This is a genomic window from Arachidicoccus sp. BS20 (assembly GCF_001659705.1).
In the GTDB taxonomy this organism is placed as follows: Bacteria; Bacteroidota; Bacteroidia; order Chitinophagales; family Chitinophagaceae; genus Arachidicoccus.
In genome coordinates this window covers 403,701-634,386 of the sequence record NZ_CP015971.1, presented here as the reverse complement: position 1 = coordinate 634,386, position 230,686 = coordinate 403,701, and the positions used below count along the sequence as shown (strand labels likewise).

Below are 230,686 nucleotides of genomic sequence, written 5' to 3'. Positions count from 1 at the left end.
GCAAAGTATTGATTGTCAATACTTTGCAATTAAATACTTTTTTTGTTAAAAAAACTTTTTGGAAATGTGAAATCATTTAACTTACATTTGTGTGCAGAATAGGATAGTATAGTACAATTAAAATCTCATTGTCTTTTGCATGAAGAATATTTATGACGAAATACGCGCTTTGCAAAATATTCACGGCTTATCGAAGCATGAGCAGTTTGTGGAAGGGATTTTGAACGCGCTGCAAAACAAAAGCTTATTCAAAGGCGACAAATTGCCTTCGGTTAATGAATTTATTCAGGAGTTGGGTTTTGCGAGAGAAACCATCTCCAAAGCATACCGGGATTTGATAAAACGCGGCATTGTAGAATCGCGCAACAGGGTCGGTTTTTTTGTAGCACACGAAGATGTATCGCAGCATTTGAAAATAGCTTTGGTGCTTTTTGCTTTCGATACTATTCAGGAAACTTTTTATAAAACGTTCAGAGAAAAACTGGGTAAAGGCATTCATATCGATGTGTATTTTCATCACAATAATATTCAGGTTTTTGAAAGTATTATTTCGAGTGTACGAGGCAAATACGGAATGTATGTGATAGCGCCAATTCCGCATAAAAAAACGGAGTCGATTTTAAAGACCTTGCCGATGGAAAGATTCTTAATGATTGACCGTTACGAGCCAATGAAAGGTGTTTTCTCTTATGTAACGCAGGAGTTTGAAGATGCATCGTACCGCGTGTTTGAGCAATTGTTCCCTAAAATTAAAAAGTATAAAAAGGGTGTTGTTTATTATCACAGACCAAACTCTGATACGCCGGTTGAAATTTTAAATGCAGTCAAAAAATTTGTAAAAAAATATAAAATCAGGCATGAAATTCTTCCCGAGTATATAAGTGGTTCCATTGAAAAAGGTGCAGTTTATTACACCATCAACAATGCGGAACTGTGGATGATGCTGAAAGATGCCCAGGAGAAAAAATTTGTATTTGGAAAAGACATCGGTATTCTTTCACATAACGACGATATAGTAAAAGAAATTATCTGCGGCGGTATTACAACATATTCAACGGACTTTAAACAAATGGCGGAACGTGCCGCAGCATTTGTGCTGGCGAATGAGAAAATTCAGGAAACGATACCGACTGTATTAATCGATAGGAAATCATTATAAAACCATTGAAACATTGACGTTTAGGCTTATAAATCTACGTGCGAATGTTTGTTTAATAAAAGAGAATCGCAACAAATGAAAACGTTGTATAAAATATTTTTAAATCGAAGAAATAACCGAAACATAAACAGACTGTCTCTGGTTACTTTACTACTGTTGATAAGTTTGGTTACATCTTCTTACGGCGCAAAAAAAGACTCATTGCTGACTATTGCTTTCGGCAATCATAATAAAATTGTTTACAATCTCCATGACGGAACTTACAGTGTATTTTTTGACAATAACGCATTCATTAAAAGTGCCGGTATTGAAACCAAAGGTGTAGCCGGAACTAATGTGAATAGTGCTGTTTATCGCTCTTATTCAAAAACAGTTTTTGAAGACAGGCTAGGAAAAGGTAACAAGTATGTTATCATTCGTAATGCTGAACAGGGAAATAAGCTTGAGCAAATTTTCTATGTGTATAAAAACAAAAATTATTTTGTTACGCAATTGATTGTAGAAGGAAGTAAAGCGGCAAGCAATTATATTTCTCCTTTATCCAATGCGCAGATAACCTGGAATAAAACAGGAGATAATCGTGCATTGTTTGTTCCTTTTGACAATGATATGTGGGTGCGCTACAATGCCGAAAAAGTCGATAGCGCACACTTTACGAGCAGCGAAGCAACGGCGATTTATAATAATGAAAATTACAATGGAATTGTGATAGGTTCTCTGGAACACGAAGTGTGGAAGTCTGGCATCAATATTAATTCGGGAAATAATCATTCGCTAAAGCTCACGGCATTCGCCGGTTTCAGCGATGCGACGGTAACGCACGATAAACTGCCACACGGGCTGGTACTTGACAACGATTCAATTAGTGCTTCGCCTAAATTTATGGTCGGCTACTTCGGCGACTGGCGCAAAGGCATGGATATTTACGGAAAAAACAATCGTCTTACGGAACCGCCTGTGATTTTTAACTGGACATCTCCAACGCCCATCGGGTGGAACAGTTGGGGTGTAATGCAGGATAAAATAACGCTGCCCAAAGTAAGGGGCGTGATTGATTTTTTTGCAGATTCATGCAAAGGTTTCCGCACAAGCGATAATTCTTTGTTTATCGATTTGGATGCCTTTTGGGACGGAATGAATCATGGAAATATTGACGGTAATACAGATTCTTTAAAAGCGTTTGTTGCTTACTGTAATGCACATGGCTTCAAGCCCGGTATTTACTGGACGCCGTTTACCGATTGGGGAAAAAGCGATAGGAAAGTAGAGGGAACCAATTATCGTTATCCCGATTGCTGGACAAAAGTGAACGGCGAAGTAATTGATATTGACGGTGGCAGAGCCATAGACCCAACGCACCCTGCAACGAAAGAAAGAATGGTTTATTATATCAAGGCATTTAAGAAGCTCGGCTTTAAAATGATAAAAATCGATTTCCTCGCGCATGGTACATTGGAAGCCGACAGCTATTACGATAAAAATGTTCATACAGGAATGCAGGCGTTTGCAGAAGGTATGGAATATCTGGATAAACAAATCGGTAATTCCATGTTGGTGTATGCAGCCATTTCGCCAAACATGGCAACGGCTCGTTATGTGCACATGAGGCGCATTGCCTGCGATGCTTTCAGAAGAATTGATGAAACGGCATATACATTAAACAGCACTACTTACGGCTTTTGGCTTTCGCGGATGTATAATTTCTCGGACGCAGACCATGTGGTGTTTAGCGATGTAACGGATGGCGAAAACCGTGCACGCCTTGCAGCGGCAGTCGTTACCGGCTCTTTGATTACCGGCGATGATTACTCGGCAGGCGGAAAATGGAGAGCAGCTGCGCAGCAGTTGTTACAGAATAAAGAATTGCTTTCGATTGTACAGTATGACGGAAAATCTTTTCTGCCGCTCGAAGGAAACACAGGTAAAAATGCTTCACGTCTTTTTGTGAAAATTATAGGAAAAGATGCGTATGTGGCAATGTTTAATTATGATGATAAACCGGTAAAAATTCCATTAAGGCTACATTGTTTAAATTTTGGAAAGAAATTTCATTCTCTGTTTAATACAAAGAATAGCCTCGTAGGTCATAGAATAATAATACCTGCGAAAGATGCGGATATCATTAGAATCAGCAAATAAAAATTTTAAATTTGATTAAAATATGAACAGTCATTTACGGTTGCGTTTACATTGTTACAAGCGTTTGTTTATATGCTTGGCCATTTTATTATTAAATTTTGCCACTCTTACAGCACAAAATAAGAGCCTATTTTTTGGAACGGTAAAAGATAGCGCCAGCAGGCAGCCATTATCAAGTGTATCGATCTTGATAAAAGGAACAAAACAAGGAACATTTACCGACCAAAACGGAGTTTTTAAATTGGATATTTCATCGGATACTGCCACATTGATTTTCACATACGTAGGATACCAGCCGGTAGAAATATTTTCAAAAAAAGGAAACCCAATAGATATTGTTTTATCTCCTTTAAAAGATTCAACAAGTGATGTTGTGGTAGTAGCTTACGGCAGGCAGAAGAAAGAAAGTATGGTTGCTTCCATTACTACGCTTAATCCAAAAGAGTTAAGAGGAGCTACCAGCAACATGACACAAATGCTTGCCGGTAGAATTGCCGGTATTATTTCATTTCAGCAAAGTGGTGCTCCGGGAGCAGATAATGCATCGTTTTTTGTGCGAGGTGTTGGCTCCTTTGGTGCAGGAAAAGTGGACCCACTAATTCTAATAGATGGAGTAGAATCTACAAATGATGATTTGGCGAGGCTCCAGCCGGATGATATCTCGGGATTTTCAGTCTTAAAAGATGCTGCGGCATCTTCATTATATGGCGCACGGGGCGCCAACGGTGTAATATTGGTAACAACGAAAAATGGTATAGAGGGAAAGACTAAGTTTAATGTAAGGGCGGAAATGCCCGTATCTTCAAATACCAGAAATTTCAAATTTGCAGATAATGTTACATATATGAACCTGGCAAATGAAGCTGTATTAACCAGAGACCCATTGGGCAATTTGCCATATAGCCAGGACAAAATCGATCATACCGCAGCTGGCGATGACCCTATAAAATATCCGAATAACAACTGGATAAACCAGTTGATTAAAGATTATACGGTAAATCAAAAACTTAATATTAATGCGAGCGGAGGTGGAAAGGTTGCACAGTATTATTTATCAGGAACATATAATGTGGATAATGGCGTTTTGAAACAATTGTCAGGTAGTGATTTTAATAATAATATCAGATTCGGGAACTACAATGTTCGTTCCAACGTAACTATAAATGCAACTCCCACAACTAAAATTACTGTAAGAACCTATGCCCAATTTGACCAATATACAGGACCGAGAGGTTATGTAGATGGAAATAATAACTATGTAAATGGTGGACAAGCAGTATTTAATAGCGCTATGTGGTCGAATCCTGTAATGTTTCCGGCTTACTATCCGGGTAGTTATGCACCGGATATTACACATCCGTTATTTGGTAATGCATTTATCCCAAATACTACTTCATTGTATAGCAATCCATTTGCTAATATGGTATCCGGATATGATAGATACACTGCTTCTACTATCAATGTTCAGTTAGAATTTAATCAAAATTTGAAATTTATCACAGAGGGCTTATCCACAAACTTTATGGCTTATACACAGCGTTATAATTATTTTATTCTCACAAGAAATTACAATCCGTTTTACTATACATTATCTCCGGATGCCAATGGAAACCTGAATGTATTGACATTGTTAAATCCGGGGCAGGGTACAGAATATTTAAACTATTCTGAAGGACCTAAAATTGTACAATCAACTACTTATGCGCAATGGGCGGTTAATTACAACCGAACGTTTAACAAAAAGCACGCTGTAACAGGAATGTTAATAGGGATTCTGCAAAACAGGTTAACGGGCAATGCAGGAGATTTACAGTCATCATTACCTGCGAGGAACCTCGGCGTATCGGGCAGGTTTACTTATGCCTATGACGACCGTTACCTTACCGAGTTTGATTTTGGGTATAACGGTTCTGAGAAATTTGCAGATAATCATCGTTTTGGCTTCTTTCCTTCAATAGGTGCCGGATGGAGAATTTCCAATGAAAGTTTTTTTAAGTCTCTGAAAAAAATTGTTACTAATTTAAAATTGAGGGCAACCTACGGTTTAGTGGGTAACGACCAGATTGGGCGTAACCAGGATAGATTTTTCTACTTATCTAACGTAAACGCAAACGATGACGGACGAGGATATCATTGGGGCTTAGACCAAAGCCACTATGTCTCCGGATATTCAATATCCAGATATGCTAATAATAACATTACCTGGGAAAAGTCTAAAACGCTCAACTATGGATTTGACCTTACATTCATCAACAAGATAAATGTTACGGTTGATGCATATCATTCTTTGAGGTACGATATCTTAATGCAGAGAACAACAATTCCGTCAACTACGGGGTTGGAAGCGCCTGCATTTGCAAACGTAGGAAAAGCTACAAGTGATGGAGTAGATATTGCGGTAGATTTTAACCAAAACTTTTCAAACGATATGTGGATTCAAGCCCGCGCAAACATGACTTATGCAACTAATAAATACAAGAAATACGAAGAACCAAATTATCCGGATAACGAAAAATATTTGTCGAAAGTGGGAAATTCAATCAATCAAATCTATGGATTACTGGCAGAGCGACTGTTTGTAGATGATAATGAAGCCCGAAACTCCCCTGTTCAAAGTTTCGGCGGAAATCCGCCTTTAGGGGGAGATATTAAATACAGAGATATAAATGGAGACGGCCAGATAACAAACCTTGATATGATTCCTATTGGCTATCCTACCGTTCCTGAAATTACGTATGGTTTTGGTTTCTCCTTTGGATACAAATCGTTTGATATTAACGCCTTTTTCCAGGGAAATGCACGAACATCATTTCTGATAAATGCCGATAATGTATCTCCTTTCGTTTTAAATGGCGGGTCTCAAAATGGGTTATTGAGTGTTATTGCAAACGACCACTGGTCTGAAAATAATCAGAATTTACATGCCTTTTGGCCAAGGCTTGATGACCAGTTCAACCAGAATAACGACCAGTCTTCAACGTGGTGGCTGGAAAACGGATCCTTTTTAAGATTTAAGACATTGGAAATCGGCTATACATTGCCTAAAAAACTGCTTAATAAATTGCATTTTTCAAATTTTCGCATATATGTTAATGGTCAAAACCTTGGTGTGATTAGCAAATTCAAATTGTGGGACCCTGAAATGGGAGGCAACGGTTTAGGCTATCCTTTGCAGGTACTATACAATCTGGGAATAAACTTTGGTTTTTAATTTTTGATAAGCGTTTAAAATTATATAGAATGAAATTAAAATGGTATTTAACAATTATATTGATAATTACAAGTCTTGCATCTTGTAAAAAATACTTAGATGTTGTCCCTGATAATGTCGCAACACTTAATAATGCATTTACCATGCGCTCAGAAGCCGAAAAGTACTTAGCCACGTGCTATTCTTTTTTAGGCAATGATGGCGACCCTCAATTGAATGTAGCCTATCTTGGTGGAGATGAGTTGTGGCTCAACTACCCACCGCGTGCTATTAATGCGCACAATTGGGATATAGCGAGAGGTAATCAAAATGTGGTAAGCCCTTACGTTGGAATATGGGGTACAGAGTATGAGGCAATCCGCATTTGCAATACTTTTTTGGAGAATATAGTGGACACCAATAAAGTCAAAGATTTGCAGATTGATGAAAGAACCCGCTGGATAGGGGAAGCTATGTTTTTAAAGGCATACTATCACTTTCTTTTGTTCAGGCAATATGGCCCCATTGCTATTGTAGATAAAAACCTGCCGATAGATGCGCCGCTCGAACAGACTAAAGTTAAACGGCTTCCTGTAGATACTGTAGTGAATTATATAGCGAACCTGATGGATTCTGCTTCGAAGTTGCTGCCATACAGCGTTATCAATCCTTCTACGGATTATGGGCACATCACACGCCCCATCGCATTGGCTATGCGTGCCAAGGTTTTGGTTTACGGAGCCAGTCCGCTGTTTAACGGCAATAATGATTATTCAAATTTTAAAAACAAAGACGGGCAATTGTTAATAAACACTACGTTTGATATAAGTAAGTGGCAAAGGGCAGCCCTTGCAGCAAAAGAAGCAATAGACGCCTGTGAAACAGCCGGAATTTCTCTATACCATTTTATAAATACAACAGGTTACACGCTTTCAGATGCTACTATGACACAAATGAGTATTCGCAATGCCGTATGTGAAAAATGGAACCAGGAGATAATATGGGGAAATTCTAATTCCTCTACATGGCAACTGCAATACTCATCTATGGCACATATAGATCCCAACAATGCCGGTAATTCGAGCATATACGGCGTTTTGGGACCGACCATGGGTATTGTAGAACAATTTTATACAAAAAACGGTGTGCCCATTACCGAAGACAAAACATTGGATTTTTCAAACATTACAGCGTTGAGAACAGCAACGCACGATGAACGCTTTAATCTCATCGAAGGTTATCAGACTGCAAGAATTAATTTTGACAGGGAACCAAGGTTCTATGCCGATTTGGGGTTTGACGGGGGCGTATGGTATATGCAAAACAGTCCCAGCCATACAGATGAAAACACATGGAATTTACAAGACAGATTAGGGCAGTTTGGGGCAGGTGTAGGCGCCACAGTTACAACGTATTATCCTAAGAAAATGGTAAACTGGAAATTTACCTTTAATGCAGATAACAGTAGCCATATCGAAGATTATCCTTTTCCTATGATGCGGCTGGCAGACCTTTATCTGCTTTATGCAGAAGCGCTAAATGAAACGTCAGGTCCTTCTGATGAAGTATATGAATACCTTAACAGGGTTAGGGCACGTGCCGGCTTGCCAACCGTTCAGGAAAGCTGGACTAATTATTCCAATAATCCTGCTGAATATACTACCAAAGAAGGTTTGAGAACAATTATAAGAGAAGAAAGAGCAAATGAAATGGCATTTGAAGGAAGCCGTTTTTGGGATTTAAGAAGGTGGAAATTGGCTGCTCAGGTATTGAACGAGAACATTATAGGTTGGGACGCATCCGGTACTGCGGAACATCCTGAGCTGTTTTATAAATTAACCACTTATTATACGATGCATTTTATAGCTCCCAGGGATTATTTGTGGCCTTTGTCAGAGTCAGACCTTAATGTAAATGAAAACCTGGTACAAAATCCGGGTTGGTAGCATATCGTTTTATAAAATAATTTAATATAAAATATTAAACAGATGAATAAGTATATACCGATAATTCTAATGTTAGGAACATTAATTATCACGGGCTGTAAAAAAGATGGAGCACCGGGATTGATAGAAGACGGTACAACACCGCCCGGCAAGGTAAGCAATGTTAAAGTTACCAATAAGAATGGGGCAGCATCGATTACTTATACGCCACCGTCAGACCCGGATTTGCTATACATTAAGGCTGTATATTCATTAACCTCCGGAAAAGAGGTAACCGTAAAATCTTCTTACTATTCCAATCAAATTGATGTACAGGGCTTTAATGATACATTGGTGCATGAAGTGAAACTGTACTCGGTCAATAGAAGTGAATTAGCTTCCGATCCGGTAACTGTTGATATACAACCTTTGGTTTCTCCGGTTCAGATTGCTTATAGAAATATGGCTGTTACGGCAACAGCGGGTGGAGTTCATATTACGTCTCTCAACCCTTTACGTTCAGATTTGGTCATAGTGCCATTGGTAGATTCCTTAAACGATGGAAAATGGGAAGGGCTGAATAATATTTATACTGCTGACTCTGCAATTAGTGTAAGTATAAGAGGTATGCCATCGGTAGAGAGAAAATTCGGATTCTACATTCGCGACCGTTGGGCAAACGCAACCGACACTTTATTTGCAACGTTAACGCCTAAGCAGGAAATCTTATTAGACAAATCGAAGTTCTTTGTTTTTCAGTGTGATAATGATTCCAAATTTTCATATCAAACACATCTCGATTTAATGTGGAACAACAATCCCAATTTGCAGCAATGGCCCTGTGTAAATACGGATATAAGTTCAAGCACCCCTGCCGTTATTACCTGGGGACTTGGCGATGAGCCGGTAAAGCTTACACGTTTTACGCTCTATACCCGCCAGCAAAATAATACGGACAATTCTCCTACGTTCTTTGCAGATGGCAGCCCTAAGCTGTTTGAAGTATATGGTTCGAATAACCCGTCGCACAGCGGAGACTGGTCGGAGTGGACTAAGATTCTTACTTGCCAGGTAACCAAACCGTCCGGCTTGCCTTTGGGACAAGGCACTAATGCCGATTATCTGGCAGGTCTTGCAGGCTTTTCCTTCGATTTTGACGAGGATACGCCGCCATACAGGTATCTGCGTATCAAAAATCTGCAAAACTGGATGGGTACCTATTTCATTGTAATTGAGCAAATAAATATGTGGGGAACGAATGATTGATTGAGAAAATCAGGAGCAACAATTACGGAACATTGTAAAAACAAAATAGCAAGTAGATGAAATGCTCATAAATATTCTCTATACCTATAGGAATGATTAATTATTTAAAAGCATTCCATATGGCAAATAAAAATTAATAAAAATAAACGCATGAGACACTATTTTTCAATTCGCACAACATTATATATTCTTTTTTGTTCTGTTTTTATGTATTCGTGCAGTAAAATGGACGATTATAAAAAATATGAAAATAACGGAGAAATTGTTTATCCTGGAATTTTTGATTCTTTGCAGGTAATTCCGGGCAAAAACCGAGCTTTGATTACAGGCGTTTTACTATCCGACCCTAAAGTGACAAAATACAGAATATTTTGGAACGGAGGCTTAGATTCTGTGGAAGCACCTTTGGTAAGAACAGGAGGAATAGATACAATGAAGCAAATTGTAGATAATCTGCCGGAAGGCCCTATAACCTTTGAAATCAGGACGTATGATAAGGATGATAATAAGTCTGTCCCAATGAATGTAACGGGGATCATTTATGGCGACGCGTTTCAAACATCAATCAATCAACGAGGAAATCGGGCAATTTTACAATCATCATTAACACTCGATGGCGCAATACAATTGACTTGGGCTGATGTGGAAAGTTATGTGGGGGTTGTGGGTATGCATATCCAATATTATGATGTAAACGATGTTTTGAAGGATACGGTTGTTCCTGTACAGCTGCAAGACCAAACTACTGATTTACCGGATGCAAATATTAGCAAGCCGGTTACTTACAATACGCTTTTCATCCCTGATGCCATAGGTATTGACACGCTCACGGTTAATTCCGCATCTGCACCCATGGTTTCAGAAGTATCGTTGTTGAATAACATTCATCCTGTTAAAGTATCTGAAAGCGATGGCAACAGATGGGCAAATCTTTTGGATTGGATTTCCAATGATGCAATCAAAAGCCATAACGGTTATGGCGGTTCCGATATCTCGGGTGGTTCTGATTATAAAATCTTTTTTGAAGCAGGATATGGTGCGCCGGAAATTGCAAATGGCAAAATATATCAGATTGCTAAACTGCCGCCGGGTAAATATACATTTGATGGTTCTATTGATTGGTGGAACAATGGAGGGCAAAACTATACTTATCTTGTTGTCGCTCCCGGTGCTGACGGCTTACCTGATACAGACAATTTAAGCACTGCAATTGGCTATCAGTTGGTCAATAACGGTTCGGATGTGCAGGTGTCTTTTGAACTTACACAGCAAACTACTATATCATTAGGCTGTGTGGTAAACTTGGGAACCAGCGGCAATTCAATGCGCTTTAATAGTTTGAGGCTATACATAAACCAATAAAATTTCTAAATCTAACCAATACAAATAATGGCTAAAGTTTCATTGAGCGTTTTAAAGTTTTTATTCTTTTTTATTACAAGCAGTAGCCTTTCTTATGTAAAGGCGCAATCCGTTTATTCTTTAGACAGTTCTTCTGATATTATTTGGAAAGTATGTCCCCAATCAGATGTGCATGATAGCACGCAACTCTTTTCTGATGGATACAATACTTCCGAGTGGGTAAAAGGAGTAGTGCCGGGTACTGTTTTCAACGCTTATGTTGTTGCTGGAAAAGAGGAAGACCCCAATTTCGGGGATAATATTTATCGGGTTGACAAATCAAAATATGACAGGAACTTTTGGTATAGAACAGAATTTGAAGTGCCGGGAAGTTTTACCAAAGAAAAAATATGGTTGAATTTTGAAGGAGTTAATCGAAAAGGAGAAATATTTTTGAATGGGAGGCGTATAGGAGAATTAAGCGGTATCGTGCAACGTGGAAAATTCGATATTACTGCTTTGGTAAAACGTGATAGGAAAAATATTCTTGCTGTTTTAATTTCCATTCCCGAAAAGCCGCTGAACAATTATGGAAGCCCTACCTATTTGTCAAGTGCAGGGTGGGATTGGATGCCTTATGTTCCCGGATTGAATTCCGGTATTACCGATGACGTTTATTTGAGTAATACAGGGAGCATAACGTTGGAAGACCCTTGGATAAAAACAGCGCTGCCTACAAATGCAAGAGCTGATTTGTCAGTTCAGTTTAATGTGCATAACAGTGCTTCAGAAAACCGAGAAGCCATTATTGAAGGAGTTATCCAACCCGGAGATATACATTTTTCTAAGAAAATAAATATAGAAGCGGGAAGAAGTAATGAGTTTGTTTTGGATAAAAGCCAGTTCCCACAGTTATCAATTAATCAACCGAAATTGTGGTGGCCCAATGGTTACGGAAAGCCGAATTTATACACATGTGAATTTGTAATAAAGTCAAATAATGAAGTTTCCGATTCACAAAAGGTAACCTTTGGAATAAAAAGATATTCCTATGATACTGTTGGTGGAGTGCTTCATGTTTCTGTTAATGGTAAGAAAGTTTTTATTAAAGGAGGAGACTGGGGAATGTCAGAATATATGTTGAGATGCAGAGGTAAAGAGTATGATACTAAAGTGAGGCTGCATAAGGAAATGAATTTTAATATGATTCGCAACTGGCTTGGTTCCACAACGGACGAGGAGTTTTATGAAGCTTGTGATAAATACGGGATTATGGTGTGGGACGATTTCTGGCTGAATGCCAATCCTAATTTGCCTTCGGATATTCATGTATTTAATGCGAATGTTATAGAAAAAATAAAACGGGAACGTAATCATCCTTCTATTGCTATTTGGTGTGGAGATAATGAGGGCTGGCCGGTAGCACCATTAAACAACTGGATTCGCGAAGATATTGCTGTGTACGATGGGGGCAGCAGGCATTATCAGCCCAATTCACATGCAGAAAACCTTACGGGGAGCGGCGTTTGGGGTAATCAAGATCCTAAGTGGTACTTCACACCTTATCCGCTTGGTTTTGGAGGAAGTACGGGTTGGGGCTTGAGAACCGAAATAGGTACGGCTGTATTTCCCAATTTTGAAAGTTTCAAAAAGTTTATGCCAAAGGACAAATGGTGGCCTCGTAATGAAATGTGGAATCAACATTTCTTTGGGCAAAATGCTTTTAATGCTACACCTGACAACTACGACAAATTTATAACGGAAAGATATGGTGTTCCCTCAGGAATCGAAGATTATTGTCGGAAAGCACAATTGCTGAATATTGAGACTAATAAAGCGATGTATGAAGGCTGGGAAGACCATATGTGGGAAGATGCATCCGGTGTAATGACATGGATGAGTCAATCGGCGTACCCTTCAATGGTTTGGCAAACATATGATTATTATTACGACCTTACAGGTGCATACTGGGGCGTTAAAGAGGCGTGCAAACCTTTGCATATACAATGGAATCCATTAACGAATGAAGTGAAAATTATAAATACAACAGGACGAGATGCAGATAGACTGACTGCGGAAATAAAAGTTTACAATCCTGATGGAAAAGAAGTAAAAAAGTTTAGTTCGCGAGTAAATGTTTTTTCTCCTGCGAACACGGCAGTTTCTTGCTTTACAATTCCTTTTTATGCCGAACAAAGGAATGTGGCATTGGGTAAACCGACAATAGCATCTTCCACTGATGGAGGTTCTCCGTCAGATGTTACAGACGGGAATCCAGGTAGCCGATGGGCGAGTAAGACAAACGACAACCAATGGATATATATTGATTTGCAACAGCCTCAAAATATAAATAGAGTGGTCTTTAATTGGGAGGATGCTTATGCTAAAAAGTTTAAAGTACAAGTTTCCGATGATGCTCTGAACTGGAAGGATGTGGCCATATCGGAAGGGAAAATAGGATTGCAAACGGTATATTTTAACGATGTAAATGCACGCTATGTGCGAATGTTAGGAATAGAACGAGCCACAGGTTGGGGCTATTCATTATGGAGTTTTGATGTGTACGGAGGTAACGAGCAAAGTGAAGGATTGGCAAATGTTCATTTTATAAAGCTTACTTTAAAAGATAAAGATGGGAAGTCATTAGACGAAAATTTTTATTGGAGAGGTAATAAGAATGGAGACTTTACAATGTTGAATCAAATGGCGAGAGTAAAATTAAAAATAAGCAGCAAGATTGAACGGAGGAAAGACAGCACAGTTATACACGCAATCATTACAAACCCGGTCTCGTCAAAGAGCATTGCTTTTGCCATTCGGATGCAGGTCTTGAACAGCAAAACGGAAGAACAGGTGCTACCTGCTATTTTTAGTGATGATTATTTTTCATTGTTACCCGGAGAGTTAAGACAGGTGGATATCAAAGTTGACAATAAATGTATAAAAGGAATATCGACTGGTATTACCGCTGTTCCTTATAACTCTGCACATTAATAATCAGAAGAACATTCCAATATTTAAAGCTGTTTATAATTATTTTTTAATGAGGATATTGTAGCACTCACTTGTTGTACACAGTAAGATGAACAAGAGGTAAAACCTTTTATAGATAATGACATACGATTACAGAAAATGACAATCTTATTATCTTCTGCAAAAGATGCAAGTTGATAAGGTTAATTATAGAACTATTTCGTATTTTGTTTATCAAGGTTATAAATTTAAAAAACTATTACTTGGATGTTATATTGATTGGTAATAGAAATGCGTACTAAATAGGCTAACCAAAGTGGAACTATCCAGTCATATAATCAGTTTTACCCGATTCCGCTTACAGAAATGCTACAAAATCCGGATATACCACAGAGCGACCAAAATAAGGGATATAATAATTAACTGCTTATTATTTTCATGCTAACCGAATATTATAAATATTTAATTGCAAAGTATTGATTGTCAATACTTTGCAATTAAATACTTTTTTTGTTAAAAAAACTTTTTGGAAATGTGAAATCATTTAACTTACATTTGTGTGCAGAATAGGATAGTATAGTACAATTAAAATCTCATTGTCTTTTGCATGAAGAATATTTATGACGAAATACGCGCTTTGCAAAATATTCACGGCTTATCGAAGCATGAGCAGTTTGTGGAAGGGATTTTGAACGCGCTGCAAAACAAAAGCTTATTCAAAGGCGACAAATTGCCTTCGGTTAATGAATTTATTCAGGAGTTGGGTTTTGCGAGAGAAACCATCTCCAAAGCATACCGGGATTTGATAAAACGCGGCATTGTAGAATCGCGCAACAGGGTCGGTTTTTTTGTAGCACACGAAGATGTATCGCAGCATTTGAAAATAGCTTTGGTGCTTTTTGCTTTCGATACTATTCAGGAAACTTTTTATAAAACGTTCAGAGAAAAACTGGGTAAAGGCATTCATATCGATGTGTATTTTCATCACAATAATATTCAGGTTTTTGAAAGTATTATTTCGAGTGTACGAGGCAAATACGGAATGTATGTGATAGCGCCAATTCCGCATAAAAAAACGGAGTCGATTTTAAAGACCTTGCCGATGGAAAGATTCTTAATGATTGACCGTTACGAGCCAATGAAAGGTGTTTTCTCTTATGTAACGCAGGAGTTTGAAGATGCATCGTACCGCGTGTTTGAGCAATTGTTCCCTAAAATTAAAAAGTATAAAAAGGGTGTTGTTTATTATCACAGACCAAACTCTGATACGCCGGTTGAAATTTTAAATGCAGTCAAAAAATTTGTAAAAAAATATAAAATCAGGCATGAAATTCTTCCCGAGTATATAAGTGGTTCCATTGAAAAAGGTGCAGTTTATTACACCATCAACAATGCGGAACTGTGGATGATGCTGAAAGATGCCCAGGAGAAAAAATTTGTATTTGGAAAAGACATCGGTATTCTTTCACATAACGACGATATAGTAAAAGAAATTATCTGCGGCGGTATTACAACATATTCAACGGACTTTAAACAAATGGCGGAACGTGCCGCAGCATTTGTGCTGGCGAATGAGAAAATTCAGGAAACGATACCGACTGTATTAATCGATAGGAAATCATTATAAAACCATTGAAACATTGACGTTTAGGCTTATAAATCTACGTGCGAATGTTTGTTTAATAAAAGAGAATCGCAACAAATGAAAACGTTGTATAAAATATTTTTAAATCGAAGAAATAACCGAAACATAAACAGACTGTCTCTGGTTACTTTACTACTGTTGATAAGTTTGGTTACATCTTCTTACGGCGCAAAAAAAGACTCATTGCTGACTATTGCTTTCGGCAATCATAATAAAATTGTTTACAATCTCCATGACGGAACTTACAGTGTATTTTTTGACAATAACGCATTCATTAAAAGTGCCGGTATTGAAACCAAAGGTGTAGCCGGAACTAATGTGAATAGTGCTGTTTATCGCTCTTATTCAAAAACAGTTTTTGAAGACAGGCTAGGAAAAGGTAACAAGTATGTTATCATTCGTAATGCTGAACAGGGAAATAAGCTTGAGCAAATTTTCTATGTGTATAAAAACAAAAATTATTTTGTTACGCAATTGATTGTAGAAGGAAGTAAAGCGGCAAGCAATTATATTTCTCCTTTATCCAATGCGCAGATAACCTGGAATAAAACAGGAGATAATCGTGCATTGTTTGTTCCTTTTGACAATGATATGTGGGTGCGCTACAATGCCGAAAAAGTCGATAGCGCACACTTTACGAGCAGCGAAGCAACGGCGATTTATAATAATGAAAATTACAATGGAATTGTGATAGGTTCTCTGGAACACGAAGTGTGGAAGTCTGGCATCAATATTAATTCGGGAAATAATCATTCGCTAAAGCTCACGGCATTCGCCGGTTTCAGCGATGCGACGGTAACGCACGATAAACTGCCACACGGGCTGGTACTTGACAACGATTCAATTAGTGCTTCGCCTAAATTTATGGTCGGCTACTTCGGCGACTGGCGCAAAGGCATGGATATTTACGGAAAAAACAATCGTCTTACGGAACCGCCTGTGATTTTTAACTGGACATCTCCAACGCCCATCGGGTGGAACAGTTGGGGTGTAATGCAGGATAAAATAACGCTGCCCAAAGTAAGGGGCGTGATTGATTTTTTTGCAGATTCATGCAAAGGTTTCCGCACAAGCGATAATTCTTTGTTTATCGATTTGGATGCCTTTTGGGACGGAATGAATCATGGAAATATTGACGGTAATACAGATTCTTTAAAAGCGTTTGTTGCTTACTGTAATGCACATGGCTTCAAGCCCGGTATTTACTGGACGCCGTTTACCGATTGGGGAAAAAGCGATAGGAAAGTAGAGGGAACCAATTATCGTTATCCCGATTGCTGGACAAAAGTGAACGGCGAAGTAATTGATATTGACGGTGGCAGAGCCATAGACCCAACGCACCCTGCAACGAAAGAAAGAATGGTTTATTATATCAAGGCATTTAAGAAGCTCGGCTTTAAAATGATAAAAATCGATTTCCTCGCGCATGGTACATTGGAAGCCGACAGCTATTACGATAAAAATGTTCATACAGGAATGCAGGCGTTTGCAGAAGGTATGGAATATCTGGATAAACAAATCGGTAATTCCATGTTGGTGTATGCAGCCATTTCGCCAAACATGGCAACGGCTCGTTATGTGCACATGAGGCGCATTGCCTGCGATGCTTTCAGAAGAATTGATGAAACGGCATATACATTAAACAGCACTACTTACGGCTTTTGGCTTTCGCGGATGTATAATTTCTCGGACGCAGACCATGTGGTGTTTAGCGATGTAACGGATGGCGAAAACCGTGCACGCCTTGCAGCGGCAGTCGTTACCGGCTCTTTGATTACCGGCGATGATTACTCGGCAGGCGGAAAATGGAGAGCAGCTGCGCAGCAGTTGTTACAGAATAAAGAATTGCTTTCGATTGTACAGTATGACGGAAAATCTTTTCTGCCGCTCGAAGGAAACACAGGTAAAAATGCTTCACGTCTTTTTGTGAAAATTATAGGAAAAGATGCGTATGTGGCAATGTTTAATTATGATGATAAACCTGTAAAAATCAACTTATCCGGCTATTCATTCTTTAAAAATATAAAAAGTAATGCGTATGATGTATTTAACCAAAAGCGACTAACCGGACTGTCTTCACAAGCTGTAGAAATCCCGGCAAAAGATGCCGTTATTTATAAATATAATATCAAATAATTTTAAAAAGCAAGCCATTTATTATAATTAAAACTAATCGTATGTCTGAACTGATTACAAAAAATATATATCGCACAAGCGATACAGACTATGCGGCAAGCCATAGAAAGAGGCGCTTCTGTAAGGAGGCAATTTCTTCTTGTTCGCACAAAAACAATTGTTTGTTATCGAGATCTGCCAAGCCGAATATTTGGATATTCGGTCTGTTTGCCATCATTTTATTTTTAGGTGGAATTAAACAGTCTTCGGCGCAAAGTACTTCGTCCGGACAGCAATTAATAACTGTTACCGGTTCGGTAAAAGATACCACCGGGAAAATATTAAGCGGAGTGAGTATCGTAAATACGTCCAAGAAGGGGAGTGGAACTTTTACTGATGACAATGGTAATTTCATTATTGAAGTTTCAGCCGGTTCGGTATTGCAATTTTCTTTTGTAGGTTTTCAAAGCCAGAATGTTACTGTTTCGGAAGGTATGAAACCTTTGAACATTATACTGCATCCGGCAACCGCTGAAAGTCAGGATGTGGTGGTAACCGCATTTGGAAGAACGGAAAGAAAAGAAGCGGTTGTCGGTTCGGTTACAAGCGTAAATCCGCAGGATTTGCAGATTCCTGCAAGTAACCTTACGACCGCGCTTGCGGGAAGGGTTGCAGGTATGATTGCATTTCAACGCGGCGGACAGCCCGGTTTTGACAATGCTAACTTTTTCATTCGCGGAGTTACAACAAACGGTTATAGCGCAAGCCCGCTGATATTGGTAGATAATATTGAACTAAGTGCAGATGACTTGGCAAGATTGCAAGTAGATGATATTGCGAGCTTTTCCATTTTGAAAGACGCGAGCGCTGCAGCTTTATATGGTGCGCGAGGCGCGAACGGCGTAATATTGATTACTACAAAAGATGGTAAGATAGGAAAAGCTTCAGTAAATATTCGCGTAGAAAATTCTGTATCAAAACCTACAAAGACTATAAAACTGGCTGACCCTGTAACATACATGAAAGATTACAACGAAGCTGTTACTACGAGATTCCCTTCCCAGACTCCGCAGTTTACTCCTAATCAAATATATAATACACAACAAACGTGGGATAATGCACCGGGTAGTAGCCCATATATTTATCCCGCCGTTGATTGGATGAAAACTTTGTTCAAAGACCAGACTGCTACCAGGCGCGCTGACTTTAATGCAAGCGGCGGCAGCCAGTTTGCCAAATATTACATAGCAGGTTCTTATTCGCGGGACAACGGTATTTTACAGGTAAGCCCGATAAACAATTTCAATTCCGGGATGAAGTATGAAAATTACCAGCTAAGAGCCAACGTAAATCTTGCTATCACTTCTACCACAAATGTAGAAGTTAGACTCTGGGGAAATTTTAATGATTATACAGGACCTATTACAAGCAGTTCCGATGGTTTCGCAACTGACTTGTATTCTAAGGCGCTTCATGCAAATCCGGTAGCATTTGCCCCTTCTTATCCGCCGGATAGCGCCAACTTGCTCACACACCATATCCTGTTTGGAAATAATACCAATATCACAGGCGGTCTTTTGGACAATCCTTATGCCGATTTGATGGATGGCTACAAGTCCTTTTCACAATCCAGAATGTCTGCCCAATTTGAGCTGACACAAAAGTTCGATTTCTTTACAAAAGGACTTTCATTTCACGGAATCTTCAGCACGAACAGGTATTCTTATTTTGACCTTACGCGTCAATATAAACCGTTCTATTACAATATAGCAAGCTTTGACCCGCATACCAACGATTATACGTTAGACTGGATAAATAATCAACCTGGGCAGGCACAGGAATTTTTGAGTTATTATCCCGGAACAAAAACGGTTACTACATATCTCTATTTGCAGGGGACATTGGATTACACTAGAAATTTCGGAAAAAATAATGTAAGTGCTACATTAATTGGAACAAGGGAGCAAACCGAAGATGGAGATGCCGGAGATTTGCAAAGCTCTTTACCTAATAGAAACCTCGGCTTTTCGGGCAGAGCGTCCTACTCTTACGACAACCGCTATTTTGTAGAATTTAATTTCGGCTACAATGGTTCTGAAAAATTTGCACCGCAGCATCGTTGGGGCTTTTTCCCGACCATTGGCGCAGGGTGGGTTATTTCCAATGAAAAATTCTGGACAGGCGGTATATCCGATGTTATTACCCGTTTAAAATTGAGAGGCAGTTACGGACTGGTAGGTAATGATAATATCAGCAGCAGAAGATTTTTCTATCTGTCAAATGTATCGCCCGATGGCGGTCCCGGAGCTTCTTTTGGCACATCAAACGGTTTCAGTTTAAATGGGACCACAATTAGTGCATACCCGAATCCTGACATTACATGGGAAAGATCAAAGAAATCCAATCTTGCTATTGAAGCTACCTTCTTTAAAAACCTGAATGTTACCGCAGAAATTTATCACGAATACAGGTACGATATTTTGAATCCGAGAGGTTATATTCCCGTTTCCGTTGGTCTCGAAACTAGTGCTAATGCAAACTTACAGGCAAATATAGGCAAGGTAAAATCTAATGGTCTTGACTTGAATCTTGATTATAAGCAAACCATTTCAAAAGACTTTTGGGCGCAGGCAATGGGTAACTTAACGGTAACATCCAATAAATTGATATACGATGAAGAACCCGATTACAGGTATGCATATCAATATGGCTACGGACTTCCCTTGAATCAGCCTCGCGGTTATATAGCAGAGCGTTTATTTGTGGATGATAAGGAAGCTTTGAACTCGCCTCCGCAGGCATTTGGTGGTTCATTAAAAGTAATGGGTGGCGATATCAAATACCGTGATGTAAACGGCGATGGCGTAATTGACGGCGATGACCAGGTACCGATAGGATTGCCTACAACACCGCAGATTATTTATGGATTTGGGTTTTCCGTAGGATATAAACACTTTGATTTGAGCGCATTTTTCCAAGGGTTAGCAAGAGAATCATTCTTTATTGACCAGAACTCTACTGCGCCTTTCATTAATAATTCGCAATTGTTGCAAGCTTATGCCGATAATCACTGGACAGAAGAAAATCAGAATTTATATGCGTTGTGGCCCCGTTTTTCTTCTGTGGATATTCCAAACAACGACCAAACCAGCACCTGGTGGTTACGCGATGGAAGTTTCCTTAGATTAAAATCAGCGGAGTTTGGATATACGTTGCCGCAAAAATGGACAAAACATGCAGCTATCAAAAATCTGAGAATATACTTCAGCGGATTGAATTTGCTCACGTTCAGCAAATTTAAAATGTGGGACCCGGAACAGGCTGGAAACGGCTTTGGATACCCTATACAGAAAGTGTATAACCTTGGTCTTAATATGAATTTTTAGCTTTAAATTTTTAGTGAAATGAAAAAAATATTAAAATATAGCCTGTTCTTACTGATTCCGGTATTTAACTCATGCAGTAAGTATCTGGATGTTGTTCCAGATGACGTAGCAACGCTGAATAGCTCATTTGCCAATGCAAACGAAACGGAAGCGTATCTGTTTGGTTGTTATAGTTACTTACAACAAATGGGAAATCCATTGGGCAATGCAGGTTTTACAGCTTCGGGAGAAATTATTTTTCCTACTGATTTGCCCAGCAATACAAGCTTAAATGGTGCAGACCTTGATGGATTCAATCTCATGCGTGGATTACAGAATGTACAGAATCCTTTGTATAATTATTGGGACGGATATAATATAAGAAGTGGTGCAGGAACACGTTTATGGGAAGCTATCAGAAAGTGTAATACATTTTTGGATAATGTCAATACGCCGCCCGATTTACATATTGACGATAAGAAACGCTGGATAGCAGAAGCTAAGTTTTTAAAGGCTTACTATCATTATTGGTTAATCAGGATGTACGGTCCGATACCTATTGAAGATAAAGCCATGCCGGTAGATGCTCCCGAAGATTCGGTAAGAGAGTTTCAGTATCCGGTGGATTCATGTTTTAGTTATGTAGTGAATTTGTTAGACCAGGCTATTCCCGATTTGCCGCCTACAATTCAAAATACACTTACCGAGGCAGGAAGAATTTCACAGGTTATTGCACTATCTGTAAAAGCGGAAGTGCTGGCTACGGAAGCAAGCCCATTATTTAACGGTAATCCTGATTATGCAAGTTTCAAAGGTAAGCACGGAGAGAATTTATTTTCCACTTCTGTTGACCCGTCTAAGTGGCAACGTGCAGCAGATGCGTGTAAAGCCGCTATCGATGCGGCACAGGCGCAAGGGTTTCAGTTGTATCAGTTTGTTCAGCAGGGTGGTGTTACACACATGACGGATTCTACTAAAGAATTGCTGACACTGCAAGGTGCTTTTGTCGATAGCTGGAACCCCGAACAAATATGGACAATCAACAACACTTTCGGTTATCAGATATGGGCGGCTCCAAGAGTGAGTGATGCAGCAATTTCGGTGTATGATTTCTTTTCCAACTTCGGTGTACCAATGGCTGAAAGCGAATTATTTTATTCGAAGAACGGTGTACCTATTAATGAAGATAAGACCTTTGACTACGCAGACAGATACAAAGTGGTACAAGGCGATGATGCCAACAGGTTTTATGTAAAAAAAGGTTACAATACCAACGAAGGTAACTTAAACAGGGAACCGAGATATTATGCCGATGTCGCTTTTGACGGCGGCGTATGGTTTGGCTTCGGTAATACCGACGATACCAATCCAAACTATATCAATGCTGTTAATGGTGCTGCTGCGCCGCTTGACCCTATTAGTTATAATCCTACAGGATATTGGGCTAAAAAATTAACGCCATATCAAACAACTGCTACAGGTGGAAGCAACTCTTCCTTTCAGGCACAAAATTATTATTGGCCCTTTATGCGCCTCACGGGTTTGTGGCTGTTATATGCAGAGTGTTTGAACGAAGCAAATGGTCCAAGTCCTGAAGTATATCAATGGATTGATAAAGTTCGTGCGAGAGCCGGATTGCCGGGTGTACAGGAAGCTTGGGCGCAGTATTCCAAAAGCCCAAATAAGCCGAATACAAAAGACGGTTTACGACAGATTATTCATCAGGAAAGAAGAATCGAGCTGGCATTTGAAGGGCAAGCCGGATGGGATTTGCGCAGATGGAAAGAGCTGCAAAGCGTATTAACCAATCCGTTCCAGGGCTGGAACACGCGCTCTAAAGAAAAGACGACTGCTGCATATTATAACATCCAGAATTACTATCAGCCGCAGTTTGGTATTGCAGATTATTTATTCCCGATACAGAAATATGATTTGCTGACGAATCCTAATTTGGTTCAAACACCTTACTGGCAAGGTTATTAACAGAAACATTCATTTTTAAATTGAAAATAATGGCATCGAAAAATTATTTAAGAAAACTGTATCCCCTTGCTTTCATGTTGTTGATAGCAGTACAGTATTCCTGCAAAAAAATGGAAGGATACAATACTGTTGTATCTACCGATAAAACAAAGCCCGGTCCTGTAACCAATGTAAAGATTACTAACCTGAACGGCGAAGCAATCATTACGTATGACTTGCCGGAATCGTCCAATATTTTATATGTTCAGGCAACATATAAAATTAATGATACGGCAAGCAGGCAGTCCAAATCGTCTTATTATTCGGATAGTATTATTGTTAGCGGATTTGCCAAAAGTCAGGATTATGATGTTATTCTCCACGTAGTGTCCCGCGCGGATGTGAAGTCGGATTCGGTAGTGGTAAAAGTGCATCCCGATACGCCGCCGTATTTGCTCACGTATGCTACATTATTCACGCAGCCTACTTTTGGCGGTGTCAATATTAAGGCTGTTAACAAGACAAAGTCTAATATTGGAATCGTTACGCTTTTTCCGAATGCACTTACCAACAGGTATGAGATAATTGACCAGAATTATTCAAATTCCGATTCGGTAAACTACAGTTTGCGCGGTTACGATACTTTGCCGAAACCGTTTGCATTTTATGTAACAGACCAATATGGCAACAGGTCGGATACAGTATTCACAACCATTAAGCCGATATTTGAAGAGTTAATGGATAAATCCAAATTCCAGCAGTACGTATTGGGTACAGATGTACCGAATTATCAAAATGGATATTTTAACCTGCCCAAGCTGTTCGATGGAGATGCTTCTGATAACAGTACTTATGCTACAGAACAACCTCTGACTACCAAAAATCCGCTTAAGCCATTTCTATGGCCCGTGTGGGCAACTTTTGATATGGGGCAAACGGCAAAACTCAGCCGCTATGTTTTAAACTACAGAACGGGTGGCAATAATGAATTTGTATGGACTTCCGGTGCTCCGCAGCAATGGATAATGTGGGGAAGAGCAGATACGCCGCAAGATGAACTGATGCCCACAGACACAACACAGTTACCGCCTGTCGGTGGAATGACTCCCGGCGGTTGGATTAATATGGGCGTATTCGATGGACCGCCAAGACCTGCCGATAATCCATTGACCAATGCAGATATAACTCTTTGGAATGCCGGTTTCAATTTTGATTTATCGTTTGATTTGCCTCCGGTAAGATATATAAGATTTGAATGTTTACATATCATGGGCGGAACAGATAATTATTTCAACATGAATGAAATAACGTTTTACGGAAATACTAATATCCATTAGTGTTAATAAAATAATTGCATCCTTAATAAAATTTTTAAAATGAGAAACAATATAAAAATCTTGACGGCAATATCTTTACTGGTTGTTGTTATGTATGCCTGCTCAAGAAAAGCAACGGATTACGAATCGTTTCTTGACGGAAAAGAAATTACCTATCCTGGTTCTGCGCAAAATGTATCTGTATTGCCGGGCAAGTACAGGCTGATGTTGCAATGGCATCCAAGCCCCGACCCAAGTGTAACTAAGTATGTAGTTTATTGGAATAACTACGCAGATTCAACAATAGTGCAGGCTACAACACACGAACCGAAAGATACTATTGAATGTCTGATTAGTAATTTGCAAGAGTATAGCTACACGTTTTTCATTAATTCTTATGATGATAAAGGAAATAAATCTATAGTCACGGAAGTGGATAATGCGCGAGCTTACGGCAGCATATATCAAAATAGTTTGCAAAACAGACCAATCAACATAGACACGCCTTACATCGTGCAAAGTAACCAGTCCGATGTACTGTTGAATTTTTTGACTCCCGATACAGTTAATATTAATACGGTGGTTACTTATACCAATACTTCAGGAGCAACAGTGAAAGAAAATCTTTCTGCGGATAACGGTGGTGTTTTGCTTACCAACTATAAATTTGGAACGCCTGTTACTTATCAGTCTTCTTATACTCCTAAGAGAGGAGCTATCGATACTTTTACAACATTGCTTCCAGATACCGTTCCTACTATTTTCAAATATGTTGAATGCAGCAAGAGTTTGTTCTCTGCATTAAATCTTCCGTATGATATTCATGATAACAGCTACGGAACGCATATCGAATCTATCTGGGACGGATCTTCAGACATTAAAGGTTATACCGGAGATGTTCATGGCGCTTTTTGTTCTGACGGACAGGTACCTTTGGCAAACCATTTCAGTATTGATTTAGGAGCGACTTATAACAATATTTCACGCATTCAGGAAATTGGAAGAAACTGTTGTAGCAATCCAATCGATTTTGAAGTATGGGGAATTGCAGATACAACAAACGCCGTTTCACAATTAGCAGGCAATGATGCGAATTGGAAAACCGATGTATTAAGCAAAGGCTGGACTTTATTAACGGAAGTTGTGCGTGGAGATGACGGACAGGCGGCAGTTACTGCCAATTTCATAGATAATCCGCCACCTGTTCGTTATATCATGATAAGAGTGCTTAAAACTTCAGACGGCGGTTCCGGTACAAATCTTAGCCAGGTTACGTTCTGGTATAAAGAATAAGAGAAAAGAATTGAATGATAAAAAATATTTCAGTTAGAGACATTCGCTATCCTTTAGGCAAAGGCGCAGGAAGCGATGCCATTCATCGAGACCCGGTTTATTCTTATGCCGTAACGCAGTTAATTGACGACAGTGGCATTGTTGGAACGGGTCTCGCATTTACGCTCGGAGAAGGAAATAACTTGGTTTGCGAGGCGGCAAAGTTTTATGCCGAAAAATTAATCGGGAAAGACATTGAAGAGTTAATGTCCGGTTTCGGTAAAACATTCAATGAGCTTTCCAATGAACAACAATTTCGCTGGCTTGGTCCGCACAAAGGCGTGGTGCATTTGGCTTTGGCATCTGTAACCAATGCGTGTTTTGATTTGTGGGCGAAGAAAAAAGGCGTGCCGCTTTGGAAATTGTTGATTGATTTATCACCCGAAGAAATTATCAATGTTGTTGATTTATCGTATCTCGAAGAAGAACTGACGAAAGAACAAGCATTGTCTTTATTGCAAGAAAATTTGAGCGGAAAAAATGAACGCACAAAAATTTTAGACAAAGGTTATCCGGGTTACGATACATCAATAGGTTGGTTCAATTATTCAGATGAACAGGTAAAAGAAAATGTACGCAAATCAGTTGCAGAAGGCTTTTTGGCGATGAAACTGAAAGTTGGTTCACATAATGAACAGGATGATATTCGTCGTGCGAATATTGTACGGGAAGCTGCGGGCGATAGAGCCAAAGTAATGCTCGATGCCAATCAGCAATGGACTTTGCCGCGCGCAATAAAAATTTGTAAAGAACTTGCTGCTATCAATCCATATTGGATTGAAGAGCCTACGCATCCCGACGATGTATTGGCGCACAAAGTTTTATCGGAAGAAATCAATCCTGTAAAACTGGCGCTTGGCGAGCATGTGCCGAACAGAATTATTTTTAAGAATTATCTGCAAACAAAATGCGCAGGTTTCATTCAGGTAGATGCTCTGCGAGTTGGCGGTGTGAGCGAGTTTATAAGCGTGAGTTTATTATGCAGAAAATATAATGTTCCTGTTGTTCCGCACGTGGGAGACATGGGACAATTGCATCAGCATTTGGTTTTGTTCAATCATATTTCATTGGGACATGAAGCATTGTTTCTGGAGCATATTCCGCATTTGCAACAGCACTTTGTTCATCCCGTTCAGATAAAGAACGGGTTGTATCAAACGCCGCAAAACGTTGGAAGCAGTTGTGATTTGAAGGGAATATAATCAGCTAATCTCGTTATCTTTTTATGATAAAAACTATCGACATTATTATCAGTGTTGCATATATCCTTGGCATTCTTGCTTTGGGATTGTGGGCTGGTATTAGTCATCGTAAAAAGAATAAAGGGAATGCCGCAAACGAATATTTTTTAGCAGGAAAAAGTTTGAAATGGGGTTCAATCGGTTTGGCATTATTTGCAACAAATATTTCCACCGTTCATCTTGTAAGCCTTGCGCAGAGTGGGTTTGATACAGGTTTGCTCAACGGGAATTTTGAGTGGATGGCGGCGTTCACGCTCATTTTACTGGCTTTGTTTTTCGCACCGTTCTATATAAAATCCGGTGTTGCAACGCTGCCCGATTTTCTGGAAAAAAGATATAACAGAGAATGCAGGGATTGGCTCGTAATTATATCTATTATATCCGCAATTGTTATTCATATCGCATTTTCTATGTTGGCGGGCGGCATTGTTTTAAAAACATTGTTCGGTATTAATATGTACACAAGCGTGATTGTCATCACATTGATTACTGCTGTTTACACAATCATCGGCGGATTGAAAGCTGTTGTTGTTACCGAGTCTGTACAAACCGTTGTGCTGATTACCGGAGCGATTGTTATTACCATTGCTGCATTTCAAAAAATGGGCGGATGGCAACCGATGGTAAATGTGTTGCATCACACAGGCAATATGAATAAACTATCCATGCTGCGACCGCACGGAGATAAAGACGGAATGCCTTGGTACGCGGTGTTTCTCGGCTATCCTGTTTTGGGAATCTGGTATTGGTGCGCCGACCAAACTATTGTACAACGAGTGCTTGGCGCTAAAGATGAAAACAATGCGCGGGTGGGTCCTTTGTTTTGCGGATTTATCAAAATATTGCCTGTGTTTATTTTTGTGTTGCCGGGCTTGTTGGCTTATACATTGGCTCAATCAGGATTGTTAAACATAAGCTCTTTGCAAACAACTGATGCGGCAGGAAAAATAATGGTACAAAGCAAAGGCATTTATACATTGATGATTACGCAACTCTTGCCGAGCGGCTTAATCGGGATTTTGATTGCCGCTTTATTATCGGGACTCATGAGCCAAATTTCTGGTGCGTTGAATTCAATTTCAACAATGCTGAGCTACGATATTTACAAGCGTTACAAACCAGAGTCGAGTGATAAAAAATTAGTTCGCGTAGGAAAAATATCTGCGGGTATTTCTCTTTGCATATCATTGCTGTTATTGCCTTTGCTGAATAAATACGAAAGTATTTTCAATGGGCTGAACGACATTATCGCACACATTGCGCCGCCGATTACCTGTGTGTTTTTATTAGGAATTTTTTGGAAAGGCGCATCGGCACAATCTGCGAAACTCACGCTGTGGCTGGGTTCTGCGTTGGGCGCCGTTGTCTTTGCAATTAATAAAATTTATTCAAACACGGCTGTCGCACACATTCCTTTTATGATGATAGCGTTTTATTTGTTTTGCATTTGCGTTGTAATGCAAATCATTTTTTCTTATGTATATCCTGTCGTTCATACAAAAGAAAGTGGAACGTTGTATTGGAAAAATCCATTAGAGCCTTTGCGAAGTAAGGGATGGAGCGGAATCGGAAACTATAAAACATTATCGGCGTTGCTTTTGCTGGTAATGATTTTTTTATTTTGGAAATTCAGGTAAGAAGATTTTTTATGCAATTATTAGAAGATAAAATTATTTTTTTAACAGGCGGCTCAATGGGCATTGGTTTTGAGTGCGCAAAAAAATATGCAGCAGCCGGAGCCAAAGTAATCATCGTTTCCAATGATAAAATTTCGCTTGATAATGCAATTGAAGTATTGGGCAGAGAACACCTCGCAATATTGTGCGATATATCGAATGAAGATGAAGTGAAACATGCAATAACACAGGCTTTGAGCGTATTCGGAAAATTGGATGTTATTCACAACAATGCAGGAATTGCGCATCCTTCAAAGCCTTTGCACGAAACAAGTAATGATGAATGGCAACGATTGTTCGATGTGAATCTGAAAGGAATATTTTATACAACGAAATACGGATTAGATGCTTTGAAAAAATCGAAAGGCTGCATCTTGAATACAAGCAGTTTAGTTGGCGAAATCGGTCAGGAAAATCACGCGGTGTACTCTGCCACAAAAGGTGCGGTAAATGCGCTTACGAAGTCAATGGCGTTGGATTATGCGCAATATAAAATTCGCGTGAATGCTGTTGCACCCGCAGGTGTGTGGACGCCGATGTTGCGCAGTTGGGCAAAAGAACAAAGCAACGCAAGCGAGATAGAAAAATACTTGGACAAAATTCATCCGTTGGGTTATTGTCCCGAAGGCGATGTTATTGCGGATGCTTGTGTTTTCCTGCTTTCGGACAAAGCAAGATTTATTACGGGAACTGTTTTGCCTGTGAGTGGCGGCGCAGAATTGGGTTACAGGTTTACTCATTAAAATTATAAAGCCAAGATTATTTTATGAAGATGAAAAAGAATTTATTATTGTTTTCAATGTTGGGTTTTACCCAAATTGGTTTTGCTCAAACCAAGCCTTTGCAACTTTGGTACACGCAACCTGCAAAACAGTGGGAAGCCACGCTGCCATTAGGCAACGGACGTTTAGGTATGACACCCGATGGCGGCGTTGAAAAAGAAAATATTGTGCTGAACGATATTACGCTTTGGTCAGGTTCGGAACAAGATGCGAATAATTATGATGCACATAATTACTTGCCGAAAATCCGTGAATTATTGTTTGAAGGTAAAAATGAAGAAGCGCAAAAACTGGTTAATGAACATTTCATTTGTCTCGGTCCGGGTTCGGGCGGCAGGCAATGGGGATGTTTTCAAATGCTGGGAAATCTCGATTTGAAATTTTCCTATAACGGAACGAACGAAGGAAAAGTTGAGTATAAAAACTATCTGCGAAGATTGTCTTTGGATAGCGCCATTGCAACAAGTATTTACGAAGTAAACGGCGTACATTACAAGAAAGAATATTTTACAGCCTTCGGCTCTGATGTAGATATCATCAGAATTACAGCCGACAAGCCGCATCAAATTAACTGCTCAATCGGAATCAGCCGCCCCGAAAGAGCAACAGTTTCTGCAAGTGATAATGTGTTGCAAATGCAGGGTCAGTTGGACAACGGAACAGATGGTAAGGGCATGAAATACCTGGCTAAAGTAAAAGCGGTTACAAATGGTGGTTCGCAACACATTGAAGGCAATAATCTGGTTGTAAAGAATGCAAGCGAACTCATTATTTATATCTCTGAAAAAACAGATTATAAAAATCCTTCGTACCGGAAAGATGTAGATGATTTGTTGGCAAATGCAGTCCGTCAGTCTTATAAAAAAGAAAAGCAACAACATATTATTGCGTTCCAAAAATTATATAAAAGGGTGTATGTAAACCTTGGCAATAGTAAAGACGATTTGCCTACGAATGAGCGTTTACAGGCATTTCAGAAAAATCCGCAAGCAGATAACGGCTTGGCTGTTTTGTTTTATCAGTTCGGAAGATACTTGTCTATCAGCAGCACAAGGGTCGGCTTGCTGCCGCCGAATTTGCAAGGCTTATGGGCAAACCAAATTCATACACCCTGGAACGGCGATTATCATTTGGACGTGAATGTGCAAATGAACCATTGGGGAACGGATGTTTCTAATCTGTCGGAACTCGATTTACCTTTGACAGAACTGGTTAAAGAAATGGTTCCCAACGGCGAAAAAACCGCGAAAGCATATTATAATGCAGAAGGCTGGGTGGCGCACGTGATTACAAACCCGTGGCATTTTACCGAGCCGGGCGAAAGCGCTTCGTGGGGCGTTACCAAATGTGGTTCGGGCTGGCTCTGCGACAATCTTTGGCAGCATTATGCTTTTACGAATGATACAGCATACTTAAGAGAAATTTATCCTATACTTAAAGGTTCCGCTTTGTTTTATAAAAGCATGCTGGTGCGTGACCCAAAAACTAAATGGTTAGTTACTTCGCCATCCTCTTCGCCTGAAAACAGCTTTGTAATGCCAGACGGAAACAATGTGAGTATTTGCATGGGACCGACGATTGACAATCAAATTATCCGTGAGTTGTATGAGAATGTAATTACGGCTACGAAAGTGTTCAACATTGATAAAGATTTGAGGGATACGCTTGAGTATCAACTCACGCAAATTCCGCCTGCGGGGAGAATTTCGCCTGACGGCAGAATTATGGAATGGTTGGAAAATTACAAAGAATCGGAAGTGCATCATCGCCATGTATCGCATTTATACGGCGTGTATCCTGCAAATGAAATTACGCCCGACAGCACGCCCGACTTAGCGGAAGCTGCAAAGAAGAGTTTGGATGTTCGCGGCGATGACGGACCGAGTTGGTCTATTGCTTACAAAATGCTGATGTGGTCAAGGTTGTACGATGGTAATCGTGCGTATAAATTGTTTATCAACCTGATGCGTCCGGTTGTATCGACAGGGATTAATTACGGCGCCGGCGGCGGTATTTATCCGAATTTATTTTCCGCAGGTCCACCGTTTCAGATAGATGCCAATTTTGGCGGATGCGCAGGCATTGCGGAAATGCTGTTGCAAAGCCATGCGGGCTATATTAATTTGTTGCCAGCCGTTCCCGATGAATGGAGAGCGCAGGGCGAAGTGAAAGGCTTGAAAGCGCGTGGTAATTATGTCGTGGATTTTAGATGGAAAGACGGGCAAATCATCTCTTATCATATTTATTCAAAAAAGCCAAGTTCAGTAAAAGTAAAAGTGAATGGCGTTCTGAAAACTGTGAAATCGTCCGTGATGTAAGTTATAAATTTTCGCCTCGGTATGTTTCTTCACGTACAGAAATTCTTGTGCGTGAAGAAACGCACCACAGCATCGATTTTTTTAATAAAACTGTAATCAAATTATGAAACAAAAAATCACAGGTACCAAGCTGTTCCTGTTGTTGATATTTTTAGTTATGAAAAATCCTATTGTAAGCGCGCAGATTTTGGACACATCGTTCTTGAGAATAAAAAATGTATTAACGCCTCCGATGGGCTGGATGACGTGGAATGGGTTTGGGGAAAATATCAACGAAGGCATTATCAAAGAAATGGCGGACGCATTGGTTTCATCGGGCATGGCGGATGCAGGTTACAATTATATTTTTATCGATGACGGCTGGCAGGGTGGCCGCGATAATAAAAACAATATCATTCCCGATGTGAAAAAATTTCCTTCAGGCATTAAAGCATTGGCAGATTATGTTCACGCGAAAGGTTTGAAACTTGGTATTTATTCCGATGCTGCGCCGTTGACTTGCGCAGGTTACACTGGTAGTCTGAATTTTGAGAAGCAGGATGCGGCGACCTTTGCATCGTGGGGAATCGACTATCTTAAATACGATTATTGCAACGCACCGTCGGATATGGCAACTGCAAAAGAAAGATATAAAGCAATTGCCGATGCTTTATCAGAATCCGGTCGGAATATCGTACTTGGCATTTGTGAATGGGGCGGAAGACAACCTTGGTTGTGGGCTGCACAAGCAGGCGGAACAATTTGGAGAATATCGGGCGATATCCGCGATAAATGGAAAGATAAAGGTCAGGGAGGAATGGGCATCATGGATATTGTGGATATTAACGGCGGACTTGATGAATACGCTGGGCGCGGACGTTGGAACGATCCTGATATGTTAGTGGTCGGTTTGAACGGCGTTAAAGGTCCCGCTGCCGATTTGGGCGGCACGGGTTGTAGCGATACAGAATATCAAAGCCAGATGAGTTTGTGGTGTATTTTGTCTTCGCCATTGATTGCAAGTAATGACTTGCGAAAGATGGATGCGCGCGCAAAAGAAATTTTGACAAACAAAGAAGCTATTGCTATTAATCAGGATGCACTGGGAAAACAGGGAAAGCGTCTGGTTAATAATGATGATTGGGCAATATTTGTAAAGCCATTATCTAACGGAGATATTGCAGTTGCGATATTGAATAAGAGCGATAAGCAACAGAAAATGAATGTGCTGTTTGGCGATTTAAGTCTTTCTGGCAATTACGAAATACGGGATTTATGGGAGCACCGTGTAATCGGAAAGGGAAATAAATGGAAAGGCGAAGTTGCATCGCATGAAACAAAATTGTTCAGACTAAAAGTCATTAAATAAGAATGGAAAATATCTCCGTGAATCTCCGCGTAATCTTTGTGTAATAGCTATTCACAGGGATTCGAAGAGTTTATACAGAGAATCACAGAGTTGCTTCATAAACAGTATAAAATATAATCATGATACATCGTATAAAATCTTTTTTATTAGTTAGTGCATTAAGCGGAATAACAATTCTTCATGCACAATCTGACAATTTAACGAAATATGTCAATCCGTTTATCGGAACGGGAGCGGTTAACGGTTCGAGTTTATCGGGCAATAATTTTCCGGGAGCGACCATGCCTTTCGGTATGGTACAGTTAAGCCCCGACACAAAGGAAGCGCCGGATTGGTCTGCGGCTTCGGGCTACGACCATAACGATAAATTTATTTACGGATTCAGTCATACACATTTAAGCGGAACGGGTGTGTCAGAATTGTTTGATATTTCTGTAATGCCTTTTTCAACGGAAAGAAATTTTCCTATTCGCTCTTCATTTTCACATGAAAAGGAATCTGCAAAGCCCGGATATTATCAGGTAAAATTGTTGGATGATAATATCGATGCAGAGCTTACGGCTACTGAACATGCAGGTTTTCATAAATATACTTTTGATGCCGGTAAAGATGAACATATATTGATTGACTTAAATCATTCTATTCAAAAAGGAAGCTGGGATTGTAAAATCATCGGTGCGCAAATAAGAATGTTAGATAATCACACCATCGAAGGTTACAGGCTGATTACAGGTTGGGCGCCTTTGCGAAAAATTTATTTTTATGCAGAATTTTCCAAACCGATTATTTCCAATAAAATGATGAGCGGAAATACGGTATATAACAATCAATCTATCGTCAACGGAACAGATGTGAAAGCTGTGTTTGATTTTGATAAAAAAAATCCTGAAGTACTTGTAAAAATTGGTATTTCTCCCGTAAGCATAGAGAATGCCAAACAAAATTTACAGGCAGAAATTCCTGCCTGGGACTTCGAGAAAACCGTGTCGCATGCAAATCTGCTTTGGGAAAATGAATTAGATAAAATAAAGATTGACGGAACGGATTTGCAGAAGAGGATTTTCTATACGGCAATGTATCACGCATTCACGCAGCCGAATAAATTGTCCGATGTCAACGGCGATTATATGTCCGCTGATTTTACGACAACAAATTCGCCGCGGGGTTATTATTCCACCTTCTCTTTGTGGGATATGTACCGCGCGGCAGGTCCATTGTACACGCTGTTGCAGCCACAAAAAACTGCTGCATTTGTGAACAGTATGATTGCGCATTATAAAGCGTTTGGCTTCTTGCCGATTTGGGAATTGTGGGGACAGGAAAATTATTGCATGATAGGCAATCATGCGATTCCCATTGTGGTAAATGCCGTGTTGAATAATATCAAAGGCATTGATGTAAATGAAGCGTATGAAGCCGTGAAGAATTCATCTTTAATCAGTCATACAAATTCGCCGTTTGATGTTTGGGAAAAGTATCATTACATGCCCGAAAATCTGCAATCGCAATCCGTATCGCTTACGTTGGAAATGAGCTATGACGATTGGTGTGTAGCACAGTTGGCAAAGCATCTTGGTAAGACAGATGATTATAATCGTTTCATTGCACGCTCAGAATTTTATAAGAATTTGTATGATGCAAAAACAGGTTTCTTCCGTGCGAAAGATGATAAAGGCAATTGGTTGGAACCCTTTAATCCGTTGCATTACGGCGCAAACGGCGGCAATCCTTATACCGAAGGAAATGCGTGGCAATATCTTTGGTATGTGCCGCAAAATGTTCCTTCGCTGATTGCATTGATGGGCGGAAAAGATATGTTTGTAAAAAGATTAGATTCACTTTTTACTTTAACGGATAGTACAGTTCAAAGAAACGGCAATGCGTCGGGATTAATCGGTCAGTACGCACACGGAAATGAACCGAGCCATCATATTTCTTACTTGTATGATTATGCAGGCGCACCGTGGAAAACACAATATTATGTTACAAAGATTATGAACGAAATGTATAACGATTCGTTCTCGGGATATGCAGGCAATGAAGACTGCGGGCAAATGGCTTCATGGTATGTATTCAGCGCAATGGGCTTTTATCCTGTAAATCCTGCAAGCGGCGTATTCGCTATCGGTTCGCCCATTTTACAAAAAGCAACCATGAATTTGCCGAATGGAAAAACATTTACGGTAACTGCTAAAAATGTTTCGGATAAAAATATTTACATACAGTCTGCAAAGTTGAATGGTGTAAATTATACACATACTTATATCACGAAAGACGATATTGAAAACGGCGGCACATTAGAACTTGTGATGGGCGCTCAACCGAATAAAAAGTGGGGAATAAAAGATAGTGATGTACCCTTGAATACGGTGTTTAATAATTAATTGATGTTTTATGAAAATGAAAAATGGGTTTATAAAAACAGTATTATTGATAATATTGATTACACGTGGCTTTGTTTCATCAGCGCAAGAGAATCGCAAAGAATTATTATCATCCAAAACTGCGAAGAATAAAATTCCTTATTCGGTTATGTCGTTAAGCGCACAATATATCGGCACAGCAATAAGCGATTCAAATTGGTACAATTGGTGTATATCTCCGCTTCAAACCAAAGACGGTAAGATTCATATTTTCGGAAGCCGCTGGCCAAAGAAAGACGGCATGGAAGGCTGGACGGGACCGAAGGCGGAAATCGCACATTTTGTAAGCGACAAGCCTGAAGGTCCTTTTAAATATGTCGGTACGATTATGAAAACGGCTATGTTGCCCGATACGACTGTAATGGCTGGTCCGCACAATCCGAGATTGGAATATGTTGACGGCAAATATATTTTGTTGTATATCTGCCAGAACCCGACTATCGGAAGCAAAGGGCAACGTATCGGGATGATGATTGCAGACAATATAAACGGACCTTGGAGATTTGCAGGCAACAACAAAGGCATTATGGTTGAGCCGTCAAAAGACCCGTCGCATTGGACATACAACGCGGCTATCGGCGCGGATAATCCTGCGTTTTTAAAAATTGGCAAGAAATATTATATCTATTATAAGTGCGGCACACCTGAGCAAATGAAAGCAAAATACGGCTATGCCGTTTCGGATAAATTGGAAGGTCCTTATGTTTTGTGCGATGAGCCTATCACGGATAATGTGTCATATCTGGAAGATGCGCAGGCATTTGCATACAAGAAAAATTATTACTTATTAACCGCAGATAATTTAGGCGGAAATACAGGTATTTACGGAGATTTAATTTTATGGAAATCCGCGACAGGATTGAGTTTTAAGCTCGCTGATGCACAAATAGCGATGGGAAATATTTTTGATTATTGGGGAACGCCTCAACAGAAAGATGCTTTATTGAATAACAAAAGGACTTTTGTGCGTGATGTTACAGGCAAGTTTGAACGGCCTGCCGTTTTGTTCATCAAAGGCAAGCCGGCTTATTTTTATGCAGTAGCTGATGTAAACATTCACGGATTATCTGTTTCGGAATCGTATATATTTAAAATTAATTGGAAGTAGCTTAATTCAGAAATAAAATAATATACCATGAATAAGAAAGTAAGTTTAGTGTTATTCGCTTGTATCGCAGGAACAGCAAGCATTTCGGCACAAATAACCATGCCGAAAATTTTTAGTGATAATATGATTTTGCAAAGAGATAAGCCTTTGAAGATTTGGGGCTGGGCAAGTAGAGGAGAAAATGTACAAGTATCTTTTCACGGGCAAACCGGAAAAGCTGTTGCGGATAATCAAGGCAAGTGGTCTGTAACTTTAAAGCCGATGCATTACGATAATAATGTATCAGAAATGAAAATTTCTTGTACGGAAAATACCATTGAATATAAAAATATTTTGCTTGGCGATGTTTGGATTTGCGGAGGACAATCGAATATGGAATTCCCAATTTCGGGTTGGACAAAAGTGAACAATGCGGAACAGGAAATAGCAAATGCCAATCATCCGACAATACGATTGTTCACGGTAGAAAAAAGCATGAATTATTTGCCCGCAGTCGATTTAAAAGGCGGAACTTGGTTGGAATGCAATCCGCAAAACATTCCGCCGTTTTCGGCGGTTGCTTATTTCTTTGGAAGGAAGCTGAATGAAGATTTAAAGATTCCGATTGGCTTGATTAATTCCAACTGGGGCGGCACACAAATTCAGGAATGGATTGGCTGGGATTCGCTGAGCAAATTGCCCGAATACAAAAATATAAATCCGAATGATTCAGACGGAATTGCGGGCGCACAGGCGAAAGCAAAAACACAATATGAAAATGCTATGAAGAATGATGTCGGCGATGTGCAGCAATGGTTTAATCCGCAAACAAATATTGATGGTTGGCAAAATGACATTGCTCCGAAAGACTGGTCTCAAACGCTTTGGCACGATGCAACAGGAACGGTTTGGTACAGAAAAGAGATAGTACTTACAGCTTCACAAGCTGCGCAAAGTGCAACATTAAACCTTGGTGTGATTGATGATAAAGATGTTACTTATGTAAACGGAAAAAAGATTGGCGAGACAGATAATTGGTACACGTCAAGAAGCTATGCTTTAGCCAAAGGATTATTAAAAGAAGGCAAAAATGTTATTGTTGTAAAACTGACCAATGCCGGCGGTGGCGGCGGTTTTGAGAGCAATGCGAATCTGTTGTCGTTAAAATTTTCAGGCAATGATTCAATTCCTTTAGCAATCGGTTGGTCGGCAAAGCCATCCGCGTTAAGTACGCAATTCGGCTTACAGGAACAAGGTCCTAATTCATTTCCTGCACAACTCTACAATGCCATGATTGCTCCCTTTGATGAACTTCCTATTAAAGGCGTTATTTGGTATCAGGGTGAACAAAACACTAATACTTTTGAAGCGGCAGAAGAATATCGGAAATTGTTTCCTATGTTAATTCGTGATTGGCGTGCCAAACGTAATTATGAATTTCCTTTCTTATGGGTTCAATTGACACGCTTTAATCCCGGCAGTTCAGACACGTTGCATAGCAATTGGGCATTGGTTCGCGAAGGGCAGCACAAAGCATTGGCATTGCCGAAAACAGGAGAAGCGGTTATTATTGATTTAGGAGCTTCACACAATGTACATCCGACCGACAAGCAAGATGTGGGTTATCGCCTGGCTTTGGCAGGATTGAAAGTCGCTTACGGAAAGAATATTATTTATTCAGGTCCCGTTTTTCAGTCTATGAAAAAAGAAGGAAATAAGTTGGTGTTGTCTTTCTCAAATATTGGAACGGGATTATTAGCGAAAGGCAGTGCTGACGGCACTTTGAAAGGATTTGTAATTGCAGGAAACGATAAAAAATTTGCTCCGGCAAATGCTATTATAAAAGGCAATACTGTTATTGTTTTCAGCGACGAAATAAAAAATCCTGTTGCTGTCCGTTACGGCTGGGCAGATGACCCGCAGGGAATTAATTTGTATAATAAAGAAAGTTTACCGGCTTCGCCATTCAGGACGGATAATTGGAACGACTAAAATAATGTGTTTAATGAGGGTTATATGAGAACAGATTTGCTATCCGTGAATCTGTTCTTTTTTTCCGTAAGACTGAATCAGCTTCCCTTCAAACTCAAGCCATTCTTTCCAGCGTTTTTCAACATCCACATCTTCTGCATACTGACGAGCGAAGCCAAGAAAAGTTGTATAATGAGTTGCTTCGGAAACCATTAAATCATGATAAAATTTTGCAAGCACTGTATCTTTAATATTTAAAGATAAAACTCTGAAACGCTCGCAGCTTCTGGCTTCTATCATGGCGGCAAATAATAATCTGTCGATAAACGATGTATTTCTGCTGCCGTCTTTTTTACAGAATTTCATCAGTTCGTTTACATAGTCATCACGCCGTTCACGACCGAGTGTGTAGCCTCTTTCTTTGATAATATCAATAACCATTTGGAAGTGTTGCATTTCCTCAATCGCAATGGCTGTAAGCTCGTGCACCAGCTCCTGTTTTTCCGAATTATTGGTAATGAGCGAAATTGCGTTGGATGCAGCTTTTTGTTCGCACCATGCATGGTCCGTGAGTATTTCTTCGAGATTGGTTTCTGCAATGTTTGCCCAGCGCGGGTCGGTAGATAATTTTAGACCTAACATGATGAAATTTTTCGTAGCGAAAGTAAAAATAATCCGGCTATTGCAAGTCAAGATATGTGTGGTTATATTTGTCCGTAAATATTGGCTATGCAAAAAATATCTTCACTCTTTGTTTTCATGCTCTTATCGGCAACAACATTTTCCCAAACCATCAACACCAAAAAGCTTGACAGCTTGTTTGATATTCTTGACAAAAATCATCTTGCCATGGGGAGCGTGGCGATTGCGAAAGACGGAAAGATTGTTTACCAACGGCAAATCGGTTATGCGTATATCGACGGCAACAAAAAGATTCCTGCGAATGTTGATACAAAATACCGCATTGGTTCGATAACGAAAATGTTTACGGCAGTTATAATTTTTCAGTTGATTGAAGAAAAGAAATTATCGCTGGATACAAAGCTTGCAAAGTTTTATCCTCAAATTCCGAATGCAGATAAGATTACGATTGAAATGCTGCTGAGGCACAGAAGCGGGTTGATTGATTACATCAATGATTCTGTGGATGTAAAAAAAGCTTGGATAACTGAGCCTCATTCGGACAATGAAATTTTGAAAAAGATAATAAACGGCAAACCGCATTTTTCGCCGGATTCAACAATGAGTTATTGTAATTCAGGATATTTTCTTTTGGCAAAAATTGCGGAAGCTATTGATAAAAATAAGTTTGAAAATATTTTACGAAGCAGAATTTTTTCAAGATTAGCATTAAAAAACATCAATTCAGATAGTATAAATAGTATGGACGACAATGATGCGTTTCCGTATTCTCATCCATCTGACAGTTGGCAATCAAAACAAGATTTTTATTTCGATGATGCAAAAGGTTGCGGTAATCTTTTATCCACGCCAACCGATTTAATTAAGTTCATTCAGGCATTATTTGATTACAAACTTGTAAAAAAATCGAGCCTTGATTCTATGATGCGTTTTCCTGATTCTATCAAAGGGTTTGCTGCGTTTTTTGGTACAGGAATAATGCGTGTGCCGTTTTATGAGAAAATGGGTTATGGACACAACGGCGGAACTTATGGGCAATATTCGACTTTATATGATTTTACAAAAGATAGTTTAATCATTGCTCAATCATTCAACGATATGGAAATTTCTTTGAATGATATTTTAGTAAGCGAATTGAATATTTGCTATGACAATCCCGAAGATTTTTCAAAATATAACACAAAGGATTATCCGATAACATCTGCGGAACTTGATAAATATATTGGCACATATACTTCCAAAGATTTAGGAAAATTCGTCATTACCAAGAAAGATAATCAATTGTATGCGCAGCTTGGTACGCGGGCTGCATATCCGTACAAAGCAATAGGAAAGGATAAATTTGAACTGAGGTTTATATCTGCTGTTCTGATATTCGACCTTGATAAAAAAGAATTGACTTTACAACAAAACGGCAAAACATTTTTATTTACCAAAGACCAATAACTTTGTGACAATAAAAATAAATACAATTTGCAAATTAACTTATAAGTGAATAACTTTGTACTTGAAAAATGGGACGATGAAGGTTGCAAGTGTGCTTTTTACACAGTACGTTGGCAAGATGCAGAAGAAAACGAAACGGATAAATTCTTTGATAAATATTATGCGATAAGCGAGTATAAGCAAAGTGTACAAGAGTTATTAAGTTTTGTTTTAGACAGTATCGGCGATGATTACGGAGCAATTGATGTATTGTTTAATCGATTTGAAAATGAAGTTGCCGGTTTGCCGAACAAAGGACGTGTAACTGTTGGCGAAGTCTCATTTATTTATCCGAATTTTCCGTTGCGACTTTATGCTTTAAGAATTAATAACAGAACAGATTTGGTTGTATTGTTTAACGGCGGCGTAAAATCGGCACAAATCAACAGAGCAAAGACTTAAATTTAAAATGGATAGAGGCTTGCCAATTTGCAAAACGAATTGATGAGGCTATTAGAGAAAAAGAAATAATTATTGATGCAAAAAACAGATTGATTTTATCAGCATATGACGATGATGAAATCTTACTTTAAAATAAATTTTATGAGAAGCAAAATCGCAAAAAAAATACAAGATGAAACGCCCGAAGAAGTGCGCATTTTTGTAAGACAATACACCGATATTGTTGTAAGAATAAACAACATTCTTGCAGCCAAAGGATTTACGCAAAAAGACTTAGCCGACAAGATGAAGAAAAGTCCGTCAGAAATAAATAAATGGCTGAAAGGCAACCACAACCTTACACTTAAAACCATTGCTAAGTTGGAAGCGGAATTAGGTGAATCAATTATAGAAACATCATTGCCGCCAATCGCGATATAATTCATAAATCATACATCACTATGCAGTTGCACATTTCAAAAGACATCAACGAACTCAGTAAAAATTTTGCAGATTGGTTAGTACAACACGCCGATGAAACTTTGCAAAAACAAGACATTTTTACCATTGCGCTTTCCGGCGGCAGCACACCAAAGCTGCTACACAAGCTGCTTGCGAGCGACGAGTATAAAAATAAAATCGATTGGAGCAAGTGGCATTTTTTCATGGGCGATGAACGCTTTGTTCCATACAGCGACGACAGAAGCAATGCAAAAATGTGTTATGAAACCTTGCTCAATCATGTGCCGGTAAAAGAAGAACAGATTCATTTTTTCCGGACCGAAAATATTACGCCCGAAGAAAGCGTGGAAAATTATGCGCAGGTTTTACATCAATTCTTCGACGGAAAGCCGACAGGCTTGGATGTAATTATTCTCGGTATGGGCGATGACGGACATACCTTATCTTTGTTTCCGCGCCAGACGGAAGTTATTCACGAAGCAACAAAGTGGACTACAAGTTTTTGGCTCGAAGCCCAGGGTATGTATCGCGTTACAATGACGCATCCCGTGGCAAATCATGCAGCGCAGGTTTGTTTTCTTGCCGCAGGGGAAGGCAAACAAGAAGCTTTGAAAGAAGTGCTGGAAGGCGTGTACAATCCCGATTTATATCCTTCGCAAATCATCAAACCTAATCCGGGAGAGCTGCATTGGTTTGTGGACGAAGCGGCGGCGAAATTATTGTCTCACTAAATAAATATAAATATTATGAAGCGTTTTTTTCTCAGTATGATTATGTTAACGACTATTTGTGCGGCACATGCTCAAAAACCTGAAGACACAGAAGTTTACCTGCCGGTTCCGCCAATAGTTACACCCGGGACAAATTACGGAGATGCACCTTCGGATGCTGTTGTTTTATTTGACGGAAAGAATCTCGACCAATGGGTATCTGCCGACCATACCAATCAACCTGCGGACTGGATTGTGCAAGACGGAATTTTAACCGTGAATAAAAAAGCCGGTAATATTCAGACAAAGCAATCCTTTAAAAATTATCAGTTGCATATTGAATGGAAAGAGCCGACAGATATTGAAGGAGAAGGTCAGGCTCGCGGCAATAGCGGCGTTTTTCTGGCTTCCACAGGCCCGGGCGATGATGGTTATGAACTGCAGGTTTTGGACTCCTACAATAATAAAACTTATACCAATGGACAAGCCGGTTCAATTTACAAGCAGAGCGTTCCTCTGGCAAATCCTGCAAAGAAGCCCGGCGAGTGGCAAGCGTACGATGTGGTTTGGACGGCTCCGGCATTTGATGAAAACGGTAAGCTGCTGACACCCGCTTATGTTACCGTTTTTTTCAACGGAGTATTGGTACAAAATCATTTTGAACTGAAAGGACAGACGCTGTATATCGGCAAACCGTTTTATAAAGCGCATGGCGCCTTGCCTATAAAATTACAGGCGCATGGCGATAAAAGCAAGCCCATCAGTTTCAGAAATATCTGGGTACGGGAATTGAAATAAAAATTAAATTGATAAAAATTAAAAGCTGCTTAGATTTTAAGCAGCTTTTTTGTAGGATTATTCTCTGATAATTAAGAAAGAAAATAAGCAGTTGGCTTTAGTTACGGACTACGCATGTTTTAGCGGCTGTGCTCCGGGTCAAGTCTCCGTATTTTTTACCTAAAACCAAGTTGCTTGTTGTTAAGGCTCTGCAAAGCTAATTAACTGTTGGGAAAAATGGTTGCCATACTTGTCCGAACTTATAATTCAGGACAAATTGAAAGTGTTCAAAGTTTTGTATCTTTTAACTGCCGGAGATATTCGGCAGGAGTGACGCCTACTTCTTTTTTAAAGGCGCTGTAAAACGTACTTCTGGACGAAAAGCCTGCGTCGTAAGCCAGCACTTCCACGGTATAACGCCGCAGATATTCCGGATTTGCCAGGTACTGTTTGATACTGTTGATACGAATAGCGTTGACATAATTGAGAAAAGTGCGTTGACTGCAACTGTTGATAACGGAAGATAATCTGTGAGACGCAATACCCAACTCTACAGACAATGATTTAAGACTGATTTTTTTATTCGTATAAAGTTTCCGTTCCAAGATGTCGTTGTTTATTTGTTTGAATAATTGTTCCGCCTCCTGCTTCCGAAGCTCCTGTGTTTTAAACTGTTTCTTCAACCGCGACAATGTAACAGGCTTTATATTTAACAGGGATGCTACACTTTCTTCGGGCAGGCGTTCAATATATCCCGGTTTGGTTTGTGTAAAGTATTCATATCTTTCCCGTGCATTACCCAACCGTACGATATACGAACGCTCCTGTGCATCCCGGTAATATTGTTCTATTACTACACGAAAAATATAGTTAAAGTCGAAATGGTTTTTAAAAAGCTGCTGCAATACATCGTTGTGCAATGCCAGCAATGTCGATTGCTCCACAGCTACTATACTTTCTCTGGATGGCACTACGCCATGCAAACCGGATATGGAACTTAAAAAAGTATTTTCTATTGAGATGTATGTGATAATTTTTCTTTTATGATGTATTGATGACCCCATCATAGCACCGGATTTTATAAAATAAATATAATTGCATATTTCGCCTTGGTCTATCAGCGTTTCTCCTTTTTGCAATTGCAGTGTCAAAGTATTTTTATAAAACTTATCTTTCAGTTCTTTGCTCAACGGATAAATTGAGCCAAGTAAATTCAATACATCATCTATATCTTTTTTGTCTGCTTTTTGATACACTTTAATTGCCATAGACGTCGTTAAGTTTTGGATGAAACCAGCTTGTTTTTAATTATTTACAAGGATGACACAAAATGCATTTGCGAAAAATGCACAAAGCAGTTGCTTATTAGTTAATGATATAAAACTGTCGACAGCTGAATTATGCATCAACAATTCCGGTGCAAGTTACAAATAAATTGCAGAGATACTTAATAGTCTGTTCTGTATAGTTTTGGAGATATAAAAAAGCGGCTCATCCAATATTTTTTTGATGATGCCGCTTTAGTTGCGAGGGGCGGGATCGAACCACCGACCTTCGGGTTATGAGCCCGACGAGCTACCGCTGCTCTACCTCGCGATATTAAGTTGATGTAAAAATTATCGCGTTTCTAATGAGAAATTATATATCCGTTTCTCAAATGGAGTGCAAAGATAATAATATTATGTTTTGTAGCCAAACTTTTATGCAATTCTTTTAATAATTCTTAGATGATGCGTGCGCAAACCAGTATCAACATTGACAATTCCGTCGGCATCTATTTTATCAATACGCACTTTTCCGGATGAATGAATGATGGTTTCTTTGTCAAGCAAAATACCAACGTGAATTATTCGTCCGTCTGCATTATCGAAATAAGCAAGGTCTCCGGGTTCTGTTTGCTCAAGAAAATCAATTGTGTCTCCAACTGTCGCTTGCAGATAAGCATCTCTCGGTAGTTGATAACCGAAAAACTTAAATATTAGTTGTGCATAACCGCTGCAATCAATTCCGAAGGCGGAACGCCCGCCCCATAAATAACCTGTGTTCAAAAACGGAAATGCAAGCTCTTCCAACGCTTCTTTTGAAAATGATACATTTTTCAGATAGGGAATATCTTTATAATCAATTAAAAATTGACCTATATTTTTTGTTTCCAAAACCGGTGTTCCTGTTGATATAAACATTGTTTGTTCATTGAATTGTATGCAACAGTTTTTTGTTGCATAGCCCAATATATTTGTTTTGGCTTCATTTTCAGAAATGCCCGCCAATTGTGATGTTTGCACCCAGCCCTCATAATCATCTGCATTGGTTTTTATTTTGGTAAAATCTTTTCCGGCTTCAATAATGTCGCCAGTTTCTCCCAACAAAATCTGGCTTACCATTTCCGAACGATGAGACGCTTCCGCACGCATTGGCGCAACAGGAACTATGGCTGTAACTTTTTGCATTTTTTCAATTAATTTTAAATCCAATTTATGGAATTTATCTAAATCCGCATCTTTATATAAACGTTTTTATTTTTTAGTGAACCGGCATCAAAAATACGACGATGAGGTTTTGGTAAACAAATTTTATCAAACGCAGGATAATTATTGGCTCGGCATTTTGCTGGAGCGATATACGCTTTTGCTGCTTGGTGTGTGCATGAAATATTTAAAAGACGAAAATGAAGCCAGGGATGCCGTGCAGCAGGTTTTTTACAAAGTATTGAACGAGTTTCATCATTCTAAAGTAACTGCATTCAGAGGGTGGATTTATGCCGTTGCAAAAAATTATTGTTTGATGAAACTGCGTTCCGAAAAAAGATTAATTTTGGAAGAGTGGAAAGAAGAACTAACGGAACTAATAGAAGATGAATTGCCGCAGGATGCTTTGGACAAAGAAAGACGTTACCAATACATAGAACAGGCAATGAAACAGTTGAACGATGAACAAAAGACTTGTATTTCATTATTTTATCTTCATAAAAAAACATATTCGGAAATAACTGAAATTACAGGATTTAGCGATACGCAGGTAAAGAGCCATATTCAAAACGGCAAGAGAAATCTTAAAATTTCTATAGAAAAGATGAGGCAGAACGATGACGAATAAAAAAAACATATCGCACAAAAAAAAGTCATTTATAGAAAGACTTAAATTAAAAGATTATCTGAGAGATAACCTTTCGGAAACGCTTGCGAAAAAGTTGGAAGATGCAGAAAGCGACGATTTTTTAAAGGATGCAATGGACGGTTTGGAATCATTTTCTTCCACCAATAAAATTGATAAGAGCGTAGCGCAATTACATAAAACGTTGCACCAGTCTATTGATGATAAAAGAAAATCAAAACCGCTGCGGTTTGCACAAATTGCATGGTATGTACTTGCGGTTGTCATCATTATTTTATTGGTATCGCTTGCGTTCGCAGTCATTCGTATGCGTGGTTAAATATTTCCCTATTTTCCTTCAATGTTGTTTTCTATGTTGCGCGGATAAATTACCTTGCATCAAAAGTCATCCGCTACATTATGAATACAACCTCAGCAAGAAAAATCGTTATCATAGGCGCAGGTTTCGCAGGGTTGAAACTCGCCAGAAAACTTGTGAATGCGAACTATGATGTTACCATTATAGACACGCACAACTTTCATCAGTTTCAGCCTTTATTTTATCAGGTGGCGTCTGCAAGGCTTGAACCGTCTGCAATTTCTTTTCCACTAAGAAAAATTTTTCAAAATAAAAGGAATATCAATATCCGCATTGGAAAAATCAGAAATATTGATACGCAGCAGCAGAAAGTCTATACCGATGACAGCGAATATGCTTACGATTATCTTGTGATAGCAACAGGTTGTACCAATAATTATTTCGGCAATAAAAATATTGAAGCCAATGCGTTTCCCATGAAATCTACGCCGCAGGCAATTGCTTTGCGTAACAAGATATTGCTGAATTTCGAATCGTCTCTCGCTGAAAAAACTTCCGAAACAAAAGCGCCGTTTTTAAATATTGTTATTGTCGGCGGTGGTCCTACAGGCGTAGAACTGGCTGGTGCCTTAGCCGAAATGAAAAATAAAATTTTGCCGAAAGATTATCCGTTGATTGACTTTTCTCAGCTGAAAGTTTATCTCATTGAAGGAAGTGGCAGCACACTCTCCGCAATGAGTGAACAATCGCAAAAATACTCACGCATGTATTTGGAACAAATGGGTGTAACCATTTGGACTGGTATTCATGTTAACGATTACGACGGCAAAGTGGTAACGCTGGAAGATGGAAGAACACTGCCATCCAAAACATTGATTTGGGCGGCAGGCGTTACAGGCAATGTGCCGAACGGCATTCCGAAAGAATCTGTTACACGCGGCAACAGAATCATTGTAAACGAGTTTCACGAAGCGAAAGATTTACCCAATGTTTTTGTGATAGGTGATGTTTCTTATATGGAAACAAAGGAATGGCAAAAAGGACATCCGCAGTTGGCAAATGTAGCAAATGCCCAAGCCGAAAACCTTGTGCACAATTTAAAGAATGCATTGAAAGGCGCACCACGAAAGGCTTTCACATACAAGAATCCCGGAACAATGGCAACAATCGGAAAACGGAAAGCAGTTGTGGACTTGCCTAAATTTCATTTCCACGGACGTTTTGCATGGTTCGTATGGATGTCGTTACACCTGATGTTGATACTCGGCGTGCGGAACAAATTTTTGATTTTTGTCAATTGGATGTTTAATTATTTTACCAACGATTCCACACTTCGCGTTATATTGCTGCCGTCCAAAAAACAAGCACAGCTGGGACAAGAATATGAGGAATTAACTACTTAAATTTTCGCGTTTATTATTTCAAGGTTACATTCGCTTTATTTTTGTGCCCGATGTACTTATTCAGAAAAGTTTTTTTATTTATATTTTCAATGTTCGCGCTGTTATTCTGCGGCAGCGTGTTTGCGCAGATTAACCAACTTAATCGTTTCAGCAATGGTTCTAATTATCAAACTGACAATCAGGGAAGACCAATGCCGAAACAACAACCCGGCAGCGATTCGCTTAAGTTGAGAGATAAGAATGAAGATTCTATTACTATTTCATATCACTATTTCGATTCATCGTTAATTCATCAAATTGATAGCTCGATTAATGATTTTGGAACTCGCTTACTGATTCCGTTTACTTCAACTGATTTGGGAAATATTGGTTCGCCTACCGAATCATTATTATTTACGCCTTATATGAAACCCGGATGGAATGCAGGTTTTCATTCGATGGACCCATATAGATTGACGCTTAACAATACGAAAGTATATTCGGCTACACGACCATATTCTGTACTTGGTTATATGCTTGGACAAAGAGGCGAACAGTATATTGATGTATTGCACACGCAGCCGCGTGCCAAAGGAAATGTAAATTTTACTTTTGAATACCGTTTGTTGAACGCGCCGGGAGCATTTACCAACCAGAATAATGCAAACAGCAATTTAAGGGTAAATATCGCGATCAACAGCGCCAATAAAAGATATAAATCCAATTTCATTGTTATCCGAAATAGTATGCAGGCTGCTATTAACGGAGGTCTGGTTGACCCGGCGAGTTTGGACAACCTGGCGCTTGGAAATACATTGGAAGCCGTTACCCGCCTGGGAAGCGGCAATACAGCATCAAGCAATCCATTTAATGCGTCGGTAGCAACGGGCGATATTTTCAAAGATGTAACGCTTTACCTGCGCCAGTCTTTTGACTTGGGACAGAAAGATTCTATTATGAAAAACGATACTGTGGTATATCGTTTGTTTTATCCGCGTTTAAGGTTTGAACATTCTATAAAATTTACAAACTATAATTATAGTTATATTGATAAAAGTCCTGTTGCTGATGATTATTTGGAGTATTACCAGTTCATCGCACCTTCGGATACTATTAATTTTCACGATAACTGGAAAGAACTGACAAACGAGTTTGCTCTATACACTTATCCCGTGAAAAAAAATTCCAACCAGTATTTAAAGTTATACATCGATGAACAGTCGTTAAGCGGAAAGTTGGGAAATACTTTTCAGCAGAAATACAACAACATATTTGCAGGTGCGCAATACCGCAATACAACGCGCAACAAAAAGTGGGATATTGATGCAAACGGTGCGCTTTATCTTGCGGGAAATTATTCGGGGAATTATTTTGCCGGAATCAGCTTGCAGCGCGACTTTGGGAAGAAAATCGGTTCGCTACAATTAGGCTTTCAGAACGTGAATCAAACGCCTGCATATATCTTCAATTCCTCCGCCGGAACGTCTTTGGCATTTGGCGACAGCACACAAGTGAATACATCTTCGCATTCGGGTTTTCCTGTAATTGCCGCAAGCGATTTCAAAAATCAAAATATTACAAAAGCCTATGCAGTATTATATGTTCCGTCGGTCAATATGAAGCTATTGGGGAATTATTATTTATATAAAAATTATACTTATTTCAAGGATTATTTTACGGCGGCACAGAACAGTTCTCCATTTAACTTGCTGCAAATTGGTATTGAAAAAGAAACACGTTTGGGCAAATTTTTTCATTGGTACATAGAAGCGTATGCGCAGCAAAAAGCAGGAGATGTGCCGTTGCACGTTCCTGCGCTGATGATGCGAAACAGACTTTCGTTTGAGGGCAACTTCTTTCAGAATTTATATATCGCAACGGGTATTGAAGCGCGATATATTTCGCCATATAAACCCGATGGTTATTCGCCGTTTACCGGACAATTTTATTATCAGGATGATGAACGCATCAGCAACAGACCCGATATTTCTTTCTATGTGAATTTCAGAATCAAGCGCTTTAAATTCTTCGCAGAATACACCAATCTGAACACCGTAAACTGGGGACAAAACGGTTTTGGGTTTAATCATTATAATTTTGTTGCGCCCAATTATCCGGCGCTTGGATTGTGGTTGCGCGTAGGAATTTGGTGGACGTTTATTAACTAATCTGAACCATGATTTGTAAGTATTCAATATTCACTCATTTTTATAATCTTCGTATTTCCGATAAATCTTTAAATTCTATAAATCATGGTTCAGACTAATATTTCTCTGAAACCCTATAACTCTTTCGGCATCGATGTTTCAGCCGAATGGTTTGCTGCGTTTTCGAGCGCGGATGAACTCAGAAACTTGTTGAAAAAAAGTAAAAATGAAAACAAATTAATCATCGGCGGTGGCAGCAATATTTTGTTTACAAAAGACGTGCAAGGCTATGTATTGAAGAACGAACTTAAAGGAATCGAATTGGTAAATGAAGACGAAAATTATTTTTACGTAAAAGCAAATGGGGGAGAAGTATGGCATGAATTTGTGTTGCATTGTATAGAAAATAATTACGCCGGCGTAGAAAATTTAAGCCTCATTCCCGGCTGCGTTGGCGCATCGCCCATGCAAAACATCGGCGCTTACGGCGTGGAAATAAAAGATGTTTTTCACGAGCTGGAAGCATTGTCTATAGAGGATTTCAGCGTACAAAAGTTTTCCGGTAAAGATTGTGCATTTGGTTACAGGGAAAGCGTTTTTAAAAGAAAACTAAAAAATAAGTTTATCATTTTAAATGTAACTTATCGCTTGAACAAGCGCCCGAAATTTAATATCGAATACGGCGCCATCAAACAGGAATTGGAAAAAATGGATGTGCAGGATTTATCTATTCAAAATATTTCGCAAGCTGTGATTAATATTCGCCAAAGTAAATTGCCCAATCCAAAAGAAATAGGAAATGCAGGAAGTTTCTTTAAAAATCCTGCCGTCAGCGAAGTGCATTATCTTGCTTTAAAAGAAAAATATCCCAACATTCCTGCGTATGAAATTCTAAATTCATCCGACAAAAAGATTGCCGCAGGCTGGCTCATTGAGCAATGCGGCTGGAAAGGTTTTCGTGAAAATAATTACGGTGTTCATTCGCTGCAAGCCTTGGTATTAGTGAACTACGGCGGTGCAAGCGGGAAAGACATTTACAATCTCTCCGGAAAAATTATCGAAAGCGTAAAAGAAAAATTTGGTGTTGAATTGGAAAGAGAAGTGAATATAATTTGATTGCCGAGGATGCACGAATTCCTATGAAACTACTTATTATTTGGCATTTCATTTATCCAATGAAATTTCGCATTGGGTAAACGATAATTTTTCTTTTGAAGAACAAGATATGCCGGTACATTATTTATTCTACCATATAAAAAAAGTGTATCGTTAATGTTCTGGTACACGAAGAATGCAGCCTGTGTCGCATCTTGATTTTTAATATCCAAGGCTTTATTGATTGTGTCTGTTTTTAGAGAAAATTTTCTCAAAGAATCATTATTCTTTACCACATACAATGTTTGCGAATCCCACACTACCATTTTATTCCATCTTATAGAATCATGCTTAGTCGCATCAATGGGAATTGTATCCTTATCATTCAAAACAAATTGAGTACACACATATAAGCTTCTCTCTTCGTTCCTTTTACTTTCATACAAATACCAATCGTAATTGCTTTTGACCATGCCTTTTAATACGTATACAATTAGTAAAATTTTTGCGATTCTTAAAGCAATCTGCAACCATTTATTTTTGACAAGTGTTTTGTTGTAATCTAATTTTTCATTTTTATGTTTAACAAAAAAAGCAAATAATACGCGCCATTCATAAGTGAGTATGAAAGCACAAAGTAACACTATATGTGTAGAAAGTATTTTTACGGGAACATTGTACAAGTAATTCAGGAGCGCAACATTGAGCATTACTGCCATTGAAAATAAAGCGCCAAAAGTTTTTGTTCTTCTGAAAAGCAGTAACAAGCCGCCAATAGTTTCTAATAATCCCGAAATAAATTCATAAACCGGCGATGCTCCCATAAAATTCCATAGAACGCCCATCGGACTCATATTGCCGAAATGTTCATCAAGTGCTAAAGGATTGTAGCCGGAAAATTGTCCGAAGAATAACTTCATAATTCCATAAACAAACAGCGTGTACGCCACATAATAGCGCGCAATCACGATTGTAAATAAATGGAACTGTTTATAATTTTTTCTCTTATAATCGATGCATAAAATAATCAGGCTTAGAATATATGAAACAACAAGATTTGTAAATACCAGAACATAATCGAAAGTAGTATCGCCGCTTCCGTTGAATACTTTTTGTAAATTTTCTTTATGAAAAAATACCCTTCCGATTTGACTGACAAATTTTTCGTAAAAAGGCTGACGCGGAAAAAACTGAGCAGTAAGTATAAATACTAAAACATAGATGCAAACCCAAAGATCAAAGAATTTTCTTAGCTGATTATCCTGATGTAATTGAGTTGAAGACATAGTATTTGTTGGCAAAAATTAATGTATTCACGGTACAGACACTAAATTTATCTTGCATCTATAACTTAATTCTATTCTCTCAATCTGCTTTTCTTTCTTCCATAAATAAAATAAATCAACAGCCCCAAAGCCATCCAGCCAAAGAATACGAGCCAGCTTTTCGGCGGAATGGAAATCATTAAATACAAGCAACACAACGCACCGAGAATGGGAATTAATGAATAATTTTTTACAAAGCTCAATATTGCGGCAACAATCAACACTACGACAAAAATTAAGAATAAAATTTCTTCATAATTTTCTGTTCCTAAATTGCTGAAAGCCGCTTGCAGCCTGCCTTTGAAGAGATAAATAAAAATGATTGCGAGCAAAGGAATGATCCATTTTCCGTTGATGTAAGGCAATCTGAATTTGTCGCCGTCCTTTTTGATTTGCGGTAAAGCCAACACGCCGCTGCAAACCAACACAAATGCAAACAATGTTCCGATACTCGTTAAATCCGTCATCAACACATCATCAATAAACAACGCAGGAATACCTACGAGCAACCCTGTCATGATTGTCGCAAATGCAGGCGTTTTAAACTTTTTGCTTACTTGTGAGAATTGCTTCGGCAGTAATCCGTCGCGGCTCATGCTCATCCAGATTCTCGGTTGTCCTATTTGAAAAACCAGCAACACACTTGTACTCGCAACTACTGCGCTCACAGCAATTATCAACCCAATCTTCTGCATATTGATTTTATTGAACACATACGCCAGCGGGTCACTCACACCGTCAAATTCTTTATAGTTAACCAATCCTGTTATGACCAATGCAACGAGAATATAAATGACCGTACAAATCAGCAATGAATACAACATTCCGCGCGGCATATCTCTGCGCGGATTGGCGCATTCTTCTGCCGTAGTTGAAATCGCGTCAAACCCAATGTAAGCAAAGAATACGGAAGAAACACCTTTCAGTACGCCATCCATTCCGTTAGGCAAAAAAGGCGTCCAATTGCTTGTCGTTCCTTCGTGAAGAATTAAGTAAAAACCGAAAGCAACGATGAAAGCCAACACTACCAATTTCAATCCAACCATAAAATTCGCACTCTTCTTGCTTTCGGAAATGCCGATGTATGCCAAAATTGTAATCAACACAACAATAATAAATGCAGGAAGATTAATGATAAATTTGATGCCTCCAATAGTTGGCGCATTTGTATAAACCAAATCGGTCAAAGGTTGTCCTGCCGCAAAAGCCGCGTCGTACTTGATTTTCGCGGTCTGATAACCAATCGTAAGCCAATCGGGCAAATGCACACCAAAGCCTTCCAGCAAATGATTAAAATACGCGCTCCATGAAATAGCGACAACAATATTTCCAATGGCATATTCAAGAATCAATGCCCAGCCAATAATCCATGCAACAATTTCGCCGAACGTTACATACGAATAAGTATAGGCGCTTCCGGAAACTGGTACGCGCGACGCAAACTCTGCATAACACAAAGCCGTGAAACCGCAAGTGATTGCCGTAATCATGAACAGAAAAATTACACCCGGACCGCCCTGAAATGCAGCCGTACCAATGGTTGAGAAAATACCTGCACCAATTACGGCTGCAACACCCATAAATGTAAGGTCGCGCACGCCAAGCACTTTTTTCAGTCCCATTGGATGACCGTCTTCCAAACCTTTGTCGTAATCGCGCTGGATGGTTTCGATGGATTTTTTGCGGAATAGAGAATTGGACATTGGCAGTTTTTATTGTTTATGAAGAAAAGTTTTATTTTGATACTTTCCTAAATTTTCATTTAATAAACTCAATAGAGACTCTGAGCTGATTTGCATACTATCTGAACTAAGACTTAAAGGGGAATCAACTAAGTTCATACTAAATTGCATTGTTTTTCTCTTAAAGGCGCTTCTTTCTTGCCTCATCCAACCATGTGGATTTTTTAGTTCTATCACTATAAATTTTTGACTTCTCCCCATATTCTTTACAACAAAATTTTTTATTGAATTCCAATCAATAAACTGTGAGTTAAACATGCTATATATTGTTAAACCATTTTCATCAATTGTTAATGCTAATCTGTTTTTCAGCAGCATCCAAATTGATACGAAAACTCCTAAACCGAAAAACAAAACTGTAAAGGCGGAAAATGATTTTACCAAAATCAAAGGATATTTGGAAAAAGTTTCTGCATTGATGAACATATAAGTCCCACCTATTGCAAAGAGTAATGCCGCGATTAAAAGTAAAATGGCTTTCTTTCTACTTGTATAAATTTCAATTCTGTTCATTTCCTATAATCATTTCAATCCCATAAATCACAGTTCAGACTAATATTCTCTTTGCAACAAATATTCCGCAAACTCTTTCATGTGTTTCTTACGCGCTTTCACTACAACAATATTATCCAAATGCTGCATGGCTTTACCGGCGTATTGTTGCAATAAATCTTTTGCCCAATTGTCCACGCCGACTTCTTTATAGATAGCTAAAACTTTTTCCACTTTATCATTTTCGTCATTGACTAAAAGCCTCGCCAATTCAGCTTTTTGCGCGCCGGAAACTTTTTCCAATGCTTTAATCAATAAAAAAGTTTTCTTGTTTCTGCGAATGTCGCCGCCGACTTCTTTACCGAATTTTTCAGGGTTGCCGAAGCAATCAAGATAATCATCCTGTATCTGAAAGGCGATACCCAAATTTTTCCCAAACTCGTAAATATGCTCACGGTTATTCTTTGTTGCACCGCCAACGATTGCTCCCATTTCCAGACTCGCCGCCAACAATACCGAAGTTTTTAGTTGTATCATTTCGATATACGCGTCAAGCGATACATTTTCGGCTTTTTCAAAATCCATATCGTATTGCTGTCCTTCACATACTTCGCGCGCCGTTTTGTTAAACAGAGCAAGAACAGGTTGTAACAATTCGGGATTGATTTCACTCAAGTATTCATACGCACGAATCAGCATCACATCGCCACTGAGAATGGCTGCATTCGCGCCGTTGCGGGCGAAAACGGTTTGCTTGCCGCGCCGCAACGAAGCATCGTCCATAATATCGTCGTGCATCAAGGTAAAATTGTGAAACAGCTCAATAGCATTGGCTATTTTCCAACAATCTTCATTGATTTCATCAAACAACTCATTGCCCATCAAACATGCAACAGGACGCATTCTTTTGCCGCCAATGCCGAGAAAATATTCCGCAGGTTCGTACAAGTTTTGCGGTTCTTCGGGAAAATGGGGCGTATTAAATTTTGCTGTATATAATTTTAATAATTCTTCGAAAGAATACATTTTTTTCTAATTAAGAATTGACAATTAGTAATTAAAAATTAAGCGTTTTCATTATTGATAATTGCATAAGAACAACCGGCAATTATTAATTTATAATTCTTAATTACTAATTAGAAAGCTACCAAATCCTCACTCTCAAACTGTCCGCAATATACATTTTATCGCCGGGTTTTATGTTGTAGGTTTTATAGAAAGCATCCACATTTTCAAACGGTCCGATTACACGATATTTTGCCGGCGAATGTACGTCGGTCATCAACTGTCGCGCGAGTCTTTCAGGTCTTTCTTTGTACATCCAGCTGTATGCGTAGCCTAAAAAGAAACGTTGCGCAGGTGTCAATCCGGCAATAGTTTTATTGTCTTTATACGCCTGCGTTTTTGTAAAGGCATCCCAGCCAAGCAACACGCCGCCGAGGTCGGCAATATTTTCGCCCGTTGTAGCAGCGCCGTTGATGTGCGATGTATCCACAGGGTTAAAACCATTAAATTCATTGATGATAACAGCCGCACGTTTTTTGAACTGTTCTTCATCTTCTTTCGACCACCAGTTGGTTAAATTTCCTTCCGCATCATACAGCCTGCCCTGGTCGTCAAAGCCGTGCGTCATCTCGTGTCCGATGGTAGATGCACCGGCGTAGCCGTAAACAAAAGCATCATCTAATTCATTGTCGCGCATTCCCGGAACGGTAAACATTCCGGCAGGCAAAACTATTTCGTTGTTCGATGGATTGTAGTACGCATTGTATGTTTGCGGCGTCATGTCCCACTCCTCTCTATCAACCGGTTTACCGAGCTTTTCGATTTCATAATTGTGCCACCAAAGATTTGCCGCGATAATATTTTTTACGAAAGGCTGGTCTTTGATTTCCATGGCAGAAAAATCTTTCCACTTGTCGGGATAGCCTACTTTCTTGTTCATTTTGCTTAATTTATACAAAGCTTTTTGCTTGGTAGAATCGCTCATCCAATCGAGTTTTTCTATTCTTTCTTTTAACGCTGCGCGAATATCTTCCACCAAATCGGAATAGCGTTTCTTTGCCGTTGAGTCAAAATATTTTTTTACAAATAATTGCCCCAAAGCTTCGCCCACAGAACCTTCTTCCCAATCCAGAACGCGCTTCCACCTTGGTCTTTGCACTGTAACGCCACTCATAATTTTTCCGCCGAAGTCAAAATTTTCTTCATCGAATTTGGTATTCACAAAAGTTCCCAAACTGCTAAGCAAATGATATTTCAGATACTCTTTCCACACCTTGATTGGCGCAACTGCAAGTTCTTTGTTTAATGCCTTAAAAAATTCCGGCTGACCCACAATCAATGAATCCAAATGATTGATGCCAATATTTTGCAACCAACTCTGCCAATCGATATTGGATGTTTGCTTCGCAAAACCACTCACGGAAAATTTGTTATAATTTTTATATGGGTCGCGCAAATCTGCCAGCTTTCGGCAGGATGCTGCAAGCGTTTTTTCAAGATTAAAAATTTGCTGCGCGCTACTTTTTGCAGTGGTTGAATCTTCGCCCGTAATCATCAGTATTTTTTGAATGTGCGGGATATAGGCATTACGGATTTTTGTGGTGCGCGCATCAGTGTTGAAATAATAATCGCGGTTGGGCAAACCTAATCCGCCCTGATAAAGTTGAAACGCTTCTGCGCTGCTGTTTTTATCGTCCTGTCCAACGTAAGAACCGAACAAAGAACCGACACCAATCTTATCCAAAGCCGCCGAAACTGCCAACAAAGTTTTTACATCTTTGACTGAATCAATTAAATCGAGTTGCGGCTGCAATACAGACACAGTTTGCGTTTCAAGCGACGTCGTGTCCATTCCGGTTTTCCAGAATGCGGCAATTTTTTTCGCGATATCACCTTGCGGATTTTTTACAGCGTCTTCATTTATCTTTCTTTTGCGTTCATACAATTCGCTGTCCACTAAGTTTCCAATTCCCCATTCGGTTTCATCGCCGGGAATATCATTTTTTTTAAGCCACGCGCCGTTGGCATAATCAAAAAAATCATCTTGCGGACGGATTGTGGTGTCGATATTTGCAGCAAGAATATCGGGTTTAGCACTTTGGTTATTGTTGCAAGAAACAACAGTAAGTGCTGCTATTGAGGCAGAAAAGATGAGCTTTCGCATAAAAATAATTTTAGATTTTAAAAATAATACAATTAGTTGGAAGTTTAATGATTCTTCTCCTTATCAATCGCCTTGTTCAGCACATCTTCTATACGCGGACGAATATCCAAATGTATTAATTCAGCGCTTCTGTTTGGATTAACACGGTTAGACAAAAAGATATATACCAGATTTCTCGGAACGTCCACCCACACGCCGATTCCCGTAAAACCCGTATGCCCGAATGTTTGCGGCGACGCCAGTTTTGAAGGATAATTTTTTGAAGTATCTGCACGGTCAAAGCCAAGTCCTCTGCGGCTTACAGTCGAACGCTTGCCTGTAAAATACTCTACTGTTTGAGGTTTAAAATATTGAACACCGCCATAGCTGCCTTTGTTCAGCAACATCTGATAATAAATTGCGAGGTCGATGGAACTTGCAAAAAGCCCTGCATGTCCGGCAACGCCGCCTTTGAGCGCTGCGCCTTCGTCATGCACATAACCAATCAGCAGTTGATGACGAAAAGAAGTATCATTTTCCGTAGGAATAATTTGGCTTGCAGAAAACCTTTTGCGCGGCAAATAGCCCGCAGTCTGCATTCCAAGCGGTTTATAAAAACTGTCTAATACAAATTTGTTCAATGGCGTTTCTGTTAGTTGCTCTACAATTTGTTGCATGGTGTACATACTCAAATCGCTGTAAACATATTTACCGCGCGTTTTGATGGGTGAATTCATCATTTGCGTCCACATTACGTCGCGGAAGAAGTTTTTACGCATATAAAAATGCTCTGCAACCTTTGTAGGATAATCATTTGAAGAATCGGTACTATAATCAATTCCTTGTTTAATGTATTTATAAAAAGGAATGAACGGCACAAATCCCGCCTGATGCAACATCACTTCGCGCACATGAATCGGGTTCATAGGCGTTGTGCGCGTGCGTGCGAGATAATAACCAATGGTGGTATCGAGATTCAATTTTCCTTCATCGTACAAATGCATTACAGTAGGCGTGGTTGCCGTGATTTTTGTAACAGATGCTAGGTCAAATAAATCAGTAATTTTATCAGGAATGTTATCATCGTAAGTATGCGTTCCGTAAGCCTTGTTGAAAAATACTTTCCCGTCTTTCGCGGCAAGCACTACCAAGCCGGGCGAAGCCTTTTTTTCAATGGTTTCCGCAGCAATAGAATCGATGGATTTTAAATCATCGGCATTCACATGCACATCTTCGGGAACCGTGAATTTCAGACGTGTTGCAACAGTTTTAAAACCTGTATTTTTTTTGTAAGAAGAAAATGTTTTGGGCAACAGAGCCGTCGTGGCAATACCGCCGAAAATGATTTGCGGCACAACGAATACGGCAACATTATTTTCACTTTTATACCAAATGAGCGATATATTCATTTTGTCGAAAAAAGACAAATTCTTTCCGTCGCCGAAGAAGGCAATAATGGTGTTTTTTCTGCCGGAAATATCATTGATAAACTGTTGTATTTTTTTATTTTCAATAAGCGTATTATTCAATGCAAGAATGACCGTGTTGAAATATTTCAAATCGTCTTCAACATGATAAAAGTTTGCGGAATCCTTATACGGCGCAGCATTCAGTGTATCTATAAAATCATATTTGTTTAAAAGACTGTCAAAAATATCTTGCTCTCCAAAGCCAAAATGTACCGCGACAATTTTTCTTTTATCTAAATTTTTTAAGGGAATAATTTCGCTTGGGTTGTTCAGTAAAACGACATTATTTTCAACTTCGTTCATTGCATGAAGAAAGTGTAGATTTGCTTGGTGTGTTTGCGCATTACCAAGTAAAAACGAAAAAGTAAAAAGCAGAAATTGGACGATGGTTTTTCTTTGCATAACAGATGATTTGTGAAAAGGATAAAGTTATTTAAAATAAAGTTTTTCTGAATGATTTTTTGTTGTGCACTATTCGCAGATTTTAGTATTCAGTTTTGTCTTCCTTATTTTTCCATTCCTCAAAAACCTTAACGGCATCGTTTCTGCCAACGTTAATAATAGGAATTTTCCTTTCACTTAATTTTTTAGTCATTTCGTCGTAAATCATCGAATCGTCAAAGCCTATGGATGCCGCATCTTTACGTGTATTGGCATAATAAATTGCTTTGGGTCTTGCCCAGTAAATTGCGCCAAGACACATGGGACAAGGCTCGCACGAAGTGTAAATTTCACAATCATCGAGCTGGAATGTATTCAGGTTTTTGCACGCATCGCGAATGGCGATAACTTCTGCGTGTGCAGTAGGATCGTTGGTGCTGGTAACTTTATTGTTGCCGCGACCGATAATTTTATCATCCTTTACAATGATGCAACCAAAAGGTCCGCCTTCATTGTTTTGTATGCCTTCGTATGCAAGTGCAACTGCTTGTTGCATAAATTTTTCTTCTCTCGTCATCTTCAATTAAAGTCAAAATTCAAAAATAGAAAATGTTTGCAAGAATAAATGTTTTAAAAACAGGTTGGTAAAACTATTCTTTCTGTGAAAATAAAAATTGCCGTCATTGTGTGTAACGGATTATCTTTGCCGGACGAAAAATTTAATACGCAATACTATGTTACCTAAAATTAATCCCACGACTACACAGGCTTGGCTCTTGCTTAAAAAACATTATGATGAGGAAATGAGCCATACGCAAATAAAGCACCTGTTTGAGAAGGATGAGGACAGATTTAATAATTTTTCGTTGCATTTCAACGATATCTTATTTGATTATTCCAAAAACATTATCACACAAAAAACCATTAGTTTATTGTTGAATCTTGCGGAAGATTGCAAAGTCAAAGAAGCTATCGATGCGATGTTCAGCGGAGAAAAAATTAATGAAACAGAAAACCGTTCTGTGTTGCATACCGCTTTGCGAAATTTCTCAGGAAATCCTGTTTACAGCGACGGCAAAGATGTAATGCCTGATGTAAAAAGAGTGCAACAGCAAATGAAAAATTTTGCCGAAAAAATTCATTCCGGCGAATGGAAAGGCTACACCGGCAAAAAGATTAAATACATTGTAAACATCGGTATCGGCGGAAGCGATTTAGGTCCGGTAATGGTTACGGAAGCATTGAAACCTTATTGGGTCGAAGGCATTCAGCCATATTTCGTGAGCAATGTTGATGGCACGCATATTGCGGAAACTTTGAAAAAAGTAACACCCGACGAAACATTATTTTTAATTGCTTCCAAAACATTCACTACGCAGGAAACCATGACCAACGCACATTCTGCACGTGATTGGTTTTTAGAATCTGCGAAAGACGAAGCGTTTGTAGCAAAGCATTTCGTAGCGCTAAGCACCAACGAAAAAGAAGTATCAAAATTCGGCATTGATACAGCAAATATGTTTGAGTTTTGGGATTGGGTCGGCGGTCGTTATTCTTTGTGGAGCGCGATTGGTTTGTCCATTGTGTTGAGCATTGGCTACGATAATTTTGAAAAATTATTGCGCGGCGCTTATGAAGTGGACGAATATTTTAAGACTGAAAAATTCGATAAAAATATTCCTGTAATCATGGCGTTGGTCGGACTTTGGTACACTAATTTCTTCGGTACGCAAACCGAAGTGATTTTGCCTTATGACCAATATATGCACCGTTTTTCAGCATATTTCCAACAGGGCAATATGGAAAGTAACGGTAAGAGCGTGGACAGAAAAGGCGATGACGTTTCATACGCCACAGGCCCTGTAATTTGGGGCGAGCCGGGAACAAACGGACAACACGCTTTTTATCAATTGATTCATCAGGGAACGATAATTATTCCTGCGGATTTTATTGCTCCGGCGATTAGTCATAATCCTATCGGCGACCATCATGTAAAATTGTTGAGCAATTTCTTTGCGCAAACAGAAGCATTGATGAACGGTAAAACGGAAGAAGTGGTAATCGCTGAACTGAAAGCACAAGGCAAGAGCGATGAAGAGATTAAAAAGATAACACCATTCAAAGTATTTGAAGGCAACAGACCTACGAACTCTTTCCTTGTAAAAGAAATTACGCCGGAAACTTTGGGTAATTTAATTGCGTTATACGAACATAAAATATTCGTTCAAGGCGTTATCTGGAATATTTTTACATTCGACCAATGGGGCGTTGAACTCGGCAAGCAATTAGCCGGAAAAATTTTGCCGGAATTGCAGGGCGACGAAGAAATTAGTTCGCACGATTCTTCCACGAATGGTTTGATAAATGCTTTCAAGAAACTCAGAAAGTAATTCAGTATTTTTTTGAAAACAGCAAATAAAAAAGTCCGTGCCCCATAAGACACGGACTTTTTTATTAATTACCGTTGTTCTAAAATTTAGTCACATAAACTTTCGTCGCGTAATGAATGGTAATGCGATTGTTTGTCTGATACTTTTTAAAAAGAGTTTTCAAATCGTCAAGCATTGGCTGATAGCCGGCATGATTTTCACTCGGTGCGTAAGAAGAGGAGAGAAGCCTGCCTCTCAATCCGTCGAAATCAAATATTTGCCTGTTGGAAAATATTTTCAACTCCACGGTATGCGGCGCAAAAAAATCTTTAATGCTCTTTTCATCGATATTTCTGTGGTCAACTTTTACATAGTCGATGCTGTGCTTTACAATTAGTCTGTCATATTCTTTTTCAAAATCGGAATCGGCGAGCCTTTCATTCCATATTAAAACGGCACTGCCATGCGGCTGTAAAATTCGTTCAAATTCCTTACGGCAGACTGTTTTGTCAAACCAATGAAAAGCCTGTCCGGCAATGATTGTATCAACAGAATGATTTTCCAAAAGCGTATTCTCCGCTGTTCCGGCGACTGTACTGAAATTTTTATAATTATGCAACAGTTCTTCAGATTTTTCACGCATTTCCTTGTTTGGTTCAATGCCAATTACTTTGTAACCGTTATCCAAAAATAACTTGCTTGAAATGCCTGTGCCTGAACCGATATCGGCAATTGTTTTATCGTTGGATAATTGATATTCCGCCTGCAAAAAATCAACGATTTCCATAGGATAACCGGGACGATATTTTACATAATTATCTACCCTGTTACTGAATCGTGTAGTGCTGTTTTGAATCATAATAATATAGTTAAAAAAAGCCGCGAAATGCGGCTTTCAAAAAATGTTTTAGTCAATCACATCTACGCCGGGATGCGCTTTAGGGTCGAAAGTAAATTTACTTTCCGGCAGGTTAGCGCCGGTATTGATATTACTTAAATTGAAAGAAACTATATTGCCGCCTTTTTCATACACAATAGCTTTTGTGATGAGATTCCTTGTTTTGTTTACATACAAATTTACCTTTGTAAAATTCTTCCTTCTGTCTGTCGGAACTAATTCAATAATAGCTATGGAACCCTGAGAGGAAACCAACTTGCTTCCGAAATCTTTGCTCACAAAATCTCCTGATAATAATTTTTCAGGGTTCAGTGTGCCGCCGGAATTGTCCACATCGTTTACGGTTACTTCGTCTTTTCCGTTGAAATTCCACGTTTTAGCGCCATTGCAGAAAATTTCATTACTGCCTTGTTTGATGTAATATTTGTTGCCTTTGATGGCGATATTGCCGTTGATAGTGCCAAGATTATGATTGTTGCGGTCTTTAGTAGAATAGCTGAAAGCGGCAGTTGCACCTTTGATATTTTTAAGATTGTTGCTTACTTTATTCAAAATGCCCGAAGCATCACTTTGTGCAAAGGTGGTTACTGCAAAGGTTAGAAATAATGCAATGATTGTAATTTTTTTCATTTTTATTATTGATTTTTGAGTGTGCAAAGTTAAGTAATTCATCTTATTCTGAGACGGGAGATTTAAACAGATGTTTAAATTACAAGCCATTTTAAATAGAAATTCTGCTGTTTATTTTTTCTTTTTAGTTTTAAATTAACGAATGATAAATACTTAGCAAAAATTCCTTTTATATATTGCCGAAATAAATGTAACTTTGCAAACTTTATGAAGCAATTTTTTCAGGTATTAATATTGTTTTTAGCGCTGTTTACTACGTCGTGTGCTACAAAATATTCTAAGGTACTGAAAAGTACAAACAATGAATATAAGTTGAAAATGGCAGACGAGTATTATGCCAAAAAAGAATATGCTCATGCACAGGAATTGTATCAGGAACTGATTACGAACTATCTTAAAAGTACTAACAGATACGAAGACGGCTATTACAGATTTGCATATACAGCTTATTATTTAAAAGATTATGAAGCGGCGGGATTGGCTTTTCAGCAGTTTACGGAAACATTTCCCAACAGCGAAAAAGTGCCTGAAATGGCATATATGGAAGGTCTTTGCTTGTATAAAAATTCTGCCAAAGTAGAGTTAGACCAGTCTTCTACCATGAAGGCAATTTCTACATTGCAATCGTTTTTGAACTCTTATCCGAATGACGTTCATGCAGATACTGCCAAAAAATTGATTGAAAACTGTAATTCAAAGTTGGAAGAAAAAGAATATATGGCAGCGCAGCAATATTACGATTTGGGTTATTACAAATCTGCCCATATCTATTTTGACCTGTTGATTAGCGATTATCCTAATTCGAGTAAAGGCGAAGAGTATATGTTTAAAACTTTGCTGTCGAGTTATCAATATGCCAAAAAGAGTTATGCGTATCTTCAGATGGACCGTTACCAGACAGCAGTAGATGAATGTGATAATTTTTCGGCACAATACGCCAACAGTAAATATATATCCAGAGTTCAGAGTATAAAAAAGGACTCACAAAATCAAATAGCAAGATTAAAAAAAATAATAGCAGAAAATGAGCAAACTAAGAAGGCAAGTTAGTTCCCACATTCCAAATGTGATTGAAACACGCAGCCTCGTGTCTATCAAAAAGAAAACAGGCAATCTGTATGAATCTATTGCAATTATTGCAAAAAGAGCAAATCAAATCAATATTGCCATTCGCGAAGAATTGCATAGCAAGCTGGACGAATTTGCAAGCCATACAGACAGCCTTGAAGAAATTCACGAAAACAAAGAGCAAATCGAAATTTCCAAAGCGTATGAAAGAATGCCTAATCCGGCTATTCTTGCAACGGAAGAATTTATGGAAGATAAAGTTTACTTCCGTAAAAACGAAGACGACCTGTTCGTTTAATTTACGATACTGTATAAAAAATTTGATATGCCATCCGATACTGCATCTGATGGCATTTTGTGTTTCTTAAAAGTTTCGGTGGTTTAAGCATTATGTTCTAAGTTTGATAACTAAATAATAGTTGTGTTACAAGGGAAAAAAATATTAATTGGTGTTACCGGAAGCATTGCTGCGTACAAAATTATTTCGCTCACACGTTTACTGATTAAAGAAGGAGCCGAAGTAAAAATTGTGATGACGAAAGCTGCAACAAAATTTGTCTCGCCGTTGGTGTTAAGCACTTTGTCTAAGAACAAAGTTTTAATCAACTTATTTGAAAAGGATGTTTGGGCAAATCATGTGATGCTTGGTCGTTGGGCAGATTTGATGCTGATTGCTCCGTTAAGCTGCAATACATTGGCAAAAATGGCAAACGGACAATGCGATAATTTGTTGCTTTCCGTTTATCTGTCTGCAACCTGCAAAGTCATGTGTGCGCCCGCGATGGACGAAGATATGTGGCATCATGCTGCGACCCGAAAGAATATTGAAGCATTAACCGGTTATGGGAATATTGTGTTGGGCGTGGATTCCGGCGAATTGGCAAGCGGACTTTCCGGCGAAGGAAGAATGCTCGAACCGGAAAATATTTTGCTTGAAATAAAAAATTCTTTCAGAACAAATGAATTGACAGGAGAGACGGTATTGATTACTTCGGGAAGCACACATGAAGCCATTGACCCGGTTCGTTTTATTGCCAATCATTCAACCGGGAAAATGGGAACAGCCTTGGCGGAAGCATTTTATTTACGCGGCGCAGATGTGATTTTTATCAGCGGACCGGCGCAACATTTTCCGGCTTATAAAAATATAGAAATCATTAAAGTTACTTCTGCCGAAGATATGTTTATACAGGCTGTTCAGCAATTTCCAAATTGCTCAATCGCTGTGCTGTCGGCGGCTGTAGCAGATTATACACCGGTAGAAACAGCTTCGCAAAAAATAAAAAAGAAAGAAGAACAGTTCACTCTTTCTTTGAAAAAAACAAAAGATATTCTGAAGGAATTGGGAAGCCTGAAATCAAATCAGTTGCTGGTAGGTTTTGCCCTGGAAACAAATAATGAATTAGATAATGCACGAAAAAAACTGGCAGATAAAAATGCCGATTTGATTGTCCTAAATTCTATGAATGAACAAGGCGCAGGCTTTGGATTTGATACAAATAAAGTAACTGTACTGGACAAAAACGGCAATCAATACGAAAGCGGTTTGATGAGCAAGCAAGATGTTGCAGATTATATTCTCGAAATTGTGGAAGAAAAATTAAAGCAGAATGCTTAAACGGATTGTATTTTTAATCATTGTATGGCAATGTTCCATTGCAGGGTATTCACAAGAACTGAATGCAACTGTAACTGTCAATTCACAACAATTGGGAACAAATGTTGACCAGACTGCCATGCAAAATTTGCAACAACAAATTACCGATTTTCTCAATGCTCGTAAATGGACAAGAGACGATTATCAACCGCAGGAAAAAATCAGCTGTAACTTTAACATCACGCTCGTTTCTTCTTCCGCGCAAAATGAATATCAGGCGCAATTATTGGTACAGGCTGCGCGCCCGGTGTTTAATTCCATTTATCAATCGCAATTAGTTAATTATCTTGACAGGCAGTTTGTGTTCAAGTTTCAGCCTTATCAGCAGTTGCAATTTAATCCTACACAAATTGCCGGAGCAGATGTATTGGCTTCCAATCTTACGGCAACACTCGCTTTTTATGTGAACATTATTTTAGGCATGAATTACGATTCGTTTAAGCTAAATAGCGGCGGCGCTTATTTTCGCGAAGCAATGAATATTGTAAATGGCGCACCACGTTCTTCCGATATTAAAGGCTGGCAATCTTTCGATGGCACGCGCAACAGATATTGGCTGGCAAATAATTTAACCGATACACGATTCAGCGATATTCATCGCGTGTTATATCAATATTTTCGCGGAGGTTTGGATAGTTTGTATGACTATGATGCAAAAGCAAAACAAAATGTTTTGTCGGCTTTAGTCAATCTTCAAAAAATAAATCAGGCAAATCCAAATTCAATGATTGAGCAGTTTTTTATCGAAAACCGCAATGCCGAACTAGCAGGGATTTTTAAACAAGCAACGCCCGATGTGCGTTCGCAGGCATTGGAAACTTTGCTATTGCTTGACCCAAACGGCGCAGATAAATACAACACCGAATTGAAATAATGATGAGAAAAATTTTATTGTTTTTTGTACCAGTTATCATTGCAAGTGCATGTTCTTCCGAAGCATTTCCGCCAGGCATTGTAAAACCGCCGATAATGAAAAAAATTATATGGGAAATGACGGTTGCTGAGAGTGTTTATCAGTCCGACACATCGAAACAAACGCGCCTGCATTTGAAAGACAGTATCACACTTGCTTATCATAAAATATTAAATGACAATAAAATAAGTGTCGATGATTATAAAAAAAGTTTAGCATACTACGAATCTAAACCGGTGTTAATGCAAACGCTGATAGATTCGTCTTACACCTATGGAACAAAAATCAAAGATTCATTTCATTACACACCATCAGCTCACATACCCGTTTCTACCAAAAGTAGTCTAGATAGTTCAAAACATTTGAAAAAAGCCTTCCCACCCGCGCTTCAAAAGCATCTTTTAAAGCCGTTGCCCAAAGAAAATAAACCAAGAACCAAGCCTCGGGAGGTCTCATAACTTTAGCCAATAAAAAGCGTTTATGTATAAAATATTCGTTTTCTTAGATTTGTTTTAAAAAAATATTTAATTTTATATCACAATTTTAAATTTTTAAAAATATCTCGTATGAGAAAATCCGATTTGGTTAATAATATTTCAGAGAAAACGGGAATTCCCAAAGTTGATGTATTGGTAACAATCGAAAGCCTTTTAAAAGAGATAAAAGAAAATTTGTCTCGCGGCGAAAACATTTACATACGAGGCTTTGGGAGCTTTATTACCAAGAAGCGCGCGGCTAAAATAGGCAGAAATATTAAGAAAAATATTGCTGTCGAAATTCCCGAACATTACATTCCGGCATTCAAACCTTCAAAAGAATTCGTTAATGAAGTAAAGGAAAACTTTAAAACGAAGTAACTTCGCACAAATTTTTGAGCGTGAGAAAACAGCAACTTATTGTGGCAGGCGTAGGTTTGTTACTTTTTATTATTATTTTGGCTTTTGGAAATTTCATTCCACCAAAATCTTCTATGACGGCGGCTCCTATGGCGGCAGCACAACAATCTGTTCCGGCATTGACTACAAGCGATGTACTTGCGGCGGCAAAAGCAAAACTCTCTCCGGCAGAGCAGGAGCGTATTACCATGTTGGAAAATAATGTAGTGCGCGGCGATGTAAAAGACCTGAAAATAAAGCAATACAAGCAACTTGCATCGTTTTGGACAGACAGTATGCAAAACCTGTCGTTGGGCGCTTTTTATAGTGGAGAAGCGGCAAAGTTGGAAAATTCAGAACAAAAGCTTACCTTCGCAGCCCGAAACTTGTTATCCTACACAATGGCAGAACAAAGTATGCCAATGCAAACGTGGATGGCAAGTGAAGCGAAAGAGCTATTTGAACAGGCTTTGAAGATAAATCCGGCAGACGATTCGGCAAAAGTCGGGATTGGGGGTTGTTATATGTTTGGCAATCTGTCGGGCAATCCAATGCAGGAGATTTTAAAAGTAAGAGAAATTGCAGAGAAGAATCCGGATAATTTGTATGCGCAAATGATGCTGGGTTTGGGTGGTGTAAAATCAGGGCAATACGATAACGCTGTCAAACGTTTTCAGGCAGTGCTTGAAAAGCAGCCGCAAAATCTGGAAGCTATTTTTAATCTTGCGGAAACTTACGACAGAATGCAGGATAAAGCCAATGCAATTAAATGGTACAAAGAAGCCGGCTCATTGATGAAAATACCTGAAGCGAAAAAGGAAATTCAACAACGTATTGCTTCTTTGGAAAACGAGTAGGAAACATTTTTTAACTATAAAATTTTATTTAGAACTATGCCTTGCGGTAAAAAAAGAAAACGTCATAAAATTGCGACGCACAAACGTAAAAAGAGATTAAGAAAGAATCGTCATAAGAAGAAATAATTTGACGGTTTCTTAAAGCCATATTCAGTAATGTCGAAGCCCAATTCTATTGCGCTTCGGCATTGCAAATTTTAGAGAACTATACCTTTTTCCTTTCTGCAACTTTTATCTTCCTTTCCTTCGATATTCAGTTGATGCAATTACAAAGGAGCACGGTTTTGCCATTTTGTATGTGTCAATTTTCTCAAGAATTGTCTTTGTGATTTTCTTGCGAAAACCGTTATACTTCTGTGTCTTACGAATGATAGCGGTAATTACATCATTTTAAATTATTTATTTGTGGACAAAGAATTAATTGTCAACGTTACGCCAACCGGTGTAGATTTGGCATTATTGGAAGATAAGAAGCTGGTAGAGCTTCAGAATGAAAAGTCCGATGCAGGGTTTGCAGTAGGCGATTTGTTTTTGGGCAAAATAAAAAAGCTGATGCCCGGATTAAACGCAGCTTTTGTAGATGTGGGACACGAAAAAGATGCATTTCTTCACTATACCGATTTGAGTCCTTATATCAAATCGTTACTAAAGTTTACGGCACTCGCACAGGCTGACAAAAGCGACAATGGCTTTGACTTTTATAAGTTTAATGTAGAACCGGAAATTGTAAAAACCGGAAAGATAAATGAAGTTTTTAGTGGAAAGCCTAATATTTTGGTTCAGATATTAAAAGAGCCGATTGCATCGAAAGGTCCGCGGCTTACGTGCGAAATTTCATTGCCCGGCAGATATATTGTAATTACACCATTCAACAATGTAATTGCCGTTTCCAAAAAGATTCATTCATCAGATGAGCGTAAACGTTTGCACAGTATTGTAGAGGCTATTAAACCCAACAATATAGGTGTGATAGTACGTACGGCAGCAGATGGCAGAAATACAGCAGAACTTCACGATGATTTGAGAGAATTGCTGGATAGTTGGAAAGAAATTCAGCAAAAATTGAAAACAGCGCAGCCGCCTGTAAAAATCTTGTCGGAAGAAAGTAAAACTACCAGTCTCCTGCGCGATTTGCTGACAAAAGATTTCAACAAAATTGTTATCAACGACAAGGCTGTTTATAACGACACGCTGAGTTATATCAAAAAGATAGCGCCGTCCAAAGCCGATATAGTAAAATTGTATCAGGAGCCTCAAAACATTTTTGATTCCTACAATATCACAAAACAGATAAAGGCGTCATTTGGCAAAACTATCAATTTGCCAAGCGGTGCATACCTGATTATTGAACATACGGAAGCCTTACACGTAATCGATGTAAACAGCGGCTATAAAAGCATTAGTAACAGCCAGGAAGAAAATGCAGTAGCGACTAATCTTGAAGCGGCAGCAGAAATTGCACGGCAATTGCGGCTGCGCGACATCGGTGGTATTATCGTTGTAGATTTCATCGACATGAAAAGCCCCGAAAATAAAAAGAAAATACAGGAAGCTGTAGAGACTTTTATGAAAACCGACCGGGCGCGCCATGCGATATTGCCTATTTCCAAATTTGGTGTGATGCAGATTACCAGGCAACGTATGCGTCCCGAAATTAAGATTAATACTTCCGAAGTTTGTCCTACTTGCCACGGCACGGGCAAGGTAACTTCAACACATTTGCTGGAAGACGAAATCGAAAATAAACTGAATTATCTTGTTTCTCATCAGCACAAAAATGTTACAATTGAAGTGCATCCTATTGTTTATTCGCATCTTACGAAAGGTGTCTTCAATTCTATTAAAAGAAAGTGGAAGAGAAAGTTCGGCGTGCCTATTAACGTAGAAAAGAGTTCCAATCTTTCTTTCACAGAAGTAAAATACTTTGACGCCGACAGACAAGAAATAAAAATATAAATAAACTGTATAAATATTTGATTTTCAATTTATTATATTATTTATAAAAATATTCCTTTGAACAAATGATTATTTACTAAATATATGATTACTAAATATTTATAAAGTATATATCGTATTATTATTAAAATAAATATTTATCCCGATTTCAATTGGAAGCACAAAGTTTATACACATCATTCAAAAATATTTTAAAATTCGGGAACAAGATTGTAACTTAGCAACGGATTTTAATGAGTTAGTAAGTAGAGGGTTGGTAAGCAATTGCCAACCTTTTATTTTGCAAGTAATTTATTTTACCTTTCTGCCTTTCCATTGATACTTGCCGAATTTTCCCAATAAGCCGGCAACAACGGTATATAGAATATGTAACGGCTGCATTACGGCAAACCATTTCAGTAAACTTTCTTGCTCATAAAATGTCGCTACTTTTTGCATAAAAAGCAGTTCAACTATCGTCTTTAAGAATAGCAAGGCAAACCAATAAATAAAATCAAACGGATGAAAAAATGCCAATACTAATGTCGCCAATAACAGCACATTCAATATATACACAAGCCACAGCACAAGCGTAATGCGTATGTCGTTATAATTGGTCGCTTTGCTCGCCCACCGGATACGTTGATTGATAAACGTTTTCCAAGTAAGCATAGGTAACGTTTGTACAATAGCGCTTTTCAAATAAATATAACCAATTGCATCAGGAAACTGTTGCTGAATCTTATGCATCAGCAGCATATCGTCGCCGCTTGCGAGTTGGTCGATACCACTGAAGCCGTTTACTTTAAAGAAAACATCTTTTTCATAACACAGATTGGCGCCGTTGCACATACTGTGAAAGCCTGCGGAAACGGAAGCTGCCGTAATTCCTTGCAAGCTTAGAAAATCAAGACATTGAAATCTGCCAAGAAAGGTATCGTTATCTATAAATGAAACCGGCGCAGCAATAAACTTTTTTCCTGTTTGCTGAATGTAATTATCAAAATTAGACAGCCAGTTTTCAGAAACGATACAATCTGCATCGGTAGTAACGATGTAGTTACTATTAGCAACATGAATGGCAGATTCAATCGCTTTCTTTTTATAAGAATTTATTTTTTCCCCATTCAGTAAATCATTGATATGCAACAGTCTTAATTGCTTATGTTGAGATTGAAATTGTTGTACAACGGCGGCAGTATTATCATTTGAATCATCATCGATTACAATAACTTCATATAAATCAGCCGGATAATTATTGTTGAATATGGAAGATAAGCATTTGTCGATATTTTCTTCTTCATTACGAGCCGGAATGATAATGCTGAATGTAGTCTTTGAATCGAGTGAATAATTCACTGAAAAATTTTTCAAGCGGGCAAGCCAATATCTGTATGTAAATATAAGCGCACAATAAAGTACGAGCAAAACTAAAGTTATGATAAACACGATTGAAATCATACTGTAAAGAAAACTTATTTAAACAAAGTTGCCAATTGCGATAAATATTTTTCTCTCAAAAGCAAATGCCCTGCATCCCATTTATAATAATGAACATACGGCGTGGCAAAATCTACCAAATACTGTGCATTATGCGCAGGCGTGATAGTGTCGGATTTCCCGAAAATTAAAAAAACAGGTGTTTGATAGAAGATAATTGCATTACATATCTTGTCCGGATTGGGACGCATTTTTCGCATAAAAAACCAGCGTGCGTATAAAAGCGTTCTTTCTCTTTTTGAGCTAAGCAAGCCTTGTGCAAAATCGTAAACCTTTTGGTTAATGAACCTTTTTTCTTTCATTTTATCTAAGAAATTCATAGCATTTTTTGGGTGCTTCAAAAGAAATGAGGTAATTAAATTTCCTAAATATGTTTGTACTAAAAATTTATGCCACCAGCTTGCATACAAGCCATCGGGCGCGAGTAATATTAATCGCTTCACTTGTTGCGGCGCATATTGAAAAAGACTAAGTGCAATGCGTCCGCCCAAGCTAAAACCCATTAGCCAGTATTCTTTTGGCAACTGCTCTTTTTCGATAATTGCATCAATAATTTTTTTCAGCATTTTGGGTGTGAGTAAAATTTTGTTCCAGCGTGTATTCCCATGCAACGGAAGGTCGAGCGCGATGATTGTATAATTCTTTTTTAATTCAGATTCAAGTAGTTGGAATATTTGTGCATCATTACTGTAACCATGGAAAGCAATTATTAACCGACTTCCGCTCCCAAAACGGTAATAACTGATTTGAGAGTTGAAAAGAGGTAAATATTGGTGTGTCATTGATGTATTTTATTTTTAAACTAAAAGCAAAAACAGAATGGACAAATTATTCGGAATCAAAGGCTAAAATATTTTGGCATTTCTTAGATTGCTCTTGTAGTTTTTTATTGTTTTTTTGCCAAGAGGCAATCTTTGATGAAATTTTTCGTATCCTTTGTGTAATTTTGATAAGTAAAATTTTATGTCGGTTTCTACGCAATGAGCAAATCTATGGATAATAATTCAAATCCGTTTTATTTAAAACTAAGCAGTTCACTCATTACAATAACTCTTTTGCTGGTATTGCTGTATGTTGGCAGAAGTGTATTGACGCCTTTATTCTTTGCTGCGATATTCTGTATTTTTCTGATAGCACCGTGCAATTTTCTGGAACGGCATGGTGTACATCATGCGATTGCGGCTATTATTTGTATGCTACTTGCCATTGTAATAACGGCGACAATTATTTATTTTATTTCTGCACAAATTATTTCGTTTAAAGAAGATTTGCCTGCACTTACCAAAAATCTTAACAAGGCTTCCGATAATGTCCAATTGTATATGCAGGAGCATTTTCATGTAACACCGGGTAAACTGAATACCTCGCTGGAAAATATACGAACAAAAGCATTGGCAAGCGCGCCCGAAATTTTGGGCAGTACTTTTTCCACACTCTCCGGAATTTTGGAATATGCCGTGTTGATACCTATTTATACTTTCTTGTTGTTGCTTTACCGCAGACTGGTTGTCCGTTTTATTATTGCGTGCTTTAGTGAGGTAAATCTGGAAGCTGTTGCTGCAGTTTTGGGAAGAACAAAATACGTTATCCGAAGTTATATTTTCGGACTATTGATAGAAATGCTTTTAGTTGCCTTGATGACGTTTATAGGTTTATTGATTGTAGGCTCTAAATATGCGTTGCTGCTGGCATTTATTGTATCTGTGCTTAATCTTATCCCGTATCTGGGAGTGCTTACTGCAGCTATCATCAGCATTATTATTACTGCTTCATCCAGCGAACCGGTGGTCGTTGCCGGCGTATTGATTGTCATTGTAGTCGTGCATTTGATAGACAGTAATATTTTATTGCCAAAAGTAGTCGGTTCCAAAGTAAGAATTAATGCTTTAGTTACAATTGTAGGAGTGATTATAGGAAGTGAATTGTGGGGCATTCCGGGGATGTTTCTTGCCGTGCCGGTAATGGCAATTATGAAGGTACTTTTTGACGGCGTGGATGAATTAAAACCTTGGGGAATTTTATTGGGAGAAGACGTGGATTACCAAAAGAAAAACCGACTGAAAGCTATTAAAACCAGACTTGCACAAATAAAGAAGAATAAGAAATAAGTATTAAAAAATGCCAACAGGAAAAGTTTACCTGATACCGAATGTATTGCAAGACGATGATGATGCATTAAAAGCCATTCCGTCTTATGTACTGAGTGCTATAAAAGATTGCCGGGTATTTTTTACAGAAAATGAAAAAGTGGCACGCCGTTACTTTAAAAAACTGTGGAAAGAGATGCTTATCGACAATTATGAATGGTATGCTATTCACAAAGCGGAAGAAAGTGTGAAGCAAAACTTTACCGAACATCTTAAAAATGGTACAAACATTGGTATTGTAAGCGATGCAGGCTGCCCGGGTATTGCCGACCCGGGACAAATACTGATTGATGCGGCGCAGCGAATAGGAGCGAAGGTGCAGCCGTTGGTGGGTCCGAGTTCCATTCTTTTGGCATTGATGGCAAGCGGCATGAACGGGCAACAATTTCAGTTTAACGGTTATTTGCCGGTGGAAAATGTCGAGCGAAAAAAAACACTTCGTTTCCTCGAAGAAGATTCACTGAAAAGAAGCTGTACGCAAATTTTTATAGAAACACCTTATCGTAACCATAGTCTACTGAATGATATTTTGACAACTTGCAAATCGGGCACAAAACTCTGTATCGCTGTGGACATCACAGCTGCGAGCGAAAGCATCGAAACCAAAAACATTCAGCAATGGAAAAAAGAAACAATTGATTTGCATAAACGACCAGCAATATTTTTGCTTTCCGCTTACTGAAAATCTTTATCTAAAATTCTGTAACCTTCTTTTGGAATAATAAACTTTGTAGCAGGAACAGGATTAAAATCAATGCTCGAAGCAGTATAAGTAATCTTGTATTTGTTACGGATTTCAGCTTCGTATTTCAGTACCAATCCATTGATGTTGTCAAATTCATACGGATTCTCAGGAACATTGGTTTTAAGTTCAGGCGTATAATACAAACTGATTTTTGTGCCGTCTTTCAGCGTAGCTATAGCTTTTTTACATTCATAACCGAGAATACTCCGGGTCTCGTTTAATGTTTGCAGTTTAATGTCCTTATATTTTTCATACTGTTTTGCCCATGCTTCTTTGGAGAGAACCGATAAATATTTCTGCCCACCTACATGGTACAAAATATAGACATTATCTCCGTTTTGATTACAGATGGTTGATTGTTGGTAATTTTCAAAATTTATTTCCGTTAGAGACAATCCGCCTCTGACATAAAATTTTTTATACGCATTTTTAATGGTATTTGAATTTGCACTGTCTTCCTTCGCACTTACTTTGTAGGTAATTGTACAATCGCCAATAATTTTCTGTGCATAACCACGATATAAGCAACTGCAAAATATCAGTATAAAAAATATGGAAATTGTTTTTTTCATTCAACTCAAAAATAATCATTCTTCTTTGATTCTTGCGAAGAAAAAAGATGAATTTATTTCCGTTTCCATTTGAAACAAACATTTTAATCATTGGTATATTTGTCTTATGGAAATCCTGTATCTTCTTATTGGCGTAGTTCTGGGCGGTATCATTGCGTGGATTATTGCAATGCTTGTTAATAAACAAAAAACGATTGCAAAAACAACATTTGATTTGCTGAACACAAAATTTAACCAGCAGAATATTGAGCTTGGTATTGAAAAAGAAAAGAACAAAACATTGTCAAACTCACTTCAGGAAAATACGCTTGCACTTCAAAGCAAAATCAATGAAGCCGCGCAATTGAGCGCTTCGCTTGTCTCGTCCAACGCCAAACTTGAAACGGCAATTACCACCATCAAAATATCTTCGGACGATATTGTACAGCTAAAATCAGAACTTCTGTCAAAAACAAACGCGTTCAATGATGCAGTACAAAAAGTTGCAGAACTCAAGGCAGATAACCGTTCATTAAACGAAAAGTTGGACACGCAGAAAACCGAAATGGAAAATCTGCGTAAGCAATTCAATACAGAATTTGAAAACATCGCCAATAAAATTCTCGAAGAGAAAACAGAAAAATTTACCAAACAAAACCGGGACAACCTTGCAACGCTTTTAAAGCCTTTGGGCGAAAACATAGAGACCTTTAAAAAGAAGGTGGAAGATGTTTATGACAAAGAATCCAAAGAACGTTTTTCACTTGGAAAAGAAGTCGCACGGTTGCTGGAGCTGAACCAAAAAATAAGTGAAGAAGCCAATAATCTGACCAATGCTTTAAAAGGAAATTCAAAAACGCAGGGCGATTGGGGGCAAATGATTCTGGAAAATATTTTGGAAAAATCGGGACTTGCCAGAGACCGCGAATATTTTGTACAGGAATACCTGAAAGACGACGATGGCAACCATTTGAAAAATGAAGACGGAAGCCGTATGCAGCCCGATGTGATTGTAGCTTATCCTGATAACAGAAAAGTAATTATCGATTCCAAAGTTTCACTCACGGCATACGTCCGGCACTCAGCAAGTAGCGATGTTGCGGAACAGCAGAAAGCTATTGGCGAACATCTCAAATCAATAAGAAAACATATTGACGAACTGAGCCGGAAAAATTATCAGGACTTTGCGCCTTCGTTGGATTTTGTCATGATGTTCATTCCCAACGAACCTGCGTATTTACTGGCTTTGCAGCATGATGCTGCACTTTGGCAATATGCTTATGATAAAAGAATATTGCTCATTAGCCCAACCAATTTAATCGCAGCGCTGAAATTGATTGTTGACCTGTGGAAGCGTGAATATCAAAACAGGAATGCACAGGAAATTGCAGAGCGCGGTGCGGCGTTGTACGATAAATTTGTAGGATTTGTAGATAACTTAATTGACGTCGGAACACATTTGGAAAAAACGCAAAAAAGCTACAACGCAGCTTTAGGTCAGTTGAAAGACGGGCGCGGTAACTTAATTGGTCAGGCTGAAAAGCTGAAGGAACTTGGCATTAAATCCAAGAAGAATTTACCTGTAAGCATGGTATCTGAGTCATTAGACCACGAAGATGAATAATCATTTCTTATTCTCAATAGCCCATTTCAGTAAGGCATTTTTGCCGGAAGGGATATTCAGTTTTTTGATGATATTAGCGCGGTGTGTTTCTACTGTTTTTTCTGAAATAAAAAGCAGCGACGCAATTTCTTTGGACGATTTATGCTCGGCAATTAATTGCAATATTTTTTTCTCGGAAAAAGTAAGAACGTCAAGATTCATGTTTGTACTTGCATTCTCACTCAAATGCAAACCCGTCTTAAGTTGCTGACTGAAATATTCTCTTCCGCTTTGAACTTCTTCGATACATTTTTCTATTTCGTCCAAAGCAAATTCTTTCAGTAAAAACCCTTTTACGCCTAATCGTTTTGCGTAGTTAAGAACAGAAAGTTCGTTTTGCAAAGTCAACAAAATAATCTTGGTAAATGTTTTAGTCTTGGAAAGCTTTTCGGCTATCTCCATACCGGTCATGCCGGGCATACATACATCAAGCAGAGCGATAGATGGTCGCTTTATCATAATTAGGTTATATGCTTCAATGCCATTGCTGCACGCGGCAACAATGTTGAGCCCCATCTGTTCCAGATGCGTTTTTGTACCAAACAATACAATAGGATGGTCGTCAGCAATTAAAATATCTATCATGTGTTATAAAGGAATTTCAATTTTAATGATAGTGCCGCCGTTATCCGAGAGAATGAGCGCTTTGCCATTCATCGATTTGCTTCTTTCAATAATGCTTTGTAATCCGAAAGAAGATTTGCCCCTTAGCGCTTCTGCTACGTCGAAGCCTTTACCATTGTCCTGAATGCTCGTAATGAATATATTTTCATTTTTACAAATATGTATTTTAGCGGCGTGTGCCGATGCGTATTTGACAATGTTGTTTAATGCTTCCTGAATAATACGGAATAGCTGTAATTCTTTTTCTTTGGAAAGTTCGTTGTGGTATTGAATGTCGGTAGAAATAAAAAGTTGTTCAGTATTCATTAGCTGTTCGCAAATATGCAGAATACTTTCTTTCAAACCTATCTGGTCAAGCATTACAGGATGTATATTATGAGAAATGGTTCTTACTTCGTTGATGATATTGTCGATTTTTTCGGGCTGTATATTGCCTCCACTGCTTACCTGATTTTTTAATAACAGTAATTCCTGGCTTAAGCCATCGTGCAAATCGCGTGCTACCCGGCTGCGTTCCGCTTCACCGCGCGCTAAAAGCTGGTTGGTAAACCGCTGCTGTTGTTCAGCTTCCTTTCTTTTTCTTTTTAATCTTTCACGAGTAACAATGAACGCAGTGCCGGTAACAATCGCTAATAATAATACGAGCAGCATTTGATTGAAGAGCGATTTTCTTTGAAGTTCTTTTTGTTGTAGTTGTATTTGTGTTTCTTTCTTTTGCGTCTCGTATTTTGTTTGAAGTTCAGCAATATATCTATTGTTATGTTCGCTGGATAAAATTTTGCCCGTTGAATCGAATTGGCGATAATATTTCATCGCATCTTCAGGGCGATGCTGCATTTGTGCAATGCTATAAAGATTGAAATAGCCATCACGCACATACATCAGATTATTTTGTTGTGTAAAAGTATCGATAGCGTTTTGCAATGCTTTGATATTTCTGCTTGCATCTTGGTACTTGGCTGCATAAGCATAAGAAGAATAAATAGTGAATATCATCTGTTGCTCATTACTGCCCATCATTTGTAACGGTGCTTTGCATAAATCGAAATAATAAACAGCTTTTTTTAAATCTCCCTTGATGGAATATATTTCTCCCAAATTTGTGTATAAAATAATTTCTACACTTGGATTGTTGACTCCGGAATCATGCAACGCTAAAGCTTTGCTATAATAATAAAAAGCAGAATCGGTATTATCCATATTGTAATATGTTCTGGCAATACTTGTGTTACCGATAAAAGCATAGGCATTATTCCCATGAGCGGAATAGTAATCCAGACATTTTTTTTCAATAGGTAAGGCTCTTTCATAATTGTCCATCTGCGAATAAACAACTGACAGATTTCCATAGTTACCTATAATGGCTGCGCTGTCTTTCAGTTTTTCTGCAATAGCAATAGTTTTTAGGTAATAATCTGCCGCTTCTCTATAATTTTCTTTTTGCATTAATGCCTGCGCATACAGCGTGTAATACGATTTATACAATGTATCATTGAATTGCGATTCATACTTTTTAGCTTTTTCAAGATACAGCATGCCGCTGTCCGACTGCTGGTTGATGTATAAAAAATATGATACAGCGTTAAATAAGGCATACAGTTTTGTAACCGGATAATCATTATTGCTATTCCCTTGTTGTTTAAAAAAATCGAGTATAGAGTTGTCGGGATGTACATAAGCAATAAAAAATAACGTATCAAATATACGTTGCGCGATAAATTTTCTGTTGCTTGGCGGAGCAGACAAATACAAGTCCTCAATTTGCCTGGCTTTGGATGCAGGCGTTTTTGCCGTTGCGCCAATATCTGACAAAGCATGAAAAATACTATCCGAAAATTTTGTACTGCTTGTCATAGTACTTTCGCCTGAATGATGGCAGGATGACAACAAACAGAAACATAACAAAAAGGCAACGATGTTTAGTAAAATTTGTTTCAACATAAGCGGCAGTCCAAATTTTCGTCAATAAAAAAATATCAGGGTTATCCCTGATTGTACATGAATAAACAACAATTTACCTTAGCGCAATATTATAATGATGATAATTACATTTTGAAATAAAAGACACCGGTAAAATTGGCTTTTGTTTCAAAATTAGCTGTAATCATTCAGTCAAAAAAATTTAATCTTTAGACAACTCAACATATTAATTAAACAACCACATGAATCAGGTGCAGCCAAAAGTATCTGCGAAACCCGGAAGACGATAATCTTTCGGGTTTACTTTTTTATTAAATTTATACTGCCTGCCGTTTTGTCCTGAAAAAAATATTCGCACGAAGTTTGAAACCAATAAAATTCTGTTTTAGGAAAAAATAAATATCTTTCAACCTGAAAAATAATTTTATGGATATAGAAAAAGAATTTGAACAATATGCAGTAAAGCATCGCGGCATCAGCAGTAATACGATGTTTCAATACAAAAACAATTTTACCAATCTTACGCCGTACATCATTGAAGAACGACCGATGAACGTGGCTTCTATGGACGTGTTCAGCCGGTTAATGATGGACAGGATTATCTTCCTGGGCGAAGGCATCAACGATTATGTCGCAAATATTGTAACAGCGCAGTTACTGTTCCTCGACAGTGTGGACAGAAACCGCGATATTCAAATGTACATCAACAGTCCCGGCGGCAGCGTGTATGCGGGTTTGGGTATTTACGATACTATGCAATTCGTAAGCCCCGATGTTTCTACCATCTGTACGGGAATTGCAGCAAGCATGGCTGCGGTATTGATGGCAGCCGGTGTCAAAGGAAAACGCAGCGCTTTGAAACATAGCCGCATTATGATACATCAGCCGAGTGGCGCAATTGGCGGACAGGCATCGGATATTCAAATCACTGCAAGGGAAATTCGCAAAATTAAAAATGAATTGGACAACATTATCGCCGAACACAGCGGTAAAGATGCAGCGCAGGTCGCTATTGACCGCGACCGCGATTTCTGGATGACAGCACAGGAAGCTAAAGATTACGGATTGATTGATGAAGTATTATTGGTAAATCCGAGAAAAGCGAAACAATAAATAATTAGTAATTAAAAATTAATAATTAGATGAACTTATTATATAAAAAAACTTTCATTAATAACGAGGACGAAGAAAACGACGAACCTGAAACAAAAAAAGAAGAACCACAAGCGCCTTTGCTGCTAAAAAAACAGGAAGAGCTTTTTCTGAAAAACCGCGCGGTGTATTTATGGGGTGTCGTGGACGATAAATCGGCGCGCGAAGTTGTAACCAAATTGTTGTTACTCGAAGCTGACAAGCCGGGCGAAGAAATAAAATTTTATATCAACAGCCCGGGCGGTGTCGTTACCAGCGGTATGGTTATTTACGATACGATTAAAATGATTTCATCGCCGGTAAGCACCATTTGTATGGGATTGGCTGCAAGCATGGGTTCAATTTTGTTAAGTGTAGGAGAGAAGGGCAGACGCTTTATTTTTCCGCACGGCGAAGTAATGATTCATCAACCGAGCATTGGCGGGTATTTTCAGGCGACATCGGCAGACATTGAAATTCAGGCAGAGCAAATCGAAAAAACCAAATTGATGGGCGCTGAAATTCTTGCAGAAAATTGCGGCAAAACTGTTGAACAAATTCTGAAAGATTTCGACCGCGATTATTACATGAATGCGCAAGAAGCGGTTGCTTATGGAATTGTGGACGGCGTGTTGGAGAAGTTGTGAAATCTGCAAAGTTAATGAGTCGGAAAGTGAACACGTATGAACGTCTTACCTAACTTGTTTTGTATCCTTTGACATTTATTTGCATAAAAGAATAATTTTGTAATTTTGTTTTTAAGATGAACACAATCAATATAAAGTTATATGACACACTTCGCAAAGAACTTGGTCTTAGTGAAGAAAAAAGTCGCGCTATAACTCAGGCTATTGAAGAAACTGTCTTGGCTGAAATGGGCAACACACAACAACAAAATGCGACAAAATTAGATATAGAACAATTGCGAAAGGAGATAGCCGATACAAAAGTCGAACTTATAAAATGGATGTTTACTTTTTGGATAGGCACAATTGGAATTGCTATACTTTTTTATTTTCTTAAAAAATAATTGGTTCTTATTTTTCAATTTCATTTTTGTAAAAGTTTATACAAAAACCGTCTATTCAGGCGGTTTTCGTATTTTTGCAGTTGGAAGTTATTTCGCCAGAGTTGCACGAAGATTCACAAAGGTTTTTCTCTCTTTGTGAAATTTTGTTTCTTAGTAAGGCTTTGCGGAACAAAAGAAATTCAAAATTCATAAATCAATAAATGGCTAAAAACACACATACACAATGTTCCTTTTGCGGGCGTTCGAGAGATGAAGTGAAGATGCTTATTTCGGGCATCAATGCAGATATTTGTGAGCAATGCGTACAAAACGCTTACGAAATTGTAGAGCAGGAACTCAACGCAGGTTTTCAAGGTGTATCAAATGTTGGTACGGGAGAGAAAGATTTGAAAATCCGCAGTCCGCGCGAGATTAAAACTTTCCTGGATGAGTATGTAATAGGACAGGACGATGCAAAGAAAATTCTTTCTGTCGCAGTATATAATCATTACAAAAGAATTACGCAGAAAGTGCAACACGATGATATTGAAATCGAGAAGAGCAATATCATTATGATTGGCGAAACAGGAACAGGCAAAACCTTATTGGCAAAAAGCATTGCCAAAATGCTGAATGTTCCGTTTGCGATTGTAGATGCAACGGTATTTACAGAAGCGGGTTATGTGGGCGAGGATATTGAAAGTATGCTTTCGCGCTTGTTGCAAAACTGCAATTATGACGTGCCGATGGCAGAACGCGGCATTGTATATATTGACGAAATTGATAAGATTGCACGCAAAGGCGATAATCCATCCATCACGCGCGATGTAAGCGGCGAAGGCGTTCAGCAAGGCTTGCTGAAAATGCTCGAAGGCACGGAAGCGCTCGTACCACCACAAGGCGGACGTAAGCATCCCGAACAGAAAATGGTAAAAATTAATACACAAAATATTCTCTTTATCTGCGGCGGCGCATTTGACGGCATTGATAAAATTATCGCACGTCGTGTAAATACGAATGCTATTGGCTTTAACGTAAACAAAGAGCAGCAGGAAGCGCAAAAGAAAAACCTGTTGCAATTTGTCAATCCGCAGGATTTGAAATCATTTGGATTGATTCCCGAACTGCTTGGTCGTTTGCCGGTAGTTACACATCTCGACCCGTTGGACAAAGAAACATTGCGTTCCATTCTCACAGAACCCAAAAACAGCTTGATAAAACAATATACGCGCTTATTTGAACTGGAAGGAGTGAAGCTGAAAGTGGAAAGCGAAGTATTAGATTTTATTACCGATAAAGCACTGGAATTTAAGTTGGGCGCACGTGGCTTGCGCAGCATTTGCGAAAGTATTCTTACGGAAGCAATGTTTGATATTCCCGGAAGCAACAAAAAGGAAATGATTATCGATTTAGCGTACGCACAACAGCAATTCAATAGCAGCAAGCTCGGCATGATGAAAGTTGCCTGAATTGTATAATTTCGGACGCAAGACTTGTATGTAGGTACTTTCTTTTTTGATAGTGGCAAACGACCATATTCTTAATCTAAATTAACTAATGGAGATAATAGACTTTGTACTTTTGCCGTTCAATTTTCTAACTTTAAAAACGAAATATGCGTAAAGTATTTTTATCCGCAACTGCGGCATTGGTATTATTGGCTGCGTGTAACAGCTCTAACTCCGACAAAGCAAACACCTCCGCTGAACAAACAGTTGCTGCTGCAACAGGTACAAGCTATACAATTGCCGACAGCAGTGTTGTTAAATGGCGTGCAACACACAAAGGCGGCTTGAATCCTCGTTTCGGAACGATTGGCATTGATAGCGGAAGCATCGCTGCTAAAAACGGACAAGTTACCGGCGGTTCATTCGTAGTGAGCATCAATTCTTTAAAAGTAGATTCTGCATCCGTTACAGAGCCGGGCAAAAGTCCTTCTCAATTAGAAACACACTTGAAAAGCCCGGATTTCTTCGACGCAGCAAAATACCCTGTTGCGAAATTCGCTATTACAAGCGTTGCTCCATTCGACAGCACTAAAGCTCAAAGTACAATTGCAGGCGCCACAAATATTGTAAGCGGGAATTTAACCATTAAAGACAGCACCGTGAATGTAACTTTCCCTGCAAAAATTACTGTTACCGACAGCCAAATCAGTATTGTAGCTTCCTTCTCCGTTGACAGGACTTCGTGGGGCTTAACTTATGGTACGCAAGGTTCCGCTGCAGACTGGCTCATCAGCAAAGACTTTGAAATTGATTTGGATTTAAAAGCAAATGCCAAATAACTTTTGCAAGAAAATATTTGTAAAGGATCCTGCCTCGTGCAGGATTTTTTGTTGAGAAACTGTTTAATAAGTATTGAGATTCCTTAATATCAGCATAAGTGCAACGATATCCGTATATGCAGAATCATTTAATTTTTTGGTATTTCATATTTACTTTTTACCTTTGCACTCCAAAAATTATTTTTTAATTGTACGGCAAAATCCGTGCAGCCTAAACAAATTCATTTTATGAAACAAGGTATCCACCCGGAAAGTTATCGTTTCGTTGTGTTCAGAGATATGAGCAACGGCGTAGAATTTTTATCTAAATCAACAGCAGCTTCTAATGAAACTACAGTTTTTGAAGGTGTTGAATATCCCGTAATCAAGTTGGAAATTTCCAACACTTCACATCCTTTTTACACAGGTAAAAATGTGTTGGTAGATACGGCAGGTCGTATCGATAAATTCAAAAAGCGTTACGCAAAGAAATAAGTTTTTTGCAATCAAGTATTTATAAAAAGAGGCTGGAAAATATACAGCCTCTTTTTTATTAGTTTATTTATTCGTGTTATCGTCTGCTGCTTTTTCTTCTTCCGGCAGCAAACGCATTCTTACTTTTTCCACCGAACTGCGGTACATTTTTAAAATTGTGATTTCATAACCACAATAATGCAGCACTTCTCCTTCGACAGGTACGCTGCCATGTTCGTAAGTAATCAGGCCGGAAAGAGTGGAATATTCTTCGTCCAGTATAGGCAAAGGTTTAGGCAGAAATTCGTTAATATCATCGATGGTTTCATGCGACTCCACAATAAAGCTTCCATCGGATTGTTGCAGTACAATCGGTTGTTCTGCATCATGTTCATCCTGAATATCGCCCACCAATTCTTCCAATACATCTTCCATTGTTACGATACCTGCAATATCTCCGTATTCGTCGGTTACGACTGCGATTTGCAGGTGGTCTTTCTGGAAAGAACGCAGCAAATCTTTCAGCTTCATGCTGTCCGGAATATAAAATACAGGACGAAGTATTTTGTGTATATCCTCCGTTTTTCCGGAGCTTACAAACTGTAAAATATCTTTTACCGTAACTATGCCGATTAAGTCGTTGAGACTTTCTTTATAAACAGGATAACGCGAATACCCCTCGTCAATCACTTTCTGTATTATTTCCTCGTAGCTCATATCAATATCCAGCGCCACAATATCTTTTCTATGTGTGAGAATGTCTCGCACACGGCTCGAATCAAAGTCAAAAACATTGTTAATCAATTCTCGTTCCGAATCTTCAATTTCGCCGCCTTCCTCGCTTTCGGAAATAATCATTTTAATTTCTTCTTCGGTATGAATATCTTGTTCTTTCACAGGGTCAATACCCAGTATTTTCAACACGATATTTGCCATTGAATTCAGCAGCCAGATAAACGGGCGAAAAACAAAAAAGAAAGCGCGCAAAGGCAATGCTACAGCCAGTGTCGTAGGAGATGCCTTACGTATGGCAATGGATTTTGGCGCCAGCTCGCCAAACACTATATGTAAAACTGTTATGATGAAAAATGCCAGTACAATTGCCCACTTATTTGCCGCAGGCGTAGATAGGCTGATGTTGAAAAAATGAAATAGTTTTTGCACGATACCCGTCATTACATCTTCGCCCACCCAACCAAGACCCAGTGAAGCAAGCGTTACACCAAGCTGTGTTGCAGCAAGATAATTGTCAAGATTGTTGGTAACGGTTTTAGCAGTATTCAATAGTCTTGCCGATGCACCTTTAGCTGTGCTTAACTGGGAAGTGCGTACCTTAACAATAGCAAATTCGGCGGCAACAAAAAAACCATTTAATAACACAAGGAAAATGGTCAATAGAACTTTGTACAAATTTACGGAATGCTCTATCATTTGTTCCGCCGGAGGTATGTCTGAACTCATTATTCTAATCGATGATTAATACAATATTACGCAATTTGCAATAAAAGAGAAAATTTTTACATTTTTATGGAAGTTATTTTTATGTAACAGGTGGCTGTTCTTGTCTTAAAATCAGTTAAAATAGTTTCGCGAAATATGCACAGATGTGATAAAGATGAAGCCAATGTTTATCAATGTTTGATGCAAATTCCTCTCTTAAAATTGGAGTATAAACCGGCTCAAATATTTTGTTAATTTGTAATTTGTTCTGATAAGAAAATTGAACTGCGCTGTATTTTTATCGTCGAATAAGATGTTCATTTTATAAAATTATTTTTTGAATCAAAAAAACCAAAAGCAATGAAATTAAAAAGTGTTTTTTTAGTCGTACTCATTAGTGCGGCAACTGCGATTGGAAGTGTGTGGGGTTTCGCAAAGTTTGAAGAATCAAAATACGCTGGCGTGCAGGAACCCGATAAATTACCCCTGAATTATGCAAGTTTTTATGGAAAGCAAAATGCGGCGGACAATTCAATAGATTTTACGTCGGCTGCAGCATCGGCAACGCCTGCGGTAGTACACATTAAAGTTCAAACAAAAGAAAGAACTGTTAGTAATCCCAATTCCGGCGGCGATGACGATGACCCGCTTAGCCAGTTGTTTGGCAACCCCTTCGGACAATTTTTTAACGGACCAAGGTCATATCGTATTCCAAGTCAGCGTGCCAGTGGCAGCGGTGTTGTCATTAGTGAAGATGGATATATTGTTACCAATAACCATGTAGTAAAAGATGCAGATAAAATTACCGTAACAACAAGCGACAGAAAAACATATACTGCAAAAGTAATCGGCACAGACCCGAATAGCGATTTAGCTGTTATCAAAATAGACGCAAAAAGCCTTCCTTATCTTGTTTACGGCAATAGCGACAACGTAAAACTCGGGCAATGGGTTTTGGCTATCGGTTATCCCTTCACATTGGACGTTACCGTAACGGCAGGTATTGTAAGTGCCAAAGCAAGAGATATTGGCATAATAGGAAGCAACAGTGATAATAACAGCGGCGCGTCATCCGCTGTCGAATCATATATTCAAACGGATGCTGCCGTAAACCCCGGCAATAGTGGCGGTGCGTTGATTAATACGAACGGAGAGTTGATTGGGATTAACAGCGCAATAGCTTCGCCTACCGGTTCGTACAGCGGGTACTCTTTTGCCATTCCGGTAAATATTGTGAAAAAAGTAGCGGCAGATTTGATAAAATATGGCGCAGTGCAACGTGGATATATTGGTGCGGGTTTTATCGATTTGACCAATAGTGCTTTTGACAGACAAAGAAAATTCTACAAGATACCCGACAGCTATACCAAAGGTTTGTACATAACCGACGTTGCTAAAAACGGAGCCGGTGCGGAAGCCGGTTTGAAGAAGGGCGATATTATTACCAAAATAAATGGCATCCGCGTAGATAATTCGGGCGAATTGTCTTCCGTAATGGGCGATAAAAAACCCGGCGATAAGATATCGCTTACCTATTTACGAGGCGATAAAGAAAACACCGTAACGCTCACTTTGAAAAACAGTCTGGGCAACCTGTCTGCTATGTCTGCAATGGATATGGTTAATAACTCTCTGGGCGCAACGCTCACAACACTGTCCTCACAGGAAATGCAGCATTACGGCGTGAGCGGTGTAAAGGTAACCAACATTAAAGACGGCGCATTTAAAGCAGCCGGCGTAAAAGAAGGATTCATCATTACAGATGCCAACGATACGCGGGTAAAAACTGCTGACCAATTTTCAAAAATCATTCAAAGTTCAAATGGCAACGTTGCCATTCACGGTATTTACCCCAATGATGAATATACATACGGCTACCGTTTGAATTTGAATAATGATGAAAACAATTCGCCGGATGACGACGATGACGGAAACTAATTATTTTCTTTCTCATGTACAATTTGGAAAAGGTTTGCAAGTTTTAGCAAGCCTTTTCTTTTGCCGTTTATCCTCAAATACTACAATTCATCTTCCCGAATTGTGTGTTAATCGAAAATTGTTTTAGAGAAAAAAGAAGTTGGTTATATTTGAATATATAAATCAAAATTATGGCTATACTTGAATTGCAACATCTGAAAAAATATTATGACACACATAAAGCGGTGGACGATATCAGCTTTAAAATTGAAGAAGGGAACATTTTTGGTTTGCTCGGTCCCAACGGCGCAGGCAAAACCACTTTGCTGCGTATGGTTACAGGAATTTTCTTTCCCGATGAAGGCGAAGTGATGCTTGACGGGAAAAAATTTGATGCACTCAACGACATTCAGAAAATAGGCTATATGCCCGAAGAACGAGGCTTGTACAAGAAAATGAAAATTGGCGAACATGCGCTGTACCTCGCACAGTTAAAGGGTTTAAGCCGGAACGATGCTATGCAGAAAATCAAATACTGGTTTGAACGCTTGGATATGCAAAGCTGGTGGAACAAAAAAGTTGAAGACCTGAGCAAAGGTATGGGGCAAAAATTACAATTTGTTGCTACCGTTTTGCATGAACCTAAATTAATCATTCTTGACGAGCCGTTCAGTGGTCTTGACCCTGTAAATGCCAATTTAATTAAAGACGAAATTTACAATCTTGCCCAAAATGGAAGCACTATAATTTTCTCGACGCACCGTATGGAGCAAGTGGAAGAAATTTGCGATAATATTGTTCTAATCAATCTTGGCAAAAAAATATTGGACGGCAGCGTAAACGAAATAAAACAAAACTACAAGCAACATTTATACAATCTTCAAATCGATGGAAACATTGATGACGCGGGCGTTACAGATATTTTTGATATTCAGCATAAGGACAAAAACGGAATTGTTTTAAAAATAAAAGACGGCTGCAAGAGCAACGATGTACTGAAATATTTTATTGACAAAAATATTCAGGTAGAGCACTTCAGCGAAATATTGCCATCGCTCAACGACATTTTTATCCGGCTTGTACACGGCACAAATGCCGTTACACGCAGCTTTCAAAACAATTAAATACTTGCTTATATGAACAAAATCGCTTTAATCATCCAAAGAGAATTTCTAAGTCGTGTACAAAAACGCACATTTCTTTTGGTAACCATTGGCTTACCTATTTTAATCAGCTGCGTTTATGCAGCCATTATTTATTTCAGTGTACACAGCAGTTCGCAAACGAAAATTATGGTTGTTGATAATGCCAACTTCTTTCACGACAGTCTTCCTTCAAGCGACGATAATATTTCTTTTGTCTTTGTAAAAAAACAAACCGTTGATTCAGTGAAGTCAAATGCTGCAAACGGCGAAAGTGCAGGTTTCATCAATATTCCGGCAGATGCGAATTTGTTGAAAGACAACATTGAAATAATGATGGAAAAGAAAATAGGCATTATAGACAGAGAGAAAATCAAGAGCGATATTCAAGACAGGTTGCAACAACTGAAATTGCAATCACTTATTTCGGATACAACGGCATTTGCGCAAGCAAAGCGAAATACAAAGATTTCATTTGTCAATACAAATGATAAAAACGATTCAGATTTAAAAACAGGCATCAGCACGGCGGTCGGCTTTATCTGCGGCTTTTTGATTTACATGATTTTGTTACTGTATGGAATGTCCGTAATGCGCGGTGTAATGGAAGAGAAAACCAACCGCATTGCGGAAATTATGATAAGCAGCGTGAAACCTTTTCAACTGATGATGGGAAAAATTATAGGCATTGGTGCGGTGGGGTTGTTACAATTTATTATATGGATTGTTTTAGGCATCGGGCTGAGATTAATTCTAATTCCGTTGTTATTTCCAAGCATGGGACACGCCGCCGCTGCAGTGCATACAAACGGCTCCGATATACAAAACGTTTTGCAAGGATTAAGCTCGATTAATTTCAGCTTAATTATTCCTGTTTTTCTGATATATTTTATTGGCGGCTATTTGGTGTACGCTTCATTGTTCGCCGCAATCGGCTGTACGGTAAGTGACGGACAGCAAGACGCGCAAGGTTTGACATTGCCGGTAACGTTGCCTATTATTTTTGGTTTTGTAATAATGACACAAGCAATTAATAATCCTACAAGCGGCTTATCGGTTTTTGGCAGTTTATTTCCTTTGACTTCGCCTGTGGTAATGATGGCACGTGTAGCGCAAGGCGTTCCGGAAGCAGTTTCTTATTTTCAGTTAATCTTGAGTATTGTTATTCTATTCGCCACTTTTTTATTTACGACATGGTTTGCCGGAAAAATTTACCGTACCGGAATTTTAATGTACGGCAAAAAGCCAACGTGGAAAGAACTGGTAAAATGGGCGTTTCGGAAAGTTTAAGTGATAAAATACACAGGTTACTTTTACTGCATTTCAAAAAATTTGCTTGGAAGGTTTGTAATCTGAATGTGAAAAATATATCAGTTTGAAATAAATAGAAGAAGTACTATTTTTGCGTCCCTAAAACGGGATGTAGCGCAGCCCGGTAGCGCGCTTCGTTCGGGACGAAGAGGCCGCTGGTTCGAATCCAGTCATCCCGACCTGACTGGACAAGCAATCAAAATTTTTGCTTGTCCAGTTTTTATTTCCATCTAATTCATTGTTTATTAAATAAATACATTCTGCAATTTCGTTTAATCTGAGTGTTCGAACTTTTGCTCCGGTGTAGCTGAATTTCCCGGGAAAAATATCGCCTATCAGCTCTCTGAATTCTATTAATTCATCTTCTTCAATATCCGGCTCCTTAACGCCGAACGAGCCAAGGTTGTTTAGCATTAACAGCCTCGAAATTCCTTCGTTTAATAAACCCTCAACGTCTAATATTTCATTATTCACTGTCGTCAATTTGGCTTCCATTTTTTCTATTATTGCCGTGTACTCCGATTTCATGTCCCGAAAATCTATGCTGTCAATATCTCCTTTTGCCAATAAATCTCTCGCCCTTGATAACCTCGCATAATAGTCCCTGATGCCCGACATCAACTGTTTTCTTTCGTTTTGCAAGGTTTCCGTCTTTTCATGGTATTGTTCAAGGATAACATCCGTATAAAGCCTTAAACATTCTTTTCTCGGAATGTAATTTTTCAATTCTTCATCAAAGGCTTTATTTACCACTTTTGCATTTATCCGGTAATGGCAACCGTTGTAGCAATGGTAATAACCGTAATAATTTTGCCTTCCTTTAGACCTGCTTGCAGTCAATACTTTTCCGCATTCGGGGCAAACAAAGAATCCCTTTAAAGGAAACTCAGCAGAGGTTTCCGGCTTTGTGCGATGAATACGCTCCCTGCCGTCCAAAACGTCCTGCACCAGATAAAACAACGCTTCGGAAATTATCGGCTCGTGCTGCCCTTTGACAAACCTGCTTTCTTCATCTTTATATTTGGGAATAAAAATCTTTCCGCAGTAAAGCGGGTTGCGGATAGCAAACCAGAAATTATTTTTTGTGCACGGCAATCCCTTTTGTTTTGCCATTTTATAAATGGATTCGGTATGAAAAACCCCTTTCGCGATTTCTTCAAACGCCCATTTTAAAATGGATGCGGCCGGCTCTTCCAACCGAATGTATTTAGTCCCGTCCTCTCTGGTCTTATTGATATACCCTACCGGTGCCAAGCCCATATAACGACCTTCTTTTTTTGCTCGACGCATACCGTGAAAAACATTTAATGCTCTTCGATCATTTTCCACTTCCGGCGCTGCTAAATAAAATGCGAGCATCATTTTATTTTCGGGAATAGAAAGGTCAAGCGGTTGCTCAATGGCCTGCGGTTCTACACCTACCTTGCGCAGCATATTAATCATTTGATATGCATCCCCGGCATTGCGGCTAAATCTGTCCCACTTGGTAAACAGAACAAGGTCAATCTTGTTTTTATACTTTTTGAGGTTGAGTAATAACTTTTTCCATTCCGGTCGGTTAAACGTTTTAGCCGAATGGTCTTCAAATATCACGTTTCTTATTATTATAGAATTAAGAGCGCAATATTTTCTCAGCACTTCTTCCTGATTTCTCTGGGAATAACCTTTCTCGGCTTGTTCATCGGTACTGACCCTAATGTATAAATCCGCTATTTTTGACATTTTCGTAAATATTTTGAGATGGCTATATTGGCTAATTTACGCATAATTTCCAAAATTTTTTCGGCTTGTTCCAATGTTACGTCCAGACCATCCGCCTTCAATACTTCTAACGCTTTTTCAGGGGTAATCTTTTTCTTCTCCTCATTTTCCATCCTCACAACTACCTTTAATAAAACAAGCCCATTATGGGCCTGTTGTAAATAAACAATTGATTTTTATTATTCCTTTTGAAATGCGATGCTCACCATTTAATAACAACCGGTATCATAATACTGCACGTTCATTTCTCCGATTATTTTTCCCGAAACGATTTTTTTCAGGCATTCATCAAAAAACTCCAACCGCTTTAATCTTTGATTGTATTTGGCAAAATAAGTAACCGGTAAAAGAAACGGTTTTGTTCCCTCTATCTTCTTACCCAGCATATAACAACCGCGCCTTGTATGGTAATAAAAACGGTACAGTTCCAAATACCTGTCAAAAGAAGCATCGTGTATCCTTGCCTGCAATTTCAATTCCTCCCTGCTGTCCGCCATATCGACCTCGCTGCAGCGTTTCATAAAATAGTCCAATACCGAACAGTAATCTTTACTGCCGAATACAACCGTATTCCGATTACCCGATAACAAAACCCGCCACAGCGGAATATCCGCCAACGGATTGACAACCCTGTACCAAACAACCGGGAAATACCTGTCCGCCGGAACGCAAGGCTGATGCTCCATATAAAGCGGAAAAGAAAGGGGCGGGTATTTTTTGCAAAGCATCGCCTTTGCTATTTCCGTTGGTATTCTTCGCTTGCCTTTTACAGGGTACGACTGTAATCTGTTCAGCAAATCCGTAATAACACAGATTTTATACACTCCGTTACTTTTTTTGTTCTCCGTTTCACAAAACTTTGCCGCCTGTATATACGAGTGGAAACATTTTATTTCTTCCGTACGGATACGTGCCATATTTTTAAACGCACACCATCTCGCACCGGCGCGCCGGTCTTTTTTTAACTGAACGATGACCGCCTGCTTATTTTTATTAACTGACATTTCCTACATTTTAAAACTTCACTAATCTTTTACGCTTTTACTAAAATTTCAATTCTTCCCACCCGCTTATGATTGTAAAACGGCACATACTTGATATACCCGAAACGCTGCAAGTCCGACAGATAGCGATAATAAGCCGCCTTGCCGCCGATATGGGCGATACCGCGGAGTATCCTGCCTGTTACCTGGACGGAATAACCTTTTGACTGTTCCTCATTCAATTTCAATATCGCCGCCATCAACGAAATATGTGCAGGGCCGACCCGAAGGTCTTCCTGCACTTTGTTCAATAAAGCGAAAGATGCCGTCTCCATCTCAACTGATTTTTTGTTTATGCTTTTGCTTATGTTCGTCGGTTATATCCTGCTTTTGTTCTTGTCTTTGCTTTTCAGATTGAAGTAAACGCTCACCCGAATCTTTGGAGATAAGATTTGTTTCTACCAGTTGCTGTACAGGGATCAACTTTTTGTTTTCGTCATAGACATTCAGCGAACTCATTTTAATATTCGGGGAAATAAATAACTTTTCTTCCGTTCCATCTTTTTGTACAAATGTTGCCGACTGCAAATTGCCCCTGTGCAGGGATTCTATTAAGGATATAGTGTATTTAGTGTTACTCAATTCTTTAATCGGATATTCCTTTAAAGTCTTTTCCAGGCTGAATCCGTATTTATCCGTAAAGAAATTAGTTTCATAATTGCCGTTTGCCAGTTTGCTTTTCATATCCAGCTTGACCCATGCCTCAAAAGGACGGCCTTCTTTGCTTACGAGCTGTTTATGTACCGGCCTACCCGATAAAAGGTTATATCCTTCTTTCAACGTATAACGGTTCTGCCGGTAAGCCAGGCTGCCGCCTTCGATATGTATCTTCCGCGTATCGCCGATGTTAAATCACTAATGATATAATTTAGTATTTCTATGTAACTCTTTTGTAATTCGATTTCATGAGCCGTGCTGCCACTTATTCGCTCATAAGTCATTTTCTGGGTAAACTCCGCAATTAGCTGTTCAATCATTTTATTGTTAGGATTAAAAGATATATTAATAATTTTAATGACAAGGTGTTCAAATATTTAGCTTAGGGTATTTACAAAGCTACTGATATTGTAGAATTTCTTTATTGTTTCACCTTAGTCTGAAAGCAAATAATCACTACTTTTCTGTGGTTGCGAAGAAGAAATTACGGATGCAAATTAAAATTATGGGAATTTAATACAAAAAGAGAAGTATTGATAAATTCAGAATACATAATTGACATCTCTAAACAAAAAAGGTACAAAGATTAAATGCGAAAACAATTCATAATTGTCGTATTTTTGTAATTAAAAATTGTCGTATTTTTGCAAAGTTTAATACTGATGACAATGGGCAATTTCAAATCATTGGAAGATAAGATTAAGGCAAGAATAAAAAGGATGAAATCGAATGTATTTATCCGTGAAGATTTTGCAGATTTGGGCGGTTATGACCAAGTAGGCAGAGTTTTGCTTAAACTTACCCGACAGGGAAATTTGGCAAAATTGGGCTATGGTATCTATGCTAAAGCTAAGACCTCGCAACTCACAGGCGAACTTGTTCCCGTTGCGCCCCTTCCTGCTTTGGCAAAAGAAGCATTGCAAAAGTTAGGCGTAAAGACACTGCCGACCAATGCAGAAAAAGACTATCAGGAAGGACGTTCAACTCAAATTCCCACGGGCAGACTGATTGGCATAGAAAAATCAAGGCTTAGCCGTAAAATTGGTTATAAGGAAGCCACAATTTATTATGAACGAGTTTAAAGATAAAGACCTGTTGGAAGAAGTAGCCGCGATAAAAAATATCAACGCTGCTTTTGTTGAGAAAGATTGGTATGCGGTGCAGGTATTGAAGAAAGTCCATGAATTTTCTTATCCCGGTTTTGACATTATATTTTCGGGCGGCACAGCTTTATCTAAAGCACATAACATCATCCAAAGATTTTCTGAGGACGTTGATTTCAGAATACAAACCCATTTGCTCGAAGAACAAAGCAAAAATCAACAGAGGAAAATATTGTCCGATTTTAAGAATGCAGTTATCACTCATTTAAAAACAGAATTTAATATTGACGATGACAAAATCGCTGCAAAGGACAGTAATCATTTCTTTTCTGTTGAACTGGATTATCCGACTTTATTTTCGCAATCAATCGCTTTACGTCCTCATCTGTTGATTGAATTTAGATTGAGTAATTTATTTTTAGAAGCACAAGTATTTTCTGTTTCTTCTTTTGTAAATGAATTGTCCCACAAATCGCCGGAAGTGTTGAACATAGCTTGCACTAATTCAATAGAAATAGCCACTGATAAATTCAGCGCTTTGCTATGGCGTATTCCGCAAAGAGAAGAAGATATTAAGAACAATGTTGAGAATCCCGATGATAGAAATATCGTAAGACATTTGCACGACTTATATTTTCTGAACAATACAGTTATCAATTATCCTGATTTTAAAACGTTGTTGACATATACTATTCAGGCAGATGATAATCGAGCCAAAAGTATAGCAGGGCTTGAAATGAAAGAAAAGTTCAACATTGTGCTGAATATTCTAAAAAACGATAAAAAATATCCTGACGAGTATGACCGTTTTGTAAAAGGTATGTCTTACGCCATCGGCTCTTTGCCTGAATATGACAACACAGTAGCGACATTTGAACTTCTATGCAAGTATATTTCGGAATAACAGTCTTGCAAGAAAATGTGAATGAATAAAATTGGTTAGCAAAATGAATAAAGAAATATTTTCAAAGCGAAACGGATTACGTTCTTTTAAAGAGAAAGAAATAACTATCAGAGAGGATGCTCCTGAAGGATTACGAGGATTTATCAGCATGGCTTTCTATGATTTGAATAAACAACCATCTGACTTACGAGCTATAACAACGAGGGTTTTGAAAATTCCACCAGATACAAATAATTGGTCGCAATACCCCAATATTTATAATGAAGTAAAAGAACATTTGGATAGCTGTGATTGGTATTCAGTCTATGATATAATCGAAGCAATAATTCAAAAACTTGATAGTCATGAAAAAGAAGAATTTACTAATGAAATAAACGAGTATTTTATTATCAATGGAATAGGTTGGAAAATTGTAGATGAGCAAATAGAAACTCGTGGTGATGAAGTATTTGAAACTGCAATCACAAATGTTGTGTCTGTTCTCGAAACAGCAAAACTCCAAACCGCTAAAACTGAAATTAAAGAAGCACTTAATGATTTATCAAGACGACCAACACCTGATATAACTGGAGCGATACAACATTCACTTGCTTGTTTAGAATGTGTAACAAGAGAAATAATCGGTGATAAAAAATCTACTATTGGGGATTTAATGAAAAAATATCCCGGTGCAATACCAACGCCACTTGACCAAGCGGTTACGAAAATTTGGGGGTTTGCTTCCGAACAAGGCAGGCATTTAAGAGAAGGTCAAGAGCCTGAATATTTGGAAGCAGAATTAATAGTTGAGGTAACATCAGCTATTGCGGTTTATTTAGGTAAAAAGCTTAATGTTGAGAATCTGCAAACTGATAATATTGATTTACCGTTTTGATAAAACGTAAGATAAAAATATTAAATTATGAGCTTTGAGAATTTGCAAAAGCAAATCGCTGATACCGAAGAATACACAAAGTTTTCAGTCGAGTTTGATTACTTCATTGATTTTTTTAATGATTTCTCGGAGCTTGTTTCCTATAATGGTCGTATTATTTCTTTGATTGTCGATAGCAATGTTTACACATTAGATACAACTTTACTTGACAGCTCTGTACAAACCTTACGTAGTATAAAACTTTGCTGTTCTATTGGGAGTTTCGCTGATGCAAATACTCTGATGAGGAAATTGCGTGATGAACTTATATTGTATGTTTACATGCTTAATATAATCAACCTAAGGAAGCCTTTTATTGAAGATGATTTAAAGAAAGATTTTAATGTTAAAAATGCTGCTGATTTTTTAGAGTTATTTTCAAATCTCAGATTTAATAATGTCATATCAGAAGATGAGCAGGCTGTTTCTGCATGGCTTAATAATACAGTAAACGAATTGCCAAGACCAATAAAAAAGAAACTGGAATTTGAAAACTATATGAAGGTTCTCAAGCAAAATAAAGATATAGACAAAATTCTTACTGATTATAAGTTGCAGGAATATTGGGAAACATTGAGGAAAAGATTAAACAATTATGTCCACAGTAACGGTACTCGTTTTTCAATTCAAAACGTTGTATCAGCAGACAACAAATATTTAGAAACCCATTTGAAAAATATTACTATTCGAGCTTCATATACATTATCGTTTTTCTTTGTAGTGTTGCTAATGACAGAATCGTCTTTAATAAGCTCTACCGATTACCTTGATTATTTGGATTGCAATATGGAACCGCCGGAAGGAAGTCAATATTTTATCGCCACATTTATACAAGATTTTATAGACACAAAAATTGCTAAACTTCATCCAGAATTGAAACAATTCTTAAAAGACAATAATAATCATGGGATGAAGATTGACTGAAAATAAGGGCGAATATTTTTGACCAATGACATAATTATAATTGTAGGTTGTTAATCCTACAAAGTTTTTCGTTTAAGGATAAATTTTAAGTTATATGAATCAACATCATCGGATTGAAGTAAATGAATTTATCGCTTTAGAAATTAATGAACTTAATCATGCTTTCCGACAAGGTTCTATACTGGCAAATAAAGAATTTGCTCCTTTTACAATTAATGATTATAAATATGTAAAAGAATCACAAGATTATTTCGGTGTTTTTGCTGTACCTTATTTTCTTACATACTCAATTTATCGGGATATTGAAAATAGAATTAATCATTCTTATTTAAAGGAAGTATGGTTTTGGATTAAAGATGCAGAAGATAATAGACCCAAAGATTTTCTGCCAATTCAAACAAAATTGTTACGTGATACTTTAAATTCTTATATGGCTTTATTAAAGAGCGGCAACCATTTACAAGCACTTATCTTATTTAGGAGTTATATTGAATATTCATCACAATTATATGCATCGCTTCTCGATTATGATTTTTTTCTAAAATATACTGGCAGTGGGATAGTGGAAGAAGAATACCAGAGGCTTTGGTTTAGTACCTTAAAGCCATCCAAAGTGTTGGCAAAAATAAAGTCTATGCATACTGAAATCAATTCATTATTGAAAGATAAAAAAATAGATTATGGTATGAACGCATTATATCGACGTATATTTAATCCCTTTGATTCAAAATTACGCGGTTATTTGTATAGTGAACTTTCGAGGTTAGCACATGGTTCACATTCTGCTGTAACAACACATGATGAAGTCAAATTATATGCTTTGGTCTGGTTATGTACTTCTTATTTAGTAGAATCTCATGTTGTAATTGACGAAATAGTATCAGTATATTTTAAATATAGCCCAACAGAGTTATTTAGTAAATGGATTACTGTTGAAGTGTACCTTAAAAGCAAAGAGCCTAAAACTTTATTATTTCTTGCAGAAAACTGAATATGATTGAAATTAATCTGAACTGTAATAATTGCATTCGAGTAGTCAATGGAAAGTCTTGATAATATATTTAATCATGGTTCGAACTTTTAAAAAGCCGTGATACGATAACAGATAAGTCTTGATTGAAAATTAAGGTTGCCAATATTTTAGAGAAATAAAATATTTAGTTCAACAATATGCGTAAATCATTTGTATTGGTCTTTATATCTGTATTTCCGCTTTGATTTAACAGCAAAAGACATTTCACGTCGTCCCGATAACCTCTTTAAATCATGCACAAAATTGTTCGTAAAAACACCAGAGAGGACGACTTGACGGGACAAGTAATCAAAATTTTTACTTGTCCCATTTTTATTTTTGCTGAAATCCTTATCCAGCGTGTATATCAGGCGAATGGCTTCATTGAGCCTGCCGGTTCGATCGCCGGATTCCGAAAAACTGAATTTTTCCGGAAAGATCGAACCAATGACCCGCCTTTTTTTATCCATATCGCCCATTTCATATATTACCTCCAGTTTTAACAGGTTTCTTATCCCCTTATCCAGCAAACCACTGATATTTTTTTCATTTTCGTTAATAGCGGACAATTTTGCTGCTAAACGAGCAATTTTATCTTTTAGGTCATCGCTCATTTTTCGATAATCTTCGGGCGCTATTTGTTTGCCGGAAAGTAGTTCCATTGTGTAAGACAAGCGTTGTTCCAATTCTTTAATTTCCCTCTGTATTTTTCTGTTCTCATTTGGACGGTCTGCTGTTTTGCCGTGCCACGATTCGACAATAGTGTGTTTATGGACAGGCACTAATTCAGGCTCGGGAAGATATTTTTTGATTTCCTTTACAAACCAGTCATTCATTTTCTCCGCTCTCAGACGGCAATGACCGCCGTTCACCGCACAAGATCTGGGGCAGTGGTAATATGGATAATACCGGCTTCGTCCCTTTGACATACTGCCCGTAAGTACCTTGCCGCAGTCAGATACCGGACAAGTCAGGAAACCCCGTAACGGGAAAGACGGATTAGTTACGGTTTTAGGCCTGTATTGCCGTTTTCTGCCGTCCAAAACTAAAACAAACTCTCTGATATAATGGGCTCGTGCTTGCCCTTGACAAAGCAACTTTCTTCATTTTTATATCCGGGAACAAAGATTTTACCGCAATGCTCAACTTGCAAAATAACAGTGGCAGTCTTACAAAAAAAATAATTTAGTTAAAGAGAAAAACTTTATTAATTTTGATTAACATTTCATTAAATTTTCAAAGTGTATGTCTGAAAGGATATATCAAAGTGACGAAATTTTATTCCAATTAATCAAGAATGATGATAAAGTTGCATTCACTGAAATCTATAACAGGTTTTGGGATAAGTTGTGTGTTGTTGCATGCAATAAATTGAAGGATTGTTTTATTGCAGAAGATATTGTCCAAGAATTATTTATAGAGATATGGAACAGACGCCATACGATTGTTATCAATAAAACTGTGAATTCTTTTCTTGCTGCTGCTCTTAAATACAAAATCATCAAAGCCCGTGTCCGAATTAAGGATGCATTAGACAAAAAAGTTCAGATAACTTCTGATAATTCCTCAATCGATGATTTTACGGCACACGAAATGATAACCTTTTCTGAACTGCAATTCAAGCTGGAGAAATTGGTAAAAAAACTCCCGGAGAAATGTCGTTTAATATATAAAATGTATAAAGAGGAAGATTATTCTTCAAAAGACATCTCCGAAATGCTGAACCTCTCTCAAAGAACTGTTGAGTCTCATTTATATAGGGCTGTTAAAACTTTGAAAGAACAATTGCTCAATGCAATAGAATCTTACTTAGAGCCTTTACACAATATTCTTTCCCGATATTTTTTTTCAAACAAGAATATATTGCCGTAATTGTGTTTTTGAATTTCGGACTAAAAGTTCATATCGTTTTAATTTTATCTGCGGTGCAACACTATATGTCATCAACATTTAATGTTTCTATTTTATAATTTATCAGTTGCCATAATCTGTCTTATATATCGTGTTTCTTCATTTACACATAGTTTATATATCTATTTTGTATAGATTTTTATATGATAATAAAAAATATATTATATTTTATGCAGTAAGAAAGGTAAAAAATGGAACTATATTAATAAGCGGGATAATTTATGAAAGAAAAGAATCGGAAATTACTTTACGATATTGAAAAAAAATGGCTTGACGGAACTATCTCCGATGAAGAAGCGGAATTGTATTCACGATGGTATAATTGGGTGCAGAATAATGAAGTAAAAATACCGGAAAATCTTGCGACGAATAAAGCTGAACATAAGAGAAAATTGTTTGATAAAATAATCGATAAGCTTGATGCAGAAGGCAACCAGTTTAGGCTGTATTATCGCCGGTTAAACGGGCGGTATTTACGCAAAAAGTTAGTCAGATTAAGTGCTGCGGCTGTATTTACCATAGGTATTATTGTTTCCGGAATATGGTTTTATACAAAAGACAATGGCAAGAATAACAATAAAATGGTTACGGATGTTACGCCCGGAAGAAGCGGATTAATTTTAACGCTAAATAACGGCAAACAAATTTTATTAGACTCGGTAAAGGACGGACTGATTTCTGAACAAAATGGTGTCAAGGTATATAAAAAAGACAACAGGCTTGTATATGAAGGAAAAGCAGCCGGAGACATCATAAATACTGCTACGACAGATACCGGTCGTCAGTACCAGATAGAGCTTCCCGACCATAGCACCGTGTGGTTAAATGCAGTTTCTGAATTAAAATATCCGGTTTCTTTTGCAGCAAACGAGAGAAAGGTAACCTTAAAAGGCGAAGCTTATTTTGAAATAAATCATTTGAAAAAAGATATCCCTTTTATAGTTGAAACCGAAGGTAAAAGCATCAAAGTTTTAGGTACACACTTCGATGTAAATGCATATGGCGACAAGGGAAACATTATCGCAACATTGCTACAGGGAAAAATCGCAATGCAATCGGGCAGTAATTTGCAAACCATTCTTCCGAACGAAGCAGTGGTAAGTCCAATAGGCAGCGCCGAAATAAGTGTAAAGCAGGTCAAGGCTTCAGATGCAATCTTATGGATGAAGCGTGAATTTAATTTTGAAAATCTTTCGCTTGAAGATATAATGCTTCAAATACAACGTTGGTATAACATTCAGGTGGTATATGATAAAGGAGTGGATAAGCAAATGCAGTTTAATGGATTTGTGCCAATGAACCAGAACCTGTCTGAAGTATTAAAAGTATTGGAGTTAAGCGGCATCCATTTTAGTTTGAAAAATAAAATATTAACTGTAATGAAATAATCATTTTATCAATGGATTGATATTGTATCTATAATTATTAATTAAGTAATTCAACTATTCCCTCTATGATTCTATGTTTTGTAAATCGCCAAAAGCGATATAGGGATTTTTTTTGCCCCAATCGCACTACACTTCTGCATTCTCTTGTGAGAAGAGCTGCTATGCTTGCATTATGCTTCATCATAATTGCTTTTACTAATTACGCAAAAGCTCAAAATGTTACAATCAGGGCTAAAAACCAGAAAGTGTTAACAATTTTAAACGATATCAAAGAGCAAACCGGTTATGGTTATTTTTACAACAGGTCTATTGGGCTGGACTATGTTTCAACATCTATGAGCGTTACGGATATGCCCATTGAAGCAGCTTTGAAACAATTGTTCAGCGACTTGCCTTACCATTGTGCAATTACCAACCGAACTATCGTAATAACTTCTAAAGCCGTCGCAAAAAACAATGATGTATCATCCCCAGCCCGCAATGAAAATATAGCGACTGTACAATCAGATAATATATTAAAAGGCAATGTAGTAAGTGAAGCCGGTACACCTATTGACCACCTTGTGATTATGGAAGCACAAACACATGCTTATACCTACACTAACAAGAACGGCTCATTTTCACTGCCTGTACAACAGGAGGGCTCTATTATTTGTTATGGAGACGGCTTCGTACCTCAAAAAATCAAATACTCAGGCGTGTCAAGTCAATTTTTTATCAAAATGGCATATGAAGCACAGAATCTTGATAGTGTAACGGTCGAGTCTGTTTCTGAAAAAAAAGACCCGACTAAGTTTGTAAACCTGGACAACCGCAGATATATGAATCTGGGACAGGTTTTACAAGGAACAATACCGGGTTTAACCTTGCAGATTTCTAATTCCAGCTCCAAACAAGTAACAGGAATCGAAGTACATCAGCATTATGACCCCGGAACGACAATAAATGTAGATAATTATATAACAATGTCATTGGATGATTTTTATGCAGCAAAAGGAAAACAGCAGGGGCAAGCCATTGTCAATGCGCTCTTAAAAGATCCGAATGCCTACACTTCAGTTGGCGGGGTGGTACTATATAAATTGATAACAACCACCGTATTTGGTAATACACTGATCCCTCAATTGCGCGGCGCCAATAGTTTCTCAAGCAGCACTACAAGTATGCTTATCGTAATTGATGGTTTCCCACAAGATAATTTCCCGGCAGATTATCCGATGGCAGATGTTGAATCGGTTGAAGTAATAAGGGACCCTAAAGAATTAGTCAAATGGGGGGCAAGTGCAGCAGGGGGAATTATTTATATTAAAACAAAATCGGCGCAAGGCGGTACTCCTAAGTTTAATTATACAACAAGTTTTTATTACCAACCTGCACCAAAGTTTAGCGAAAAAAAATTAATGCTGAGTAATACATCTGATTACTTAGATTATGTGAAGAATTTCTTTGACAGTACCGGCGGCAAAACCAGATATAATCCTAAGTCATACAATCTGTCGCCAGCTTTGAGATTGTTGGTCGACCATGCAAACAGTACGATTACCGACGATCAATTTAACAATTCATGGGATTCTCTCAAAGCAATTGATAATGAAAGCCAAATGGGGCTTTTGCAGCAAAATGCTTTCTTGCAAAATCATATACTCAGTGTAACAGGTGGAAATCTGAATTATAAATTTATTGCAATTGGCAGTTATTCATCAAGCCCTTCAAACGCTTTGAAAAGTAGCAGTAAAACTGTTGGATTAAAACTGAATAATCAGTTCAATCTGTTAAACAATAACCTAAAGATTAACTGGCTTATAAATTACAGCGACGCAAAGAGCAGGACCGGGTATTCTTTTGATCCAAACAATACTTTGGAGCCGTATCAACTTTTAGTTGACGCTAATGGAAATTATGTATATGATAATAGCGATTTGAACCAGAGTGCCAATGACCTTATTCAATCTTACGGGTATAAGAATTATGGTATAAATATTTTACAAGATGCGCGTGTTAATAAAAATACGAGTGATTTAAAGCAGTTACAGTCCAATTTCAGAATGAATTGGGACTTGCCGGCTGGGTTTAAATGGGCTGCCTCTGTAATATATACTGGCAAAAAAACTACGACGGATTTGTTTTATGATAAACAGTCAAGTTATGTAAGAAGAAAAGTGGATAATTACGCTGAGTTGGAAAACGGGTCACTAGTGTATTATTTGCCTTACGGCAATATATTCAATGAAACTGTTCAAAAAAGTTCCGATTTAAATGTTAGGTCTGCTTTATCCTGGAGTAAAACTTTCGGATTGAATAAAATCAACTTGTCGTTTGGCGGGGGGGGAGCAAGTGTAATTGCCAGAAAGCCATCGGCATCTACTATTTACGGTTATAATACGAAAACAAAAACAGGCATCCCTGTCTTCCTGCCATCGCCGGATCCTACTGTTTCTATTGAAAATTATAACCAGCTTTTCCCCGGTTATTCGGCAGTTGTTACGCCGTATTCATTGTTGACGGCACAATATGGCGACAGTACTGCAAGCAGAAGCCTTAACTGGAATGCTGCTGTAGGATACAATTATGGCGACAGGTTCTCAATAACAGGTTCAATCAACAATTCCTTAAATCCGGTATATGGACAGGAAAACACCTATTCGGTATTGTCAAACTACAATATGGAGGCAAGCGGACTGCTTATCCAAAATGACACACATGGACGATTCTTTCACAGCCTTTCTGCTTCCGCCGGATTTGAAGGTATGAAGATGCCGGATTTGCTTGTAGGTTACAGTAGTCAGCGCTACTTGCAATCGTCCGATTGGGGAAACTATACTATTTGGGTAAACGGTCTTAATCCTACACAACAAAAGGGACAAAAAACACTCAATGTTTATCAAAAACTTTCGACCAATTTGCTGGATAGTAGTTTTATATTTGATTTAGCATACAATACACTAAAAACAGATGGCACTACCGGAACGCTATCCGGCAATTTGGCAAATTCCGGAACGGATACAAGTTATACTCAACGCTATGTAAGTGCTGAATTGCAGATAAATTTAAGGAAAGGAAATTTGAATTTAGATGCTAAATACTCCAAATCTCCCGAAGGACAAAAACAGTTCAACGGTGCATTTACTTACAACATCGCCAATGAAAGTTATTTCCATAACAAAAGTATAAGTACATTGCTTGTTAATGGTCTATGGGAAGACATTAGTCCTTATCAGGCATTAGGATTGATGATGGGCACCAATGTTGCCTCCGGCGGAAGTTACAGCAATGCCCTCAATAATACTTTTAATGAATTGCCGCCAAGTAACTTAAATAAAGAGTTGCACTTTGCATTAGGCTTCAGGCAAGATGATTATTTGTTGGACTTAAGGTATTATCATCACAGGACTTCTAATCTTAATAACAATACATCATCATATAGTGACCCTGCCACAGGTTTATCTTCGCAGGTAACTTATAGTACGATTATCAATAAAGGAATTGAGTTCTTATTGAAAACTACGGTAATAAAGAATAAGTCGTTCAATTATATTATTACCTTAAACGGGGCGTATAATCAGAACATCGCTTCATTAGTTCCATATACAGCTTTCTCCGCCACCAGCAATTATCCGACTACATACCGTAGTGGATACGGTACAAGTAATATCTGGAGTTTCAAGTGGGCAGGTCTTAATGATGAGGGCGAACCTCAAGTGTACGATGCAAAAGGAAATAAAACTTCAACGCTTGATAGCGCCACGCTTTCAAATGCAATGGTCTATAGTGGTGTAACATCTGCACCATGGACAGGTGGTTTTATACAAGAATTTAATTACAAGCAATTCTTTGCCCGGATTTCTTTGGTCTTTAATTGGGATTATGTCATGAGAATGTACCTGCCTGCGATGGATCAAATAAATGACAGAAGTGTATGGACAAAAGACAGGTGGCAAAAACCCGGTGATGAAAATCATACAGATATTGCAAAAATAATAAATAGCGGAGGTGGCACTTACAGGTCATTTGTAATTCAAAACTCCAGCAATAGTATTCTCTCGGCAGATAATATACGGTTGCAGGAAGTAATGATAGGGTGGATGCCTAAGGCAGTATTTTTGAAGAGGCACTTTGGCATCAATTCATTTCAGATTACACTATCTGCAGAAAATCCTGCAATATGGACAAAGAATAAATATCATATAGACCCATCAACAATAGGCGGAAACGGAAAAATAGGTTTACCGATTGCTCGCCAGTATGTATGTAACATTAATATAGGCTTTTAAATAAAATGAAAATGAAAATATTCAAACTTCTTTTTTCGGCTTTAACCATTATGGCAATATTCGCCTCCTGTAAAAAGTTCCTGGATATAAACCCTTCTACAGCAAGTGTGAATCCTGCGACCATTAAGGATTTTACCGAGATGCTGAACAGTGATTCATTAGGTACCGGATATTTCTTTTTAACGGATATGATGACAGACGACATTAATATATCGTCTTCTTATCTTACTGGCGTAAATAATATTTACACGCGTGTTTATTCATGGGATAGTACTTTTTGGAATCCGGGAGATACTGACATAATATATAATTCTTCTTATACAAGAATCCTGCAAATGAATATTATATTAAGCAGGATAAATGATGCTCCTAAAGACAGTTTGAATACGCTCGCCAATAGTGCAAATGTAACATCTGAAGCATTAATCAATCGCGCGTGGCTTTACCTGCAACTTGCAAATATTTATGGCAAGGCTTATAATAAAGGTACAGCTTCTGTAGATTTGGCAGTACCATTAATTACGGTTCCTAATGCGACAAATGACCCTTCGCGTGCGACTGTAGCCCAAGTATATGCTCAAGTAATCTCAGACCTTAGTAAAGCTGTTGATAATCCTTATTTACAAGCAAAGGGCGCAAACATACTTCATCCGGGGAAAGCAGCAGGTTATACATTGCTGGCAAGGGCGTATTTGTATGAAGCGCAATACGATTCTGCCGAAATTTATGCAGATTCTTCGTTGAATTTGGCAAGCACACTTTTAAGCTATAATACTGCTTATGTCCAACCTACTCAATTATATGATTTAAGAAACAATCCGGAAGTATTATTTGGACATGTGAGTTATGACCAAGGTTATCCGGCGGCGTTTTACGGGTTTGGTTATAGCTTGAGCGACGAACTTGTGGATAGTCTTGGAGATGACGACCTTCGTTATTCTAAAAATTTTACATACGGAAACTTTAACACAGCAATACTCTCAGGCAATGCGACCATTGTTATGGACAATAGTGTTAGTGTGCCGGAAACAATGCTCATAAAAGCTGAATGCCTCGCGCGTAAGGGAGATGTGAGTGGAGCAGAAGCCATCATCAAAAATATAAGAAACAATAGACTTCAAACAGGCGCCGCCGATAATCGTATTTATAATGCATCCAATATTTTGAGTTATGTCTTATCTGAAAGGAGGCGTGAATTATTTATGCACGGAGGTCTAAGGCTTTTCGATTTGAAAAGATATAATAATGACCCTTCTTTGAAAAAGACCATTTACAGATATGCAACAGTTACCTATGGTCATTTGTCCTTTTCCAGTATCAGTGACTCTTTGCCACCAGGCGATAACAAATACTTAGTTCCGTTTTCTTCATCCATTATCGCAAACAATCCGAACATAGTTCAAAACCCGAGATAGTAAATTATTTTAAAGAAACTAAATCATCAATATGTACTTTAATAGAATTCTAAAGAAAATAAATACCTACAACACATTATTGACGTTGTCTGTTTTGGGGCTGTTATTTTCCTTTTCCTGCACAAAGGAGCTAAGCAGTTTGGATACGGTTGCAAAGGACGCGGGAGGACTGCAAACTTCTTATATTGAAAACGGAAATGCTATAACACTTAATGGAACTGTGTACCATTTTACTCCCGACTTTATAGGTGTTCCCATAAGTTTAGAAAAAGGAGCGGGTAGCGCAGATACCGTTTTTGCGACGGTAGAACCGGCTTTAGTTGAATCATACAATCAGCTTTATCAAGAAAACAATGCTGCCATTCCCGATGGCGCTTTCGGGGCTTCTAATAATGGGGCATTTGCTATTAGTTCAGGAGCAACAACGCCTGTTGATTCATTGTATGCAACGCTACTCGATGGTTCGCAACTTAAAGATAGTGCAATGTACCTGGTTCCGATAAAACTAAAAGACAAAAATGGAACGGCATTAAAATCTTCCATCGTGTTTTTTAAAATGAGGATACATAAAATTAATTTGGGCGTATTAATCGATACTATAGATGCGGTACAAGGAGTAACTCCAATTCCATACAAAGGAGGATATTTCTTTGATTATTTCGGTGCAGATATTGCGGATGAATATGATTTCAATATACAGTTGAATGCTAAATTTCCTCAAAAAGACTTGAAAGTTTCAGTCGAAGCCTATAATGATACGGCTTCTGTTAATGCATTCAATGCTTATGATGTGCCTTTCCCTGACGGTTCTTTTTCTATTTCGCAAAAAGATTATACAATACCTGCAGGAGCTCTTACAGCGTCCGATAATATTCAATTAAAAATTACAAACAAATCTTTATTTCAATCATTTACGACTTATTTGCTTGTCGTAAAACTGAAGCAAAGTAGCGATACCGATAATTCAGTTCCTGTATTAGGTAATGGAGGAATCTTTTACATCAGCTTTTTTACTTTTTAAACTAAATACTCAATCACAAATTTTATTATCAATGAAACATGTTTTTTTTCTGTTTTTTACAGCTTTTGTCATAACCGCAAATGCGCAGCAAAAATATTTTATCGATGGCACTGTATATCCTGTTCCAAAAGATCTAACCGTACATATGTATTATCAAATTCCCGGTACCGGTATATTAAAACACGATTCAAGTAAAGTCGTTGAAGGTAAGTTTGATTTTAAAGGAGATTTGCCTGCGGTTGGGCTGGGATTTCTTGTGGTGCTTCCCGATGGTAAAACACTGAAGCATTATATAGATGAACATATGTCACTACCCAAAGACCAAATAGGTATTTATTTGGAAAACGGGCATATAAAGGTTAATGTAAATGATAAACATCCGGAAGATGTTGTTGTAAGCGGAACATTTAACAATGACGCCGTACAAGAGGCACGCCCTCTAATGAGAAAGTACAAGCACGCCGAAGCAGATATTAAAAAACGTCTTGCAGAAGCGGAGAAGGATTCATTAAAAAGCCAATCCATCATTGGCGATTATAATCAAATGGTAAAAGAGAGAACTGTAGCAGTAGGCGAATATGTAAAAACACATCCGGATGCATTGGCGAGTATTGACCTCATGAAAAGTTGGGTGCTTCCTACAGACGATTTGACTGACGCCCAAAAATTCTACGGCTACTTGAGTGATAGCTTAAAGGCATCTCCGAATGCTTTAATTTACAAAAGAATAATGGATGCGGTTGCAAAGGTCGATATTAATTCGCTTGCACCCGATTTTGTTTTGAAAGATACAGCAGGCACAGAACATCGACTTTCCGACTATAGAGGCAAATACGTGTTAGTCGATTTTTGGGCAAGCTGGTGCGGACCTTGTCTGCGTGAAATGCCGAATGTAGTTGAAGCATATAAACAATTCAAAAGCAAAAACTTTCAGATATTAGGCATATCTCTTGACGGAGGTTCGGGCAATGCCAAAGAAAAATGGGAGAATGCAATTGAGCATGAAGGAATGACTTGGCCGCAATTATCCGATTTGATGGGCTGGAACAGCACCGTAGCAAAGCAATATATGGTTACTTCTATTCCGATGAATTTCCTAATTAATCCCGAAGGAAAAATCATCGCCAAAAACCTGCGTGGAGACGACCTTAAAAATGCATTGAAGAAGTATTTGGGAGCTTAAGATATTACTATGAAGATAAAAATAATTGGGAAAAGAATCAAATATATGTTTCTTGGCATTTTTGCAATTTGCCTATTGCTGACAGGAAATGTCCTTCAAGCACAATCAAAAGATTCTTTATCTGCGAACACAATACCAAAAGGTTGGGATATGACAAAGTATGTTTTTGCTGACACATCTGGCAATACCCATACGTTGAAGGAATTTAAAGGAAAATATATTTTGGTGGATATGTGGGCGTCGTGGTGTATTCCGTGTATTAATGAATTTCCGTCGCTCGATTCTTTAAAGCAGGAATTTAAAGGGAAAAATATCGCATTTGTTCAAATCTCCTGTGATCGACAAAGGCAACGCTGGTATAACCAACTGTATTGGTCTAAGAGAACCGGCATTCAATTTTTCATTAACGGCGATATGAAGTTTATGCAGGATTTGAAAATCGCCACAATACCACGATATTTTTTAATTGATAAGAACGGAAAGCTTTTGAACGGAAATATGCCCAAAGCATCTGATCCGGAAACAAAAAAAATTCTTCTGCAATTGAAGGGTATTTAATGCTCTCATTTGAATTAGAAGCAGATTTATTATGTACAACTTATATGCAAAAAGCATAGTTATTAAGCTATGTATGGTTAGTGTTTTTTTCTCATTTTGTTTTCATACAAAAGCGCAATATACAGCTGCTGAAAAAGAAATCGTCCAGCCTTTGAAAAGGCTGGCAGATTCGATTCTCTCTTCTCAGGCAAAAATCTTTACGCCGAAAGACATGGAGAATTATCTGAAGGACAAAAAAACGAGTCGGCAAATTGTATTGTATAAAACTTCATCGAGTAGAAAAAAGACACTTAGCGCTACAGAGGTGTATAAACGCGCACTATACGCTGTCGGAGTCGCTGCCATGTGTACGAAACCGAGTCCTTTACACGAAGCAGCGATGAATCCGGCAACAGCATTTGTTATTACTCCTGACGGAATATGCGTTACTAATTTTCATGTGCTGTATGCTTATGCGCATTCTAAAACATTTGGCGGTAAAGGCGTTTTTCTTGTAAGAACCGGCGACGGCGAAACGCATGAATTAAAATCGGTACTGGCTGTTTCGCCCGAAGATGATATTGCCATTATACAGTTGAAAAGCAGCGGGGAAAAATTTCCTTTTCTTAAATTGGCTGTAAGCGATGCATCTGTCGGCGACGATGTTTATGTATTGGGCAATCCCGAAGGTTTGTTTTTCAATTTTACAAAAGGTATCGTTTCCAACAAATATATCAATACCATTGCCATGCCCGGAGATAACGGTATTGCTCACAGAAATACAATGGTAATAACGGCAGATTTTGCAGTAGGTTCAAGTGGCAGCCCAATATTAAATGATAAAGGAAATGTAACCGGAATAGTTTCCAGCACTTATGTAATTGAACAAAATAATACCGGACATCCTCAATCGCAAATGGTCATTAAAAATGTGATTCCGGTTTCTTCTATTAAAAAACTCATCCGTAAAATAGAAGCAAAGAATAATTAAAAAAAGAAATAAGCATGAAGAAAACAATAGGGTGTGCGGCAATTTTTTTATTGCTAAATACCCCTCTTTGGTCTCAAACAAATAAAATAAATACCTCAACCGATTTATCCGATTCTGTTCGCACAAGCGAGAAATATTTATACGAAGCGCTTGTAAACATCATCGAGAAAGCAGACTACGCGCCGCCTCCCGTAAATGATACATTATCCAAAGAAATTTTTGACGGCTTTATTGCGAAGCTCGATCCGGAAAAAGACATCTTTTTACAGAGCGATATAGATTCTTTGGAAAAATACAGATTGGTTGTTGATGACGATATTAATAACGGCAATCCGCTTAATTTTTATGTTGCGGCAAGAAGTCTGTATTTAAAAAGAATAGCTGAATTGAAAAATTTTCCGTTTTTCAAAAATCCGGTAGACTGGAACCCAATCAAACAAAACAAAAAGATTGTAAATCCCGATTCTTTGTCTTGGACCGGAAATACCGTTGAAAGAGATGAGCGTCGCAATCTGTTATTAACTTATGAGTATTTAACCAAGTTGGCCGATTTGCAAAAAGGCTATCCTTCTCCGGTCGAAAGAAGCGAAAAAGCAAAATCATCCATAAGCAAAAAATACAATCATTGGCTTACGGAAAATACGACGGCATTTAACGAGAAAGAGTTTTTTGCAAAATACGTCAACATACTTTGTGCCATCTGCGATCCGCACACGGAATACCAGCCGCCTGTGGACAAACGAAAATTTGATCAAATGATGAGCAATGCCTTTTACGGCATAGGTGCCCAACTCGGATTTAACGACCAAATGGATATTGTAATAAAATCGGTCATGAGCGGTATGGCTGCCTGGAAAAGCGGTAAAGTTGCAAACGGGAGTATTATATTGGCGATAGGTCAGGGGACTGCCGGAAGCTGGACAGATGTTGCCGGGCTCGGCCTGCAAGATGTTGTCGATAAAATACGCGGAGCCGAAGGTACCTTTGTAAGAATAAGAATTAAAGATGCCAATACCGGAAACGTACACGATGTATTGCTAAAACGAGAAAAAGTGAATGTAGAGCAAGGTGCTGCCAGAAGCGCCGTAATTGAACAAAAGAACGGAAAGAAAATCGGTATCTTATACCTGCCGGAATTTTACAACGATTTCAATAATAAAAACGGAGCCAAAAGTGCCGACGACGTAAAAAAACAACTTACATATTTAACCGGTGCACATATCGATGCCTTGTTGATTGATTTGCGAAACAACGGCGGCGGATCGCTCTCCGACGCCATTAAAATTGCCGGCTATTTTATTCCTTCCGGCCCGGTTGTACAGGTACGCGACAGCAAAGGAAACGTATCCATTCTTTCAGATGAGGATTCTTCCGTTCTATATAAAGGACCGCTGGCAATTATGGTAAACGCACAAAGCGCTTCCGCATCCGAAATATTTACGGCAGCTATGCAGGACTATAAAAGAGCCATTGTTATAGGAACAAATACTTACGGAAAAGGAACCGTACAGCGGCAATTGCCTTTGGGTATTCCTGTCAATGGAGAGCCGCAATACGGAGCGCTCAAACTCACTTTCGAAAAATTTTACAGGATAAACGGCGCCACTACACAGCGTATCGGAATTACGCCGGATGTATTTCTGCCGGATGTTTATAATTATTTCCCGCTCAGAGAAAAAGACCAGCCCTATGCTTTGAAATCAGATTCTGTTGCGCGTGCCGATTACCAACTTTATCCTGCGGAAACGGCGGCTGTTGAATCACGTGCGAAGAAATTTGATTACAGAAATGATTCTGAAATGATTCAAATCAATGCTATAGCAGAAGAGGCTGCAAAACCAATTATTCAACGAACAGATTTTGATTTTATAAAACAGCAATATAAAGTCAAAACGGAAAGGTTGAACAAGCTTGATTCTTTGGAAACCTTAAAAGGTAGTGCTGTAATGAAAGTCATTCCTTTAGGGGATTATCAGGATAAAGACTGGTATAAAGACTGGATAAAAAAAATAAGTACAAGTAGGGAAATTTTTGATGCAAAATCGGTGCTTTTTCAAGAATAATTTTTAGATGCTGTATCAAATAAATATATGAAAAGGGTTACATTTCTTGTGAGCATATTTTTCGTTCTGGCAATTACAACGACAATATATTCTTTCACTTCAGGAAGAGAGATTAATGCGACTGGCAATAAATATTCTTTATTTAAAGACAGTTCTGAATTTTTATTCCTTAAATGGGCACAGGCTAATAACGGCAAATGGATGCCCTATTGTATAAGGCTGTCTTTTGAAAATGGAAAGAGACTTGGTATTTTAAACAATCTTGCTTCGAGAATAAAGGTCGTTAATGAAGCAAAAGCCTATTATAAAAACCTTCTTAAACGAAGGCTTCGGCTGTCCGATTCTCTTACGAGTGCTTATCTTGACAGTATGTATATCCGCAAATACAAGGCTGTAAAAGAAAGCCTCAAATACCGTAAGACGATGGATTCTTTGTATGCCGTTTACAGGAAGATATCGTCGGGGAAAAATAAAGAATTGAACGGTTACACATTAGGTAGCTCAACGAAATATTTTACCGAAACAATTGTTCCGAAAATTTTTGTTGAATTAAGAAAGAGAGGTTTGGGAATTTATGATGTTGTTCCTACGGGTTGTATTCCTTTTGCATTAACCGATTGGTTTGACAATCATTACAGTCGTCCCGGACTACAATATTATGGAGTAGTATTTTATATATGTGGGCGAAATTATAACCCGTCGGGATATTACGATGAAGAAGTACGCAATGATCCGCTTCGTTATAATTTGCAGCAATTCATTCGTCGCTTTATGATGCATTCCCTGGGTTTCTATACGGTTTATATATCGCCGGAGGAATTTGTTCCAAAACCGTTAAACTGCTCACAGATAAGGGACTCGATTCTATCCGATATTTCCGATTATTATAAGGCATCAAAAGCCGCAAATCATTCGGACTTTTTGACAGACAGAGATTTGTTTCAAAGTGAATCGGACATATATTTTACCGACTATCAATTGACACCCGAAGATAAAAAATTATGGAATAAAATTGACAGTGAAGATCGCTATGCAGACAGCATAATGCAGCATCCTTGATTTTAAAATGTTGTATTGAATGTCAAATGCTTATTTTAAAAAATAAGCAGATTGACATTGAACTAAAAACGATATAAATGAAAAGAATAACATTATCGCTATTATCAGTTGTGCTGATTACCCTAATTACAATTTTTATATATTCTTGTACAAGAAAAGAACTGCATGTAATAAGAGTTGGGAATTACACATTTAAAGACAGTTCCGAATTGTTATTTTTCAAATGGGCGCAAGCCAATAATGGTCGATGGATGCCTTACAGCATTCGCTTGAGTTTAAAAGATTCTGGTAACGCTTCTTCTCAAACGCTAAACAGCCTGGCTTCAATTATTAAGTCGGTAAATGGGGCTAAAGCGTATTACAAAGGATTATTGCAACAAAGAATCGGGCTGTCCGATTCCCTTATGGATGTATATCTCGACAGCCTGTATCTGCGAAAATACAAAACTGTAAATGCAAGTCTCAAATATCGTAAAACGATGGATTCCCTGTATGCAATATATGGACAGATAAATTCAGGTAAAAGTACCGGTAATACTACGCAGACGGCTGTTACGGCTACAGGTGTACTTAGCGTAAAAAAATATATACCCGGTAATTATACGGCAATGTTCGATAAAACGGTTGCGCCAAAAATCATCGCGTCTATTCAATCCGGCAATCCGGATGGCAATTACCTGGCAGAAGGCTGCGTACCTGTTGAACTAACCGATTGGTTTGACGAACATTACAATGGTGTTTACACTAAGTTGATAGCCGCGGCTAAAGAGGGTAATATAGATATGCTGGATTATTTCGCTACTATTGTGAATAGGAGTGGTATGAGCATTTATGAACAGGATTTTATAAATCGTTTTTGGGAATATTCATTGGGATTTTATCTTGAAGGAACAACGGCACCAAATATAACATCCCACCCTTTAAACTGTGGACAAATGACCGACTCGATTGTGGTTGATATTGCAGACTATTATGCCGCAATAAAGACCGCTATACCCGATGAACTTGGAAATATATTGTCTGATGGTGATCCTTTTGAAAGCGACATGGACATATATTTTACCGATTATCAATTAACGGCTTCCGATATGGCACTTTGGAATCAAATTGACAGAGAAGACGAAGCCGCGGATATGATAATGCAAAATTACACCTGTAAAGGCGGCCCAAATATGTGGGGCAATATATTTTTGACGGGAATTGGACAGGGAATCATAGCGCATTCTATTATTGAGTTACATTATCTTACGCTCCATCCTAATGCTGAAAGGGAATATTGGATACCCGAAAGCAGCAGCAATAATCCCAATAATTATGGCAGGGCAGATATTGCGAACCCTTATACCGGCGAAATTTTTGAAATAAAACCAGGCGAAAATCAAACAGAAATGACCAAGGGGATCAATGAAGCCAATACCTATGTTACCAAAGCCAATCAATACTGCCTTTCCAGCCTGCATGGCGTAAGCACATGGGCATTAGGGACAACATTCACAACCGTTACGCTTCCATATTCTCCTACACAGGATGTTGTAGCTGAACTTTATAAACCAGGTTTAATTGGTTATAAACTCGTTTCTAAAAATACCAATACGCTGCCGATAACGGTTCCGCAATCGGTTGCCGAACGATTTAAAAAACTGGTGGAAAGACTTTCTCATCTTGAAAATATTATCAGTCCGAATAATTATGAAAGGATTATCTCGGAATTTCTCCGGGATCCAAACAATCAAGATATGGTTAATTATATCAAAACTGCGGCGGTAGGCGTAGGCGTAGGTATAGTAGTAGGAACGCTGATAGAAGATTTCTTATCAGATGGAATGGGTTTTTACGATGATATAGCCTGTTTTAAAGTGGCATATAAAATAGTAAGAGCAGCATGGAAATTATAATTTATTTTACTTAAATCAATTTGTATGGCAAAAAGATTTTTTCTTAAAATACCGAACATAATAGATATGTTCAATTGTCGGGCGAAGGTGCCGTTCGGCGAGAAGTTTTATGATTTTATGGATAATAAGATTACCGCGCTGCTTAAACAGGAAGCCGATATAACTCCTACTCCGCAAATAAACGTTATCTGGTCGTGGTCAAAAAATTTTTACGAGCCGGGAGAAATATCAAGAATCAATCTTGATCTTCATTTGCAAAGCCATAGCATCGGTCATCCAATCAGTTTCTGCTGGCGCTCTAAATCAGGCGAACCCATTTCCATCAGTGACGAAGATTTTGATGAGGATAATCTCGAATACTGGCTCGAAGGGGTAGATGCCGAAAAGTTTCATGAGGAACTTGCACAGGCAAAGAAAGCTGCGCCCTTCCGCATCGGCAGGCTGCCTTTTGAGCTGGAGATAAGGGATTATGAATATTCCATGCACGTGTATGTAACCCTCTCGGATAAAGAGATATTTGAAGAAGTTTCAACACATCTCGACAAAACGCTCTCCGATTTCAACAAATTGGCGTATGCGCGGGAATTTGGCGAGAAGAAAGGTAAACCGTTGCAGGGTTTGCACAATTGGAAAATTACCGAAACGGAAGACGGGCGTATGCAGCTTTACCTCGATGCGGCAAGCCCCGAAGTGTTGAAGAAAATTTTGAAGGAATTGACAAAATTCAAACCGGTTACCAAGGTGGAAATGGATTTGGTGTCGTGAGTTATAGAACGTAAAACAATAAAAACAAACAGAAATGAAAAGAATAACATTATCGCTGTTATCCGTTGTGCTGATTGTAATATATGCACATGCGCAAGACAGTGCAGCACTTCGAAAAGCATTGCTGCTTTACAGGACAGGCGGCATTGAATTGAAACACGGAACTGATACAACGAAACTGAAAAACGGAGATTTGGTTCCCGATTTCTCGATGGTTGATACAGCAAAAAAAAGTGTAAGCCTGAGAAGCTATAAAGGAAAATATGTGATGATTGATATTTGGGCAAGCTATTGTACCTGGTGTATCAAAGAGTATCCGTATTTGGCGCAATTGCGAAAAGATTTAAAAGGGAAGAATATCGTATTCATAAGTCTTTCCTGCGATCAGAATGTACCGCAATGGTTAAGCGCCATCGGCGGTTATCATCTATACGGGCACAACAACTGGCTGTTGGTAGATCAGGCTTTTATGAAGGCATTTCAGGTAAATGCTATTCCTCGTTTTATACTGATAGGCAAAGACGGTAAAGTTTATAATGCAAACATGACACGCCCGTCCAATCCGAAAACAGAAACTTATTTAAAAAATCTAAAAGGAATATAATAATGTTTAAAAAATATTTATGGATAGCATTTACCGTTCCCACAATGGTCTTTGCGCAGGAAAAAAAATTTGAGATAAGAGGTAAAATAGAAAATGCCGTCCCGGGCGAAAAAGTTTTTTTGTCTTATAGCAGCGCTGGTCAATTGATAGTAGATTCCACATCTGTAATAAATGATAGTTTTAGGTTTGACGGAACTGTATCGCAAACAGGAAAAGCATATTTACAGTTGAGACATGTAAATCCGGAAACACATGCACCTGTAAATGTAAATGACTATACTGTTATTTGGTTGGAACCCGGCACGATTAATTTGGCTGCTAAAGACGATATAAAATATGCCCGCGTAAACGGGACCTCGCTAAATGATAAGGAACAGAGCTTGCATGATAATCTTTCGCCTTTATTGATAAAAAAAATGAAGTTGCAACAGGCAATCGAAATTACCAATAAGAACAATGCAGATACAAATCAGACAGATTCCTTACAAAACGCTTACTATGCAAATGCTAAAGAAACCGATTCTGTAATTGATGCTTATATCACAGGCAACAGAAATTCCATTATTGCACTCGAAGCGCTAAAGACATACGTAAATCCTACCGATGATCCAAAGAGGCTGATTGCACTGTTCGATCAGCTTGGCGATTCGGTACGAGACACAAAAGAAGCGAAATATTATAATGAAACTTTATCCGATATACGTAAAACAGCTGCGGGCATTCAGGCTCCCGTTTTTTCTTTACCGGATATATCCGGCAAAAAAGTATCATTAAGCGACTTTCGAGGAAAATATGTGTTGCTCGATTTTTGGGCAAGCTGGTGTATGCCTTGCAGAGCAGAGAATCCGAATCTGGTTAAAATATACAATCAATACAAAGGAGAAAACTTTGCCATTCTAAGCGTCTCCCTTGATGGCGGCGGACTTACCACAAAACAAAATTGGCTGAACGCTATAAAAAAAGACGGCTTGGAATGGACTCAGGTTTCTGATTTACAGGGGTGGAAAAATAAAGCAGCTCAACTATATAAGATAAAGTCTGTTCCTGCCAATTTTCTTATCGACCCGAAAGGAAAGATTATTGCAAAAAACTTGCGCGGTAACGAACTCGCAAAAAAACTTTATAATTTGTTTAAGTCCTGATGGTAGTAATGCAATGCAGGAAAACTATGTTCTCATGAAGCTATGATTATAAAAACAGGAGAAGAGAATGGCGATATTAAAAAATAAAAAACAAATTCTTTTATCAATCTTTATTTGCTTTACAATTGTTGTAAATGCGCAGAAAACCATTTTGACTTCAACATTAAAAGCCCATCCTGCAACAGATGATCAAAAATTAAAATTTCAATTAATACTAAGGGATGAAACTCTGATTTTGTAAAAAATAAATGAAAAATACAGCAATATTATTCACAGGAATATTATTTAATTATCTGCTTGCCGGTTGCGGCGGAATGGAAATGCGTACTTCCGCTCATATCATAAGGGATTCTGTCAACTATAAGGATCTGCTGGGAACATATAAGCTTTTGCAGGATTCTTTTCGGACTGCGAGGTTGAATATTCCTCCACATAAAATTGTATTACTAAGGATTACGGATGACTCTCTGGTAATACACAGTTCGGAGAAAGACGATTATAAAATTTTCTTCGGGCGATATTATGTGAATCATAAATTTGATCAGAATGAATCTTTTTATAAAGATTCCCTATATCGTGGAAATTGGAGTTTGTTGTTTAATATCATAGTCAAACGCAAAAAATATAGCAACATGTTGACTATCGGCAAAGATTCAATTAATACCACACCTGTAACCTTTTATCCTGCCAGAGACAATGACGGAATTATGCACATTCTGGGTTATTCGTTTGATCCAAAAGATGCAGATAACGATACACTGTTGTTTGATTATATTAAAACAAAAGATACTACATTACAGTTATGAGAAAAAATGAAAAACAAATTCTTTTATTGCTTTTTCTCTGCTTTACATTTTTTGTGAATGCACAGAAAATTCTTTTAACCTCTCAATTGAAACATACTTACTCGGCCCAAGATAAAATACAATTATCAATTAAAAACTTGTCGAATAGGAAAATAGGTTTTCATGTTGTCTGTGAAATGTTTCAGAACGCCAAATGGGTTGACTCTGATATTAATCTTTTACATCCTATGCAAAAATTAGTTGCAGTATATTCTTTGGCTCCTAATTCTGAAAGAAGAATTACCATAGATTTAAGTAAGAGTTTTGGGGAGCTCTTGAAAGACCCGGCAAACGAAATTGATTTGACAAATTATAAATACAGAATAAGAATCGATTATGGAACGAGTGGGGTTGATGATATAATCAAGGGAATCAATATGAAAAAAATATATTCCACAGCATTTACGATTCAAAAATGATTTTATATAAATAAACGGAGCATATTTATGTCAAAAAGAAAAAAAATATGCATTTGGTCGATTCTTGTTGTAATCATAATTCTTTCCAATGTACCGCCCCTGCATATCCTGATTGTTATGGGGGAAAGGGATTTAGGATATTTCAGTTATTGCACAAGTAAGGGTGATACTACTTCTTTTTTTACCGAAAACGGCATGGAACCAATGCAGCTTGAATATTTTAAGATACAAGATTATAAAAAAAAGTATGGTACTTTTCCCCACGGATGGCTAAATACTCCACTGTATCGCAACTTCCGTATTAATCCTCTGTTCTTTTGGCATTGGTATGACTACTTTACTGATGAGCGTTATACATTGCCGTATATCAGCAGGCAAGATGTTTACAAAAATGCGAGAGAGAAAGCAGGAAAGAGGTAAGTTTAAACATACGTAAATAATAAATTTAATCATATGGATATAAATATCCTCGATTGGAGAATAATATTATGGACAATACTTGTAATTGCAGCTGTAGTAATAACATTAATTTGTTTTGTGCGACTATACAAAAACTTTAAAAGAAAAAGAGATTAACTTTTTCAGGCAGAAGCAAGTTGTATTACGAAATCTTTGTGGAAAATGTTGTAAGAATATTTCGTTCTTTAAATCAGGTAATCACGGATGATGTTTTAAAATTCTAAATTTTGACATAACTTCTTAATTGAGGTAAAAGCTTTTTAAAATTTTCAACGGGTCTGAAATCAATTAACAACACTATTCAATAAATGTAATATATAATCATTATGACTTTCATTCAACAAAAAAAACGGGCTGTATATGTCTTATTCTTATGCTTTTTTTCATCCTTTTTTTTGCCAAAAAGTTTGCGGGCACAAACCTTAGCGGATACAACGGGAATTGTGACAAGTTCAAAGGAAATATACCGTTATCATACAGGCAAAGAACAGGCAGCGGCATATAAGGTTTTTACCGAAAAATATCCGGAGAGCATATACGGTAACCTCTTTTTGCTGAACGATTTGAAAACTTTTATCGCCATGACTTATGCATGGGAGGGAAATGAAAAACAAGCCGGAAGATTTATGGATTCGCTGAATCATAATATAAGCGTATGTAGTTGCTATTTCCGTCTGGCTACGGCTTTCCAAAATGTACACAATCTTGTGCAGGCAGAAAAATATGCTTCCCGCGCAATAGATTCCGCAATTGCTTATTTGAGCCGAAATACAGAGAATGTAGAAGACGGTTTACAGCCGCCCACTATTGTTGCAGCAGCAGCCATATTGCAGGCAAATCTTTATTCCGACGAACATCAATATAATATGGCAATAGACTGTCTTGATAAAGCCATTCCTTACTGTTCCGAAAAAAATGTGAACGGTATGTTGCTTTTGAAAGGCGATATCGCAGCTAAAGGCGGAAAGTTTCAGGAAGCTCTGAACGTATATCGACACTTACTTAAAAATGGTAACGAGAGTATTGTACTGAAATCCAAAATGGCTACAGCTTATATGTCATTGCATCATTTGCAGGACAGTACAGGATTTACGGCTTATTATACGAACTTGTTGGATAAATATCATCGTGCATTCCTGGACAGTCTCAGCCATTCGACAGCAAAAGAAAAAGCGCAGGACTTTAAGATGAAAGATATAAACGGAAAAGAAGTTTCACTACATGATTTCTTGGGCAAAGTCGTGATACTTGACTTTTGGGCTACATGGTGTGTGCCTTGTAAAGCTTCCTTCCCAGCAATGCAAGCAGCAATTGATAAATATAAAAAAGATACAAATGTAGTTTTTCTATTTATTGATACATGGGAGTATGGCAATGATACGCAGGCTGCTGTAAAAAATTTCTTAAATGCCAAGCATTATGATTTTCAGGTGTTGTTCGATAATCAAAACAAAACCTCCAAGCAATACGAAGCCGTTAATGATTATAAAATTACAGGAGTCCCCACAAAATTTGTTATTGATAAAAATGGCTATATACGTTTTAAATTAACCGGGTACAATGGCAATATAGAATCGTCACTTAGTGAATTGTCGGTAATGATTAGTGCTGCTATGAGATAGTGCCGAGGAGGATGATAGTTATCCTTTCGACACTTTCCCATTCTATTTTATCCAATTAATCCTATATGTTTTTTAGGGACATTTACGCTTCAATGTAAAAGCATCTCTAAACAATAACAGTGCAGGAAATATTTATGAAAATCTGGCATAAGAAAAACTGTTATGTTAAGAATGCAGATGCTTATTTATTTTCTACTGTTTATTACAAAATATATCAATTCTATAAACATATTTTGAAAGAAAAATATTCCAGATGCGTCTAATTACCCGGATTTTTCAAAGTACCGTTTTCAATCCGGGTTAACTATATCACACTAAATCAGAATATGTGTTCTCAATAAAAAGGCATTTATTATTTTAAAACTTAAAATGGACTTCCCAAAATTGGATATTCTTGGTTAATGTGTTCCTGCAACTCATTGTAAAAACAAGGTATTGGACTGAATAAAATTATTTAAAAAAAGAATGGATTGATAACGTATTTTTATTCATCTCCCTCATCTGTGTTCGTCAGCTTGGCATTAATGAAGAACGCGCCGTTCGTTACAATCTGTGCATTGGCGGGAATATCTTTTACAAAGGTTACGGCAGTGTAACCCATTTCGGAAATGCCTTTGACCACTTCTGTTTTCTCAAAACGCATAGTGCCCTTTTCTTCGTTTGCTGTGTCCTTTGTTTTTTTATCGGTCACAATAAAGACATAATTATTTCCGCCCGAACTGACAATCGCGTTATCCGGAACGGCAGGCGTAACAGCTTTGTTCAGGCTTACAATACCCGTAATGTTCATACCGTCGATCAATCCCGTTTTATCGCTTTTTACGGTGCAGTGAACGGGAATGGTTTTGCTGTCGTTTTCAAAAGCTGCGCCAATACTGAATACTGTTGCATCGTATTCGTGCGTAGGATTATTGGTCAAAGTGAAATGGATGGTTTGCCCCAGTTTGATCAATGGTAAATCTTTTTCATACACGTTCAAATCCAAATGCAGCGCGCTGTTGTCCACAATTTCGGCAACAGGTGAAGCAACATCCACATAACTTCCGATCTGTGCGTACAAATTGCTGACGGTCCCGCTGACAGGGCTTGTAACCGTGAGTGTCGCGTGCATATTTTCATTGTTCAACGTGGTCGGATTAATGCCCATTAATTGGATCTGTTGTTGCAGCGATGCCCGTCTTGTGCGAAGCGCATTCAAATCTGCAGTTGCGCTTTGCAGGTTTTTCAATGCACCTGCATTACCTTCATTCAATTCTTTCTGCCTTTGCTGTTCCTGTTGCGCCAAAGTTATTTTACTGCCTGTAGCCAAATATTCTTCCTGCAATTGAATGAACTGCGGATTGGTAATAACGGCGATTACCTGCCCTTTGCGCACATAACTGCCCAGCTGCACATTTAGAGCTTTAACTACACCACTGAACAGAGAAGTGGCCTTGCCTTTATGCTCATTAGGAACGCGCAGCAAGCCGTTGGCTTTAATCGTTGCCCTAAGTTCTTTGTTTTCCACTTTGCCCAATTGCAGGTTGATGGATTTTATTTGTTCGGGCGTAAGCATAACTATTGTTTCCGATGCTTCGTCCAAAGCGGGTTCAGCTACTTCTTTTGTCCCGGGCTTGGTTGCTTCCTGCGTTTTGTTTTCTTTGTGACCGCAAGAACCGAGCGCAAAAAGAATAGAGCATGGTATTAAGACGATGATTGATTTTTTTATAAAGAAATTCATACCGAATTATTGATTTACGAGTGAATAAATATTGATAACGGATTGGTTGATTTGCTGAATGCTTTTCAGGTAATTCAAACGTATATCGGTCGCGGTTTGCAAAGCATACAGGTATTCCACATAACTGATGTCGCCCGTACGATAACCGGTTTGCGCAGCTGAAACGATTTCATTTGCATTGGGTAATGCCTGTTGCTGATAATATTGAAACTGCTGCAAATCCTGTTGATACTGCTGCAACGCATTTTGCAACTGTGCCGTCAATACTTTTTGTTGTTGTGCGGCACCCGCTTGCGCTGCCTGTCTGGCATAATCCTGCGATTGCACGCGCGCTTTATTGGCGCCGAACGTAAGCGGAATCGCAATTCCTACATTTACATAGCTGAACCTTTTCCCTGCACCGAAATACTGTTCCTGATTATTAATGGTCTGGTAACCAATTAAGGATTGATTTGTATAACCGACTGAGAAATCGGGCAAGGCTTGCGCTCTTTCCACTTTTTTATTTTGCTCCGCAATTTGCACTTCCTGATACAATGCTTTTACGGCAGGATGATTGGCAATGGCAACGCTGTCAAGCAAAGAACTTATCTGCAACGGCTGAAATGTAGCGGTATTCACAATCTCAAGGGAATCGTTGATATTCATTAATGCCCGCAAACTTTGGTAAGCATTAGCGAGGTAAACATCATTCTGTTGCAGCAATAAATTGATTTCGCCTTTCTTCGCATTCGCCGTACTGATGTCCACTTTCTTGGTATCGCCTGTTTTGTAACGCAGCTGCGCCACCCTGATAAAATCGTCATACAAGCTGTCCATATATTGCAGTTGTGTTTTATTGTGCTGCAAATACAGGATTTGGTAATAATAGGTGCGTACTTCTTTTTTCAGCTCCAAAACAGAAAGTTCGCTTTTGAGTTCTTTGCTTTTTATTTGCTCATTTATCAAACCTTTTCTTGCACCGAATAATGTCGGGAAAGGGATGGTCTGCGAAAGCTGAAAAGCATTGTCAAACCGGTTACTGTTATAATTACCGAGTTGTGCACCAATATCAAGCTTGGGCAATTCGCCTGCCGTTTTGGTAAGGCTTTGCGCCGATTTTATTTCCAATTCTTTGGCTTTAATACCTTCATTGTTTTTCAAAGCAATGGCAATGGCTTCATCCACGTTTGATATTTGTATACGTTGTGCATTTGCAGAAAAAGCAATTGTCGTTAAAAACAACACAAGCATAACTGTTACGGGTTTCATTTTAAGTTTGATTTTTGAATGAAAAATAATGTACAGTAAAGGCAGCACAAACAACGTGAGAAAAGTTGCCGTTATCAATCCGCCGATAACGACGGTTGCCAAAGGCTTTTGAACTTCTGCACCTGCTCCCGTGCTGATTGCCATCGGTAAAAAGCCCAATGATGCTACGGTTGCCGTCATTAATACAGGGCGTAAACGTTCTTTTGTACCTTCAATTACGCGTTTCAAAATATCGGTAACACCGTCTTTTTCCAATTGGTTAAATGTGCCGATCAATACAATACCGTTTAATACCGCCACGCCGAACAATGCAATAAATCCTACGCCTGCGCTGATGCTGAAAGGCATGCCGCGCAGCAGTAGCGCAAATACGCCGCCGATAGCGCTCATAGGAATCGCCGTAAAAATCAGGGTAGCTTGTTTAAGTGAACGAAATGTAAAGTAGAGCAGCATAAAGATCAGCAGCAAGGAAACAGGCACGGCAATCATTAACCGCCTGCTTGCCTTTTGCAGATTTTCAAATTGACCGCCGTAAGTAAAATAATATCCTGTAGGCAATTTGACTTGCTTACCCAATGTTTTTTGAATATCTGTTACCACGCTTTGCACATCTCTGCCTCTGACATTGAAACCAATGACAAGCCTGCGTTTGCCGTCCTCACGACTGATTTGAACAGGACCTTCTTTAAAAGAAACATTCGCCACTTGCGATAAGGGAATTTGATTGCCGTTGCGCAGCGGAATATACAGGTCTGCCACGTTTTCCAATGAATTGCGATAGGCGCTGTCTAACCGTACGACCAAATCAAAACGTCGTTCGTTTTCAAAAACCTGTCCTGCCGGTTTGCCTGCGAATGCGGTTGTTACCACTTGATTGATGTCTTTAATATTCAAACCATACGCGGCAATGCGTGCACGGTCGTATTCAATGGCAATCTGCGGAAGTCCTGCCGTGCGCTCAATCATTGGTTCACTTACTCCCTCAATGTTCTTGATAATGTTTGCCACTCTTGGCGCAAGCGATGCCAGTGTATCCAAATTTCCCCCGAATATTTTAATGGCTATATCCTGGCGGATGCCTGTCATCAGCTCATTAAAACGCATTTGTATCGGCTGGTTCGGCTCGGCAATGACACCCGGAATAGCGTCCAGTTTTTCTTTCATCAATGCTGCCAGTTGATAAAAATCGTGCGTTGTTGTCCATTCTTTTTTTGGCTTTAGCTTTATAATTAAATCGGATGCATTCATCGGCATTGGGTCGGTGGCTACATCGGCTGCGCCCGTTTTGCCGACCACCATTTGCACTTCGGGAAATTGTTTGATAATGCGTTCTGCCTGCAAAACGGTTTCCGTTGTTTGCGACAGCGACGTGCCTTGCGGCAATACAAATTCAAAGGCATAATCACCTTCTTGTAATTGCGGAATAAACTCGCTGCCCATTTTACTAAAGAGCAAAATGCAAATGGCAAAAAGCACTGCCACTACCGAAACAATGACATATTTTACCTTAATCGCTTTCTGTAAAAGCGGTTGATAAATGACTTGCAGTTTGTTCATCATTTTATCCGAAAAAGTTTTTTTGTGCGAAACTTTTTTGGATAAGAACAGCGCGCTCATCATCGGTATGTAGGTTAATGAAAGAATTAACGCACCGAATATGGCAAAGCTGACTGTTTTCGCCATCGGCGTAAACATTTTTCCTTCTATGCTCGTGAGTGTAAGAATGGGAATATAGACAATCAGGATAATGATTTCGCCAAATGCAGCGCTACTGCGGATTTTGGAAGCTGAATAAAAAACCTCGTCGTCCATTTCCTGCTGCGTGAGCTTTTGCAGGGATTTTCGTAAGCCCAGATGATGCAGGGTCGCTTCTACGATAATAACCGCTCCGTCCACAATCAAGCCGAAGTCAATCGCACCTAAGCTCATCAGGTTCGCGCTTACGCCAAATACATTCATCAGGCTTAGCGCAAATAACAATGCCAACGGAATCGCTGACGCTACAATCAGCCCTGCACGCAGGTTCCCGAGAAAAATAACCAATACAAAAATCACAATCAGCGCACCTTCCACAAGGTTTCTTTCTACCGTTCCGATAGCTCTGTTTACCAATTGCGACCTGTCCAGGAAAGGCTCAACGACCACGTCATCGGGCAAAGATTGCCGGATGGATTTCATCCGCTCTTTTACCCGTTGTACCACTTCATTGCTGTTCGCGCCTTTCAGCATCAGCACGATGCCGCCCACCACTTCTTTTTCGCCGTTGTATGTCATAGCGCCGTAACGGGGCGGCGAACCGAACTGTACTTTGGCTACATCGCGAATCAACACGGGAATGCCCGAAGAAGAAGTTTTAATAACAATGTTTTCGATGTCCGAAAACGTTTTGACCATACCGATACCGCGAATAAAATAGGCATTCGGTTTTTTATCAATATACGCTCCGCCTGTATTTTCATTGTTTTTTTGCAGCGCCGTAAAGATTTCGGAAATGGTTACATTCATCGCTTTCAACCGGTCGGGATTGACAGCGACTTCGTATTGCTTGGTGATGCCGCCGAAACCTGTTACTTCGGCAACGCCTTCAATGCCGTATAACCGGCGGCTCACAATCCAGTCCTGCATCGTGCGCAAATCCATTGCGGAGTATTTATTCTCGCTCCCTTTTTTGGGATGGATAACGTATTGGTAAATCTCGCCAAGTCCGGTGGTTACGGGCGCTAATTCGGGCTTGCCCATACTTTCGGGAATTTCTTTTTCGGCGGATTTCAGATTTTCGCTGATAAGTTGCCGGGCGAAATAAATACTGACATCGTCCTTAAACACAAGGGTAACAACACTGATGCCGAAACGGGAAAAAGAACGCATTTCCACCAGATCGGGTAGGTTTGCCATTGCTTTTTCTATAGGATAAGTAACGAATTGTTCCACTTCCTGGCTGGCCAGCGTAGGGCAATTAGTAATGACCTGCACCTGATTGTCGGTAATGTCGGGAACCGCGTCAATGGGCAGTTTTGCGGCGCTCCATATTCCCCAGATGATGAGCGCCAAAGTCATCATACCGATGATGAGTTTGTTCTTTATACTGAAGCTAATAATACTGTCTAACACTTTGTAAAATGATTAGTGAAGAATATTTTGAAGTACAGTGGACGGCGGCGTTATGCGAAATACTGAATAACCATGCACCGGCGACTGATTACCGATTAACCGTTCAGCTGAATAGAAAAAATACTAAGCACTAATCTTAGGCGGCTGCCAGATGTTCCCGTAGAAATTGGAAATAAAAGAGAAGTCCCTGATGGGATAAATACGTTTTGTTGTAATAACCGGCTTGGACAACGGTAAAAAGAAACCTGCCGCTTTTAAGGCAACCGTACTGCTACAGCAATTGCAAATACAGAAAGGACTGCAATCATCGATAGGGTTTGTTGTATGGGAATTGTCTGTTTGCGATATTGTTGCGATAGCTGCATTCGTTTTGGTATATGTATCTTTACATGGCATCACGGATAATGCCAGCAAGTAAATGCCAAATATGAATGTTAAAAATCGCACGACAATACAAATATAGTTATTTGTTTGGATACTTTATTAATCTGGCACGATGAAGCCGGCAAAGCAATAAACAGAAGATGGTTGCGAAGTATTAATTATTATCTCAACATTCCCGGTAAGCGAATAATTTAATATTTTTACGATTATTAAGAATAAGTTCCAAATAGATACTTTGGTATTGCATAGCCTATATTATTCCATTGCCGGTAGAAATCTGTTATTGGCTGGCATATAGAATTTGAGAATTGAATAATTCCGCACAAAGAGTATATTGCTATTGACAAATATAAAATGCGTTTATTTTTAATACACATTAAAAAGATATTTATCAAAATAAACAATTATTGCATGGCATTACCTTCTATAAAAAAATCTTCAAAAGAGCAAATAAATAAAAACGAAATAGGTTATCCGTTTTTTATTAAAGCACCATTGGTCATTATTGGGCTATTTCTTTTCTTTTATATGCTCAAACTATTGCAGGATATCTTAATGCCTTTCGTATTTGCAGGATTGATTGCTGTATTGCTGAATCCTGTTTATAACTATTTGTTTCGGTGGAAGATGAATAAGATTATTGCGATACTACTTACCATTTTGCTGGGATTGATTGTCGTTGGCGGCATATTGTTTTTTCTTTCATCACAGATAGTGCAATTTGATGAAATGATTCCGCAGCTGAATGCGAAGGTTTTAAATCTGCTTCATCAGATGCAACAATGGCTGTCCGCTAAATTCGGCATATCATCCGAAAAACAGATGAGTATATTGAACGAAGCAATGAAAAACAGTAAAACTTATGTGGGACAAACTATCAACACCGTCTTTGGTATTGTAAGTTATTTTGTTTTGATACCATTGTATGTATTTTTGCTTTTATTTTATAAGACTTTACTCCTTGAATTTTTATACGAAGTATTCGAAGATGATCATGCAGGACGTGTTGCAGAAATTCTTCATGAAACCAAATCTGCCATCCAAAGCTATATCGTAGGCTTACTCATAGAAACCTGTATCATTGCGGGTTTAAATAGTATAGCACTTTTGGTACTGGGTGTTAAATACGCGATATTGCTTGGCGTCATTGGCGCGTTGTTAAATCTTGTTCCCTATATCGGCGGACTGATTGCGATTGCATTGCCTGTGCTGATGTCTTTTGTTTATAAAGACGGACTTACTACACCGGTATTGATTATTGTCGCTTATTCCGTGATACAGTTTTTGGACAATAATATTATCGTGCCGAAGATTGTTTCTTCCAAAGTTTCTGTCAATGCGCTTATGTCCATTCTAGTCGTATTGCTCGGTGGCGCATTGTGGGGTGTCAGCGGTATGTTTCTTTCTATTCCTTTTGTAGCGGTACTGAAAATTATTTTTGACAGAGTGGATGGATTAAAACCCTGGGGCAAATTGTTAGGCGACAAATTGCCTAAGCGTGTATCCACCAAAATAGTGAACAAAGGAAAAACAACTGACGAATAATTTATAAATTCATAGTATGAAATTAAAATCGAGTGAGCCCTTCTGGTTGATCAAGAATGGTATTTTACATGCTTATCCTTCTTTAGGGGAAAATATCAAAACGGAAATTTTAATTGTGGGCGGCGGCATCACGGGCAGCCTGATTGCCCATCAATGTATGGAAGACGGATATGATACAGTATTGATAGATCGTCGCGAAATCGGCAATGGCAGCACTTCTGCAACAACCTCTATGTTGCAATATGAAATTGATGTGCCTTTGTACGAATTGATAAAAAAGATTGGTAAAGACGGCGCCGTGTCGAGTTACCGTGCCTGTTATGATTCTATTGATAAATTGGGCATTATTTCCAAATCAATCAAATCCTCCTGTGGGTTTAGGAAAAAAGATTCGCTTTATTTTGCTGCGCTGAAGAAGGACGTGGATTGGCTGAAAGAAGAATTTTCGGCTAGAAAAAAACATGGCTTTCCTGTATCCTGGTTAAAGGCAAATGAAATTAAGGAACAATATCATTTGCAAAATACTTTTGGAGGCATCCTCTCTAAACAGGGAGGCAGCATCGACGCATTTTGTTTCGCGCACGATTTACTGGCATATAATCACAAGAGGGGTTTACGGATTTTTGATAAAACGGATATTCAAAAAACAGTACACAAACCAAGTGGCGCAATAGTTACAACAGAATATAACAATACAATTCAGGCTAAGAAAATTATTTATTGCAACGGCTTTGAAAGTGTGGAAATTATCAAAGATAAATTTGTCAGACTGCTTTCTACTTATGCTATCATAGGCGAAAGAAACGCAGATGACCAGTCTTACCTAAACGATATTTTAATCTGGAATACCGCAGACCCATATATTTATATGCGCACTACCGACGACAATCGTTTATTATTTGGGGGCGAAGATGAAGAGTTTGTAAATACAGTCAAGCGCGATGCACTGTTGAATAAGAAACAAATAAGACTGGAAAAGCAATTGCATAAAATTTTACCTGAATATCATTTCAGGACAGACTTTGGCTGGGCGGGCACTTTCGGTGAAACTAAAGACGGATTACCTTATATCGGCAAGCATCCTGATTTCCCTTCAGCTTATTTTGTATTAGGTTTTGGCGGCAATGGTATTACATTTTCTATCGTTGGTATGGAAATGGTTTCTGCTATGTTGAAAAATAAAAGACATCCGCTAAATCAATATTTTAGGTTTAGACGCTAATTATTTAATACTACGAGGAGGCAACTACTGCTTTAATAGATAATCCTTTATATCCATTTTGCCGACTTTTTGATTTGTCCTAATAATAAAAAGTTGAATGAATATTTAAATACTGCCGTATTCTCGTATATTGAGATTAAATATTATTATTTTTCAATGATATCGATACGTCATCTGAACCTTTTTAATTTTAATGATTAAATTTGTGCAATTGTGAAAAGAAAATATTACTTTTTTAAGCCCTTAATGTTACTTATTCTGCTAATGGCAGGAAAAGTAGCTATTGGTTCAACAAGTAATAATAATATACTTCGTTTTTATAAAATCAAGCAAACTTGCGTTCGGGCTTATTCTTTATACGAACATCATGATCAGAAAGAACTAATTGCCACGCCGCCATCCTTTATTTATAGTTTGTCAGAAAACAAGGATAATACACCGTATCACAAACCTATCTTTCTATTGGTTACTTACAAATTGCAGAATTCAATCTCATCTGTTTTTCAGGTGGATTTACGGCATGCAGAACTTTTCTTCAATTTTATTTTGCTATTTCCATTTCATTCCTTTTGGTAAGGCTGCAATATGTAAAATATTTTACATTAGTATATTTAATTGGCTATATTTGAAATGATCGATTGTCGGATACTTTTTCTGCTGATGAGGTCAGTTTCGGGTATGCTTATATAGCATTATTTTCATTTCTTAAAGTTTATAATCTTATACCTGCACATAATAATATTTCTCTCTATTATCGCTTTCTTCATAGCTATTTAACGGTCATTTATTACGTCCAAAGGAATGAGAAACAGATAAGCAGAGAAACGAGCGGTCGAATGGGAGAGAAAGATAAAAAATACATTGGGTAAAACAGACAACTAAAATTCTATGAATACAACATTACCTCCATTTGATAATCATTTTGTATATAAGTTATTAATAAAAGAAGGCGTTTCATCAGTTATAGCATCCTGGCTTAATACCTTGATATTATTTGTGCTATTATTGATTGCCGGTTTTATTTTTTACAAGATTCTATATAAGTTGCTATCAACTACATTGGGCAAATTGGCGACACGTACCTCCGGACAATTTGACGATTATCTGATTCAGTATAACGTCTTGAAATATTTTACACAATTACCGTTATTGATTATCATTATTTGGCTAATCCCATGGATACTTTCTGATTTTAGTGGATATATATCTTTTTTTTTGGTATCGGCTGATATTTATATGATATTGTTAGCTATCTGGCTTATTAGGTCTTTTTTATTTGCGGGCAGGGATTATCTTAAAACGAGGGAAGCATTTAAAGATAAGCCTGTAGAAAGTTTTGTACAAGTTGGAATGATTGTCTTGTATTTTATAGGCGCGTTGCTAATCTTTTCAAGAATTACAGGAAGGTCAATATTAGCGTTTCTAACGGCAATGGGTGCTGCATCCGCTGTCTTGTTACTTATTTTCAAAGATACCCTTTTAGGATTTGTAGCAAGCATACAAGTCTCCGCCAATGACATGGTTAGAATCGGAGATTGGATAACATTGGATAAATATGGAGCGGATGGGGATGTTATAGAAATTAATCTGACTACGGTTAAGATTCAGAACTTTGACAAAACGATTACCACCATTCCCACTTATTATCTTATCTCCGATTCTTTCAGAAACTGGAGAGGTATGCAACAGGAAGGCGGGCGACGCATTAAGCGCGCTATTAACATTAAGCTTTCTTCAATACGATATCTGACCTCAGAAGATATTAAACGGATGAAACAAATACAATTATTAGAAAGGTATATAGAAAAAATGGAGCTACAGATTCATCAATATAACAATGCGTCGTCTATAGATAAATCCTTACTGATAAATGGGCGTAACCTGACTAATGTCGGTGTTTTTCGTAAATATATTGAGGTATATCTTGAACAGCATCCTAGTATTCATAAAGAGTTAACGATGATGGTAAGACAGCTTCCTCCATCAGAAAAAGGGATGCCCATAGAACTTTATGCATTCACTAATGATGTAGAATGGATTAATTATGAACATATTATGGCTGACATTTTTGATCATTTGCTCGCCGCTGTTAACTATTTTGATTTGGAAATATTCGAATTTCCCAGTTCGGCAGCCAATACTTTTATTACTGATATTGTTATGTAAATTCTAATATTCTGGTAATATGTTATTTCTTCTAATGATAATTATACTATGATACAAGAACGCTTATTATTAATACTAACGTTGTTTTTTGCAATGGCGGTTTTGTATATTATAAGTCAACGTTTAAAAATATCCTATCCGATTTTCTTGGTTATAGGAGGTTTGGGTATTAGCTTCATTCCGGCAGTACCTAATATAAGTATTACTCCAGACCTTGTTTTTTTAATTTTTCTTCCTCCCTTACTTTTTGAAGCGGCATGGTACACTTCGTGGAACGAATTCTGGAAATGGAAACAACCTATTTCTTTATTAGGATTTGGTTTAGTATTGATAACTTCCTGGGCTATTGCATCTTTCGCTTTGCTGATACCAGGATTCACATTGGCACTTGGTTTTTTGTTAGGAGGAATAATATCTCCTCCTGATGCTATTGCCGCAACTTCTGTACTTAAAGGATTAAGAATTCCTCGGAGAGGTATTGTAATATTGGAGGGGGAAAGCTTGATAAATGACGCTGCATCATTGACCGTTTTCAGATTTGCTATTACAGCGGTCATTACTGGTCAATTTGTAATTCAAAAAGCGGCAATAAACTTCTTAGTTCTTGCTATTATGGGGATTTTTATTGGGGTTATGATTGGCTATTTACTGTACCTGATATTGAAATATTGGGCACGTTCCTCCAGTATTACTACGCCCATTACTTTGATTGCTCCATATGTTATGTATATTGTTGCGGAATCATTTCATTGGTCAGGTGTATTGGCAGTAGTTAGTGGGGGACTTTTTCTTTCATCCAGGTCAAGTGATTTCCTAAATTATCATACTCGGATGCAAACAAGAGAAGTTTGGGCCACAGCCGGCTTTTTATTGAACGGTTTTGTTTTTATTCTCATTGGACTTGAGTTACCAAACATATTAAGCGGGCTCGAAGGATATTCTATGAAACAGGCAATAAGTTACGCACTTGCCATTAGCTTTATCGTCATTATCGTCCGCATTGTATTGGTATATGTTGCTCTTTTTTTACCAAGAATGGTCAGCCGTCGTCGTATATGGCAAAAAGGGGTAAGCCCCGGTAAAAAATTACCTTTTTTGATAGGTTGGGCCGGCATGCGTGGTGTAGTTTCTCTGGCATCTGCACTCGCAATACCAATAACGATGACCAATGGAGAAGCATTTCCACATAGGAATCTAATTTTATTTATAACCTTCATGGTTATTCTTATCACACTCATTTTCCAAGGACTTACATTACCATTATTTGTCCGTTGGTTCAATCTTGATGACATTGATAGCAGTCGCTCCAGATCCGAACAATTAGAAGAAATGAAACTTCATTTAACAAGATTGTGTATAGAATATCTTCAAAAACAATATCACCAAGAATTAGATAAATATGAAAATATTCAAAAAATAAAAGAACAATTGGAATTGAATATTATTATTTTAGAAAATGCTCTTAATAAAGAACCGGAACAGAAAAAAATGCAGTCTGAGAAAAGGCTAAACAAGAAAATATGGAGAGAGCTTGTTGTCTTACAAAGAAATGAAATTAATAGGTTAAGGCAGGAGAGGAAATACGATGATAATACCATAAAAGAAATGGAGTACACGCTGGACCTGGAAGAAGCAAGGTTGGTAGGGAAATTTTGATTTATTCCGATACGAAAACTTGATGAAGTGAACCAATAAACAACAACAACCTCATGGATAATATCATTTATTCAATGCTATCCCATTTTTTGAGACAAATTCATCAGGAACTGCATGGTATCTACACCGTCTGCATAGTCATTTAAAGAAGGCTGTTGTGTCGCACCAAAGGGCAGGTATTTATTGCCTGCAATGCATTGAATACTTTCGTTATTTTCCAAAAACAATAAATCGTTTTCATCTTTGTAAAAAGAATAATTAACGACACTTATGGGCGAAAATAACGATTCGTTTTCCGTAACAATCAGCGCATCACTGTTCATGTACAATTTATTGTTCATTATCTGCAAGGCAAGTTGATAATCAAAATTGTGCCTGTATTTATGTTCATCCAGAAGGTAATTATAACGCTTCAACGCTGTGAGCAATGGAACAAAATCATAATCATCCGGCACAAATAGTTTCGTTACATTTCTACACCCCAAACCAAAATATAACATCATGTCATCGGCAAGTAAATCGAGTGTAGTGGTTGATTCTGTGCCGTCGAGGACTGCAACCGATGTCCTGTTTTTACGAATAACCGACGGATATTTCCCAAAGTAATATTCAAAATATCTTCCCGAATTGTTACTGCCGGTTGCAATGTAAGCATCACAATTTTTCAGAATATCAGAAATGCTTATCATACTTTTTGTATCGGCATCCCAGGAGATTAATTTATTGATGAGAAACGGCAGCAGCACATCGTCTTTCGACGAAAGTTTGATAAGCTGTTTATGTCCCGAAATGAAAACCGAAAGAAAATCGTGAAAGCCTACCAGGGGAATATTTCCCGCCATTACGATACCTATAGTTTGCAGGCATTTTTGTTCGTCGGGAACATTATATTTTTTTGCCCAGTCACCTAATAAATTTTCTCGCAAAAAATAATGCACAATATTGTTACAGGCGAGGTCGATAAATGCGAGTGTGAACCATGAATTTTTATGATAGGCATATTGTTTTACCGATTGCCACTCATCATTGTTTTCCAATAAATAATTGCCTAATTTTGCTAATAGTTTAATCCTTTGCTGCAGGTTCATTTTTTATAATGTAATTTTGCGCAAAATTATTTTAAAAAATAAAATTTATTCAATTTAAAATATGGCAATTAAAATTACTGACGAATGTATCAATTGCGGCGCTTGTGAGCCAGAGTGCCCGAACAATGCAATTTATGAAGGTGGTGTGGAATGGGCAATCAAAGACGGGACGACTATAAGCGGTGATTATACCTTGATGGATGGAAACGTTGTGGATGCGGGCAAACGTTTTGAACCGATAAGTACAGATGTTTATTATATTGTTCCCGACAAATGCACCGAGTGTCAAGGCTTTCATGAAGAGCCGCAGTGTGCCGCTGTATGCCCGGTAGATTGTTGCGTCCCGGATGATATGTATAAAGAAACGATTGACGAATTACTGAACAAGAAAGAAAAACTGCATATTTGATTAATAATATAATTTTCTTCTTTTGATAAACGCTCTAAATGCTGCACTATGGTGCGGCATTTTTGTTTTTATAATGTTTTGAGTGAAAATGCAGCACACTTATTAACTATCAATTGTTTGAATAATATATAATTATTTGTTAATTAAACTAAATTGACACATAACTATTTGTTAATCTACGCATATTCGGGTTGAAATTACCTTTGCGTTAAATTCACTAATTAAAACTTCTATGAAAAAAATTTACACGACGCTCATTCTTGGCTTTGCATTATTATTTATTCAATCTGCTTATGGACAAGTGGATTTAACGACGTCTCCTTATGTAGAAAATTTTGACGGCATTGCAAGCGGGCTACCGGCAGGATTTTCGGTAAACACAGGAAGTTCGGCTACGAGTATAGGAACAGCCGTTACTACAATTACTAAGGCAACCTGGGCAACCACATCGGGACAATTTACAAATTATGCATCTGCTTCTCTTGGCGCTTCGGCTACAACAACTGAGCAAGGAAATGCTACCGACCGTGCACTGGGTGTACGGCAAACAGGCTCTTTTGGCGATGCCGGCGCTGCTTTTGTATTTCAAATTTCCAATACATTGGGAAAAACAAGTTTTAGCTTAACGTTTGACTTGCAATCGTTAGATGCAAATAGCCCAAGAACAACTGCCTGGCAGGTTCAGTACGGTTTAGGGAGTAACCCAACTTCATTTACAGACGCAAGTACTATTACCGGTACATTGACTACAGGCGGAAGCACTTTTAGCAATAATACTATTACTGCAGATTTTGGAAATGCTTTGGATAACCAAAGTGGTGTGGTAACTATACGAATTGTTACCTTAAATAAAAGTACGGGAAGTGGCAATAGACCTTCTACTGCCATTGATAATTTTTCGCTTTCGTGGATAGGAGAGGACTCAAATGTGCCGCAACTATCTCTTACCGATAATGATAACAATACGGTTTCTTCTCTCACATTTCCATCAATTGCTATTAATCAAAGCGCAGGATTATCTTATATTTTAAACGGGAAAAATTTGACCGACGCTGCAACCATTAATGTAAGTGGTAGCGTATTCAGTTTATCTACGGATAGTGTAAATTTCAGCTCGTCATTAAGTATCGCTCCCGGAGATGCGGTAAATAAAAAGATTTATGTAAAATACTCTCCGTCCATACAAGGCAATTATTCCGAGACTATTGCACATATCAGCACGGGCGCAACAGAAAAAGATATTACTGTTACCGGACAGGCTTATGACCCTGCAAACATCAGTTTTGATTTTAATGCTTGTTCAAGTAAGGGGGCTCCCGGTTCAGGATTTACACAGTATAGTGTTATAGGAGACGGTCAAACCTGGGCGTGCAGTACGTATGGAGATGCCTCAAACGGTGTAAGTATCAACGGATATTCCGGCGGACCTGTAAATAATGAAGATTGGCTAATTTCACCTAAGTTAGATTTAAGTCTGTATGCAAATTTCCCGGTGCTTAGTTTTGAAAGCCGCGGCGAATATTCAGGACCTTCTTTAACATTATGGGCTTCTACCGACTACGACGGCGTGGGCAATCCCGATGATTTTACATGGACTCAACTAAATGCCAATTTCCCTAAGCCAAGTGGTTCCGGAACTGCATCATTTGTGCTAAGCGATGGTATCAATTTAACAGCGTATAAAAGCACGCCTGTTTACATTGCCTTCAAATATGTTGCAAATACAGACGACGGCGCTGCACAATGGGATATCGATAATGTAGCTATCGCAAATAAAACGCAGATTTTGTCCGTAACGCCTTCACAACTTTATTTTGGAGAACAATCTGCAGGCACACATTCAGATGGAGACGCAATTGCCGTGCAAGCCGTTGGTTACGGCGATGTAACAGTAAATGCACCGGCTAATTTTGGCGTATCGTTAGACAATTCAACTTTCTCATCGTCTATCGTTATTCCACAAGCAACGGCTGAAGCCGGTACAACCATTTATACGGATTTTGCTCCCCAAAGCAAGCAGTTACTTATTGCAGACAGCCTTACATTTACCAACGGAAGTGATTTAAATCAAAAGCTTGTTGCAGTTTTGGGCAGTTCATATCCGAAATCGGAAACCTTTGATGTAGGTTGTTATAATCTGAGTTTCTTTGCTTCCAGCGGCTCAGACGCTATTGTAAGAACAGCTGACGAAATTAACACACAAGTTAATAACATTGCAAACGTATTTCAGCATTTGAATATCGACATAGCAGGCTTTGAAGAAATGTCCAGCGACAGTGGAATGAATGCAATGATTTCAAAATTAAATGCTGCAACAGGGCAAACATACGCTGCGCTTATATCTGACAGATGGTCGTATTATTTTCAGCCGGATGACCCTACTTATCCTGCACAAAAAATAGGCATCATCTACAATACGGCGACAATGACGCTTTCTACCACCGAGCCTCCAAGAGCAATGTTTAAAAATCTGTATGACAGCATACAAAACGGAACAGCAACACTCGCCAATTATCCAACATCTACAAGTTCAAGTTTCTGGTCATCAGGAAGATTGCCATATATGGCTACATTTACAGCAAACATAAACGGTGTAAGTAAAAAGATACGCTTTATTGTACTACATTCAAAATCCGGCGCAGACGCAACATCATACAGCCGCAGGCAGTACGATGCACAAGTGCTGAAAGATACACTTGATACTTATTATCCAAACGATAATATTATCATGGTAGGCGATTATAACGACAGGGTATATAGTTCTATTACCAGCGGCGAGCAATCTTCTTATGAAGAATATATAACAGATAATGCCGACTATGACGCGCTCACTTATCCGTTAGATGAAGCAGGAGAAACGAGCTTCCCGGGTGACGATGGAATGATTGACCAAATTTTGATAACTAATGAATTAGTTCCTGATTATCTGGAAAACTCTACACAGGTAGAACCTGCAAATACGTATGTGTCTCCTTACAACAAAGTTGTTTCTTCCGACCACTTACCGGTTTATTCTCGCTTTATATTGCAAAACTCTGCTGCGCTTCCTGTAAATGTTACCAATTTCAATGGCATTATTGTAAACAATACATCGAAGCTCACATGGACCGCACTTACGCAATTGAACAATAAACGCTTTATTATCCAGCGTTCTGCCGATGGTAAAAATTATACCGACATCGGAGATGTAAAAGGTGCAGGAACTAGCAGCATTGCTATCAATTACAGCTTTGTAGATAAAACTCCGTTATCCGGTGTGAATTTCTATCGCCTGATGCAGGAAAACCTGAATGGAACGAGTCAGGAAGTTGGTGTTATAAGTTTGAAATACAATTCCGACAATGTCAATAAATTGATTATCTATCCAAATCCTGTGGTTAATCAAAGCCGCATTCACATTGAACTGAAAAATGCAACAGGCAATTATACTGCACGCATTGTATCTGTCAGCGGATATACAGTTGTTCAAACTACGGGAACAATCGATGATATTAATAAAGCTGTAAACAGTAAGTTCAATCAGCTTGCATCCGGCATTTACATTCTGCAAGTAAGCAACGGCACGGAAAAATATCAGGGCAAGTTTATTAAACGATAAACTGATATAAATCAATTTTCAATAAAAAAAGTCCCGGCATAAATTGTCGGGGCTTTTTTTATACTTGTCCGGAAGCGTAATCCGGTACAGAATAAAAAATAATTTTTCAGTCAAAGCATCTGCTTAAAAATTTATGCCACCTTTGCAGCGCGTTTTTTTCTTCAACTTTTTAAAAATTCCGATATGTTACAAACTGAATTCGACAAGCACGATGTAGCAAAAATAAAGCAGGCTTTGGAAGGCGATGATGCGCAACTGGCACAGGTTCTGGTAGAATATCATCCTTCGGAAATTGCGATATTTTTTGAACATCTTACCAAAGAAGAGCAGGAGCGTATTGTAAATTTACTTCCTTCCGAAGTAGCATCGGAAGCTATTTCGGAGATGGACGAAGAACAACATCCTGCGGAATTGTTGTTGCAATTAGAACCGGAAAAGCGAAAAGAAATTATTGAAGAATTTGATTACGATGATGCTACCGACATCATTGCGCAGTTGGATATTGAAGAACAGGAAGAAATTCTGGAAGACCTTGACCTGGTTGATGCTGCCGCTATCCGTAACTTGCTGACTTATCCCGAAGATTCTGCCGGCGGCTTAATGAACAGCAGCTTTATAAGTGTAAATATTCATCAGTATAAAACGGATGCCATTAACGAAATTATTCGTCAGTCGGAGGATATGGAGGAGTTCTACACTATTTATGTAGTGGATGAACAGAAAAAGTTAGTTGGCATTGTTTCCATTAAAGATATTATCAAGTCGCGCGCCGATGTCAAGATTGCCGATTTGATTAAGACCGATTTTAAATACGTGCGCGCCGATGCCGACCAGGAAGAGGTAGCGAAAATTATTTCGCAATATAATCTCACTTCATTACCGGTAGTTGATGGCATTAATCATTTGCTCGGACAAATCACGGTGGATGATGTTATCGACGTTTTGGAAGAAGAAAATACGGAAGATATCCTGAGAATTTCCGGCGTATCGGAAGATGAAGAACTAAGTGGTTCGTGGAAGCCAGCCGTCAAAAGCCGCTTGCCATGGCTCATTATTAACTTGGCTACGGCGTTTCTTGCAGCGTCTGTTCCAAGGCATTTTGAAAAAACAATTGAGCAGTTAGCAGTGCTTTCAGCCTATATGACCATCATTGCGGGAATGGGCGGAAATACTGCAACTCAGGCACTTGCCGTTACCGTTCGTCGTATTTCTTTAAATCAATTGTCAGACAAGCAAGCGTGGAATACAATCAAGAAAGAAATTCTTGTCGGCTTTATTAATGGAGCCGTTAATGGCATTATTGTATGTATTGTCGCATTGCTGTTAGACAACAATCCAATGCTTGGGTTGGTTTTGTTCTTAGCAATGGTGGGCAACATGATTGTCGCCGGCATCGCCGGTTCCGGTATTCCATTGTTGCTGAAAAGATTGGGAATTGACCCTGCAATTGCATCGTCTATTATCATCACAACATTTACGGATGTGTTTGGATTTTTACTTCCGTTGGGATTAGCAAGCAAATTGTTGTTATAAAAACATGATTATTTTTTAATCAAATGCGACAAAATAATGCCTGTTGCAACGGCTGCGTTCAGCGATTCCGCCTTGCCGAATGCTGGAATAGAGACCGCTTCATTGATATATGGTTTGATATTTTCGCGAATGCCTTTTGATTCATTGCCTATAACCAAAATGCCTTTGGAAATGCTTGAGTGTTGCAGCACATTATTACCGTTTAGTAATGCACCTAAAATTTTAGTTTTTGATTGGGAAAGAAAGTTGTTCAAGTCGAGATATTGAACGTCCACGCGAAAAATGCTGCCCATTGTGGCTTGCACGGTTTTGGGATTGTAACAATCTGCCGAATCTTGTGAAGCAACTATCTGCTGTATGCCAAACCAATCGGCGATTCTGATAATTGTTCCTAAATTTCCGGGGTCTTGAATACCGTCAAGTGCAAGTATGATTTGTTCTGTATCAATGCGCTGTTGCTGTTGTTTTTTTTCGACCACAGCCAATACCTGGTTCGGGGTTTCGAGCCGGCTCATTTTACCAAGTTCAATATCGCTGATCATTGTTACAGCCGATGAATACCATTCCGGCACAACATATTTTTCGGTGGCATAAACTTTTTTAATACCGAAATTACTTTGAAAAAGTTCAGTTACCATTTTCTGTCCTTCGACAATAAAAACATTTTCTTTGTCTCTTGTTTTTTTATGGTACAAACTTTGGATATATTTGATTTCATTTTTACTAATCATAAATGCGGAATATTTTCTATAAGTCAAACACCTGTGCGACTGCCATCGGAATGATGATTTTGTTTTGCTGTTTCAGTGCATGTACTACCATCAAAAATGCGCCGGCAGATAAGCCGTTTGTCTATGAGTCAAAAATAGAATTAAATAAGGATAATATATCGAAGGACGATGCCAAATTACTTTCGACCAACCTGGGAAATTATTGGGTGGATAGTTTGCGTGTACCGCTTGTAACTAAATATTTAGTAAAAAATGTAATTATTAGTCCGCCGGTTTTGGATACAGCCAATATCCTGAAAACCGAGAAATACATGAATAGCTATCTCAATTCAGTAGGATATTACCGTTCAACATTTACAGATAGCGTATCCATTGACAGTACAAGCAAGCCCGCTCAAAAACGTGCCACCGTCATTGTACAAGTAGAGCCAAACAAACCTACGATTATCGATTCGCTCGGCTACAATTTGTCAGATACTACTTTGCAGAAAGTCGCATTAGCGACAAAACATCGGGCTAAAATAATTCCGGGGAAAACAAAGTTTGCACAGGATGCTGTTGCAGCTGAATTGGACAGGCTGGTAGCGCTTTACAGAAATATGGGCTATTACCAACTCACGAGAAACAACCTGATTGCACAGGCAGATACTATTGATGCAAATCTGCTGAGACCAACCTTAGACCCATTTGAACAAGCTGTAAAAATGGCGCAAGTCGCGGCAAAGCAAAAAGAAAATCCAACTGTATCTTTAACGGTAATGAAACGCACGGGAGAAGATACTTTACTCGTTAGTTCCAAGCTTTCGGATTTTGTCCGGTATAAAATCCGAAAAGTGAATTTTTATCCGGAAACAAGACCTAACGAAATTCCGGATACAATTTTGCAACATCCCGATAATTTTACAAATATTCATTCAATAAGGCATGGAGATATTACCATTTATAATCGTGAAAACAAATTTGTGCCAAGACCAATGCTGGAGCACTTGTACTTCAAAAAAGGAGATTTGTATAAAGACAGCACTTTCTTTAAAACGATTAATAACCTTACTTCGATAGGAGCGTGGCAACAAGTAGATTACAGAAACTTTACAAATGGAGACAGCATCGATGTCAATTATTTTTTAGTGCCGGCTATCAAACAAAATATTACAACGGAACTTGAAGGCAGTTGGAACACAGGCGATTTTATTTCGTCGTCCAATATGTTTGGCATAGCGCTCAATCTAAGCTATCGAAACAGAAATGTGTGGCGCCGGGCAATCCAGTCCGTAACGAATGTCTTAGGCGGAGTGGAGCTTGGGCTTGGCAATAACAGCATTAGCAATAATTTGATACAAACATTACAGTTGGGCGCTTCTCAGTCTTATTCGTTTCCTCGTTTTATTACACCATTTTTCAGAATAAGAGATAAAAATTTAGATGCTGTAAGCACTGTGTTGAATGTAAGTGCTAATTACACAGACAGGCGCGACTATTACAAATTGCGTTCCCTTGTCGGTAACTGGGGATATCAGTGGAGAAATGGTCGTTCCAACTGGCAATATCGCCCGTTGAACATCGAAGTGTATTCGCTGGATACCTTGTCGGGATTGGATACTGCGATAAAATATAATCCTTATTTGACAAAAGCGTTCAATGCCGGCACTGTCATCAGTCAGCAGTTAAATTTTAATGTTTCCTTTGACAATACGAGGTTTCAGGGCAATAGCTATTTAAGATTTGCCGTGGAAGAAGCCGGCGGATTATTCGGACTAATAAAACCGTTAAGCGACCAAATCTATCGTTACATTCGGGTAGAGGGCGAATATATAAAGCATTTGGATTTTCCTAAAACAGAGTTTGCGTTCCGTGCGTTTGCGGGTGCAGGTTATAACTACGGTAACTTTACAAAATTTGGCAATACACTTCCATTTTTTAAACAGTTTGTTGCCGGCGGACCAAACAGTATGCGTGCCTGGGGCTTGCGGCAATTAGGAATTGGTTCTTATGTGCCAAATGATTCTGCAAGTACATTTACCGATAGATATGCCGATATGCAATTGGAGGTAAACTTAGAGTATCGTTATCCACTTATTTCAACAGAAAGTGTTAAGATAAACGGAGCGCTATTTTCGGATATTGGCAACATTTGGGACATTCGTAAAGATCCCAACTTACCCGGTGCACAGTTTGATATTAGTCGTTTGGGAAAAGATATTGCCATTGCGTTAGGAACAGGCATACGACTTGATTTCAATTATTTTGTTATCAGGCTTGATTTCGGTTTAAAATTAAAAGACCCTGCACGATTGGAAAATAACGGCTGGTTAAGCATCAAAAATTTTAGATGGCGTGATTATGCATATTCCAATCATCAGGCAAATCCTATTACTGGCACAAAATACAGAAATAATTACGGCATTCAATTGGGAATAGGATTGCCGTTTTAAAAAATTATTTCAAATAGCGTTTGATTTCCCTTTCAGTATCGCGTTTCTTCAATGTTTCGCGTTTATCGTGCAGTTTTTTACCACGCGCTAAACCAATTTCCACTTTCACTAAATTTTTCTCATTAAAGAAAATCTTTAAAGGAATAATGGTTAAGCCTTTTTCTTTTGTGGCAGCTTTTAAGCGTTTGAGTTCACGTTTATTAAGCAGCAATTTTCTATCGTGAACCGGAATGTGATTATTATTCGTTCCCAAACTATATTCGCCAATATACAATCCGCGAAGCCAAAGTTCGTCGTTGTCCAATAAACAAAAGCTGTCGTTGAAGCTCACTTTTCCTGTACGGATAGATTTTACTTCCGTTCCCAACAATACAACGCCCGCAACATATTTATCTTCTATGTTGTAGTTAAAATAGGCTTGTCTGTTGTTGTGGGAAGACATGAAATTTCGTGAGACGTGAATCGTCAGTCGTGGGTTTTCGCACTCACGTTTCGCGACTCACGCTTCACGTATTTAATTTTTAAAAAGATGAATAACTGTTGCTAATTTTTCTTTCAAAGTTTTTCTATCGACAATAAAATCGAGGAAACCGTGGTCTAACAAAAACTCGCTGCGCTGAAAGCCTTTCGGTAATTCTTTGCGCATGGTCTCCTTGATGATGCGCGGACCAGCAAAGCCGATGAGTGCGCCCGGTTCAGCAATGTTCAAATCGCCGAGCATGGCAAAACTTGCAGATACGCCGCCGAAAGTCGGGTCGGTCATTAAAGATATGTACGGCAACTTCGCATCGCTCAGTTGTGTGAGTTTGGCGCTGGTTTTTGCCATTTGCATCAGGCTGAAAGCGCTCTCCATCATGCGTGCGCCGCCGCTTTTGCTGATAACCATAAACGCCATTTTGTGCTTGATGGCATAATCTATGGCACGGCTTATTTTTTCGCCCATCACGCTGCCGAGCGAACCGCCGATAAAGCTAAAATCCATGCAGGCAACTATCAACTCTTGCCCATTGACCTTGCCGGAAGCTACACGAATAGAATCTTTCAGGTCGGATTTGGAATAAATTTCATCCAATCGTTTGGCATAAGATTTTAAATCGGTAAAGCCGAGGAAATCTTTGCTGCGAATGTTGTCAAAATGTTCCGTAAACTTTTTATCGTCGAACAAAATTTCAAAATATTCTTTACTGCCAATGCGATGGTGATAATTGCATTTCGGGCAAACAAACAAATTTTCTTCCAGTTCCGCAGTTGTACATATATAATTGCATTCGGGGCATTTTGTCCATAAGCCTTCGGGAACTTCTTTTTTTTCCGAAGTAGAAGTTTGAATGCCTTTTCTCAACCGCATAAACCATCGGCTTTTATGTTCGCTTTTCGACTCTTCTGACGAGCCGGCATTTGTATTTTTCTGTTCTGATTCGCTCATATTAATTATCCTACAATGATTACAGTCGGGCAAAAATAAGGAGTTTCGTCATTTGTCAGTCAATTTTGTGGAAAGTTGTTTAGGTTTTACATTTGTACACATTTTTGTATGTGTTTGGACTTAACTGTATAAAATTTGTCAAAAACATATCTTTCACTTACCTTTGCACCCTCAAAAAATTATTTTTTAACAAAAACAAAAATTCAGGGTAATGAACAATTACGAATTGATGGTGATTTTTACCCCTGTGCTTTCTGAAGACGAATTTAAAGCGGCTCAGAAAAAGTACACCGACTTTGTTACAGAAAACGGTGGAACTATCACGCACAGCAACCCTTGGGGACTAAAATCACTGGCGTATCCTATCCAGAAAAAAACCACAGCTATTTACTGGGTTTTGGAATATAGTGCGCCATCCGACTTCAATGAGAAGCTGAAAGTTCAGTTTCTGCGCGACGACCAGGTTCTTCGCCATTTAATCACTGCACTCGACAAATACGCCGTTGAGTACAATGCAAAAAAGAGAAGTGGCGTACCTACCGGAAACGAAAAAGCAGTGGAGGCTTAATATCATGGCAAGAACAAATGAAATAAAATACCTGACTGCGATTAAACAGGATAAGGTTAAGAAGAAATTCTGTCGTTTTAAAAAATACGGTATCCGCTATATTGACTATAAAGACACAGAGTTTTTGAAAAAATTCATCAACGAGCAAGGTAAATTGTTGCCTCGCCGCATTACAGGAAACAGCCTGAAATACCAGCGCAAAGTTTCCGATGCTGTAAAGAAAGCTCGTCAAATGGCTTTGTTGCCTTACGTGGCAGACCTTTTGAAATAGGAAATTAAGCTTATAGTTCATGGCTCATTGCCATGAACTATAAGCCATAAATTAATTAGTAACCATTCCCTAACTCCTTTCTTTTAGGAAGACAGCGTAAACGCTGGGTTTCGGGAAGCTAAACAAAAAATAAAATGCAAGTAATTTTAATTCAGGATGTAGATAATTTAGGCGCAGCCAACGAGCTGGTAACTGTAAAAAATGGTTATGCCCGCAACTATCTTATTCCACAAAAATTTGCTATTGAAGCAAGTCCTTCCAACCTGAAACAATTGGAAGAAAAACTAAAAGTAAAAGCTAAGAAAGAGGCTGCTTTGTTGGCGGAAATCAATAAAGTAATCGATGTATTAAAAGCATCTCCGGTTAAGCTGGTTGCAAAAACGGGAACTACCGGAAAAATCTTCGGCAGCATTACTACTTTGCAAATTGCACGCGCTATTCGTGAGCAAAAGGGTTATGACATAGACCGCAAGCGCATCGCAATAGTGGAAGAAGTTAAAGAACTTGGTGTGCACAAAGCAACTATTGATTTTGGTAACGGCAACGTAACTGAAATTGAATTTGAAGTTGTAGGCGAATAATCCGGTTTAATTTTTTCGTTTATAAAATTTTAATCTCACGTATTTATTGCGTGAGATTTTTTGTTTATAGTATAAAATCTTCCCGATAAGATGTTTCTCAAATTTATACAAAAAATAAACCTGTAAGGTTGCGCAAGCCTTACAGGTTTATTTTTTAGGGGAAACGGTTGGGACAATTAATTAAAATCGGTAGAAAAAGAAATTGTTTTGTTGCTTTCCAACTCGTTTGTGAGCAAATTGATTTTTGCCGTTGCACGATTATACGCATCGCTTCCGAGATATAACCTCACAGGCGGATTCGGGTTTTCTGCTAAATCGATAAACACTTGCGCAGCTTTGTTCGGGTCGCCTATTTGTACGCCGTCCAGCGCATTAAATCTTTTATGGGATTCACGGATTGCTTTATATTCTTCAATTTCTTTTGCGGCATACACCAATGATTCTTTACTGATGAAAGCCGTTCTGAATGCGCCGGGAGCAACTACCGTAACTTTCACGCCCAGTTCTCTTACATCATCCGCCATTACTTCGGAAAGTCCGATTATAGCAAATTTTGTAGCGGCATACACGCTCCAGCCTGCGCCCGGAGCAAAGCCTGCGATAGATGAAATATTGATGATATGCCCTGATTTTTGTTCCCTGAAATAAGGCATTGCAGACTGCATTGTTTTAATAACGGCAAACACGTTTACATCAAAGCTGTCTTTAATTTCCTGTTCATTCAGTTCTTCTACAGCGCCGCCAATGCCGTAACCTGCGTTGTTTACCAATACATCTATTTTGCCGAAATGATGCACCGTTTTTTCAACAGCTTCCTGTATAGATTTTTCGCTTGTTAAATCTACTTCCAACGGCAGAAACTGTTTTGCATCATACTCGCCGATTGCGTCAATCATGCTTTGTGCTTTGCGGCTTGTAGCAGCAACTCTATATCCGTTTTCGATTAAATTTTTCACTAAGGATAATCCTAAACCTTTCGATGCACCTGTTACCAGCCATACTTTTTTTGTGTCCATAATTTTCTGTTTTTGATGGCACAAAGGTAGAGCGCCGCAAAGCCTTGCTGCTAACGAAATGCAAACAATACCTTACGAAAATCAAACAGATGAATCATTTATCTTTAAGGATAAAATTCTTTTGTGAGATAAAAAACAGTATCAATAAAATAGAGGATTCCATTTTTGGAAAGTACATTCTCATCATGCAAATCTTCAAATATCAATCCTAATTCGTTATTGAAATAATCGTTGTTGCGCGTATTGCGAAACCCGTTGTAGGCTAAAAACTGTTTTACGGAATCAAGATGGGTGTTTTCATTTGCAATAATGAAATCTTGTTTCACAACGGCAAACAAATTATTGTCTTTAATTGTAAATCCTAAGAATGTATAAGCAGTGGATTGAAAGAAGTAATTATGAATAAGTAAACTGTTGAAATAGTCCAGCCAGTATTCGTAGAAAATACTATCGTTTAATTTTATAACGGAGTTGTCGTTGTAGCGGTAAACACGTTGTTCCGCACCGGAGCTGATAAAATCGTTTTCAGAAATGTTGTCTGTATAGAACAGGTCTTCTTTGTGTGCAAAAGCAATTAAGCCGATTTCTTCTTCACTTTTGAGATGCTTTTGTTTTTCAGTTCCGAAGCCTGTTTGCGCATTTCTTCTAAGGAAATTTTGCGCGGCTTTGAGTTGGCTTTGACTGCCATCTTCTCCATTTCCGAAAATGATATTTTGTAATTCATCTTTGATTTTCTTCATTGAAAGTGTGGTTCAAAAATACAATTATTTTGTCGTACCAAACATATCACTCGCCTTTCCTGAAAGTCATCGGATTAATATTCGTATGCTTCTTAAAGAAATTATTGAAGTGTGTAACTTCCGTAAAACCCAGCGCAAAAGCGATTTCGGAAACATTCCATTCGGTATGCTTCAGCAGAATTTTAGCTTCCTGCAACACACGCTCGGCAATAATTTCGGAAGTAGTTTTCTCGGTAGTTTCTTTGACAGCGCGGTTGAGATGATTAACGTGAATAGAAAGCTGATGAGCAAAATCTGACGGCGAACGGAAACTCAATCTTTGCCTAACATCTTCGATAGGGAATTGCCGTTCCAATAATTCTAAAAACAAAATGGCGGTTCTGTACGAAGCGTTGGTTTGTTGTTTTTCGGTATTGATGGATGGCTGCATTTTTAAAGTATAATGCAAAATTTCAAACACCAGATTGCGCAGCGCATCGTATTTATGAATATAGGAAGAGTCAATTTCTTCCTGCATTTTGGTGAAGATTTGCTTTACTTTTTTAAGCTGCTCGTTGGTCAATTCAAAAACAGGCGTGAAAAACTTCGTAATCTTTCAGGTTGCCGAAATGATGAAAAAACGCAGGCGTGAACACGCAGAAAAATCCTGTTTGTTGGTCGTTCAGCTTTTCCCAATTGTATGGTATTTGCGGATTGGCAAAAAACAACGCCTGCTTCTTTATCTCGATAATTTTATCGGCATAATGCACCTTGTTTTTCCCAATAATGAGGCTGATTTTAAAATAATCTTTTCGGCTGTATGGAATGGGTTTTGAATGACGACCGACAAAATCGTCCAAACGAAAAACATTGAAGTGACCGATTTCTTTTCGGATGTTATCGGGAACCCAATTGAGTTTTGCTTTATAAAATTCTTCAAGCGTTTGCGTCTTATCCATTTTTCAAAGTTACGAAAATCAAATGTTGATTGAATTATTATACAAAGTTTCATAAAGGTTTTCTCTGAGTAACTCCATGTAATTTCTTCGTGAGACTCTATGTAACAACAAAAAAATTAAAAATAAATTTTGTGCAACCAAAAAGTTGCGCTTATATTTGCAACCGAAAGGTTTCATAAAAAAGATGAGAAGAGATATTTTTCAGGCAATAGCCGACCCTACAAGACGAGCAATCATTGCATTGATTGCCGTGCAAGCGATGACGCCGAATGCTATTGCAGAAAATTTTCACACTACAAGGCAGGCGGTGTCAAAGCATTTACGCATTTTGACGGAGTGTGAATTGGTAAAGCAGGAACAGAAAGGCAGGGAAATTTATTATCAGCTTGAAGTAAAAAAAATGAAAGAGATTGATAAATGGCTGAACCAGTTCCGCAAAATGTGGGAAGACCGTTTTGACCAACTGGAAGCTGTTATGAAAAAAATGCAAAACAAAAAATAAGCTATATGGAACTCAAAACAAAAGTGAATGCCGAAGAAGGCAAACAGGATTTATTAATAACACGGGAATTTGATTTGCCTGTGGAATTGGTTTTTAAAGCCTACACGGAAGCCGGATTGCTGGAACAGTGGATGGGAACAAAAGTGTTGAAACTGGAAAGTAAAAAGCATGGTAGTTACCGGTTGGAAACAACATATAACGGCAATGTTGTGTTTAGTGCAAACGGAACGATTCATGAATTTATTTCCAACAAAAAAATCACGCGCACATTTGAAATGGACAACACGCCTTTTGGTGTTCAGTTGGAAGTTTACGAATTTGAAAGATTAACCGATGGCACAAGCAAACTGAATATTCACACCATTTATGAATCGGCTGCACAAAGAGATGAAGTGCTGAAAATGCCTTTTGCACAAGGCATTAATATGGCGCACGACAGATTGCAGGAAGCTGTAAGCAAATTAAAATAACACGCTATGTCAAAGAGAAATAAAATCATTTATTGGATTGCCACTGTTTGGCTTGCGTTGGGAATGACAGCAACAGGAATAGGACAGTTGTTTAAAATGCAAGCAGGACAAGGCGGCGCTGAAATGGTTACACATTTAGGTTATCCGATTTATCTTCTGGTAATATTGGGCATCTGGAAAATTTTGGGAACGATAGCTGTGCTTGTTCCTAAATTTCCTTTAGTAAAAGAATGGGCTTACGCAGGTTTTTTCTTTATCATGTCGGGAGCGATATTTTCGCATATTGCATCGGGCGATTCCATTGATGCAATATTTCCATCGTTATTTCTTTTAATGCTCACAATAATATCGTGGTATTTAAGACCTGCGAGCAGAAAAATTGTTTTACAGTAAAATAAAAATAAAATGAACAACAATTTATTCAAATCGCTCAATCCTCTTAAACCAATAATGCTCATTGCAATTGTTATGTTTACAACATCGCAATTAAGCGCACAACAAATCAAATCTTCAGTTAGCGGATACGCGCCTGTTAATGGCATCAAAGTTTATTACGAAGTATATGGCGAAGGCAGACCAATCATTCTGCTTCATGGGGCTTTTTATACTATTGAGATGAATTGGGGACAATTAATTCCCGAATTGTCAAAAACAAGAAAAGTGATTGCCATTGAAATGCAAGGGCATGGACATTCGCCGTATTCAGACAGAAAATTAGACATTGATACATTGGCAAGTGATGTGAAAGGAGTAATGGATTACTTAAAAATTGACAGTGCAGATGTTGCAGGATATAGCATGGGCGGCTCTGTGGCTTATCAATTTGCCGTAAATTATCCAAAGCGGTTAAGGAAATTAGTAATCATTTCTTCCACTTATAAAAGCAGTGGCTGGCTGCCTGTTGTAAATGGTGCATTTAAAAATTTTAAACCGGAATTTTTTGATAACACACCTTTAAAAACTGCGTACGATGCGGTAGCACCCGATACAAGCAAGTGGCATAAATTTGTAGAGCAAATGATTGCTTTTGCAGATGTACCATTCAATGTGGGAGATTCTAATATTGCAAAAATCAAATCGCCTGTATTACTTATTTCGGGCGACAATGATGGCTTAGATAAAGTTGAATTAATGAAGACTTATCAATTATTAGGTGGTGGTATTGCTGCTGATTTAGCGCCAATGCCAAAGTCGCAATTAGCCATTATTCCCGCACAAGGGCATGTGAGCCTGATGATGCAGACAAAAACAATTTTGGATTTATTGAATGGCTTTTTAAAATAAGTGTACGCTTAGTTAAAGAAAAATGAACACACAAGAGCAAATCAAACAGTATATCGCGAGCCTGCCCGAACCAAAACGCAGCGAAATGCAAGCGTTACACGAGCGCATACTTCAAATTTTGCCGAATAGTAAATTATGGTTTTTGGATGGCAAAGACGCTCAAGGTAAAATTGTTACCAATCCCAATATCGGCTATGGTTCATACGCCATAAAATACGCTGACGGAACAAGCAAAGATTTTTACCAAATTGGCATTAGTGCCAATACAACGGGCATTTCGGTTTATATCATGGGTATAAAGGATAAAGCCTATTTGGCAAAAACATACAAGGAAAAGCTTGGCAAAGCAAGCGTTACAGGGTATTGCATTAAATTTAAAACACTGAACGATATAAACCTTGATGTGCTTGCAGCAGCTATAAAAGATGGTGTTGGGCAGACAATATGATAACTCAATATTTATCACAATAAAACTTAGCGAAATGAACAGCAATTTATTATTCGATTTTATCGTAAACAGAGAAAACAACACGATTAACATTCAACGTGAATTTGATGCACCGCGTGATTTGGTTTGGGATGCTTTTACAAAACCAGAAATCATTGACCAGTGGTGGGCGCCAAAGCCCTTTACATCGCGCACCAAGTATATGGATTTCAAAGTGGGCGGACGAAGGTTCTACGCAATGGTAAGTCCTGAAGGTCAGGAGCATTGGGGTATTCAGGAATATACTTCGATTAGCCCGAAAACCAATTTCAAAATGTTGAATGCTTTTGCAGACAAGGATGAAAATCCTGTATTGCCGGGTTCTGATTGGGATTTAAATTTCAGCCAACAAAGCGGCATTACAACAGTGTTTGTTTCTATTTATAATGAATCTCTTGAACGTATGGAGAAGATGATTGAAATGGGCTTCAAAGAGGGCTTTACAATGGCATTGAAAAATCTGGATGTGTATTTTGAAGTAGGAAAATGAATCTAAAAGAGCGCGAACAATAATCTTAAAATAAACTTTACCACAGACGATGCTGTGGTAAAGGATTGCTGCTTTTTTGTGTATTTCCAAATTTTTCCATTGAGGATTTAATCATACATTGATGGTCATTAGCACACTTTGTGAAACAGTGCTTGTTTTATTATATTTTTGATAGCTCTTGATTAATAAATTCCATTTCACTGTCGGATAAATGAATGTTTATTGCATTGGCATTGGAAATCGCTTGTTCAGCATTTCTTGCACCCGCCAATACCACAGTAATTCCCTTCTGTAAACTTGTCCAACGCAAAACTAATTGAGCAAGCGAAACTCTTTTTTCGACTGCAATAGGCATGATGGTTTCTAAAAATGCCTGTACCTTATTTAACTCAAATTGTTGGAAATAACCGTGCCTGTGGTCGTTTTCTTTCAACGCGCCACCCTTGAAATATTTGCCTGTAAGCAATCCTCTTTCCATAGGGCTGTAAGCAATAATGCCCAAATGGTTGGCTAAACCGTAAGGCACTAAATCTTTTTCAATCGTACGGTTTAGCATACTGTACGAAACTTGGTTGCTTGCGATAAACAGCGTTTGACGGGCTTCTTCAACTTGTGCTACACCGTAATTACTCACACCTGCCGCACGGATTTTACCTTGCTGTATCAGCAATTCTAATGCTTCCATAGTTTCGGAAATAGATGTAGTAGCATCAGCCCAATGAATTTGAAGCAAATCAATATAATCGGTATTTAATCGTTTTAAACTTTCTTCTACCTCCTTAATCACGTTTTGTTTTGAAGCATATTTAAAAACGGGCATTACTTTGCCATTATCTTCCGCATTAAAGAAAAAATCGCCCTTTCCTTCATTACTGCCGTCCCAAACTAATCCGAACTTTGTTAATAACTGTATCTTGCTACGGTCATACCCTTTGATAGCTTCGCCAATCATTTCTTCGCTCAAGCCAAATCCATAGAAAGGCGCGGTATCAATGCTGGTTACTCCATTGTCTATTGAAGCCTGAACAGAGGCAATTGAATTTTTCTTCTCATTACCGCCCCACATATTACCGCCGATAGCAAAAGCGCCGTATGTGATTACCGATAATGTTAAATCTGTATTCCCTAATTTTCTGTATTCCATTTCTGTATTTTAAATTAATGTTGTCAATAAAATTGTTGGTTGTTCTTGTAATTTTTCATCGATTAACTTGCTAAAATCATTGATGTATGGTTTCCCGTTATGAATATCTAGACCTTCTTTATTTTTCCATACTTCATAGAAAGTGAATAAGTTTTTGTCGTCAATACCTTGATGCAATGCGTACAATTCACAGGCTTCTTCTTTGAGGGTTTGCTTTACCATATTCTTGAGAACAGCATATACCTCCTCCCGATATGCTTCTTTTGCTTTAATAATGGCAGTTAAATATATTTTCATCTGTATGTTTTCTGTTGTTTTTAATTGTCAGATAGAATTTTGCATAAAATTTTTTATCGTCATTTCATACCACTATATCTTTTAATACTGTTTCAAATACTTCTTCCAAGTGATGGCGATAAGCTTTCATATCACGGGGAATATTGGCGTTCTTCTCTACATCATGGAAGTGAAAACTCTTTAATGATTGCATCCCTGTGAAAGCATTCATGCGATGAAAACCGAATAATGGTCCTTCATCCACACTATGTAGGTTAAAAAATTCGCCCGGCAAGCTAAATGCTGTCTGCGGCGCGTTCCAACTTGTAGTAAGCATATAAGACCGTCCATGAAGCATTCCGCCGGTTCCATAGCCTATTTTTGGATTGTCTGCCGAACGACCATCACTATGGTAAATCCCTTTTTTGTGCCCCGCCGTAAACACCTCATCAATGTATTTTTTAAAGCCGTGCGGCAATTGAAACCACCATATCGGGGTATGGTAGATTACCACATCAGCCCAAACAAATTTTTGTACTTCTTCCTCAGGATTGTACCCATTGGAAATAATGGTCTGTTTGATTACTACATTTTCCCAATTGCTCAAAAATGCAAGGGTTTCATCTGTTATGGTATTGTTGAATCTGCCACCTGAATGACCAAAATTCTGCCCCGCATTGATAATAAATATCTTTTTCATTTTTTCCTTTTATTAAATGGAGAGGCAAAATTAGTTTGGATATTATTATCACAGAAATAATATGAATTATACCTTTGTATTATAATAATAATACTTAATTATGGTTAATCTCGAATGGTACCGCACTTTTAAAGCTATTTATCATACAGGAACGCTTACCGGTGCGGCAGAAGCTCTGTTTATATCACAACCGGGCGTGAGCCTGCATTTAAGCTCTTTGGAAAATTATGTAGGGTATAAACTTTTTGAGCGTACCGGCAGAAAAATAGTACCAACAGAAAGGGGCAAAATATTATATAACGCTATTGCCGAAAGCCTCACTTTTCTTGAAGAAGCAGAAAATAATTTCCAGCGAAGTACAGAAAAACATACGCCAACAATCAGCATAGGCATGTGCTTTGAAACATTCCAGATAACCCTAGAACAATATATTTCCACACTTCCCTTCAATGTTATCATCCGCTTTGGCGATTATCATGAGATGCTCGATAACCTTGATAAAGGCATCTTGGATTTGATTATCACGCCCCACAAAGGCAGTTCCAACAATATCGAACATCAGGCATTTTCTTCTGAAACCATTGTGGTGGTTGCCGGAAATGAATTGGATGATAAATCGTTTCAAAAATTGGTAAAACAAAAAAAATATGCAGAAGCTGAACAATGGCTGAAGCAGGAGAAATGGTATGGCACTACGGGAGATATGGAACATTTATTCCGGTTTTGGCAGCTCAACTTTGGTCATACACCCGACTTTCGCCCCAATTATATCGTACCTAATCTGAACTCTATTATAAGATGTTTGTGTAGTGGCAAAGGAATGGCTGTGATACCGGATTTTTTGTGTAACAAAGAGATTGAGGAAGGATTAGTAAAGCTCGTTTGGAAAGGACATAAACGACTTAAAAACACCCTATACTTTGCCAACAGGAAGAATACAACTTATACCAATGAAATAGCACTGTTAAAAAGCTTGTTCAGGAAAGTAATGCAATGAAAAATAAAATACATAGGACTATCATCTTACAGCCCCCGATGCATTCAATTTGTATGGCCGGTAACATAAAAGCAATCTTAGTGAAATACTATGCATCTCCTTTATGCCTTTTTTCACACACTAAAAGAACAATGTAAACTTCAACTTCGGAAAAAACGGAACGCCGGGAATGTAACTCATTTCATCTACGGGATGTGCTTCTCCTTTGAATTGCGATTCATATTCACGTTGTATTTCATCCCATTTTACATTGAAAAGATTTTCTACCGACAATCCTATTTCGTATCTTTTCTTTGTATAATTCACGGCAAGGTCTGTAACGAAATAACCCTGACAAGTAAGGCTGTAATCCTCGTTGCCGGCACGGTCGTGCATATAACGATAGCTGATGCCACCGTTCAATCCGTTTTTAAATTTAAAATCCAGTTCGCCCGTACTCGTAAATGTAGGCGCAAGCGGAATATAATTTTCGCCTTTCGGGTCGTCGATGCTGCGCGGATGCGCATAGTTGAGATTTAATCCGGCATACAGCCAGTCGAGCACCTGATAACGTCCCGAAAAATCGATGCCATATCTTACTGTTCTGCCGCTTGCTTCCATCGGTCCGCCGGGTTGGTCTATCAAGTCCGAGCCATAAGTAAATTCGGATTTTAAGAACAAATACCACAAAGCTGTATTGATAAACAACCTTGAAGTAGGTTTCCAGTTAAAGCCCAAATCCGTTCCGTAAGCCGACGGTAAAATTTCTTTTCCCTGCTGAGCAATCACTACACGTACGTCATTGGAATGAAATCCTTTACCCGTTTTGAGATACAGTTGAAATGCAGGATTAAACGTATATTCAATATTGATTTTAGGCGACACTGTTCCTGCGTGAGCGTGCGGGTCTAAACCGCCGAAAATACCTGTGGCTATGGAGCTTGTGGATTGATTGAGATAATAAAAATTAAAATAATCGTACCGCAAGCCTACGTTAAACAACCAGTTTCCATTGCGTATGTTTTCATCAACAAAGCCGTACAAATTTGTTTCATGCGCGATGCCTCTTTCTATATTCTCTAAAAATGCACCGTCTTTCGTGTGGTCTAATCCAAGCGGATTCATTAAATCTGTTCTGAAACCTACGCCGTAATTAGTGTTGAAGCTTGTGCTACCCGCATAATTTGTTTGCGAAAGCGTGGAATGATAACCAAATAAATTTCTGTTTTCAAACTGGCGGAACTCATCGCCATCGGCAGGATAAAAATAGTTTGCTGTAAAATTTGTAAAAAGATTGAGATGATAATTGGAATAAAACGCTTCGTTGTTCCAAATAAGATTGCTGCCCAAATCTGATTTCAGTTTTACAATAGCGTTTGTGCGTGTAGTGAAGCCCGTTTGATGCGTATCAAAAGCGCCCCAACGACTGTCAACATATCCCGAATCTACAGCTCTTTCCGGTATTTCTCCTGCAGAATTCCATTTTGACCACAAGGTAGAAGTTTCAACCGTTAATGTATTTTTTTCGCCCAACGGTGTAATAAATTTTCCGAAGAAATTATAGCGTTTAAAATGTTCGGGAACATTGGTAAAAGGTCCACCGTTGGTATAAACGGCTTCGCCTGCAACGTACAATGATTGTCCTTTTTCCCGCGCCTTACTGTCTAAAAGATTAATAGCAGCAGATAACCTTCCTGTTGTAAATCTTCCGCCTTCAACTTTCACAAAACTTTGGTCTAAAAAATCTTTCGTGTTATAGCTAACAAAACCCGCCGTTGTATAATCGCCTTTGTTGGAATAGTAAGTGCCTTTGCCCCATTCGTAACTTCCTACAAGTTCGGGAATGAGAAAATGCAAATCGGCATAACCTTGTCCGTGCGCATGTGCAGGCAAATTTACCGGCATGCCATCAACAAAAATACCAAGGTCTGTTCCGTGGTCTGCATCAAAGCCGCGCAGTGCAAGCCCTTCGGCTTTTCCGCCGCCCTGATGCTGCGCCACAAATAAACCCGGAACCAACCGGAGCAAATCCTGCGCCGTTTTTGCTGGATGCGCATTTAAGTCCAATGTGCTTAATATTTGTGTGGAATATAAAGGGCTTTTACTTGCAGTAATGGTTATATCTCTTAATTGCACGCCACTTTTGGACAGTTCAATCAATACAGATTGTTCTTCTGTAATAGTGTCGAAAACCTGAACATAACCTACATAAGCGACCGTAATAACTATTGGTTGTTTTGAAGGTGCTTTTAAAATAAATTTTCCTCTGGCATCTGTTTGCACAGCCATTCCGCTTGTATTGTCGGTAACAGTTGCCTGCTCCAATGGCACTTTAGTTTCTTTGTCAATAACCGTTCCTTTAATAATCTGTTGCGCTGAAACCTGTGCTGTTACAAGCATTGAGGCTACAAGTAATGTGTAAATTTTGGGGGCACGCATAAAATTTATTTTTAAGGTTCGCAAAAAAATAAAAATCGTGTTACTATTGAAATAAAAAATTCCATTCAGATTCTGAATCATCTTTATTCAGGTTTCACAAGAATTTTAAAAACGTGCCACTAAAATAGAAAATATTTTCTAAAAAGTAGAAATATTTTTCAATCCTCCTCCGAAATAAAAAAGCCGAAGCAAATGCTTCGGCTTTGTATAGCTGCATAATTTGCTTACCAGGGAATTTCGCCCGTTCCTTCGGGATTGATTTCTTCACAAAAGAATTTACCCGTCGGTCCGTCGTTACCAATCAAGGCATATTTTACGATGCGTTTTCCGGCATCTTCTACTGTACCTGTTCCGCGATTATGATTCAAATCTGTTTTGGTAAAACCCGGACTTACTGCGTTGATTTTGAAATTTGTGTCCTTCAATTCATAAGCCAAATTTACGGTGTACATATTCAGCGCCGATTTTGACGAAAGATAAACCACACCTTTGTAATGATAATATTTGTATGTCGGGTCGCTGTGTAAAGTGATGGAACCTTGGCTCGAACTTACCATTACAATTCTCGGCTCTTCCGATTTTTTCAGCAAGTCTAGAAACGATTGCGTAACGCGAACGACGCCGTAAACATTGGTTTCGTACACAGTTTTAAAAACGTCGATACTTGTGCCTGCTGCGGTTTGCGGAATCGGCTTACCGTTACTGTCAAGCTGCACGCCCGTAATTCCTGCATTGTTGATTAGTACGTCTAAAACGTCTATCTTTTTACCGATTTCGGCGCGCGCAGCTTTTACCGATTTCGGCGCGCGCAGCTTTTACCGATTCGTCGTTAGTAACGTCAATTTCTATGGCTTCGACATTGTTCAATCCTTCGGCTTTTAATTGTTCAACGGCTTGTAAACCGTTTTCCAGACTTCTGCTTCCGAGATATACATAGAAGTCTTTTTGTAATAATTGCTTTGCAACTTCAAAGCCGATTCCTTTATTGGCTCCTGTAATGAATGCTGTTTTCATTGCTGTTTCTTTTGATTAAAAATTAAATGAACAATGCAAAATTGCTTCTATAAAAAATGAAATCATTTGCCATTTGGCAAAAAGTAAATTTATATTGCATATAATATTGTGCGAAGCGCAAATACCAAGTAGAATGCCTTTACAAAAAGTTATTTTCAAAACTGTCTTTTCACAAGTATTTTTGTATTCTAATCATTCGTATAAATATGCGCACAAAAAACTTTCTTATCTTTTTCATCGCTTGTTTGTTTTCTTTCAAATCATTCTCACAAACTGATTTTGAAAAACAGTACGAAACCTTTGATTACTCCATAAAATCAAGTGTTTTGGAAAAAAGAATTTTTTATTTGTTGTACGAAATGGAAAAGTCATCGAAGATAAAAAAAGAGTTGGGCAAGGATAAAATATTGGACAATTTATACCAACAAAAAATTTCAAACCTGAACAATGCTTTGAACAATTGCAACGATATGCAATGCCTCGCAAACGCTTTACAAGTCAGCGATTCGGAGAATGTTGCGATTGATAATGCGTTGGGAAAATTGTATCATCAGTCAAAAAATATTCAATCATTTGTTCACAATAATATACGCGCTTCACATCGGTATGAACTAAGCAATTCGTTATCGGATTCCTTGTTGCTGATTCGCGCTTGGAACGAAGAAGCGGAAGGTATGAATCATATTGTCAATGCTTATTTGCTGCACAAAGATTTGATTTATCCTACAATTGATTCTGCGAAATATTACTCACAAAGCAAAGGGTATTTCGATACCATAAAAGCTTTTGTTGAGAATGAAATTTCGTTTCCGAAGAAAAAGAAATTAAACAGATTTTTCTTCAAACCTTTGCCGGACATAGATTTGGCAATACTTCAACTCAACGGCAGAAACGAAGCGGGCAGATTTGAGCCTGTTCCTTCCATCAATATTCCGGCATTTAAAAAAGTAAAATCCGTCGATTGGAATCGATATCAATATTCCTCTATTTTGGTTTTCGGCTCGGGACCGGGAAAAGAAACCATTTCTTTCAGCAAAGAAAATCAAATGCGTTGCGATAGCGCTGTTGCGCTTTTCAAAAAAGGGCTGGCACCGTTTCTTATTGTGAGCGGCGGCTTTGCACATCCGTTTATGACGCATCATTGTGAAGCAATTGAAATGCGGAATTATATGGTAAACAAATGTGGTATTCCATCAAACGCAGTCATCATCGAGCCTTATGCGCGGCACACCACGACCAATATTCGCAATGCCAACCGCATCTTAATAGAACATCATTTTCCTTTGAACAAACTTGTGCTTGGCGTAAGCAGTAAATCGCACATTGATTATATTACCGGAGAACAGTTTATTAAAATTTTTCATCGGGACATCGGTTTTGTTCCGTTTACGGAAATGCAACGTTTATCGAAATGCGAAGCAAGCTATCTGCCTGCCGCATCTTCTATGCAAATAAACAGTAAAGAACCGCTTGACCCGTAAAGATGGATCTGATGAAATCCAAATGATGTGTAAAAGTTATTTATTTTCGCGGCATGAATAAACCTGCTTTACACACTGTTTTATCTCCGCGTTTACTGGATTTATACGATTTGCGCGACAGCGTTGTTGTTATCATTGATGTATTTCGTGCTACATCCACTATTGCAACAGCATTATATAATGGCGCAACCAAAGTTTATCCTGTTGCCGATGTTCAGTTAGCAATTGATTTAGGAAAAAAATTAAATGCGCTTACGGCGGGCGAGCGCGATGGAAAAGTGATTGAGGGCTTGCAATACGGCAATTCGCCGGCAGAATATTCTCCTGAAATAATCAAAGATAAAACACTGGTAATTACGACAACCAACGGAACTAAATTGTTGAATATGTCGTTGCAGCAAGGCGCTGAAACTGTAATTACAGGCTCATTTCCGAATCTTGGTGCGGTATGCGATTTTATATTATCTGAAAATAAAAATGTAATTCTCGGTTGTTCCGGCTGGAAAGACAGGTTTAACCTGGAAGATACCTTGTTTGCCGGCGCTGTAGTTCATCACGTAAAAAATTATTTTACCGTTCATTGCGACAGCAGCCTGATGGCGCAAAATATGTACGCGCTTCATCAACAAGACATGAAACAATTTATTCGCCAAACGACGCATTGGCACAGGCTTGCAGCGTACGGCTTGGAAAAAGATTTGGAATATTGCGTTACAGAAAATGTTGCCAATATATTGCCGTTATACAACAAAGATTCCGGCGCTTTGACAATTTAAGATTTTGCGTAAAATTTATTAACAAACAATTTCAAAACGTTTCCCAAACTTTACGCACCTGAAAATATTCTTAACCTGAATTTTTTGTTTTCGGATGAATAAAAGAAAAATATTTGCAACCGGTCTTACTGCACTTTTTATTTTGTTGGCAATTGCGCTTCATGCACAAACGCTGTCGCTTTCCGTTTCTGCTAAAACTATCGGTTCGCGGGATGTGCTGGAGGCGACTTATTCTTTCAGTGGCGTTAATTCCGCATCGCAGCCGTCGCCCGATTTTAAAGACTGGAATGCAGTCGGGACAAACGAATCGTCTGAAACAAATATCATCAACGGAAAAGTATCTTCCAGCTACAACTATACTTTTGAGTTGATGCCTAAACATTCCGGCACGCTTACGGTTCCGGGAATTACAGTGAGTGTAAACGGGAAACAATTAAGCTGTAATGCAGTAATCGTCAATGTTTCGGACAAGGCACATTTACAGAACAACAATAATAATTCTTCCGCCGGTGCACAAAATTCCCCGTTCGCAGCCATGCAGCAGATGCAACAGCAAATGCAGCAAATGATGAACGATATGGGAGCCGATGATAACTATCCCCAACAACCAACTTCGGGTGTTGTCGTACATAATGGGCAAAGTCTGGACGATGCTGTAAAGGATAAAATACTGATTCGCATTATTCCTTCCAAAACTACTTGCTACGTAGGCGAGCCTATTTCTGTTGATTACGAAATATGCACTTCCGTTCCGTGTAATATTACGCCGTCGCGCATTCCGTCGTTCGGCAGTTTCAGCGTGACGGATTTAAAGCAGGCGCCAAGTGTGCACAACGTTGAAATTAACGGTAAAACTTATCGTGCGCAAAGCCTGCGCACAGCGCAATTGGTTGCTTTGAAAACAGGCAATTTGCCTTTGGACCAGGCTATTGTGAATTGTCAGTTCAATTATACAGATGTGTCAAATCCTATGGGCGCTTATTTGGGTTCAGCCGTCGTTAAAAGCAAACCGCTTACCATTCACGTATTGCCTTTGCCGGCGAATAAGCCTGCGGATTTTAGCGGTGCGGTAGGACAATTCTCCATTACGGCAACAGTCGATAAGAATAGCTTGCCCGCGCAGGAAAACAATACGCTTCATTTGCAGATAAAAGGTCTTGGCACACTTGACGGCGTTACGCTGCCGCAGATTTCTTTCCCCGAAAACATACAGTCTTATGATGCAAAAGACAGCCAAAGTGTAGATAAATCTCAGCTTCCGATGGTCATTACACGCGCGTTTGACATACCGTTCATCGGCAATGCAAAAGGAGTATCGGTTATTCCGCCCATAAAATTTTCTTACTTCGATACAAAGAAAAACGATTATGAAACTGTTGCAACGGACAGTATTAAAATTGCTTTTTCCGCACCGATTGCTACTGACGACAATCCCGAGAAACCTGTTGTCCAAAACGAAGGAAATATGCAGTCTCTCTGGATTGTAGCAGGCTTGGCAATTATTGTGTTATTATATTTATTTCTGCGCGAAAGAAAAATCAATAAGCAAAAATTAAAGGATAAAAAAGAAATACCCGAAGCGGTTGTCAAAGAAGAAAATATTGTAACGGAAAATGCGGAAATGCCTTTGGATGAAACGCCTACACTTTCGGAAGAAGATAGAGCTGCAATTGCTTTGGAGAAAAAAGAAAAACTGAAAGAGTCGTTACTCGACTTGGAACTTGAAGTAAATAATCATCAGTTCTTTGTGCTCGCAAAAGCCTTACTGATTCAACATTTACAGGATTCATTACATGCAGATTCGACAAATGAACATGAACTGTTGCAAAAGCTGGACGAATCGGAAATGAAGAATACAACTGAAATAAAAGATTTATTTGCGCGCTGCAACAAGGCGTTGTATATGCCAGTGGTTTCTTCAGCAGAGCATGATGAAGTGCTGAAAAAATTGAAGGCAACCTTGGTTTAAAAGATTGAGAGATTTCCATGATTATTCAAGCAAATCTCTCAATCTTTTATTCTGTAAACTTATAACCTACGCCGCGTACAGAATGAAAATATTGCGGGCTACGGCTGTCGCGTTCAAAATATTTACGAAAGTTCAGAATAAAATTATCAATCGTGCGCGTTGCAGGATAAACATTGTATCCCCAAACAACCTGCAATATTTTTTCGCGTGTTACTACTTCGTTTTTATTTTCAATCAGTAGTTTTAAGAGCATGGTTTCTTTTTTACTTAAATCAATTTTTTGCTTGTTCCAAGTGGTTGCTTCCTGCGCATTGAAGAGAATGTGGTTGTCGCCAAAAGTATATTCATCGCTTATGTTTTCCCGTACTTGCAGCTTGCGGTTTTTCAGAATTAATTTCTCTACGCGCAACATCAGTTCTTCTAAATCGAACGGTTTCGTAAGATAATCGTCCGCACCTTTTTTCAAGCCCGCAACCTTGTCAGACGTCGCATTTTTAGCACTCAAAATCAAAACAGGCGTATCAATATTTAAAATGCGTATGCGCTCTGTAACGCTGATGCCGTCAAGCTCCGGCAGCATGATGTCCATAATTATCAAATCGAAATATTCCTGTTCCACAGCTTGTAAAGCTTTGTTTCCGTCAAACGAGGAAGTAACGGAATAGCCTTCCATTTCGAGATTGAGCTTTAATGCTTCGTGCAGATTTTCTTCATCTTCAACAAGTAAAATGCTGCCTGAATTATTGGTATTGTTTATCATTGATAATGTAAAAGTTTAAAAGTAAAATCTTATTCCAACAAAGGAATCTTTACGGTAAAAATACTGCCATTTGGCTGATTATCGCACACATCGATGCTGCCTTTGTGGTCTTTGACAATTTTCTTACACAAAAACAATCCAAGTCCTGTGCCTTTTGTTTTGCGCACCGATTCGTTGCCTACGCGATAAAATTTTTCAAACACTTTTTTCTTATCGTTATCGTCAATGCCAATGCCTTCGTCGGCAATTTCAAGCACTGCATTTTTTGTTTTTGTAAAAAGACGAATACTGACAGAACCATCGTACGGCGAGTATTTCAGCGCATTGTCCAATAAATTATTAATTAACATTTCAAGCAAAAGTTGTTCGCCTTTTACCCAAATATTTTCTTCCACATCACTTATGAATTTTGTATTGTGGTAACGAAGTGAAAAGTTTCTCAGACAACTTTCCGCAAGTTCGCTCAGGTTAATTTCGTCTTTCGCCATTGCATACTTTCCGCCTTCGAGCTGCGCCGTAATCAAAATATTTGTAGTTAAATCGTTCAGTCTTTGCGTTTCGGACAACGTATTTGTGAGCAATTTTTGCTGCTGTTCAGGTTGCAGTTTTCTTTTCTGTAATGTTTCCAGGTTCAGTCGCGAAATCGCAATAGGCGTTTTCAATTCGTGCGTTACTGCCATCATAAAATTCTGTTGCTGGTCGGCAGTTTTTATTTGCCTTCGAATCACGCGGTAAACATACGCCGCGCCTACAAGAATCAATACCAGAAATGTAATGCCTTCGCCGGCGTATTGCCACGTTTTGCGCTGCTTTGCATCGTTAAGTGCGTCGAGTTTTTCGTTGTACAAAACGTCATCTTTCTTCAGCAACTCATAGCGGAACAGATACATTTGTTTGTTCTGTTTTTCCAGCTCAAAATACCAAAGTACCAACGCCGATACAATATACAACAACAAGAACCAATAGGCGATGCTGAGAAAAGAAAATTTATGTTTTTTAATTTTTTCCAAAGGATGAAATTTACAGGATTGCCACAGATACACAGATGAAAATTGCGGATATATTATAATATGGCAAGTTTTGATTGAATAAAGATTAAATGCCAAGTCAAAAGTACAAACTAAAACTATCTCTGCATCTGCGGCTGGTTTTACAATACTATTCTTTTATAATTCAATCTTTGTTCACCAAAATTCACAATAAGCGCAACCTTATTTTGAGAAACTTTTAAATAATTGATGGCTTGCGCGATGTGTTCATCCGCTATTGTAGCGGCACATTTTATTTCCAAGATAATATTGTCAAATACTATAAAATCAGCGTAAAACTTATGCGGCAAAACGATTCCTTTATAATTGACAATATATTGTTTTCTCTTTCATACAAAATTTCTGCCTGCCGAAACTCATGTTCAAGTGCATCTTTATATACAATTTCCAAGAAACCAACGCCAAGATTATTATGTACTTCCATACAGAGACCTATAATCTTATAAGTTTCGTCTTTGAAAAGAAAATCCATGTCAATATATTTTAATTACATAGGTACAAAATTTTGAGAGATTGCCACAGATGTGCAGATGATTTTTTATTGTATTTCCATCTCATTTCTATTTTGTGTTTTTCAAGATTTTATTTCTAATCGATTATTGAAAGAGTCCAAATAAAAATCTGTGCATCTGTGGCTTCTTTTTCAAACATCTATATTTAATAAAAATCATCCGTGCATCTGTGGCCATTTTTAAGTAGGTTTGTGAAAAATAGTATCTATGCTTCATTCGATGACAGGTTACGGGCGCGCGGAAAGAACAATTGGCGACAAAACTTTTTTAATTGAACTAAAATCTTTAAACGGAAAACAATACGATATAAGGCTGAACATCCCTGCCTTGCTAAAGCCTTACGAATTTGACATTCGCAACGATATTTCCGATGCACTTACAAGGGGAAGTGTTGAATGTGTAATTACTATTAAGCAAAACGGCGCACCCAAAACACTTTCAATAAACACGGACGTTGCAAAATATTTTTATACAACGCTTGAAACGCTTGCCACGGAATTGAATGCAAGCAAGGATAATATTTTAAGTGCTATATTAAAGTTACCCGATGTGGTGGTTAATTCGACTGAGGTACTGAGTGAAAATGATTTTAATGCTTTCAGAGATGTATTGAAAGAAGCATTGCGCCTGTTGAATTTACATCGCGAAAACGAAGGGAAAGTGCTGGAAAAAGATTTACTGGAACGCATCAACAACATAGAAAAACTGCAACCGCTGATTGCGGAAATTGAACCAAACCGTCGTGTAAAAATCAAAGAAAATTTTGTAAAGCTATTGAGCGATTACGTAGGCAAAGAAAATTATGACGAGCATCGTCTGGAACAGGAACTGATTTATTACATTGAAAAAATAGATATCAGCGAAGAGCAGGTACGCCTGAAAAATCATTGCAATTATTTTAAAGAAATATTGAAAGAAAAAGGCGTGTCAAAAGGGAAAAAACTTGCTTTTATTTTACAGGAAATCGGTCGCGAAATCAACACTACAGGCTCAAAAGCTTATGACATCGACATACAACGTTACGTGGTAGAAATGAAAGACGAGCTGGAAAAAGCGAAGGAACAAATATTGAACGTGTTATAAAAACTATTTTTCAAATAAACTCCATAAAACCATGAAGCGGACAAGCTTTTACAAAGCAATTTTTGTAGCAACTTTTTTTCTTGTCTTGACTAAGATTCATGCACAGGAACTACGTGTAGGTACTTACAATCTAAGAAATGAAAATACGTATGATACAGGCAACTTATGGACAGACCGTTGTACGCACGTTGCAGATTTGATTAAGTATCACGATTTTGATATTTTCGGTGTACAGGAAGCTCTGCAACATCAGTTGATTACGCTGAAAGCAGCACTGCCAGAAGGTTTTGCATATTACGGTATTGGTAGAGACGATGGAAAAGAAGCCGGCGAACACGAAGCGATTTTTTATAAAACCGATAAATTTGAAGTACTGAAAAGCGGCGATTTTTGGCTGTCCGCCACGCCGAATGTTCCATCAAAAAGCTGGGATGCACCGTGTTGTAACAGAATGTGTACCTGGGTTGAAATGAAAGTAAAATCTTCGGGAAAGATATTTTTTATGTTTAATGTGCATTATGATTATGAGAAAGATTATGCGCGTAACCAAAGCAGTAAGCTGATGCTGCAAAAAATTCCTGCAATTGCAGGGAATGCACCTGTAATTATGACCGGCGACCTTAACGGCGGCAACAATTCCGAATGGTATAAATTGCTTGCAAACTCAGGCAGAATAAGAGATACATATGTTTCTGCCAAAGAACCATACTATCCGCGCGGCAGTTTTAACGGATTTGGAAAAGTGAACGATGGCGAATTGATTGACCACATTTTTGTAAGCAAAGAATTTTCCGTAAAAAGCTGGGCGGTTTTAAGCGATACTTATGACATGGGGAAATATCCGTCCGACCATTGTCCGGTATTTTCTGTTGTAGATTTCAATTAATTTTTATTTGTGAAGAAGAAATATTTTCTTTTGGCTTTGAGTGTTTCTATGTTTGCTTGTAAGCAACCTTTTGTTTCTGAAAAAACAGTTGCTTTTTCAAAGCATGCATGGAACGCTGCATACAAACCGTGGATTAAAATTGAGATTGCAGATACCGCTTCTCTCTACAACATTTTCGCGGTAATCCGCCACACACAAGGTTTTCGGTATAACAACCTATTGCTGAATTATTCGTTTATTTCGCCCGGAGACACCGCAATTACTACAAAAGTAAATTTGCCGCTGGGCGAAAATAAAAACTGGTACGGCGATACGCTTGGCGATATTATTGAAACCCGCGTAAAACTAAATACCAAACCACAAAAATTAAAAGCGGGCAACAATGGTTTCGTACTGGAACAATTGATGCCCGAAAATCCTTTGCAGAATATTTTAAATGTAGGTGTAAGGGTTGAAAAAGTGAATGAATAAATTTACTTCGTTTTTACCAAAATGCCCGTGCCATAAGGCATTGCAGTGTTTACAGAAACCGGCAACCTTCCTTTTGCATACGTTTTGCCCATTAAGAAATCAAAAGCATTTTGTTGAAAAATATCATCATCTTCATAACAAGCGATGATATTTTTATAATCAGAAACATTTGCAATGGCATAAGGATTACCGAAGACAACTGCAACGGCAGACGGATAACTTTGAACAATTTTATTCATCAAGTTAATGGAGGCTTCGCTCATGTTGAAATTATGTGCGGGTCGCTTACTGAAATCGTGAATGCCTACAATTACTTTGTCGAATTTTCCGTTTTTCAATTGACTCAACAGTACTTTTGCATCATTGTCAGATGCCTTATATGAAAGTTTGAAAACACTTGCATTCAATTCTTGCATATCTTTTGAAATAGCGTTGCTGTCTTTCACACCAATAGCAACATAAGCGATTTTTTGTTTCGTATTGATAGGAGTGAAGCGGTTGTTTTCCAATGCAACTGCCGTTAATGATTTCTTTGCTACTTCTGCTCTGATGCTTTTTATATCTTTGTTTAAATCGGCTGAAATACCTGCTGTATCTATGTTTTGTATTTTGTATAATCCCACATTATATTTTACATACAGCACTTTTTTGATTCGTTGTTCCAAATCATTCCATGATAATTTTCCATCGTTAATGGCTGTTTCAATTTTCTGAATGCTTACCGGAATATCTTCGGGAAGGCAAAGCATATCGTTGCCTGCTTCCAAAGATTTTACGGCAATTTCGCCTTGCGGAAAAAACTTGGCGACACCTTTCATACCTAAAGCATCGGTAAAAGAAATGCCTTTGAAGCCTATTTTTTTTCTCAGTAAATCGGTAACAAATTTCGGCGACAAAGAGCTTGCCAAATGCGGCGTGCTGTCAATCTTCGGAATGGAAAGATGCGCAATCATTACGCTTCCGACACCTGCTTTAAACATTTTTTTAAACGGATACAACTCAAGCGTATCAAGGCTTTCAAGCGATTTGTGAATCACGGGCAAATCCAAATGCGAGTCCACATCCACATCGCCATGACCGGGAAAATGCTTGGCGCAAGCCATCACGCCGTTGTCTTGCATCCCCTTCATTATGGCAACTCCGTATTTCGCCACCACATATTTATCCTGCCCGAAAGAACGGTAACCGATTACCGGATTTTTCGGATTGTTATTAATGTCCACAACCGGTGCATAATCAACGTTGATGCCTGTGCGTCTGCACTGTTCGGCAATGGTTTTTCCTATTTGATAAACAAATTTTTCCGAGTTACGCATTGCGCCTAAAGTCAGTTGGTCGGGGATTTTTCCCACATCTTCCATGCGCATTCCAAGTCCGGTTTCCCCATCGATGCACGTGAATAAAGGTGTTTGCGCGAGCTGCTGAAAGTCGTTGATGTTTTGCGTTTGTATTGCGGAAGTCCCCTGGAACAAACAGATGCCGCCGATGTTGTATTTTTTAATGTATTCTTTTATCGAATCTGCATAAATGATTGGACGACCTTTTGCATCCATGCTGCTTTCACGAATGACCATGAGTTGCGCAATGCGCTGGTCGGGCGTCAAAGAATTATACACGCTGTCCACCCATTTCGTGGCTTTGGATGAGTGTTTGAATAAATGCTGCCCATTTGCAGAAAAGGAGAGAAGCGCCAATGCGGATAAGTAAAATATTTTTTTCATTTTGTAAAACGATAAATGATTTTGAGAGGTTGAAGATAAATCATAAATACGGTATTCATTTTTACTGAACTGGAAAAATTAATAATATGATTACATAGAGAATCGCAGGTTTATGTGCAGAACATTTTCTTTTGCGTTTTGATTGAATTGTTTTGAACAAATCTAAAGACATTATGAGTAAGTTTTTTTATAAGGAAAAAAGTAAATGGTTTGCGCTGAAATCCTTTGCAGTATTGACTTTAAGCGGATGTTTATGGGGCTGTAAAAAAGAAAAGCACAGCATCAATGAAGTAAATCACGTGGTGGTTATCTACCTGGAAAACCACAGTTTTGATAATTTATTCGGGCAGTTTCCGGGTGCAAACGGCTTGTCCAACGCAAGTAAAGAAATGATAACCCAAGTCGATTCAACGGGCAAACCTTATGACACTTTGCCGCCTGTGATGGGCTATATGTCTTTCCCGAAAAATTTGCCTAATACTTATTTCAACATAGACCAATATGTGCCTGCCGATTTAGAAACACCTGATGTACTGCACGCTTATTACGAAGAACAAATGGAAATTGACGACGGCAAAATGGATAAATACGCTTTGTATAATTCTGTCTTTGGCAACTCCGGTGCGCTTTCGATGGGTTACTACAAAACCAAGTTATTGCCATTATATAAATATGCCAAAGATTATGTGTTGTGCGACAGTTTTTTTCATAGCGCATTTGGCGGTTCGTTTTTGAACCATATGTTTTTGATTTCCTGTGCTGCGCCTGTTTTTCCCAATGCGCCCAGTTATATGAAGGCAGTGTTAGATTCTTCGGGGAAATTAATTCAGGACGGACAACTAACTCCCGACGGTCATGTTGTGAACACGAGCTATACCGTGAACAATCCGCATCCCGAAGGAGTTGATACAGCAGCATTGGTTCCCAATCAAACCATCCCGACCATTGGCGACAGGTTAAGTGATAAAGGCATTTCCTGGGCCTGGTATTCCGGCGGCTGGAACAATGCGCTTGCAGGGCATCCCGACCCAAGCTTCCAGTTTCATCATCAACCGTTTGCATACTTTGCAAAATATGCCGATGGAACAGAAGGTAAAAAAGAACATCTGAAAGATGAAGAAGATTTTATAGCTGCCGCTAAAAACGGTACACTGCCTGCAGTTTCGTTTGTGAAGCCTTTGGGAAAATATAACGAGCATCCAGGATATTCCAATGTGCGCGACGGCGAAAATCATACAGTAGAATTAATTAACGATGTACTGAACGGACCAAATGGCAAAGATGCCGTAATCATTGTAACGTATGATGAACATGGTGGTTTTTGGGACCACGTGAAGCCGCCTGTAATCGATAAATGGGGACCGGGAACACGCATTCCGGCAATCATCATTTCTCCGTTTGCTAAAAAAGGTTTTGTTGACCATACACAGTATGAAACAGTAAGCATTCTTGCGTTTATCGAAAAAAGATGGGGGCTTGCACCGCTGGCGGAAAGAGATAAAAATGCCAATCCTTTTTCAAACGCATTTAATTTTTAAGAGAATATTTCGTTTAGTTTTAGAAGAAGAGGAGCGGCTTTATGTTGCTCCTTTTTGTTATTTTGAATTTGAATGAAGAAGTTTTTAGTCATTATTATAATTTTTATTGGAGCTTCCGGCTACCTGTTTTTTTCTTGCAATAGAAAAGAACAATCGCCCGAAACACTGATTGCACCTGCATTGGCGAAGCAAGTGGATAGTTTTATTTTCGTAAAAAATGATTTTTTGAATGACTTGAAAAACAATGCCGATGAAAAAACATTGCAACTAACTTTTCTTCAATTAAGAAACGAGTATAAGAAAATAGAATGGGCAACCGAGTATTTTTCGCCCGTTGCTTCCCGTTTGGTAAACGGTGCGCCGGTGGAAGAAGTCGAACCAAACGGCGCAGTCACAGCGCCCGGCGGTTTGCAGGTAATGGAATCATTTTTATTTCCGAAGTACGATGCTACTAAGAAAGATTCGCTGATATATCAACTGCAACAAATACAATTTCAATGCGACGATTACAAGACCTATTTTAAAAATATTGATATTGCCGGCTGGCAAATATTCGACGCTGCGAAATTAGAAGTGTTCCGCATTGAAACGCTTGGTATCACGGGCTTTGACAATCCGCTTACATTGAAGAGTATGCAGGAGTCTGCAACAGCTTTGCAAAGCATTAAAAATATTATTGGTCGTTATCTCAATAAAAATAATATCGGAAAACTGGACGAAAAATTTGATGCAGCTATCGATTGCCTTCTTCAAAACAAAGACTTCTATACGTTCAACCGTGCAGCATTTATCAGACTTTATGCCGATTCGGTTACAATCGGAATAACGCATTTGGAAAAGCAATTACATCTTCATCCACTTTTGTATAATCGTTTATTAAAGCAAAGTGCGCAAACGCTTTTCGATACCGATGCTTTCGATATTAATGCTTATGTGCCGAATCCGTCTTCCTTTGTTACGCCGCAGAAAATAGCGCTGGGAAAATTATTGTTTGCCGATAAAAATCTTTCAGGCGATGGAACAAGAAGTTGCCAATCTTGTCATCAACCGGATAAAGCATTTGCCGACGGATTGGTAAAAAATACCATTATCGGAACAAATAAACCGCTGCCACGAAATACGCCAACGCTGCTAAACAGTGTGTTTCAGCCTGCTTTGTTTTACGATTTAAGAGCTATTACGCACGAAGAACAAGCACGCGATGTGGTCGAAAATAAAAATGAAATGCACGGTTCAATGCGGACGGCCACAGAAAAACTGAACAAAAGTAAAAAGTATAAAGTGTTATTTGCAACAGCATATCCGCAACATAAAAACGACATCGATTCATTTGAAGTAATGAATGCTATTGCTTCGTATATGCGCAGCCTGGCAGCACTTAACAGCCGCTTTGACAAATATATGCGCGGCAATTCATCTGCATTGAACCAAGATGAAATCAACGGATTTAATTTGTTTACGGGAAAAGCAAAGTGCGCTACGTGTCATTATCTACCATTATTCAACGGCACGGTTCCTCCGCGATTTGTAAAGATTGACGCAGAAGTAATCGGCGTTCCTGCAACCTCGGCAGGCAATACAATTGATACGGATTTAGGACAGTACAGCATTGTTCATGTGGACGCTTTAAAGTACGCTTTTAAAACATCAACTGTGCGCAATGCCGCACGTACTGCACCCTATATGCATAATGGCGTGTTTGCGACATTGGAGCAAGTCATCGATTTTTATGATAAAGGCGGCGGCGCAGGTTTAGGTTTTGATGTGGAAAATCAAACATTGTCATCGGACAAATTGAATCTCTCCCAAAAAGAAAAAAATGATTTGATTGCGTTTATCGGAAGTTTGGATAGCGATTAAATTATCCGGAATTATTTATTAAAGTTTTGACACAATAAAAAGCCGCCCGAAAAATCGAAACGGCTTTGAATAAAAATGATTTTATTTATAAAACTTTATTGCTTTACAAATTTAATTTTTTGCATACCAACAGTCGCATAATAAACGCCGGCGCTCAACTTATCGAGTTGTACTTGGTTGAAGCCTTCGGGCAAAGTTGCAGTTTGTACGAGTATTCCACCCGCCGAATAAATGTATAATACAGAAGCATTTTCAAGATTGATATTGATATAGTTGGTTGCAGGATTTGGATACACATAAAATCGCTTCGCTGTTTTTTGCATTAAAGGAATGATATTGCTGTATGTGCTGGTACCATCGTAACCTACAAGACTTAAACGATAATACTCCACGCTGTCAGTCTGGATAAACGAATAAATATAATCGCTGTTACTTTTGCTTTTGGATGAAATTTCAGCAATTTTTTTATAATTTTTACTATCCGTACTTTTTTCTATTTCAAAATAAGACAGTCCGGCTTCAATACCGGTTTGCCAATGCAATTGTACTGTTCCGTTTGACAATGAACCGGAAAAAGAAGTGAGTGTTAAGGGAACCGTAGCTGAAGAACTGCTGATGATGTCAGACGGAATACCATTACTACTACCCGCAAAAGATGTGTTGATGGTTGAAAACGCCAAAAAGAATAATACCGACAAATGTTTCATTTTAAGTGTGTTTTAATAGGTTTTAAAGACTGTTTAATACGCCTTTTTTAAAGGGCTGCAAAGGTATATATGACATGTATAAAAATGTATATACAATCATTAGTCTGTATGATAATATTTTACTAATTAAGGCTATTAAAAGTTGCCTTATTTTCAGAATGTAGTTATATACACTTCGTTATCAATGGATTATATTCGAAAAGTATGAGGAGTATAAAATTTTCATAAAACATAATCTGGTTTCTATCTTTGTCTGCTTCTACGCTTTTCAATCATATCACGTATCCTTGCGGCGCTTTCGTAGTCTTCTTTGCGAAGCAAATCTTCCAGCAAATCTTCTAACGCTTCGTCGCTGTAATGCGCCAGCGAACCGCGCAAAAGGCTTAAACGTTTTTCGCTTTCCGCAACGGACGCTTCGTCCAGCACAAAATCGTAAATAAAAACAGGCGCATCAAAACGAATGCCGATGGCGATGGCATCGGAAGCACGCGCATCAATTTTTATTGCTTCTTTGTTATTGTTTTCAATAATTAACCATGCGTGAAAAACATTGTCAATCAAATTGTGAATGACGACTTCTTTTACAGTCGCATTCAGGCTTTCAATCGTGTTTTTAAATAAGTCGTAAGTAAGCGGGCGCGCAATTTTCATCCGCTCGAAATATACGGCAATGGACTGCGCTTCAAACGCGCCGATGATAATAGGCACGCGCACTTTACTCTGCGGCTCTTCGAGAATGAGCGCGTAATTTTCCGGCGAAGATTCGCTTGCGGATAAAGCAATAATATGGAGTTCTTTTTTAGTCAAAATATATTTGTTACCATGAATGCACGAATAAACATCATTTGTGTATTCGCGGCTATTATCTAAGTCAAAATAAACTTACACAATTCATTCAAATCATTAAACGGCGCGACTACATAACCATCGTCGTAGAGCTTGTACAAACCGTTTGCTTCCACTTCAATTTCGTAATTGTTTTGTACAAAAACGTGGTTATCATTTTCACGCTCCACTTTTATTTTGTAGTATGCCAATGCCTCAAGTAGTGTTTCTTTTGCGTTCATTTCTTTAAACAGGAAATATAAATGATGAAATAATAGATTACGAAACCTGCATTATTTCATCATTCATATTTATGATTTCAAATTTTCATAAATCCAATAAAATCCGTACACCATACACAAGCCCGACGATACAAAAATCAATATCACTTGCAACAAATTTGACGCCATTACTTTTTTTGAAAACGGCACGCTGAACAAACCCGCAGCCACAAACATTCCCATCATGCAACTCATCGTGAACAGCAATAAATACAGGATGATGGAAACCGGCGTTTTATAACTCAACATGGCTGCTGCAACCAATTCGCCGCTGCCGGCTAATCCATGTACCAAGCCGATTCCGTAGGCAGCAGCATGAACGTGTTGATGCTTTTGTTCTTTATCAATATGTACATGAAGATGATTATGTGCTTCGCCGTTGTGTGTATGTTCATGTACGTGAATAACAATCTTTTTTTCTCTGAAAAATTTTACTAAACGATAAGTTGCGACAAGTATCAATATCACACCTACGCAGACATCGAAATAATGAAACGTATGCTCTTCTCCCGTGATAGCAACTTTTAAAATAATCAACACAATACCAACTAACATGATCGTTGTTGAATGTCCCAAGCCCCAAAAGATGCCGTCTTTTACGGCAAGCAAAGTACTTTTTCGTTGTGAAACGATATTACTCACGGCAAGCAAATGGTCCGGTTCAAAAGCGTGTTTAAAACCCGCAAATAAAATAATGAGAATAGGGATAATGTTCATTGCCTATTATTTTTTTCTTTTTGCCCGCAGATTTGCGCCGATTTTTTCCGCTGATTATCGCAGATATTCAGCGAACATCTGCGTATCCAATCTGCGATTATCTGCGGGAACTTCTATTCATAAATTATAAAATAAAATTCTGTGATTGCCGGTGTCGGCTACAATTAACTGTTGCTGATGCGTTGTAATGGCAAATGCCCAGTACATCTCGTTTTCAGCCATTGCCTTCATGCTTAAACTTGTTTCGCCATTCACTTCAAAATTCGGCTGACCGAATAATTCATCTGCGTTGGCATTGTTTGTTTCGGGTAATTTTTTCCAATGCAAAATGCGGCTGTTGCCGGTATCGGTTACAAAAATTCCGTTGCGAAAAAAACAAGAATCGTAACACCAGTTCAACGTATTTGCCGCAGGCAGAGAACGATATTGGTTTTGCCCGTTGCTTTCAAAATCTTTTTGTCCTAAAATAATATCCGCTTGCTTTGTGAACGCATCTTCTTTATTTTTCCAAATCAATACACGATAATATTGCGTATCGGTTATCGCCAAAGTGCCGTTAATACTAAGTTTCACGCTGTAAGGCCAAATAGCATTATTATGGTCGTAGTCTCTTTCTTCAAAACTATTTTGCCCGATTACTTTATCTGCCGCCGCAAAATTTTCGGTAGGAATTTTGTTGTAAAATAATACACGGCGATTGCCTGTGTCGGCAATCCACAAAGATTTTCCGTCGCTTGTAACGCCGTAACACCAATACAAACTTTGCGCGCTCGGCAGTTTTGATAAACCTTCTACATTCGGCTGATTACTTTCAAAATCTTTTTGCCCGACAACCACGTCCGCAGGCTGACCGTTTTGCGTGGGCAACGAATGCCAAATCAACACGCGATGATTCCACGCATCGGCAACAACTAATTTTTGTCCGTCTGTCCAAATGCCGGAAGGATATTGCAAAGAGCTTGCATTCACATCGGCGCCTGTGTTTCTGCCCGTTCCCGAAAAATCATCTTGCCCCAACACAACATCGGGTTCTTTGTTTTCCAGGTAAGAAAAATTCTTCCAGATGAACACACGATTTTGTCCCGTATCGCTCACCGCCAAAATATCGCAGCAAGCGCACACGCCGCGCGGTGCGAGCAAGCCTTTGCCTTGAATGTTCGGCGAAAGAATGAACGCGGGTTTATGTGGTGTGATTGTTTTTTGCATTATATTTTTTACCATTAAGGCATTAAGAAAATTAAGTCTTAATGAAACTTAATTTCTTAATGGTTATAAATTTTGTTCTAACAAATTCTCGGCAACTGCTCGCCGCTCAACATATTCACTACTCTGCGCCCGCCGATTTTACTGTTTAGAATTACTTGTCCTTTATGTTCATCTACAACAGTTCCAATAACAGAAGCAAATTTTGTTTTATCGTTTTTGTTCAAAAGTTCCGCAACATTATCTGCAATCGCATTATCAACAATCACAATGAAAACGCCTTCATTCGCCACATACAAAGGGTCTAAACCCAAGAGTTCGCACGCACCCTGTACTTGTTCGTCAATCGGGATTTTCTTTTCTTCCAAATTCATTCCGAGCTTGGTGTCTTTGGCAATTTCGTTCAGCACACTTGCCACGCCGCCGCGCGTAGGGTCGCGCATCAGATGAATATCGTTGCCAAATTCATCCAACAAATCTTTTACAACATCATTCAGGTTTTGTGTATCGCTCACAATTTCCGTTTCAAATTCCAAGCCTTCGCGCACGCTCATAATCGCAATGCCGTGCGCTGCAATTTGATTGCTGATAATAATTTTATCGCCTGCTTTTATGTTGCTAATTTTTATGTCCGCGTTTTCGTGAACCACGCCTACGCCACTCGTATTGATGAAAATTTTATCGCCTTTGCCTTTTTCCACCACTTTGGTATCGCCTGTAACGATTGCTACGCCTGCGTTTTCGGCGGCAGCTTTGATACTGATTAATATTTCCCAAAACTCCGTCATCGGCAAACCTTCTTCAATGATGAACGACAACGACAAATATTTCGGCAATGCACCGCACATACTTAAATCATTTACCGTTCCGTTTATGGCGAGTTCGCCAATGTTGCCGCCGGGAAAAAATACAGGATGAATTACATAACTGTCCGTACTGAACGCAAGTTTTCCTTCTAATGAAAATATGGCGCCATCGTGTTTTTCGTCCAACAGTGGATTGGAAAACAAACTGAACACGCCGCTGTTTAATAAGCGGTTTGTCAATGTACCGCCGCTGCCGTGCCCTAAAGTGATAATGTCGAAATCGAGTTTCGGCATCGGGCAGGAAAGTTGCATTTTTATTTTTTGAGAAGTAACCATTTTATGTTTTTTGAACCATTAAGAAGTTAAGTTTCATTAAGGCTAAATTTTCTTAATTCCTTAATGGTTAGTTACGAAACTTTTGTCATTGAAAACGCACCGTGAATAATACCTTTTACCGCTGTGAGTTGATTTGCCAAATCTTTCAAAACCGAAGCTTTGCCTTTCATCGCGATGATTTCCATACAATTATTATGGTCTAAATGAATGTGCTGCGAACACAAAATTTCGTGATGAAAATTGTGCTGAATTTTCGTGAGCTTGTCGAGCAATTCTCTTTTGTGATGGTCGTACACAAGCGTGAGCGAACCACCGACCACTTCGTTTTTGTCCCACTGTTTTTCCACTTCAATTTTCTGGATTAAATGTCGAATGGCTTGCGAGCGGTTGGGAAATTTATTGCTCTTGATATAATTATCCAAAATTCGTAACACTTCCTGCTCCACCGAAACGCCGAATCTTACTACGTTCATAGAAATCTTTCTTGTAAAGATATATTTTTAGAAATAATTTTCTAACAGAGATTAGCATTTTATTTTCCAGTGGTTATATTCTTTTAAAAATTTTCTGACTCGAGCCATAGCTTTCTTATTTTTCTTGATTGTCTTTCCATGATAACCATTATTTTTGCAGCCACAAAATTTTACACAAGCCGCCTTAGCTCAGTTGGTAGAGCAACAGTTTCGTAAATTGTAGGTCGCGGGTTCGAGTCCCATAGGCGGCTCTTAGATTTTTGCCTGAATGTATATCTGATAAACTCTTACATAAAAGATGGATGCATATAAAAACATTGCGTTCAAAATTTCCCTCTATAAGTCTTGTAGTATTTTTTTTACAACTTGCTCCCACAAAGTTCTTTATTGGAATGATATTTGTTAAAATATAGCAAGGAATTATACTTGTCCCTCTTCGGGCACTACGAGCTAATAATCATTCATTTATCTATTTATACGGATTTCATTTACAGGGTTTAGGATTTCCGGTTACGACTTAAGAAAAACATCTGTCCGATGCGCAAACTGATACTCTTGCTGATATCATCTATCAGCAGTTACGGGGTTATTTATGCTCAAAAAAATATTATTGTAAAAGGGAAAATTGTTGATGCAAAAACAGGTGTTCCTTTATACGCATCGACCCTTTTTGCCAAAGGGAATCCCGATTACAAAACATTGTCAGACGATTCCGGCTATTTCCGGTTGAACCTGTTACAGGGAAATTATATGTTGCGCGTTGACCATATAGGATATGTCGCTTATAAGCGCAACGTTTTATTTTCCGGCGATACATTATTAAATATTTCGCTTTATCCGGTGGACACAACGCTGGATACTGTCATGGTGTCTTCCAACAGACATTTGGCAACGCCGGCTCCGGTCGCGGCACAGCACATTGATATGAGTGAATCTTCAAAGTTGCCTGTCATATTCGGCGAGCGTGATATTTTGAAAGCTATTCAGCTACTGCCGGGAATACAATCGGTAGGCGACGGCAATTCCGGTTTTTATGTGCGTGGAAGTTCTACCGGGCAAAATTTAATATTACTCGATGGCGCAACGTTGTATAACGCTTCGCATTTATTCGGTTTTTTCAGCACGTTTAACAGCGATGTGGTTAATGATGTAACGCTGACTAAAGGAAATGCTTCTGCAAAATATGGTGGTCGGTTGGCATCTGTAGTAGATGTGCACCTCGATGATGGTAAAACGGATAGGACAGAAGTAACAGGCGGCATAGGACTCATAAGCAGCCGTTTGGCTGTGGAAGGACCTATCCAAAAAAACAAATCGTCTTACTTGATTTCAGCACGAAGGACCTACGCCGATATATTCCTGAAATTGTCAAAGGACAAAGACATAAGAAACAACCGCATATATTTTTATGATGTAAACGCAAAAGCAAGCATACAGCTTAACCGGACAAATAAAATGTATTTATCTATATACAGCGGCGCTGATGCACTGGGCGTTAGCGGAGATTTTGATGTGGATTGGGGTAGTAAAATCATTAATTTAAGATTAAACTCAACGCTCTTCACTAAGCTTCATCTTAATACCTATTTTATTGCAAGCGACTATAAATACAAAGTTGGTATAAAAGAGGATGAGAATGTATTTCACGTCAATTCACGGATTTCTGATTTTAATGTCAAACAGGATTACGAATGGCTTATTAATAGCCGTCATTATATTGACTTTGGCTGGAACAGCACATATCATGTAGTTACGCCATCAAGATTTATGGGCGGTAACGATTCTGCCGATTATTCCCAGCGAAAGCAGAGGCGTTTCGGTTGGGAAAATGCAGCATATATCAGTCATCATTTTAGATTAGGCTCATTGCTTGAAGTTGATTACGGATTTCGCGCCTCTGCATATAGCATTATGGGTAAAGGCGATTATGTTATATATAATGGCGAAAATGCGGTAGATACTGTTTCTCTGAAAGAAAATCAAATAGGCAAAACATATCTGAATATTGAACCGAGAGGTACACTTACATTTCTTTTGGGTAACGGAAAAAGTATTAAAGCTTCTTATGACAGAAATGTACAAAACCTTCATCTGATAAGTAATTCCCTGGCTACGACACCAACCGACCAATGGATTGGCGACAGTTACAATATCCGCCCGGAAATTTCTGACCAAGTAAGTCTCGGCTATTATCAGGCATTTGCTAAAGATGCGTTTGTATTTAGCGTGGAAACGTATGCCAAGCGCCTGATGAACCAAATTGATTATAAAGACGGAACAGATTTAACCGTACCGCAGGATATAGAAAGTGAATTGTTGTACGGGCGCGGCAAGGCATACGGCATAGAGTTTTTTATTAAAAAGCAGAAAGGGAAATTTACCGGATGGCTTAGTTATACTTTATCGAGAAGCCTTAGACAAATTAATGGAATTAATAACAATCATTGGTATCCGGCAACGCAAAATCAAACGCATAATATTGCTTTGATTGGCATATACAAGTTTGCCAAAAGATGGAGTCTGTCGGGCAATTTTATCTTTTATACAGGCAGCGCCGTTACTTTCCCGAGTGGAAAATATGAGTTGAGTGGCAATACATTTTTTTATTACACTAAACGAAACGATTATCACATGCCAAACTATCACAGACTTGATTTGAGCTTGACACTGGATGGTCGTCCGCATAAACATTTTCACGATTCATGGACATTTGCGCTATACAATGTTTACGGAAGAGAAAATCCTTATTATATAAAATTCAGAGAGAATCCCGATAATCCATTGCAGACACAGGCAATACAAACCTCGCTGTTCCGCTGGGTTCCGAGCATTACTTACAATTTTAACTTTTGATACATTGAAAAGAAAAACTATAATATTAGTTGCATCAGTCGTTTTGGGCTTCACAGCCTGCGACAAAGAAGTTAATTTGAATTTAGACAGCACTTCCCCGCAGGTAGTAATAGAAGGAGTTGTAAGTAATGAAGCTGCTTATGTACGCATAACCAAAACAATAAACTTTGCGGCACAAAATATTTATCCCGGGACAGACGGTGCAAAAATTTATATCAAAGACAGTAACTCCAATCACACCGACACGCTCCATGCCGCAAAAGACCAAAACGGGAATGCTGTGTATAAGGCAACCGCATTAAAAGGCGTTGCAGGGCACACATATCAGCTAACGGTTTTTTTAAATGGAAAAACATACAAAGCAACCAGCCGCATGCCGCAGAAAGTACCTTTACAAGGTTTAAGTACAGAGAACAGCTCAACATCCCAATCGCTCAAAGTATTTGTTCTGCTGCCTGTGTTTGACGACCCCAAAGGCATAAAAAATTATTATCGTTTTGAACAGTATGTTAATCATATACAGGACAGCCATATTAATGTATTCAACGACGAGCTGGAAGACGGCTTGCCAAACGTTTTGCCGGTAGTCATAGACAATGCCAATGTTAAAGTAGGAGACAGTATCACAGTAACAATGATGGATATTGACAAAAATGTATATCAATATTTTTACCAGTTGTCATTGAATAGCCAGATAACCAATTTGTCCCCGGCGAACCCTGTCAGTAATATTTCCGGCGGAGCATTGGGTTATTTCAGTGCAGAATACAGACAAACGAAAAGCATAGTTGTGAATAAGTTATAAAACTGTTTCCGGCAACGCGCCGAGCAATTGTCTGGTATAATCCGATTTCGGATGATAATATATTTCTTCTGCGCTTCCCGATTCTTCTATTCGTCCTTTGTTCATCACGATAATGCGGTCGCACAAGTATTTTACAACAGATAAATCGTGCGAAATAAAAATTGAAGTGAACCCCATTTCTTTTTTCAAATCGTTCAGCAAATTCAACACTTGCGCCTGCACGCTTACGTCCAGCGCCGAAACAGATTCATCGCAAATCACAAATTCCGGCTGCATAATTAATGCACGTGCAATCACAATTCTTTGCCGTTGTCCACCGCTGAATTCATGCGGATAACGATTGTAATGCGAAGCATTCAAACCTACTTTTTCGAGCCATTCAACAACTTTATTTTTAATTTCTTTTTCAGGATAAATTTTATGAACGCGCAATGGCTCGCCTATCGCCATACCCACGCTACATTTGGGATTCAGCGAAGCATAAGGGTCTTGAAAAATCATTTGCATTTCAGCAGCGAAAGCGTGTACAGGTGCAGATAAAATATTTTTCCCTTTATAAATAATTTTGCCTGAATGCGGTTTGACCAATTGTATAATACTTCTGCCCAATGTGGTTTTTCCGCAGCCGGAACCGCCAACCAAGCCAAGCATTTCATTTTTATATACATCAAAACTTACATCGTTCACAGCTTTGTTGTATTGGAGAATTTTGCCGAAAAAATTTTGCTTTGCGGCGTACCATGTGTTTAAATTTTTTACGGACAATAAAACAGGTTTGCTATTTTCTTTAGAAGAAATACTTTCTTTTCTTCCTGTTTTTTGTACCGAATAATTTTCATCGTTTAAAAAATCCGAAACCACAGGAAGGCGCTGCCCTTTTTCATACAATCCCGGGCGACAAGCAAGCAAAGCCTTTGTGTATGCGTGCTTTGGTTGCTTGACTATTTCTTTAGTCGTATTGATTTCAAGGAGATTTCCTTTGTAAAAAATAGCAATCTTATCTGCGATTTCTGCAACAAGATTCAGGTCGTGTGAAATAAACAGCACGCTCATCTGCTTACTTTGCTGCAACTTTTTTATAAGCAGCAAAATTTCTTTTTGTACCAACACATCCAACGCTGTTGTAGGTTCATCGCAAATCAATAAATCAGGTTCGCAGCTCATTGCCATGGCAATCATTACGCGCTGCTTTTGCCCACCGCTGATTTGGTGCGGATAACGCCGGAAAATATTTTCGGGGTCGGGAAGTTGCACTTGCGTAAACAATTCTACTACTTTCTTATGCGCTTCTGACCGGGATATTTTTTTATGCAAAAGAATTGCTTCCGATACCTGATTGCCGCAGGTTTTTACAGGATTAAGCGAGGTCATCGGTTCCTGAAAAATCATGGCAATTTTATTGCCGCGAATTTGCTGCAACCCTTTTTTAGAAAGATGGACAAGATTTATTTTTTCATCATTTTCATTCAAAAAAATATCGCCGGTAATCTTTGCATTGTTCGACAACAATCGAATAACAGAAAGCGAAGTAACCGATTTGCCGGAACCGGATTCGCCGACAATCGCAAGCACTTCGCCTTTGCTTAGAGAAAGCGAAATATTGTCCACAGCCCGTTGTTGCCGGAATGAAACAGAAAGATTTTGTATTGCTAAAAGAGAATCCAACCGATAATTAAAAAAGCATCAATAAACTTTACGTACTTTAATTGTTTCTTTCACATTCTTCAATAGCTGAAATGCTTTGTCCGACAGCATTTTGTCAATATCAAGCACTACATAACCAATTGTGTCGTTAGTACTTAAATACTGACCGAGAATGTTGATATTATTTTTTGAAAGTTCGGCATTGATTGCGCTCAACACGCCGGGCTTATTGTTGTGAATATGCAAAATACGGTGTGCATTCGGATGCGGACGTAATGCCAATGCAGGCACAGTAAGCGAGCCGTCGGTAACGCCGTTTTCCAAATATTCAAACAATTTTTTGCTCACGTCTTCGCCAATGTTTGCCTGAGCTTCTTCGGTAGAGCCGCCGATATGCGGCGTTAATAAAACATTCGGCAAGCCTTGTAGTGGCGACGAAAAAGGATTGCCTATTTTTTCAGGCTCTACGGGAAATACATCAATTGCGGCACCGGAAAGATGCTCGCTCTTCAGGTATTTTACCAACGCATCAATATCCACGCAATGACCGCGCGCATAGTTGATGAGTATTGAGCCTTTTTTAAATTGCTTTAATAATTTTTCATCAACTAATTTTTCAGTCTCAGCAGTTTCCGGAACGTGCAGCGAAACGATGTCTGCCTTCGATACCAAATCTTTCAATGTCTTTACAGGAGCGGCATTGCCAAGCGGCAGTTTTGTTTGCACATCGTAAAACAATACTTTCATTCCGAAGGCTTCGGCAAGAATGCTCAGTTGTGTTCCTATATTTCCATAACCGATAATGCCGAGTGTTTTACCGCGCAACTCGTAGCTTCCGTGAGAATCTTTGAACCAAGTGCCTTCGTGCGCAGCTTTGTTTTTATCAAGGATTTTTCTGATTAACATGATAGACGAGCCGATAACTAATTCAGCAACGCTGCGCGTGTTGCTGTATGGCGCGTTAAATACGGTAATGCCCTTGTGACGTGCTTCTTCCAAATCCACCTGGTTGGTGCCGATGCAAAAGCAACCGATTGCCTGCAATTTTTGGGCAGATGCCAAAACCTTTGGCGTAATTTGTGTTTTGGAACGAATCCCAAGCAAGTGAACGTCTTTAATAGCTTTTACTAAATCGTCTTCTTTCAGTGCGCCGCTAAGTTTGGTTACATCGCTATAACCTGCGGCTTTAAAGCGCTCCACAGCTTTGTCGCTGATGTTCTCAAGGAAAAGAATTTTTATTTTGTCTTTTGGGTAGCTTGTTTGTTCTTTCATAATTTGCTTTGATGGTCGAGAAATTTGTTGGCGAATTTACTTAATAATATTTAACTTATAGTTCTACTTTTTTCACTTCGTACAAGCCGCTGAACAAGTACGCCTTTTTTGTCGAAACCTCTGTACAAAAATATCTTGTCCGCCGTTTTTCGCCACGCTGAAATATGCGCCCGTCGCGGGTTTTAAAAAAATCGTTTATCGAAAGTTGTTCAACGGTTGTAATGTGGGGTGGTTTATTGTCGTAATTGCGAAGCACGCGCATCAGGCTTTCTTCGGAACAGGTGCTTGCACCGGGATTGTGCAGCGATTTTTGCAGTGCGGAAGCAATATCGTCGGGGAAAATTTGCTTTTGCAGGAAAACGAAAAGTAATTGCCCATAAATCGTTTTCCATTCTCTTCCGTGTGGTTGAACAGAATGTTTGAATTGTTCATAAGTAAGCAAATGCGCCAGTTCGTGCAGCAGCGTGATAAGAAAAGAATATTTGTTTAGACTTCCATTAACGGATATGCGATGGTTTTGTCCGCGATGTGCATTTCTATAATCGCCCAAAACCGAATTTCGGTGCTGCGTTACGGTTAAGTGTACGCTGTATTTTTGCAGGTAAGCAACCACATCGTCAAAAGTATTGTCCGGCAAATATGCAGCCAACGCTTCAAGTGGATGACGAACTTTAGCCATTTTTCCCGATTATTATTTTTTATTCAGCTTAAATGCACCGCGCACTTCAAATACGGCGTAAATGACATATAAAAGCATTCCGATGATAATCGCCGGCACATTTCTGTTCTGCTTTGCCAGCAAAATATACGCCACCGCAGCTATAGCGAGCACAAAAAATTTAACCATCGTCATCAGCATAATACTGCGCACAAATACCTGCGGATTGGGATTTTGTACCGCTTTTGTATGGCGGTATGTTCCAAGCAGCGCCAATATAAACAGCAGGCAGTTGGCAACCACGACTACATTTATATCGACGTAAAAAGATGCGTGAATATAGCCGTCGCGGTATAGCAGGCAAATGACATTAATGATTAAAAACACGACAAGTAATGCAGTATAATTTTTATTAAGCTTCAGCTTTTTCATCCGTATATTTTATTATTATTTGTGTTGCAAACATAAGAAGATGAACCGATTTACTTTTCTTTCTTTGAAAATTCTCTTACGATTTTTACCAACATAAATACAAGCACTACCAACGGTAAAACCCATGTACATAAAGGAATCTTGGTTGTTATTTTTTTATCTATCCAACTGCCGAACCACAGTGCAAGTCCTACGCCTGCCGCCAATTGTATGCCATAGCTGAGATAAGTGAGGTATGAATTGTTGTCGTTTCTCATATAAAGAATGCCGTAATGTTGCGATAAAATTTCTATAAAACTACTGCAATATAATTGTGAAACAATAATTTTGTCGGAATAGCTGATTTTAATGAAGAGAATAGTATTTTTAACCGTAATCGTATTTATATTTTATTGGATAATTCCTACCGGATGTGCAGTAATAGTACCGCCAACCGGAGGTCCCAAAGACAGCCTGCCTCCGGTATTTTTGGGTGCAACGCCAAAAGATTCTACCTTGAATTTCAACGCCAAAACCATTACGCTCAATTTCAACGAGTATGTAGATTTGGGAAATGTGTTTAATGAACTGATTATTTCTCCAACACCCAAATCTGTGCCTACCGTTACAGGACATTTGCGTACCGTAACCATTAAAATGAAGGACTCGCTTGAGCCTAATACGACGTACACATATAATTTCGGTAATGCGATTAAAGATGTAAACGAAGGCAATATATTGAAGAATTTTACTTACGTTTTCAGTACCGGCGACCACCTTGATGAGCAAAGCATTAGCGGCAGGGTTGTACTGGCACAAACGGGTGGTGTGGATTCTACCATGCTGGCGGTTTTGTACAGCGACCTTTCGGACACTGCCGTGCTGAAAAACCGTCCTAAATATTATGCGCGGCTCGATTCGCAGGGAAATTTTGTATTCCGGTTTTTACCAAAACAAAAGTTTCATCTTTTTGTAGTAGCCAATTCTTACATGAAAAATTATGCAGATTCCACTACGCAATTCGCCTTTCTCGACAGCATTGTGGATACGGAGCATGATACCGCATACCGACATTTGAAATTATATGCTTTTCAGGCTTATCCAAAAGCCGAGAAAAAAACACGAACCACACGTTCTCAAAAACAAATAGAAAAGGAAAAAGAAAAAGAAGCAAAGATACCATTGTCGGTTACTACCGATATTTCGCAAGGGAAACAAAGCTTGCTGAAAAACCTGTTAATAAGCTATAACAAGCCGCTCCAATTTTTTGATTCAACAAAAATTCTGCTGACAGATACGAATTATGTTCCACAAAAAAATTATACCATTTTCGCTGATAGTTCTGACACAACGCACACTAAATTTTACTTAAAAACAAATTGGAAAGAAGAAGGATTTTACAAGTTAATCGTATTGTCCGAAGCCGCTAAAGACAGCTTCGGTTTATCTTTGAAAAAAGCCGATACGATTGCGTTTCAGACAAAAAGTATGGATGATTATGCGTCGGTGGAGCTTGATTTTAAAGATATAGATGTGTCGCTGAATCCTGTGTTGCAGATTTTTTCTTCCGGCAAATTACTGGATTCCATTAAAATTAATGAATCCAAACGAGTATTGATACCGAGATATGAACCGGGAAAATATACATTCAGAATTTTGTACGATAAGAACGGCGATATGAAATGGACACCGGGAAACTATAAAAAACGCTTACAACCTGAAATTGTAGTAGCTATCAAAAAAGAATTTGAATTTGTTACAGGACCGGTAAACCAATGGGATATTTATCTGAAATCCAATGACTCTCAGAAGCCATATATACCGATAAATTTATAGCATGCAGTTATCATCAATATTGTTGGAAAATGCGGTAAACGAGTTTGCAAAGCTGCCCGGTATCGGGAAAAAAACAGCGTTGCGCTTGGTGCTGCATTTGTTGAAGCAGGAAGAAAATGAGGTAGCACATTTTAGTGAGACCATAGCGCAGATGCGTTTAGGCATACGATTTTGCAAAAGATGTTTCAATATCAGTGATACAGACATTTGTTCCATTTGCAGCAATTCTATGCGCAACAATCATGTAATATGCGTGGTAGAAAACATACGAGACGTGATAGCTATTGAAAGCACGCAACAGTTTAGCGGAACATATCATGTTTTAGGCGGAGTGATTTCTCCATTGGATGGAATTGGTCCCGATAATTTAACGATAGATGCACTTGTTCAACGTGTGGAAAGAGAGGCAACGGAAGAGCTGATTTTTGCACTGAATCCAAATATTCAGGGCGACACAACCATTTTTTATATCCAGAAGAAAATAAAACAATTCCCTTGTAAAATTACCACCATAGCACGCGGTATTGCTTTTGGCGGGGAGTTGGAGTTTGCCGATGAACTGACACTCGGCAGAAGCCTTGCCAACCGATTACCGGTGGAAAATTATGTAAAATAAAAAAGCCGCTTTTGATGAAAGCGGCAGGAGTGTGGTCTCGACAGAAAGGTAATCTACAATATCATAAAGTTTTAAAGATAAATTGAAGAGAATATCCGAGAAACAAATCAAACTACAATTGTAAATATGCTTAAAAAACAGACAGCTTCGAATTAGAAAATTTTAACAATTAAAACTATAAAAGATGAAAAATGTGCGATTCAGCATTTTCATGATTTTGGACACAATCTCTAATTGAGAAAAAGTGCTATTACAATTTAATTGTGAGTGTCAGCAATATAGCAATCATTTCATAGCCGTAATGTGTTTTTAAAATCCGTATTGCTTTGCGCATATGTTGTTCAACCGTGTTTACAGAAATCCCCAGCTTTTCAGCAATTTCTTTATTGGATAATTGTTCTTCTCTTCTTAAAACAAAAACTTCACGGCACTGTGGCGGAAGCGCCTGGATATGTTTATCCAGCTCCTCTTTCATTTCTTTGGAAACAATATCATTCCACGTATGTTCTGAGGAAATAGCAAGCCCATTCCTGATAATTACCGTATGTTTATTATGCAAAAGTTCTGTTCGCCAAAAATCATATATCCTGTTACGCAACGCTACAAAAAGATAGCGTTTTACATTTTTAATTTCACTTTTATTTAGAAACAACTTTAGAAAAATATCCTGTACTATATCTTCCGCTGCTGCTGCATCATTTATTTTACTATATGCGTGGTTGACCATCTTGGCATAATAATATCTATACAAGTTGCCGAAAGCCTCATCTCTATTATAGTTGAAAGCTTCTTCTTTCTCTGACCAATTATTATTGTCGAAATGATTTCTGATAGGGAAATGGTTTAATGAAAATTTTCCCGACGAAATTATAATTATTCTGTTTTATAAAAAAATTATCATTTGAATAACGGTAATTTCACATTTAAACGTCCTTTATAATAGCAAATACTTTTTAATGGAAAACGACAGGCTAATAGAACTATTGGAAAAACATCATCAAGGAGTGCTTACCCGAGTCGAATCGGATGAGTTAGCCCGCTTGTATGGAGAGGCAGGACATGATAACGGACAACTATTAAATGAAGATGATGAGGATGTTCAAAAATATATTGAAACGAGGTATATAACACTTCTTGCTATAGCGAGGAAAAAGAAGTTCTTTAAAATCTGGAAAGTAACGACGACAGCAGCAGCTGTATTTATTATTGCGTTTCTTGCAGGAAAAGTTTTTTATCATGCTAACAAAAATGTAACTGCGCAAAATAAGATAGTATCCGGGCATAATGGTGCAGTATTAACTCTGGCAGATGGCAGTAAAGTGATATTGGACAGTATGGGTAATGGTATGGTTATGCAGCAGCAAAATGTTCAGGTAATCAACACCAATGGAACGCTTACTTATCATACCAAATCAGCAACGGCAAAACAGGTTGTTTATAACACACTTAGTACACCAAGAGCGAGGCAATATAAAATTGTGCTGCCAGACGGTACAAAAGTGTGGTTGAATGCGGAAAGTACTATTCGTTACCCAACCGCATTTACTGGCAATGATAGAGAGGTAGAACTTACCGGCGAGGCATACTTTGAGGTGGTGCATAATGCTGCTCAACCATTTAAAGTAAAAGTCGGTAATAATATGGTCGAAGATGTGGGTACCATCTTTGACATTAATGCTTATGCTGACGAACCGGCAATAAAGACAACATTGATAGAGGGGGCAGCAAAAATGAATAATAAATTGCTGCGTCCCGGCGAGCAAGCCGTCGCTAACAAGAGTGGACATATACAGGTAAACCACGTAGATGCGGAACAAGTAATAGCATGGCAAAAAGGAATGTTTGCGTTTGATAATACCGGTCTTGATGCTATTATGCGACAGATTAGCAGGTGGTATGATGTAGATGTTAGCTACGAGAACGGACTTACTAAGGAAGGCTTTTATGGTACTATATCCCGTTATAGTAGTATTCAAGATATATTAAATATGTTAGAGCTTACAGGATTGGTACATTTTAAAATAATGGGAAATGAGATTATAGTGCAAAACTAAGAATATATATAGCTATTCTGTAATTATTCATATTGTATAAATAGGGTATTTAAGGAAGTATCCATAAGGATTTCAATGTGTTCATTAACAATTATGAATGCACATGGAGGAGTATTATTCTGTACTTATTAAGTGATTAAAATTATTTAAACAATGACCAGAAAAAAACATACAGGACTTGTTATTCTGCTTGTGATGTCCTTTTTTTCGTTGAGAGCACAACAAGTCAGCATTGAAGCCGATAAGCTTCCGGTTAGAGACATATTTGAGAAGGTGCATGAAACCTATCATATCAATTTCTTATATACAGAGGGTATGCTTGAGAGGGCAAAGCCGGTTACGATATATGCCAAAAATATTTCCTTAAAGCAATTTATGATGACTGTTTCAAAAGAACAGCCTTTTGACTATACTATTAAGGATAGTACTATTATAATACGTTATAGACAGATTAATCAGTCTCCATCGAAAGCAACCATAAATATAAATATGTATTCTCAGGCTAACCTGATAATAGATGGAAGAATAACAAGCATGGATGGCAATCCTATCCAGCGTGCGACTGTCGTGGTCAAAGGAGAGGAGACGAAGGGTACAATAACAGATGCCAAAGGTTTTTTTTACCTTAATGGAGTTCGACCCGGCTCTATGCTTCTTATATCCTATTTGGGTTATACACCAAGGCTTGTGAGAGCTGCTTCTGAGCATTTGGGAACCATCATCCTAACCGAACAAACGAAGACTTTAGACTCTTTGGTCATTACCAATGGCTATCAGGATATCGATCCCAGAAGATTAACCAGCGCTATTACTACTGTAAAAGCCAAAGATATTCTTGTGCCCGGTATGTTTACTATAGACCAAGCGCTGGAAGGAAGAATACCCGGATTGTTCGTGTTGAATAATTCCGGAGAAGTAGGGGCTGCGCCCAAAGTTCGTATCAGAGGAACTTCTACTATTCTCGGCAATCAGGAACCTGTGTGGGTGGTAGATGGTGTGGTGGTAAATGACCCCGTAAATATAGACCCTTCTACTATGAATGATTTGGATTTTGTCAATAGGCTTGGAAATGCTATTTCAGGACTAAATCCTTATGACATCGAACAGATAGACGTGCTCAAGGACGCTTCTGCAACAGCACTCTACGGTGTTAAAGCTGCGAACGGCGTTATTGTTATTACGACAAAAAAGGGGCATAGCGGACCGATGAATGTACACTTTACTTCATCAGGTACGTATAGTCGCAGACCCCGATATACAGATAATGATGTCAATATGATGAATTCCAAACAGCGCATCGCATATTCAAAAGAACTAATCGATAAAAAACTCGAATATCCTGATATCATTAATTATGTCGGCTATGAAGGGGCAATTTATGATTTATATAGCGGAGCAATAGACTATGATGCTTTTTCCAAAGAAGTAGAAAGATTGGAGACTGTTAATACCGATTGGTTTAATCTTATTACAAGAGACGCTTTATCGACACAAAATACTATCAGTTTATCCGGAGGAAACAACCAGACAAGTTATATGGGGTCTTTCGGCTATTCCAACCAAACAGGTACCATCAAAATGGATAGAGTGTCCAGTTACACAGCTTTTCTGAAAATTGATTCCAAACTCTCCCAAAAACTGGACTGGGAGGTTAATTTCAGAGGCAATGTAGATAAACGCAATTATGTAGCCAATGATGTTGATGCGCTTAATTATGCTTATAATACAAGCAGAGCCATTCCTGCATATAATGAAGATGGAAGCTTGTATTATTATCGGAAATACGGTTCTTATAACTACTATAATTTCAATATACTGAATGAGATAAAAAATTCCAGAGATATTACCAATAGTTCCGGCTTTACACTTACCAATACGCTCAATTATAAGATTAGCAGGTCTTTTAAAGGATTATTTCTTTTCTCTTACACGTTGAATAATACTGACGAAGAGGTATCACATAACGAGAATACATTTTATGCCGCGAATCTGCGTCAAAGCGATTATGGTGTGACACCCCCGGCTACACTGACCACGCTTCCTTTTGGCGGAGAACTTAATTCCAATATACAACGTAACTATTCTTATCTGGCAAGAGCTCAGTTTGATTATACCAATAATTTTGGTAGTGGTTATAAGCACGTATGGACAACCACTTTCGGTTCGGAAATATCTTCTAACAAAATCAACGGGCAAAGTATGGTGCAACGCGGTTATCTGCCCGACAGAGGAAAAACATTTGCTGCCATTGACCCGACTGTCTATCCGGCATACGCAGCATGGGAACTGGAACAAAACCTTAATCAAATATCAGATAAATTAGACAACTTATTATCGGGATATGTATCTACCAGCTATACTTACAATCGTAAATACACCATCAATGCTAATACCAGAACCGACTTTTCAAATAAGTTTGGCAGCCGCAGCAACGAGAAATTTCTACCCACGTGGTCTGTATCCGGCAGGTGGGATATAGGACAGGATTTATTTCAGCATTCAAAAGCTGTTAATATGCTGGCCTTTCGTGGGTCTTACGGATTTCAGGGAAATATGCTCGATAATGAAACGCCTGAATTAATTATACAACAAGGCTCAATCGACCCTATAATGGGAGAGTATTATTCGCATATCAAATATTATCCTAACCCTAATCTTAAGTGGGAAAAAACAGGACAATTTAACGGAGCTCTCGACTTTTCTCTCTTTGGAAATAAAATCAATGGTTCATTTACCTATTACTATAAAAAAACCACAAATGCCTTTGTTAATAAAACTGTGAGCGATATAAACGGCTTGGAAAACTATGTGGTAAATTCAGGTACCATCACAAATCAGGGAGTAGAAATTGAACTTAGTTTTACTCCTGTTAACTCAGCTCTTAGCGGCGGAAAAAAATTGGTATGGCGTATAGACCCGCAAATTGGGCAAGCAATTAATTCCTTACTTAGTAAAAAAAGTAAGAATACTGCTTCTGAAAACAACAATACGTATCAAAATTATCTGGATGGAACAGAAATTGTTGACCGGCAATCCATTAACTCTTTCTATTCCTATCAGTTTAACGGACTCAGCCACGATAAAGGAATCCCTACCTTCAAGAACGATGATTCGTCCGAAGCTTCATTACTTGCAACGAAAGACGTAGATGGAGTTTATCAATACGTGATGCGCCCGTCCGGAAACAGAGTTCCAACTATACAGGGTGGCTTATCCAATTACCTTCAGTATAAAAGTTTTTCGCTGAGCATCAACCTAAGTTATAGTTTCGGCTCTAAGGTACGCTTGTTCAAGCTGTATGAAAATCAGGGAGGAACATCTAGGAGTTATAGCACAGGCGTTCCTTTGCCGGAACAAAATCTCAACACCATCTTTTTGCAGCGCTGGGAAAAACCTGGCGATGAGACGACTACGAATGTTCCGGCAGTTTTAAACAGAACAGATTATGATGCAACAATCACACATTGGTCAACCGGACAGCCCTATAATTATGCACTCAATGTATGGCAGATGTATGACAATTCAGATATACGTGTAGCAAGTGGCAATTTTGTAAAAATTAAAAGCTTTTCGCTGTTCTACAAAATGCCGGATGCATTTTGTAAGCGGGCAGGTATGAAAGACTTGAGTCTTTCTTTCTCGGGAACTAATATTTATACATTTGCCAGCGACAAATTACATGGTCAGGACCCAGAGCAAAACGGTTTCTCAGGAACAATTCAGCTATCTCCACGCCCAACATTTTCTTTTGGTATAGACGCAACATTTTAAAAAGATATAAATATGAAAAATAAACAATTTCTCGTGCTGTCCGTATTTATGCTTTTACTTGGCGGATGCAAGAAGTTTTTATCCGAAAGTTCACAGGATTTGGAATATGCCCGAAATGCGGCTCAGCTTGATGAACTGTTGGTGGGCGATGGCTACGAATCAAAAAGCAATAATTATTCGCAATGGAGCGCCATGTCTTATCCTTACAGTAATGACGTTTATTTTCCATGGCTGAATATGATGGATGATGACATCACAGAGTTTGTTTCAAACGCTTATATACAGGATGGAAGAAAAGACTTCTTTGGTTTTTATACCTGGCAGGCAAATCCTTTTGTAGGACCTGATTATGCACAAAAAGATGACTATACATGGAAACAGATATATAAACATATTAATGCAGTTAATATCATTGCCCAGAAAGCCTTAGACCTTCATGATGACCCGGAGTCATTAAAACGCATCCGTGGGGAAGCTCTTTTTCTACGAGCCGGATTTTATTTCCAGATGGTAAACTCTTATGCCAAAGCATATAATAAAAGTACAGCATCCACAGATCCGGGAGTACCGTTGAAAACCACAGAATATGTAGAGGATAAATTCTTTTCCCGCTCTACGGTTGATAGTGTTTACCAACAAATTGTAGCTGACCTCAAGGAAGCTCGTTCAGATTTGCAAGGAGTAAAGCAATCTACCATTTACCGGGCAGATGCAACGGCCGCTTCATTATTGTTAAGTCGTGTCTATCTTTTTATGCAGGATTGGACAGATGCTGTATCTGCTGCCGATGAGGTCATTCAGTCTAAAGGAACTCTCTATGATATAGCGGGCTACAAACCACAGACCAGTTTCCTTTCTGCATCATCTCCGGAGGCAATATTTACGCAGGGAGATAATACGATTAACATCGCCATGTTGGATAATAGTCCCGAGGCATTCCAGCCCAGCAGTGAGCTGTTGGCTTTATACGATACTTCCGATTTACGGCTGAATACTTTTTTTACTATTGACAATGCGGGTAAGCGCCGTTATGCCAAAGTATTTTATTCTTCTTCCTATGGTATCACGCCTGATGGTATTTATTCCGATAATTTCTTTCTAAGAAGCAGCGAAGCATATCTGAATAAGGCAGAAGCATTAGCAATGCTTGGTAGTGACCAACAAGCTTGTGATGCTATCAATATTCTACGCAAAGCCAGGATCAAACGGGAAGATTATAAACCGGTACAATTTACAGGGCAGGAGCTAAGTAATTTCATCATGGATGAAAGAAGAAGAGAGCTTTGTTTTGAAGGCTTTCGTTGGTTCGACCTGAAACGTTATGCAGTAAGGGAAAAATATCCCTTTACCATAACAATCAGGCATCCTTATTCAACTGTGAGCTATACCAGCCCACCTTCGCTTGAGGCAACGCAGGTGCTTTCTCCCGGCGACCCAGCCTACTTGATACCGATTCCGGATTATGCTATTGTATTTAACGATGGGGCATTGGAACAAAACAATCCTGCCAGACCGAACAGGCAATTTTAATTTACAAACCGTCAGAAATTATAACAAGAAAATTATGTTGTTTTCATGTAAGCCACACAATCAATAAAAATAATTAAGTATGAAAAACGGATTTAAATTTCTCATTATTTTGGCTTTACCATGCTTACTTTTTATTGTATCATGCAAAAAAGAAGCCGCACTCACACCTTTTGATGTAGGTAGTGACCCTTTCATTCGTAAAGACAATCCTGCCAGCGCAGTGGACCACGCCATTTATCAATTTTATGAGCAGACACACCTGCCGGTGCTTTATTCGGATACTGTTAGTCGTAATCCTCTTTTTACTATTGACTTAAACTACCATCTCTCAGGTTTTAATTCAACGCTTATTGTGGATTACTTACGTAATGATGCAGATATTCTTACCGGATTACAATTTGTGCAATCACAGTTTCTGCCACTTTTAAGTGATAGCTTAAAACCTTATTCTGTGTTATTAATAGACTCGTTGATAAGCCCCATGTATGGCTATTATGACACAACATATACATTTTTGCCGGCCTATGCAGGGCTTAACACTTTTGCAATCGCAAATGTCCCACACATAGCCCAAATGACCCCGGATTCCTTAAAGCGTTACAAAGCAGCCGTGTTCTCTGCATTACTGCTTGCACCGCTTAACAAAAACGGGATATTGGAAAAATTTTATAGTGTTTCAGCCGATTATTATGGCAAGTATGTTTATGGAGATGTAGCGTCTGCTTATTATCTGCCTTATCTTCCAAAAGAAGAATATGGACTGATTCCTTACGGTAATGAGAGTACAACCTATTATTCAATAGGTTCACAAAGTGATGACCTTTCACAATATTTAAATACAATATTGTCCGGTTCCGAGGCATCTTTTACGCAAAGATTTGGCGCTTATCCATTAGTCATGCAAAAATATAATTACCTGATAACGGCGCTATCTGCTGTTGGATTTAAAATAGACAAACTGTAATGTCGAATATCTGTACTTATTATTAAAACTATATAACTTATTTATTTATGCATACACCAATTGTATCAATTAAACATCTGTCGCACCGTTACAACGGAGGAAATTGGGCTATCCGCGATATAAACATAGAGATAGATAAAACCGGCATTGTGGGATTGCTGGGCTCAAATGGGGCTGGCAAATCTACTACTATGAATATCCTTTGTGGGGTAATCAACCAAACAGAAGGTAGTGTAGAAATAGGAGGCATCAATATGCGAGAGCACCCGGAAGAAGCGAAAAAGCAGATAGGTTTTTTGCCGCAAAATCCGCCTTTATATACCGACCTTACAGTTGATGAATATTTGGAATTTGCAGCATATATGCGTTCTATCCCGGAAGAACGTATCAAAAATGCAATGGACGAGGCAAAAGAGCGGTGCGGCATTGCACACTTTCGTAAGCGATTGATTCGCAATCTTTCCGGTGGATATCGCCAGCGAGTGGGTATTGCACAGGCAATCATTCATAAACCACAGCTTGTAGTGTTAGATGAGCCAACCAATGGTCTTGACCCCAACCAGATTATAGAAGTAAGAGCATTAATTAAAGAAATAGCACAGGAACACTCCGTGATATTTTCGACACATATATTATCCGAAGTACAGGTATTATGTCAGGATATTAAAATGATTGAACAGGGAAAAATTGTGTTTTCGGACACGATGGATGCATTTAACAATTATGTAACACCTCATAGCATGATACTAGTGCTGGGTAATCCTCCGGATGAGCATTCACTATTGGCACTTCCTGATATCGCAAAGGTTGAATTTCTGACGGCTCGGCGTATTCGTGTATATTTTAACGGAAGCATCGCTGCTTCAAATCAAATTATAGAACACGCAGTACTAAATAAATGGCAGGTGCAGGAAGCCTATGCAGAGAAAAGTTCTTTAGATGAAGTATTTGCAGAGCTGTCCGGAAAAGCAAAGAAATAAATTAAGTAAATAATTGACAATAATCGAATCAATATCATAACAATAAAATGAAAAAAACATTAAAGATAGCGAAACTCGAACTGAGCAACCTTTTTTATTCTCCCATTGCATGGCTACTTTTTCTTGTATTTATCATACAGGCAAGTATGAGTTTTACCGACATGCTGGAAGGGTTAGTTCGTTCCAAAGACTACTCAGGGGCTTCCACAACTTTTTTCTTCTTGACAAAGAGTATGTTTTGCAGAAATGGTACCCTCTTTCCTTCTCTTTTAGGCAGACTCTATTTGTATATACCATTACTGACAATGGGATTAATCAGCCGGGAAATCAATAGCGGTACCATAAGCCTTTTGTATTCCTCTCCGGTAAAAATCAGGGAGATTGTTGCAGGAAAATTTCTTGCAATGGTAGTTTATAATCTTTGCCTGATATTCATCTTAACATTATTTGTGTTTACAGCAAGCTTCGCTATACATCGTTTCGATTATGGTCTTGTATTTTCCGCGCTATTGGGCATTTTTCTTTTACTCTGTACTTATTCTGCTATCGGGCTTTTCATGTCGTCGCTTACCAGCTATCAGATTGTGGCGGCATTGAGTACTTTTGTGGTTTTCGCTTTTCTTGCTTATGTTGGTGGTCTATGGCAGGGAGTTGATTTTGTGCGCGACCTTACGTATTTTTTGTCAATCTCCGGCAGAACGGAAAAAATGATTGCAGGACTCATTACCACAAAAGATATTGCTTATTTTATAGTGATTATTGCAATGTTTCTTGTATTTAGTGTTTTAAAACTGAAAGCAGGCAGGGAAGCAAAGCCGTGGTTTGTCAGGGCAGCTCGTTACCTGTTGTGTATAATATGTGCTTTGTTTTTAGGATACATTACATCCAGACCCGGATATATCGGATACTATGATGCTACATTGACAAAGACCAACACCCTAACAAAAAATGCACAAAAAATCATTGAAGGACTTGACAGCCCATTAGAAATTACATCTTATATCAACTTATTGGACAGACATTATGGGCTTGGTTCTCCTGAAATGCGTAACGCAGATTTAAACAGATGGGAACCTTATATACGTTTCAAAAAAGATATTAATTTGAAATATGTTTATTATTACGACAGTATTCCACAGCCAAGCTTTTATATGTATGGAGGTAACAAAGGTCTGAACATAAAACAAATTTCTGAGCGAATGGCTAAAATCTTTAAGATAAACCTCAAAAGATTTTTGACGCCTGACCAAATACACAAAATTATCAATCTTCGACCTGAAGGTAATCCCTATATTATGCAGCTCAAGTATAAAGGAAAAACGACTTTTTTACGCCTGTATAACGATGCAGAAACATTTCCATCAGAAACGGAAGTATCTGCTGCTATTAAACGTTTAACGGTCAAGCTTCCTGTTGTCGCTTTTCTTCAGGGAGATTACGAACGCAGTCCCGATAAAATTGGCGATAGGGATTATAGAACCCTTACCAGTGAAAAGACTTTCCGTTATGCACTTATTAATCAGGGTTTTGATGTCGAATCCATACAGGCAGATTCGTCACTTCGGGAAATACCATCAAATATTTCAGTTTTAGTTATTGCCGACCCTAGAAAAGCATTAGAACCGGCTGCTTCCGCCGTTCTTCAACAGTATATTGCAAACGGAGGAAATCTAATGGTTCTTGGCGAGCCAGGTAAACAGCAGATTGTCAATTCCTTATTACAGGCAACGGATGTACGATTGATGAATGGACAGCTCGTACAGAAAAGCCGGGACTTTGCTGCCAATTTGGTATTGCCTTATTTAACAAAAGCAAGTGGAGATATGTCCCAAACAATGCGTCTGCATTATCTGGATAGTCTTCGTATTTCTATGCCGGGAGCTGCTGCTCTTGCCTATAACAATGATAGTAGCAACTTTAAAGTTTCTCCGTTGTTGATAACAGATATTCTTGTGAGCTGGAATAAAATGGGAAATCTTGTATTAGACTCTGCTGCAGTAAGTTTCGATGGAAAGCAAGGCGACCAGAAAGGGGCATTTCCTACGGCGTTAGCATTAACAAGAACGATTCATGGTAAACTACAACGTATTATTGTTACCGGAGATGCTGACTTGATGAGTAATGCAGAATTAGGACGAGGAAATGTAGCAACTGGTAATTTTGATTTTAATACGGCTCTGTTTGGTTGGTTTACTGACGGTGAATTTCCAATAGATTCTTCACGCCCAAAACCGGAGGATATTCACTTTCTTTTAAATGATAAAGAGGTGGCAGTTTTAAATATCATTTTCTTATGGGTATTGCCGGGATTGGTGGTCATTTTCAGTACAATATTGTTGATTCGCAGGAAAAGGAAATAGAATCTGCATAAAGTGGAAATTGTTATTCACTAAAGTTTCATTATTAATAATTAAGAATAAGTGTTCATCACAGACGCACAGACATTAAACGATATAGGTATTTTTAGCAAAAGTAGCGGCATTTATGCATTGTATAGTCGAACGATAACTCGTGGTGGCGAGCGGGTTTTGGAAGAGATGCTCTGCTACCCTTTAAGTGATGTGGAGAAGATTAATCAGCGCACAGGTATTATTCAAAACTTTTCTTCCAAGGGAATTGAGTTTCCTTTTAACAGGGAATTCTTTGATGCTATAGAGCAATATCTTTCGGAGAGAGACGAACGTACACGACTCATAGCTCAGCAACGAAGCCTCAGTCAAAAATTGTCGGGGCTGATAGCCAAAGATGTTCAATTTAAAAATATAGTCAAAGGTATTAATACCCTTACAGAGTTGTTATTCCAATTGAAGCTCTTTGTACATAGCGAAGCTGCTGTTCACAATCAAGATTACGCAGAAGAAAGAGAGAGGATAAATACTTTGTTGTCCGAACCGGCTTTTGCTCCCATCTTGTCGGGGCACAGTAAAAAATTATCACAAGAGCAACTTGTTACTTATGACAGCATACTGCGCTTTCGCCATCACACGGAAGTGCGTGAGCTGTTGCAATTTGTCTATAATCTTGATGCCTATATTTCCATTGGGCAAACTGCACGCGAATGTGGTTTCTGCTTTGCAATAGCTGCCGATAATACCACCGACACCTCCGTTCTTCATTTAGAGTATGTATGGCATCCTATAGTAATGAATGCCATTGGCAACGATATTATCATTGATTCAGAGAAAAATGTCGTCTTTCTCACAGGAGCGAATATGGCGGGGAAGAGTACCTTTATGAAAAGCGTCAGCATTGCCGTTTATCTGGCTCATTGCGGTTTCCCGGTAGCGGCGAAAGCTATGCGATTTACGATAATGGACGGGATGTTTTCTACCATAAATCTGCCGGACAATTTAGGTATGGGTGCCAGTCATTTTTATGCAGAAGTGCTGCGTGTAAAAAAAATAGCACAGGAGCTTCATGCAGGTAAAAGATTATTCGTACTGTTCGATGAAATGTTCCGGGGAACCAATGTAAAAGATGCAGGAGAAGCGACCATCACTATTGTGGAAGGCTTTGCAAAAAAAACAAACAGCCTGTTTATTATCTCTACCCACATCATCGAAGCGGGAGATGTGCTTCGGCAAAAAACAGACAATATCCAATACTGTTTTTTGCCTACTACAATGCAAGGACACAAGCCTGTTTATACGTATAAGCTGGAACATGGCATTACAGCGGACAGACACGGCATGATTATCATCAGAAATGAAGGAATTTTAGAAATGTTGGAAAAGAATGTAGTGAACAAAAATATCCATTAAAAATGTCTTTTATTACAGATAAACAAACGACCGATGAATTGAACCTACTGGGACGCTACCAGCCTGATTCCATTTTTGGTTTATTCAACAATACTCACACACGCGGAGGGGAAAGACTATTAGAAAAATTACTAAAAAGTCCTCTGACAAATGCTACCCTGATAAATCAAAGAACTGCCATATTTCAATATTTTCAGAAAAAAAATTATTCCTTTTCATTGAACAGGGAGCAAATTGGAATTGTTGCCAATTGGTTAGATTCCGGAGGGAATAAAACCTACGCCGGCAGTCTGTTTTCTACCTTGAGGAAAAAAACTTTGTCTTCTTTAGTTCATGATGAACAATATGCAGCACAAATAGCAGGGTTATCGGCAGCAGCGCAGGTATTACAGCAACTCTTTATATTCTTGTCAGGTATAGTAATTATTGAGAATCATTTTTATGAAGAAAAAATAAAATCCATAAAGAAAATTCTTGCAGACAAAAACATAGAGAAACTTAGATCGCTTGCCACGCCTAAGAAACTCTCAGTCAAAGATGTGGCATTTTATGACCGATTGCTAAAATACACGATGATAAATGAGATAAATAAAATACTTGAATTTATTTATGAATTGGATGTAAATATTACTGTTAGCGATGTTGCAAGACAAAAACGTTTTGCTTATGCTGAAGCGAAATCTGATTTCGGTAACGAAATAAAAATTAAAGGATTGAAACATCCTGCATTGAACAACGCAGTAGGCAACGATTTATGTTTGGATGATAAACATAACCTTTTATTTCTGACAGGAGCCAACATGGCGGGTAAGTCCACATTGATAAAAAGTGTCGGAATTGCTTTATATATGGCGCATTGCGGTTTTCCCGTAGCAGTTGAAGAGATGGTATTCACGGCAAAGGACGGTTTGTTCAGCTCCATCAATGTACCGGACAATATTAGTCTTGGTTACAGTCATTTTTATGCGGAAGTATTGCGAGTAAAACGAGCTGCGGAATTGGTATCGCAAGGCAGACGAGTACTGGTAATGTTTGATGAATTATTTAAAGGAACAAATGTAAAAGATGCCTATGAAGGTACCTTAGAAGTAACAAAAGCTTTTTCTAAATATACCGATTGCCTGTTTATTATTTCCACACATATCATTGAGGTAGGAGAGGCATTGAAAAGCAGCGGTAATATTAAATTCGGATATATGCCCACCATTATGGAAAGCAACAAGCCTTGTTACTCTTACCTTTTAACCGAAGGTATTACGGAAGACAAGCAAGGAATGTTAATCATAAAAAATGAAGGAGTAGTGGAGTTATTAAATAAGAATATATACATTGATTCGATAAAGTAATAATTGAACTTGAAATCTTATTTAGAGCAGGTTTATTTCATTGTAAGATAAGGAAGCCATTATTAGAAAAATTTGATAATCAACGCTATTTGTGGTCTCGACAGGAATCGAACCTGTATCTGGAGCTTCGGAAACTCTTATACTATCCATTGTACTACGAGACCAAAAGATGCGCAAATATAAACTGCTTATTTCAGAATCACGCTTTTTCTTCCCAAACCTGTACAAGATTTATCAATACTTCCACTGCTTTTTCCATGTCTTCAATAGCAACCCATTCGTGTTTGCTGTGTATCGCTTGCATTCCCGTAAAAATATTGGGACAAGGTAATCCCATGTAACTTAAACGGCTTCCATCGGTGCCTCCGCGGATTGGTTCATTGCGGAGTGTCAAGCCCGAACGTTCATAGGCAAGTAAAGCATTTTCTGCAACTTGCGGATAATTTACCAGCACATCTTTCATATTGCGATATTGCTCTTTTACGGAAAATTCCATAGTAACGCCTATATATTTATCAATGATTGGCTGTGCGATGTCTTTCAGCCGTTCTTCGTGTTTTGCCAAATTATCAGTTATGAAATCACGAACGATAAAATCGATAGATGCCTTTTCCGCAATACCTGAAACGCGCACAGGATGTATAAACCCTTCTCTTCCGCTTGTAGTTTCAGGGCTAAATTCATGCTTGGGTAAAGCATCCAAAATTTCTCCTGCAATTTTTATCGCATTGATTAATTTTCCTTTCGCATAACCGGGATGCGCAATCACGCCATTAATGGTAATACTTGCTGCATCGGCGCTGAAAGTTTCATCTTCAAATGTGCCGCATTCGCCGCCGTCAAGCGTATAGCCGAAATCTGCACCCAGTTTTTTCATGTCTAATTTTTCTACGCCACGCCCGGTTTCTTCATCCGGTGTGAACAGAATTTTTATTGCTCCGTGTATTATTTCAGGATGTGCTTGCAGATAATTTGCTAAATCCATAATGATGGCAACCCCACTTTTATCATCTGCGCCAAGCAAAGTTTTTCCACTTGCCGTAATAATATCTTTGCCTATGAAGTTTTTTAAATAAGGATATTTTTCTGTGGTAATAATCTGTGTTTCGTCGTCGGGCAAAACAATAGGATATCCGTTGTAATGCTGATGAACAATGGGTTTTACATCCGTACCGGAACAATCCGGTGCAGTATCGACATGGGAACAAAAACAAATCGTGGGAACTTTTTTATCTGTACTAGCCGGAATAGTCGCGAGCACGTATCCATATTCATCAACGTGTGCATCCTGCAAGCCAATTGCTTTTAATTCATCCGCAAGCAAATGACTCAGACTTTTTTGTTTTTCGGACGATGGAAAAGCGGGATTTTCCGGGTCGCTCTGTGTATCTATCTGCACATAACGCAAAAATCTTTCGGTAACAGTAAATTGATAATTGTGCAACATTGCTATAAAATTTGCCGCAATGTACATCAAAATTTTTTGCCGAATTGATATGTTACTCTTTCAGCAAAGTATCGATTGTCTCGTTAAATTCCTGCACGTATTTCATATAATATTCGCCCGTAGCCGGACCTTCAAAACCGGTATCTATTTTTCTTACCTTTCCGGTCTTATCTAAGATAATAGTTGTTGGAAACATCTTGATGGACGTAAGCTGCGGCAATGTTTTTTCGGTACGCGCAGGTTCCGGTTCGGCAACGCTTACACCTGTAATCAACAAAGGGTACTGAACATTAAAGCGCTTCTTAAATTTCTCAATACTGTTTTTTGAGCGTTCAAAATCCGTGGTCAGTTCATAGCAAAGCCCAATGATTTCTACATTTTTTTCTTTTTGCTTGTTGTAAAAATCACTGAGAAAAGCTGTTTCGTCCATACAATTCGGACACCACGAACCCATGATGTCGATGACAACAACTTTGTTTTCAAAACGTTCATCATTTATCGAAACGTCATTGCCGTTCAAGTCTTTAAACCGGAAATGCAAATGTCCGTTTTCGCCTTTTTTTACATACATGGCAGATGTGTTTGGCAATGTAGCCGTATCGTTAAAAACTGCCGTAAACTTTTCTTTACTTGCTGCTCCGCTATATAAAGTTCCGTCTAAATTCTTGCCATTGATTTTTGCGACATACAACAATGCGTGAATGCCATCAAAGCCTGAAAGCCGCACGGAATCGCCGCTTACAACACCTTCCAAATATCTGTCGTCGCCTGTGGGCGTTAAAACCGAGCCTGTAATTTTATTTTGATGTTGTATAAAATTGCCGATGGCAGGTTCGCTATTTGCACCAAAACTTATTGCCCATTTACCTGAGAGATTGGAATGAGCATTGCCGTTGGTTAATGCAAATCTTTTCGGATTTTTTTGCGTAGCGGTAAATGGCAACACAATATTTCTGCTGACGCTTGCTCTTATCCAGAAACCGTTAAGACTGTCGGGCGAAACGATTTTTGCTCTGAATCCCGACTCAAAAACAGGCATATTGAAGAAAACGGAATCGCCATGAAATGTTACATCTGACAAGCGCATTTCTTCCGACGCGTTTTTGACATACAAAACAGTGTTACCTTTTTCGGTTGCCGAACGAATATTGAAAACAATTTGTTTTCCGTCGCGCCTTTCAAGAACTGCCCGCCAAAACCCATTATTGATGCGGCTTTGAGAAAATACATTTACACTTAACAATAAGCCTGATAAAATGATGATTGCCTTTTTCATTGCCTATAAAATTGATGGACAAAATTACCGAAATAAAAGATGCGAAAACATTGGTTCATTATCATTACGCATTCGCCAAAGCCCTGTCCAAATGCACATAACCACCGTCCACATGAATTAATTGTCCTGTTGTGTGCGACGATTTTTCGGACAATAAAAACGCGACTGTATTCGCGATTTCTTCCGCAGTCGTCATACGGTTTTCCAAAGGAATGCGCGACGTGATTTCTTTCAGTTTTTCTTCGGGATTGGACAATGTTTGAATCCAGGTTTCGTACTGCGGTGTCCAACATTCCGCAACAATTATAGCGTTCACACGAATGCCGTATTTCAACAATTCCACAGCCCATTCGCGCGTCAAAGCGTTGCGCGCGCCGTTCGATGCCGCGTAGCCGGAAGTGTTGCCCTGACCGGTTTCCGCCGTTTTGGAAGAAATATTTACGATGCTTCCTTTTGATTTGATTAACGCCGGCAACGCATGGTGCACGAGCAAATAATAATGCACCACATTCTTATGTAAGGATTTTATAAAATCATCGTAATTACCATTCTCCAAACCCACGCCGTCGTTGTGTCCCGCGTTGTTCACGATGCCGTCGATGCGGTTGTATTTTGCCAATACTTCATCAATCACTTTTTTACAGGTTTCGGGTTCCGTGAGTTCCGCAACAATCTGCGAAGCGGTAAAACCTTTCGCCGCCAATTCATCAACTTTCTGTTGATTGTCGTTTTCGTTTCTTCCAACGATAACAACAGTCGCATTTTCCGCAGCCAACACATCTGCAACGCCAGCACCGATGCCTTTTGCGCCGCCCGTGATGATGATGACTTTATTGTTTAATTGTAAGTTCATTTTTAAAATATGAATTATGAATAAATAACCACAACGGCGCAGTGACTGAACGTTTCACAACGTTGTGATTTCATTGTGTCTTTGTGTCGTTGTGGTTTAATCATTCGTTTATAAATTATAAAATTCAATTGCATTTCCACCGAATATTTTTTCTTTTTCGCCAGAAGAAAAATTTGTAAAATAATCTTTCAAAATATTCAACCAATTGTTGTATGAAGTCGCTACCAAACAAACAGGATAATCACTTCCGAACATAATTTTGTCCGTTCCGAAATTTTCAACAACAATATCTAAATAAGGTTTCAAATCTTCGCGCTTCAAATTTTTCCAATCGGCTTCCGTAACCATTCCCGAAATTTTACAATACATATTTTCGTTCTTTGCGATGGCAGAAATTTCTTTTTTCCAATCATCAATTGAATGATTTTTTATATCGGGCTTTGCCAAATGGTCAATCACGAAACGCTGATGTGGAAAGCGTTCCACGAAATCATTTACAAATTTTAGCTGATGATGATACACCAAAATATCGTATGCGAAATGATATTTTCCCAACAAAGAAATGCCGTTCAAAAAATCTTTATTGTTCAAATATTCCTCAACATTTTCTCCTTGCAAAATATGCCGGAAACCTTTGAGCTTTTTTTCTGTTGAATAATGAATCAATCGTTCTTCAATATTTTCATTTTTTAAATCCACCCAACCCACAACGCCTTTGATGAAATCATTTTCTTTTGCTAATTGCAACAAAAAATTGGTTTCTTTTTCCGATTGGTCGGCTTGCACGGCGACCGTTCCATCGATATTATTTTCCTGCAAAACAGGTTCAAAATCCTGCGGCAAAAAATCTCTTTGGATTACTCGCATATCGTCTGTAATCCACGCATCGCGGACTTTGTCGTAAACCCAGAAGTGATTATGTGCATCTATTTTTTGCATAAGATTTTTTAGATTCTCGCAAAGACGCAAAGAACACAAAGTTTTAATATTGTTTCTTTGTGTCTTTGTGAGAAATTATTGATACGCTACCGCCGTTTGTTTTGATGTTCCCAAGCCTTCAATGCCGAGTTCTACCACGTCGCCGGGCTTTTTAGCCCCGGTACGTGTCCTCACGTACCGAAAATTTATAAGTGGTTCGTGCGGACACGAACCACGGCGACGAAATCAAACAAGTTCGGCATGACGTGCAAGCGTATTCCATTTACAATTTAATATTTCCTATTTTCCACTATACACTTTCGCGACTTGCTTCGACGTTCCCAAGCCTTCAATGCCGAGTTCCACAACATCGCCGGGCTTTAAATACCAAGGTTCGGGTTTCATGCCAAGCCCAACACCGGCGGGCGTTCCCGTAGAAATTACATCGCCGGGCAACAAGGTCATAAACTGACTTAAATGGCTTACAACTTGTTGCACGTTGAAAATAAAATCGGACGTAGTTGAATCCTGCACTTTATTTCCATTGACCTTTAACCAAAGGTTTAAATTATTCGGGTTTTCAATCTCATCTTTTGTTGCGAGGAAAGGACCGAGTGGTGCAAACGTATCGCAGCTCTTACCTTTTACCCATTGACCGCCGCGTTCGATTTGAAATTCGCGTTCGCTGTAATCGTTGTGCAGCGCATATCCTGCCACATAATCCAACGCTTCGCTTTCTTCCACATAACTTGCTTTTTTGCCGATAATCACTGCCAATTCAACTTCCCAATCTGTTTTTACGGAGTTCTTCGGAATGATAACATTATCATTCGGACCGCACAAAGCGGTTGTGGATTTGAAGAAAATAACCGGTTCTTTCGGAATGGGCGCATTGGTTTCTTTCGCATGTAACGCATAGTTCAAACCAATGCAAATTATCTTTGACGGACGCGCAACGCAACTTCCCAAACGCTCGTCATCACTTACTTTCGGAAGATTATCTTTGTTTTCTTCCACAAACTTTTTCAGTCTTTCCAAGCCGTTGCTTTCAAAAAACTGTTCGTTGTAATCTTCGCCGAAGGCTGACGTATCATAACGCACGTCATCGATAATAATTCCCGGCTTTTCTTTTCCAAATTGTCCGTAACGTATCAATTTCATTTGATGTATGATTTAAGATTTGTGATGTAAGATTTATTTTTCTTTTTTGTTATTTAGATTTTTCTTTCGGTTTTCAGGCAAATAATTTTTCGATGATACAACTTTTTCACCTGTTTTACTTTCCAATTCGCGCCTGGCATTTCCGGCAACTGCGCCGCCTTGCTTAGCTGCTTTCTTATTTTCTGCGAAACCTTTTGGATGTTGCGTTTTTACAATTGCTGTTGTAGAAGCTTCACCCAACATGGAAAAAATTAATTCAAGGTCGCTCATGTGGTCGCGCAGATTTTGGCTTTTCAGTTTTTTCACTTTTTTGTATTCTTTTGGCGTAAGCCCAAAAGTTGCTTTCGATATTTCTGCCGTCAGTATAGCGTATTCTACTTGCTCCTTAACGTCATGTTTTTTCCACTCATCCGTCAGTTCCTCACGAATGGCAATACTGCGCATACGCTTCTCAATCCAGTCATCGGTATAACCTTTTAGTTTGTAAAGTTCCCTGGTGCGTTGCGTAGCTAATTCCGGGTTTTCAATTTCATCTAACCTGTCGGAGCCTACTTGTGCCAGCCAAAGTTTAAACGGTTCCGCTTTAGGCGATGGAATAGATTGAATGATGCGCAGGAGACCTTTGGTATCGGCACAGCCCATTTTTTGCTTACCGCCTGCGGTGTCCACCGGAAGGGTAGGTACAAATTGTACCCACCCTTTGCCGAGTTCTGCATCTCGTTGTCGCATACGTTTTATGTATTGTTTGGGGTCTTTACTGTCGGTTAATATAGCAACAACGTCTTCGACTACGAAATACCATTTCTCACCTGCTTCGTCCCAAACAGAGCGTATCTTTTTACTTTCAAAAAGTTTGATGGTACTCATAACAATGCTATTTTAATAAAAAATTGTCTTTAACGGATGAGTTTCATGATTTATTGATATTTCTTAATCAGCGCCGTAACAACGCTGTCAGTCAATTCGTGCCCGTCCAGCAAAGGAAACCCTTCCCAGCGAACAATGCCTTTCGGGTCTATTAATATCACATGCGGAATACCTTTTATTTCCAATTCATCAGACATCGTTTTTTTCGTGTCGATAGCTTCGTAGTAAACGGGTTTTGTACCTTTTAATGATTCCACTTTTTCGGCCGGCTCATCGGAAATACCAATAGCCACCAGCTTATCTTTATGCTTTTTACTAATGTCGTTGAGAATGGGTATAAACTTTCTGCATGGCGGGCACCAGGTAGCCCAAAAATCTATAATAATAAATTTGCCTTTTGTACCAGGCTTTTTGGTCAGCCATTTCTCTACGACTAATTTAGGCGCTTTTTGGTTGATGACAGACTTTGCCCAAAGCTGTTTGCCATTATCGGATTCCTGCGCTTTGAGTACTGATACAAATGCGATAGCACAGAATAGCGTGATGATAATTTTTGGTTTCATAATATGAGTTTGATATTTGCCATTGGAAAATTTGATATTTAAATAAAATTAAAAACGCTTGAAAACATGAAAACTTTAGCCGTATTCTAATTTATTTCAGCATCTCTTGTACGATTTAATTCAGCATATTTTAGATTCCGAAACAAGTTCAGAATGACGTGCAAGCATGTTCATGATTCTTCATTTTACTTCGTATAAAAAAGTCAAGAGAACAAATATAATCTCGTTGCGTTCTTTGCTTTTCATTACCTCGTTGCGTGAAAAATCTAATTATTCAACCTAATAAATCCGCCGTCAATCGGGTAATCGCAACCTGTGATAAAGCCTGCTTCATCACTGCACAAATACAAAATCAGGTTGGCAATTTCTTCCGGTTTTGCCATACGGCCAATAGGTTGTGTTTTGGATAATTTTTCAAACATTTCCGCTTCTTTGCCCGGATAATTTTTTGCCAGAAAACCATCGACAAAAGGTGTATGCACGCGCGCGGGCGAGATGCAATTGCAGCGAATGCCCTGTGCAAGATAATCTTTCGCGACACTTAATGTCATGGCCAATACCGCGCCTTTGCTCATGCTATAAGCAAACCTGTCGGGAATGCCCACGCTTGATGCGATAGATGCGAGGTTCAAAATCACGCTGCCTTTTTTCATCAACGGAATGGCGGCGAACATGGAGTTGTAAACACCTTTTACATTCACGCTGTACACTTTATCAAAGTCTGCTTCGGTTGTGGTTTCCAGTTTCCCGATGTGCGAAACGCCTGCGCTGTTTACCAAAATATCAATCGTGCCGATTGGCTGGAACGCTTGCTGTACCTCGCTTTGCGCGGTTACGTTCACAATAATTGCTGTTGCATTGCCGCCTGCCTGTTGTATTTCATTCACGGTTGCTTCCGCATTTTCTTTGTTTAAATCTGCAACAAAAACATTCGCGCCTGCTTTGCCGAATGTGAGCGCCGTCGCTTTTCCGATGCCGCTTCCCGCGCCTGTTACGATTGCATTTTTTCCTGTTAAAGAGAAACTCATATTTATTAATTTTTGTTTTCTGTTATCGGTTATTTGTTATCTGTTTTCGCAAAGACACAAAGAAGCGAAGATGCAAAACTTTGTGTTCCTTTGTGTCGTTGTGGTTCAAAAATTTTTATCATACAAATGAATAGAACGCTGATTTTTTATGATGCTGATGATTGAATTATGATTTTCATTATCTTAAATAATCATACAAAATCCGTGTCATCTGCGTTCTATTTATTTTCCTGAAAATCTTTTAACCCTATAAATCATGGTTCAGACAAAATATCTTTTCCATCAGCATCCACTTTTCGCCGTTCTTTGCAAAAGGCAACGGCTGTTGAAATTTCCACATCAGTTTTTCCCATTCCTGTACTTTTTCGTTTGCTGCATCGGCCTGGGATTTTTTTTCAAAAGAAAAATCATTATTCACTTCCATAATCATCATCAATCTGTTGCCTGTGCGAAAAATTTCCATTTGCTCAATGCCACTGTTTACAATGCTTTCACGTATTTCTTTCCAAATGTTTTTGTGATACGCTTCGTATTCTTTTATCAGTTGCTCATCGTCTTTCAAGTCGAGCGCGAGTACATATTTTCTGTTCATAATTTAATGTCCTGTTGAAGTAATTTTTACAGCGTTATCATCAACGCCTTTTCTTTTATAACCAATCGTTGCGAACAAAAGTACAACAACGAAACATATCAAAGGCACAACATAACCGTATTGAAAATTGCCCGATTTATCTGCAATAAAACCGAGCACGGGCGGCAACAATGCGCCGCCGACAATCGACATTACGAGCAAGCTTGAACCGGCTTTGGAATCAACGCCCAAGCCATCGATACCCAATGCAAATATTGTGGGGAACATAATCGACATAAAAAATGTTATGCCGAGCATTGCGTACATGGTTGCTATTCCTTTCCCGAAAATTAATTCAAGAGTCAGCAACAAACATATTGCAGCATAAATGCGCAACAATTTTGGCGGCGCAATAAACTGCATAAAAAATGTGCCTGCAAGTCTGCCGAGCATAAATAATAATCCGGCAATGCTTGCATAATAAGAAGCTTGTTTTTCAGTTATACCAACAACTTTATCGGCATACAAAATCAATAAGCTGAAGATGCAAATCTGTGCGCCTATATAAAAGAATTGCGCCACCACAGCCCATGTCAAATGCTTGTGTTTAAACGCATGAAAGAAGCCTGCCTTTTCTTTTTCATCGCTTTCTTTTTTGTCGGGTAGTTTGGAAAAAAAGAATACAATTGCAATCAACAATATCACGCTTCCTAAAATAATATAAGGCAATTTTACTGTTGATGTTTCTGACAATAAATAAGCATGACGCGCATCAACAGTCATCGCTGCGAGTTCTGCATCGGATTTAGGATTGGGCGAAAGAATAAGCCAGCCGCCAACCGTAGGCGCAATGAACGCCGCCAAGCCGTTGAAGAAATGCGCAAAGTTCAACCGTTGTACAGAAGTTTCGGGTTTGCCCAACAATGTTACATAAGGATTTGCAACGGTTTCCAAAGTTGCGAGTCCGCAAGCAACCACAAACAATGCGCCGAGAAAGAAAGGATATTGCATCGTATTCGCGGCAGGCACAAACAAAAAACATCCGACAGCGAAAAAGCAAAGTCCCGTGAGAATACCTTTTTTGTATCCGTATTTTTTAATGATTAATCCTGCAGGAATTGCCATTAAAAAATATGCAATGAAAATGGATGAATCTACCAAAGATGCCTCAACCGTTGTAAGGCTGAACGACCTGCGCAAATGCGGAATTAAAACAGGGTCAAGATTGTGAATAAATCCCCAAAAGAAAAACAGGGAAGTAACCAAAATGAAAGGGAACAAATATTTGTTTTTTGACATAAACGTTTTTAATATAATACAAATTATTCTAATAGGATAACCAACGTTAATTAAGGTTTTAAAAGTATAGAATTAAAGTGAAAAAAATAAAAAGCCTATAAAAAATATGTTTTAATTATCATCGACAGTGTCTTTATTTGAATGTTGTTTTATGTGTTTCTTCAAAAATATTTTTCTCCATTTCAAAAAACATTTTATCTTCGCACCATGTTGATAAACAAAGTAAATATTCATTGGTGGTGGCAAGCAAACTCTGCGTCGGGTATGTTTGAATAGCACTTTGTTTATAGAAAAATGAAAATCGGGTAACAAAAAATATTCAAGCCTCGGCGATAAATTCGCCGGGGCTTTTTGTTTATCTTGATTTTAAACGATTTTTCTGATTTTACTGAAAATAAAATGGAGTATAAGTATAGCGACATAACAGAAAAAATTATCAAGGCTGCAATGAATGTTCACAATGCATCAGGGAATGGTTTTCCTGAAATCGTTTATCAACGGTCTTTGGAAGTGGAGTTTAATTTAATGAATATAAATTTCGGGAGAGAAGTAAGTATGCCTGTATTTTATAAAAGCGTAAAAGTTGGAGACAGAAGAGTTGATTTTTTAGTGGAAAATATTATCAGCGTTGAATTAAAAGCGTTTGGCAAATTAGAATCGGCACATCTTGCGCAAGGAAAAAATTATTTGGAAGCATTTAATTTAGAAGTCGGTTTGCTTATCAATTTCGGGGCGAACAGCCTTGAATGGAAACGCTTGTATAACAACAAATTCAAACCAATTATATAAAATCAGTATTATAAGAAAAATCGCATAAAATCATGGTCAAGATTGAAACAACATACAAAAAAGTATTGTCAGATATTTATACACCTGTAGGAATTTACCTGCGCCTGCGCGATAAATTCCGCGATACGGTTCTGCTGGAAAGCGCAGAGTATGGCTCGTCGGAAAACAGCCGTTCCATTATCGGGATTAATGCAATCGGCGGTATTGAAGTGAAAAATTTAGGTGCAATCGAATTGAAATATCCAAACCGCAAGCCTGAAAAACAGGAAGTGAGAAGTCATTTAGAAGTGCCGGATTTGTTGTGGAATTATATGCAGCAATACGATGTGCAGCCCGCGGATAATAAGCTCGTGAAACTTGCGCAAGGCTTGTTTGGTTATGTTTCCTACAACGCCGTTCAGTTTTTTGATACCATAAAAATCAATCATGCGAATAATGAACCGGAGCGCGAAATTCCTTTGATGCGTTATCGCTTGTATCAATACGTGATTGTGATTAATCATTTCAAAAGCGAAATGTTTATTTGCGAAAACAAAATAAACGGATTGGACAGTGAACTTGATTTGGTGGAAACGTTGATTAACAATAAAGATGTTCCGTCGTTTCCGTTTGCATTGCAAGGCAAAGAAAGTTCCAACAAAACCGATGACGAATATATCGAAATGGTGCAGAAGGGAATTAAAAGTTGTTTGCGCGGCGATGTGTTTCAAATAGTGCTGAGCCGCAGGTTTCAACAAAAATTTACGGGCGACGATTTTAATGTTTACCGCACGTTGCGCAGCATCAATCCTTCGCCTTATTTGTTTTATTTTGATTACGGCGATTATAAATTGTTGGGTTCAAGTCCTGAATCGCAACTGATTGTCCGCGACGGAAAATCTATCGTTCATCCGATTGCGGGAACGTATAAAAAAACGGGCAACGAAATAGAAGATGAAAAAGCAGGCGAAGCGTTGTTGCAAGACCCGAAAGAAATTGCGGAACACACGATGCTCGTGGATTTGGCGCGAAATGATTTAAGCCGAAATTGTGAAAATGTGCACCTGAATTATTACAAACAAATTCATGCTTTCTCGCACGTGCTGCATATTGTGAGCGAAGTTTCTGGCGATGTGAAAGAGAATGCAAATCCTTTTGTGTTGCTCGCAAACACTTTTCCTGCGGGAACTTTAAGTGGCGCGCCTAAATATAAAGCTATGCAATTAATTGATGAATACGAAAAAGATTCACGCAGCTATTACGCCGGAACAATTGGTTTTGTTGGCTTTGACGGCAGCTTTAATCATGCGATTATGATAAGAAGTTTTTTGAGCAAGAATAATACTTTGTATTATCAGGCAGGCGCGGGCATTGTTGCAAAGTCCAATCCGCAAAGCGAGTTGCAGGAAGTGCATAACAAGCTTGGTGCGTTGAAACAAGCGCTGGTGCAAGCGCAGTCAATTAATAATTATTAATAATGAGATTCCTCACTTCGTTCGGAATGACGGCGCAGTCTTTGACTTTTTAAATCTATCGTGATGATTTGTAAAACAATTAAAATGTTCGCAACGTCATTTCGACGACAGGAGAAATCTCAACAAAATTCAAAATTCATAAATCATAATTAAATGCGTGTTTTAGTTTTAGATAATTACGATTCATTTACCTACAATTTAGTACATATTGTCGAGCGCATTCTGCAACAAAAAGTAGATGTGTTCCGCAACGATAAAATTGCTTTGGAAGAAGTAAATAAATACGATAAAATAATTTTATCGCCCGGTCCGGGCATTCCGAATGAAGCGGGAATTTTGTTGGATGTGATTAAGGAATATGCGCCCACAAAATCTATACTCGGCGTGTGTTTGGGCGAACAGGCAATTGGTGAAGCATTTGGCGCAACACTTGAAAATCTCACGGATGTTTTTCATGGCGTAGCAACAACTTGTAAACAAACTTCCGTAAAAAGCCCGCTGTTCAAGGGTTTAAGCGATGAGTTTACGATTGGTCGATATCACAGTTGGGTAGTGAGCAATAAAAATTTCCTTGCGGATGTGTTGGATATTACGGCTGTTGATGAACAAGGTTTCATCATGGCGCTGCAACATAAAACGTACGATGTGCAAGGGGTGCAGTTTCATCCTGAAAGTGTGCTGACACCTGATGGAGTGAGGATTTTGGAGAATTGGCTTTCTAAATAATTAAGAATTAAAAATTAGTAATTAATAATTGAACGCGAAAATGAAATATGGACACGCTTGCACGTCATGCTGAACTTGTTTCAGCATCTTATTGTTTTATCGTTTGAGATGCCGAAATAAATTCGGCATGACGGCAAACGTTTTAATTGTTCTACAAAACACCATCAACTTTAAAAATATACAGATGAAAAAGTTATTACAATATTTATTCGACTATAAAACACTTTCGCGCGAGCAGGCAAAAGAAGCCTTAATCAATATTTCCAAAAGCTTGTACAACGAGTATGAAATTACGTCGTTTGTTACGGTGTTTCTTATGCGCAGCATTACCATTGACGAGCTGCAAGGCTTTACTGACGCACTTTTGGAGCTTTCCGTAAAGATTGATTTAGGCAATGATTTAATCGATATTGTCGGCACAGGTGGCGACGGAAAAAACACTTTCAACATTTCAACGTTGGCTTGTTTTATTGTTGCAGGCACAGGGCAAAAAGTTGCAAAGCATGGAAACTACGGCGCATCTTCGATTTCCGGTTCGTCGAATGTAATGGAACAATTGGGTTACAAATTCAAGTCTGATGAAGCGTTGCTGAAGAAAGAATTGGATGAAGCAAATATTTGTTTTTTGCATGCGCCTGCGTTTCATCCGGCATTAAAAACTGTTGCGCCGATTAGAAAAAATCTTGGATTGCGAACATTTTTCAATATGCTCGGTCCGCTTGTAAATCCCGCCGGACCTAAGTTTCAGTTGCTGGGCGTTTATAATTTGGAAATGGCGCGTTTGTATAATTATCTGTTGCAGCAAAGCGGCAAAGCGTTTACGATTGTGCATAGTTTGGATGGTTATGACGAAATTTCTTTGACGAGCGACACCAAAGTTTTATCCGATAAAGGCGAATACATTGCCACGCCGGAACAGTTGGGAAAACGGCAAGTGGATGCGCAGGATATTTTCGGCGGCAACACTTTGGAAGAAGCCTCGGGTTTGTTTAAAAAAATTATCAATGGCAAAGGAAGCTGGGCGCAAAATTCCGTTGTACTGGCAAATGCCGCGATGGCGCTGCATTGTACGGGAAAATATACAACTTATGATGACGCTTTTAGTGCGGCGGTGGATAGCCTGGAAAGCGGAAAAGCGCATCAATGTTTACAGAAGTTAATAAGTCTGAACGAGGATTTGGGTTGATTTTTGGGATTAATTGGAAAACAAAATGAATGATAAAATAAGTTTGAGAAACGCGACAGAAGACGATTATGATTTGATGTATCAAATCAAAGAAAATTCCATAAAGCCTTATGTGGAGCTGGTTTGGGGATGGGAAGAAAATTTTCAACGACAGTTTTTAAAAGAAAATACTTCGTATAAAGAAGTAAAATTTATTCTGTTTGAAAATGAAGTTGCAGGATTTATCCAGACGAAAGAAAACGAAGATGAGATTTTTATCGGCAGCCTTTTTATCACAACTGATTTTCAGAAAAAGGGAATCGGAACATATTTATTGAGTGAAATTTTTAAACAAAATAAAACAGTTTCATTAGAAGTGTTGAAACTCAATACAGGCGCGATTAATTTATATAAAAGAATGAATTTTAAAGTCTGGAAAGAAGATGAACTGAAATATTTTATGAAATATACTCCGTGAATCATCGAGGTTTAAATTCGTGTAATTTGATAAAATTCGTGTAATAAAAATTTAGTGTGTGAAAAACATTTTAGAAAAAATAGTCAAACGAAAAATTGAAGAAGTTGCCGAAGCAAAGCAAAAAGTGAGTGAGGCTGAATTGCAGCGTTCATCAATGTTTCAGCGAACGCCTTTTTCTTTGAAAGCATCTTTGACAGATAAAAATAAAACAGGCATTATCGCGGAATTTAAACGCCGTTCGCCATCGAAAGGTATTATCAATGCCAATGCAAAAGTTGAAGATGTAACAAAGGCTTATACTGAAAACGGTGCAAGTTGTTTGTCAGTTTTGACGGACAAAGATTTCTTTGGCGGTTCGTTGGAAGATTTGAAAATGGCAAGACAGAATAATATTCCGATTTTGCGAAAAGATTTTATGATTGATGAATACCAGATTCTTGAAGCGTGTGCAAACGGCGCGGATGTTATCTTGTTGATTGCAGCTTGTTTAAATCCGCAACGTGTGAAAGAATTGGCAACTTATGCAAAGCAACTGGATTTGGAAGTGTTGCTCGAAATTCACGGAGATGATGAATTGGCGTGCGTTTGCGACGAAGTGGATTTCGTTGGCGTGAACAACCGCAACTTAAAAACATTTGAAGTGGACATTGAAAATTCCATTCGTTTACTCAACAAATTGCCGAAAGATAAATTAGCAATTGCGGAAAGCGGCATTGATAATGTGGAAGTGGTAAAACAGTTGCGCAGCGCGGGTTTCAAAGGATTTTTAATTGGCGAAAATTTTATGAAACATGAAAACCCGGGCGAAGCATTTAAGAATTATGTTCAACAATTAAAAGTAATAGAAAGCTAAAATGTGGATGCTCTGTGTGGCGTCTTCGCCGCGCAGTTTTATTCTGTCGGCTCTGCCGACCAAAATAAAAATTTGATTATGAAAATTAAAGTCTGTGGCATGACGCAAGTTGAACAAATAAATGCGTTGAACGATTTAAACGCAGATTTCGTCGGCTTTATTTTTTACGAAAAATCGCCACGCTATGTGTTGAATCATTTATCGGAAAATGAAATAAAAAATATCAATAGAAATTTTAAAAATGTCGGTGTGTTTGTAAATGCTTCGGCAGAAGAAATTTTTCTAAAAATAAAAAATTGCAGGCTTGATGTAGTGCAGCTTCACGGTGATGAATCGCCGGAATTTGTAAAAATTATTTCTTCTGAAAAGCCTGTGATTAAAGCATTTGGCGTGAAAGACGCCGAAGATTTGGAACAAAAAATAAAGGATTATTCTGATGTTGCAGATTATTTTATGTTCGACACTTCGTCCAAAAATTATGGCGGTACAGGAAAGAAATTTGACTGGAATATTTTGCAAAATTCGTTCATCAGTAAACCGTATTTTTTGAGTGGCGGCATTGACGAAAACGATATTGAAGCGATTCATTCTTTAACAAAAACGGATGCGGGAAAACATTTATTTTCGTTGGACATAAACAGCAGGTTTGAGGTTTCTCCCGGCGTAAAAAATATTCCGAAAACCGAAAAGTTTCTGCAAGAAATTAAAAACTTAGTTTAATGAAGAAGATTTTCTTTAGCATAATTTTTTTAGTAGAAAATATTTATGCTCATTCACAGAATATAACTGTTCAGCAAGTCAATTCCGATGCAGATGTTTTAGCGTATGTGAAGCAGGAAAATTATGATAAAGACAATGCGCCGCAATGGAATCATTTTTATTTAACGGATGGAACAGAATGGAAAAGTTACTATAATTTAAGTACACAGCAAGTCGCTTCCGTTGAAGAAAATATGCAGCACACGAGTTGGCAAAAGGCAGATGTGAACGGCGATGGAAAGCCCGATTTAATCGTGAACGGATATATCGCTCGTCGCCCGAAAGACTGGAATACAAGCACTTTCAAACTGCTGGTGTTTCTTTCGCAACGTGGAAACGGTTATGTGGAACTGAATCTGATAGATGACCAATTGGATAAATTTCCTTCGTATTTTGACGTGCTTCCAAGCGACACTGTCAATTATTTGAAAGTTTATCGTTGGCAGCCCGATGCAGACGCAGCGTTAAAGCTGCCTTTGAAAATTGATACGTTGCGCTATCACAATATGCTGGATAATTTTGTGAATTACTCGCAATATTTATATGAAAAAAATATACAAAAAATTGATTATCTGGTAAAGGATTTTCAGCCTGATACATACAAAGAGTTGAGTGTTGAGAAGTTGAATGAAAAATATGCAAACGTGGTTATCAGCATTATGCAGCCCGATTCTAAAACGCCGTCAACTTTTAAGGCGAGAATGACAACCGCGTTGTGGGGAAGCGTTGATTCTTTGATGCGCAGCATTCCGTTGAGAGGCGATAGCACCGTTTATAATTCATCAATACAAGATGAAAAGTTGCCGATTGTAACGACAATTTATTATACAGACGGCAGTAAAAAAATAATCAAAGATTATGATGGCGATGTTTCATTTTCGTTGATGACATTGTATCAAACGTTTGAAACAATTATCGGCAGAACGCTTGATGAATATCAGCAAAGGCAGCAACGAATCAGCGAATTTATGGATGATATGTTCAGCTTTTAAAAAATAAAAATTCAATGAGTAAAATAGAAATAGACGAAAACGGATATTACGGAAACTTCGGCGGAGCGTACATTCCCGAGATGCTGTATCCGAATGTGGAAGAATTAAAATCGAAATATCTTGAGATAATGTACGAAGATTCTTTTCAGAAAGAATTTCAATATTTATTAAAGGATTACGTCGGTCGTCCGTCGCCGTTGTATTTGGCGGAAAGATTAAGCGAACAAATCGGCGCAACAACTTATTTAAAAAGAGAAGACCTCAATCATACGGGCGCGCACAAAATCAACAACGCCATCGGACAAGTTTTATTGGCACAACGATTAGGCAAAAAACGCATTATTGCCGAGACAGGTGCGGGACAACACGGCGTGGCAACGGCAACAGTTTGTGCGTTAAAAGGTTTGGAATGTATCGTGTACATGGGTGCGATTGATATAGAAAGACAAGCGCCGAATGTAGCGAGAATGAAGATGCTCGGCGCAAAAGTCGTTCCTGCAAAAAGCGGAAGCCAAACGCTGAAAGACGCCACCAATGAGGCTATCCGCGATTGGATTAACAATCCTGCGGACACGCATTATGTAATCGGAAGTGTTGTTGGTCCGCATCCTTATCCCGATATGGTGGCGCGTTTTCAAAGCGTCATCAGCGAAGAAATAAGAAAGCAGTTAAAAGAAAAAACAAATAGTGAATTGCCTAATTATTTAGTTGCCTGCGTTGGTGGCGGCAGCAATGCGGCAGGAACTTTTTATCATTATCTGAATGAAGAAAGCGTGAAACTTGTTGCCATTGAAGCAGCGGGACACGGCGTAAATTCAGGTATGAGCGCAGCTACGACACAGCTTGGAACGCTTGGCGTTTTGCATGGCAGTAAAAGTATTGTAATGCAAACCGAAGACGGGCAAGTGGTAGAACCGCACAGCATTTCCGCAGGTTTGGATTATCCGGGTATTGGTCCTTTGCACGCGCATTTGTTTGAAAGCAAAAGAGGAATATTTTTAAGTGCAACTGATGACGAAGCGTTGGAAGCAGCATTTAATTTAACAAGGTTGGAAGGCATTATTCCTGCGCTGGAAAGTTCGCACGCATTGGCAGGACTGAAGAAACTGGATTTGAAAAAAGAAGATGTTGTTGTAGTTTGTTTGAGCGGCAGAGGCGATAAGGATATGGATACCTATATGAAAGCGATGGGATAATTAGTAATTAAGAATTAAGAATTGTTAAGTTTCGATTTTAATAAAGATTACGTTTTAGAAGACAAACGAGTTCTGCTTCGTCCGTTAAAAGTCACTGATGACGAGCATTTACGTGTATTTTCTTTGAACGAACCTGAGCTTTGGAAGTATTCGCCGATTAATGCAGGTGCAGCGGGCGAAGAGAATCTGAAAAAATATGTTGATATGGCTATATTATCAAGAGAGAATAAAATTCATTATCCGTTTGTTGTTTTTGATAAAGCGAAAAACGAATATGCAGGCAGCACAAGATTTTATGATATTTCATTTTTACACAAATCAACTTCAATCGGTTCTACATGGTATGGAAAGAACTTTCAGGGAACAGGATTGAACAAGCATTGCAAATATTTGTTGTTACAATTTGCTTTTGAAGAAATGGAAATGGAGCGCGTTCAGTTTGAAGCAGATAACACAAATGAAAAAAGTATCGCAGCGATGAAAAGCATTGGTTGTGTAGTTGAAGGTGTTTTGCGAAGCCACAAAACAATGGAACATGGAAGACGTGATACAATTGTGTTGAGCATTTTAAAAGATGAATGGTTTGGTCATGTAAAAGAAAATTTGAGGAAGAAATTATAAACCCAAAAAAGTGTATGAGGATATAGCTGTGTGAAGCGTCCTCGCTTCACACGATTATTCTATCGCCTCAGGCGATTTAATTTTGAAAAAATAAATAAATGAGCAGAATAAAAAACTTATTCGACAATAAAAACAAAAACGTGCTGAATGTCTATTGTACTGCAGGTTTCCCGAAGTTAAACAGCACGTTGGAAGTAATGAAAGCGTTGCAAAACAACGGCGCCGATTTAATAGAATTGGGAATGCCGTACAGTGACCCTTTGGCGGACGGCGAAGTAATTCAGCAGAGTGGGAGTGTGGCTCTGAAAAACGGCATGACGATAAAAGTCTTGTTGGAGCAATTAAAAAATTTCAGAGGAGATATTTCTGTGCCTGTTGTACTGATGGGTTACTTAAATCCTGTGTTGCAATACGGTTTTGAAAAATTTTGTGCAGATGTTTCGGCTATCGGAATTGACGGATTGATTTTGCCTGATATGCCGCAAATAAGCTTTGAGAAAGAGTACAGCGCAATCATGAAAAAATACGGATTGGATTTTATCTTTCTCGTTACGCCCGAAACTTCAGAAGAGCGCGTGAAAAAACTGGACGAATTGAGTTCCGGATTTTTGTACGCCGTTTCTTCTTCGTCCACAACAGGAAAAGATAAAAGCTTTGAAGATGTTGAAAAATATTTGCAACGCTTGCAGTCGTATTCGCTGAAATGCCCGATTTTAACGGGTTTCGGCGTGAAGGACAAAGTAACTTTTCAATCGGTTTGCAAATATTCCAACGGCGCAATTATCGGAAGTGCGTATATCAAAGCATTACAAAATGCAGATGATATTGAAACGGCTACGAAAGAATTTTTGCAATCGGTGTTGCCTTGAAATCGCTATGAAGCGATAGAATAATCGTGTGAAGCGAAGACGCTTCACACAGCGAAAATTTTGATAATCTTTTTATAAAATAATTAATTTAAGTCGCAAGAATTTATTTCGGTATCTATTTTATTTCAGGTATTTAGATTCCGCAACAAGTTCGGAACGTGCAAAGGTTTTCAAATATTTTAAGCCTTAAACAATTTTTAATTAATAATTATTCACATGAACATCGCAATCATCAAATACAACGCAGGCAACATTCAATCGGTTTTATATGCTTTGGAGCGCATTGGTTTTTCGGCAAAAGTTACGGATGACGAGAACGAAATTTTATCCGCCGACAAAGTGATTTTTCCCGGCGTGGGCGAGGCGAGCAGCGCCATGAAATATTTGCGCGAGCGTAATCTTGATACGCTCATCAAAAACCTGCAACAACCCGTATTGGGTATTTGTCTGGGAATGCAACTGATGTGCCGCCACAGCGAAGAAAACGATGCGCGATGCTTGGGCATTTTTGATGAAGATGTGAAGCTATTTTCACCCTCTCCTTTGGAGAGGGACGGGGTGAGGCTGCTGAAAGTTCCACAGATTGGTTGGAACAATATTTATAATTTGCAATCGCCGTTGTTTGCGGGCGTACAGGAAAACAGTTATGTGTATCTCGTACACAGTTACGCTGCTGCTTTAGGTGAGCATACTATTGCAACTGCCGATTATGTGCAGCCGTACAGTACAGCTTTGCACAAAAACAATTTTTACGGCGTTCAGTTTCATCCTGAAAAAAGTGCGGAAGTAGGAGAGCAAATTTTGCGTAATTTTGCGGAGAATATATAAATTAAATGCAGGATTATGCAAGATTATGTCAGAGTTACAGAACAACCATCGCCGTACAGGCACCTGGAAAAAATGCCCGTGAAAGATTTGCTTGAGGGAATGAATAAAGAAGATGAATGCGTGCCGAAAGCTGTACAAAAAGCCATTCCGCAGATAGAAAAACTAATCAATGCAGTAGTTGAAAAATTGCAGCTCGGCGGTCGCTTGTTTTATATCGGTGCAGGCACCAGCGGACGTCTTGGTGTGTTGGATGCGAGCGAATGCCCGCCAACTTTTGGCGTACCTGAAGATTTGATAAACGGCATTATTGCCGGTGGCGAAACGGCTTTGCGCCATGCCGTTGAAAACGCAGAAGATGATTATGAACAAGGCTGGCAGGATTTGCTGAATGAAAAAATATCTACGAAAGATTTCGTAATCGGGCTTACCGCAAGCGGCGGCGCACCTTACGTGTTGGGTGCCTTGGAAAATTGCAAACAAAATAATATTGCCACAGGCTGCATTACTTGCAACGCAAATGCTTATGTGGCACAGGTTTCGGACTATCCGGTCGAAGTAATTGTAGGCGCGGAGTTTTTGACGGGAAGTACAAGATTGAAAAGCGGAACTGCGCAAAAATTGGTGCTGAATATGATTTCTACCATTACCATGATTCGCCTGAACAAAGTTCACGACAATCAAATGGTAAATATGCAACTGACGAATGAAAAACTAATCGACAGAGGAACAAGAATGCTCATGAATAATCTCAATATTGATGATTACCAAAAGGCGAAAGAATTGCTGCTGAAATATGGAAGCGTTGCAAAAGCGGAAGAAAATTTTGTGTTTAGTTAAAGAGAATTAATCCGTAGAGGTTTATAAAGTTTTTTCACGGAGTTATGCAGTGAATTCTTTATGTAACTTTGCATTTGCTTAGTGCAATTTTGTGTAACAACTTTATATCAATTCAATCAATGTCTTTTAAGAAAAGTACCAACAATTATCAATCCAAGAAAAACATTATCGCGGGGCGCAATCCTTTGCTGGAAGCCTTGCGCAGCGGCGATAACATCGATAAAATATTGCTCTTTAAAAATGCTTCGGGCGATGTCATTAATGACATTCGCAACAAAGCAAAACAGCTCAATATTCCTATTCAATATGTGCCAAATGAAAAGCTGAACCAATTAACCAATATCAATCATCAGGGTGTAGTTGCGTTTAAGTCATCGGTTATTTATCAGGATTTGCAGCAAGTGATTGATTGGATTAACGGCAATGGCGAAGTTCCGTTATTATTGATGCTCGATGGCGTTACGGACGTGCGTAACATTGGCGCGATTGCACGGAGTGCGCTCTGTACAGGTGTCCATGCGATTATCATTCCCGATAAAGGCGTAGGCGCGTTGCACGAAGACGCGGTAAAAAGCAGCGCAGGCGCGTTGGAAAAAATTCAGATTTGCCGTGTGAACAGTTTGCTGAAAGCCGTTGATGACCTGCATCTGAACGGCATCAAAGTTTTTACGAGCGAAATGAATGCCTCGAAAAAAATATTTGAAATTGATTTTACCGAACCTTGCTGCATTGTAATGGGCGGCGAAGAAAACGGTGTTCAATCTTATATTTCAAAAGCTGCGGACGAGAAATTTTCCATTCCCATGAAAAGCGATTTCGATTCGCTGAATGTTTCTGTTGCCACAGGTATTTCGTTGTATGAAGCGATGAAGCAAAGATTATAAATGCTTAATGCTATAAATCGGAATCGGCGGATCAAAGTATTGATTATTCTCATTCCTGTTATAAATCTGCAATACAATATCCATCCCTTTTACCACACGACCGAATGCTGCATAACCCAGTTTGTCAGGATTATTCACACCGCCGGAATCGTAACCCGGCTGGTCGCCGATGCAGATAAAAAATTCCGAAGTTGCCGTGCCGGGCTCTTCACGTGCCAAAGAAATTGTGCCGTTTTTATGCAGAATCCCTGTTTTCTTGGTGCTTTCGTGCGGAATGCCTTTGAGTGTTGCATATTTCGCAGGATTGGTTTGCCAGATGCCGCCTTGTATTAATTCTACTTTCGAAGCATTGGACGGCTGATTATCTCTGTTCAATACACGATAAAAATTTGAGCTGCTATACAATCCGGAATCAACATAAGACAAAAATGCGGCAACGGTTTTAGGCGCTTGTTTTGGATATAATTCCACTTCAATATCGCCGAGTTTTGTTGTAATTAATACATGAGGATTAGTGTACTTATGATGCGAAGTGCAACCATAAACTAATAAAATAGTGGTAAGAATAAAGAAGAGTTTTTTCATTTTTAATAATTAACTTTCAATGTCTTTGAGATTTCTCCTTATGTTGAAATGACGGATGCCGTGTTGTTCTTATCACTTCAACACAACCGCACTCAACGCCGGCAAATGTACATTCAGTTCAAAATATTTTGCGGCTTTATCTATTTCCTGCATGTCAATATTGGGATTATATACTTCATCAGTTCCCCAAAAAAGTTGACTGTCGCTATTGAAAATTTCTGTCCATTTTGTTTTTCCGAAAACATTAATTTTCCAATTCCAACGCACTTCGGGAAGCATATTTAAAATAACCAAAATATCGTCTTTGGCTTTCAAGCCTTTGCGCTTAAATGCAAGCACAGCCTCGCTTTCATGCTTTAAGTCTATCCATTCAAAGCCATCGTGTTCAAATTGTTTTTCGTACAAAGCATTTTCTTCCCGGTACAATTTGTTTAGCGCTTTTACACACTCTTTCATGCCCTGATGACTTTGCCACATTAGCAAATCCCATTGCAGTTCGCTCTTATAATTCCATTCCCCGGTAGCTGCAAATTCATTGCCCATAAACAACAACTTTGCCCCAGGATGCAGAAACATATATGAATACAACAAACGAAGGTTGGCAAACTTCTGCCAATCATCGCCGGGCATTTTGTAGAGCATCGGGCTTTTACCATGAACGACTTCGTCGTGGCTCAAAGGCAGCATAAAATTTTCATCATAAAAATACGCCATGCTGAACGTAATATCATTCTGATGATACGGACGATAAACCGGCTCGCGTTTAAAATATTTCAGCGTATCGTGCATCCAGCCCATCATCCATTTCATACCGAAACCCATGCCTCCTTCAAATGTTGGTTTGCTTATTTTAGACCAGTCAGTAGATTCTTCTGCAATAGTTTGTATATCGGGGAAATCCCGGTATAAAGTTTCGTTCAGCAGCTTTATAAAATCAATTGCCTCAAGATTGCCGTTGCCGCCATGAATATTAGCTTCCCATTGCCCTTCTTCCCGGCTGTAATCCAGTCGCAGTACGGAACTCACGGCATCCACACGTATCCCGTCCGCATGAAAACGGTCGCACCAAAAGTGGGCGCTGCTCAACAAAAAACTACGTACCTCGCCACGTGAATAATTGAAAATATACGAGTTCCAGTCGGGATGAAATCCCTTGCGCATATCGGCATATTCATAAGTGTGTTCGCCGTCGAAACGGTAGAGTCCGTGAGCATCTGCAGGAAAATGCGAAGGCACCCAATCGAGAATTACACCAATATTTTCGTTATGCAACGTATCAATTAGTTTCATTAAATCTTCAGGTTTGCCGAAGCGGCTTGTAGCGGCAAAAAATCCTGTTCCCTGATAACCCCAGCTTCCGTCAAAAGGATGTTCCATCACAGGCATAAACTCAACATGCGTAAACCCCAATTCTTTCACATAAGGCACAAGCAAATCAATCATGTTGAGATAGGTATTGTACGATTCTTCGTTGTATTTATCGGGTCGCATCCAACTCGCAAGATGCACTTCATATATGGAAAATGGTGCATTGAGCGCATTGATTTTCTTTCTTTTCTTCATCCATAAATCGTCCTGCCAATTGTAATTTAAGGTATGAGTAATAGATGCCGTTTTAGGACGTTTCTCTGCAAAGTTAGCAAAAGGGTCGGCTTTGTAAAGCGTTTCATTATCTGCGGTAATGATGCAGTATTTGTACAATTCGTCCACTGCAACATTCGGAATAAATCCTTCCCAAATACCGGAAGAATCCTGACGAACAATTAATTTGTGGGCATCTTTATTCCAATGGTTAAAATCTCCTATAACCGAGACGTATCGGGCATTTGGCGCCCATACAGCAAAATATGTTCCCGGCGTGTTAAGGACAGTAATTTGTTTATTTCCAAATAACTTATACAGTCTGCAATGCGTACCGTATTGATAAGATTTTATATCATCATCTGTAAACAAAGAATAGTTCCATACAGGCTTGGATGTATCGATAAAATATTGTTCTTCGTACGGCGGCATTTGCTCACTCATGATTATAAAGATTATGAATAAGCAAGATACGAATGAATTATGAATTGCAACAACAGAAACAGACTGCATGAAACCGGCAGGTTAAAAAGGTATGAAGTCGGCAGAGTTCCAATAAATAATAAACGACTCAATAGTAATTTTTCTAAATCTTATTTCACTTCTTCAACCACAACAGCCGTTCCATACGCAAGCACTTCGGTAATTCCATTCATTACTTCGTTGGCATCGTAGCGCATATTGATAACGGCATTGGCGCCTAATTGCCGTGCGTGTTCAATCATTAAGTCCAAGGCTTCTTCTCTTGTTTTTTCGCAGAGTTCCGTGAAAACACTAAGCTTTCCGCCAAACAGACTTTGAATGCCGCCTGCAAAATTTCCGAACACGCTTCTCGAACGAACTGTGATGCCGCGTACAAGCCCTAATTGTTTTACCACATTATAGCCTTCCAAAGTTGTGCTTGTGGTAATGAGTGTTGTGTCCATTTTTTTGTTTTAGTTTGGTATAAAAATACAAAAAAGCGAGTTGAAATTTCAACCCGCTTTTCATTTAATATTTCTTATTTCAAACTTACTTCACTTCTTCAAACTCTGCATCGGTTACATTATCGCCGCTGCTTTGTTGAGAAGAACCGGTGTCTGTCGTTGCGTTTGCAGAAGCATCCCCGCCGTCTTGCTGCGCTTTGTAAATGTCTTCGCTTGCGGCTGTCCATGCGGCATTCAACGCTTCGAGAGATGTATCAACAGATGCAATATTCTGCGATTTGTGCGCTTCTTTCAAGTTGTTCAACGCAGTTTCGATAGCGCCTTTTTTATCCGCAGGAATTTTATCGCCAAACTCTTTCAGTTGTTTTTCCGTTTGGAAAATCAGGCTGTCGGCTTGGTTCAGTTTATCTACTTTTTCGCGTTCAGCTTTATCGGCAGATTCGTTGGCTTTAGCTTCCGCTTTC

At 38.6% G+C, this 230,686-nt stretch carries 198 protein-coding genes, 4 tRNA genes and 2 pseudogenes (1 of these 204 running past the window's edge); 130 read left to right on the top strand and 74 right to left on the bottom strand.

Features of this window, described 5'->3' with window-relative positions; genetic code table 11:
• Window positions 1-139: 139 nt before the first annotated feature.
• From A9P82_RS02885 to A9P82_RS02785, 21 genes are all read left to right on the top strand, one after another.
• Complete coding sequence (locus tag A9P82_RS02885) at window positions 140-1,159, top strand: GntR family transcriptional regulator (RefSeq protein WP_066204016.1); 1,020 nt, start codon at window positions 140-142, stop codon at window positions 1,157-1,159.
• Window positions 1,160-1,234: 75 nt separating this feature from the next.
• Complete coding sequence (locus A9P82_RS02880) at window positions 1,235-3,298, top strand: alpha-amylase family protein (RefSeq protein WP_066204026.1); 2,064 nt, start codon at window positions 1,235-1,237, stop codon at window positions 3,296-3,298.
• A gap of 22 nt (window positions 3,299-3,320) precedes the next feature.
• Window positions 3,321-6,509, top strand: a complete 3,189-nt coding sequence (locus A9P82_RS02875) for a SusC/RagA family TonB-linked outer membrane protein (RefSeq protein WP_082915193.1) — start codon at window positions 3,321-3,323, stop codon at window positions 6,507-6,509.
• Window positions 6,510-6,538: 29 nt separating this feature from the next.
• Window positions 6,539-8,434 (top strand): RagB/SusD family nutrient uptake outer membrane protein, encoded by a 1,896-nt coding sequence (locus tag A9P82_RS02870; RefSeq protein WP_066204024.1) that lies wholly within the window; start codon window positions 6,539-6,541, stop codon window positions 8,432-8,434.
• Between the two features lie 42 nt (window positions 8,435-8,476).
• Window positions 8,477-9,679: a DUF4959 domain-containing protein gene (locus A9P82_RS02865; RefSeq protein ID WP_066204022.1), complete on the top strand. Its 1,203-nt coding sequence runs from the start codon at window positions 8,477-8,479 to the stop codon at window positions 9,677-9,679.
• A 225-nt stretch (window positions 9,680-9,904) separates the two neighbouring features.
• Window positions 9,905-11,041, top strand: coding sequence for a DUF4998 domain-containing protein (locus tag A9P82_RS02860; protein WP_066204020.1), 1,137 nt, complete (start codon window positions 9,905-9,907; stop codon window positions 11,039-11,041).
• A gap of 27 nt (window positions 11,042-11,068) precedes the next feature.
• The gene (locus A9P82_RS02855) at window positions 11,069-14,014 is read left to right on the top strand and encodes a discoidin domain-containing protein (protein ID WP_066204018.1); all 2,946 of its coding nucleotides are present in this window, start codon (window positions 11,069-11,071) and stop codon (window positions 14,012-14,014) included.
• 586 nt (window positions 14,015-14,600) lie between these two features.
• On the top strand, window positions 14,601-15,620 hold the full coding sequence (locus A9P82_RS02850) for a GntR family transcriptional regulator (protein WP_066204016.1): 1,020 nt from the start codon (window positions 14,601-14,603) through the stop codon (window positions 15,618-15,620).
• Between the two features lie 75 nt (window positions 15,621-15,695).
• A complete protein-coding gene (locus A9P82_RS02845; RefSeq protein WP_066204013.1) occupies window positions 15,696-17,774 on the top strand; it encodes an alpha-amylase family protein in 2,079 nt (692 codons plus the stop codon).
• 161 nt (window positions 17,775-17,935) lie between these two features.
• Window positions 17,936-21,139, top strand: coding sequence for a SusC/RagA family TonB-linked outer membrane protein (locus A9P82_RS02840; protein WP_231891193.1), 3,204 nt, complete (start codon window positions 17,936-17,938; stop codon window positions 21,137-21,139).
• Between the two features lie 18 nt (window positions 21,140-21,157).
• Window positions 21,158-23,101: a RagB/SusD family nutrient uptake outer membrane protein gene (locus A9P82_RS02835; RefSeq protein ID WP_066204011.1), complete on the top strand. Its 1,944-nt coding sequence runs from the start codon at window positions 21,158-21,160 to the stop codon at window positions 23,099-23,101.
• 29 nt (window positions 23,102-23,130) lie between these two features.
• Window positions 23,131-24,417, top strand: coding sequence for a DUF4959 domain-containing protein (locus tag A9P82_RS02830; protein ID WP_066204010.1), 1,287 nt, complete (start codon window positions 23,131-23,133; stop codon window positions 24,415-24,417).
• A 39-nt stretch (window positions 24,418-24,456) separates the two neighbouring features.
• Window positions 24,457-25,689, top strand: coding sequence for a DUF4998 domain-containing protein (locus A9P82_RS02825; protein WP_066204008.1), 1,233 nt, complete (start codon window positions 24,457-24,459; stop codon window positions 25,687-25,689).
• A 14-nt stretch (window positions 25,690-25,703) separates the two neighbouring features.
• A complete protein-coding gene (locus A9P82_RS02820; RefSeq protein ID WP_066204007.1) occupies window positions 25,704-26,930 on the top strand; it encodes an enolase C-terminal domain-like protein in 1,227 nt (408 codons plus the stop codon).
• Between the two features lie 23 nt (window positions 26,931-26,953).
• Window positions 26,954-28,606, top strand: coding sequence for a sodium:solute symporter (locus A9P82_RS02815; protein WP_066204006.1), 1,653 nt, complete (start codon window positions 26,954-26,956; stop codon window positions 28,604-28,606).
• Between the two features lie 11 nt (window positions 28,607-28,617).
• Window positions 28,618-29,388, top strand: a complete 771-nt coding sequence (locus A9P82_RS02810; RefSeq protein ID WP_066209514.1) for an SDR family NAD(P)-dependent oxidoreductase — start codon at window positions 28,618-28,620, stop codon at window positions 29,386-29,388.
• A 29-nt stretch (window positions 29,389-29,417) separates the two neighbouring features.
• Window positions 29,418-31,745 (top strand): glycoside hydrolase family 95 protein, encoded by a 2,328-nt coding sequence (locus A9P82_RS02805; protein WP_156522587.1) that lies wholly within the window; start codon window positions 29,418-29,420, stop codon window positions 31,743-31,745.
• A 103-nt stretch (window positions 31,746-31,848) separates the two neighbouring features.
• The gene (locus A9P82_RS02800) at window positions 31,849-33,093 is read left to right on the top strand and encodes a glycoside hydrolase family 27 protein (RefSeq protein ID WP_082915190.1); all 1,245 of its coding nucleotides are present in this window, start codon (window positions 31,849-31,851) and stop codon (window positions 33,091-33,093) included.
• Between the two features lie 119 nt (window positions 33,094-33,212).
• Entirely contained in the window at window positions 33,213-35,477 is a 2,265-nt protein-coding gene (locus A9P82_RS02795) for a GH92 family glycosyl hydrolase (RefSeq protein WP_066203999.1), read from the top strand.
• A gap of 10 nt (window positions 35,478-35,487) precedes the next feature.
• Window positions 35,488-36,624, top strand: coding sequence for a glycoside hydrolase family protein (locus tag A9P82_RS02790; RefSeq protein ID WP_156522586.1), 1,137 nt, complete (start codon window positions 35,488-35,490; stop codon window positions 36,622-36,624).
• Window positions 36,625-36,651: 27 nt separating this feature from the next.
• On the top strand, window positions 36,652-38,595 hold the full coding sequence (locus A9P82_RS02785) for a sialate O-acetylesterase (RefSeq protein WP_066203995.1): 1,944 nt from the start codon (window positions 36,652-36,654) through the stop codon (window positions 38,593-38,595).
• A gap of 39 nt (window positions 38,596-38,634) precedes the next feature.
• On the opposite strand, the gene miaE is transcribed toward A9P82_RS02785, so the two are convergent.
• Window positions 38,635-39,216, bottom strand: a complete 582-nt coding sequence (gene miaE / locus A9P82_RS02780) for a tRNA-(ms[2]io[6]A)-hydroxylase (RefSeq protein ID WP_066203993.1) — start codon at window positions 39,214-39,216, stop codon at window positions 38,635-38,637.
• An 87-nt stretch (window positions 39,217-39,303) separates the two neighbouring features.
• Between miaE and A9P82_RS02775 the strand changes: the two genes are divergently transcribed.
• The 5 genes from A9P82_RS02775 to A9P82_RS02755 all read left to right on the top strand — a co-directional run bounded on the left by A9P82_RS02775 (window position 39,304) and on the right by A9P82_RS02755 (window position 43,052).
• The gene (locus A9P82_RS02775) at window positions 39,304-40,662 is read left to right on the top strand and encodes a serine hydrolase (protein WP_066203991.1); all 1,359 of its coding nucleotides are present in this window, start codon (window positions 39,304-39,306) and stop codon (window positions 40,660-40,662) included.
• A 45-nt stretch (window positions 40,663-40,707) separates the two neighbouring features.
• Window positions 40,708-41,103, top strand: coding sequence for a hypothetical protein (locus A9P82_RS02770; protein ID WP_066203990.1), 396 nt, complete (start codon window positions 40,708-40,710; stop codon window positions 41,101-41,103).
• Between the two features lie 141 nt (window positions 41,104-41,244).
• Complete coding sequence (locus A9P82_RS02765; RefSeq protein ID WP_066209510.1) at window positions 41,245-41,523, top strand: helix-turn-helix domain-containing protein; 279 nt, start codon at window positions 41,245-41,247, stop codon at window positions 41,521-41,523.
• 20 nt (window positions 41,524-41,543) lie between these two features.
• Window positions 41,544-42,275 carry a 6-phosphogluconolactonase gene (gene pgl, locus A9P82_RS02760; RefSeq protein ID WP_066203988.1) on the top strand — a complete coding sequence of 244 codons (732 nt, stop codon included), beginning with the start codon at window positions 41,544-41,546 and terminating at the stop codon, window positions 42,273-42,275.
• A gap of 15 nt (window positions 42,276-42,290) precedes the next feature.
• Window positions 42,291-43,052: a 3-keto-disaccharide hydrolase gene (locus A9P82_RS02755; protein ID WP_066203985.1), complete on the top strand. Its 762-nt coding sequence runs from the start codon at window positions 42,291-42,293 to the stop codon at window positions 43,050-43,052.
• A gap of 266 nt (window positions 43,053-43,318) precedes the next feature.
• Here the strand turns inward: A9P82_RS02755 and A9P82_RS02750 are convergent, their stop codons facing one another.
• The 3 genes from A9P82_RS02750 to A9P82_RS02740 form a co-directional block, all read right to left on the bottom strand.
• Window positions 43,319-44,299: a helix-turn-helix domain-containing protein gene (locus tag A9P82_RS02750; protein ID WP_066203981.1), complete on the bottom strand. Its 981-nt coding sequence runs from the start codon at window positions 44,297-44,299 to the stop codon at window positions 43,319-43,321.
• A 256-nt stretch (window positions 44,300-44,555) separates the two neighbouring features.
• Window positions 44,556-44,627: transfer RNA gene (locus tag A9P82_RS02745), tRNA-Met, on the bottom strand.
• 104 nt (window positions 44,628-44,731) lie between these two features.
• Window positions 44,732-45,481 carry a C40 family peptidase gene (locus A9P82_RS02740; protein ID WP_066209508.1) on the bottom strand — a complete coding sequence of 250 codons (750 nt, stop codon included), beginning with the start codon at window positions 45,479-45,481 and terminating at the stop codon, window positions 44,732-44,734.
• 76 nt (window positions 45,482-45,557) lie between these two features.
• On the opposite strand from A9P82_RS02740, the gene A9P82_RS02735 reads away from it, so the two are divergent.
• The 5 genes from A9P82_RS02735 (at window position 45,558) to murB (ending at window position 51,088) form a co-directional block, all read left to right on the top strand.
• Complete coding sequence (locus tag A9P82_RS02735) at window positions 45,558-46,127, top strand: RNA polymerase sigma factor (RefSeq protein WP_066209507.1); 570 nt, start codon at window positions 45,558-45,560, stop codon at window positions 46,125-46,127.
• On the top strand, window positions 46,117-46,464 hold the full coding sequence (locus A9P82_RS02730; protein WP_066203980.1) for a hypothetical protein: 348 nt from the start codon (window positions 46,117-46,119) through the stop codon (window positions 46,462-46,464). Before A9P82_RS02735 ends, A9P82_RS02730 begins: the two co-directional genes overlap by 11 nt.
• A gap of 80 nt (window positions 46,465-46,544) precedes the next feature.
• Window positions 46,545-47,846 carry an NAD(P)/FAD-dependent oxidoreductase gene (locus A9P82_RS02725; RefSeq protein ID WP_066203978.1) on the top strand — a complete coding sequence of 434 codons (1,302 nt, stop codon included), beginning with the start codon at window positions 46,545-46,547 and terminating at the stop codon, window positions 47,844-47,846.
• Between the two features lie 89 nt (window positions 47,847-47,935).
• Complete coding sequence (locus tag A9P82_RS02720) at window positions 47,936-49,993, top strand: putative porin (RefSeq protein WP_197492226.1); 2,058 nt, start codon at window positions 47,936-47,938, stop codon at window positions 49,991-49,993.
• Window positions 49,994-50,077: 84 nt separating this feature from the next.
• Window positions 50,078-51,088 carry a UDP-N-acetylmuramate dehydrogenase gene (gene murB / locus A9P82_RS02715; protein WP_231891192.1) on the top strand — a complete coding sequence of 337 codons (1,011 nt, stop codon included), beginning with the start codon at window positions 50,078-50,080 and terminating at the stop codon, window positions 51,086-51,088.
• Window positions 51,089-51,117: 29 nt separating this feature from the next.
• On the opposite strand, the gene A9P82_RS02710 is transcribed toward murB, so the two are convergent.
• From A9P82_RS02710 to A9P82_RS02680, 7 genes are all read right to left on the bottom strand, one after another.
• On the bottom strand, window positions 51,118-52,353 hold the full coding sequence (locus tag A9P82_RS02710; RefSeq protein ID WP_066203974.1) for a DoxX family protein: 1,236 nt from the start codon (window positions 52,351-52,353) through the stop codon (window positions 51,118-51,120).
• Between the two features lie 71 nt (window positions 52,354-52,424).
• Window positions 52,425-54,095 (bottom strand): amino acid permease, encoded by a 1,671-nt coding sequence (locus A9P82_RS02705; RefSeq protein ID WP_066203972.1) that lies wholly within the window; start codon window positions 54,093-54,095, stop codon window positions 52,425-52,427.
• A gap of 9 nt (window positions 54,096-54,104) precedes the next feature.
• On the bottom strand, window positions 54,105-54,647 hold the full coding sequence (locus A9P82_RS02700; protein ID WP_066203970.1) for an STM3941 family protein: 543 nt from the start codon (window positions 54,645-54,647) through the stop codon (window positions 54,105-54,107).
• A 39-nt stretch (window positions 54,648-54,686) separates the two neighbouring features.
• Complete coding sequence (locus A9P82_RS02695) at window positions 54,687-55,652, bottom strand: polyprenyl synthetase family protein (RefSeq protein ID WP_066203968.1); 966 nt, start codon at window positions 55,650-55,652, stop codon at window positions 54,687-54,689.
• A 118-nt stretch (window positions 55,653-55,770) separates the two neighbouring features.
• Complete coding sequence (locus A9P82_RS02690; protein ID WP_066203966.1) at window positions 55,771-57,795, bottom strand: M13 family metallopeptidase; 2,025 nt, start codon at window positions 57,793-57,795, stop codon at window positions 55,771-55,773.
• 44 nt (window positions 57,796-57,839) lie between these two features.
• Window positions 57,840-59,645, bottom strand: a complete 1,806-nt coding sequence (locus A9P82_RS02685) for a serine hydrolase domain-containing protein (RefSeq protein ID WP_066203964.1) — start codon at window positions 59,643-59,645, stop codon at window positions 57,840-57,842.
• An 82-nt stretch (window positions 59,646-59,727) separates the two neighbouring features.
• Window positions 59,728-60,201 carry a nucleoside deaminase gene (locus tag A9P82_RS02680; RefSeq protein WP_066203962.1) on the bottom strand — a complete coding sequence of 158 codons (474 nt, stop codon included), beginning with the start codon at window positions 60,199-60,201 and terminating at the stop codon, window positions 59,728-59,730.
• Between the two features lie 157 nt (window positions 60,202-60,358).
• Here A9P82_RS02680 and pgi point away from each other — a divergent pair, with 157 nt between their 5' ends.
• Window positions 60,359-62,014 carry a glucose-6-phosphate isomerase gene (gene pgi, locus A9P82_RS02675; RefSeq protein ID WP_066203960.1) on the top strand — a complete coding sequence of 552 codons (1,656 nt, stop codon included), beginning with the start codon at window positions 60,359-60,361 and terminating at the stop codon, window positions 62,012-62,014.
• A 79-nt stretch (window positions 62,015-62,093) separates the two neighbouring features.
• Here pgi and A9P82_RS02670 read toward each other — a convergent pair whose 3' ends face one another.
• Window positions 62,094-62,852, bottom strand: a complete 759-nt coding sequence (locus tag A9P82_RS02670; protein ID WP_231891191.1) for a class I SAM-dependent methyltransferase — start codon at window positions 62,850-62,852, stop codon at window positions 62,094-62,096.
• Window positions 62,853-62,900: 48 nt separating this feature from the next.
• The gene (locus tag A9P82_RS02665) at window positions 62,901-63,521 is read right to left on the bottom strand and encodes a LolA family protein (protein WP_066203956.1); all 621 of its coding nucleotides are present in this window, start codon (window positions 63,519-63,521) and stop codon (window positions 62,901-62,903) included.
• A 207-nt stretch (window positions 63,522-63,728) separates the two neighbouring features.
• Between A9P82_RS02665 and A9P82_RS02660 the strand changes: the two genes are divergently transcribed.
• From A9P82_RS02660 to A9P82_RS02625, 8 genes are all read left to right on the top strand, one after another.
• Window positions 63,729-64,571, top strand: coding sequence for an outer membrane protein assembly factor BamD (locus A9P82_RS02660; RefSeq protein ID WP_066203955.1), 843 nt, complete (start codon window positions 63,729-63,731; stop codon window positions 64,569-64,571).
• Window positions 64,546-64,887: a DNA-directed RNA polymerase subunit omega gene (locus A9P82_RS02655; protein ID WP_066203953.1), complete on the top strand. Its 342-nt coding sequence runs from the start codon at window positions 64,546-64,548 to the stop codon at window positions 64,885-64,887. The genes A9P82_RS02660 and A9P82_RS02655 overlap by 26 nt, the downstream gene beginning before the upstream one ends.
• A 123-nt stretch (window positions 64,888-65,010) precedes the next feature.
• On the top strand, window positions 65,011-66,207 hold the full coding sequence (gene coaBC / locus A9P82_RS02650; protein WP_082915185.1) for a bifunctional phosphopantothenoylcysteine decarboxylase/phosphopantothenate--cysteine ligase CoaBC: 1,197 nt from the start codon (window positions 65,011-65,013) through the stop codon (window positions 66,205-66,207).
• Window positions 66,200-67,120 (top strand): type IX secretion system protein PorD, encoded by a 921-nt coding sequence (gene porD / locus A9P82_RS02645; protein WP_066203949.1) that lies wholly within the window; start codon window positions 66,200-66,202, stop codon window positions 67,118-67,120. Before coaBC ends, porD begins: the two co-directional genes overlap by 8 nt.
• Window positions 67,120-67,617 (top strand): DUF4296 domain-containing protein, encoded by a 498-nt coding sequence (locus A9P82_RS02640; RefSeq protein WP_066203947.1) that lies wholly within the window; start codon window positions 67,120-67,122, stop codon window positions 67,615-67,617. Before porD ends, A9P82_RS02640 begins: the two co-directional genes overlap by 1 nt.
• A 108-nt stretch (window positions 67,618-67,725) precedes the next feature.
• Complete coding sequence (locus A9P82_RS02635) at window positions 67,726-68,016, top strand: HU family DNA-binding protein (RefSeq protein WP_066203945.1); 291 nt, start codon at window positions 67,726-67,728, stop codon at window positions 68,014-68,016.
• A gap of 20 nt (window positions 68,017-68,036) precedes the next feature.
• Window positions 68,037-68,891 (top strand): tetratricopeptide repeat protein, encoded by an 855-nt coding sequence (locus A9P82_RS02630; protein ID WP_066203943.1) that lies wholly within the window; start codon window positions 68,037-68,039, stop codon window positions 68,889-68,891.
• 405 nt (window positions 68,892-69,296) lie between these two features.
• A complete protein-coding gene (locus A9P82_RS02625) occupies window positions 69,297-70,847 on the top strand; it encodes an Rne/Rng family ribonuclease (RefSeq protein ID WP_066203942.1) in 1,551 nt (516 codons plus the stop codon).
• A 291-nt stretch (window positions 70,848-71,138) separates the two neighbouring features.
• Here the strand turns inward: A9P82_RS02625 and A9P82_RS02620 are convergent, their stop codons facing one another.
• On the bottom strand, window positions 71,139-72,185 hold the full coding sequence (locus A9P82_RS02620; protein ID WP_197492224.1) for a glycosyltransferase: 1,047 nt from the start codon (window positions 72,183-72,185) through the stop codon (window positions 71,139-71,141).
• A gap of 116 nt (window positions 72,186-72,301) precedes the next feature.
• Window positions 72,302-73,108 (bottom strand): alpha/beta fold hydrolase, encoded by an 807-nt coding sequence (locus A9P82_RS02615; protein ID WP_066203938.1) that lies wholly within the window; start codon window positions 73,106-73,108, stop codon window positions 72,302-72,304.
• Between the two features lie 210 nt (window positions 73,109-73,318).
• On the opposite strand from A9P82_RS02615, the gene A9P82_RS02610 reads away from it, so the two are divergent.
• Together A9P82_RS02610 and A9P82_RS02605 are read left to right on the top strand one after the other, a co-directional pair.
• Window positions 73,319-74,434 (top strand): AI-2E family transporter, encoded by a 1,116-nt coding sequence (locus tag A9P82_RS02610; protein ID WP_197492223.1) that lies wholly within the window; start codon window positions 73,319-73,321, stop codon window positions 74,432-74,434.
• 10 nt (window positions 74,435-74,444) lie between these two features.
• A complete protein-coding gene (locus tag A9P82_RS02605) occupies window positions 74,445-75,155 on the top strand; it encodes an SAM-dependent methyltransferase (protein WP_066203934.1) in 711 nt (236 codons plus the stop codon).
• Here the strand turns inward: A9P82_RS02605 and A9P82_RS02600 are convergent.
• Complete coding sequence (locus A9P82_RS02600) at window positions 75,149-75,790, bottom strand: hypothetical protein (RefSeq protein WP_066203931.1); 642 nt, start codon at window positions 75,788-75,790, stop codon at window positions 75,149-75,151. The two genes, A9P82_RS02605 and A9P82_RS02600, sit on opposite strands and share 7 nt — an antisense overlap.
• A 106-nt stretch (window positions 75,791-75,896) precedes the next feature.
• Between A9P82_RS02600 and rmuC the strand changes: the two genes are divergently transcribed.
• The gene (gene rmuC, locus A9P82_RS02595; protein ID WP_066203928.1) at window positions 75,897-77,393 is read left to right on the top strand and encodes a DNA recombination protein RmuC; all 1,497 of its coding nucleotides are present in this window, start codon (window positions 75,897-75,899) and stop codon (window positions 77,391-77,393) included.
• On the opposite strand, the gene A9P82_RS02590 is transcribed toward rmuC, so the two are convergent.
• Complete coding sequence (locus A9P82_RS02590) at window positions 77,394-78,017, bottom strand: response regulator (RefSeq protein WP_066203925.1); 624 nt, start codon at window positions 78,015-78,017, stop codon at window positions 77,394-77,396.
• 3 nt (window positions 78,018-78,020) lie between these two features.
• The gene (locus A9P82_RS02585) at window positions 78,021-79,997 is read right to left on the bottom strand and encodes an ATP-binding protein (protein WP_082915184.1); all 1,977 of its coding nucleotides are present in this window, start codon (window positions 79,995-79,997) and stop codon (window positions 78,021-78,023) included.
• Between the two features lie 405 nt (window positions 79,998-80,402).
• Between A9P82_RS02585 and A9P82_RS02580 the strand changes: the two genes are divergently transcribed.
• From A9P82_RS02580 to A9P82_RS02555, 6 genes are all read left to right on the top strand, one after another.
• The gene (locus A9P82_RS02580) at window positions 80,403-81,089 is read left to right on the top strand and encodes a ClpP family protease (RefSeq protein WP_066203919.1); all 687 of its coding nucleotides are present in this window, start codon (window positions 80,403-80,405) and stop codon (window positions 81,087-81,089) included.
• Between the two features lie 29 nt (window positions 81,090-81,118).
• The gene (locus A9P82_RS02575) at window positions 81,119-81,754 is read left to right on the top strand and encodes a ClpP family protease (RefSeq protein WP_082915183.1); all 636 of its coding nucleotides are present in this window, start codon (window positions 81,119-81,121) and stop codon (window positions 81,752-81,754) included.
• Window positions 81,755-81,870: 116 nt separating this feature from the next.
• Window positions 81,871-82,137, top strand: coding sequence for a hypothetical protein (locus A9P82_RS02570; RefSeq protein ID WP_066203916.1), 267 nt, complete (start codon window positions 81,871-81,873; stop codon window positions 82,135-82,137).
• A gap of 200 nt (window positions 82,138-82,337) precedes the next feature.
• Complete coding sequence (gene clpX, locus A9P82_RS02565; protein ID WP_066203913.1) at window positions 82,338-83,585, top strand: ATP-dependent Clp protease ATP-binding subunit ClpX; 1,248 nt, start codon at window positions 82,338-82,340, stop codon at window positions 83,583-83,585.
• Window positions 83,586-83,731: 146 nt separating this feature from the next.
• Window positions 83,732-84,403 carry a YceI family protein gene (locus tag A9P82_RS02560; RefSeq protein ID WP_066203910.1) on the top strand — a complete coding sequence of 224 codons (672 nt, stop codon included), beginning with the start codon at window positions 83,732-83,734 and terminating at the stop codon, window positions 84,401-84,403.
• Window positions 84,404-84,631: 228 nt separating this feature from the next.
• On the top strand, window positions 84,632-84,877 hold the full coding sequence (locus A9P82_RS02555) for a type B 50S ribosomal protein L31 (protein WP_066209503.1): 246 nt from the start codon (window positions 84,632-84,634) through the stop codon (window positions 84,875-84,877).
• Window positions 84,878-84,940: 63 nt separating this feature from the next.
• Here the strand turns inward: A9P82_RS02555 and A9P82_RS02550 are convergent, their stop codons facing one another.
• Window positions 84,941-86,317: a hemolysin family protein gene (locus A9P82_RS02550; protein ID WP_066203907.1), complete on the bottom strand. Its 1,377-nt coding sequence runs from the start codon at window positions 86,315-86,317 to the stop codon at window positions 84,941-84,943.
• Between the two features lie 339 nt (window positions 86,318-86,656).
• On the opposite strand from A9P82_RS02550, the gene A9P82_RS02545 reads away from it, so the two are divergent.
• From A9P82_RS02545 to A9P82_RS02530, 4 genes are all read left to right on the top strand, one after another.
• A complete protein-coding gene (locus A9P82_RS02545) occupies window positions 86,657-88,234 on the top strand; it encodes a trypsin-like peptidase domain-containing protein (RefSeq protein WP_066203905.1) in 1,578 nt (525 codons plus the stop codon).
• Between the two features lie 170 nt (window positions 88,235-88,404).
• Window positions 88,405-89,337, top strand: coding sequence for an ABC transporter ATP-binding protein (locus A9P82_RS02540; protein ID WP_066203902.1), 933 nt, complete (start codon window positions 88,405-88,407; stop codon window positions 89,335-89,337).
• A 12-nt stretch (window positions 89,338-89,349) separates the two neighbouring features.
• Window positions 89,350-90,645 (top strand): ABC transporter permease, encoded by a 1,296-nt coding sequence (locus tag A9P82_RS02535; RefSeq protein ID WP_066203899.1) that lies wholly within the window; start codon window positions 89,350-89,352, stop codon window positions 90,643-90,645.
• A 126-nt stretch (window positions 90,646-90,771) separates the two neighbouring features.
• Window positions 90,772-90,845 (top strand) — tRNA-Pro (locus A9P82_RS02530).
• 556 nt (window positions 90,846-91,401) lie between these two features.
• On the opposite strand, the pseudogene A9P82_RS15830 reads toward A9P82_RS02530, so the two are convergent.
• The 5 genes and pseudogenes from A9P82_RS15830 to A9P82_RS02505 form a co-directional block, all read right to left on the bottom strand.
• A pseudogene (locus A9P82_RS15830) lies at window positions 91,402-92,388 on the bottom strand (recombinase family protein); the annotation flags it as partial.
• Window positions 92,389-92,636: 248 nt separating this feature from the next.
• Window positions 92,637-93,431 (bottom strand): hypothetical protein, encoded by a 795-nt coding sequence (locus A9P82_RS02520; RefSeq protein WP_066203894.1) that lies wholly within the window; start codon window positions 93,429-93,431, stop codon window positions 92,637-92,639.
• Window positions 93,432-93,460: 29 nt separating this feature from the next.
• Window positions 93,461-93,745 carry a hypothetical protein gene (locus A9P82_RS02515; protein WP_066203891.1) on the bottom strand — a complete coding sequence of 95 codons (285 nt, stop codon included), beginning with the start codon at window positions 93,743-93,745 and terminating at the stop codon, window positions 93,461-93,463.
• 1 nt (window position 93,746) lies between these two features.
• Complete coding sequence (locus tag A9P82_RS02510) at window positions 93,747-94,250, bottom strand: hypothetical protein (RefSeq protein WP_066203888.1); 504 nt, start codon at window positions 94,248-94,250, stop codon at window positions 93,747-93,749.
• Complete coding sequence (locus A9P82_RS02505) at window positions 94,247-94,447, bottom strand: hypothetical protein (RefSeq protein WP_066203886.1); 201 nt, start codon at window positions 94,445-94,447, stop codon at window positions 94,247-94,249. Before A9P82_RS02505 ends, A9P82_RS02510 begins: the two co-directional genes overlap by 4 nt.
• Before the next feature lie 324 nt (window positions 94,448-94,771).
• Between A9P82_RS02505 and A9P82_RS02500 the strand changes: the two genes are divergently transcribed.
• The 5 genes from A9P82_RS02500 to A9P82_RS02480 all read left to right on the top strand — a co-directional run bounded on the left by A9P82_RS02500 (window position 94,772) and on the right by A9P82_RS02480 (window position 98,962).
• A complete protein-coding gene (locus tag A9P82_RS02500; RefSeq protein ID WP_197492222.1) occupies window positions 94,772-95,209 on the top strand; it encodes a DUF6088 family protein in 438 nt (145 codons plus the stop codon).
• Window positions 95,196-96,134, top strand: a complete 939-nt coding sequence (locus A9P82_RS02495) for a nucleotidyl transferase AbiEii/AbiGii toxin family protein (RefSeq protein WP_066203878.1) — start codon at window positions 95,196-95,198, stop codon at window positions 96,132-96,134. Before A9P82_RS02500 ends, A9P82_RS02495 begins: the two co-directional genes overlap by 14 nt.
• A gap of 43 nt (window positions 96,135-96,177) precedes the next feature.
• The gene (locus A9P82_RS02490) at window positions 96,178-97,008 is read left to right on the top strand and encodes an AbiJ-NTD4 domain-containing protein (protein WP_066203875.1); all 831 of its coding nucleotides are present in this window, start codon (window positions 96,178-96,180) and stop codon (window positions 97,006-97,008) included.
• A gap of 27 nt (window positions 97,009-97,035) precedes the next feature.
• Window positions 97,036-97,971 carry a DUF5677 domain-containing protein gene (locus tag A9P82_RS02485; protein WP_066203873.1) on the top strand — a complete coding sequence of 312 codons (936 nt, stop codon included), beginning with the start codon at window positions 97,036-97,038 and terminating at the stop codon, window positions 97,969-97,971.
• A 94-nt stretch (window positions 97,972-98,065) separates the two neighbouring features.
• Entirely contained in the window at window positions 98,066-98,962 is an 897-nt protein-coding gene (locus A9P82_RS02480; RefSeq protein ID WP_066203870.1) for a hypothetical protein, read from the top strand.
• A 188-nt stretch (window positions 98,963-99,150) separates the two neighbouring features.
• Here A9P82_RS02480 and A9P82_RS02475 read toward each other — a convergent pair whose 3' ends face one another.
• Complete coding sequence (locus A9P82_RS02475) at window positions 99,151-100,080, bottom strand: zinc ribbon domain-containing protein (protein WP_156522585.1); 930 nt, start codon at window positions 100,078-100,080, stop codon at window positions 99,151-99,153.
• Window positions 100,081-100,228: 148 nt separating this feature from the next.
• On the opposite strand from A9P82_RS02475, the gene A9P82_RS02470 reads away from it, so the two are divergent.
• The 19 genes from A9P82_RS02470 to A9P82_RS02385 all read left to right on the top strand — a co-directional run bounded on the left by A9P82_RS02470 (window position 100,229) and on the right by A9P82_RS02385 (window position 122,573).
• A complete protein-coding gene (locus tag A9P82_RS02470) occupies window positions 100,229-100,855 on the top strand; it encodes an RNA polymerase sigma factor (RefSeq protein WP_066203865.1) in 627 nt (208 codons plus the stop codon).
• Between the two features lie 260 nt (window positions 100,856-101,115).
• Window positions 101,116-102,282, top strand: a complete 1,167-nt coding sequence (locus A9P82_RS02465) for a FecR family protein (protein ID WP_066203863.1) — start codon at window positions 101,116-101,118, stop codon at window positions 102,280-102,282.
• A gap of 245 nt (window positions 102,283-102,527) precedes the next feature.
• The gene (locus A9P82_RS02460; RefSeq protein WP_197492220.1) at window positions 102,528-106,553 is read left to right on the top strand and encodes a TonB-dependent receptor plug domain-containing protein; all 4,026 of its coding nucleotides are present in this window, start codon (window positions 102,528-102,530) and stop codon (window positions 106,551-106,553) included.
• 11 nt (window positions 106,554-106,564) lie between these two features.
• Complete coding sequence (locus A9P82_RS02455) at window positions 106,565-107,968, top strand: RagB/SusD family nutrient uptake outer membrane protein (protein WP_197492219.1); 1,404 nt, start codon at window positions 106,565-106,567, stop codon at window positions 107,966-107,968.
• A 31-nt stretch (window positions 107,969-107,999) separates the two neighbouring features.
• Window positions 108,000-108,989, top strand: coding sequence for a DUF1735 domain-containing protein (locus A9P82_RS02450; protein WP_082915181.1), 990 nt, complete (start codon window positions 108,000-108,002; stop codon window positions 108,987-108,989).
• Window positions 108,990-109,020: 31 nt separating this feature from the next.
• Window positions 109,021-110,172 (top strand): TlpA disulfide reductase family protein, encoded by a 1,152-nt coding sequence (locus tag A9P82_RS02445; RefSeq protein ID WP_066203852.1) that lies wholly within the window; start codon window positions 109,021-109,023, stop codon window positions 110,170-110,172.
• 150 nt (window positions 110,173-110,322) lie between these two features.
• A complete protein-coding gene (locus A9P82_RS02440; protein WP_197492218.1) occupies window positions 110,323-110,730 on the top strand; it encodes a TlpA family protein disulfide reductase in 408 nt (135 codons plus the stop codon).
• 73 nt (window positions 110,731-110,803) lie between these two features.
• Window positions 110,804-111,700, top strand: coding sequence for a S1 family peptidase (locus A9P82_RS02435; RefSeq protein WP_197492217.1), 897 nt, complete (start codon window positions 110,804-110,806; stop codon window positions 111,698-111,700).
• Between the two features lie 14 nt (window positions 111,701-111,714).
• Window positions 111,715-113,763 (top strand): S41 family peptidase, encoded by a 2,049-nt coding sequence (locus A9P82_RS02430; RefSeq protein ID WP_066203843.1) that lies wholly within the window; start codon window positions 111,715-111,717, stop codon window positions 113,761-113,763.
• Window positions 113,764-113,811: 48 nt separating this feature from the next.
• Entirely contained in the window at window positions 113,812-114,822 is a 1,011-nt protein-coding gene (locus A9P82_RS02425) for a hypothetical protein (protein ID WP_231891190.1), read from the top strand.
• A gap of 77 nt (window positions 114,823-114,899) precedes the next feature.
• On the top strand, window positions 114,900-116,717 hold the full coding sequence (locus A9P82_RS02420) for a hypothetical protein (protein ID WP_066203837.1): 1,818 nt from the start codon (window positions 114,900-114,902) through the stop codon (window positions 116,715-116,717).
• Window positions 116,718-116,741: 24 nt separating this feature from the next.
• On the top strand, window positions 116,742-117,482 hold the full coding sequence (locus A9P82_RS02415) for a hypothetical protein (RefSeq protein WP_156522584.1): 741 nt from the start codon (window positions 116,742-116,744) through the stop codon (window positions 117,480-117,482).
• A 34-nt stretch (window positions 117,483-117,516) separates the two neighbouring features.
• The gene (locus A9P82_RS02410; RefSeq protein WP_082915179.1) at window positions 117,517-118,086 is read left to right on the top strand and encodes a TlpA family protein disulfide reductase; all 570 of its coding nucleotides are present in this window, start codon (window positions 117,517-117,519) and stop codon (window positions 118,084-118,086) included.
• Window positions 118,087-118,088: 2 nt separating this feature from the next.
• Entirely contained in the window at window positions 118,089-119,228 is a 1,140-nt protein-coding gene (locus A9P82_RS02405) for a TlpA disulfide reductase family protein (RefSeq protein WP_066203832.1), read from the top strand.
• 67 nt (window positions 119,229-119,295) lie between these two features.
• Window positions 119,296-119,469 carry a hypothetical protein gene (locus A9P82_RS15355; protein ID WP_156522583.1) on the top strand — a complete coding sequence of 58 codons (174 nt, stop codon included), beginning with the start codon at window positions 119,296-119,298 and terminating at the stop codon, window positions 119,467-119,469.
• A gap of 7 nt (window positions 119,470-119,476) precedes the next feature.
• Complete coding sequence (locus tag A9P82_RS02400) at window positions 119,477-120,034, top strand: hypothetical protein (protein WP_066203829.1); 558 nt, start codon at window positions 119,477-119,479, stop codon at window positions 120,032-120,034.
• A complete protein-coding gene (locus A9P82_RS02395) occupies window positions 120,031-120,492 on the top strand; it encodes a hypothetical protein (RefSeq protein ID WP_066203827.1) in 462 nt (153 codons plus the stop codon). The genes A9P82_RS02400 and A9P82_RS02395 overlap by 4 nt, the downstream gene beginning before the upstream one ends.
• A gap of 27 nt (window positions 120,493-120,519) precedes the next feature.
• Entirely contained in the window at window positions 120,520-120,912 is a 393-nt protein-coding gene (locus A9P82_RS02390; protein ID WP_066203823.1) for a hypothetical protein, read from the top strand.
• A 446-nt stretch (window positions 120,913-121,358) separates the two neighbouring features.
• Window positions 121,359-122,573, top strand: a complete 1,215-nt coding sequence (locus A9P82_RS02385) for a TlpA disulfide reductase family protein (protein ID WP_197492216.1) — start codon at window positions 121,359-121,361, stop codon at window positions 122,571-122,573.
• 484 nt (window positions 122,574-123,057) lie between these two features.
• Here A9P82_RS02385 and A9P82_RS02380 read toward each other — a convergent pair whose 3' ends face one another.
• The 3 genes from A9P82_RS02380 to A9P82_RS15825 all read right to left on the bottom strand — a co-directional run bounded on the left by A9P82_RS02380 (window position 123,058) and on the right by A9P82_RS15825 (window position 129,051).
• Entirely contained in the window at window positions 123,058-124,293 is a 1,236-nt protein-coding gene (locus A9P82_RS02380) for an efflux RND transporter periplasmic adaptor subunit (RefSeq protein ID WP_066203817.1), read from the bottom strand.
• Between the two features lie 6 nt (window positions 124,294-124,299).
• Window positions 124,300-128,655, bottom strand: a complete 4,356-nt coding sequence (locus tag A9P82_RS02375) for a CusA/CzcA family heavy metal efflux RND transporter (RefSeq protein ID WP_082915177.1) — start codon at window positions 128,653-128,655, stop codon at window positions 124,300-124,302.
• A gap of 123 nt (window positions 128,656-128,778) precedes the next feature.
• Window positions 128,779-129,051: a hypothetical protein gene (locus A9P82_RS15825; protein ID WP_369815746.1), complete on the bottom strand. Its 273-nt coding sequence runs from the start codon at window positions 129,049-129,051 to the stop codon at window positions 128,779-128,781.
• A gap of 399 nt (window positions 129,052-129,450) precedes the next feature.
• On the opposite strand from A9P82_RS15825, the gene A9P82_RS02365 reads away from it, so the two are divergent.
• The 4 genes from A9P82_RS02365 (at window position 129,451) to A9P82_RS02345 (ending at window position 135,628) form a co-directional block, all read left to right on the top strand.
• On the top strand, window positions 129,451-130,584 hold the full coding sequence (locus tag A9P82_RS02365; RefSeq protein ID WP_066209497.1) for an AI-2E family transporter: 1,134 nt from the start codon (window positions 129,451-129,453) through the stop codon (window positions 130,582-130,584).
• A gap of 16 nt (window positions 130,585-130,600) precedes the next feature.
• Complete coding sequence (locus A9P82_RS02360; protein ID WP_066203810.1) at window positions 130,601-131,806, top strand: NAD(P)/FAD-dependent oxidoreductase; 1,206 nt, start codon at window positions 130,601-130,603, stop codon at window positions 131,804-131,806.
• A gap of 888 nt (window positions 131,807-132,694) precedes the next feature.
• Window positions 132,695-133,972, top strand: a complete 1,278-nt coding sequence (locus tag A9P82_RS02350) for a mechanosensitive ion channel family protein (protein WP_066203804.1) — start codon at window positions 132,695-132,697, stop codon at window positions 133,970-133,972.
• A gap of 48 nt (window positions 133,973-134,020) precedes the next feature.
• On the top strand, window positions 134,021-135,628 hold the full coding sequence (locus tag A9P82_RS02345) for a Na+/H+ antiporter (RefSeq protein ID WP_066203801.1): 1,608 nt from the start codon (window positions 134,021-134,023) through the stop codon (window positions 135,626-135,628).
• Between the two features lie 77 nt (window positions 135,629-135,705).
• Here A9P82_RS02345 and A9P82_RS02340 read toward each other — a convergent pair whose 3' ends face one another.
• On the bottom strand, window positions 135,706-136,716 hold the full coding sequence (locus A9P82_RS02340) for an acyl-CoA reductase (RefSeq protein ID WP_066203798.1): 1,011 nt from the start codon (window positions 136,714-136,716) through the stop codon (window positions 135,706-135,708).
• Between the two features lie 61 nt (window positions 136,717-136,777).
• On the opposite strand from A9P82_RS02340, the gene A9P82_RS02335 reads away from it, so the two are divergent.
• The 3 genes from A9P82_RS02335 (at window position 136,778) to mgtE (ending at window position 142,256) form a co-directional block, all read left to right on the top strand.
• A complete protein-coding gene (locus A9P82_RS02335) occupies window positions 136,778-137,125 on the top strand; it encodes a 4Fe-4S dicluster domain-containing protein (protein ID WP_066203795.1) in 348 nt (115 codons plus the stop codon).
• Window positions 137,126-137,357: 232 nt separating this feature from the next.
• A complete protein-coding gene (locus A9P82_RS02330) occupies window positions 137,358-140,723 on the top strand; it encodes a T9SS type A sorting domain-containing protein (RefSeq protein WP_066203793.1) in 3,366 nt (1,121 codons plus the stop codon).
• Between the two features lie 183 nt (window positions 140,724-140,906).
• Window positions 140,907-142,256 (top strand): magnesium transporter, encoded by a 1,350-nt coding sequence (gene mgtE / locus A9P82_RS02325; RefSeq protein ID WP_066203790.1) that lies wholly within the window; start codon window positions 140,907-140,909, stop codon window positions 142,254-142,256.
• Window positions 142,257-142,264: 8 nt separating this feature from the next.
• Here mgtE and A9P82_RS02320 read toward each other — a convergent pair whose 3' ends face one another.
• Window positions 142,265-142,987, bottom strand: a complete 723-nt coding sequence (locus A9P82_RS02320) for a TrmH family RNA methyltransferase (protein ID WP_066203788.1) — start codon at window positions 142,985-142,987, stop codon at window positions 142,265-142,267.
• A gap of 2 nt (window positions 142,988-142,989) precedes the next feature.
• On the opposite strand from A9P82_RS02320, the gene tamL reads away from it, so the two are divergent.
• Window positions 142,990-145,419 (top strand): translocation and assembly module lipoprotein TamL, encoded by a 2,430-nt coding sequence (tamL, locus tag A9P82_RS02315; protein ID WP_082915176.1) that lies wholly within the window; start codon window positions 142,990-142,992, stop codon window positions 145,417-145,419.
• 4 nt (window positions 145,420-145,423) lie between these two features.
• Here tamL and smpB read toward each other — a convergent pair whose 3' ends face one another.
• Entirely contained in the window at window positions 145,424-145,861 is a 438-nt protein-coding gene (gene smpB, locus A9P82_RS02310) for an SsrA-binding protein SmpB (RefSeq protein ID WP_066203782.1), read from the bottom strand.
• Window positions 145,862-145,933: 72 nt separating this feature from the next.
• A complete protein-coding gene (gene accD / locus A9P82_RS02305; RefSeq protein WP_082915175.1) occupies window positions 145,934-146,845 on the bottom strand; it encodes an acetyl-CoA carboxylase, carboxyltransferase subunit beta in 912 nt (303 codons plus the stop codon).
• 211 nt (window positions 146,846-147,056) lie between these two features.
• Between accD and rpsF the strand changes: the two genes are divergently transcribed.
• The 3 genes from rpsF (at window position 147,057) to rplI (ending at window position 148,265) form a co-directional block, all read left to right on the top strand.
• Window positions 147,057-147,413 carry a 30S ribosomal protein S6 gene (gene rpsF / locus A9P82_RS02300; RefSeq protein WP_066203780.1) on the top strand — a complete coding sequence of 119 codons (357 nt, stop codon included), beginning with the start codon at window positions 147,057-147,059 and terminating at the stop codon, window positions 147,411-147,413.
• 4 nt (window positions 147,414-147,417) lie between these two features.
• Window positions 147,418-147,684 carry a 30S ribosomal protein S18 gene (gene rpsR / locus A9P82_RS02295; protein ID WP_066203778.1) on the top strand — a complete coding sequence of 89 codons (267 nt, stop codon included), beginning with the start codon at window positions 147,418-147,420 and terminating at the stop codon, window positions 147,682-147,684.
• A 134-nt stretch (window positions 147,685-147,818) separates the two neighbouring features.
• The gene (gene rplI / locus A9P82_RS02290; RefSeq protein WP_066203776.1) at window positions 147,819-148,265 is read left to right on the top strand and encodes a 50S ribosomal protein L9; all 447 of its coding nucleotides are present in this window, start codon (window positions 147,819-147,821) and stop codon (window positions 148,263-148,265) included.
• A 176-nt stretch (window positions 148,266-148,441) separates the two neighbouring features.
• On the opposite strand, the gene A9P82_RS02285 is transcribed toward rplI, so the two are convergent.
• The 4 genes from A9P82_RS02285 to A9P82_RS15695 all read right to left on the bottom strand — a co-directional run bounded on the left by A9P82_RS02285 (window position 148,442) and on the right by A9P82_RS15695 (window position 150,959).
• Window positions 148,442-149,281 carry an SDR family NAD(P)-dependent oxidoreductase gene (locus A9P82_RS02285; protein ID WP_066203774.1) on the bottom strand — a complete coding sequence of 280 codons (840 nt, stop codon included), beginning with the start codon at window positions 149,279-149,281 and terminating at the stop codon, window positions 148,442-148,444.
• A gap of 104 nt (window positions 149,282-149,385) precedes the next feature.
• Complete coding sequence (locus tag A9P82_RS02280; RefSeq protein WP_066203769.1) at window positions 149,386-150,021, bottom strand: putative polyvalent protein kinase domain-containing protein; 636 nt, start codon at window positions 150,019-150,021, stop codon at window positions 149,386-149,388.
• A 46-nt stretch (window positions 150,022-150,067) separates the two neighbouring features.
• Complete coding sequence (locus tag A9P82_RS15700) at window positions 150,068-150,538, bottom strand: helix-turn-helix domain-containing protein (RefSeq protein WP_231891189.1); 471 nt, start codon at window positions 150,536-150,538, stop codon at window positions 150,068-150,070.
• Between the two features lie 46 nt (window positions 150,539-150,584).
• Window positions 150,585-150,959: a hypothetical protein gene (locus tag A9P82_RS15695; protein WP_231891188.1), complete on the bottom strand. Its 375-nt coding sequence runs from the start codon at window positions 150,957-150,959 to the stop codon at window positions 150,585-150,587.
• 184 nt (window positions 150,960-151,143) lie between these two features.
• On the opposite strand from A9P82_RS15695, the gene A9P82_RS02270 reads away from it, so the two are divergent.
• Genes A9P82_RS02270 through A9P82_RS02245 form a run of 6 tightly spaced genes read left to right on the top strand, consistent with a single transcriptional unit; the run spans window position 151,144 to window position 154,192 of the window.
• Window positions 151,144-151,461, top strand: a complete 318-nt coding sequence (locus A9P82_RS02270) for an ArsR/SmtB family transcription factor (RefSeq protein ID WP_066203766.1) — start codon at window positions 151,144-151,146, stop codon at window positions 151,459-151,461.
• Window positions 151,462-151,466: 5 nt separating this feature from the next.
• The gene (locus A9P82_RS02265; RefSeq protein ID WP_066203763.1) at window positions 151,467-151,931 is read left to right on the top strand and encodes an SRPBCC family protein; all 465 of its coding nucleotides are present in this window, start codon (window positions 151,467-151,469) and stop codon (window positions 151,929-151,931) included.
• 6 nt (window positions 151,932-151,937) lie between these two features.
• Complete coding sequence (locus tag A9P82_RS02260) at window positions 151,938-152,324, top strand: DoxX family protein (RefSeq protein WP_066203760.1); 387 nt, start codon at window positions 151,938-151,940, stop codon at window positions 152,322-152,324.
• Between the two features lie 12 nt (window positions 152,325-152,336).
• A complete protein-coding gene (locus A9P82_RS02255) occupies window positions 152,337-153,215 on the top strand; it encodes an alpha/beta fold hydrolase (protein WP_082915174.1) in 879 nt (292 codons plus the stop codon).
• Between the two features lie 22 nt (window positions 153,216-153,237).
• Window positions 153,238-153,663, top strand: coding sequence for a DUF1801 domain-containing protein (locus A9P82_RS02250; protein WP_066203758.1), 426 nt, complete (start codon window positions 153,238-153,240; stop codon window positions 153,661-153,663).
• Between the two features lie 34 nt (window positions 153,664-153,697).
• Complete coding sequence (locus A9P82_RS02245; protein WP_066209491.1) at window positions 153,698-154,192, top strand: SRPBCC family protein; 495 nt, start codon at window positions 153,698-153,700, stop codon at window positions 154,190-154,192.
• A gap of 160 nt (window positions 154,193-154,352) precedes the next feature.
• On the opposite strand, the gene A9P82_RS02240 is transcribed toward A9P82_RS02245, so the two are convergent.
• The 3 genes from A9P82_RS02240 to A9P82_RS02230 form a co-directional block, all read right to left on the bottom strand.
• Complete coding sequence (locus A9P82_RS02240; protein ID WP_066203754.1) at window positions 154,353-155,336, bottom strand: aldo/keto reductase; 984 nt, start codon at window positions 155,334-155,336, stop codon at window positions 154,353-154,355.
• A gap of 9 nt (window positions 155,337-155,345) precedes the next feature.
• Window positions 155,346-155,633 (bottom strand): putative quinol monooxygenase, encoded by a 288-nt coding sequence (locus A9P82_RS02235; protein WP_066203751.1) that lies wholly within the window; start codon window positions 155,631-155,633, stop codon window positions 155,346-155,348.
• Window positions 155,634-155,697: 64 nt separating this feature from the next.
• Window positions 155,698-156,312: an NAD(P)H-dependent oxidoreductase gene (locus A9P82_RS02230; RefSeq protein ID WP_066203750.1), complete on the bottom strand. Its 615-nt coding sequence runs from the start codon at window positions 156,310-156,312 to the stop codon at window positions 155,698-155,700.
• 100 nt (window positions 156,313-156,412) lie between these two features.
• Between A9P82_RS02230 and A9P82_RS02225 the strand changes: the two genes are divergently transcribed.
• Window positions 156,413-157,309, top strand: coding sequence for a LysR family transcriptional regulator (locus A9P82_RS02225; protein ID WP_066203748.1), 897 nt, complete (start codon window positions 156,413-156,415; stop codon window positions 157,307-157,309).
• Between the two features lie 120 nt (window positions 157,310-157,429).
• Here the strand turns inward: A9P82_RS02225 and A9P82_RS02220 are convergent, their stop codons facing one another.
• From A9P82_RS02220 to A9P82_RS15755, 3 genes are all read right to left on the bottom strand, one after another.
• Window positions 157,430-159,727, bottom strand: a complete 2,298-nt coding sequence (locus A9P82_RS02220) for a TonB-dependent receptor (RefSeq protein ID WP_066209489.1) — start codon at window positions 159,725-159,727, stop codon at window positions 157,430-157,432.
• 224 nt (window positions 159,728-159,951) lie between these two features.
• Entirely contained in the window at window positions 159,952-160,488 is a 537-nt protein-coding gene (locus A9P82_RS02215) for an SDR family NAD(P)-dependent oxidoreductase (protein ID WP_255364075.1), read from the bottom strand.
• Window positions 160,489-160,492: 4 nt separating this feature from the next.
• A complete protein-coding gene (locus A9P82_RS15755) occupies window positions 160,493-160,741 on the bottom strand; it encodes an SDR family NAD(P)-dependent oxidoreductase (RefSeq protein WP_255364022.1) in 249 nt (82 codons plus the stop codon).
• A gap of 326 nt (window positions 160,742-161,067) precedes the next feature.
• On the opposite strand from A9P82_RS15755, the gene A9P82_RS02210 reads away from it, so the two are divergent.
• The 3 genes from A9P82_RS02210 (at window position 161,068) to A9P82_RS02200 (ending at window position 164,967) form a co-directional block, all read left to right on the top strand.
• Complete coding sequence (locus tag A9P82_RS02210; RefSeq protein WP_197492215.1) at window positions 161,068-162,222, top strand: YdcF family protein; 1,155 nt, start codon at window positions 161,068-161,070, stop codon at window positions 162,220-162,222.
• A gap of 53 nt (window positions 162,223-162,275) precedes the next feature.
• Complete coding sequence (locus A9P82_RS02205; RefSeq protein WP_066203744.1) at window positions 162,276-162,998, top strand: 2-phosphosulfolactate phosphatase; 723 nt, start codon at window positions 162,276-162,278, stop codon at window positions 162,996-162,998.
• A 94-nt stretch (window positions 162,999-163,092) separates the two neighbouring features.
• A complete protein-coding gene (locus A9P82_RS02200; protein ID WP_066203742.1) occupies window positions 163,093-164,967 on the top strand; it encodes a BatD family protein in 1,875 nt (624 codons plus the stop codon).
• 46 nt (window positions 164,968-165,013) lie between these two features.
• Here the strand turns inward: A9P82_RS02200 and A9P82_RS02195 are convergent, their stop codons facing one another.
• The 3 genes and pseudogenes from A9P82_RS02195 to A9P82_RS15820 form a co-directional block, all read right to left on the bottom strand.
• Window positions 165,014-165,727: a response regulator transcription factor gene (locus A9P82_RS02195; RefSeq protein ID WP_066203738.1), complete on the bottom strand. Its 714-nt coding sequence runs from the start codon at window positions 165,725-165,727 to the stop codon at window positions 165,014-165,016.
• A gap of 29 nt (window positions 165,728-165,756) precedes the next feature.
• Window positions 165,757-166,737 carry a sensor histidine kinase gene (locus tag A9P82_RS02190; RefSeq protein WP_066209487.1) on the bottom strand — a complete coding sequence of 327 codons (981 nt, stop codon included), beginning with the start codon at window positions 166,735-166,737 and terminating at the stop codon, window positions 165,757-165,759.
• Window positions 166,738-166,877: 140 nt separating this feature from the next.
• Window positions 166,878-167,200 (bottom strand): annotated as a pseudogene (locus A9P82_RS15820) (GxxExxY protein).
• Window positions 167,201-167,495: 295 nt separating this feature from the next.
• Here A9P82_RS15820 and A9P82_RS02180 point away from each other — a divergent pair.
• From A9P82_RS02180 to A9P82_RS02170, 3 genes are read left to right on the top strand one after another with little or no spacing between them, the layout of a single operon-like run.
• A complete protein-coding gene (locus tag A9P82_RS02180) occupies window positions 167,496-168,371 on the top strand; it encodes a YicC/YloC family endoribonuclease (RefSeq protein ID WP_066203734.1) in 876 nt (291 codons plus the stop codon).
• Between the two features lie 31 nt (window positions 168,372-168,402).
• The gene (locus tag A9P82_RS02175; protein ID WP_082915172.1) at window positions 168,403-169,257 is read left to right on the top strand and encodes an endonuclease/exonuclease/phosphatase family protein; all 855 of its coding nucleotides are present in this window, start codon (window positions 168,403-168,405) and stop codon (window positions 169,255-169,257) included.
• Window positions 169,258-169,266: 9 nt separating this feature from the next.
• The gene (locus A9P82_RS02170; RefSeq protein WP_156522582.1) at window positions 169,267-169,728 is read left to right on the top strand and encodes a gliding motility lipoprotein GldH; all 462 of its coding nucleotides are present in this window, start codon (window positions 169,267-169,269) and stop codon (window positions 169,726-169,728) included.
• A 2-nt stretch (window positions 169,729-169,730) separates the two neighbouring features.
• Here the strand turns inward: A9P82_RS02170 and A9P82_RS02165 are convergent, their stop codons facing one another.
• Window positions 169,731-171,449: a glycoside hydrolase family 3 protein gene (locus A9P82_RS02165; RefSeq protein ID WP_066203729.1), complete on the bottom strand. Its 1,719-nt coding sequence runs from the start codon at window positions 171,447-171,449 to the stop codon at window positions 169,731-169,733.
• Window positions 171,450-171,622: 173 nt separating this feature from the next.
• On the opposite strand from A9P82_RS02165, the gene A9P82_RS02160 reads away from it, so the two are divergent.
• Both A9P82_RS02160 and A9P82_RS02155 read left to right on the top strand, forming a co-directional pair.
• A complete protein-coding gene (locus A9P82_RS02160) occupies window positions 171,623-172,987 on the top strand; it encodes an alkaline phosphatase family protein (protein WP_066209483.1) in 1,365 nt (454 codons plus the stop codon).
• 72 nt (window positions 172,988-173,059) lie between these two features.
• Window positions 173,060-174,847, top strand: coding sequence for a cytochrome-c peroxidase (locus A9P82_RS02155; protein ID WP_066203726.1), 1,788 nt, complete (start codon window positions 173,060-173,062; stop codon window positions 174,845-174,847).
• A 95-nt stretch (window positions 174,848-174,942) separates the two neighbouring features.
• On the opposite strand, the gene A9P82_RS02150 is transcribed toward A9P82_RS02155, so the two are convergent.
• The 7 genes from A9P82_RS02150 to nikR all read right to left on the bottom strand — a co-directional run bounded on the left by A9P82_RS02150 (window position 174,943) and on the right by nikR (window position 180,195).
• A complete protein-coding gene (locus A9P82_RS02150; RefSeq protein WP_066203723.1) occupies window positions 174,943-175,554 on the bottom strand; it encodes a T9SS type A sorting domain-containing protein in 612 nt (203 codons plus the stop codon).
• A gap of 243 nt (window positions 175,555-175,797) precedes the next feature.
• Window positions 175,798-176,361 carry a bifunctional nuclease family protein gene (locus A9P82_RS02145; RefSeq protein WP_066203721.1) on the bottom strand — a complete coding sequence of 188 codons (564 nt, stop codon included), beginning with the start codon at window positions 176,359-176,361 and terminating at the stop codon, window positions 175,798-175,800.
• 59 nt (window positions 176,362-176,420) lie between these two features.
• Window positions 176,421-176,621: a hypothetical protein gene (locus tag A9P82_RS02140; protein WP_066203715.1), complete on the bottom strand. Its 201-nt coding sequence runs from the start codon at window positions 176,619-176,621 to the stop codon at window positions 176,421-176,423.
• A gap of 69 nt (window positions 176,622-176,690) precedes the next feature.
• Window positions 176,691-177,377, bottom strand: coding sequence for a HoxN/HupN/NixA family nickel/cobalt transporter (locus tag A9P82_RS02135; RefSeq protein WP_066203712.1), 687 nt, complete (start codon window positions 177,375-177,377; stop codon window positions 176,691-176,693).
• 117 nt (window positions 177,378-177,494) lie between these two features.
• A complete protein-coding gene (locus A9P82_RS02130; protein WP_156522581.1) occupies window positions 177,495-178,583 on the bottom strand; it encodes an NHL repeat-containing protein in 1,089 nt (362 codons plus the stop codon).
• A 77-nt stretch (window positions 178,584-178,660) separates the two neighbouring features.
• Window positions 178,661-179,722 carry a hydrogenase expression/formation protein HypE gene (hypE, locus tag A9P82_RS02125; RefSeq protein WP_231891187.1) on the bottom strand — a complete coding sequence of 354 codons (1,062 nt, stop codon included), beginning with the start codon at window positions 179,720-179,722 and terminating at the stop codon, window positions 178,661-178,663.
• Between the two features lie 71 nt (window positions 179,723-179,793).
• Window positions 179,794-180,195 (bottom strand): nickel-responsive transcriptional regulator NikR, encoded by a 402-nt coding sequence (nikR, locus tag A9P82_RS02120; protein ID WP_066203706.1) that lies wholly within the window; start codon window positions 180,193-180,195, stop codon window positions 179,794-179,796.
• Window positions 180,196-180,373: 178 nt separating this feature from the next.
• Between nikR and A9P82_RS02115 the strand changes: the two genes are divergently transcribed.
• The 3 genes from A9P82_RS02115 to A9P82_RS02105 all read left to right on the top strand — a co-directional run bounded on the left by A9P82_RS02115 (window position 180,374) and on the right by A9P82_RS02105 (window position 183,853).
• Window positions 180,374-180,446 (top strand) — tRNA-Thr (locus tag A9P82_RS02115).
• Between the two features lie 286 nt (window positions 180,447-180,732).
• Window positions 180,733-183,048, top strand: coding sequence for a TonB-dependent receptor (locus A9P82_RS02110; RefSeq protein ID WP_066203704.1), 2,316 nt, complete (start codon window positions 180,733-180,735; stop codon window positions 183,046-183,048).
• A gap of 4 nt (window positions 183,049-183,052) precedes the next feature.
• The gene (locus tag A9P82_RS02105) at window positions 183,053-183,853 is read left to right on the top strand and encodes a DUF4249 family protein (RefSeq protein WP_066203702.1); all 801 of its coding nucleotides are present in this window, start codon (window positions 183,053-183,055) and stop codon (window positions 183,851-183,853) included.
• Here A9P82_RS02105 and A9P82_RS02100 read toward each other — a convergent pair.
• From A9P82_RS02100 to A9P82_RS02080, 5 genes are read right to left on the bottom strand one after another with little or no spacing between them, the layout of a single operon-like run.
• Window positions 183,848-185,518: an ABC transporter ATP-binding protein gene (locus A9P82_RS02100; RefSeq protein ID WP_066203697.1), complete on the bottom strand. Its 1,671-nt coding sequence runs from the start codon at window positions 185,516-185,518 to the stop codon at window positions 183,848-183,850. The two genes, A9P82_RS02105 and A9P82_RS02100, sit on opposite strands and share 6 nt — an antisense overlap.
• 18 nt (window positions 185,519-185,536) lie before the next feature.
• Window positions 185,537-186,769, bottom strand: coding sequence for a phosphoglycerate dehydrogenase (gene serA, locus A9P82_RS02095; protein ID WP_066203695.1), 1,233 nt, complete (start codon window positions 186,767-186,769; stop codon window positions 185,537-185,539).
• Between the two features lie 55 nt (window positions 186,770-186,824).
• Window positions 186,825-187,448 (bottom strand): SprT-like domain-containing protein, encoded by a 624-nt coding sequence (locus tag A9P82_RS02090; RefSeq protein ID WP_066203693.1) that lies wholly within the window; start codon window positions 187,446-187,448, stop codon window positions 186,825-186,827.
• Window positions 187,449-187,460: 12 nt separating this feature from the next.
• Window positions 187,461-187,859: a hypothetical protein gene (locus A9P82_RS02085; protein ID WP_066203691.1), complete on the bottom strand. Its 399-nt coding sequence runs from the start codon at window positions 187,857-187,859 to the stop codon at window positions 187,461-187,463.
• A 50-nt stretch (window positions 187,860-187,909) separates the two neighbouring features.
• The gene (locus A9P82_RS02080; protein WP_066203689.1) at window positions 187,910-188,116 is read right to left on the bottom strand and encodes an AtpZ/AtpI family protein; all 207 of its coding nucleotides are present in this window, start codon (window positions 188,114-188,116) and stop codon (window positions 187,910-187,912) included.
• Between the two features lie 91 nt (window positions 188,117-188,207).
• Between A9P82_RS02080 and A9P82_RS02075 the strand changes: the two genes are divergently transcribed.
• Both A9P82_RS02075 and recR read left to right on the top strand, forming a co-directional pair.
• The gene (locus A9P82_RS02075; RefSeq protein ID WP_066203687.1) at window positions 188,208-189,674 is read left to right on the top strand and encodes an Ig-like domain-containing protein; all 1,467 of its coding nucleotides are present in this window, start codon (window positions 188,208-188,210) and stop codon (window positions 189,672-189,674) included.
• Window position 189,675: 1 nt separating this feature from the next.
• On the top strand, window positions 189,676-190,290 hold the full coding sequence (recR, locus tag A9P82_RS02070; RefSeq protein WP_066203683.1) for a recombination mediator RecR: 615 nt from the start codon (window positions 189,676-189,678) through the stop codon (window positions 190,288-190,290).
• A gap of 250 nt (window positions 190,291-190,540) precedes the next feature.
• Here recR and A9P82_RS02065 read toward each other — a convergent pair whose 3' ends face one another.
• On the bottom strand, window positions 190,541-191,122 hold the full coding sequence (locus A9P82_RS02065; RefSeq protein WP_255364074.1) for an RNA polymerase sigma-70 factor: 582 nt from the start codon (window positions 191,120-191,122) through the stop codon (window positions 190,541-190,543).
• A 172-nt stretch (window positions 191,123-191,294) separates the two neighbouring features.
• Here A9P82_RS02065 and A9P82_RS02060 point away from each other — a divergent pair, with 172 nt between their 5' ends.
• The 8 genes from A9P82_RS02060 to A9P82_RS02025 all read left to right on the top strand — a co-directional run bounded on the left by A9P82_RS02060 (window position 191,295) and on the right by A9P82_RS02025 (window position 204,696).
• Window positions 191,295-192,344: a FecR family protein gene (locus tag A9P82_RS02060; RefSeq protein WP_197492212.1), complete on the top strand. Its 1,050-nt coding sequence runs from the start codon at window positions 191,295-191,297 to the stop codon at window positions 192,342-192,344.
• A gap of 153 nt (window positions 192,345-192,497) precedes the next feature.
• Window positions 192,498-196,115, top strand: coding sequence for a SusC/RagA family TonB-linked outer membrane protein (locus A9P82_RS02055; protein WP_066203674.1), 3,618 nt, complete (start codon window positions 192,498-192,500; stop codon window positions 196,113-196,115).
• Window positions 196,116-196,127: 12 nt separating this feature from the next.
• Entirely contained in the window at window positions 196,128-197,645 is a 1,518-nt protein-coding gene (locus tag A9P82_RS02050; RefSeq protein ID WP_066203672.1) for a RagB/SusD family nutrient uptake outer membrane protein, read from the top strand.
• Window positions 197,646-197,724: 79 nt separating this feature from the next.
• Window positions 197,725-198,609 (top strand): hypothetical protein, encoded by an 885-nt coding sequence (locus A9P82_RS02045; RefSeq protein WP_066203670.1) that lies wholly within the window; start codon window positions 197,725-197,727, stop codon window positions 198,607-198,609.
• Window positions 198,610-198,656: 47 nt separating this feature from the next.
• Complete coding sequence (locus tag A9P82_RS02040; protein ID WP_066203665.1) at window positions 198,657-199,589, top strand: ABC transporter ATP-binding protein; 933 nt, start codon at window positions 198,657-198,659, stop codon at window positions 199,587-199,589.
• 47 nt (window positions 199,590-199,636) lie between these two features.
• Complete coding sequence (locus A9P82_RS02035; RefSeq protein WP_066203662.1) at window positions 199,637-201,949, top strand: Gldg family protein; 2,313 nt, start codon at window positions 199,637-199,639, stop codon at window positions 201,947-201,949.
• A gap of 60 nt (window positions 201,950-202,009) precedes the next feature.
• Entirely contained in the window at window positions 202,010-203,350 is a 1,341-nt protein-coding gene (locus tag A9P82_RS02030; protein WP_066203659.1) for a MutS-related protein, read from the top strand.
• A 2-nt stretch (window positions 203,351-203,352) separates the two neighbouring features.
• The gene (locus A9P82_RS02025) at window positions 203,353-204,696 is read left to right on the top strand and encodes a MutS-related protein (RefSeq protein ID WP_066203656.1); all 1,344 of its coding nucleotides are present in this window, start codon (window positions 203,353-203,355) and stop codon (window positions 204,694-204,696) included.
• A gap of 92 nt (window positions 204,697-204,788) precedes the next feature.
• Here the strand turns inward: A9P82_RS02025 and A9P82_RS02020 are convergent.
• The 11 genes from A9P82_RS02020 to fucP all read right to left on the bottom strand — a co-directional run bounded on the left by A9P82_RS02020 (window position 204,789) and on the right by fucP (window position 214,679).
• Window positions 204,789-204,860: transfer RNA gene (locus tag A9P82_RS02020), tRNA-Arg, on the bottom strand.
• A gap of 35 nt (window positions 204,861-204,895) precedes the next feature.
• Window positions 204,896-206,170, bottom strand: coding sequence for a peptidase T (gene pepT, locus A9P82_RS02015; protein WP_231891186.1), 1,275 nt, complete (start codon window positions 206,168-206,170; stop codon window positions 204,896-204,898).
• A gap of 25 nt (window positions 206,171-206,195) precedes the next feature.
• Window positions 206,196-207,419, bottom strand: a complete 1,224-nt coding sequence (locus tag A9P82_RS02010) for a peroxiredoxin family protein (RefSeq protein ID WP_066203653.1) — start codon at window positions 207,417-207,419, stop codon at window positions 206,196-206,198.
• A gap of 64 nt (window positions 207,420-207,483) precedes the next feature.
• Window positions 207,484-208,272, bottom strand: a complete 789-nt coding sequence (locus A9P82_RS02005) for an L-fucose dehydrogenase (RefSeq protein ID WP_066203650.1) — start codon at window positions 208,270-208,272, stop codon at window positions 207,484-207,486.
• Window positions 208,273-208,380: 108 nt separating this feature from the next.
• The gene (locus A9P82_RS02000) at window positions 208,381-209,211 is read right to left on the bottom strand and encodes an amidohydrolase family protein (protein WP_066203647.1); all 831 of its coding nucleotides are present in this window, start codon (window positions 209,209-209,211) and stop codon (window positions 208,381-208,383) included.
• Window positions 209,212-209,490: 279 nt separating this feature from the next.
• Window positions 209,491-210,351: a fumarylacetoacetate hydrolase family protein gene (locus tag A9P82_RS01995; RefSeq protein WP_066203644.1), complete on the bottom strand. Its 861-nt coding sequence runs from the start codon at window positions 210,349-210,351 to the stop codon at window positions 209,491-209,493.
• A gap of 33 nt (window positions 210,352-210,384) precedes the next feature.
• Window positions 210,385-211,218, bottom strand: coding sequence for a BRO-N domain-containing protein (locus A9P82_RS01990; RefSeq protein WP_066203641.1), 834 nt, complete (start codon window positions 211,216-211,218; stop codon window positions 210,385-210,387).
• A 50-nt stretch (window positions 211,219-211,268) separates the two neighbouring features.
• Window positions 211,269-211,781, bottom strand: coding sequence for a TlpA family protein disulfide reductase (locus A9P82_RS01985; RefSeq protein WP_066203639.1), 513 nt, complete (start codon window positions 211,779-211,781; stop codon window positions 211,269-211,271).
• A gap of 266 nt (window positions 211,782-212,047) precedes the next feature.
• A complete protein-coding gene (locus A9P82_RS01980) occupies window positions 212,048-212,809 on the bottom strand; it encodes an SDR family NAD(P)-dependent oxidoreductase (protein WP_066203637.1) in 762 nt (253 codons plus the stop codon).
• 247 nt (window positions 212,810-213,056) lie between these two features.
• A complete protein-coding gene (locus tag A9P82_RS01975) occupies window positions 213,057-213,401 on the bottom strand; it encodes an L-rhamnose mutarotase (protein WP_066203634.1) in 345 nt (114 codons plus the stop codon).
• 3 nt (window positions 213,402-213,404) lie between these two features.
• A complete protein-coding gene (gene fucP, locus A9P82_RS01970; protein WP_066203632.1) occupies window positions 213,405-214,679 on the bottom strand; it encodes an L-fucose:H+ symporter permease in 1,275 nt (424 codons plus the stop codon).
• 399 nt (window positions 214,680-215,078) lie between these two features.
• Between fucP and A9P82_RS01965 the strand changes: the two genes are divergently transcribed.
• The 14 genes from A9P82_RS01965 to rlmB all read left to right on the top strand — a co-directional run bounded on the left by A9P82_RS01965 (window position 215,079) and on the right by rlmB (window position 227,130).
• Window positions 215,079-215,468 carry a GxxExxY protein gene (locus tag A9P82_RS01965; RefSeq protein WP_082915382.1) on the top strand — a complete coding sequence of 130 codons (390 nt, stop codon included), beginning with the start codon at window positions 215,079-215,081 and terminating at the stop codon, window positions 215,466-215,468.
• Window positions 215,469-215,500: 32 nt separating this feature from the next.
• Window positions 215,501-216,922 carry an anthranilate synthase component I family protein gene (locus A9P82_RS01960; RefSeq protein ID WP_066203627.1) on the top strand — a complete coding sequence of 474 codons (1,422 nt, stop codon included), beginning with the start codon at window positions 215,501-215,503 and terminating at the stop codon, window positions 216,920-216,922.
• Window positions 216,923-217,075: 153 nt separating this feature from the next.
• The gene (locus A9P82_RS01955; protein ID WP_066203624.1) at window positions 217,076-217,648 is read left to right on the top strand and encodes an anthranilate synthase component II; all 573 of its coding nucleotides are present in this window, start codon (window positions 217,076-217,078) and stop codon (window positions 217,646-217,648) included.
• A 184-nt stretch (window positions 217,649-217,832) separates the two neighbouring features.
• Complete coding sequence (gene trpD / locus A9P82_RS01950) at window positions 217,833-218,834, top strand: anthranilate phosphoribosyltransferase (protein WP_066209476.1); 1,002 nt, start codon at window positions 217,833-217,835, stop codon at window positions 218,832-218,834.
• 25 nt (window positions 218,835-218,859) lie between these two features.
• Complete coding sequence (locus A9P82_RS01945) at window positions 218,860-219,291, top strand: GNAT family N-acetyltransferase (protein WP_066203621.1); 432 nt, start codon at window positions 218,860-218,862, stop codon at window positions 219,289-219,291.
• Window positions 219,292-219,349: 58 nt separating this feature from the next.
• Window positions 219,350-220,144: an indole-3-glycerol phosphate synthase TrpC gene (trpC, locus tag A9P82_RS01940; RefSeq protein WP_066203619.1), complete on the top strand. Its 795-nt coding sequence runs from the start codon at window positions 219,350-219,352 to the stop codon at window positions 220,142-220,144.
• Window positions 220,145-220,147: 3 nt separating this feature from the next.
• Window positions 220,148-220,864, top strand: coding sequence for a phosphoribosylanthranilate isomerase (locus tag A9P82_RS01935; RefSeq protein WP_231891185.1), 717 nt, complete (start codon window positions 220,148-220,150; stop codon window positions 220,862-220,864).
• Window positions 220,864-221,895 carry a hypothetical protein gene (locus A9P82_RS01930; RefSeq protein WP_066203617.1) on the top strand — a complete coding sequence of 344 codons (1,032 nt, stop codon included), beginning with the start codon at window positions 220,864-220,866 and terminating at the stop codon, window positions 221,893-221,895. The genes A9P82_RS01935 and A9P82_RS01930 overlap by 1 nt, the downstream gene beginning before the upstream one ends.
• 14 nt (window positions 221,896-221,909) lie before the next feature.
• Window positions 221,910-223,091 (top strand): tryptophan synthase subunit beta, encoded by a 1,182-nt coding sequence (gene trpB / locus A9P82_RS01925; RefSeq protein ID WP_066203614.1) that lies wholly within the window; start codon window positions 221,910-221,912, stop codon window positions 223,089-223,091.
• 21 nt (window positions 223,092-223,112) lie between these two features.
• Window positions 223,113-223,712, top strand: coding sequence for a GNAT family N-acetyltransferase (locus tag A9P82_RS01920; RefSeq protein WP_066203611.1), 600 nt, complete (start codon window positions 223,113-223,115; stop codon window positions 223,710-223,712).
• A gap of 98 nt (window positions 223,713-223,810) precedes the next feature.
• Window positions 223,811-224,581 carry a tryptophan synthase subunit alpha gene (gene trpA / locus A9P82_RS01915; protein WP_066203606.1) on the top strand — a complete coding sequence of 257 codons (771 nt, stop codon included), beginning with the start codon at window positions 223,811-223,813 and terminating at the stop codon, window positions 224,579-224,581.
• 216 nt (window positions 224,582-224,797) lie between these two features.
• Window positions 224,798-225,409, top strand: a complete 612-nt coding sequence (hisH, locus tag A9P82_RS01910; protein ID WP_066203603.1) for an imidazole glycerol phosphate synthase subunit HisH — start codon at window positions 224,798-224,800, stop codon at window positions 225,407-225,409.
• A 15-nt stretch (window positions 225,410-225,424) separates the two neighbouring features.
• Complete coding sequence (locus tag A9P82_RS01905; RefSeq protein ID WP_066203601.1) at window positions 225,425-226,246, top strand: N-acetylmuramic acid 6-phosphate etherase; 822 nt, start codon at window positions 225,425-225,427, stop codon at window positions 226,244-226,246.
• 119 nt (window positions 226,247-226,365) lie between these two features.
• Window positions 226,366-227,130 carry a 23S rRNA (guanosine(2251)-2'-O)-methyltransferase RlmB gene (gene rlmB / locus A9P82_RS01900; RefSeq protein ID WP_066203599.1) on the top strand — a complete coding sequence of 255 codons (765 nt, stop codon included), beginning with the start codon at window positions 226,366-226,368 and terminating at the stop codon, window positions 227,128-227,130.
• Here the strand turns inward: rlmB and A9P82_RS01895 are convergent.
• From A9P82_RS01895 to dnaK, 4 genes are all read right to left on the bottom strand, one after another.
• Window positions 227,125-227,715 (bottom strand): peptidylprolyl isomerase, encoded by a 591-nt coding sequence (locus A9P82_RS01895; RefSeq protein ID WP_066203596.1) that lies wholly within the window; start codon window positions 227,713-227,715, stop codon window positions 227,125-227,127. The two genes, rlmB and A9P82_RS01895, sit on opposite strands and share 6 nt — an antisense overlap.
• Before the next feature lie 72 nt (window positions 227,716-227,787).
• Window positions 227,788-229,740 (bottom strand): 1,4-alpha-glucan branching protein GlgB, encoded by a 1,953-nt coding sequence (glgB, locus tag A9P82_RS01890; protein WP_082915169.1) that lies wholly within the window; start codon window positions 229,738-229,740, stop codon window positions 227,788-227,790.
• A gap of 149 nt (window positions 229,741-229,889) precedes the next feature.
• Window positions 229,890-230,222 carry a YbjQ family protein gene (locus tag A9P82_RS01885; protein ID WP_066203593.1) on the bottom strand — a complete coding sequence of 111 codons (333 nt, stop codon included), beginning with the start codon at window positions 230,220-230,222 and terminating at the stop codon, window positions 229,890-229,892.
• Between the two features lie 85 nt (window positions 230,223-230,307).
• Window positions 230,308-230,686 carry the end of a molecular chaperone DnaK gene (dnaK, locus tag A9P82_RS01880; RefSeq protein WP_066203589.1) on the bottom strand. It continues 1,526 nt past the right edge of the window, so only the last 379 of its 1,905 coding nucleotides appear in the window; its start codon lies off the right edge, out of view — the gene reads right to left on this strand; the stop codon is at window positions 230,308-230,310.

Bases quoted from the DNA above. Each gene is read 5' to 3' on its own strand.
- A9P82_RS02885 (WP_066204016.1), top strand. From the start codon at position 140: ATGAAGAATATTTATGACGAAATACGCGCTTTGCAAAATATTCACGGC.
- A9P82_RS02880 (WP_066204026.1), top strand. From the start codon at position 1,235: ATGAAAACGTTGTATAAAATATTTTTAAATCGAAGAAATAACCGAAAC.
- A9P82_RS02875 (WP_082915193.1), top strand. From the start codon at position 3,321: ATGAACAGTCATTTACGGTTGCGTTTACATTGTTACAAGCGTTTGTTT.
- A9P82_RS02870 (WP_066204024.1), top strand. From the start codon at position 6,539: ATGAAATTAAAATGGTATTTAACAATTATATTGATAATTACAAGTCTT.
- A9P82_RS02865 (WP_066204022.1), top strand. From the start codon at position 8,477: ATGAATAAGTATATACCGATAATTCTAATGTTAGGAACATTAATTATC.
- A9P82_RS02860 (WP_066204020.1), top strand. From the start codon at position 9,905: ATGGACGATTATAAAAAATATGAAAATAACGGAGAAATTGTTTATCCT.
- A9P82_RS02855 (WP_066204018.1), top strand. From the start codon at position 11,069: ATGGCTAAAGTTTCATTGAGCGTTTTAAAGTTTTTATTCTTTTTTATT.
- A9P82_RS02850 (WP_066204016.1), top strand. From the start codon at position 14,601: ATGAAGAATATTTATGACGAAATACGCGCTTTGCAAAATATTCACGGC.
- A9P82_RS02845 (WP_066204013.1), top strand. From the start codon at position 15,696: ATGAAAACGTTGTATAAAATATTTTTAAATCGAAGAAATAACCGAAAC.
- A9P82_RS02835 (WP_066204011.1), top strand. From the start codon at position 21,158: ATGAAAAAAATATTAAAATATAGCCTGTTCTTACTGATTCCGGTATTT.
- A9P82_RS02830 (WP_066204010.1), top strand. From the start codon at position 23,131: ATGGCATCGAAAAATTATTTAAGAAAACTGTATCCCCTTGCTTTCATG.
- A9P82_RS02825 (WP_066204008.1), top strand. From the start codon at position 24,457: ATGAGAAACAATATAAAAATCTTGACGGCAATATCTTTACTGGTTGTT.
- A9P82_RS02820 (WP_066204007.1), top strand. From the start codon at position 25,704: ATGATAAAAAATATTTCAGTTAGAGACATTCGCTATCCTTTAGGCAAA.
- A9P82_RS02815 (WP_066204006.1), top strand. From the start codon at position 26,954: ATGATAAAAACTATCGACATTATTATCAGTGTTGCATATATCCTTGGC.
- A9P82_RS02810 (WP_066209514.1), top strand. From the start codon at position 28,618: ATGCAATTATTAGAAGATAAAATTATTTTTTTAACAGGCGGCTCAATG.
- A9P82_RS02805 (WP_156522587.1), top strand. From the start codon at position 29,418: ATGAAAAAGAATTTATTATTGTTTTCAATGTTGGGTTTTACCCAAATT.
- A9P82_RS02800 (WP_082915190.1), top strand. From the start codon at position 31,849: ATGAAACAAAAAATCACAGGTACCAAGCTGTTCCTGTTGTTGATATTT.
- A9P82_RS02795 (WP_066203999.1), top strand. From the start codon at position 33,213: ATGATACATCGTATAAAATCTTTTTTATTAGTTAGTGCATTAAGCGGA.
- A9P82_RS02790 (WP_156522586.1), top strand. From the start codon at position 35,488: ATGAAAATGAAAAATGGGTTTATAAAAACAGTATTATTGATAATATTG.
- A9P82_RS02785 (WP_066203995.1), top strand. From the start codon at position 36,652: ATGAATAAGAAAGTAAGTTTAGTGTTATTCGCTTGTATCGCAGGAACA.
- miaE (WP_066203993.1), bottom strand. From the start codon at position 39,216: ATGTTAGGTCTAAAATTATCTACCGACCCGCGCTGGGCAAACATTGCA.
- A9P82_RS02775 (WP_066203991.1), top strand. From the start codon at position 39,304: ATGCAAAAAATATCTTCACTCTTTGTTTTCATGCTCTTATCGGCAACA.
- A9P82_RS02765 (WP_066209510.1), top strand. From the start codon at position 41,245: ATGAGAAGCAAAATCGCAAAAAAAATACAAGATGAAACGCCCGAAGAA.
- pgl (WP_066203988.1), top strand. From the start codon at position 41,544: ATGCAGTTGCACATTTCAAAAGACATCAACGAACTCAGTAAAAATTTT.
- A9P82_RS02755 (WP_066203985.1), top strand. From the start codon at position 42,291: ATGAAGCGTTTTTTTCTCAGTATGATTATGTTAACGACTATTTGTGCG.
- A9P82_RS02750 (WP_066203981.1), bottom strand. From the start codon at position 44,299: ATGGCAATTAAAGTGTATCAAAAAGCAGACAAAAAAGATATAGATGAT.
- A9P82_RS02740 (WP_066209508.1), bottom strand. From the start codon at position 45,481: ATGCAAAAAGTTACAGCCATAGTTCCTGTTGCGCCAATGCGTGCGGAA.
- A9P82_RS02730 (WP_066203980.1), top strand. From the start codon at position 46,117: ATGACGAATAAAAAAAACATATCGCACAAAAAAAAGTCATTTATAGAA.
- A9P82_RS02725 (WP_066203978.1), top strand. From the start codon at position 46,545: ATGAATACAACCTCAGCAAGAAAAATCGTTATCATAGGCGCAGGTTTC.
- A9P82_RS02720 (WP_197492226.1), top strand. From the start codon at position 47,936: ATGTTCGCGCTGTTATTCTGCGGCAGCGTGTTTGCGCAGATTAACCAA.
- murB (WP_231891192.1), top strand. From the start codon at position 50,078: ATGGTTCAGACTAATATTTCTCTGAAACCCTATAACTCTTTCGGCATC.
- A9P82_RS02710 (WP_066203974.1), bottom strand. From the start codon at position 52,353: ATGTCTTCAACTCAATTACATCAGGATAATCAGCTAAGAAAATTCTTT.
- A9P82_RS02705 (WP_066203972.1), bottom strand. From the start codon at position 54,095: ATGTCCAATTCTCTATTCCGCAAAAAATCCATCGAAACCATCCAGCGC.
- A9P82_RS02700 (WP_066203970.1), bottom strand. From the start codon at position 54,647: ATGAACAGAATTGAAATTTATACAAGTAGAAAGAAAGCCATTTTACTT.
- A9P82_RS02695 (WP_066203968.1), bottom strand. From the start codon at position 55,652: ATGTATTCTTTCGAAGAATTATTAAAATTATATACAGCAAAATTTAAT.
- A9P82_RS02690 (WP_066203966.1), bottom strand. From the start codon at position 57,795: ATGCGAAAGCTCATCTTTTCTGCCTCAATAGCAGCACTTACTGTTGTT.
- A9P82_RS02685 (WP_066203964.1), bottom strand. From the start codon at position 59,645: ATGCAAAGAAAAACCATCGTCCAATTTCTGCTTTTTACTTTTTCGTTT.
- A9P82_RS02680 (WP_066203962.1), bottom strand. From the start codon at position 60,201: ATGACGAGAGAAGAAAAATTTATGCAACAAGCAGTTGCACTTGCATAC.
- pgi (WP_066203960.1), top strand. From the start codon at position 60,359: ATGTTACCTAAAATTAATCCCACGACTACACAGGCTTGGCTCTTGCTT.
- A9P82_RS02670 (WP_231891191.1), bottom strand. From the start codon at position 62,852: ATGATTCAAAACAGCACTACACGATTCAGTAACAGGGTAGATAATTAT.
- A9P82_RS02665 (WP_066203956.1), bottom strand. From the start codon at position 63,521: ATGAAAAAAATTACAATCATTGCATTATTTCTAACCTTTGCAGTAACC.
- A9P82_RS02660 (WP_066203955.1), top strand. From the start codon at position 63,729: ATGAAGCAATTTTTTCAGGTATTAATATTGTTTTTAGCGCTGTTTACT.
- A9P82_RS02655 (WP_066203953.1), top strand. From the start codon at position 64,546: ATGAGCAAACTAAGAAGGCAAGTTAGTTCCCACATTCCAAATGTGATT.
- porD (WP_066203949.1), top strand. From the start codon at position 66,200: ATGCTTAAACGGATTGTATTTTTAATCATTGTATGGCAATGTTCCATT.
- A9P82_RS02640 (WP_066203947.1), top strand. From the start codon at position 67,120: ATGATGAGAAAAATTTTATTGTTTTTTGTACCAGTTATCATTGCAAGT.
- A9P82_RS02635 (WP_066203945.1), top strand. From the start codon at position 67,726: ATGAGAAAATCCGATTTGGTTAATAATATTTCAGAGAAAACGGGAATT.
- A9P82_RS02615 (WP_066203938.1), bottom strand. From the start codon at position 73,108: ATGACACACCAATATTTACCTCTTTTCAACTCTCAAATCAGTTATTAC.
- A9P82_RS02610 (WP_197492223.1), top strand. From the start codon at position 73,319: ATGGATAATAATTCAAATCCGTTTTATTTAAAACTAAGCAGTTCACTC.
- A9P82_RS02605 (WP_066203934.1), top strand. From the start codon at position 74,445: ATGCCAACAGGAAAAGTTTACCTGATACCGAATGTATTGCAAGACGAT.
- A9P82_RS02600 (WP_066203931.1), bottom strand. From the start codon at position 75,790: ATGAAAAAAACAATTTCCATATTTTTTATACTGATATTTTGCAGTTGC.
- rmuC (WP_066203928.1), top strand. From the start codon at position 75,897: ATGGAAATCCTGTATCTTCTTATTGGCGTAGTTCTGGGCGGTATCATT.
- A9P82_RS02590 (WP_066203925.1), bottom strand. From the start codon at position 78,017: ATGATAGATATTTTAATTGCTGACGACCATCCTATTGTATTGTTTGGT.
- A9P82_RS02585 (WP_082915184.1), bottom strand. From the start codon at position 79,997: ATGTTGAAACAAATTTTACTAAACATCGTTGCCTTTTTGTTATGTTTC.
- A9P82_RS02580 (WP_066203919.1), top strand. From the start codon at position 80,403: ATGGATATAGAAAAAGAATTTGAACAATATGCAGTAAAGCATCGCGGC.
- A9P82_RS02575 (WP_082915183.1), top strand. From the start codon at position 81,119: ATGAACTTATTATATAAAAAAACTTTCATTAATAACGAGGACGAAGAA.
- A9P82_RS02570 (WP_066203916.1), top strand. From the start codon at position 81,871: ATGAACACAATCAATATAAAGTTATATGACACACTTCGCAAAGAACTT.
- clpX (WP_066203913.1), top strand. From the start codon at position 82,338: ATGGCTAAAAACACACATACACAATGTTCCTTTTGCGGGCGTTCGAGA.
- A9P82_RS02560 (WP_066203910.1), top strand. From the start codon at position 83,732: ATGCGTAAAGTATTTTTATCCGCAACTGCGGCATTGGTATTATTGGCT.
- A9P82_RS02555 (WP_066209503.1), top strand. From the start codon at position 84,632: ATGAAACAAGGTATCCACCCGGAAAGTTATCGTTTCGTTGTGTTCAGA.
- A9P82_RS02550 (WP_066203907.1), bottom strand. From the start codon at position 86,317: ATGAGTTCAGACATACCTCCGGCGGAACAAATGATAGAGCATTCCGTA.
- A9P82_RS02545 (WP_066203905.1), top strand. From the start codon at position 86,657: ATGAAATTAAAAAGTGTTTTTTTAGTCGTACTCATTAGTGCGGCAACT.
- A9P82_RS02540 (WP_066203902.1), top strand. From the start codon at position 88,405: ATGGCTATACTTGAATTGCAACATCTGAAAAAATATTATGACACACAT.
- A9P82_RS02535 (WP_066203899.1), top strand. From the start codon at position 89,350: ATGAACAAAATCGCTTTAATCATCCAAAGAGAATTTCTAAGTCGTGTA.
- A9P82_RS02520 (WP_066203894.1), bottom strand. From the start codon at position 93,431: ATGTCAGTTAATAAAAATAAGCAGGCGGTCATCGTTCAGTTAAAAAAA.
- A9P82_RS02515 (WP_066203891.1), bottom strand. From the start codon at position 93,745: ATGGAGACGGCATCTTTCGCTTTATTGAACAAAGTGCAGGAAGACCTT.
- A9P82_RS02505 (WP_066203886.1), bottom strand. From the start codon at position 94,447: ATGATTGAACAGCTAATTGCGGAGTTTACCCAGAAAATGACTTATGAG.
- A9P82_RS02495 (WP_066203878.1), top strand. From the start codon at position 95,196: ATGAACGAGTTTAAAGATAAAGACCTGTTGGAAGAAGTAGCCGCGATA.
- A9P82_RS02490 (WP_066203875.1), top strand. From the start codon at position 96,178: ATGAATAAAGAAATATTTTCAAAGCGAAACGGATTACGTTCTTTTAAA.
- A9P82_RS02485 (WP_066203873.1), top strand. From the start codon at position 97,036: ATGAGCTTTGAGAATTTGCAAAAGCAAATCGCTGATACCGAAGAATAC.
- A9P82_RS02480 (WP_066203870.1), top strand. From the start codon at position 98,066: ATGAATCAACATCATCGGATTGAAGTAAATGAATTTATCGCTTTAGAA.
- A9P82_RS02470 (WP_066203865.1), top strand. From the start codon at position 100,229: ATGTCTGAAAGGATATATCAAAGTGACGAAATTTTATTCCAATTAATC.
- A9P82_RS02465 (WP_066203863.1), top strand. From the start codon at position 101,116: ATGAAAGAAAAGAATCGGAAATTACTTTACGATATTGAAAAAAAATGG.
- A9P82_RS02455 (WP_197492219.1), top strand. From the start codon at position 106,565: ATGAAAATATTCAAACTTCTTTTTTCGGCTTTAACCATTATGGCAATA.
- A9P82_RS02450 (WP_082915181.1), top strand. From the start codon at position 108,000: ATGTACTTTAATAGAATTCTAAAGAAAATAAATACCTACAACACATTA.
- A9P82_RS02445 (WP_066203852.1), top strand. From the start codon at position 109,021: ATGAAACATGTTTTTTTTCTGTTTTTTACAGCTTTTGTCATAACCGCA.
- A9P82_RS02440 (WP_197492218.1), top strand. From the start codon at position 110,323: ATGACAAAGTATGTTTTTGCTGACACATCTGGCAATACCCATACGTTG.
- A9P82_RS02435 (WP_197492217.1), top strand. From the start codon at position 110,804: ATGGTTAGTGTTTTTTTCTCATTTTGTTTTCATACAAAAGCGCAATAT.
- A9P82_RS02430 (WP_066203843.1), top strand. From the start codon at position 111,715: ATGAAGAAAACAATAGGGTGTGCGGCAATTTTTTTATTGCTAAATACC.
- A9P82_RS02420 (WP_066203837.1), top strand. From the start codon at position 114,900: ATGAAAAGAATAACATTATCGCTATTATCAGTTGTGCTGATTACCCTA.
- A9P82_RS02415 (WP_156522584.1), top strand. From the start codon at position 116,742: ATGGCAAAAAGATTTTTTCTTAAAATACCGAACATAATAGATATGTTC.
- A9P82_RS02410 (WP_082915179.1), top strand. From the start codon at position 117,517: ATGAAAAGAATAACATTATCGCTGTTATCCGTTGTGCTGATTGTAATA.
- A9P82_RS02405 (WP_066203832.1), top strand. From the start codon at position 118,089: ATGTTTAAAAAATATTTATGGATAGCATTTACCGTTCCCACAATGGTC.
- A9P82_RS15355 (WP_156522583.1), top strand. From the start codon at position 119,296: ATGGCGATATTAAAAAATAAAAAACAAATTCTTTTATCAATCTTTATT.
- A9P82_RS02400 (WP_066203829.1), top strand. From the start codon at position 119,477: ATGAAAAATACAGCAATATTATTCACAGGAATATTATTTAATTATCTG.
- A9P82_RS02395 (WP_066203827.1), top strand. From the start codon at position 120,031: ATGAGAAAAAATGAAAAACAAATTCTTTTATTGCTTTTTCTCTGCTTT.
- A9P82_RS02390 (WP_066203823.1), top strand. From the start codon at position 120,520: ATGTCAAAAAGAAAAAAAATATGCATTTGGTCGATTCTTGTTGTAATC.
- A9P82_RS02380 (WP_066203817.1), bottom strand. From the start codon at position 124,293: ATGAATTTCTTTATAAAAAAATCAATCATCGTCTTAATACCATGCTCT.
- A9P82_RS15825 (WP_369815746.1), bottom strand. From the start codon at position 129,051: ATGCCATGTAAAGATACATATACCAAAACGAATGCAGCTATCGCAACA.
- A9P82_RS02365 (WP_066209497.1), top strand. From the start codon at position 129,451: ATGGCATTACCTTCTATAAAAAAATCTTCAAAAGAGCAAATAAATAAA.
- A9P82_RS02360 (WP_066203810.1), top strand. From the start codon at position 130,601: ATGAAATTAAAATCGAGTGAGCCCTTCTGGTTGATCAAGAATGGTATT.
- A9P82_RS02350 (WP_066203804.1), top strand. From the start codon at position 132,695: ATGAATACAACATTACCTCCATTTGATAATCATTTTGTATATAAGTTA.
- A9P82_RS02345 (WP_066203801.1), top strand. From the start codon at position 134,021: ATGATACAAGAACGCTTATTATTAATACTAACGTTGTTTTTTGCAATG.
- A9P82_RS02340 (WP_066203798.1), bottom strand. From the start codon at position 136,716: ATGAACCTGCAGCAAAGGATTAAACTATTAGCAAAATTAGGCAATTAT.
- A9P82_RS02335 (WP_066203795.1), top strand. From the start codon at position 136,778: ATGGCAATTAAAATTACTGACGAATGTATCAATTGCGGCGCTTGTGAG.
- A9P82_RS02330 (WP_066203793.1), top strand. From the start codon at position 137,358: ATGAAAAAAATTTACACGACGCTCATTCTTGGCTTTGCATTATTATTT.
- mgtE (WP_066203790.1), top strand. From the start codon at position 140,907: ATGTTACAAACTGAATTCGACAAGCACGATGTAGCAAAAATAAAGCAG.
- A9P82_RS02320 (WP_066203788.1), bottom strand. From the start codon at position 142,987: ATGATTAGTAAAAATGAAATCAAATATATCCAAAGTTTGTACCATAAA.
- tamL (WP_082915176.1), top strand. From the start codon at position 142,990: ATGCGGAATATTTTCTATAAGTCAAACACCTGTGCGACTGCCATCGGA.
- smpB (WP_066203782.1), bottom strand. From the start codon at position 145,861: ATGTCTTCCCACAACAACAGACAAGCCTATTTTAACTACAACATAGAA.
- accD (WP_082915175.1), bottom strand. From the start codon at position 146,845: ATGAGCGAATCAGAACAGAAAAATACAAATGCCGGCTCGTCAGAAGAG.
- rpsF (WP_066203780.1), top strand. From the start codon at position 147,057: ATGAACAATTACGAATTGATGGTGATTTTTACCCCTGTGCTTTCTGAA.
- rpsR (WP_066203778.1), top strand. From the start codon at position 147,418: ATGGCAAGAACAAATGAAATAAAATACCTGACTGCGATTAAACAGGAT.
- rplI (WP_066203776.1), top strand. From the start codon at position 147,819: ATGCAAGTAATTTTAATTCAGGATGTAGATAATTTAGGCGCAGCCAAC.
- A9P82_RS02285 (WP_066203774.1), bottom strand. From the start codon at position 149,281: ATGGACACAAAAAAAGTATGGCTGGTAACAGGTGCATCGAAAGGTTTA.
- A9P82_RS02280 (WP_066203769.1), bottom strand. From the start codon at position 150,021: ATGAAGAAAATCAAAGATGAATTACAAAATATCATTTTCGGAAATGGA.
- A9P82_RS15700 (WP_231891189.1), bottom strand. From the start codon at position 150,538: ATGCAGGAAGAAATTGACTCTTCCTATATTCATAAATACGATGCGCTG.
- A9P82_RS15695 (WP_231891188.1), bottom strand. From the start codon at position 150,959: ATGGATAAGACGCAAACGCTTGAAGAATTTTATAAAGCAAAACTCAAT.
- A9P82_RS02270 (WP_066203766.1), top strand. From the start codon at position 151,144: ATGAGAAGAGATATTTTTCAGGCAATAGCCGACCCTACAAGACGAGCA.
- A9P82_RS02265 (WP_066203763.1), top strand. From the start codon at position 151,467: ATGGAACTCAAAACAAAAGTGAATGCCGAAGAAGGCAAACAGGATTTA.
- A9P82_RS02260 (WP_066203760.1), top strand. From the start codon at position 151,938: ATGTCAAAGAGAAATAAAATCATTTATTGGATTGCCACTGTTTGGCTT.
- A9P82_RS02255 (WP_082915174.1), top strand. From the start codon at position 152,337: ATGAACAACAATTTATTCAAATCGCTCAATCCTCTTAAACCAATAATG.
- A9P82_RS02250 (WP_066203758.1), top strand. From the start codon at position 153,238: ATGAACACACAAGAGCAAATCAAACAGTATATCGCGAGCCTGCCCGAA.
- A9P82_RS02245 (WP_066209491.1), top strand. From the start codon at position 153,698: ATGAACAGCAATTTATTATTCGATTTTATCGTAAACAGAGAAAACAAC.
- A9P82_RS02240 (WP_066203754.1), bottom strand. From the start codon at position 155,336: ATGGAATACAGAAAATTAGGGAATACAGATTTAACATTATCGGTAATC.
- A9P82_RS02235 (WP_066203751.1), bottom strand. From the start codon at position 155,633: ATGAAAATATATTTAACTGCCATTATTAAAGCAAAAGAAGCATATCGG.
- A9P82_RS02230 (WP_066203750.1), bottom strand. From the start codon at position 156,312: ATGAAAAAGATATTTATTATCAATGCGGGGCAGAATTTTGGTCATTCA.
- A9P82_RS02225 (WP_066203748.1), top strand. From the start codon at position 156,413: ATGGTTAATCTCGAATGGTACCGCACTTTTAAAGCTATTTATCATACA.
- A9P82_RS02220 (WP_066209489.1), bottom strand. From the start codon at position 159,727: ATGCGTGCCCCCAAAATTTACACATTACTTGTAGCCTCAATGCTTGTA.
- A9P82_RS15755 (WP_255364022.1), bottom strand. From the start codon at position 160,741: ATGAAAACAGCATTCATTACAGGAGCCAATAAAGGAATCGGCTTTGAA.
- A9P82_RS02205 (WP_066203744.1), top strand. From the start codon at position 162,276: ATGAATAAACCTGCTTTACACACTGTTTTATCTCCGCGTTTACTGGAT.
- A9P82_RS02200 (WP_066203742.1), top strand. From the start codon at position 163,093: ATGAATAAAAGAAAAATATTTGCAACCGGTCTTACTGCACTTTTTATT.
- A9P82_RS02195 (WP_066203738.1), bottom strand. From the start codon at position 165,727: ATGATAAACAATACCAATAATTCAGGCAGCATTTTACTTGTTGAAGAT.
- A9P82_RS02180 (WP_066203734.1), top strand. From the start codon at position 167,496: ATGCTTCATTCGATGACAGGTTACGGGCGCGCGGAAAGAACAATTGGC.
- A9P82_RS02175 (WP_082915172.1), top strand. From the start codon at position 168,403: ATGAAGCGGACAAGCTTTTACAAAGCAATTTTTGTAGCAACTTTTTTT.
- A9P82_RS02165 (WP_066203729.1), bottom strand. From the start codon at position 171,449: ATGAAAAAAATATTTTACTTATCCGCATTGGCGCTTCTCTCCTTTTCT.
- A9P82_RS02160 (WP_066209483.1), top strand. From the start codon at position 171,623: ATGAGTAAGTTTTTTTATAAGGAAAAAAGTAAATGGTTTGCGCTGAAA.
- A9P82_RS02155 (WP_066203726.1), top strand. From the start codon at position 173,060: ATGAAGAAGTTTTTAGTCATTATTATAATTTTTATTGGAGCTTCCGGC.
- A9P82_RS02150 (WP_066203723.1), bottom strand. From the start codon at position 175,554: ATGAAACATTTGTCGGTATTATTCTTTTTGGCGTTTTCAACCATCAAC.
- A9P82_RS02140 (WP_066203715.1), bottom strand. From the start codon at position 176,621: ATGAACGCAAAAGAAACACTACTTGAGGCATTGGCATACTACAAAATA.
- A9P82_RS02135 (WP_066203712.1), bottom strand. From the start codon at position 177,377: ATGAACATTATCCCTATTCTCATTATTTTATTTGCGGGTTTTAAACAC.
- A9P82_RS02130 (WP_156522581.1), bottom strand. From the start codon at position 178,583: ATGCAAAAAACAATCACACCACATAAACCCGCGTTCATTCTTTCGCCG.
- hypE (WP_231891187.1), bottom strand. From the start codon at position 179,722: ATGGTTACTTCTCAAAAAATAAAAATGCAACTTTCCTGCCCGATGCCG.
- nikR (WP_066203706.1), bottom strand. From the start codon at position 180,195: ATGAACGTAGTAAGATTCGGCGTTTCGGTGGAGCAGGAAGTGTTACGA.
- A9P82_RS02110 (WP_066203704.1), top strand. From the start codon at position 180,733: ATGCGCAAACTGATACTCTTGCTGATATCATCTATCAGCAGTTACGGG.
- serA (WP_066203695.1), bottom strand. From the start codon at position 186,769: ATGAAAGAACAAACAAGCTACCCAAAAGACAAAATAAAAATTCTTTTC.
- A9P82_RS02090 (WP_066203693.1), bottom strand. From the start codon at position 187,448: ATGGCTAAAGTTCGTCATCCACTTGAAGCGTTGGCTGCATATTTGCCG.
- A9P82_RS02085 (WP_066203691.1), bottom strand. From the start codon at position 187,859: ATGAAAAAGCTGAAGCTTAATAAAAATTATACTGCATTACTTGTCGTG.
- A9P82_RS02080 (WP_066203689.1), bottom strand. From the start codon at position 188,116: ATGAGAAACGACAACAATTCATACCTCACTTATCTCAGCTATGGCATA.
- A9P82_RS02075 (WP_066203687.1), top strand. From the start codon at position 188,208: ATGAAGAGAATAGTATTTTTAACCGTAATCGTATTTATATTTTATTGG.
- recR (WP_066203683.1), top strand. From the start codon at position 189,676: ATGCAGTTATCATCAATATTGTTGGAAAATGCGGTAAACGAGTTTGCA.
- A9P82_RS02055 (WP_066203674.1), top strand. From the start codon at position 192,498: ATGACCAGAAAAAAACATACAGGACTTGTTATTCTGCTTGTGATGTCC.
- A9P82_RS02050 (WP_066203672.1), top strand. From the start codon at position 196,128: ATGAAAAATAAACAATTTCTCGTGCTGTCCGTATTTATGCTTTTACTT.
- A9P82_RS02045 (WP_066203670.1), top strand. From the start codon at position 197,725: ATGAAAAACGGATTTAAATTTCTCATTATTTTGGCTTTACCATGCTTA.
- A9P82_RS02040 (WP_066203665.1), top strand. From the start codon at position 198,657: ATGCATACACCAATTGTATCAATTAAACATCTGTCGCACCGTTACAAC.
- A9P82_RS02035 (WP_066203662.1), top strand. From the start codon at position 199,637: ATGAAAAAAACATTAAAGATAGCGAAACTCGAACTGAGCAACCTTTTT.
- A9P82_RS02025 (WP_066203656.1), top strand. From the start codon at position 203,353: ATGTCTTTTATTACAGATAAACAAACGACCGATGAATTGAACCTACTG.
- pepT (WP_231891186.1), bottom strand. From the start codon at position 206,170: ATGTACATTGCGGCAAATTTTATAGCAATGTTGCACAATTATCAATTT.
- A9P82_RS02010 (WP_066203653.1), bottom strand. From the start codon at position 207,419: ATGAAAAAGGCAATCATCATTTTATCAGGCTTATTGTTAAGTGTAAAT.
- A9P82_RS02005 (WP_066203650.1), bottom strand. From the start codon at position 208,272: ATGAACTTACAATTAAACAATAAAGTCATCATCATCACGGGCGGCGCA.
- A9P82_RS02000 (WP_066203647.1), bottom strand. From the start codon at position 209,211: ATGCAAAAAATAGATGCACATAATCACTTCTGGGTTTACGACAAAGTC.
- A9P82_RS01995 (WP_066203644.1), bottom strand. From the start codon at position 210,351: ATGAAATTGATACGTTACGGACAATTTGGAAAAGAAAAGCCGGGAATT.
- A9P82_RS01990 (WP_066203641.1), bottom strand. From the start codon at position 211,218: ATGAGTACCATCAAACTTTTTGAAAGTAAAAAGATACGCTCTGTTTGG.
- A9P82_RS01985 (WP_066203639.1), bottom strand. From the start codon at position 211,781: ATGAAACCAAAAATTATCATCACGCTATTCTGTGCTATCGCATTTGTA.
- A9P82_RS01980 (WP_066203637.1), bottom strand. From the start codon at position 212,809: ATGAGTTTCTCTTTAACAGGAAAAAATGCAATCGTAACAGGCGCGGGA.
- A9P82_RS01975 (WP_066203634.1), bottom strand. From the start codon at position 213,401: ATGAACAGAAAATATGTACTCGCGCTCGACTTGAAAGACGATGAGCAA.
- fucP (WP_066203632.1), bottom strand. From the start codon at position 214,679: ATGTCAAAAAACAAATATTTGTTCCCTTTCATTTTGGTTACTTCCCTG.
- A9P82_RS01965 (WP_082915382.1), top strand. From the start codon at position 215,079: ATGGAGTATAAGTATAGCGACATAACAGAAAAAATTATCAAGGCTGCA.
- A9P82_RS01960 (WP_066203627.1), top strand. From the start codon at position 215,501: ATGGTCAAGATTGAAACAACATACAAAAAAGTATTGTCAGATATTTAT.
- A9P82_RS01955 (WP_066203624.1), top strand. From the start codon at position 217,076: ATGCGTGTTTTAGTTTTAGATAATTACGATTCATTTACCTACAATTTA.
- trpD (WP_066209476.1), top strand. From the start codon at position 217,833: ATGAAAAAGTTATTACAATATTTATTCGACTATAAAACACTTTCGCGC.
- A9P82_RS01945 (WP_066203621.1), top strand. From the start codon at position 218,860: ATGAATGATAAAATAAGTTTGAGAAACGCGACAGAAGACGATTATGAT.
- A9P82_RS01930 (WP_066203617.1), top strand. From the start codon at position 220,864: ATGAAGAAGATTTTCTTTAGCATAATTTTTTTAGTAGAAAATATTTAT.
- trpB (WP_066203614.1), top strand. From the start codon at position 221,910: ATGAGTAAAATAGAAATAGACGAAAACGGATATTACGGAAACTTCGGC.
- trpA (WP_066203606.1), top strand. From the start codon at position 223,811: ATGAGCAGAATAAAAAACTTATTCGACAATAAAAACAAAAACGTGCTG.
- hisH (WP_066203603.1), top strand. From the start codon at position 224,798: ATGAACATCGCAATCATCAAATACAACGCAGGCAACATTCAATCGGTT.
- A9P82_RS01905 (WP_066203601.1), top strand. From the start codon at position 225,425: ATGCAAGATTATGTCAGAGTTACAGAACAACCATCGCCGTACAGGCAC.
- rlmB (WP_066203599.1), top strand. From the start codon at position 226,366: ATGTCTTTTAAGAAAAGTACCAACAATTATCAATCCAAGAAAAACATT.
- A9P82_RS01895 (WP_066203596.1), bottom strand. From the start codon at position 227,715: ATGAAAAAACTCTTCTTTATTCTTACCACTATTTTATTAGTTTATGGT.
- glgB (WP_082915169.1), bottom strand. From the start codon at position 229,740: ATGAGTGAGCAAATGCCGCCGTACGAAGAACAATATTTTATCGATACA.
- A9P82_RS01885 (WP_066203593.1), bottom strand. From the start codon at position 230,222: ATGGACACAACACTCATTACCACAAGCACAACTTTGGAAGGCTATAAT.